Source organism: Sorangium sp. So ce375 (assembly GCF_051473855.1).
In the GTDB taxonomy this organism is placed as follows: domain Bacteria; phylum Myxococcota_A; class Polyangia; order Polyangiales; family Polyangiaceae; genus Sorangium.
Genome location: NZ_CP150335.1, coordinates 4,570,587 through 4,801,272, shown reverse-complemented (window position 1 = coordinate 4,801,272; position 230,686 = coordinate 4,570,587). Strand labels below are relative to the sequence as shown.

Sequence of the window (230,686 nt, the reverse complement as noted above, 5' to 3'; positions counted from 1 at the left end):
AGTTCTTCACGGCGGTGACCCCGATCGACGAGATCGCGCGCCTGCCGCTCGGCTCGCGCCCGAGCAAGCGGCGCGCGGGCGGCCTGGAGTCGCTGCGCGCGATCCCGTGGGTCTTCGCGTGGACCCAGAACCGGGCCATCCTCCCGGGGTGGTACGGCGTCGGCAGCGGCCTGGAGGCGATGGGCCAGCGCCCCGAGGGCGCGGAGCTGCTGAAGGAGATGATGGCGTCGTGGCCGTTCTTCCGCGCCGTCATCGACAACGTCGAGATGGTGCTCGCGAAGGCCGACATGACGATCTTCGCGGGCTACGCGGAGCTCGCGCCGGCCGCCGCGCGCAAGGCGGTCGCGCCGCGGATCATCGCGGAATACAAGCTCACGCGGTCGTGGCTCAAGCGGCTCACGGGCAACCGGCGGCTGCTCGAGGGCAACCCGACGCTCCAGCGTTCCATCGCGCTGCGCAATCCTTACGTCGACCCCCTTTCATTCCTGCAAGTCGAGCTCCTGCGGGCGAGCCGCGGCGGGGACTCGGGGCGCGATCGTTCGCTCCTGCTCACGCTGAACGGCGTCGCCGCCGGAATGCGCAACACCGGCTGAATCACGCTGCGGCGCGCTCGCTCGACGGCGCACGCACGGAGCACCACGCGGCGCGGCGCGCTCGCTCGACGCGCGGCGCCGAACGGCCGCGGCGCGCTCGCTCGAGGTCACGCGTCGCCGAACGACGACGTCGAACGTGTGACAATCGCTCGGCCAACCTCGTCGTCGCGTGGTAGAAGGCCGGCGCCATGACCAGCATCGTCGAGTTCGGACGTCCCGAGACCCTCCCGGCATCGGACAAGCGCCTGCTGCTCGTCTTCGACGGCGGCAACGCCCCCGGCTACTCCTCGGTCGCCGTCGCGCTGACCGAGGAGGCGGCGCGTCGAGGCTACGAGGTGTGGGCCGCGACCGAGGGCTTCCGCTCCCTGACCGCAGACGCGCGCGCCCAGCCCCAGTTCGAGCGCCTCATCATGAGCCGCCGCCAGCGATACGATCTGCTCGCGCAGGGCATCCCGGCGCGCTCGATGGGGCGGCGCGTGCTCGACGCGGGCAGCGATTTCCGCAGCGAGCGCTACTCCGGCTTCCTCGATCGCGAGAAGCGCAAGCAGGCCGCCGAGACCTTCAAGGCGCAGGGGTTCACGCACCTCATCTGCGTCGGCGGCAACGGCACGTTCGAGGGCATCAAGGCGTGGCTCGACGAGTTCGAGGTGCGCCCGCAGGCCGGCTTCGTGAACGTCTCCATCGACAACGACCTGGAGGGAGATCGCGCCATCGGCTTCCTGTCCGGCGTGGAGACGGGCGCGACCATCGCGCGCGGGCTCTACGAGGACGCCTACACGCACAAGCGCATCTACATCCTCGAGATGATGGGCAACCGCAGCGGGCGGCACGCGCTGCACTGCGCGGTGGCGGCCAGGGCGCACCTCATCGTGCTCCCCTTCTTCCGCTTCCCGCAGGACGTGCTGAGCGAGCTCGCCGACGGCCTCAAGCGCGCCGACTACGCGCTCGTGATCGTCGCCGAGGGCTACGAGGCCGAGCGCCGCCGCAAGGAGCACCCCGGCATGTCGGCGAGCGACTACCTGAAGCAGCAGCTCGAGGGCGCGGGGCTCCGCGACTCGCCGGACAAGCGCGTGATCGCGGAGCCGTTCAGCCGGTACATCCGCGGCATCCGCCCCGCCTTCCTCGACGTCTCGGCCGCCTTCCTCAAGGGGTCGCTGCTCCTCGCGGCGTTCGACGAGGGGCGCACCGAGGTCATGCCGTACGTGCTCGCCGCGAACGACGTCGGCGTGCTCGACTTCTCCTCCATACGCCGCGAGGACGGGGTGGAGCGGGCGTTCCTGCCGCTGCTCGACCGGCTCGATCTGAAGCGCTTCAAGACCTGGATCCTCGACCACTTCATCAGCCTCGGGGCGGCCCGGCCGAGCCGCGCTCCCTCGCACGTCGGATGAGCTCCGCGCAGGCGCGGGCCGGGTGAGCCCGCGCGCGGTCAGGTGGACCGCGCGCCGGATCGACGCCGCGCCCTCGCGGGCTCACGCGACCGCTCGGGTGAGCGCGCCCGAGAGGTGCTCGCGCGCCCAGCCCTCGAACCGCCGCCACCCGACCTCCGGGTAGGCGGCGTGGAGCGCGCCGAGGTCGACGCCGTAGCCGCCGCGGGCGAGCCAGCGGAACATGGCCGCGAGCTCCTCGCTGCGCGCGCGCACCTCGGCGAGCGGCACCTCGGCGTAGCGGATCTCCCGGCCGGCCACGCGGGACAGCGCCGACACGGCGTCGGCGCCGGTGAGCTCGTCGGACGCGAGCTCGATCCGGCGCCCCAGGAAATCGCACCGGCGCTCGAGCACGAGCGCCGCGAACCGCCCCACGTCGTCCGCCGCGATCTGCTGCAGCGGGCAGCCCGGCGGGAGCGGAGCGGCGTACACGCCGCGACGGAGGCCGTGGAGCGCCGCGGGCGCGAGCAGGTTCTCCATCAGGTAGACCGGCGCGAGGATGGTGCAGGGCACGCCGAGGGCGGTGATTTGCCGCTCGACGGCCGCCTTGCCCTCGAAGTAGGGGATGCCCGTGCACCGGTCGGCGCTCGCGACCGACGTGTAGACGAGGTGCGCGCCGCCCGCGGCCCGCGCGGCCTCGGCGGCGGCGAGCCCGCGCCGCACCTCGGCCTCGGCGGCGGCGAGCCCGCCCTCGATCGGCGAGCCCATGGCGAAGACCGCGTCGACGCCGGCCGCCGCGCGCGCGATCGCGCGGGGATCGTCGGCGCTGCCGTGGTTCACCTCGACGCCGAGCTCGATGAGCCGCGCCGCGGCGGGGTCGCCCGGCCTGGGGGAGAACGCGCGCACGCGGTGCCCGCGGGCGAGCAGCGCCCGCGCGATCGCCATTCCCGGCGCCCCCGTCGCCCCCGTCACGAGCGCCCGCATGGCCGCGCTATGGAGATCCGCGGCGCGCTCCGTAAGCCCCTCGGCGCGCGGCGCGAGGATCCCCATCTGGCTCGCCAGCGCGGCGTTACTTACGCTCGCCTGCCCGGCGCCGCGCTCGCCTGCGCGGTCAGGGCTGGCCGCTGATGACGTTCGCGATGGTGTAGACGGCCGCGGCGAGGGCGGCCGAGGCGGGGATCGTGAAGATCCAGGCCCAGACGATGCGCCCGGCGACGCCCCAGCGGACCGCGGAGAGGCGCCCGCTCGTGGCGCCGACGCCGACGATCGCGCCCGTGATCGTGTGGGTCGTGCTCACGGGGATGCCTAGCGCCGTGGCGCTGAACAGCGTCGCGGCGCCGGCCGTCTCGGCCGCGAAGCCGCCCACCGGCTTCAGCTTCGTGATCTTCATCCCCATGGTCTTCACGATGCGCCAGCCGCCGGAGAGCGTGCCGAGGCCCATCGCCGCGTGGCAGACGAGCACGACCCAGAGCATCGGCTTCGGGTCCTTGCCGCCCTCCTGGACGCCCGCGGAGATGAGGAGCGCCGTGATGATGCCCATCGTCTTCTGGGCGTCGTTGCCGCCGTGCCCGAGCGAGTAGCCGGCGGCGGAGAGCAGCTGCAGCCGACGGAACCGGGAGCTCACCTTCCTGGGCGTCCAGCCCCGCGCGAGCCACCGGATGGCGTGCATGATCGAGAACCCGATGACCGCGCCGAGCAGCGGGGAGACGAGGATGAACGCCGCCGTCTTGCCGAAGACCGTCGCGTCGAGCACCGACAGCCGCCCCGCGCTCTTCACCGCGGCCCCGGCGAACGCGCCCATGAGCGCGTGCGACGACGACGACGGCAGCCCCCACCACCACGTGAGCAGGTTCCAGATGATCGCCCCGAGCAGGCCGCCCAGGATGACGTTCGGCGTGATGAACCCCGGCTCGACGCCCTTCGCGATGTTGCGCGCCACCGTGGGTTCGAACAGCGCGAACGCGATGAAGTTGAAGGCGGCCGCCCAGATCACCGCGATGCGAGGCGACAGGACCCGCGTCGAGACGACGGTAGCGATCGAGTTCGCGGCGTCGTGAAAGCCGTTGATGTAATCAAACACCAGCGCGATGATGAGGATGGCGAGGATATAGGTCGTCATGCGTGCTCGAGCACGATGCCCTCGATGATGTTCGCGACGTCCTCGCAGCGGTCGGTCGCGTGCTCCAGGAGGTCATAGATGTCGCGCCACTTCATCACGAGGAGCGGGTCGTTCCCCTTCTTGAAGAGCGCCGCCAGCCCGTTGCGGTAGTGCGCATCCGCCGCGTTCTCGATCTTGTTGATCTCGACGCAGAGCTCTAGGAGATGCGGCTGTTTCTTCAGGTCCCTGAGGGACTGGATGGCGGAGCTCATGACGGTGCACGCGTCGACGACATCCTGCGCGAGCAGCCGCGCGTCCGGCAGGGCGCTGGTGATCTCGAAGAGCACGAGCCTCACGCTCGCCGCCTCGATGCAGTCGAGCACGTCGTCGAGGCGGGTGATGAGCGCGTGGATCTCCTCGCGATCGAGCGGCGTGATCCACGTCTGGTGGAGGGCGGCCAGACACTCGTGGGTGATCTTGTCGGCCTCGTCCTCGAGGTCGGAGATCCGCTGCACCAGGGCCGGGGCGTCGTCGAGCCGGTCTAGCAGCTGCAGGAGGAGCTCGCTCGCTGCGACGCTCTGCCGCGCATGGTTGGCCAGCGCGTCGAAGAAGACTGCGTCACGGGTCAATCCCATGGGGCCGGGCGTTTACCCGTCTCCCCGCATCACGTCAACGAGTCGTCATGAATCAGACAAAAGCGGGTAACATGATGATCCTAGCCCTCGCCGCGCGCGGCGGGGGACCGGCACGCGGGTGACATGGGTATTCGAAGCAAGCTCATCGCGTTCGCGGTGGGGATCGCGATCCTCGCGGCGTTGGTGTTCGACGGCTATGTCGTGAAGACGCTCGGGGCGGAGCTCTCGGCGCACACGGAGGCCAACCTGGCGACGCGGACGGCGCTCGTCACCGAGATCGCCGCGAGGGCGGGCGACCTCGCGGCCGAGGCGCCCGCCCTCGCGGAGGCGCTGTCGAGGACCGCCGGGGCGCGCGTCACGTTCATCGATCCGCAGGGCGTGGTGCGGGGCGACTCGTCGGTCGCGCCGGAGTGGCTCGGCCAGCTCGAGACGCACGCGACGCGCGACGAGGTCGCCGACGCGCGGCACCTGGGCACGGGGCGCAGCGAGCGCGTGAGCAAGACGACGCGGATGCGGATGCTCTACGCGGCGCAGCGGCTCGATCGCCCGGACGGGCCGTGGGTGGTGCGGGTCGCGTTCGAGCCGGTCGCGATCGATCGCAGCCTGTCCGCCGCGCGCACGCGCGTGGTGGAGGGCACGATCCTGGCCCTCGCGCTCGCCGTCGGCGCGGCGCTCGTCGGGTCGCGCGCGCTCTCCGGGCGGCTCGTCTACCTGACGGGCGTCGCGCGGGAGATGCGGGCCGATCTGGGCCGGCGCGCGCGCATGCAGGGGCACGACGAGATCGCGGCGCTCGGCGGCGCGCTGGACGACCTCGCCGAGAGCCTGGAGCTGTCGCGGCGCGAGCTCGGGGGCGAGGGAGAGCGCTTCCGCGCGGTGCTCGAGTCGATGCGCGAGGGCGTGCTCGTCACGGACGAGAAGGGCGACATCACGCTGGTCAACACGGCGCTCTCGCAGCTGCTCGGCATCCGCAGGGACCCGGTCGGTCGCCCGCCGCTCGAGGTGCTGCGCTCCTCGAGCCTGCACGAGCTCCTCGAGGAGGTCGCGCTCGCGCGCGCGGCGGCGACGCGCGAGATCGAGATCGCGCCGGGGGCTCCTGGCGTGGCGGGGCCCCCGGGGCGCCGGAACCTGCTCGTGAACGCGGCGCCGCTCGCGCTGCCGGCGCAGAGCCGCGGCGTGGCGGGGGTCGTCGCCGTCTTCTTCGATGTGACGGAGCTGCGGCGCATCGAGGGGCTGCAGCGCAACTTCATCGCCAACGCGTCGCACGAGCTGCGGACCCCGGTCGCGTCGATCCGCGCGAGCAGCGAGACGTTGCTCGGCGGCGCGCTCGAGGACGCGTCGGCCGCGCGCGATTTCGTCGAGGTGATCGATCGGAACGCGACCCGGCTGCACCGGCTCGTGGACGATCTGCTCGATCTGTCGCGCATCGAGGGCGGCGAACGTCCGCTCTCGCCGGGCACGCTCGATCTCTCGGTGCAGGCGGAGGCCGCGGTGGCGCTGCTGCGAGGGCGCGCCATCGAGCGGGACACCGAGGTGAAGGTCGAGGTCGCGCCGGGCACGCTCGTCGCGGCGGACCCGCGCGCGCTGGACCAGATCTTGACCAACCTCGTCGACAACGCGATCCAGCACACGCCGAGCGGCTCGCACGTGGTGGTGCGCGCGCGGGCCGCGAGCGGGCGCGTCGTCCTGGAGGTCGAGGACGACGGTCCGGGTATCCCGGCGGTGCACCAGGGCCGCGTCTTCGATCGGTTCTACCGGGTGGATCCGGGGCGCTCTCGCGCGTCGGGCGGCACCGGGCTCGGCCTGTCCATCGCGAAGCACCTCGTCGAGGCGATGAGCGGCGACATCACGGTGACGATCGGCGAGGCCGGCGGCGCGCTCTTCCGGGTGACGCTGCCGAGCGCGCCGGCAGGCGCCCAGAAGAAGTAGGCTCGGCGGCGCTGGAGCCAGCCTCGCCGAGGCAGGGCGGGAGCTACGGCGCGCAGGCGGTGCGGCAGCTGTCGAACGAGCTCTGGCACGCCGCTGGATCGGCGAGCGCCGGCAGGCCGCCGTCCGCGGGGAACTTCGGCGTGAGGCAGGTCTGGAGGATCGACTGGCACTTCGTGGCGCACGCGGCGAGCTTGCCCGAGAGCGCCCCCGCGTCGGCCGTGGTGGCGGTGCCGCCGTCCTTCGGCGCGCCCGCGTCCGCCGGCGCGCCCGCGTCCGGCTTCGGGCTCGCCGGTGCGGCCGGGGTCGGGGCGGCCGTCGTCGTCGCCGGAGGCGCGGCCGGGGTCGGCGTCGCGGCAGGCGTGGTCCCGGTCGCAGCGGGCGGCGGCGTCGTCGCGGGCGGCGCCGTGACGGCGCCCGGCGCCGGGGTGACCTCCTCCGGCTCGTCGCTGGATTTACACGCCGCGATCAGCAGCGCTGGCGAGGCGATCATCACGGCGAAGGCGGCGAGGAGCTTGTGAGCGCGCATGGACGCTTCATGCTGCGCCTCTGCCGGGAACGCAACCCTTGCGCGCGGCATGCGAACGCCGTGACGATGGGCGGCCTGCGAGCGCAGTGACGATCCACGGCCCGCGAGACGAGGGCCGCGCACGAGCAAAGAGGTCTCCGGCGGGAGCCTTGCTCTCGATGAGGAGGGCTATTCCGTCCTGAAGATCACGTGGAAACCATAACGGGTCTCCACGACGTCGCTGAGCTGCTGGATGTCGAGCTCGAACGCCGCGTCGGCGAAGGGCGGCAGGACGTCGGCGCGCTCCACCGTGCCGAGCGAGCCTCCGCGCGACGCTGCGCCGGCCTCGTCGCTGTACTGCGCCACCACCTCGCCGAAGTCGGCGCCGCCACGGATCTTGTCGCGCGCCTCCATCGCGCGCAGGCACGCCTCCTCGCGCGTGCGGGTCGTGCCCTCGGCGCGATCGGCGCCGGTGTAGCGGACGAGGATGTGCTTCACGCCGATCCGCGCCGGCTCGTCGGGGCGGGCCTGCCTCGGTGCGCTGGCAGCTGCGAGGCACGCTGCGGCGCTCGAGGCGCTCTCCTCGGCAGGGGCGGCCTCGTGCGGGGCGGCGGGCGGCGCCGCCTGAGGCGCGCTGCACGCGGCCGCGAGCGACGCGCCGAGGAAGGCGAGGAAGGCGAGAGGAGCGGATCGCTCGAGCGCGCGCATCGGCGGCGAGCATAGCCAGGCGTTCACGAGATCGGAACACTGGATGGCGCGGCGGCGGCATAGCGCGGTGGCGCGGCCGCACGATGGCGTGGCGGCGCGATGACGCGCACGGGGCGAGGCGCTGGTGGGGTCCACCCGAAAGCCACCCCCGAAGAGGTCCTGCCCCCGGGTCGGCTGCGTCCCTGATGCACATCGGCTGCGTCCCTGATGCACGGGGTTTGCATCGCGCGTCGCATCGCTGGTAAGAAGGCATCATGCAGCGCCTCCTCCTCTCGGCGGCCCTGGGTGCCGCGCTTATCGCCGGTTGCAGCACTCCTTTCCGAGACAAACGCACGCCTTCCGGCGAGTTCTGCAGCGACATGTACGTCGTGCCGGCAGGCCAGCTGCCCGATCGCGAGTACCATCGCCTTCAGCCGATCGCGAGCGATCCGACGGCCCGCACGGAGGCGGAGCGCCTCGAGTCGCTCCGCAAGGCCGCCTGCATGGTCGGCGGCGATGCGGTCATCGAGGCGGTCAACGAGGAGATCCGCACCGAGGACGGCCGCTACGCCAGCGTCGCGAGCGGAACGGCGGTGATCTGGGTCCGCCGCACGGAGGGAGAGGCGAAGCCGTTGACGTTGCACCCGGTGGCGCCGTCTGCCGAGTCGGCGGCTCCTGCCGAGCCGGAGGCACCACCGGCGGAGCAGCCTGCGGCTCCTGCCGCTTCCGACGAGCCGTACGAGGACTCGCCTGCACCTGCGGCCTCGGCCAAGCCGGGCAAGCCGGGGGCGAAGCCCTCGTCGCCCACGCCGTCGTCCTCGGCCAAGCCGTCCTCCCCCGCCCCGTCCTCGTCGGCCACCCCGCCGTCCTCGGCCAAGCCCGCCACGACATCGGCGCCCTTGCCCTCGAAGCCCGCGCCGAAGAAGTAACCCCAACAGGAAACGTCCGCGTCGCGCGCCGTCTCCTACCGCTGTGACGCTGGCTCCACCCCTGGGACGCTCGGAGGTCGGCACGCCGGAGTTCCGCCCGCCCTTCTCGCAGCGCGCTCTCGCCGTTCGCCCCTTTCATCGAACTCCGTAGGCCCGAGGAGGGCATGGCCTTCGCGCGGCGCGCGCAGGGCCGTTGGCCCCCTTTCACCGAACTCCGTAGGCCCGAGGAGGGCATGGCCTTCGCGCGGCGCGCGCAGGGCCGTTGTGTGAGCCCGAATGACAATGCTCCTCCGGCGTGGCCGGAGGAGCATTGTCCCAGCGAGCTCGGCCCTGCGCGCGCCGCGCGAAGGCCATGTCCTCCTCGGGCCGGCCCCCTAGCGAGTCCCCCCACCCCCCGGCGTCGGCGGATGGCTCGACGAGGACGGCGCAGGCGCAGGCACTGGCGGCGCGGGAGTACCGGATCGCGGCAGCACGCCCGTATTGCTCGGAAGACCGCCCGCGCTGCCCCGGTTCGGCAGCGGCGCCGCGCCGCCGGGCGCCCCGCCAGCCGGCGGAAGCGAGGATCCGCCGCTCGGCAGCACGTTCGGCTTGAGGACCCCCTCGGTCGGCAGCGTGCCCTGGTTCGGCAGCGTGCCCTGGGTCTTCTGCGGAAGCACCCCGCTGGACGGCAGGATCTCCTCGGTTCCCGCCGGCGCACCGGTGAGCGGCTTCGGCCCCGCGGCGCCGTAGCGCAGGATGCGGAAGACGACGCGCCGGTTCTTCGACGTCATGAACTGGCAATCGGGCGACAGCTGGTCGTCGGGCCCTTGGCAGCCGGCGTCGTCGTAGATCGGCTGCGTGTGCCCGTAGCCGACCGCCTGCAGCCGCGAGGGATCGACGCCCTTCGCGATCAGGTACGCCATGACGCTCGCCACGCGGCGCTGGGACAGCGCCATGTTGTAGAGATCGGTCGCGCGCACGTCGGTGTGGCCCTCGATCCGAACCTCGCGGATGTCCGGGTTGTCGATCAGCACCTGCGCGACCGCTTCGAGGGTCGAGTTCGAGTCCTCGAGGATGATGTCCTTGTCGGTCGCGAAGTGGACCTGCTCGGTGATCACGATCTCGTCGCCCCGGATGAAGGCGAGCGGGCAGCCTTCCTTTCCGTGCGGGCCGGCGGGCTTGTCGGGGCACTTGTCGTCGCGATCGAAGACGCCGTCGCCGTCGGTGTCGAGGTCCGGACAGCCGAAGTTCTCGGGGCTCCCGGGCACGTCGGGGCAGCGGTCCGCCGCGCCGATGAGGCCGTCGCGATCCGGATCGTCGTTGTCGCGCTGCTGCAGGCGGTTGATCTCCTCCTGCTCCTGGGAGGTCTTCGGCTGCCACGTGATCACGTTGAAGAAGCGGATCGAGGGCGCGCCGAAGCCGCACGCCGCGCCGAAGCTCCCGCCGAAGGTGATGGTGACGCCGTGCTTGGTCTGCCAGCGCAGCCCGAGGAGCGCCTCCGCCGGGATCTGCCCCGGATCGTCCGGGTAGCTCGAGAGCGATGGGTAGCCGTACACCTCGCCGATGACCGACAGGCCCCAGCGCTGAACGACATACTGCTCGGCCGCCACGCCGAACTGCGCCATGTCGCCGACGCGCACGCCCGCGAACTGGTTGTCGGGCCGCAGCCAGATGCCCGCGTTCGCGGCGAGGAGCAGCCCGAAGTTGAACCGGTAGTCGGCGATGAGCGTCGCGCCGCCGCTCAGCGCGCCGTCGCTGGTGAACGCGTTCTGGTCGCCCGTGGGGAAGTTGAGGTTGCCCGCGATGGCCATCCCGAACCCCTCCTTGACCTGCTCCTTCCGGTTCAGGTACGGGAGCGAGATCTTCGTGGACAGGCGGAGATCGCCGACGGAGGAGCTCTTGACCGACCCCTCGGTGCCGAAGCGGCGGAGGTTGCCGCCCTCCTGAAAGAGGACGAGCGGCATGGCCATGGTGACGTCGAACACGTCGAAGAAGCCGATCCCCGCGAGCAAGGCGAGCTCGAGCCGCCCGGAGATGGCGTCGACGGCCTGCCTCGTATCGTCGCCCGCGACGAGGAGCACGAGCGGGTCGGCCGCGATGTCGCTGTAGAGGCCGATGGTCGGCGAGAGGTTCCCGATGACCTCCGACTTCTGGACCATCACGAGGTCGCGCGGGGCGGCCGCCGGGCGGAAGACCTGGGCGTCGAAGCGCCCCTCCTCGGCGAGCGCAGGGCTCCCGGCGAGGAGCGTGGACAGCGCGAGGAGAGGGGCGAGGAGCGCGCGCGTTCTCACGAGGCACCTCCGCTGCGCTGGCGGCGCTTTCGCTCGAGCAGGGCCAGCGCCGCGAGGGCGACGAGCCCGGCCGCTCGCGGATCGGCGCCCTTCTGGCCGACGACCGAGACGCTGCAGATGTCGGCGAGCGTGCCGCCGCACGCGACGTTGTCGGGCATCGGGCCGAGCGCGCACTCCTTGGCGTCCGCCTCGTCGGTCCAGCGGCAGTGCTCGTTGCCGAGGCAGTCCAGGTTCGACTTGCAGGAGATGTCGCAGGTGTTCGTCGCGAGGTCGCAGGTGTTGCCGCAGGGGCACTGCGTGTCGGCGTAACACTCGACGCACTTCTCGCCATCGCAGTGCGGGGTGTCCTCGGCGCAGGTCGCCATGCACCCCGGGTCGCACTCGTGGGTCTCGCGGTTGCACGTCGTGCCGGCGCACTGCTCGTCCGACGTGCAGCGCACGCAGACCGCGAGCTCGGAGAACTGGCCCATGCAGTAGGGCGTGTCGCCGGCGCAGCTCTCGCAGCGCGGCCCGCAGCGCCGATCCTTGACGCACTCCTTGCACTCGCCGCTCAGGCAGTACTGGCCGTCGGCGCAATCCATGTCGTTGCGGCACGCGGCGCACGCCGTCCCGACGGGCCCCGGGAGGCAGAACGGCACCGGGGGCGACTGCGGGTCGTTCGGGTCCTCGGGGTGCATGCAGTCGACGCAGCCCTCGCCGCAGCAGTTCGGCTGCGCGTTGCTCGGGATCTCGTCGACGCAGTGGCCCGTCGGGGTGTGGCACTTCTTGCCGGCGGGGCACTCGTCGTCGGTGAGGCACTCGACGCACATCGCGACGCCGCCCGGCTCGACGGCGGCGCAGTTCATCTGGGCGCCGCTGATGCCGTTCGGACAGCAGTTGCAGGAGTTGCCGGCGCACCGATCGGCCGTGTCGCAGGGGACGCAGGAGTGCTCGACGCAGATCTCGCCCCGCGGGCAGTCCGGGTCGATGTTGCACTCGTACTCCTCCTTGCACTCGTGCGTCTCGGGGTCGCAGACGAAGCCGTCGCGGCAGTCCTCGCTGGTGCGGCACTGGCCGCACTCACGACCCGCGTTGGTGTTGATGCAGAACGGCGTGTCACCCTTGCAGGGCGAGCACTCCTCGCCGCAATAGAACGCGGTGTCGCACGGGGCGCAGAGGGCGGCCTCGTTGCAGTAGTAGCTCCCGGGACAGCCGTTGTTCCCGCCGTGGCCAACGAACCTGCGCTCGCACTGCAGGCACTGATTGAGATCGGGGAACGACGGCGAGCCGAACAGCGTCTGGAAGAACTGCGTCGGCTGGAAGACGGTGAAGCCGGCGTCGTTCAGCTTCACGACGGGCGGCTCGTCCGCAGCGCGGTGGAAGTCCCGGAACTCGCCGACGAAATAGGACATCTCGAGCGCCGCGTGCTCGGCGATCTCCGCGTGGTGGATCTCGATCGGGTACAGGCCCGGCTTCTCGAACGTGACGGTGTTCGTGAGGCGCCAGGTCGGCAGGCCGAGCTCCGGCGGCCGGGTCATGACCGACTTCACGGTCGTGATGCCGTCGTAGAACGTGAGGCTCGCGGCATCATCGGTGTAGAAGCCGATATGGACGGGCTGGCGCGCGAGAGCCTCCGTGACGACCAGGAACCCGCGAAGGCGGGAGCCAAAGGGGATCTCCGTGTTTCTGAGACGATCGTCCCACGGGAAGCTGCAGCCGCCGGGCATGCAGTCCGGCGACAGGCTCCTGAAGTCACCGAAACTCCGCGGGTTGTCCGGGTCGCCAGCGGTGTTGTTGTTGCTCAGATCAAGGAGGGTTCGAATGACGTAGTCGAGGCGTGGCTCCCCGTCCCTGTGCTTCGTGGGATCATCGATAAGCCCGTTGGTCCCGCCGATGAAGTCGGGCAGGAAGACTTGCGCCGGCCTGTCCTTCGGGATGACCGACGCGGCGCAGAGACCGGTGCCCTCGACCTCAGGCAACTGCTCGATGGCGGGCTCTGAAACGGTGACCGGTTGCGGCGGCGGCTCCTCCTGCGCGTGCAGGGGCGACGGCAGCGCCGAGAACAGGGCCAAAGTCGCCAGAGCGATGCCTCGAATGCGCACGGCTCGCTCGCGGGTCCGCTGCGTCGCTCGCGGGTCGTCTGCACCCGAAGTCAGAAACACACTCCACAGGCTAGCCGCTGCGCGCCGCGATCTGCAAGAGGAAGACGGCCAACAAGCACACGCTCCAATGTAGGGGGCGGTCCTCTACCACCCCATGGTCGACGCTGCCCTGTGTGCGGGACGGCTGACCAGTCACACGGGCGCACGGGCGATCGGCTGCATGCGCGCCGGAGGGGAACAGCGTGATCACGAGAACGGCACAAGGTTGACCCCCACGTGCGACGCGCGGCTCCCCCCGCACCGGATGACGCGCACAAGGCATCGGCACGATCTTGGCGCAATGCGGCGAGCCGCACAGCGGCGCCGGTGTTGGGGACATCCGCCGGGTCAGGGCCACGGCCCGCTCGCGATCCTGGACGAAGCCGCCTAAAGGATCGCTTCATGACGACCACCTCGGGCCTCGCCATCGTTACAGGCGCCTCGTCCGGCATCGGCGCGGAGATCGCACGGCAACTCTCGGCGCGCGGGCAGCCGGTGCTCGCAATCGGCAGGCGGGCGCACCGTCTTGAGGAGCTCTCCACGCGGGCGGGCGCCGCCGGGCACGCGCCCATCCACCCGCTCGATCTCGACATCGCTACCGAGGGCGCGGCCCTCCGCGTGCGGGATCGGGCGCGCGAGCTCGGCGGCGCTGCTTGGCTCGTCAACAACGCGGGAACGACGCGGCTCGGGCCCTTTCTGGACGGCGCCCCGGCGGCGCTGGCCATGCTGGTGCGGCTCAACTGCGAGAGCGTCGTCGCGCTCTGCGCCGCGATCGTCCCCGACCTGGTGGCCCACGGCGGAGGGCGCGTGCTCAACGTCGCGTCGCTCGCCGCGTTCCAGCCGACCCCGGGACAGGCGGTGTATGGGGCCACCAAGGCGTTCGTGCTCTCGTTCTCCGAGAGCCTGGCCGCGGAGCTCGACGGGACCGGCGTCATGGTGACGGCCCTGTGCCCGGGGCCGGTGACCACCGAGATCTTCGACGCAGGCGCGCCTGGCGTGCCGCGCAGGAAGATGCCATTTGAGCTCACCGCCGAGGAGTGCGCCGCGTACGGCATCGCGGCGGCTGATCGGGGGGATGTGGTCGCCGTCCCGACCGCGTTGAGCAAGGCGACTGCCCAGCTCTCCCGTGTCTTCCCTCGCGCGGTGGTACGCCGGCTCTCGGCGCGGATCGGGCTCTCGATCCTAGGCTATGGCGCTTGGGCGCGAGGCGCCCGAGGGTAGGAAGCGACCGATTGCTCGGAACAGGCTCATGCGTTGTGATAGGCTCCGCGCCAGCGTCGGAAATCTCGCCTTGCGGCTTCCGGGCGCCTACGAACCCATGCAACGACAAGCACGACCTCATGCGCTCGCTTCCCTCCTCGGCCTGGGCCTGTGCGCCAGCGGGTGCGCGCAGCTCCTCGGACTCGACGAGTTCTCCGACCTGGCTCCAGGCGGCACGGGGGGTGCCGAAGGTCTGGGGGGTTCTGGCGCCACGGGTATCGGCGGCGCGGGAGGCACTCAGGATGAGGCGCCCTCATGCACACCGGACGTGTCGGAGGTGTGCTACGCCGGCCCACGGGGTACCAGGAACAGGGGCGCGTGCCAGGAAGGAATGCGCACCTGCGGCGCCGACGGGACCTGGGGCACATGTGAGGGCGAGGTGCTCCCCGCGGTGGAGCGCTGCGATGCAGCGGACGACGAGAACTGCGACGGGTTCCGCTGTATCGTCTGGGCGATCGGATTCGAGCAAAATGGCAGCGCCGGGGCTTCCGCCATTGCGAGTGACGCCGAGGGGAACGTGTTCGTCAGTGCAGGTTTTTCAGGGACGATCGCGATCGCAGGAGAATCCTTCTCCTCTGCCAGTTCGTCGACCGATGTGCTGGTCCTCAAGCTGAGCCCGGCCGGCGTCCCGATCTGGGCCAAGAAGTTCGGCGATCTCGGCCCGGACTATGCCACGGACCTTGCCCTCGATTCCAAGGGGAACCCGGTTCTGGTCGGCGAAAGCATGCAGGGGGGAGTCGACTTCGGCGATGGACCGCTTCCGGCGGGTCCGTTCATCGTCCGACTCGACGTATCCGGCGAGCATGTTTGGAGCAAAGGCCTGGGAGGGCGCGGCGAACTCACCGGAGTCGCCATCGATGCGAGCGACGACATCATCATCACGGGGAGATTCAGCTTGCCCATCGATCTAGGCGAGGGTCCGATCACGCCTGACGGCGAGGACATCCTCGTGGCGAAGCTCGACGGTGCCACCGGGCGCGTGAGCGAGCCCGGCGGCTGGGTACGCACGTTCAACGGCTCGTCATGGTATGAGGCTGCCACCGCGGTCGCGGTCGATAGATCGAAGAACATCTTCGTACTCGCCTGGTCGGATCAGACGATCAACCTCAGCACCGGCGCAACGCCGCTCCGAGTTGATGAGAGCCCGTTTCTCCTGAAGATGACACCGGCCGGCGAGTCGGTCTGGGCCACGGGGCTCGGTGGTCAGCCGATGGACATCACCGTGGACCTCGCGAGCCGCCCTGTGGTGGTAGGTACTTTTACGGGTGAGTTGCATGTTGATGGCCGCACGTTGATTGGAAGCAGCGGCAACGACGATGTCTTCGTGGTGCAGCTCGAGGCAAACGGGACGCCCCGATGGATGCGTGCATTCGGGGATGCCGTCGGGCAGCAGGGAGCATTTGGAGTCACTCGGGATCCCTCTGGCAACCTCGTCGTCTGCGGCGAGGTCGAAGGACAGATCGACTTCGGCAACGGACCCATGAAAGCGAAGGGCCGTCCGAACGGCTTCGTCGCCAAGCTCACGCCCGACGCAGAGCTCGTCTGGAGCCACCTCATGGACACTACAGGCGAAGACACCCTGCGTGCGGTCGCCGTCTCACCGGACGGCGAGACGCTCGTGTCGGGCGCGACGACGGCTCCGAACGCGGACTTCGGCACGGGGCCCCTACCGGGTACCACCAACGGCGAGCGGGCGCGCCTCTTCATCGCCAAGCTCGGACGGTAGCAGGCCACATCTCAGAAACCGTAGCGAATGTAGCGAAACGCCCCACTGTGGCGCGTGCGCCTTTGCCACCCGATATCAAGCGAGCGAAGTCCTCGGCTTCCAGCCCGAGAGTCCGCGCCCTCGCGGTGGCACCGACGTTGCTTCGCTCATCGAACACCCCGACACGGGGCCGGAGGTCATTCGATGAGCAAGATTCTGCGTGGGATCGCGGCAGGCTACGGCGCGAAGAAGCTCGGCGGCGGGTGCTTCAGCACCATCCTCATCTTCGTTCTGCTCTGGTGGGTGCTCGGCCACTTCGGCATCTTCCGCTGAGCGCCGCCCGCGCGCCGGTCAGCGCGCCCGCCCCTTCTTCCGCTGCGCCTTGCGGGCGAAGAACGTCCTCCGCGCGTCCGACGACTTCGCGCTCTGCCGCTTCTTCACCTTCGGCGGGAGCTTCGCGAGGGGGACGTCGCTCGCGACGTCGCCGACGCCGCGCGGCCCGCCGAGGCGACCCCGCGGCGTGAGCGAAGCGCGCTGGTACGTGATGGTCTCGCCCGCCTTCTCGAACGAGTCCTCGCGCACGCTGACAAGGCCCGCGCGCACGAGCCCGCCGAGGAGGTGCTCGAAATCGCGCCGCTCGAGCGACCCGTCGGCGAACTCCTCGCGGTAGAGCCGGCCTGTCGGCTGCTCGCTCTCGCGAAGCGCCGCCAGGATCCGCGCGATCGCCTGCGCCTCGCCGCGGCTCGGCGCCCGGAACTCCCGCGCGGCGCAGGCGGCCGGCGCGCAGACGTCGCAGAGGCCGCAGGGCTCGCCCGTGTCCTCCTGGTCGCCGAAATGGCGGACCAGGTGGAGCATGCGGCAGCCGTGGCCCTCGGTGAACCGCGCCATCTGCACGAGCTCGGCGAGCTTGTGGCGCCGCTGCGCCTCGTAAGGCCCGCGCCACCCCGGCTCACCCAGGGCGATCCCCCCGTCCGGATCCACGCGCGCTCCGCCGTGGATCCAGAGCTTCTCGAGGGCCTTGTCCGCGACCTCGGGATCCATGCCGAGATCGCCCAGGATCGCCTCCTTCGGGCGCGGCTCCCCGGAGAGGGCCTCCTCGATCCGCTGGAGGACCGCAGGATCGGGGTAGTCGCGCTCGTGGAAGAACTCGTGCATTCGCCGGTCGACATACGAGTGCATCAGCACGGCCCGCGAAGGGAGCCCGTCGCGGCCGGCGCGGCCGATCTCCTGGTAATAGCCCTCGACGCTCCCGGGCAGCCCGGCGTGCACGACCGTGCGAACATCGGGCTTGTCGATGCCCATGCCAAAGGCGATCGTGGCGACGATGATCTCGGTGCTGCCGTCCAGGAAGGCCGCCTGGATCCGGTCGCGCACCGGGGCGGCGAGGCCCGCGTGGTACGCCTCGGCCGGGAGGTCCTCCGAGAGGCCGGCGGCGAGCGCCTCGGCCTCCTTCCGGGTCGGCGCGTAGACGATGGCCGGCGTCCGGCCCTCCTGCCCGAGCAACGCGCGCACGCGGGCCAGGCGCTCTCCCGGGCTGACCTCGAGGATCTCGATACCCAGGTTGCTCCGCCTGAAGCCGTGAATGAACCGCGCCGCGGACGCGAGCCCGAGCTGCTCGACGATATCGTCCTGCACGACCGGCGTGGCGGTCGCCGTCAGCGCGATGACCGGCGCCGGCCGGAGCGCCGGGAGCCGCTGCCCGAGCATCCGGTAATCAGGGCGGAAGTCGTGCCCCCATTTCGAGATGCAATGGGCCTCGTCGACGGCGACCAGCACGGGCTTCCGGCGGGCGAGCAGCTCGGGGAAGCCGGGCACGCGGAGCCGCTCGGGGGCGATGAAGAGGAAGTCGAGCGCACCTTCGAGATAATCGATGCACACCTTGCGGGACTCGGCTCGGCTCCGGCCGGAGTGGATCCGCTCGGCGGCGAAGCCCCACGCCCGGAGCTTGGAGGCCTGATCCTCCATGAGCGCGATGAGCGGGCTCACGACGAGCGTCGTGCCGCCGCGGGCGATGCCGGGGAGCTGGTAACAGAGCGATTTGCCGGCGCCCGTGGGCATGACGAGCAGCACGTCGCTCCCCCCGGCCGCCGTCCGGCAGACGACCTCCTGGTAAGGGCGGAAGGCGCTGAAGCCGAAGCACTGCTGTAGCAGCTCGAGGAGATCCCCCGGCCGGCGCGCCGGAGACGACGCGACCGCCGCCGTGCGCACAGGCGAGGACGCCGTGCCCGCTCCAGGCGCCGGCGAAGGCCTGACGGCCGCTGTCGCCGGACGCGCCGGCGCCATAGCCGCTGTTCGCGATGGCGACGGCGCCACAGCCGCTGTTCGCGCCGGCGCCATAGCCGCTGCTCGCGATGGCGACGGCGCCACAGCCGCTGTTCGCGACGGCGCCACAGCCGCTGTTCGCGACGGCGACGGCATCGCCCGCGCTTGCGCCCTAGCCGGCGTCGATGCCGCGGCCGCCGCTGCGACAGCCTGCAGCGCGCCGGGCGACGCGTCATCCGGCGCAACCACCGCGCCGCTTCCCGGAGCACGGCGGGGCGTCGCGCGCGGCGCCTCGCGGCCTCGACGAGCCCCCGACGCCGCGGCCGCGGCGCCGCCGTTCCCGCGCGACCGCGCCTCGCCGCGCTCAGGAAACGGCGACGCATCGGCCTCCGGCCCGTGCGCAGCGCCCCCTACCGCGCGGCGCCCCGCGCTCACCTCCGCCACCACCTGGCGCACGTACGACTCGATGTCCGCCATGAACGACGGCAGATCGCCCCTGCCCCGGGCCATGTGGGCGAGCTTCGCCTCCCAGGCGCCTGTCATCGCAGGGCTCTTCACGTCCGCATGGACCACCTCGATGAGCCCGACGCCCTTGTCGGTCGCGTGCAGCAGCTTGCCCTTGCGCTCGATGTACTCGCGACGGAGGAGCGTCTCGATGATCGCGGCCCGCGTGGCCGGCGTGCCGAGGCCCGAGTCCTTCATCGCCTCGGAGAGCTCCTTCTCTTCGAGGCTGCTGCCCGCGGTCTCCATGGCGGTGAGCAGCGTGGCCTCGGTGAAGCGCGGCGGCGGGCGCGTCTTCTTGGCCTGCGCCTCCGCGTCGAGCACGAGCTGCACCTGCCCCCTCGCGAGGCCCGGAGGAAGCCGCTGATCCGCGGTCTCACGCTCGCGCTCTCCGTCCCCCTCCTCCCCGTCGCGCGCACCTCGCCCCTCGCCGTCCGCTTCGCCCTTCTTGCGCGGCCTCGCAGGCGGCTTGCCGAACCCGATGTCGAGCACCTTCCACCCGACGTTCTCCACCACGCTGCCAGCGCTGTGGTACCGGTCCACGATCGGCTCACCGCCGCGCGCGCCCGCGCCGCCGCGCGTGGTGATCGCGGTGATGACGGTGGTGATCGACGTGACGTGATCCTCGTGCCACGCCGAGAGCAGGCGCCGGCAGATGAGATCGAAGATCTTCTGCTCGTCGGCCGAGAGCTCCGCGCGCGAGGACCGAGCCCCGGTGGGGATGATGGCGTGGTGATCTCCGATCTTGCCGTCGTCGACGAAGCGCTTGCCGAGCGGACGGGCCCCCGTCCCCGGGGCGAGCATGCCTCGATACGAGCCCTCGATCGCCTGCACCACCGCGCCGAGCGTGGTCGCGACCTCCGTCGAGAGGTGCCGGCTGTCGGTGCGCGGGTAGCTGATGAGCTTCCTGCGCTCGTAGAGCGCCTGGGCCACCTCCAGCGTCTTCTGCGCGGAGAAGCCGTAAAGGCGGTTGGCGTGCCGCTGGAGCTCGGTCAGGTCGTAGAGCAGCGGCGGCGGGAGGCGGCGAGACTCCGATCGGATCGCGTCGATGCGCGCCTCGCCGCGCCGAGCCCGCTCGATGATGCGCCGCGCCTCCTCGCCGTCCGGCGGGAGGCGCCTCCGCGACGGCGCGGTCTCCGGCTTCTCGCCTCCCGCGGCGCCCGGCGGCTCGCCGGGCAGCGGTTTGTCTTGGAAATACGTGCCTTTGTAGGATGCGTCGGCCGCGCCCGATCCATCGTCCCGGAGGGGGCAGAACGTCGCGACGACCTCGAGGTACGGCTCGGGGACGAACCGCCGGATCGCGAGCTCGCGCTCGACGACCATGGACAGCGTGGGCGTCTGCACGCGGCCGACCGAGAGATCCTGGTCGAAGACGAGGCTGTAGGCGCGCGAGAGGTTCATGCCGACGAGCCAGTCCGCCCGGCTGCGCCCGCGCGCCGCGTCGGCGAGGCCGTCGTAGCCGCGCGCGTCCCGCAGGCGCCGGAGCCCGTCGCGGATGGCGTCGGGGGTGAGCGACGAGATCCAGAGCCGCTCGACCGGCTTCTTGCACCCGGCCGCCTCGTAGAGGTAGCGGAAGATGAGCTCGCCCTCGCGGCCCGCGTCCGTCGCACAGACGACGCGCTCGACGTCGCGCCGGCTCAGGACCTTCCGGACGATCTCGAACTGCGCCCGCGTCCCGGGGAGGACGACCAGCGGAAATCGCCCGGGCAGCATCGGGAGGAGGTCGAGGCGCCAGCGCTTCCAGGCGGGGTCGATCTGGTGCGGCTCGGCGATGGCGACGAGGTGCCCGATCGCCCACGTGACGACGTAGCCGCCGCCCTCGAGGAAGCCCTCGGCGCGCTTCGAGGCCCCGAGCACCGCGGCGATGTCGCGGGCGACGGCGGGCTTCTCTGCGACCACGGCGATCATGCGGCGACCATGCGAAACGTGCGAAACGTGCGAAACGTGCGAGAACAGCGGGCGGCGGGCGTCGCCCGCGCCTCCCGCAGGCGCGTTGATAGCGCGTGCCGCGGGCGGGCGGTATGGAGAAGCGAGCGGGCCGCGACGCACGCGCCCGACCGGCGCCTTGACACGCGCGCACCGGGCGGGTTCACGTAGTCTCTGGTCGCTTGCCGCCGCGCCGGGGCGCGCGACGGCCCACGGAGAGGGGCATCGAGATGCGAGACCTGAAGGGGATCGTCGAGGTGGAGCTGCTCGTCGAGGAGAGCGGCGCGCTCACGCCGGCGCGGGAGTACGTTCATCGAGATACGACCTACGTCGAGGGGCGGTCAGGCCAGCGTTATGCGCTGCGCGTGCGAAACCTGACCGGCGCGCGCGTCGAGGTGGTGCCCACCGTCGATGGCCTCGACGTGCAGAGCGGCAAGGACGCGTCGTTCGACGCGCGCGGCCTGGTGATCAGGGCGCACGAGTCGTTCGATTTCACCGGGTTCCGCATCAGCCAGGCCGAGGTCGCGACGTTCCGGTTCGGGAGCATCGAGCAGTCGTACGCCGCGCAGATCGGCAAGCCCCGCAACGTGGGTGTCATCGGCCTGGCGGTGTTCGAGGAGCTCGCGCCCCCGCCGCCACCCCCGCCGCCCTTCACGGGGCCCCCGCAGACTCTCGGCGGGGTGCTGAGCGACGACCTTCCGCCGCCGGCTCCGGCGTTTGGACCGCCCACGCCCGCTGCTCCGCCGCGAGCCCCCACGCTCGGTGCCCCAGCCCCAGCCCCGGCACCGGGCGCCGCGCCGGCCCCCGCGGCCCCGAAGGGGCTGGGCACGACCTTCGGCGAGCGGCGCGAGTCGCGCATCACGTCGACGCAGTTCACCCGGGCGACCCCGAAGCCCGCCGCCGTCCTGGTGATCCGCTACGAGCAGCGCGACGGGCTGCGGGCGCTCGGCATCGACGTGGACGGGCTGCACCAGCGCGAGACCGCCAGCCCCTTCCCCGCCGAGACCGGCTTCGCCAAGCCGCCGCCCGGCTGGAAAGGCTGAGCGCCGGAACCCTCGCGCTCGCAACCGCCCGCGCGCTGTCAGAGCCGCCCGGCCCCGGCGTGGCGCATGACGTGCGGTTGACGCGGGAGTCCTGACACCCCCTCATTTCGTTGGCATTTTCAGCGGAAAATTAAACAGGGAGACGGGGAGGCGGGGAGGCGGGGAGATTTGGTGGGATTTTACTCCCCGTCTCCCCGCCTCCCTGTGAATTTTCCCGAAAAATTCGAGGGATGCTTCAGACGGGAGTCGTCCTTGTCGTCAAGCACGTCAACCCGTAGTTGACGTCGCGGCGCTATGACATGCCCTCATGAGGACGCGCACGCCACGAGAGCTGCGCGGGCTCCCGGGCAGACACGTGAACCGTCGGGAGGCAGTTTCTGGCAAGTGGCATTGTCGTTGCCTATCTCGAGGCGGAGGCGCAGCGCCGGCCAGGATCGGCGGCCGCCACCTCCGGGCCGCGGGTCGCCCATCATGGTTCCAGAACGAGAGGTAGCGACATGAGATTTGGAATGAAGTCAGCTTTCACTTTGCTGTTCGTGATCGGCGCCGCCGGCGCCATCCAGCTCGGCTGTTCGGACGACGCGGCGACGCCGGACGACGGCCACGGGGGCAGCAGCTCGAGCAGCAGCACCACCGCGACCGGCGAGAGCGCGAGCACCACGGGCGGCGACGGCGGCAGCAGCTCGAGCGCGAGCAGCACGAGCAGCTCCAGCACGAGCGACTCCAGCACCACGAGCAGCTCCAGCAGCACGAGCAGCTCCAGCGCCACAGCCGCCAGCTCGACGGCCGCCAGCACCACGAGCAGCGGCACAGGCGGAGAGGAGCCGCTCGGCGACGAGCTCCCGATGGAGATCCCGAAGCCCACGAACGGCGACGGCGAGATCAGGACCCAGACGACGGTGCTCAAGAACGCCGCCCACGGCGGGCAGGACGTCTACGACTTCAACAACCAGAAGATCGGCGTGAACAACACCGAGGACTGCGACGACGGCGAGGGCCAGAAGACCGTGTTCGAGGTCGAGGACGGCGTCACCGTGAAGAACCTCATCATCGCGGGCGGCCTCCCCGGCGGCAACGGCATCGTCTGCAAGGGCGACTGCACGCTCGATCACGTCTACTGGGAGGACGTCTGCGAGGACGCGGCGACAAACAGCGCCGACGGGGCGACGATGCACATCAACAGCTCCATCGCCCTGCACTCGGCCGACAAGATCTTCCAGCACAACGCCAAGGGCGGCTCGACGACCATCGTCACGAACTCGTACATCGCCGACTTCGGGAAGCTCTGGCGCTCGTGCGGCGACTGCACCAAGAACGGCGGCCCGCGCCACCTGGTCATCGACAACGTCAGGGTGGACCGCGTGAAGACGACGGTCGCGGGAGCGAACCAGAACTACGGGGACACGGTCACGATCACGAACCTCTACGTCAAGGGAGGCTACGATGAGGGCGACGACAAGCCGAAGATCTGCCAGGAGTACAAGGCCGTCACGGATCACATGGGCGAGTCCGAGAAGCTCCACGGCGGCGCGAGCCAGTGGAACACCGCCACGTGCCGCGTGAGCAAGAGCGACGTGAAGAGCTGGTGATCGAGCGAGGGGCAGCGCGCACCCAGGCGACGCTGCCCCTCAACACACCCCTCCGCCGCCGACCGCCGCGACGCCTCCGGCGCGGACCGCCGCGCCCCTGACGACCGCGCCGTCCACCGACGACCCCTGCCCCTGACGGGCCCCGCGCAGCTCCGCTACGCGCCCTCCGCGAGCTTCCGGCGCAGGTTGTCGCGCGCGCTCGCCTCGAGGCGGGCGTGGAAGTACGGCGAGAGGAAGATCCGCTCCGCCGTGAGCAGCTTCTCGAAGAAGCGCCGCCGGCCCGCGGCGTAGAGCTCGGACGGCACGGCGCTGTACTCCGCGGCGATCGCCCGGTCGTACGCGTCGAACGCCGCCGCGTCGCTGCCCAGGATGGCCATGTCGCAGTCGAGGAACAGGGCCTCCTCCTCGCCGACATCCGCCGGCCCGAGCGCCCCGTGGCGCGCCGTGAGCAGGATGAGCCGCTCGATGAGGCCCTCGTCGAGCCCCTCGCCGGGAAGCCAGCGCGCCACCGCCTCCCGCGCGAGCTCCGCGCTGCGCGCCTCGTTGTCGTGGCGGCCGGGCACGTACACCGCGTCGTGGAAGAGCGCGGCCAGGAACACCTCGCGCGGCCGCCGCCAGCCGACGTCGCGGCCGACCTCGCCCACCCGGCAGAGCACCTCGCGCACGTGCGCGAGGTCGTGGTACGCGCGCCCGGGCTCGCCGTACGCCGCGCGCACCGCGCTCCACAGCGGCTCCGGCAGGACGAGCCCGCCCGGCGCCTCCGGCGGCGCGCTCACCGCGTCCCCCGCGGCGCGCGCCTCGCCGGCCGCGACCGCGCCGGTCTGTTTCACGCCGGCGCTCACGCCAGCACCAGGTCCTCTGGGCGGAACAGCTCCCCCTCGTACGTGGCGATGCGGCCCTTCTCGGTGGCCTTCGCGTGGTTCTTCGCGAGGTTGGCGCGCCCCTGGATCTCGCGATCCGTCAGGAAGCAGTCGACGCCGGCGACGCACAGCCCGGCGGAGATCGTCGGGGGCCGCTCGATGCGCCGGTAGCGGCGCCGCGCGAGCCGATCCTGCAGCGCGCGCAGGAAGTCCACCGCCCACGCGCTCGTCGCGTTGGGGAGCGTGATCATGTACTCGTCGCCGCCGAACCGGTACGCGTGCCCGTGCGCGAAGACGTGCGCCTCGATGCTCTCCATCAAGGGCGGGAGCACATGGAGGTCGACCGCCGTCTCGGTGTGCTGGACGTTGAACGCCTTGAAGTCGTCGATGTCGACGAACGCGACCGCGATCGCGGCCCCGCGCAGGGCGCAGCGCGCCCGGTAGTGCGCCAGATCCGGGAGGAAGAGCCCGGGCGCCTCGAGGATGTGGAACTTCTCATCGTACTCGCGCGGCCGGAGCGGCGGCGCCTCCGGCAGCGCCGCCTCGGCGTGCCGGATCGACATGTAGTCCGTCAGCCTCGGCACCTGGAGCGCGTGCGTGGCCGCGAACCACGGCGCGCCCATCAGCTGCTCCAGCCCGTGGACCTCGCGCCGGAGGTGCCGAATCGTCTCTGTGTTCACGGCCTTCTGGAGCGGCTCCTCGATCGCGGACGCGCTCTCGCGGCGCAGATCGATCAGGATGCGCTTGAGCAGCGGACCCTGCGTGTCGTGGATCTGCGCGTGCGGCTGGCGCAGCTCCAGCTGCCGTCCGAGCAAGCTCAGCTGCCCGATCAGCTCCGTCACCTCCGGCGGCTCGTAGCCGCGGAACTCCCGCCGGATCACGTCGGCCACGTCGCGGCGGAACACTTCCGTGAAGCGAGCGACGCACTGGGACAGGATCTTGGCCTCCGACGGCGTGAACTCGGACATCGCCGGCGAAGGATAACCGAAAGCCGAAAGCCGAAAGCCGAAGCCGAAGCCGAAGCCGATGGCCGACGGCCCGAAGCCGGACCGCAGCGCCGTCCGGCGCCCGGGTCGCACCGCGCGCTGGAAATCCTCTCGGAATTCGGAGAAGCTGACGCTCCCCCTCCCGCACGCTCGATGCACGACCTCACCCGGACGATCACGACCCTCCGCAGCGACGCGGTCGAGCTCCCGGATCTGCGCGTCGTCGTCACGCCGCAGAAGAGCCCCCCGATCGAGGCCACGCTGGGCGTCGCCCCGCTCGTCCTCGGCACGAGCTCCGAGTGCGATGTCGTCATCCCCGACTCCCGCGTGTCGCGCCGGCACGGCCAGCTCCGGTTCACGCCGCGCGGCGTCGTGCTCACCGACCTCGGCAGCAAGAACGGCACGTTCATCAACGATGTCCTGATCGTCGAGGGCTTCCTCACGCCGAGCGCCGTCGCCTCGCTGGGCGGCGTCCCCCTCACCGTGCGCGTCGGCGGCGCCCCGGTCGTCGTCCCGCTCTCGACCTCGGCCAGCTTCGGCGAGGCCCTGGGCAGCAGCGTGCCCATGCGCGCGCTCTTCGCCCGCCTGGAGCGCGCCGCCGCCACCTCGGAGACGATCCTCCTCCTCGGCGAGTCCGGCACCGGCAAGGAGGTCCTCGCCCGCGCCATCCACGAGGCGAGCCCGCGCCGCGGCGCGCCCTTCGTCGTGTTCGACTGCAGCGCCGTCGCCCCGAGCCTCATCGAGGCGGAGCTCTTCGGCTACACGAAGGGCGCCTTCACGGGCGCCCAGGCCGCGCGCGCCGGCCTCCTCGAAGAGGCGAGCGGCGGCACGCTCTTCCTCGACGAGATCGGCGAGCTCCCCCTCGATCTCCAGCCGAAGCTCCTGCGCGCCCTCGAGGCCCGCCAGGTGCGCCGCATCGGCGCGGCCGCGTACACCTCCTTCGACGCCCGCGTCGTCGCCGCGACGCACCGCGATCTCCAGGGCCGCATCGGCGCCGGCACCTTCCGCGAGGACCTCTACTACCGCCTCGCGGTCGTCGAGGCCGTCGTCCCCCCGCTGCGCGAGCGCAAGGAGGACATCCCGCTGCTGGTCGAGCGCTTCCTCGCGGCGCAGGTGCCCCCGCGAACGCTCGCCGATCTGCCCCCGAACGCGCTGGAGCTGCTCCGCGGACACCACTGGCCGGGCAACGTGCGCGAGCTCCGCAACACGGTCGCGCGGCTCGTGCTCTTCCCGCACCTCGCCGACGAGGCGATCCTCAAGGTGGCGCCGCGGCCCGCCGACATGGGCATCGGCCAGTTCGCCGCGCTGCCGCTCCGCGAGGCGCGCGACATGGTCGTCGAGCAGTTCGAGCGGACCTTCATCGCCATGAAGCTCCGGGAGAGCAGCGGCAACGTCGCGCGGGCGGCCGCGTCGATGGGCGTCTCCCGGCAGCTCGTCCACCGGCTGATGGAGCGCTACGGCATCCGCAACAAGGGCTGACGGGCGGCGCGCAGCGCACCGCGCGGCGCCCGCGGCAGGCTGGACGGCTTGGCGCTCAGAACGAGCCGACCACGGCGTGGCGCTCAGAACGAGCCGATCATCGAGAGCCAGGGGCCGCCCGGCGAGAACGAGAGACCCGCGCCCGTTGCGGCAGGAGCCGCCGGATCGAGCTGGAAGTAGAGCATCGCGCCCGCGCCGGCCGCGAGGAGGCCCGCGCCGGCGGAGATCGCGCCGGCCTTCCACGTGAGATCGATCGCCTCGACCTCGTCCGCCCGGCACGTGGGCGCGCACCTGCCGCGGAGCTCGCTCCGGTCGAGGTGCCCCTTGATGCCGAGGAAGGCGCCCACGCCGAGCGCCACCGCGCCGGCGCCGGCGATCGCGAGCGGCCAGCGCTGCCGCACGGGCGCGGCGGCGCTCGGAGGCCCGGCAGCAGGGAAGCGCACCGCGATCGGCAGCGCCTTGTCGCCCGGCGACACCGTGACCACCGCGACGACGCGCGTCCCCGCCATGTCCTCGAACGTCAGCGTGTGGCGCCCCGGATCGACCTCGATCGCGGCGTTCGGGATCGCCTCGACCAGCGGGGCGCCGTCGAGGAGCACCCGCACCCGCCCTGGCGCGTGGCCCTCCGCGGACGTGGCCGAGAGCGCGACGCTGGGCATGTCGCGCTCGACCCGCTCGCTCCAGCTCCGGCAGTCGCGGGCGAGCGTCGCCGGGCACGAGCTCGCGCAGAGGCGGAGCTCCGCGCGGGCGCGCAGCAGCGCCCGGTCGCGGACGAGCTGCTGCGCTTGCTCGTACGAGGCCGCGCACGCCTCTCCCACGCCCTGCGCGCGGGCGCGCGGGCCAGCGAGGAGCGTGACGGCCGCGCCGGCGGCGACAAGGAAGCCACGTTTCATCGCGGGCAGGCTACACGCTTCCGTCGATCACAGGCACTCACGCTTGATCCGCCGGATGCCGCTGGCGTCCACGTAGTAGGGCGGCACGCAGCGCGATCGCGGCTGCGTGGCGCGCGCAGGGGCCGCCGCGCGCGGGCTCGCCGTGCGCTCCGGCGCGGCTGTGCGCGCGGCCGCCTCCGGCTTCGCGGTGGCATTCGCAGGCCTGCTCGTGGCGCTCATGGTGGGCGCCGCGGGCGCTGCTTCGGAGGCCACCGGCGCAGCTGCGGTGGCCTCCACCGCGGCCCCGGAGGCCACCGGCGGCGCGGCGTCGAAGGCGACCGGCGCAGCCCCGATCGCGGCGGGCGCCCGTGGCGCCGCGCCGGAGGCAGCGGCCGGCGCCGAGGATGCGCCGGCGCCGGCGCGCTCGGCCGACGGCCCATCCGGCGCCGGGCCTACGCTGCAGCTCCTGCCGAGGGCCACCGCGAGCACGAGCGCGCTGGCCCCGAGCACCAGCGTGGAGGCGCGGACGAGCTGCGCGCTCGCGCGCCGCGGCGGCGCCGCCGCGGCGACCGGCGTCGCGAGCGCGGACGCCAGGGGCCGCGCCATGTCCTCGACCGTCCTCGTCATCGTCGGGACCGTCACCGAGGTCCGCGGCACGCGCCCGCGGTTGCCGGATGGCTGCGCGCGGTGCGCCTCGATGTCCCGCGGCGGCGCGTGGTCCACGTCGGCGGGCCTCGCCACCGGCGGCGACGAGAGCGCGCTCCGCTGCGACGTCTCGATGGCAGCGAGGCTCTTCGCCCGCGCGTCCAGGAGCGTCCCCGCCGTCGCCTCGACCCACGCCCCGACCGCGCGCGGGCTCGCCGGCGGCAGCGCCTCCTCCAGGGCGGTCGCCATCTCCAGCGCGGTCGCGTAACGCCGCTCGGGATCCCGGTCGAGGCCCCGGAGCACCACCTCGTCGAGCTCCCTCGGCACGTCGCCGAACGCGCTCGGCGGCTGGACGACGCCCTCGAGGATCCGCCCGAAGATCTCCGCGTCGCAGTCCCCCGTGAACAGCCGGCGCCCGGTGAGCACCTCCCACAGCACCACGGCGGCGGCGTAGATGTCGGTGCGGCGGGTCAGGGGCGTTCCCCGCAGCTGCTCGGGCGCCATGTAGCTGAGCTTGCCCTTGAGCTGCCCGTCCCGGCTCACCTGGCTCCGCACCGCCGCGCGCGCGATGCCGAAATCGAGCACGCGCGCGATCCCGTCCTCGCCGACCAGGATGTTCTGCGGCGACACGTCGCGGTGGACGATCTGGAGCGCGGCGCCGTCCTCGGCGGTCGCCTCGTGCGCCGCGTGCAGGCCCGCGAGCGCGCCGGCGATGACGGCCGAGCCGACCGGCCGCGGCACCTGGACCCCTCGCCTGCTGGCCTCGCGCAGCAGGGTGGAGAGCGACTCGCCCGCGATGTACTCCATGACGAGGAAGAGCTCTCCGTCGGCCTGGACGCTGTCGAGCGTGGCGACGACGTTCGGGTGGCGGATGCGCACGGCGAGCCGCGCCTCGTCGAGGAGCATCGCGGAGAACTCCGGATCCCTGGCGAACTGCGGGTGCAGGCGCTTGATCGCGACGGTGCGAGCGAACCCATGGGCGCCGACGAGCCGCCCGAAATGGACGGACGCCATCCCCCCCGAGGCGATCACCCCGTGGAGCGTGTACCGATCGAGGCTCCTCCCCTCGCGCCCCTGCGCCGTTGCCATCGTCACTCTGTTTTACATCATCTCCGCTGCGCGATGGATCGGCGCTCGACCGTCGCGCCAGGCGCGCCTGCGAGGGTGCAACCGCGCACGTCCACAGTGTCAACTCACGGTTGACGCAGGCGGAGCCAGAGGCCCGCGGGTGTGCCGAGCGCGACGGGCACGACGGGCGCAGCGCACGCGCGGCGACCTCCGATCACAGCGGGACCTCGATCACCGGCTCGCAGGTGAAGTCGACGCGCAGCGTCGCCGCCACGTCCGCCTGGATCACCCCGCACGAGCTCTCGCACAGCACGATCTGCGTCGGGCTCGCGGGCTCGTCGTAGCGCCAGGCGTCCTCGGTCGCGCAGCTCTGGTCATAGGCGAGCTCCGTCGTCGCGTTGGGGCCGCTCGTGTAGAGCACGCGGACCCGCTCCTTGTCGAAGGTGCTCCCGTCCGGCGGGAGCGGGATCGCCATCGTGCACGAGACCGAAGCGCCGCGGATCCGGTCGACCGCCGCCTTGAACGCGGCCGTGGTCTGCGAGGGATCGCCGGTGTCGATGAGCACGGCGCTCTCCGTGCCGCCGGCTGCGGCGATGTCGTGCAGGTCGTCGAGGGTGTCCGGCGCGCCCTTGATCGGCGGGTTCTCGACGCCGATGACGTACGTCGGGACGCCCTCCGCCAGCGCCGCCTGCGCGTCGGCCACGACGGCGTCGATCGTGTCGGACGCCTCGTCGCAGCCCTGCGGGTAGCCGTCCGTCACGAGCACGATCGCGTATTTCCCGGGGCTCTGCCGGCGCTGCGCCTCGATGAACGCGCTCGTGCCCTGCATCACCCACGAGGTCGGCGTACCACCGCGCCAGTCGTCCGAGCTCGCCGGCTCGATCGCGGCGATCGCCTTGGCGAAGGCCTCCGACGGGAGCGGCGTCAGCGGCACGTCCGGCGTCGCGTAGATCTCGGCCGAACACTTGTCGTCGTCGGCGGGAAAGAACGAGAGCGAGGCCGTCAGCCCTTCGGACCCGGGATCCGCGAAGAACTGCTTTGTCGCCGCGACGACCGGATCCCACTTGAGGGCCTTGTCGTGCCAGTCCTTGTCGCCCTTGCCCATGCTGCCCGACACGTCGAACGCGAACGCCAGGTACACGGGCTGGAGGGAACCCGCCGCCGTCTGGGTGGCGCACGCTCCGCCTCCGCCGGCGGCGTTGCCGCTGCCAGCGCCGCTCGATCCGGTGCCGGGCACGCCGCCGATGTCCAGCGAGCCCCCCTCGCCGGAGCCGAAGCTGCCGCCGGAGCTCGCCCCTTCACCTTCACCTTCTCCCCCGTCGCTCGGGCTGCTGCCGCACCCGAGCCCGACCGCAGCCATGCTCATCACCGCCATGGCAAGTGGAAGCAATCTCATGCATCGACTCCTTGCACCCCGCGCGCCGGCGCCGAAGCACCGGCAACTTGTCACCTGAATTGCGCGTGGTCCCAGACCTCCAAAGCACACGGGGTGCCAGCGCGCGGGGGCTCGGGGGTGCTCACTGCACGGGCGCAACGTAGGAGATCAGCACGCCCATGTTCTTGATGAACGACTCCACCGAGATACCCACCGGCGACTCCTCGGCCGGGTACGTCGCCGGCGCCTTGGTCGGGTCATAAGGCGAGGTATCGTTGCGATCGCCGACGTGTGTGGTGGCGTAGACGTCCTCGAGATAAGGCTCCTCCGTGCCAGGGCCGATGTACGGGTTCGTGATCATGGTGATCTTGGTCGGCCAGTAGCCCTCTCCATTGAGCTCGCCGACGAGCTTCTGCGCCTCCTCCTCGGTCACCGGCGCGGTCGTCATCGTGGCGCCGGCGTACAGGTCCTCGAGCTTCACCTCGCGCAGCGAGAAGTACCGCGGGAGCTCCGCCGGCCCTGCGATCTTGAGGGGCGAGCCCGCCGTCAGCTCCTCGGGCGACATCGCCGCGAGCTCCTCGTAGCGGGCACGCATGGCGTCCACGTCGAGCTTGCGCGCCTGCCCGTAGTGGCCGATGGGCTTCTCGGGGTCCTTGTCGAAGTAATACTCGCCATTGACCACGTTCGAGCCGCGCCGGTGGACGTAGAGCGGGACGTCGGTCCCAATCTCGATGTACGTGGGGTGCGTGCGGTCGGGGAAGATCTCCACGAGCTCCGGCGGCAGCTTGACCTTGTCCAGCCAGTCCAGCGCCTCGGGCACCCGGGCGATGTACTTCTCGTCTCCTGTCATGTTGTAGAAATTGAGGAGCTGCTGGATGTTGTTGGCCGTCGTGTGCGTCGTCAGCGCCTCCGGCTCGTAGGTCCGCGCCCCGGCGGGCTTGCCGTCCTGCGTGAACTGCAGGCCCCACGCGGGCTGCGGCGCGGGCTGCTGCAGGGCGGCGAAGTTGTCCATGGCGCGCTCGATGTTCCCGAGCAGCTGCGACTCGCCCAGCGCGAGATGGCACATGATGAGGAACTTGATGTTCTCTCCGGCCACGTCGTCGTTGAAGGTGATGTAGCTCGTGTAGTCGGGTCGACCGTCCTTGCCCATCAGCGGGAAGCGCTGCGGCCAGCCGCCCCCCTCGTACTGGCTCTCGGTGACGAAGCCTATCGCCTTGTAGAGCGGTCCGCGGAACCGCTCGTCCTTCTTCTCGATGTACATGCGCAAGAGGAGCTGCGAGGCCACGGCGGTGCCCGCGTCGTCGAACGTCGCGTTGCCGTAGTAGTGCTGGAACTCCTCGAGTCGCCAGCCGTTCTTGCCGATGGTGTCGTACCAGTCCTCGAGCGACTCCTCGCCCGCGAAGTCGTAGATGTAATTCCAGCCGCCGGCCTCGTGCTGGGCCTCGATCAGGGCGAGCGCGACCTGCTCGGCGGCCTTGTAGTAGAGCTCGTCGCCGGTGGCGTGGTAGGCGTCCAGGTAGAGGTGGCCCATCGACGGCGTGCCGGGCGGCTGCACCCACAGCATGGTGCGCTTCGCCTCCATCTCGCCCCAGCTCCGCGAGAGATCCGGGAGGTAGCTCCACACGTACCCCCCGTTGTACGCGACCTCCTCGCTCATGAAGGTGGCCGCGCGCTTCATCGCGTCGACGTACGGCGCCATCTCGGGCGGCACACCCGGGCCGGGACCAGGCCCCGGCTCGCTGTCCCCGCCGCACGCGGCCAGCGCGACGGGCAAGAGGATCGACATCGCGAACGTTCTGCGTTTCATAGGCTCCTCAATCGCACAGGGTCGCGGTGTCGGTCGCACGACCCGTCGAAAAGACATGATGATTTGGGTGAACTGGAGAGTCTGACCGGCGCGCCGCGCTCAGGACATGTAGTCCTCGCGCGACGGCGTGAACACGTCGAGCACGACAGAGGGCTCGAACGCCCAGGCCTGGTGCTCGACGCCCCCGCGGACGACGAAGCTGTCCCCGGAGCGCGCCTCGAACTCCTCGTCTCCACACGAGAACTTGAGGTGTCCTGAGATGACGTAGACCAGCTGATCGTGGGGATGGCTGTGGCGCGCCCCGGCCCAGCCGACCTCCATGTGGTGCTCGACGAGCATCAGGTTGGGGTTGTGGGCCAGCACCCGGCGCCTCAGCCCCGGCTCGGGGGTGAAGAACTCCACCGCGTCGGCCGGCACGCGAGCCAGGCTCGGGACATCGATCTTCTTCAGATGACTCATGCTTCCTCCAGCGCCTCGCGGCGGCCCCGCTCAGGCGCGCTCCTCGATCCCGGCCCGCGCGGACCGGACCACGGACAGGAACTCACGCGCGCGCTCCGTGATGACCTCATCGCAGCCGGCCTCGAGCGCGGCGGCGTCGACGAGCTCGCCGCCGACCCCGAGCGCCACGGCGCCGGCCTCGATGAAATCCCGCGCCGTCGCGAGGTTGACCCCGCCGGTCGGCAGCATCTTCACGTGCGGGAGCGGCCCCCGCAGCGCGCGCAGGTACTTCGCGCCGCCCATCGCCGAGCACGGGAACACCTTCACCGCGTCCGCGCCGGCGCTCCACGCTGCGATCACCTCGGTCGGGGTGAGCGCCCCCGGGAACACCGCCTTCCCCAGCTCGCGCGCCGCCTGGATGACCTCGAGGTTGAGCCCCGGGCTCACGATGAACTGCGCGCCGGCCTCGATGCACCCGCGGGCGGCGTCCGCGGTGAGCACCGTGCCCGCGCCGACGAGGACGTGGCTCCCCATCCGTGAGGTGAGCTCGTGCATGACGGCGAGGGCGTCCGGGACCGTCATCGTGATCTCGAGGACCTCGATCCCGCCGGCGCACAGCGCGCGACCGGCCCGCACGGCGAGCGCGCCGCTCGGCGCGCGCACCACGGGGACGACGCCGATCTCCTCGATGCGGCGGACGACTTGCTCTCTGTCCATCGCGCGATTCAACCCTCGATCCATCTCTCGATTCCTCGCTTGATTCATCGCTCGATCCTCGCGCTGGCTCCGCTCATCGCCCGCCGCACCTCGGCGAGCGACGCCATCGACGTGTCGCCCGGCGTCGACATCGCGAGCGCCCCGTGCGCGACGCCGCACTGGAGCGCCCACTCCGGGCTCTGCTCCGAGAGGAGCCCGTAGATGATCCCCGAGGCGAACGAGTCGCCCCCTCCGACGCGATCGAGGATCTCGATGTCTCGCTGGGCTACCTCGTAGAACTCGCCCTTGCAGTACAGGATGCCGCCCCAGCCGTTGACGCTCGCGCTCCTGGCCGTCCGGAGGCTCGTGGCCACGACCGAGATGTTGGGGTACGCCGCGACGACGTCGGAGATCATCCGGCGGAACCCCGTCGTGTCGAGCTGGCGGTAGCCCTCGTCCACACCGGGCACCTCGAAGCCGAGCGCGGCGACGAAATCCTCCTCGTTGCCGAAGAGGCAGTCGACGTACGGCATGAGGGCCCGATTGACCTCGCGCGCCCTCTCCTGACCGCCGAAATTCTTCCAGAGCGAAGGCCGGTAGTTGAGATCGTAGGAGATCCGCACGTCGTGCTCGCGCGCGACCTCCATGGCTTCCCGCGCCGCGCCGGCGGTGGTCTCCGAGAGCGCGCAGAAGATGCCGCCGGTGTGAAACCAGCGGGCGCCGCGCTCGCCGAAGATGGCCTTCCACGGGAGATCGCCGGCCTTCAGCCTGGACGCCGCGCTGTGGCCGCGGTCCGAGCACCCCACGGCGGCGCGCGGCCCGAAGCCGCGCTCCGTGAAATTGAGGCCATTGCGCGCCTCGCGGCCCACGCCGTCGTAGTCGACCCAGCGCACGTGCGAGGCGTCGACCCCGCCCTGGAGCATCAGGTCCTCGATCAGCCGCCCGATCGGGTTGTCCGCGAGCGCCGTGACGACGGCCGTCCGGAGCCCGAAGCAGCGCCGCAGCCCCCGCGCCACGTTGTACTCCCCGCCGCCCTCCCCGAGCTCGAACGTCCGCGCGGTGTGGATCCGCCGCTCTCCCGGGTCGAGGCGCAGCATCACCTCCCCGAGGCTCACCTGGTCCCACGCACAGCTCTTTGCACTTCGGATCTTCATCGTCATGCTCCTCAACGGCTCATCCACCCGCCGTCGACGACCAGCACGTGGCCGTGGACGTACCTGCTCGCCTCCGAGCACAGGAACAGCGCCGCTCCTGCGATGTCGCTCGGCTCCCCCCAGCGCCCCGCCGGGATCCGATCGAGGATCTGCCGGCTCCGAGCCTCGTCGGCCCTGAGCGCCGCCGTGTTGTCCGTCGTGATGTACCCCGGGGCGACCGCGTTCACGTTGACGCCCCTCCCGGCCCACTCGTTCGCGAGCGCCTTCGTCAGCTGCGCGATCCCGCCCTTGGACGCCGCGTAGGCCGGGACCAGGATCCCGCCCTGGAACGAGAGCAGCGAGGCGATGTTGACGATCCTGCCCGACCCTTGCTCGAGCATCTGCTTCCCGGCGAGCCGCGACAGGCGGAACGCGGACGTCAGGTTGACCTCGATCAGGAGATCCCAGTCCTCGTCGGAGTAGTCGACGGCCGGCGACCTCCGGATGAGACCTGCGTTGTTCACGAGGATGTCGAGGCGCCCGAGCTCGACGGTCGCCCTCCGGACGAGCTCCGCGTGCGAGGCGCGATCCGCGAGATCCGCGGCCGTGCCGGTGGCGCGCCGCCCGAGCCTCCGCACCGCCGCCATGGTGGCCTCGCCCGGCTCGTCCCTGCCGTGACACGCGATGTCCGCGCCTGCCGCCGCGAGCGCCGTCGCGATCGCGGCGCCGATCCCCGTGGCCGAGCCCGTCACGAGCGCGACCTTGCCGTCCAAACGAAACGGATCGTTCGTCATTGTCTTATCCCTGCTTCAACTTCGCGGCTTCGAGCCGCGGCACGAGCGCGTGGATGATGGCGAGCGCGAGCACGTAGGCGGACGCCGCCATGATGAACAGCGTCGAGTAACTGCCTGTGACCTGGAGGACGCGCCCCGCGATCTGCGCGATGAGCATCCCGCCGATGGCCCCGGCCATGCCGCCGAACCCGACGGCCGATCCCACGGCCTGCGACGGGAACATGTCCGTGGTGAGCGTGAACAGGTTCGCCGAGAAGCCCTGGTGCGCGGCGGTGGCGAGGCCCAGGAGGAGCACGGCGACCCACAGCGAGTCGGTGCGCGTCGCGAGGAAGACGGGCGCCACGCCGAGCGCGCAGGCGAGCATCGCGGTCTTGCGCGCCGCGTTCGCCGTCCAGCCGCGGCGCATCAGCGTCGAGGAGAACCACCCGCCGGCGATGCTGCCCACGTCGGAGAGCAGGTAGATCGTGACGAGCGGCGGGCCGATCTGGAGGAGGTTCAATCCATGCTTGCGGTTCAGGAAGTCGGGGACCCAGAACAGGTAAAGCCACCAGAACGGATCGGTCATGAACTTGCCGATCGCGAACGCCCACGTCTGGCGGTGCGGGATCAGGCTGAGCCAGCCGACCTTGCCGGGCGCCGGCGACGGCTCGCTCGTGATGTAGGCGCGCTCCTCCGGCGTGACGCGCGGGTTCTCCGCGAGGGGGCGGTACAGGAACATCCAGGCGACGATCCACAGCGCCCCGAGCGCGCCGGTCAGCGCGAAGGCCGCGCGCCACCCCCAGGCCACCGCGATCCACGGGACCGCGAGGGGGCACACGATCGCGCCGATGTTCGTGCCGGAGTTGAACAGGCCTGTCGCGAGCGCGCGCTCCTTCTTGGGGAACCACTCCGCGATCGTCTTGAGGGCGCCAGGGAACATGCCGGCCTCGCCGATGCCGAGGGCGAACCGCGCCGCGGAGAGCCCCCCGGCGCTGCCCACGAGCGCGTGCGCCGCCGCCGCGAGGCTCCAGAACCCGACGGCGAACGAGAACCCGCGCCGCGTCCCGATGCGATCCATGAGGCGGCCCATCGTCAGCATCCCGATGGCGTAAGCGGCCTGGAACGACGTGACGATGTTGCCGTAATCGATGTCGTTGTATCCGAGGTCCTTCTGCAGCGTCGTCTTGAGGACGCCGAGGACCTGCCGGTCGACGTAGTTGATCGTCGCGGCCGTGAACAAGAGAGCACAGATCACCCACCGATAACGCCCGATGCCGGCCGCCGGCGGCGCGGCGCCGGCGCCCGCTCCTTCCGGCGCATCGGCGATGCCGGTCGTGGACTCCGATCTCATCACCATGAAGCTATCCTCCTCACCTCGATCCGCCTGACGCAGGCCCGCTCCCCTGCTCGTTACTTGAGGCTCGCCTCGAGCCCGGAGCCGCGCTGGCTGAACTCCGGCTGGACGTTGACCACCCCGAACACCCGATCTTCGCGCTCGCGGTGCGCGGCCATGAGCCAGACGAAGTTGATGGAGTGCCCCGGCGCAGCGACGTTCGGGTGATAGCCTGCCGGCATCAGCACGGCGTCGCCGTCCCGCACCACCGTGACCACCTCGGGCGCCGCCGGAGCCGTGTAGACGAGCTGCACGCCGAACGCCGGAGGCGGCATATCGAAATAGACGTACATCTCCTCGAGCAGGTCGGTGTGCTCGTGCGGAGGCCAGCTGGTCCAGTGCCCCGGCGCCGAGCGCGTGAAGCCGGCGACGATGCGGCCGGCCTGCACGTTCTTGCCGAGCAGGATGCTGAGCTCTCGCGTCGTGGCGTCGCCGCCCGCCTTGAACTTGAGCGACGGGTCCCGCTCGACGTCGCTGTAGCGGACGACCTGGAGGGGATAGTCACCCTTCACCTCGGCGCCGCACTCGACGAGATCGACCGACGAGGTCGTGCGCACCTCGACGGCCGACCCGCGAGGCACATAGATGGCGTCGTACCGCCCGAGCGCGATCGCCTCCGCGCCGTTCACGTGCACGGCGCACTCGCCGGCCATACAAAGGAGCCCTACCTCGCGTCCGGAGGTCTCGAATCGCGCCTCCGGCGTGCTCCCGTCGAGCAGGATCCGACCGTAATGGAGGCGCTTCATCGGGCTGTCCGCCGGCGTCACGGAGAGCTTTCGCCCCCTGTGCGACGCCGTCGCGCGGATCACGACCTGCTCAGGGTTCACTGGCTTCATGGACAAGGACCTTTCCTCGCTTCGTTAAGCGTATTGACGAATGGATGCGATGAATCCCCGGAGCCGCGCGGCTGCGTCAGAACGCCGGGCTTGCCTTGATGTTCCACTCGACGTTCAGGCCGATGAAGTGCTCCCACGTGCGCTGGCTGAAGACGTCGTCCTGCGGATAGAGCGCCTTTGCTCCCTCGTCGCGCCGGGTCACGAGCCAGATGAACCGGAGCTGCGGGCGCTTGAAATCGCCCTTGCCCGCGGCGTTCAGGAACGGCACGAGCCCGAGACGCACGAGGCTCGCGCTGTGGTGGCTCGCCGCGGGGTGCGCGCCCTCCGCCCCGGCCTCGGCCGGCGGCGGCACCTTTCCCCGCCGCTGCGCCTGGTACGAGGCCTCGACGGCGACACCTCCCCAGTCGCGCAGGTAGAGGTGCGGCCTCACGAGGAAGATTCCCTCGTCCAGATCCGCGAAATCGAGCTGCTCGCTGGCGTTGCGGAAAGAGCGCACGTATCCCGCCGCCATCAGGCCGAGCGGCCCCGTCTCGTAATTGCCGCTCAACGTGAAGAGCAGCTCGTGCGCGCCGCGCGCGGTGCCGTCCGGCGCGGGCTGGGTCGGGGCGCCGAACTCACCGTACGCCGCGAGATCGCCCGCGTAGCGGAGGAACGCGTGCACGTGCCCGTTGTCCACGCCGGTGAACGGGCTGATCTGCGCCCCGACGACGTATCCGGCGTCGTGCGGCAGGCGCTCGACCACGCCGGCCTCCGCCGTCTCGCGCGTGCCTGACGGCAGCTGGTGCAGCTCGCCGTACAGCACGCCCTTGACGCCGCCCTTCTCCCCGACCGGGACGGTGTGGCTCGCCTTGAAGCTCGTGATGAGCCGCTGGCGATCGAGGAGGTTGACGTTCGCCGCGCCGGGCTGGTTGAGCGCCGGCGGGCGCTCCACCGTCTGCAGGTAATACGGCGAGAGCGGCCGGTTGACGCCGGCGTGCGCCGCGAAATACGTGCGCTTCGAGGGCAGGTCGTAACGGACGCCCCCGCCCAGCGTGTTCAGCCAGTCGAGCGGCCAGAAATCGAGCAGCTCGGCGTTGTCACCGCGGTACAGGCGCGAGCCGACCCACACGGACAGGCCCTTGACGCCGAGGTCTCGCTCCTCGACGAAGGCGTTGCGCACCGACATGTTGATGTTCCACGGCCGCGCGTTGTTGTAGTGGAGGGTCGGGGCGTCCACGACAAGGCGGACGGCGACGCGCGTGGTGGCGCCCGTGGACTCCCAGTGATCCTGGCGCTCCAGGTCCATCTGGATGTACGTGGACTCGTCGAGGCGCGAGCCTCTCAAGACGATATCGGCGTCTCGCCCCGGCCCCATCTCGGCGTCCGTGGCTGCGACGACGCGGCCGACGCCGCCGAAGAAGAAGCCGCTCTCCGGCACCGGCGCCGGAGTCGGCGTCGTCGTGGCGGCTGGAGCCGGTGTCGTCGTGGCGGCTGGCGCCGGTGTCGTCGTGGGAGGTGGCTGCGGCTGCCCGTTCACGACCGCTGGAGACACCCAGAGCGCCGCGCCGAGCAAAGCGGAGATCGCGCCGCGCCGCGGGTCGCGGCGGACATCGTGCTCGGGATCGCAAGAGAGATGGATGATGGGATTCACGGTGCGCCGATCTCGTGGTGTGGTGGAGCGGCAGCAGCGCAAGCAACAGGGTTGTCGTCAGGGCAAAAGGGAGCCCGACGAGCACGCTTGACGTGGCTCGCTCATCGATTGAAATGCTCGCGGCGCTCGCGCTCAGGCGCGCTCGCCCGCGTCTGTCAACGCTCACACCGACACGAAGCAAGCGACGGGCCAGCGACGACCAGGGCGGTCGCAGCGCCACGGCCCAGACGTCCTCGGCGCGATGAGAGTGCGAATCTCGACTCAGATGGGCAGATGCAGTCGAGAGCCCGTAAACCTCGGGTTGACACGGTTGACGTTGTCGACACCGGCGGTGGACACGCAACTCCCACGCGGCGCTCGCGCGAGCCGGGGCCCCCACCCTGCCGAGGCGCGTCCGCCGCGGTCGTGGTCGTCGAGCCTCCGGATCACGCGTGCGGGCAGCGCGCTGGCTGGCGCGAGCAGCTGGGCGCGGCGCGGGAGGTCAACGTCTTGCGTTGCCATGGCCTTCGCGGTAAGGGGGGCGGCAATGAGTGGTCCCGAACTCGGCCGCCTCATCGACGAGGTCGATCGCACGGTGGACGTCCAGTTCGCCGCAGCCGGCGATCTCGATGAGCTGAACCGCCTGTATGCCAGCCTGCTCGGGCGCCGCGGGTCGCTCAATGCGCTGATGAAGCAGCTGCCCGGCGCGGCGCCCGAGGAGCGCAAGGCGCTCGGCCAGCGCCTCAACGCCGTCAAGGGCCGCGTGGAGCGCGCCCGCGAGGAGGCGACGGCGAGGATCAAGCGCGCCGCGCGCGATCGCGAGCTCTCCGCGCCGCCCCTCGATATCACCCTCCCCGGCCGCTGGCGCGCGCCCGGGCGGTCGCACCCGATCATGCGGACCCTCGACGAGATCGTCGATATCTTCGTCGGGCTCGGGTTCGACGTGGCCGAAGGGCCGCAGATCGAGCTCGCGCGCTACAACTTCGATCTCCTCGGGTTCCCGGCGGATCACCCGGCCATGGACATGCACGACACGTTCTACATGGCCGGCGATCCTGGCCAGAACGTGCTCCTGCGCACGCACACGAGCCCGGTCCAGGTGCGCGAGATGCTCTCCCACCCTCCGCCGGTGATGATCGTCGCGCCCGGCGTCGTGTATCGCCGCGACGACGACGCGAGCCACAGCCCCATGTTCGTGCAGATCGAGGGGCTCGTCGTCGACCGCGACGTGTCTTTCGCCGATCTGAAGGGCCTGCTCGAGGTCTACAGCCGCCGGATGTTCGGCGAGGCCACGAGGACGCGCTTCCGGCCGAGCTACTTCCCCTTCACCGAGCCCAGCGCGGAGCTCGACGTGTCTTGCCTCGTCTGTTTCGGCGAGAACCGCGCCTGCCCGCAGTGCAAGGGGACGGGCTGGCTGGAGGTGCTCGGGTGCGGCATGGTCCACCCGACGGTGCTCCGGAACGTCGGGATCGACCCGGAGGAATACACGGGGCTGGCGTTCGGCATCGGCGTGGATCGCACGGCCAACATGAAGTTCGCCGTCGACGATATCCGCGCCTTCTACGAGAACGACGTCCGCTTCCTCGGAAGCCTCTAGGCCGCTGCCCCTCGCCCGCAGCCCCGATTCCCCATGTTGATATCCTACAAGTGGCTTCAAGAGATCCTCGGCGCCGATCCCGGCGTCGACGCGGTGACGTCGGCGCTCGGCCGCGGCGGGCTCGAGGTCGACCGCGTGACGCACGTCGGCGCCTCGCTGCGCTCGGTGGTCCTCGCGAGCGTCGTCGCGACGCGGCCGCACCCGGCGGGCAAGAAGGGCCTCACGGTGGTCCGTGTGGACGCGGGCGGTGCGGGCGGAGAAGGCGTTGAGGTCGCGTGCGGCGCGCCGGTCATCCCGGCGGCGCCGGCGCTCGTCTGTTATGCGCCCGTGGGGGCGCAGGTGCTCGACCGCAGCGGCGCGCTCGTGACGTTGACCGAGAAGGCGGTCGCGGGCTTCACGTCGCCCGGCATGCTCTGCGCCGAGGACGAGCTCGGGCTCGGATCGAGCCATGAGGGTCTGTTGACCGTGGAGGGCGGGCGGCCTGGGCAATCGCTGCTCGACTGGGAGCCTCGGCTCGAGGACTGGATCATCGAGCTGAGCGTCACCCCGAACCGGCCTGACGCGCTGGGGCACCTGGGTGTGGCGCGGGACGTGGCCGCGGTGCTCGGCCTGCCGTTCCGGCCGCCCGCCGTCGCCGCGCCGCGGGCGAGCGGCGCCGCGGCGCCCGCGGCCGTGCTAGCGCCTGCGGCCGTCGAAGTGCGCGACGGGGATCGCTGCCCCCGGTACGACGGCCAGGTGATCGAGGGGGTCGGCGTGCGCCCCTCGCCGCTCTGGGCGCGGGTGCGCCTCGGCCGCCTGGGCGTGCGGCCGATCACCAACATCGTCGACGCGACAAACCTCGTGATGCTCGAGCGGGGGCAGCCGCTCCACGCCTTCGATCTCGACACGCTGCGGCTGCCGATCGAGATCCGGAGGGCCCAGCCGGGCGAGGCGTTCGTCGCGCTCGACGGGCAGAAGCTGACGTTGGACGAGGACGACCTTGTCATCGCCGACGCGGACCGCGTGGTGGCCCTGGCGGGCGTGATCGGGGGCGCGGACAGCGGCGTCACCGCGACGACGCGGCGGGTGTTCCTGGAGTCGGCGTACTTCGAGCCGCGCGGTATCCGCAGGTCGGCGCGCCGGTACGGCTTCCACACCGAGGCGTCGCACCGCTTCGAGCGGGAGGTCGACATCTCGGGCGTCCCCCTGTCGCGCGACCGCGGGAGCGCGCTCATCTGCGAGCTCGCGGGCGGCGAGGCGGCGGGCGAGCCGATCGACGCGTACGTCGCGCCGCGCGCGCCGCGCCGCCTGACGCTGCGGCTCTCGCGGTACCAGCGGATCATCGGGGCCGAGGCCCCGGCGCGGGCGCGCGAGATCCTGGAGACGCTGGGGATCTCGGTGCTGGAGCAGAAGGCGGACCGGCTCCTCGTGGAGGTGCCGGAGCACCGGCCCGACATCGCGGAGGAGATCGACCTCATCGAGGAGGTCGCGCGCGTCGCCGGCTACGACCAGATCCCGAGCCGGCTCCCGCGCGTGGGCGCGGCGCCCGCGGGCGCCCGCGGCGACTACCGGCTGCGGCGCAAGGTGCGGCAGATCTGCACGGGGATCGGGCTGCACGAGGCGGTGACGTACTCGTTCCTGTCGCCCCAGGAGCTGAAGGCGGCGCGCTACGACGACGCGTCGCTCCTGCGGCTGCTCAACCCGCTCTCCGAGGAGAAATCGGTGATGCGGCCGTCGCTCGTCCCGGGGCTGCTCACGGTGGTGCAGCGCTCCCAGCGGTACAACGTGCCGCGGGTGCGGCTGTTCGAGGTGAGCCAGGTGTTCCTGCCGCACCAGGGCGAAGCGAGCGGCGCGAGCCCTCTGCCGCGGATCGAGCGGCCGCCGGTGAACGAGCCGACGCGGCTCACGATCTTCCTGGCGGGGCCGCGCGACAGCTATCTGACGCGGCCCGAGGACGTCGATTTCTACGACGGCAAGGGCGTGGTCGAGGCGGTGCTGGCGGAGCTCGCGGGCAGCGTGACGCCGGCGTTCGACCTCTCGGGCGAGGCGCCGCCGTGGGCGCACCCGAAGAAGGGCGCCCGCGTCCTGCTCGACGGCCGCGAGGTCGGGTACGTGGCGGAGCTCCACCCGGACGTGCGCGAAGCGCTGGAGATCACGAGCGGGGCCGTCGTGGCGGAGCTGGATCTCGCGACGGTGGCCGCGGCGTACAAGGCGCCGGTGGCCGCGAAGCCGAGCCGCTTCCCGGCGATGCGGCACGACGTGGCGCTGCTCTTGCCGCTCGACGTGCCGGCGGGCGATGTGCTCGAGGTGCTGCGGACGACCGCGGGGGAGCGCTGCGAGAAGGTCGAGATGTTCGACAGGTACCGTGGCGAAGAGCTCCCGCCGGGGACCCACTCGCTCGGGTTCGCGCTGTGGTTCCGGTCGGCCGAGCGGACCTTGACGGACGACGAGGTCGACAAGTGGACGAAGGCCGCGGTGGACGCGGCGAAGGCGCGGTTCGGGGCGCAGCAGCGCTGAGGGCGCCAGGGGGCTGCCCTCCTGGCGCGCCGCCGCGAGCGCCCCGCGAGCGGCCTGTTCCGCCATCATCACGCGTTCGTATACCTCCCATTCCTCTGGGGTGAACGTGGCCGTGCGCGTCACCTCGAGCGCGTCGCGGAACTGCGCCTCCGAGCGCGCCGGCGGGACGGACGGCAGGAGATGGCGGCATATGGCACCGCCGATATCGGCATAGCTCTATGGCGTGTGGGAAGCGGGCCGAGCGATGTCTTCGCGGTCGGCTCTGAGGCACGTTCTTGCGCTACGACGGTAGCTCCTGGCTAAAGTTCAATTCGGCAACGGAATCCGCCCTCAGGGCACCCGCGACGTGACGAGTCCCGCCGCCCACGTCCCGCGGCGCCCCTCCCGTGGCGCACCCGCTACTTCAACGTTTCCTTGAACGTCCCTGCCGTCCGCTCGATCAGCGCCTCCCACGCGCGCTCGCTCTGCACCGCCACCTCGGCCGCTTCCCTCGCGTTCCGCTCCTCCTCGGTGGCCTTTACCTGAGCGAGGCGCACCTCGGACTCGGACCGCTGCGCGGTGTCCCGCGCCGTCCGCGCCACGACTGCCGCCACGCGGGCCGCCCCGTCCTCGGTCTCCGTGCGCTTTCGGGCCTCCTCCGCCTCGCCCTGCATCTCCCGCTTGCACCGCGACCTCCCCGCGGCCGCCAAAACCGGGCAGTGTCCGGAAGAGCCCTGATCGAGCCCGTGATTCCGCACATGTGCGACCGAATTTCGACCACCATCGCACTCCGAGTGTCCCAGGTAACCCAGGCATTCTTCGCGCCGGCGCTTCACAGAAGGACCTCCGCAGGTGTAGTCTAGGCAACGACATCTGCTCGCCGCGCCCGAGGGCCCGGTGCGAAAGCGCGCTCGAAGTTCGGTGGCGCCCCGAGGAGAGGCACTTGGCTGTCGTCGTGACGACCCGCAAACGAATTATTCAGATCGGCCTCTCCTGCCTGAAGCGCCTCGCGTCCATCGCGCTGATGGCCCTGTACGCTCCGCCTGCAGGAGCCCAGGCGGCGCCGCCAACGGCAGAGTCGTCGTCGCCATCGCCGCTGGCTCGAGTGCCCGGGAGGGCGGAGTCGCCCCCCTCGACCGCGCCGCCCTCATCGCCCTCGCCGTTGCCGCCGACTCCAGCAGCAGCGTCGTCATCGACGCTGCCATGGCACCGGGGAGTCCCCGAGGACCGCAAACGGAAGGCTCAGGCGCTGTTCGACGAGGCGCGGCAGCTGCACCGGCGCATGATGCTCGCGGAGGCGCGGGCCAAATACGAACAGGCGCTGGCGGTCTGGGAGCATCCCGAACTCCGGCTCTACCTGGGACGGGCGCTCGCGAGCATCGGTCTGCCGCTGCTGGCCTACGACAACCTGCGCATGTCGCTGCAATGGGGGCCCGGGTTGCTCGATCCCGACGCGGAGCAGGAGGCGCGCACGACGATGCGCGCGCTCGTGGAGCAGGAGCTCGCCGCCATCGAGATCCGCTGTGACGAGCCGGGCGCCGCCGTGCTTCTCGACGGCAAGCCTTGGTTCGTCGGCCCCGGCACCCGGCGGCGGATGGTGATGCAAGGAGAGCACGTCGTCACGGCGAGGAAGATTGGCTACTTCACGGTCGTCAAGCCCATCGTCGTGCTCGCTGGCAAGGAGGCATCGGGGCAGCTCGCGTTGAGCGTCGACACCGTGGTCACCACCCAGAGGTGGCCCGTATGGATCCCCTGGGCCACGTTTGGCGCGGGCATCGCGCTGGGCGCCGTCGGCGCGGGGCTGGAGTGGGATGCCCGGACGGATCACGCTGCGACGACCGATCGCCTCAACCGCGAGTGCAATCCGCCGTGCAAGCCTTTGCGCGACGACGAGTACGACGCCAGCGTCATTGAGGAACGATTCGCGATCGGCGCGCTCATCGCGGGCGGAGCGACCGCGATGACGGGAACGGTCCTCGTCTTCATGAACAGACCGATGTCCTACCGCACCGAGGATCGCGGCGGCGTGAAGCTCGAGGTCCACCCCGCCGTGTCGTTCGACGCGGCGATCCTGTCCGCCCGGCTCGTGTTCTGAGCCACCGGCTTCCCCGGCGATCTACTGCCGACCGCAAAGAGAGGACGCCGCTCCAGTCAGCGCGGGGGCAACGCGTTCCCAGGATCATGAGGTGTCATCCATGGCGTCGAACCATTGCTGTCCTGCGCAAGAGATGGGTGTGAACCGTCCGAAGATTGCGCTGGAGCGCCCCCATCGCCCTGCGCCGCTCCGCGCCGGCGCTGAGCGCTCCAGCGTGGCCCTGAATCACTTCGCGCCGCCGACACGCGCCCCAGATCGCGGGGTGGGTCGCCCTCTGGAGCCCTAATCATCGGAGACCCAAAGGCCCCGCCCTGACCCGCCCCAGGGCTTCCGGCTTGGTCCTGGCGTTCGGTGAAGAACGTCCCCGAGCTCGCGTGGCCGGGTGTATGATTGCGCCGCACATGACGTGCGGCGCGATGCGCGCCGGGCGAGCTGCACGGCCGTCGGGCGAGAGAAAGCGAGTGGAGAATGCAAAGGCGGGACGTGGATCTCAACCCGATGGGCTCGGGCGGATGGCAAGGCGGAGGAGCGATTCGTCATGCAGTGGCGGTGGTGTTCGTGATGGTGTTGATCGCCATCACGGGTGCGTGCCTCCGGGGCGCGGTCGAGTGCGACAACGGCGATGGGTTTTGTCCCATCGGCCTCTACTGCGCCCGTCAGGAAGACGGGAGCCACCTTTGTAACATGTGCGGCGATGGCGTCGTTGATGAAGCGGACGGCGAGATTTGCGATTGCGGTGCAGGTGACGTCAAGCCCACCGCGGCGATGTGCAATGGGATGCAGAATGCTACGCTAGGTGGGCGCTGCCGAAGCGACTGCAAGTTGTTAGGTTGCGGCGACGGAGAAAAGTCAGCGGATGAAAAATGTGACACCGCCTTGCCGGTGATCACGTCATGCGTGGAGCTTCGCTACGACTTCGGTCGACCTGGATGCACAAGCGCCTGCGATGAACTATCCACAGATTCGTGTGGAGACTGGAACTGGCGTCGCCACAAAACCAGCACGGATTTCTCTTTGATTAATCTGTGGGGTAGCGGGCCGTACGATATATTTGCTGTCGGCGAGGAAGGCGCCATCCTGCACTACGACGGCCAGGGCTGGAACCAGATGGATTCGAAGACGTCGGCACGGCTCAGTGGCGTGTGGGGCAGCGGACCGCGCAATGTCTTTTCTGTCGGCGAGGAAGGCACCATCCTGCACTATGACGGCCAGAGCTGGAACCAGATGGATTCGAAGACGTCGGCACGGCTCAGTGGCGTGTGGGGCAGCGGACCGCACGATGTTTTTGCTGTCGGCGAGGAAGGCACCATCCTGCACTACGACGGCCAGGGCTGGAACACGATGGATTCAAGAACATCGGCATTGCTCTATGGCGTGTGGGGCAGCGGGTCACACGATGCCTTTGCTATCGGTGACGGAGGCACCATCCTGCACTACGACGGCCAGGGCTGGAACACGATGGATTCAAAAACATCGACATTTCTCTATGGCGTGTGGGGCAGCGGGCCGCACGATGTCTTCACTTTCGGTTTCGGAGGCACCCTTCTGCACTACGATGGCCAGAGCTGGAACACAATAGCATCACAAGCATCGGAATCGCTCTACGGCGCATGGGGCAGCGGGCCGCACGACGCCTTTGCCATCGGCGACGGAGGCACCATCCTGCACTACGACGGCCAGAGCTGGAACATGATAGCGTCACAAGCGCCGGAATCGCTCTATGGCGTATGGGGAAGCGGACCAAACGATATCTTTGCCGTCGGCTACAGAGGCACCATCCTGCACTACGACGGCCAGAGTTGGAGCACAATGGCATCGCCCACGTCGAACAGGCTCCGTGGCGTATGGGGAAGCGGACCACACGATGTCGTTGCCATCGGTGACGAAAGCACCATCCTGCACTACGACGGCCGAGGCTGGGACACGATGACATCGCCCACGTCGAGCGGGCTCTATGGCGTATGGGGGAACGGGCCGCACGATGTCTTTGCTGTCGGCTACAGGGGCACCATCCTGCACTACAACGGCCAGAGCTGGAACACGATGGCATCGCCCACGCCGAACGGCCTCTATGGCGTATGGGGAAACGGGCTGCGCGATGCGTTTGCTGTCGGCAACAGAGGCACCATCCTGCACTACGACGGCCAGAGCTGGAACACGATGACATCACCCACGTCGAACGGGCTCTATGGCGTATGGGGGAACGGGCCGGACGATGTCTTTGCTGTCGGCGAAGTAGGCACCATCCTGCACTACGACGGCCAGAGCTGGAGCACGATGGCATCGCCCACGTCGAACGGGCTCTATGGCGTACGGGGAATCGGACAGCACGACGTCTTTGCTGTCGGCGAAGGAGGCACCATCCTGCACTATGACGGCCAGCGCTGGAACACGATGGCATCGCAAGTGTCGGAATCGCTCTCTGGCGTGTGGGGAAGCGAGCCGCACGATGTCTTTGCTGTCGGCAACAGAGGCACCCTCCTGCACTACGACGGAATATCCTGGATGCAATTCAACTCGAGAACAGACTTGCTGCTCAATGGCATATGGGGCACAGGTAGATATTCCTTCGTCGTCGGTGCCGGAGGCGCCATTTACCGTCACACCGGGCCGCCACTGAAACAGTAAGGGCGCGGCACCCCTGATCCGGCGCAGCCACAAGCCCACCCCCGGCGCGCCGCCCGAAGCGAGCGCCCGTCACTTCAACGTCTCGCCGATCTTCCCCACGGCCCGCTCGATGAGCTGCTCCTGCTCCTCCTTGCTCCGCAGCACCGCCTCGGCCGCCGCCTTGGCCTTCTGCTCCTCCTCGGTGGCCTTTGCCTCGGCCGTTCGCGCCTCGGCCTCCGCCTTCTGCGCCTCATCCCGCGCCATCCGCGCCTGGTTGGCCGCGACGCGGGCCCGCTCGGCTTCGGCCTCTGCCCGATCCCGGGCCTCCTCGGCATCGTGCTGCAGCCGCTCGGCCCGTCGCCGCTGCGCCTCGCTCTCCTGCCGCGCTGCCTCGCTGTCCTGCCGCACCCGCTCCGCCGCGCTCCGCTGCGCCTCCTCGCGCGCGAGCGCCTTCTTCAGCGTGTCCTCCGTGGTCCGGATCTCGTCGAGCTGCGCCCATCTCACCTGGTTCAGGCGAGTCAGCTTCACGATCCCCGCCCCCGCCGCGACGACGAGGAGCGACAGCGCCGCGATGACCCCGGAGACGAGACGGCGCCTCCCGCGTTGCTGCTGATCGGCGAACCCGAGCACCTCGTCCAGATAGAGCTGCTCCCGCTCCGGCAGCTCACCACGGTAACGCTCGCGAAAGCCGCGGGCCTCCTCGGCGACCTTGCCGCGCCAGAGCGTGTCCGCGGCGCGGCCGCTCGCATCCCAGAGCCTCGCCGCCGCGCGCAGCCGATCCAGGAACGCGGCGTCCTCCTGGTTCTCGTCGAGCCACCGCTTGAGCGTCGGCCAGCGCTCGATGAGCGACTCGTGCACGATCTCCACCGTGCTGCCAGCGCGGTCGCTCCCCGTCTCGATCGCCAGGAGCCGCCCGTCGGCGAGCAGCTCCACCACCCGCTCGATCTCGCCTCGATCCCCGGGCAGCTCGCACAGCTCACCCAGGCTCGCCACGGCCCGCGTCCGCTCCGGCGTCACCAGGCGCTCCAGGACCACCCGCGCGAGCTTCGCCCGGCGCTCGCTCATCCCCGCCAGCACCGTGTCCGCGTGGCTCGCGAGCGCGCCCGCCACACCCCCGAGCGCCTCGTAGCTCTCCCGCGTGAGCAACCGGCGCCCCCGATCGCGCATCTCCCACAGCCGCGCCGCGGTGAACTGGAGCAGCGGCAGCGCGCCGCGCGTCGTCGCCAGCGCGTCGAGAAAGCCCTCGATCATCGCGGGATCCTCGACCTCGTACCGCGCCGCCTCGATCGGCTTCATCAGCGCCTCGCGCAGCCCCTCGCGCCCCATCGGCCGGAGGAACACGAGGCCGCGGATCATCGCGGCCATGAACTGCTCGTGCTCGGCCATCCGCTCCAGGAAGTCCGAGCGCACCGCCAGGACCACCCGGAGCGGCGAGGAAGCGTCGTCGGCGACCCCCGTGAGGCACGCGAGGAACGCCTCGCGCTCGCTGGCCGCTGTGCCGAGCGTGAAGAGCTCCTCGAACTGATCCACGAACAGCAAGAGGCGTCGCTGCGCGCCGCCCGACCACGCGCGCAGCGACGCGCCGAAGAGGCCGGGCTCGACGCGCAGCCGCTCGACCAGGGGGGCCGCGCCCGTCGCCGCGCCGCTCGGCGGGCTGGACGCCAGCCGGGGTGCACACAGCGTCGCGGCGGCGTGGCTGAACAGATCCGCGAGCGCCACCATGGGCTCACGCCCGGGCCGCACGACGAGCGCCTCCCAGCCCTCGCCAGAGCGCTTCAGCGCCGGGATCACCCCCGCCCTCACGAGCGACGACTTCCCCACGCCCGACGCCCCCGCGAGCGCGAGCAGCGGCTGGCTCCGGAGGCGCGCCACGACGCCCGCGAGGTCCTGCGCGCGGCCGAAGAAGCGGTCGGCGTCGGCCTCCTGGAACGACGACAGGCCGGCGAACGGGCTGTCGTCGCTGCCGAGGAGGATCTCCCGGCGCCCGGGCAGGAGGGGCAAGAGCTCGGCCAAGAGCTCCTGCGCGGACGCGAACCGCTCGGATTTCCGCTTGCAGAGGCACCTGTCGATGATCGCGCCGAGCGCGCCGAGCTCCGGGTGGCGCGCGCTGACCTGGGGCATCTGCTCATCGAGGAGCGCCACGCTGAAGAGCGTCGCCTGGCTGACCGGCGCGAGCGGGTGCTCGCCGAGCACGAGCTCATGGAGCATGATGCCGACCGCCCAGATATCGCTGGACTGGTCGATGTCCTTTCCCCTCCACTGCTCGGGGGACATATAAGGCATCGTGCCGATGACCGCTCCCTCGCCGGTCAGGCGCGTCGTCTCGGTGCCAGAGCGCTCCACCGCGAGGGCGAGGCTCCCCTCGTCCTCGCGCAGCTTGGCAATGCCGAAATCGACCACCTTGATCGCCCCCGACGCCTCCAGCATGATGTTCTCGGGCTTGAGGTCGCGATGAATGATGCCGGAAGCGTGCGCGCGACAGAGCGCGCGCACCACGGGAACCATCATGTCGACGGCCAGGCTGGGCGGCAGGGGCGCCGTCGACATGTCCTCGCTGGCGTCAGCAGACCTGCGCTGGCTCATCCAGGCGCGGAGGCTCTGCCCCTCGATGAACTCGAGCACCATGTACGGATATCCATTGTGCTCGTTCACCTCGTGGATCGTCACGATGTGCTCGTGGTTGCAGCGCGCGGTGGCCTGCGCTTCGATCAAGAAGCGCTGTAGACCGCTGCGGCTCAGCCTCGTGAGGAGCTTGATCGCGACGAGGCGAGCGAGCCGGGTGTCGCGCGCCAGGAAGACGGTGCCCATGCCGCCCCGCCCGAGCTCGCGCAGGAGCTCGTAGTGGCCGATGCGGGTGCCTGCCAACGGCGGCTCGCTCCGGGAGATCGACAAGGACGGCGGAGCGCTCGCGTCGGTCACCGCCTCGCGCTTCACCCCATGAACGCCCGCTGGATCGAGGCCCCCGACCGCCGGGAGCGCCGAGCCGATAAGCACCGTGCTGGCGTAGGCCTCATCCACGAGGCCTTCTGTGCTCATGCCAGAGCGCCCTTCATGATCGAGCGGAGCCGCGTCGGACGATCGAGGGACGGCGTCCTGGGTGATCAGCTCAGTGGCCACCTTCTCGTCTCCCTGCAAAAAGACACCGCCATGAAACCGAACGCCTCCGCAACAGCTGGAGCGATGACAAGAGCATAGGCGCCCAGCGCAGCCGTGTATACACAGACCCATCACAAGAGCGCTTCACAGAGGACATGCGCGGGCCTATCTTCAGGCGCGGAGCTTGCACGTCCGTCCGGCGAGCCGGGCGACCGCTCGATGAAGCATGTCGGGCGAGCCGGAGGAGTGCGATTGGCTTTCATGACGACGACCCGTAAACGACCAGCTCACGTCGCCCTTCCGTTTGCGAAGCTCCTCCTGCCCGTGCCCCTCATCGCCCTGTGCGCCGCGCCTGCTCGAGCCGAGGCGCCGTCGAGCGAGATGCTGCCGCCGTCATCGTCGTCATCGTCGCCCCCTCCAGCGTCGCCGGCGACAGCGGAGTCGCCGGCGCCCCCGCCGCCATGGCACCAGGGGATCTCCGAGGATCGAAAGCAGATGGCCCTGGCGCTCTTCAAGGAGGCGCGGATCTTCCACCGGCGCATGATGTTCGCCGAGGCGCGGGCGAAGTACGAAGAGGCGCTGATTTCGTGGGAGCACCCCGAGCTCCGGCTCTACCTCGCGCGGGTGTTGAGGAGCATCGGCCTGCCGGTCCTGGCCTATGACAACCTGCGCCTCGCACTGCGATGGGGGCCCGGCTCGCTCGACGCCGACAAGGAGCAAGAGGCGCGCGCGGTGCTGCGAGCGCTCGTGGCGCAGGAGCTCGCCGCCATCGAGATCCGCTGCGATGAGCCGGGCGCCACCGTGCTGATGGACGGCAAGCCGTGGTTCGTCGGCCCCAGCACACAGCGCCAGATGGTCACGCCGGGAGAACACGTCATCACGGCGAGAAAGGACGGCTACTTCACGGTCGCCAAGCCCGTGGTCATGCTCGCCGGCAAAGAGGCCTCAGGCCAGCTCGTCGTGCGCCCCGAGACCACCGTCACCACGCCGCGGTGGCCCGCCTGGCTCCCCTGGGCCACGGTCGCAGCCGGCGTGGCCGTCGCCGCCACGGGCAGCGTATTGATGTGGGACGCCGAGAGCAGGAATGCCAGAGACCACCTGCGCAACCAGCTCGATTGCGGTTCATCGTGCGAGCCGTCCGACGACTACCGCTACGACGCCAGCGTCAACGAGGGGTGGCTGGCCACCGGCACCCTGCTCGTCGGCGGAGCGACGGCGCTCACGGGCGCGGTCATGCTCTTCATGAACGGGCCTCAGTCGTACCGTAACGAGGAGCGAGGCGACGTGAAGATCGAGATCCGGCCCGCTGCGTCGCCCGGTGCTGCGATGGTGACGGTCCGCTTCGTGCTCTGATGCGGTAGAGCCAGGTGCCGCTCCAGGTGAGCCTCGATATCCTGACGCTGGTGGCCGGCTGCGTCAGGGCGCCGGACGCCCCGCAGCCGCCGGCGCGACGCGCCGCTCGATCCCGAGGAACAGCAGGGGCAGCGCGGCCGTGAACGCGATGGACAGCCCCGCGACGACCGACATGCCCTCGAGACGGTGGTCCGGCAGCTCGTGGAGCATCCTGGCCGCCGCGAACGCCGCGATCGCCGACGACATGTGCTGCACCGCCGACTGCATCGAGGTGAAGCGCGCCCGCTCGGCGGGGCGCGGCACCTTCGAGGTCAGCGTGTTGTGAGAGACGTTGCGGAACGTCATGCCCAGCATGAAGACGATGAAGATGGCGAGCACCGGCAGCCCCGGCACGTACGAGACGAACCCTGCGTAAAGGACGCTCACGAGCACCACCGCCCCCACCGAGCCCGTCTGGAACGCGCCGAGGCGATCGACGAGCGGCCCCACGGCCCGCATCGCGAAGAAGCTCACCAGGCCGCCCACGAAGTAGAGCAGCCCGAGCCGCCCGCGCGGATACCCGAGGTTGTACTGCACGTAGGCGGAGATGTTGGGGATCACCAGGAACGACGCCATCGTGAGGATCGACGTCGTCGCATACGAGAGCAGCACGATCGGCCGGCCGAGGAGCGCGCCGAGCTCGCCGAGCGCGCTGCCCGACCGGGGCGCGCCCGAGAGGTGTTCCCGCATCGAGGGCAGGAGGAAGATCGCGAGCCCGGCGACGAGCAGCCCGAGCGCCGCGACCGCGAAGAACGGCAGCGGAAAGCCGCCGCGGCGCGCGAGCTCCAGCCCGGCGGGGACGCCGAGCACCGAGGCGACCGAGAACGAGCCCATCACCACGCCCATCGCCTTGCCGCGCCGCTCGGGCGGGATGACGTCGGCGACGATGGAGAACGCGACGGAGGTCGCGGGCCCGCCGAACGCCCCCGCGAGCACGCGCGCCGCCATGAGGCTCGGCAGCCCCGTCGCGAAGCCCCCGGCCGCCGTGCCGGCGACGAGGCCGAGCATCGCCACGGCGAGCGCGCTGCGCCTGTCGAACCGGTCGAGGAAGAACGCGCCGGCGAGGCCCGAGACCGCGGCAGCCGCCGTGTAGCTGCCGCCGATGAAGCCGATGCTCGACATCGGGATGCCGAGCGCGACCGCGAAGTCGGGCCCTAGCGGCATCACCATCACGAAGTCGAGGATGTTGATGAACTGGACCGCAGCGACAAGGAAGATGATGCTCGATTCGGAGCGTCGACTGGACACGAGGGTCGACTCTAGTCGACTCTCGGCGCGCTCGCCCCGGCTCGACACGAAAAAGCGCCGCGCCCGCGCGCACATGCCCCGACGCGCGCCCCCGCACCCGCTCTCTCCCCTGCCCGCGCGGCGCCTCGCCCGTTGCTCCCGGCGCAACACCACGTTGCGCCCTCGCAACGTTGTCCCTCCACGAGGCCCACCTTACGATGAGACGATGACCGCCATGGATCGCCGCACAGCCCTCGGCGCCCTCGCCGCAACGCCCGTCGTCGCCGCGTGCTCCCGCTCCGAGCCCTCGCCCGATCGCACCGACGGAGCCGCGCTCGCCGCGGAGGACGTCGTCCGCGACGTCGCGCCGCTCGGGTTCCCCTGGGAGACGCTCGACCCCTTCCTGTTCTGCGTCCACCACGACGACGCCTACCCGGCCGGCAACGAGCGCATGGGGCCGGCCGCCTCGCTCGCGGGACGCGCCATCGGGCGCGACTTCGCGGGCAAGGACGGCTGGCGCATGTACCACGGCGACGTGGTCCCCGGCTTCCCGCAGCACCCGCACCGCGGCTTCGAGACCGTGACGGTCGTGCGGCGCGGGCTCGTCGATCACGCGGACTCGCTCGGCGCGGCCGCGCGCTACGGCCGCGGCGACGTCCAGTGGCTCACGGCGGGGAGCGGCATCGTCCACGCGGAGATGTTCCCGCTCGTCGAGCGGGACGGGCCCAACCCGCTCGAGCTCTTCCAGATCTGGCTCAACCTGCCGCGCGCCGACAAGCTCGCGGACCCGCACTTCGTGATGATGTGGGGCGACACGATCCCGAAGCAGATCGCGCGCGACGCCGCGGGCAGGACGACCGAGATCACCATCGTCGCCGGCCGCCTCGGCGAGCTGCGCCCGCCGGCCCCGCCGCCGAGGTCGTGGGCGGCGCGCGCGGCGTCCGACGTGGCGATCTGGACGATCAAGATGGCCCCGGGCGCGCGCTTCGCGCTGCCGGCCGCCGCCCCCGGCACGAGCCGCGCGCTCTACTTCTTCCGCGGCGCCGAGCTGCGCGTCGGCGCCCGCCGCGTCCCCGCGGGCCACAGGATCACGCTCCGCGACGCGGCCGCCGCGCCCCTCGAGAACGGCCCCGACGAGGCCGAGCTCCTGCTCCTCCAGGGCCGGCCCATCGGAGAGCCCGTCGCGCAGCACGGCCCCTTCGTGATGACCTCGATGGCGGAGGTCCAGCAGGCCTTCCTCGACTACCGGCGGACCGGCTTCGGCGGGTGGCCGTGGCCGAGCGACGGCCCTGTCCACGGGCGCACGAACGACCGCTTCGCGCGCTACCCCGACGGCCGCATCGACAAGGCGGGCTGAGCCGATCCCTCACCTCGCGTCGAGCGCGGGCTCGTCGCTCCAGCAGTCGTTCGCGCTCTCCCGGTGCCGCGCGCGGTACTCCGAGGGGCTGACGCCCTCGGAGCGCCGGAACTGCTCGGCGAAGCGCGACGCCGAGTCGTATCCGCAGGCCGTCGCGACCTCCAGCACGCCGTGGCGCCCCGAGCGCAGGAGCGCCTTGGCGAGCTCGAGGCGCTCCTTCCAGAGGAGCGCCCTGAACGAGACCCCCTTCGCGCCGAGCCGGCGGCGCAGCGTCGCGTCGCTCACCCCGAGCGCGCGCGCGACCTCCGGGGCCGCCCACGGGCGCGCCGGATCGCGGCGCACCAGCGCCCGCACCGCGAGCGTCGGATCGAGCGCCAGCGTCGAGGAGGCGGCGCGCGCCTCGTCGAGCTGCTCCCGGTGCTGCAGGAGCAGGGTCAGGATGAGATCCTCCAGCCGGTGCTCGATGAGCAGCGCGTGCGCGCCGGGCAGGAGGAGCGTGTTCACGAGGTGGATCAGCGCCTGGAGCGACGGCATCGCGGAGCGCAGGAGGTGCGGCCGATCCGCCTCGAAGCCGCCGAGCCCCCGCTGGACGCAGAGCGTGGGGTAGCGGCGCTGGAGCCGCTCGTCGACCTCGCTGAGCAGCTCGATCGTGAACGAGCGGTAGGCGCCGCGCTCCGGATCGGGCTCGTTCACGAGCTCGAGCTGGATGCCCTGCGGCACGAGCAGGATCTGCCCCTCGCGGGCGACGAGGCGCGTGTTGCCGTCCGGGCCGTCGAGGAAGATCCGCTTCGCGCCGTCGAGGATGAGCACGACGAGCGGCCGGGAGAGCCGCTGGATCGTGATCCGCTCGCGCGTGCGGGTGAAGACGCCGACCCATCGGGCCAGGCCGGCGCCGCTCGCCGAGGACGTGCGCTCCAGGCGGTTGATGGCTTCCCTGAGCGCGCCCCAGGCCTGGGCTTGATCGGAGGGCTCGAGCAGTCGGGTGAGCTGGGTCTTCATCGTCGCTCCTGATCGGAAGGGCGTATCTCTCCCTCCCCGCGCAGACACGGCGCAGGGCCGGCCTGGGCGGCGCAGCGTAACCGCGCCGGCCCGGGGCCTGAAGCGCCGCTCCACCGGCTCATTTCACGTCGAGCAGGACGACCTCGCCGTCGTCGAAGAGCGGCACGAGCAGGCGATTCCTCCCGCGGTCCCAGCCGAGATCGGCGGGGCTCGGGAGATCCGCGGCGAGCGTGGAGATGCGAGGCGCCGCGTCGCCGGCGGGGTCGACCTCGAAGACGGCGCCCGCGTCCCAGCTCGACACGAGGAGCCGGCCGTCGTCGAGGCGCACGAGGCCGTCCAGCGTGCCGGCCGGCAGGGAGATCTCGCGCCGCCGCTGCCCCGAAGCGTCGAGCGCGTCGACCCGCGCCGCGCCGAGGTAAGCCACCCAGATCTCGTCCTCCGCGCACGCCACGCCGTTCGGGTGCGGCAGCGCGGGATCCGCGACCAGCCTGGAGACCTCCCCGCCCGGGGCGATCGCGACGAGCGCGTCGGTGCCGATCGAGGCGAACGCGCCGTCCTCGATGGCCACGCCGGAATCCGAGACCACGATCGACCCGTCGGGCATGGCCGCGACGTCATTGAGAAGGCCGGCGCCGGCCACCTCGATGTCCTCGACGGGCGCGCCGTCGCTCGCGTCGAAGACGCGGATCGCGTCGATATCGGCCACGTAGAGCCTGCCGCCCGCGATGGCCATACCCTTCGGGGCGCTCAGGGTGACGCCCTCCGACGCGCCGTCGATCCATGTCAGGTCGAGGACCTCGCCGTCCGGCGAGACGCGCGAGATGAACGCGCGGCCGTCCTTCTCGACCGGTGAGCCGACGATGTTCGAGACCAGGTAGACGTCGCGCTCCTCGTCGTGGAGGACGGATTCGGGCGTGCTGAAGCCGCCGACGCGGCGTCGCTCCGGCGCGGCCGGGGCCTCGCTCTCGGCGCACGCCTGGAGGGCGGCAGAGAGGCAGACGAGGACCGCGACGAGGCGTTTTTGTTGGGTTTTCATGGTGAGCTCTCTCGTTGACCAGACCGGCGACGCGCCGGCTGGTGCGCCTACCCTGCGCCCGGTCGCCGCGCGGCGCGCGCCCGCGCCGCTCATTGATACGCCCGAAACGCTCACGCGCCGGTTTGCGCCGCGGCCGGCGAGGACACGGCGGCCCCGCGCACGCCGCGAAGCCACGCCCGGCCACGGCACGCCTCGACCAGGGAAGAACCGATCGTTCAAGGCGTCTCCGTCGTTCCACCCGACCCGGAATCGAAACATTCAAGACAACGAATTACACGTCCACGTCGCTTGCTCGACCCCGTGCGGCGCCGCCATGCATCGTCCGTGCTGAACGACGCGAACTCCCGCTCTCCGCAGATGCGGTGCTGACGCATGAGCACGGGTCCAGCTCGAACGGCGCGTGACGCGAGCGCCGGATCCCAGCGACGCGAACGACGCGAACGACGAACGTGAGGAACGTCTTGGTCAACATGCGCGGCTCCTTGCGGCCACACTGGCGACGCGCGCCAAATCGAAAGCGGACGACAGCGGACGAAAGCGGACGAAGGCGAACGAAGGCGAACGACAACGAACGACAACGGACATCGAGCGCTTGACAAGTGTTGCGCCCCCGACAATCATGCGTTCACTGTGGCCCGGCCGACACGTGGTACCCTGTAATGCAGTGTCTTTCGGATTCAGATAGCGAGACGCCGCTGAACGAGCAGGTGGTGGCGCTTCGCAGGCGCGTCGCCGAGCTGGAGCAGGCGCTGGCCGAGGCGACGCGTCCGGGCTCGACGCTGCGCGAAGTGCGCGAAGAGCGGTCGGCGGCGCTGGAGCAGGGGCTCTTGGCCAGGTTCTTCGCGGCGGAGGCCTCGGGGTACGCCGCGATGCTCGACGCGATCCCGGCGATGGTGTTCTTCAAGGATCGACACCACCGGTACCTCGCCGTCAACAAGGCCTACGCGGAGCACTATCGCCTCTCGGCCGACAGGATCGTCGGGAAGCGCGATGAAGACATATTCGTCGAAGAGGTCGCGCGCAGCTACCACGACAACGACGAGAACATCATGTCGGAGGGGATCCCGCGGCTCAACGTGGAGCTCCAGTGGAAGCTCGAGGACGGGAGCGACGGCTGGACGCTGGAGAACAACGTCCCGTTCCGCGACGCGAGCGGGCGCGTGATCGGGATGGTCGGGGTCGTGGTCGACATGACCGCACGAAAGAGGACGGAAGAGGCGCTGCGGAGCACCGAGGCTGATCTCCTCGCCATCCAATCGCGCCTGCTCGAGACGATAGCCGCGCTCTCGACCCCGGTCCTGCCCATCGAGCACGGCATCATCCTCGTGCCGCTCATCGGCCATCTCGACACAGCACGGGGCAGCCAGCTCATGGAGGCCCTCCTGCAGGGCGTGGAGCGCCACGACGCCGAGCTCGTGATCGTCGATCTCAGCGGCGTCCCGATGATCGACAGCGCCGTCGCGCACCACCTCCTGCGCACGGTGCACGCGGCGCGCCTGCTCGGCGCCGAGTGCGTCCTGGTGGGGATGTCCGCGAGCACCGCCGCAGCGCTCGCGAGCCTCGGCGAGACGCTGGAGGGGCTCGTCCTCCTGAGAGATCTCCGGGCCGGCGTGCGTTACGCGATGGCGCGGCGGAAGGCCATGGCCCGCGTGCATCCGATGGCGCGACCGTAGATGACGAGAGACGTCGAGAAGCATCGAGAGACGTCGAGAAGCATCGAGAGACACCAGGAGACCTGTCCCACTCCCCCGCACACCTTCTTCTAGGCAGCGGGCGGCCTCGCGCCCCCTCGAAGCCCTCACGCCCTAGGTCTCGCTTGACCCTCCGGCGAGGCGCCGGTTACATTCCGTTCAGCCTTTTGACGCTGCATTCCCGGCTGGTGTAGAGCGGGCCGGTTCACCTCTTCACCACCTCTCAGCGAGCTCGCCGCGCCCGGTGTCCCCCGCGCGTCGAGCGGTCAGGCCCGCGATGACGCCGCGTATCCGCCCGTTGCCCCTCGACAAGGTCCAGCCTGCCAATACCGCCCTCCTCGTCATCGACATGCAGCGGGACTTCGTCGAGGAGGGCGCGCCCTGCGAGGCGCGCGGGGCGCTCGAGATCGTGCGGAGAATCAACGCGCTCGTCGCGTGGGCGAGAGGGCGTGGGCTGCCCGTCGTCTTCACGCAGGAGATGCACAGGGCCGATCGGAGCGACTTCGGTATCGAGCTGGAGTTCGAGCCGCTGCACTGCCTCGAGGGATCCCGCGGCGCCGAGATGGTCGATGGGCTGTTGATCGAGCCGCAGGATCATCGGATCTTCACAAAGCGCCGCTACGATTGTTTTCTGGGCACCGATCTCGACGTGCTGCTCCGGTGCAAGCGGGTGGACAACCTCATTTGCTGCGGCGTGTGCACCAACATCTGCGTGCTCAGCACCGTGCTCACCGCGAGGAACCTGGATTACCGCGTCCTGCTCCCGGTCGACGCCGTGGCCGGAACCTCCGGCGAGCTCCACGACGCCGCGATCCTCTGCATGAGCGACGCGTTCGCCTACGTCACCGAGAGCGCCGCGGTGATGCAGCTCTTCGGCTGACGGATGCCCGCCGACCGAGCGCCGCGAACCCCGTCGCGACAGTGCGAGCGACCGCCGCCTCGCTGGCTCGCGCTCGGCCGCCCCGCTCCCGCGCCGCTCCGCCTCGCGCTCGGCGCGGCGAGCTTCCTCGCCACCCTCGCGGCGTACGCCTGGCTCGCGGGCCGCGACGGGGTGAACGCCGCCCTCGCCCCCACGCTCGCGAGCATCGGGCAGGCGACGGCCGACGCGCTCGGCTCGGCGGAGCTCTGGCTCGACGTCCGCTACAGCTTCCTTCGGGTCACCGCCGGGTTCGCGGCCGCCGCGCTCCTCGCGGTCCCGCTCGGCGTGCTCGCCGGCGCGTTCCGCTCGATCGCCGCGCTGCTCGAGCCGCCGACCGAGTTCCTCCGCTACGTCCCCGTGCCGGCGCTGATCCCGCTCGTCATGATCGCGGCGGGCATCGGCGAGGGCGCGAAGGTCCTCCTCGTCTTCCTGGGAACCTTCTTCCAGCTGCTGCTCATGACCGCGGACGAGGTGCGGCGGGTCCCGGCGGCGCTGCTCCAGGTCAGCCAGAGCCTCGGGGCCACCCGGCCAGAGATCGTCTGGCGGGTGCTGGCCCCGGCCGCCCTCCCCGGGATCTGGAGCGCGCTGCGCATGTGCAACGGCTGGGCGTGGAGCTACGTCGTCGTCGCGGAGCTCGTGGCCGCCACCGAGGGCCTCGGCTTCCGCGTCCTCAGGTTCTATCGCTTCATCCAGACGCCCAGCATCTACGCGTACCTGGCGGTGCTGGGCGCGATCGGCCTGGGGCTCGACTGGGCGTTCGCCGCGGCGCACCGCCGGCTCTTCCGCTGGGCCAGGGGGCGCGACGCATGACGCTCTCCGTGCGCGGCGTCAGCAAGGCGTACGCCGGCCGCCGCGGCGAGACGAGCGCCCTCTGCCCGCTCGACCTCGACGTCGGCGAGGGCGAGTTCGTGAGCCTCGTGGGCCCCTCCGGATGCGGGAAATCGACGCTGCTGCACATCGTCGCGGGGCTCGAGCCGGCGACCGCCGGGACCGTCACGCTCGGCGGCGAGCGCGTCCTCGGCCCCGGCGCCGAGCTGGGCGTCGTGTTCCAGCAACAGACGCTCTTCCCGTGGCTCAGCGTGCGCGAGAACGTCCGCTTCCCGCTGACGCTGGCCCGCCATCGCGGCCGGGCGCGAAAGGACGGCCCCGAGCGCGAGGCGGACCGCGTCGAGCGCCTGCTGCGCCTCGTCGATCTGTGGGACTTCCGCGACAGCGAGCCCGCGGAGCTGAGCGGCGGCATGCAGCAGCGCGCCGCGCTGGCGCGGGCGCTCGCGGCGCAGCCGGAGGTGCTGCTGATGGATGAGCCGTTCGGCGCCCTCGACGCCCAGACGCGTGAGGAGATGCAGGGGCTCCTGCTCCATGTGATCCGACATCACCGGATCACGACGCTGTTCGTCACCCACGACGTGGACGAGGCCCTGATCCTGTCCGATCGTGTCGTGGTCTTCTCCGAGCGCCCCGGCCGCGTCCTGGCCACCATCGACGTGCCGGTGCCCCGGGCGGATCGCTCGCCCGAGCTCAAGCTCGACGAGGCGTTGCTGCGCCTCAAACGGGATATCCTCTCGCTCCTGCGGGGGAAGGCCCGCCCCGAGGAGCAGCGCCGTCGCCTGCTCCTCGGGCTCACGCACACGTCAAGGGGAGAGGACCAATGAACCGAAGGACCGTCGTGCTACAGCTCGGGGCAGCGCTCGTCAGCCTCCTCCTGTCGCCAGGCTGCTCGAAGAAGGAAGAGGCGGCGCGCGAGACGGCCGCTACCGCCGCGCCTGGCGAGAAGGCCGGGGCCGCGGCGAAGCCCGCGCCGGTGAAGCTGACCGTGGGACACGACCTGTGGATCGGCTATGCGGGTGTGTTCATCGCGAACGAGCTCGGGCTGTTCAAGCAGGCTGGCCTCGACGTCGAGCTCAAGCCGTTCTCGAACCCCGGGGACACGCTGCCCGCGCTGGCCTCGGGGACGCTCGATATCGGCCTCACGACCCTGCAGAACCTGGCCGTGCTGAGCGGCAACGGCGACACGGACGTCGTAGCCATCGCGCTCATCGACAGCTCGAACGGCGCGGACGCGGTGGTGGCGAAGGAGGGCGTCGCGTCCATGACCGAGCTCAAGGGCAAGACGGTCGCGCTCACCCTCGGCGAGGTCAATCACATGCTGTTCCTCACCGGCCTGAAGAAGGCCGGGATCGCCCCGGACGACGTGAAGATCACGAGCATGAGCGCCGACGACGCCGGGGCCGCGTTCGTCGCGGGGAAGGTCGACGCCGCGGTCACCTGGGAGCCGTGGATCACCAAGGCGACAAAGGGCGGTGGTCACGTGATCTTCTCGAGCGCCAGCGTCCCCGACACCATCATGGACGCGGTGGCCGTGCGCCGATCGCGGCTCGCCGAGGCCGAGGGCGCCTGCTCGCGGTTCATCGGCGCCATCGATCAGGGGGTGCGCGTCCTGCGCGGCGAGCCCGACAAGGCGATTCCCATCCTCGGAAAGTACTTGAACGCTCCGCCCGAGGACGTGAAGGGCATGCTGGCCGGCGACAAGATCTACGACTTGGCCGACAACAAGCAGCTCTTCGGCACGGCGGAGAAGGCCGGCCCCGTGTACGCCTCGATGAAGGCGGTGGTCGACTTCGCGGTCGAGTCCAAGCTCGTCAAGAAGGCGCCGGCGCCGGAGTCGCTGCTCGAGCCGAGGCTCGTCCGATGAGCCGCGACGAGGAGCTCATGGCGCGGGCGCTGGAGCTCGCGCGCGGGGCGCAGCGCGCGGGCGAGCCGCCGTTCGGCGCCCTGGTGGTCGCCCCCGACGGCGCCGTCGTGGCCGAGGCGACCGACGAGGTGAACGCCCAGCGCGACTTCACGTGGCACGCCGAGGTCGGCGCCGTCCGCCGCGCCTGCGCGGCCACGGGCCCCGACCTGCGGGGGTACACGCTGTACACGACCGTGGAGCCGTGCCCTATGTGCTTCACCGCGGCCTGGCTCGCCCGGGTGAGCCGCATCGTCTTCGGCTGCACGATGCAGGAGGTCACGGCGGCGACCGGGGGCGCCCAGCGCGAGCTGGCCGTCCCGGCGCGGTGGATGAACGAGAGCTCCGGCGCGCCCCTCGATCTCGTCGGCGGCGTCCTCGCCGATCGGTGCCTCGCGCTCTTCAGCCAGCGGTGACGCGCTCGCCGGCGCCGGGGCAGCCGAGCCCGGCAGGCGCGCTCCGTCGGAGACGCCAGCGGGCCGCGGCGCGCCGCGCGAAGCTGGAGTGTTCGCTGGAGTGTTCGGATGAGCACTCGCCCTCCAGGCGCGCTCCGAAGCGCAGTTGACATGCCCCGTCGCCGGCTCATGCGTGGATGCCGCGGCCGCGTCGGTCTCCTTCCATCGACGCGTTGAAGCGCTGGAAACGCGGCCCAATCGGGATGGTCTCAAGGACGACGACGATGGGGAATATATCTTCGGTGAACGGCTTGCAGAGCGAGCGGCGACGGCTATTCCTCAGCTCAAGCCGAACGGCGGTGTTCTGGTGAACGGCTACCCGCCGAGCGAAAGGCACCCCTGATGTCGCTGCAATTGGCTCAATCGAAGCTGGTCGTCGCTCTCTCGGGCCTCGCCGCCGGCGCGCTCTTCGCCCCTCTCATGGGGCGCGCCGTGCGTCCCCTGGCGCTCCTCGTCGTCAAGGGCGGCATCGTCGCGCAACGGGAGCTCGTGGGCATCGTGGAGGGGATCCGCGAGGAGCTGCAGGACATCGTCGCCGAAGCAAAGGCTGAGCTCGGCGATGGTTCCGAGCCGGTCTCGGGCGGCAACGGGCACGATCACGACCATGCCCACGCACACCCGCGGGCAGGCGCGTGAGCCCTGCTGGGGCGAGCCCAGACGCTCCCAACACGAAGCGGGACGCTCGCTTGCGCCTGCGCTCCGTGGTCGGGGGGCGGATGCGGTGGGAGGCGCGGGGCCTGAAGAACAATCCCCGCTATGCCGCCGCCGTCGAGTCCGCGCTTCAGAGAGAAGCGGGCATTGAGGAGGTTCAGGCCAACCCCGTGACGGGGCGCCTGCTCCTGCGCTGTGATCCGGGGCTCACCCCGACCGCTGTCCACGCGAAGCTCCGCGCTGCCGTCTCGTCTCCCCCGCTGGATCAGCAGGCGTATCAACAGTGGCGGGAGCAGCAGGCGGTCGCGCGCGAGGAGCGGCACGAAGGCGAGCATCACGGGCACGAGGACCACGATCACGGCGAACCCGACGTGCAGGTGCGCAACCTCGTCCTCGGCGGCACGGTCCTCCTGGGCCTCGGCGTGAAGAGGATCGCGTTCGGCGCCGGCGCGCTGGCGTCGAATCCGATCATCGGCGGCATCAACATCGCCGCCACGCTGATCTCGGGGTACTCCTTCCTGAAGGGGTGGTGGCGCTCGATCTCCGGCCAGACGGGGATGAACACGGATACGCTCGTCGGGTCGGCGACGATCGCCAGCCTCCTGTTGCGCGAGAACGTCACCGCGCTGACCGTGCTCTGGCTCCTCAACCTGGGCGAGTACTTGCAGGCGCTGACATTGAGGCGCACGGAGCGCGCGATCCGCGATCTTCTCGAGATGCCGGACGAGGAGATCTGGCAAGTCCTCGGTGAGCAGGAGGTGCGCCGCCCCGTGGCGGAGCTCCAGCCAGGAGACCTGATCGCGGTCTACGCGGGCAAGCGCATCCCGATCGACGGCGTCATCGTGGAGGGCCAGGGCACGATCAACGAGGCTCCCATCACCGGCGAGAGCGTCCCCGTGATGAAGGTGAGCGGAGATACCGTCTACGCCGGGACCGTGCTCCTGTCCGGCGGCCTGAGGACTCGTGTGGAACGGGTCGGCAGCGATACGGCCGTCGGGCGCCTCATCCAGCGCGTGGAACAGGCGCGCGAGCTGCAAGCCCCTATCCACACCGTGGGGGAGCGGTTCTCCAGACGGTTCGTTCCTGCCTCGTTCGCCTTGTCGTTCGCGGTCCTCGCCTTGACGGGCGACGCGACCAGGGCGCTGACCATGTTGCTGATCGCATGCCCGTGCGCGGCGGGCCTCGCCACGCCCACCGCGGTGAGCGCGGCGATCGGGAACGGAGCACGTCGCGGTGTGCTCATCAAGGGCGGCACCCACCTCGAGGCCGCGGCAAAGCTGGATGTGATCGTCTTCGACAAGACGGGCACACTGACGCAGGGAATCCCCTCCGTGCAGCGGGTGATCTCGCTCGTGGACGATTACACCGCCGAGCAGGTCCTCTCGCTCGCGGCGACCGGCGAGCTGCATTCCCAGCACCCGCTGGCGCTGGCGGTGGTGGGCCACGCGGCGGAGCGTGAGATCACGGTCCAGCCCCACGACGTCTGTGAGATCCTGGTCGGGCGGGGCATGCGCGCGGACTGGCAGAACAACGTCGTGCTGGTGGGCAATCGCCGGCTCATGCAGCAGTTCGACATCTCGGTGTCTGCCGAGGCCGAGGCCCTTTACGCGGAGCACGCGGCCGAGGGCGAGACCGAGATGTACATCGCCCACCAGGGTCGCCTCATCGGGCTGATCGGCGTGCGCGACAAGATCCGTCCGGACGTGGCGTCTTCGCTGGAGCAGCTCCGCCGGGAGGGCGTGCAGCGGATCGCGATGCTGACCGGGGACATCGAGGAGTCCGCACGTGCGGTCGCCGGCGCGATCGGGCTCACGGAGTGGCGTGCCCAGCTGCTGCCCGAGCAGAAGTACGAGTGGATCCGCAACCTGAAGGCGGCGGGGTTCCGTGTCGCGATGGTGGGTGACGGCATCAATGACGCGCCGGCGCTCGCGCTGGCCGACGTCGGGATCGCCATGGGCACGGCCGGCTCCGATGTCGCCATCGAGGCGGCGGACATCGCGCTGGCGTCCGACAACATCGCCGGCGTCGTCACGACGCTTCGCCTCAGCCGCCAGGCGCTCAACGTCATCCGGCAGAACTACGGCATCGCGCTGGGCGTCAACGCAGGGGGCCTGGTGGTCGGGGCGATGGGCGCGCTCAACCCGTTCATCGCGGCGGTGCTCCACAACCTGAGCACGCTCCTCGTCGTGTTCAACTCGGCGCGCCTCATCGGTTACGAGCCGACGCTCCCGGCCGGCGCGAGCGCGGCCACCGCGCGGCCGGGGCGCGCGTCGCGAAGGGTCGCGAGGCCCGCGCCCGGCCCGCAGGACACCGAGCGCGGCGCCCCGCGCGTGCCTCACGGCGCGCCCGCCACCGCGCGGTCCTGAGCGCCGGACGCGTGGCCGTTCGGGCGCACGCCAGAGATCGGCTGTCGGCACACACTTCCAGCGTCACGGCGTGGTCGTGGGCTGGTCCGTCCGCCGGCGCGTCTCGTGCTCGAAGCCCTGTCCTGACTAGCGTGAGGGGCTGGCCATCCCCGTCTCGCTGCCACCGCCGGCCCCGCCGGCGCCCTCCTGCCCGCTTCCCTCGCCCTCCTCGCACTCATGGCCCTCATGGCAGTTCTCGTCGCCGCAGCCGGCGGCGCTGGCGGCGGCCGCCATGGCGAGGATGGCTGCCAGGACGAGGGGATAACGATGTCGCTCAAGCATGGAGATCTCCTTTCTCGATGATGCGTTCGGGTACCGGAGGCCCTGCAGCGGCGCGCGCCTCTGTTGCATGGAACAAGCGGTAGAGGGTCGGCAGGATCAGGAGCGTGAGGGCCGTCGACGAGATGATGCCACCGATCACGACCGTCGCGAGAGGCCGCTGCACCTCGGAGCCGGTGCCGGTCGCGAGCGCCATCGGGACGAAGCCGAGGGCCGCGACGAGCGCCGTCATGAGCACGGGGCGGAGCCGCGCGATCGAGCCGTGGAAGACGGCATCGTCGAGCGACTCGCCCTGCTGGCGCATGTTCTCGATGAAGGTCACCATCACCAGGCCGTTGAGCACGGCGACGCCCGAGAGGGCGATGAACCCGATCGCCGCGGAGATCGAGACGGGCAGCCCGCGGATCCAGAGCGCGAAGATGCCTCCGGTCAGCGCGAGCGGGACACCGGTGAAGATCAACAAGGCGTTCTTCAGCGTCCCGAAGGACAGGAAGAGCAGCCCGAAGATGAGCCCGAGCGCGACTGGCACGACCAGGGCGAGCCGCTGGCGTGCGGCGATGAGGTTCTCGAACTGCCCGCCCCACGCGGTCCAGTAGCCGGCCGGGAGCTTCACCTCCGCGTCGAGCCGCTGCTGCGCCTCGGCCACGAAGCTCCCGAGATCCCGCCCGCGCACGTTCGCCTGCACCACGACCCGCCGCTTGCCGTTCTCCCGGCTCACCTGGTTGGGCCCCTCCTCGACGGCGATCTTCGCCACCGAGCCGAGCGGAACGAACGCCGCGTGCCGCTCCGGCCGGTCGGTCGCGGACACGGTTCGCGTGGCGGCCTCCGGGCGGTCCGCTTTCGGGAGCGGGACGGGCAGGTTCTGAAGCGCGCGGATGTCACCGCGGATCGCGTCGGGGAGGCGGATGACGAGCTCGAAGCGCTTGTCTCCCTCGAACACCTCGCCTGCGCTGATGCCCCCGACCGCCGCCTCGACCACCGCCTGCACGTCGGCGATGTTGAGCCCGTAGCGGGCGGCGGCGTCCCGGTCGACGTCGATGGTGAGCACCGGCAGCCCGGTGACCTGCTCGACCTTGACGTCGGCGGCGCCCGGCGTCTTTCCGAGGATGCCGCCGATCTTCTGCGCCTGCTTGAGCATGACGTCGAGGTCATCGCCGAAGACCTTGACCGCGACGTCGCTCCGCACGCCCGAGATGAGCTCGTTGAACCGGAGCTCGATGGGCTGACTGAACTCGTAGTTCTGCCCGGGCAGGTCCTTGATCACCTCCTCGATCGCCTCCGCGAGCTCCTCCTGCGTCTTCGCTTTCTTCCACTCGCTCCGCGGCTTCAGCATCAGGTAGGTGTCGGAGACGTTCGGGCCCATCGGATCTGTCGCGACCTCGGCCGTCCCGGTCCGGGCGAAGATGTGCTCGATCTCGTCGGGGAACCGCTCCTTGAGCACGCGCTCGAGCTGCATCTGCATCTCGACGCTCGTGGTGATCCCGATGGACGGGATCCTCGCCGGCTGGAGCGCGAGGGCGCCCTCGCTCAGCTTGGGCGCGAACTCGCTCCCGAGCCGCGTCGCGACGAGCCCCGAGACCGCGAGCAGGGCGACCGCGCCAATCACCACCGCGGCGCGGTGGGCGAGCGCCCAGCCGATGATCCGCTCGTAGCCGCGCTTCGCGTGCCGAAAGAGGAAGTTCTCCTTCTCGGACACCTTGCCTGTCAGGAGGAGCGCCACGAGCGCGGGGATGAACGTCATCGACAGGATCGTGGCGCCGGCGAGCGCGAGGACGACCGTCTCCGCCATCGGCCGGAACATCTTCCCCTCGATGCCCGTGAGCGTCAGGATCGGCAGGTAGACGATAGCGATGATGATCTCGCCGAAGATCGTCGCCTTCCGGACCTCCTGCGACGCCTCGTACGCCAGCTCGATCCGCTCCTCCCGGGTGAGCACCCGCCCGAGCCGGTGCTGCTCCTCGGCGAAGCGCCGGACGCAGTTCTCGACGATGATCACCGAGCCGTCGACGATGAGGCCGAAGTCGATCGCCCCGAGGCTCATCAGGTTGCCGCTGATCTTGCCCTCGACCATCCCGGTGATGGCGATGAGCATCGAGAAGGGGATGGCGAGGGCGGCGATGAGCGCGGCGCGGACGTTGCCGAGCAGGAGGAACAGGACGACGACGACGAGCGCCGCGCCCTCGAGCAGGCTCCTCTGCACGGTGCTCAAGGTCGCCTCGACGAGGTAGGTGCGGTCGTAGACGGTCTTGGCCGTGACCCCCTCCGGGAGCGACTTGTTGACAGACTCCATCCGCTCGCTCACGCGCTGCGAGACGGACCGGCTGTTCTCGCCGACAAGCATGATGGCGGTGCCGATGACGACCTCGCGCCCGTCCTCGGTCGCGGCGCCGGTGCGGAGCTCACGGCCTATGCCCACCTCGGCGACGTCCCCGACTCGGATCGGGACCCCGTCGTGATGGCCGACGAGGATGCGACGGATGTCGTCTTCGCCTTGAACGAGCCCGGTCGCGCGGATCAGGTACTGCTCGCCCTTGTGCTCGATGTACCCGCCGCCCGCGTTGGCGTTGTTGCTCGCGACGGCCTCCAGCACGCTGCGGAACGACAGGCCATAGCCGACGAGCTTCGCCGGATCTGGCGACACCTGATAGAGCTGCTCGTAACCGCCGATCGAGTTGATCTCCGTGACGCCCGGCACCGTGCGGAGCTGCGGGCGCACGATCCAGTCCTGGATGGTGCGTAGATCGGTGAGCTCGTAAGGTTTGCCGTCCGGCCGCCGGGCGTCGGGCGAGGCCTCGAGCGTCCACATGTAGATCTCGCCGAGCCCGGTCGCGATCGGGCCCATCTGCGGCTCGCCGAGGCCTGGCGGCAGGCTCTCCTTGGCCGCCGCGAGGCGCTCGCTCACGAGCTGGCGCGCCCAGAAGATGTCGGTGCCGTCCTTGAAGATGACGGTCACCTGGGACAGGCCGTAACGCGAGAGAGACCGGACCTGTTCGACGCTCGGGATACCGCCCATCGCCCACTCGATGGGGAACGTGACGCGCCGCTCGACCTCGACGGGCGACAGCGCCTTGACCGAGGTGTTGATCTGCACCTGGACGTTGGTGATGTCGGGCACCGCGTCGATCGGCAGACGGTTGAAGTTGTAGACGCCGAGCGCTCCGACCGCGAGCGTGAGGACCACGACGAGCCAGCGATTGCGGACGGAGAACGCAAGGATCTTCGCGAGGAGGGTGAGCATCGGTTCCTCCTCAGTGCGCGTGGTCGTGGCCTGCCTCGGATTTCCCGAGCTCGGCCTTGAGGATGAAGCTGTTCTTGCCGACGTAGCGCTCCCCCGCGGCGATGCCGTCCAGCACCTCCACGAGCTCGGCGCCTTGCTCGCCTGGAGCCTTGCCCTGGCGGCCGGGCTTGATGGCGCGGGCCTCGAAGGCGTCGCCCTCCTGGACGAACACGACGTCCTTCCCCTCGACCCTTTGCACCCCCTCGTACGAGACGACGACCGTCGCGTCGACCTGATCGACGGCCACGTCGGCCGTCACGAACAAGCCGGGCCGCCATGCGGCGCCGGGGTTCTTCAGCACGACGCGCGCTGTCGCCGAGCGCGTCTGCTCGCCGACGACCGGGCCGACGTAGGTGATCTCGCCGTCCGCGGGCTCCTCGATGCCCTCCGCCCGCACGCGAGCGGTCTGGCCGGCGCGGACGCGGGCGAGGTCCTTCGCGTACACCGTGACGTTGACCCAGATCGTCGAGAGATCGGCGACGACGAACGCCTGCGTGTCGTCCTTGAGCACCTCGCCGACGTTGATGTGCTTCTCGATGATCGTGCCGTCGATCGGCGCGATGAGCGCGTATGCGCCTCCCTTCGCCCCGGAGCCCGCGCCGGACGACGCCTGGAGCTTCTGGGCGGCGCTGCGATGCTCGATCTTCGCCTCGGCGAGCGCCTGCTTCGCGGCGAGGTACTCCTTCTCCGCGGCGATCTTCTCCTTCCAGAGCGCCTCTTCGCGGTTGAAGTTCCCTTCCGCGAGCTCGAGCCGCTCCTTCGCGGTCAAGAGCTCCCGCTGGAGCTCCGCGAACTCACGGCTATCGAGGATCGCGAGCACGTCGCCCTTTTTCACGACGTCGCCGAGCTGCCTCCTCACCTCGCGCGCCGTGCCGGAGACCCGAGGCGTGACGTGGGCGAGCGCTTCGGCGTTGAGCGCCACTTCTCCCGGCAGCGACACGGTGTCCGCGACCTTGCCCGGGCCGGCCGCCAGGATCTCGAGCCGCGCGTTGTTGAGCGCCTCGGACGACAGCTTGATCTTGCCCTCCTCGTGCTCACCCTCTTCGTGCTCTCCGTGGCCGTGTTCGTCATGGCCGTGTTCGCCATGGTCATGGGCCGCTTTTTTCGGCTCGCCGTGGTCGTGTCCTTCGTGCTCGTCGTCGTGGTGGTCGTGAACCGAGTGGTCCACGAGCAGGGTCCCCGTCACCGCTGCGGCGAGGAGTAACACGAGGCCTCCTGCCAGCGCCGCGATCTTCGCGCGCGTGAGCTCGATCTTCACCTTCGCGGAGCTCATTGCGGGAACCTCCCCGCCGCCACGAGGAGCTCGATCTTGGCGTTCGCATGGGCGTGTTCGGCGTCGAGGAGCGCCGCCTGGGCGTCGAGCGCCTCGCGGCGCGCGAGCAGGACGCTGGCGAGGTCGTTCTCCCCGAGCTCGTATCCCCTCGTCGACAGCGCCACGGCCTGCGTCGAGAGACCCGCGGCCGGCGCGAGATGGGCGAGCGCGTTCCTCGTCGCCTCGTAGCGCGCGTAGAGCCCCTGGATCTCACCCGACGCGCTCGCCCGGCTCGCTGCGAGGCGGGCGGTGGCGGCGTCGATTTCGGCCGCGGCCGTCGCGACCCCTGCCCGGTTCGCGTTCAGGATCGGCACCGGCAAGGCGAGGCCGATCATCCCGATGTTCGCCTTGTCGTCCCGCTCGTACTGGGCGAGCACGCTGACGGTCGGCCATCGTCCGGCCTGCTCACGGCCCGATCGGGCCCTGGCCGCCTCCAGCGTCGCCATGGCAGCGCGCACATCGGCCCGCTGATCGGCCTCGCGGAGCAGCGTCGCGAGCGGCGGTGGGGCCTCCTGAGGCACCAGCGCGCCCGTGACCGCGCCGTCCTTCGACGCCTGGCCCAGCATCGACCGGAGCCCCAGCAAGTCGGCCTCGCGCGCTCCCAGGGCGGTCGCCTCGGCGGCGGCGTCACGCCCCTCCTGGAGGCGCGCGAGCGCCACGTCGACCTCCGGCACCTCCCCCGCCTTCTTGCGCTTCTCCGACGCGGCGACGAGCCGCTGGGCAAGCGCGCGGCGCTCGGCCGCGAGGGCGACCTGCGCCTCGTCGCGCAGCACGAGCGCGTGCTGAAGGAGCGCGGCCAGCAGGAGGCGCCGCTGCGTCTCCTCGGCGGTGACGAGCGCGGCGCGCTGCTCCGCCTTCGCGGCCTCGACGCGCGTGCTTCGCTGGCCGCCCAGCTCCAGCGGCCACGACAGCGAGGCCACGGCGGCGACCGGCTTGCCCCCATCGGGGTTGAATCGGATCCCTCCCATCCCTGACAGGACCGGATTTTCGCGCGAAATGACCCCGGCGGCGGTCACGGCGGCGCCGGCGACGGCAGCCTCGGAAGCGGCGACCCGCGCGGCCGGCGCAGCGCGTACGAGCTCGGCGATCCGAGCGCGCGTGAGCGGGGCCTCGGCGGCGCCCGCCGCCTTCGGCATCACGAGGTGGAGAGCGGTCGAGGAAATGACGAGCAGACGACGTAATTGCGCACGGAACATGGACGGCAGCCCTCGAGCGCGTCGAGCGCTCGCGCGAAGAACCGCGATTCTGCCCGGTCAGGGTCGCGCGAGAGGGCCAAGCCACGCCCGCGCGGCGCAGAGGCGCTCACGCGCTTCTGCGATGCGGACGTGCTCGTGGGTGCGAACCTGACGCGGGCGCCTCAAGCGCGCGGGCGTCGGGGTGGCCGTTCGAGGCGGTGGGTGAGGGATCGCCCTGGCATCTCCGGCGGCGTCGATGCGACGATCTCGTACGCCTCGAGGAGGATGTAGGGCAGCACCTCGTCCAGGGGCAGCGTCATGGGGATGCGGCCGCAGGCGCAGTCGTGGCAGCTCGGCGGACAGTCGCCGTGGGGGCGGTCCGGCGCCTCGTCATGGCTCTCCTCCGCGGAGTCCGAGGACGACGACGCGAGCATCGGGTGCTCGCAGGCGATCGCGACGCCGAGCGCCTGGAGGGTGTGGCCCTGTGCGACGAGACCGACGACGAGGAGCACCGGGAGCACGGCGCAGATCCAGCGAAGGATCGCGCAACGTGGACGGTGGGGTCGCCGGACGCGGGACATCCGCCGCGAGATTGGAGGAAAGCGGGGCAAGCGTCAAGGAAGCCCTCGCTCCGGAGCCGGAGAGCTCGCCTCGCGGGGACCGTTCGCCAACTTGGGCTCGGTTGCGATGTTGCGAGGTTGCGATGTTGCGATGAGCTTCTCGAATACTTCACCCTTGTTGGAAGAATGAGGCGACCACTCGGTTGCTTTCTGGATACGATCTGAAAGTAGACCGGGCGCTGTAACATCGGGGCCACCGTTCCTGTAGAGCCGGTCCAGAGGGAGCGCGTCGCATGAACAACCGGACGAGCCTCGGCCCCCGTGGCCCGCGCAAGTTCGAGACGACCCACTGGAAGGTGATCCTCGACGCTGGCGGCGGGTCGCGCGAGGCGCTCACGACGCTCTGCACGATCTATTGGCACCCTATCTACACCTTCTTTCGACGAACGCGCAGCGCCGAGGAGGCGCTCGATCTCACCCAGGGGTTCTTCGCCCGGCTCCTCGAGACCGGCGGCGTCGCCGCGGCCGACCCGACGCGCGGCCGGTTCCGCAACTGGCTGCTCGCGGCGGCGCGCAACTACCGCTCCAACGATGACGATCGGGCGCGGGCCAGGAAGCGGGGCGGCGGGATCGCGCACCTGTCCATCGACGCCCAAAGCGCCGAGGAGGGCTACCGCCTGGAGCCGCGCGACGACATCACGCCCGAGGACAGCTACGAGCGAGGTTGGGCGCTCGCCCTCCTCGGTCGCACGCTCCACAGGCTGCGCGACGATTACCAGAAGCGCGGGCAGAGCGCGCTGTTCGACAAGTTGAAGCGCTGCTTGAGCGGCGACAATGACGGTGGATATCGAGACATCGCGGCGGAGCTCGGGATGGAGGAAGCGAGCTTCCGGCAGCATGTATTCCGCTGCAAGCACCGCTATGGCGCGCTGCTCGAGGAGGAGGTCGCTCAGACCCTGGGCACCGGCGACGATATCGAGGAGGAGCTGTGCTTCCTCCGTGACGTCCTCCGACGGCGTTGATCCACCTGTGCGGCAGAAGCGAGGATCGGATGGATATCGAGAAGACCACGCGCCGTGATCATCGGGGGCCGAAAGCGGTAGACCAGCCGAGGGCCAGCGGAGAGCGCTGCCCTCACTGCCGCGAGGCGATCCCGGCGGACGCGCCGCTGGACCTCTGCCCCTCGTGCCTCTTCGGGGTAGGCCTGCTGGTGCGTCACCGCCTGAGCGCGGGTCCGCTCGATCCGCTGGACGACGAGCTGGCAGACACGGCGCCCCCGTCGGGAGAGCGGCCGCCAGAGCCAGCGGCAGAGAGCGGCGATCGCCTCATCGGAGGCCATCGGCTCGTCCATCGGATCGACGGCGGCGGGCAGGGAGACGTCTTCGAGGCGCGCGACCTGCGGATGGGCCGCGACGTCGCCCTCAAGATGTTCCTCGGCGGAGAGCGGCCGAGCAGGGTCGCGGTGCGCCGGTTCCAGGGCGAGGTCAAGGCTTCCGCGAAGCTCGATCACCCCAACATCGTGCCGATCTACGAGGCCGGCGAGCACAAGGGACGCCTCTACTTCACGATGAAGTTGATGAGAGGCGGCAGCCTCGCCGGCGAGCTCGAGCGCGAGGGTGCGCTCGATCCCAAGGACGCCGCCGCGCTGATGGAGAAGGTCGCGCGCGCCGTGCACCACCTTCACCAGCGCGGCATTCTGCACCGCGACCTCAAGTCAGCGAATATCCTCCTCGACGAGGCGGGGGAGCCGCATGTCGCCGATTTCGGGGTGGCCAAGCACCTTGACGAGAGCGCATGGCTCACGGGCGCGGTCGTGGGCACGGTGCTCTACATGGCCCCGGAGCAGACGGACGGCCACACCACGGCCCACTGCGACGTCTACAGCCTGGGGGTGATCCTGTATGAGCTCATCACCGGACGATTGCCCTTCATGGGCGAGACCCGGGCGGAGATCGTGGCGAAGATCAAGCATGTCCCGCCGGAGGATCCGCGGGCGATCTCGCCGCGCCTCGATCGGGATCTCGCGCGCATCTGCCTCCGGTGCCTCGAGAAGGATCCCGAGCTCCGTTACGGGTCGGCCGACGCGCTGGCGCTGGCGCTCCGCCGATACCTGAACCGCGAGCCGCAGGAGTGGGCGACCCGGATCGAGCGCGCATGGCGGTGGTACCTGCGGCACGCGATGACGGCCGGGCTCATCGCCGCGGTGGTGACGTTCGCCCTCATCATGATGCCGAGCGCCGTGACGATCGCGAGCGAACGAGCGTCAGCGAAGCGGGCGCAGATCCAGCAGGTCAACATGAACAGCGCCGCCATGGTCGCCGGGACGGTGCTCTCGCAGCTCAGGGCGCTCAGCGACGCCGTGGAGCGCGCCGCGGCCGAGCCGGCGCTCGCCCGAGCCATTCAGGACGGCGACGTCCCCGCGATGGAGGCCCTTTGTAAATCGACCTACCAGCGATACGAAGATCCGTCTTACGGCGTGAAGCTCAACGAGAATTCACCGTTTGACATGTGGTTCATCCTGGATAAGCACGGAGTGCTCAAGGGCCAATACGCGAAGCCGCCCGTGGAGTTTTACAGGCGACCCTCGAGCCCATTCGAGTATGCGTGGCGCGATTACTACAAAGGAGCGTGGGCGCTGGCCGAGAAGAGGCTGCGCTCGACCTACGTGTCGCGCGTCATCAAGTCGGAGAACGATGGCTTTCATAAGTTCACCATCTCCGCACCCGTCTATGGGAGCGACGGGACGCCGATCGGCATCCTCGTCGCTGGTGTCGCGGCGGCGCCGAACCTGGGATCGCTGGTCGTGCGCGACACCCAGAGCATCACCGTGCTCGCCGCGCCCCGGGACCGCGACCGCGACGCGCCCGAGCCGCCGTCCTCGCACGTGATCCTCCTTCACCCGGACTACGCCTACGGAGAGGCTATGCCGCTCGAAAACGAGCAGGTCCGGCGGCTGGACGAAGCCAGCCGGGGCGCCCAGCGCATCGAGCGACCGCTGGGGCTGCCCCCGCCCAGCCTCGTGACGTCGAGCGACGACTACCGCGATCCGGTCGCGGATCCGTACTCCCGCTACGACGGCCGATGGCTGGCGGGCTTCGCGCCGGTGGGGAACACCGGTATGGTGGTTATCGTCCAGACGCGCGAGGCAGAAGCGCTGGAGTCGGAGAGGTCGCTCGCCAAGCAGCTGGCGACGTGGGCCGCCATCTCCGCCAGCCCCGGCGCGATCCTTGTGCTGTTCGCGGCCTGGCATGTCCGGCGGCGGGGCGCTTCGCCGTCGATTCGGCGGACCTGACCCCCACCTGCCAGGCGCGCGCCGCGGGGCTGCTGCCTCGGCAGCAGCCCCGCGCCCGGATCCGTGCGCGACAACACGGTCCGGGTGTTGCTGAGGAAGCAGCCGCGCTGAAGTGCTGCTCGATTTCGAGCAACGCGCGGGGGGAGCGCGCCGGGGAGGCGCCCGGATCCGCAGCAAAGGAGGAACGTGGGTGCAGCGGCCTCGGGGCACGCACATTGCACTTAGCCGCGCGCCAACAAGCCCATCGACTTCACACCGGCGACATCGGCGCGCCCTTAGCCTCTCCGGAGTCTTTCATGACTGACCGTATCGCTCGTCTCAAGGCCTCCCCCTCCGTGGCGGTCAAAGAAAAGCTCGATCACCCCGTCATCGACACGGACATCCACACAAACGACTACACGCCGGCCCTGGAGGATTTCGTCGCCACGTACGGAGGCGCGAAGCTCGTCGACGATCTGCGCAAGGCGCTGAGCTCCCGGCGACGCAACGCCGAGAACAGCAGCGGCAAGGACTGGTACAGCCAGACGCCCGAGGAGCGGCAGCACCACCGCACCGTCAGGTCGCCCTGGTGGGCGCGGGTGACGCGCAACACGCTGGACGTGGCCACCTACCACCTGCCGGAGCTGCTCGCCGAGCGCCTGGAAGAGCAAGGGTCCGATTACTCGGTCCTGTTCCCGAACAACACCCTCGCGCCGCTGGCGGTGAGGGACCCGGGCGCGCGGCAGGCGCTGCAGCGCGCGATCAACCACTACCACGCGGACCTGTTCCGCAAGTACAGCGACCGCCTCACCCCGGTCGCCGGCATCCCGCTGAACACGCCCCAGGAGGGGATCGAAGAGCTGGAGTTCGCCGTCAAGAAGCTGGGGCTCAAGGCGATCAACATCTCCGGCGGCGTGCGCCGACCCATCAAGGCGATCGCGGAGAAGTACCCGCCGGACCAGCACCCGGAGATCGCGAAGTACGCGACGTACATCGATTTCTACGGCCTCGACAGCGAGCACAACTACGATCCTTTCTGGGCGAAGGTCGTCGAGCTCGGCGTGCCTGTCCTCACCCATTACGGGAGCCAGGGCTGGACGGGGCGCTCCTCGATCAGCAATTACATGAACAACCACGTCGGCCACTTCGCCGACGGCTCGGAGGCGTTCGCCAAGGCGCTGTTCTTCGGGGGCGTCACCCGCCGCTTCCCGGGGCTGCGCATCGGCATGCTCGAGGGCGGGGCGGACTGGGGCGCGCGGGTCTACATCCACCTCGTCGACCGGTTCCAGAAGCGCGGTCCGGAGGGCCTGAAGCACTACGATCCCGCGGCGACCGACCGCGCGCTCTTCACCGAGCTGTTCCGGCGCTTCGGCGCGGATCTCGCGAAGGGGCGCTCCATCGAGGGCGAGCAGCTGATCGCCGACACGCTGGGGGCCGGGTACACGAGCGACGCCCGCCAGCCTGCGCCGGAGTACCGCAACGATTTCGCGGCCGCGGGCATCGAGAAGATCGAGGACATCCGCGACCGCTGGGTGAACAACTTCTTCTTCGGATCCGAGTCGGACGACCGCACCATCGCCGCCGCGTTCAACGCCAAGGCGAACCCGCTCGGCGTGAAGATCAACGCCATCTACTCTTCCGACGTCGGCCACTGGGACGTCCCCGACCTGACGGAGGCGCTCGCGGAGAGCTGGCACCTCGTGGAAGAGGGCGTCATCAGCGCCGAGGACTTCAAGGCGTACGTGTTCGAGAACCCGTACAAGCTCTACACCGAGGCCAACGCGAGCTTCTTCAAGGGCACGCGGGTCGAGGAGAAGCTGAAGCGAAAGGCGGGCGCCGGCGACGAGCGGCGCGGTCCGCAGCCGGGCGCGAGGGGCGAGGGCCTACCCGGCAAGCCGGTCGAAGTACGCGCGTAGCGCCGCCGCGTCGAGCCCTGCCCCGAGCGCGAACATCAGCGCGAGCCTCGCCTTGGGGCCCGAGAGCGCGCCCGCGGCGATCACCCCGAGATCCCGGAGCCGCCGCCCGCCGCCGGGCGCGCCGTACGTCGGCGTGACCCGGCCGCCGGGGCAGCGAGAGCTCAGCACCACGGGCGTGCCGGCCTGCACCAGCGCGCCGATCGCCCCCTCCCAGCTCCCGCAGACGTTCCCCGCGCCCGAGCCCTCGATCACCACGCCGCGCGCGCCGGCGTCGAGGACCGCGCGCAGCAGGAGATCGTCCATCCCGGACGCCATCTTGACGAGGTAGACCCGCGGCTCGGGCGGGGCGAGCGGCAGCGTCGGCGTCCTCGCTGGGCGCGCGTGGACGCGGACGCCCTCGCCGTCGACCCAGCCGACCGGGCCCACGCCCGGCGAGGCGAACGTGCCGAGCGCGGTCGTGTGGGTCTTCATCACGCACCGGGCCGCGTGGATCTCGTCGTTCAGCGCGACGAGCACGCCGAGCCCCCGCGCCGCGGGCTCGACAGCGATCCGCGCCGCCGAGACGAGGTTGCGCGGGCCGTCGGTCCCCGCGGTGCTCGCGTCCCGCATCGCGCCGGTGAGCACCACCGGGGTGTCCCCGTCGAGCAAGAGATCCAGCGCGAACGCCGTCTCCTCGAGGGTGTCCGTGCCATGGGTGACGACGACGCCGGTCACCTCGGGATCGACCTGCAGATCGCGCACGGCGCGCGCGAGCGCCGCGATCCTGTCCGGTCCGAGGTTCCAGCTGCTCTCGAGGCAGAACTCGGTGACCGCGATCTCGGCGACGCGGCCGAGCGCGGGCACGTCGGCGACGAGCTCCTCCGCGCGGACCGCGGGCACGGCGGCGCCCGTCTTCGGGTCGACGCGGCTCGCGATGGTGCCGCCGGTGGTGACGAGGTGAACACGAGGCATTCGGCAGCTCCGTGGCTGGGAGACGATGGCGGACAGCGCGGATCACCCTACACCATCTCGCCCCGCGCCGTCGCAGAGAGTTCGGGTGATGTTGGACTTACCCTACCCTGCCGGAATCATGGCACCGCCAAGAGGCCATAAGACGCCAAGATCTTTCTGTTTTCCTTGGCGCCTTGTGACGGCTCGTGACGGCTCGGCGGCCCAAGCCCCGCCACCTTCGGTCAACGCACCTCAACACCAGAGCTCGAGCGCGCCGCACCATGCGATGTGCGGTGTGGCTCGATTTGTTCAGGTCGACAACGAGACGACAAAACAGCGCTTTCTTGTTGCGCTCAAGCGAGCTCGAACCATCATGTAAACACGGCTCGCCAGCGCATTGTTAACAGATTGTTAAGTCTTCCTTGATAACAACCATGATACCCACGAAACATTCGACGATTTCAGTCATCGAGCCGACGAAAGGCGGCATGTGCGCACCTGTGTGAGCGCGGCGATGCTTGTCATCACCTCGGCCGGAGTCGGCCGAAGAGAGAGAGATGCCCTTTGTCAAGCTTGTTCCTTTCCCGCTTGAAGCACGGTTTGATCCTCGTCGCCAGCGCGGCGGCGCTTTCGTCCTGCGTGACGGCCGGCGACGACGCGGGTGACCCGTTGGAGCAGACGACCGCCGAGGAGCAGGATCTGGCGGAGCCCGCGGGGCTCGCCGACGGAGCCGCGCCCGCGGCCGCCCCCGCGGCGGCCGCGACAAAGGCCGCCTTCGAGCTGAACAACGCCCTCCTGCCGTTCGACATGCCGGCGAGGGCCGAGCTCGCGTCGAGCGGCTACAAGGTCTTCGCGCACTGGCACAACTTCCCGGTCCGGCAGATCTCCTCGACGGGCGCCGACAAGTACGTCGGATGGCTCCAGCCCACGGGGGACTACAAGTCGATCGGCGGGTGGCTGCGCGATCGGCCCATCCCGATCCTGCCCGTTCCGGCGGCGGAAGCGGACTATGCCGAGCGCGACATGAAGCGCGACGTCGAGACGGCCGCGGCCGTCGGCATCGACGGGTTCCTCGTGAACTTCTGGTTCCGGACCACGGACTCGCGCTGGAAGTGGCTGACGAACATGCTCGACGCGGCCGACGAGTTCAACGCGGAGAACCCGGCCGCGCCGTTCTACGTGATCCCCAACGTCGACAGCCATATCCTCTCGACGAACGCCGGGAAAGACGAGCCCCGGAAGCGGGCCGACGACCTCGCCACGCTGAAGGGCCACGCCTCGTGGATGAAGCTCAACGGCAAGTACCTCGTCGGCAGCTTCCGGCCCGAGGCGCTCCCCCCGTCGTGGTACACGGAGTTCTTCGATCAGCTGAAGACGGTCCACGGGATCGACGCGGTGATGTGGGGGTCGCTGCTCGATCCCTCGGACGCGAACCGCAACGCGATGAAGCCCTTCATGACGGGCGCTGTCTTCTCGCGCTGGGACAACCTCCCCTACAGCGCCAACTTCGCGTCCAGCGTGAGCGCGCAGAAGACCTGGGGCGACCAGAACGGGATCCCTTACGCGCCGCCCGTCAGCCACACGGATCACCGCCCCACCGCCGGGTGGGCGCTCGAGACGGCGGGCTTCAAGACGCAGCAGAAGAGCTGGAAGGCCGCCATCGACTCGGGCGTGAAGATGGTCCAGATCCTCACCTGGAACGACCACTACGAGGGCCACGCCCTGAGGCCCAACTCGGCCATGCAGTACGCGACGTACGACCTGACGGCCTATTACGCGACGTGGTTCAAGACGCGCAAGCAGCCGACGATCGTGCGTGACGTCCTGTACTATTCGCACCGCATGCACCTGAGCACCGCGAGGCCGGACCCGTTGAAGCAGCCGAAGACGTTCACCTCGAAGAACAACGTGCCCTTCCTCGATCGGGTGTTCGTGCTCGGCATGCTGAAGTCGAGCGGGCGTATCCAGATCACGTCCGGCGGCGCCCCGTATCAGGCCGACGTCGGCGCGGGGCCGCAGCTCTTCGACGCGCCGCTGAACGTGAACGATCGGCCCAGGTTCCGGCTCATCAGGAACGGCGCGACCGCGCTCGACGTCACGAGCGCGTTCCCCACGCGCGATTCCATCGTGTGGCAGGACCTCATGTACCGCGCCGGGAGCTCCTCGCGCCAGGCGGTCGACGGCGTTCAGGACGATCTTCCGCAAGATCGGCTCCCCTGAGCCTCGCGCCATCATCGGCTAGGGAAGCAAGCTCCGAGGGCAAGGAATGCGGGAAAGAGAGAAACCGCAAGGGCGCAAGGGGCGCAAAAGATGAGAGACAAGAGATGAGAGACAAGAGATGAGAGACAAAGAGAAACCGCAAGGGCGCAAGGGGCGCAAAAGATGAGAGACAAGAGATGAGAGACAAGAGATGAGAGACAAGAGATGAGAGACAAGAGATGAGAGACAAGAGATGAGAGACAAGAGATGAGAGACAAGAGATGAGAGACAAGAGATGAGAGACAAGAGATGAGAGACAAGAGATGAGATAATTCCCTGTCTTCCCCTTGCGCCCTTCGCGCCCTTGCGGTTTATCTTCTCTCCTGTTGATTCCCCGAAAATTTAATGTGTTCGGTATTCCAGGTCCCGGAGATCAGCCCCGCGCTCCGACGGAGCGCAGGCCCGGCCGGTAGCAGCGCGCGAGCGCCGCCTGGACGTCGCGCACCGTACAGACCCCTGACAGATCCACGCCGAGCGACGCGAGCGACATCGCCACCTGCGGCGGGACGCCGGCCAGGATGGCCTCGGCGCCGAGGAGACTCGCCGCGCGGACGAGGCGCACGAGGTGGCTGGCGGTGCTCGTGTCCATCCGCGAGACGCCGGTGACGTCGAGGATCACATGGGCGGCGCTCCCGGCGGAGATCGCGGACAGGACGCGGTCCATGATGGATTCCGCGCGCGCGTCGTCGACGCCCCCGATGAGCGGCGCCATGAGCACCCGGTCGCCGAGCTTGATGAGCGGCGTCGATAGCTCGTCCGCGAGCTGCGCGAGGAGCAGCCTGCTGCGCTCGAGCTCCTCGTTCCTCTCGCGCAGCTCGGCGGTGCGCTCCTCGACCTTGCGCTCGAGCGTCGCATAGAGGAGCGCGTTGTTGATCGACAGCGCCGCCTGCGCCCCGAGGAGGCTCGTGACGTGCAGCCGATCCGGGGTGAACGCGCCGGTCGTGAGGTTGTTCTCGAGGTACACGATCCCGACGAGCTCCCCCCGGTCGAGGAGCGGCGCGCAGAGGAGCGAGCGCGGGCCGGACGTGGCGCCGAAGGTGCCGGCGAAGCGCGGATCCGTGGCGGCGTCGTCCACGACGAGCGGCTCGCGGGCGCGCTCCACATAACTCACGACCGCGCCGGAATACCCGAGGGCCGGCTCGCCCTCGCCGACCCGGAGCGACGCGGCCACCGCGAGCTCGCCCCCCCGCGGCAAGAGGAGCAGGCCGCGCTCCGACCCGGTGTTCTCGAGGAGCACCCGCATGAGCCGATCGAGCAGGCGATCGAGGACTATCTCGCTCGCGACGGCGCGGGCCGCCTTCAGGATGGAGCCGACGTCGAGCCTCGGTGACAGCGACTCCGTGGTGGCGTTGCCCGCCGTCGCCGGGCCGGGCGCGGAGCTCGTGGGCGCGACGCTCGTCGAGCGCCGCCGCAGCAGCGCCGCGTGCGTCGCCTGGAGCTGCTGGACCTTGGCGCGCGCGCCCCAGCGGCGGTATCCGTGCAGCGCCTCGACGAGGTAGGGCTGCGCGAGCCGCGGTTTGTCCAGCGCGAGGAGGTGCCGCCCCGCGAGCTCGCAGGCGAGCGCCCCCTCGTGGATCTGCCCGCTCGCCCCGGCCCTCTCGATGCACCGGTCGTACAGATCGAGCGCCGCCCAGTGCTCGCCGGCGAGCCGAAGGCGCTCGGCCTCGACGAGGTCGTGACGGTGGCCAAAGCTCTCGGCGGCGCTCGCGGCCCACGCGCCGAGCTGCCGCTGGTTCGACGCGACGCGCTCGAGCCACACCTGCCGCTCCGCAGCGTCCGCCGCCTCGGCCCTGCGCAGAAACGCGAGCGAGGCATACGTGTTCGCCGTGACGACCGGCAGGAAGCCGGTGATGAACGGGGCGAGCTCGGTCGCGCGCTCCGCGTGGCGACAGGCATCCTCCTGAGCGTCCAGGAGATAGCAGAGGACGAGCTTGTAGATATGATAGTAGGCGAGCGCCATCTGGTTCTGGCCGATCTCCGCCAGATACGCTCGCTCCGAGAACCCGCCTCCATCGAAGGAGGCGGCGCACCCCTCGGGCGCCCCGAGCGCCGCGACGAGCCGCGCGAAGACGACGAAGGCGCCAGAGGCATGGCGGTTGTTCGTCTTCCGCACGAAGGAGAGCGCCCGATCCGCCTCCGCCTGAACGTCGGCGAGGCGGGCGCCGCTCTCGTAAGTCGCGCCCAGGGTGCTGAAGAACGTGTAGCCCGCCATCTGGACGTCCCCGCTCTCGATCAGCGAGGTGAACGCCTGTCGCGCCACGGGCAACGAGTCCGAGAGGGGGCGCGACCAGTGGCTCGTGAACAGCGCATAGATATGGGCGCAGTTGCCTTGATCCAGCCCGTCGGAGAGCCGCGCCGCGAGATCCATCCCGAAGCGCGCGGACGCCTCCCCGGCGCGGTAGTCGTTCCGCAACAGGTAGTACATGAGCGTCGTCGTCGCGATCGGGAAGCCGAGGCCGCGGCAGGGGCCCGCGTCGAGGACGATGTTCCACGCGAGGAGGCCGAGGAGGCCGTTGTACAGCGGGTCCACGAAGAAGCCTGTCGGGCACATGGCGCCGCAGATCTTCGCGGCCTTGCGGATGCGCTCGTCCTCCACGGCCGGCGCGTCGAGCAGCGCCCGGAGATCGCGGCCCCGGAGCCGCTCCTCGAGCCGCCCGAGGTCCCGCTCGAGCTCCGCGGCGGTGACCGACTCGGGCAGCTCGAACCCGAGCGCGCCGAGGATCGTCCGCCCGGCGACGAGCGCCTCGACGTACCGGCCCTGCATCGTCCGCTGCATGATGTGCAGGTAGTAGGCGTCCGCGAGCGCGACCGGCGAGGGCTCGCGCGCGAGGAGGAGCGCGAAGATCTCGTCGCCGCGCTCGAAGCGCGCCGTCAGGAACTCCGCCTCCATGAGCGCGCGGTGCAGCGCGGAGGCGAGCTCCGGGAGCGCCGTCCAGGCGTCCGCGGGGAGCAGCGCGGCGCCGCTCGAGAGAAAGACGCGCGCCTGCTCCGGGGCGCCGGCGTGCAAGGCGCGCTGCCCGGCGGCGAGCTCGAGGCGCGCGACGAGGAGGCGCTCCTCGGGATCGTCGATGAGGTCGAGCGCGCGGCCGAGGTGGTCGGCGGCGTCGAAGCGCGCCGGTTCGCCCCGGTCGCCCCGCGGGCCTGCGAGCAGCAGCCGCCCGAGCCTGAGGTGCCACCGCCGCTGCTCCTCCTCGTCGAGGAGGCCGTAGGCGGCCTGCTGGATGCGGTCGTGGGCGAAGCGCACCTCGCCGGCGCCCGCGCGCAGGAGCCCCTCGCCCTCGGCGACGCAGAGCGCCTCGTCGATCTCGGCGGCCGAGCACGACAGCGCGGCCCCGAGGAGCCCGAGGGGCGCCCGCTCCCCGACGCACGCCGCGACGGCCAGGACCTCGCGCGACCGGGCGGGGAGCTCGGCGAGCTTGCGGGCCAGGAGCTCGATCACGCTCTCCGTCACGGCGAGCCGATCGAGCGCCGCCGCCTCCCATGTCCACCCGCCGCCGCTGGACGAGAAGCGGAGGCACCGCGCGCTCATGAGGTCCCGCAGCGCGCAGCGCACATGGAACGGGTTGCCCTGGGTCCGCCGGTGGAGCTCCGCGGCGAGCTGCTCGACGTCGGCGCCGGGGGCCCACGGCGCGAAGGTGTCGGCGAGCAGCGCGCGGACGTGCGCGGGGTCGAGATCGTGGAGCGCCAAGGTCCGTATCGGGACGCCGCGCCGCTCGAGGTCGTCCAGGGCGACGCGGAGCGGGTGGGATGGGTCGACCTCGTTGTCGCGGTATGCGCCGAGCAGCATGAGCCCCGGCGGCCGGTCCTCGCCGAGCACGTGCCTCAGCAGCCCGAGCGACGCGGAGTCGATCCACTGGAGATCATCGAGGAACAGGACGAGCGGCCGCTCGGGGCTGAGCAGCGCCCCGAGCAGGCGCGAGAAGAGGTGATTGAAGCGGTTCTGGGCCTCCTGCCCGGACAGCACCGGCGCGCTCGGCGGCTCCCCGAGCAGCGGCGCGAGGCCTGGCATCACGCCGAGCAGGACCTGACCCAGATCTCCCACCGCGGCCCGCGCGGCCTCCTGCGTTCGCGCGTACTCCAGCGCGGGCAGCCCGAGCGCGCGCGCGGAGATCGCCGCCATCGCCTGGACGAAGACGCCGTAGGGCGCGGTGCGCGCGTACTGTTCGCACTTGCCCGTGACCAGCGCGCCGCCGGCCGCCGTGACCTCCTCGCGCAGCTGCTCGACGAGCGACGTCTTGCCGATGCCGGAGTGGCCGGCGATCAGCACGACCTCGGCCGAGGCGGCGCTCTGCTCGAAGGTGGCGCGGAGCGCCGAGAGCGCCTCGTCGCGCCCGTACAGCCGCGGCGGGGCGCTCAGCGCGAGCGCGGGATCCGCGCGGCGCAGCGGGAACGGCGCGATGGAGGAGCGCGCCTCCAGCTGCTCCAGGCAGCGGCGTAGATCGTGGACGACGCCCTCGGCCGACTGGTACCGCGCGTCCGGATCCTTCTCGAGGAGCGCCATCACGAGCTCGCTGATCGGCGCCGGCAACGAGGGATCGCGCTGCGCGGGCGGCGGCGGGCGCTCGGCGAGGTGTCGGTGGAGGAGATCGAGCGGGTCGTCCGACACGAAGGGCAGCTCGCCCACGAACAGCTCGTACAGCAGGATGCCGAGCGCGTAGAGATCCGCCCGGTGATCGAGCCTGTGCCTCGTGCGCCCCGATTGCTCGGGGGCCATGTACTCCAGCGTCCCGGCCGGCTCTGCGAGGACGCCTTCGAGCGCCGCGCCGCGCACGCTCAGGCCGAGATCGATGATGCAGATCTGCCGGGTCTCCGGCGCGACGAGGACGTTCGCGCCGCTCAGATCGCGGTGGATGATGCCGGCCCGGTGCAGCCCGGCCAGCGCGCGCGCGATCGCGACGGCGATCTCGACGCGCTCGCGGAGCGCCGGGCGGTGCTCGGCGACGAAGCGCCTGAGCGTCAGGCCGTCGAAGAGCTCCAGGTACAGGGCCGGCTTGCCGTCGACGACGCCGCGCCCGTACACCCTGCGGATCCCGGGCAGCGAGAGCCCGTGCAGGATCTCGAACTCGTTGTCGAGCGCCGCCTCCTGGCGCTCGGTGACGAGGTCGCCAGTAGGCTGCTTGAGCGCCACGATCGCGCCGAAGGGGGTGCCGCGCGCGGCGTGGATCGTGAAGCCTGTACCCTGATGAAGGACCGTCGATTCCATCTCGGATCACCTCGAACGACTGGCCGCGCTCTCAGGCGAGCTGGTGGCCCATCTTCCCCGCTGGCTCCTTGTCGTGCAGGGTGGCCCCGACACGCTGGTCAAGGCTCCACCGCTCGTGGGCGAGAGCCATGCTGGGGAAGATCTCGCGAACTCTTGGGCGCCGGCGGCGATCACCGCATGTGAGCGAGCGGGAGCCCCGCGACGGGCGCGCGGAACGTGAGGAGCCGCGACATGGCGAGCGACCCCATGTAGCAGGTGCGGAGATCGGGGCCGCCGAACGCGATGCTGGTGGGCAGCTGCAGCGTGCTCCCCGCGCAGGCGCCGAGATCGGCCGGCTCGATGGTGCCGTTCCGCTGCTTCACGATCATCGCCTCGAGGACCGCAGGGCGCGGATCTTCGAAGACGGTCTGGTAGCTGCCGTCGGGGAAGATCACCGCGAGGCCGTTGCGACAGACGGCCGCCACCCAGATGTTGCCCTCGGCGTCGAAGGCGAAGCCATCCATGTACCCGCCGATGCCGAGGCTGTCGGGGCCGAACTGCTCGGGATCACCCAGGCTTCCGTCGTCTCGCACCGGGAAGCGGAGGAGACGGCCGGGGACGGTCTCGACGGCGTACAGGAACCGCTCTGCGGCGTCGAGGCGGACCTCGTTGGTCAAGCTGAGGCCATCGGCCACGATGCGGGGGCCCTTCTCGTCGACGAGCACGATGTACCCGTCGCGGATGTTGCCGACCACGGCGGTCCACCACGGGAGGTGCCGTGTCGTGACGGAGATCCAGAGGCGATCCCGCGAGTCGATGAAGCAGAAGTTCACGGCGCCGAGCGGCTTGCCGTCGATGGAGTCGAGGAGGATCTCGGAGCTGCCGTCGCGGTGGAGCTTGTAGATCTTGCCGCCCGACATGCTGGCGACGATGAGGTTGCCCTGCCGATCCATCGCCATGCCGTTCGGCTCGGGCACCTCCGGGCCGAGGGTCGCCTGCCTGCCATCGGGCTCGATGCGCGTCGCGATGCCGCGAGCGTCCGAGGTCCAGAGCGTGCCGCCGGGCTCGACGATCACGCACTCCGGCCGGACGAGGCCTTGCCCGAAGTACTCGATCTGAGACAGCTCGAGGGTGAAACCCCTGACAGATGACATCCAATGACCTCCCGGCACGGCGCCGCGCCGCGCTCGATCGACGCGCGCGAGCATAACACCCCCCTCGACGAGGCGACATCCGGAGCAGCCGAGCTGACCCGGGCCAATCGGCCCGGATCAACCCTGCCCCACCCTCATCGGTGTTGACCAAGCGCGTTCACGACCACGAACACCTCTTTCGGACCACTCCCCCTCATTCAATCGATCTATCTATCGAGAGACCTCGTTCTCCGGCGAGCGAGCGTGCATCCACCCGCCCCGCGCCTCGCACCGTCGATCCCGGCGAGTCACGCCCATGGCCATGGCCGCGCGGTTGCCTCTTCCTCGCGCGCTGGATCGAGCGAGGTGAGGCCGGCGCCCTGCCCGGCGTTGCGCGCCCCGCGCGGGTGCTAGGGTGGCGCTCATGTCGAACGCGCTCCGAGCGACGCGCCTGAGCCTCTTCGGCAGCCTCGCCCTCGGCTGTGCCTCGCCGGGCCCGCCCGCCCCGGTGGCGACGCCCGGGGCGCCCGCAGATCTCGTGATCACGGCCGGCGTCGTCCGCACGATGGACCCCGGGAAGCCGCGCGCCGAGGCGGTCGCCGTGCGCGGCGAGCGGATCGTCTTCGTGGGCAGCGCGGCCGGCGCGAAGGCCTTCGTCGGGCCGGGGACGCGCGTCGAGGAGCTGCCGGGGCGCGCTGTCGTACCCGGGCTCGTCGATGGGCACGCCCACCTCTACGGGCTCGGGGTCGCGCTGGAGACGCTGAGCGTGCGTGGGACCAAGAGCGCCGAGGCCGCGGCGGCGATCGTGGCCGAGGAGGCGAAGGCCCGCCCGAGGGGCGAGTGGATCACCGGGCGCGGCTGGGACCAGAACCTCTGGCCGGGCGCCGCGTTCCCCACGCACGCCCCGCTGGACGCGGCGGCGCCCGAGCACCCGGTGGCGTTGCGCCGCGTCGACGGGCACGCGCTCTGGGCGAACGCGGCGGCGATGCGCGCCGCCGGCGTCGGCACGGGCACGCACGATCCGCCGGGCGGGCGCGTCCTGCGCGACGCGGCGGGCGAGCCGACGGGCGTCTTCGTCGACAACGCGATGGACCTCGTCGAGGCCAAGATCCCGGCCGATCCGCCCGCCGTGCGCGAGCGGCGCATCCTGCGCGCGGCCGAGGCGGCGCTCTCGTCCGGGCTCACGAGCGTGCACGAGATGGGCATCGACGACGAGACCGTGGCCGTCTACCGCGCGCTCGCCGCCGCCGGGCGGCTGCCGATCCGTGTCTACGCGTACCTCGCTGGCGCGGGGACGCTCGATGGGCTGAAGGGGCGCGCGCCCGACGTGGACGCGACAGGCACGGCGATGTTCGTGCTGCGCGGGGTCAAGCTGTTCGCCGACGGCGCGCTCGGCTCGCGCGGGGCTGCGCTGCTCGATCCGTACGCGGACGAACCCTCGACGAGCGGGCTCTTGCTGATGGATCGCGAGGCGCTCGCGCGCGCGGCGCGCCTCGTCGCGGACGCGGGCTTCCAGCTGGCGGTGCACGCGATCGGCGACCGCGCCAACCGCGCCGTGCTCGACGCGTTCGAGGCGCTCGGCCCGGGGCGCGCGGCGGCGCTGCGGTTCCGGGTGGAGCACGCGCAGATCCTCTCGCCCGACGATCTGCCGCGCTTCGCGGCGCTCGGGGTGATCGCCTCGATGCAGCCGACGCACGCGACGAGCGACATGCCGTGGGCGCCCGCGCGGCTCGGCGCCCATCGCCTGAAGGGCGCGTACGCCTGGCGGTCGCTGTTATCGTCGGGCGCCCGCCTCGTGTTCGGCTCGGATTTCCCCGTGGAGGAGCCCTCGCCGCTGCTCGGCATCTACGCGGCCGTGACCCGGCAGGATCTCTCGGGCCAGCCCCCGGGCGGGTGGATGCCCGAGGAGCGGCTCGACCTCGACGAGGCGCTCCTGGCCTTCACCGCCGCGCCCGCGTACGCGGCCTGGGCCGAGGGCCAGCGGGGCCGGATCGCGCCCGGCTTCGTGGCCGATCTGACCGTCCTCGGCCGCGATCTCTCGCCCGATCGCTCGCTCGTCGACACGCCGATCGACATGGTGGTCGTGGGCGGCCGCGTGGCGCGCGCCCCGGCGCCGCTGTGAGCGGCGCGCGCGCTGCTCACAGCGCTTCGAGCGGACCGCCATGAGGTGTCACGGCCGTTGCAGTTGCAAACGAAGACGAAAGGAGGAATGAGCGCATGCTCGCACGCTACCAGCTCGTCCGCGGGCACCGTCCGGAGGACAATCCGCTGCCAGAAGGCAAGCGGTACGACACGCGCAAACACACGCATCACGTCCTGAGGCCCACCCCGGAGATGGTCGAAGAGTTCCTGTCCGACCCGTCGCAAGCCGGCTTCAAGAGGTTTCGCGCCGCGTACCTTGCGGTGCTCGATGAGCGGTTTGCGGAGCAACCGGCGCGCTTCGACGCGCTGGCGCAGGAGGCCCGGGAAGGTGACGTCTTCCTCGGCTGCAACTGCCCCACGGCTCACCAACCCGACGTTCGGCACTGTCACACGTGGCTGGCGCTGGAGTACCTCGCCCGCAAGTACCCGGATCTCGACGTGAGGTTCGATGCGCGGTGAGAGGTGCTCAGGCCCGCCCGCGGCGCTCGCGGCGGCTCGGGCGTCGCGCTTTCGCCGGGTGCGGCGCGAGATCCGCGTTCAGCGCCGCAGCCGTGAGCAACAGTCGTCCGCCTCGGGGGCGGCGCGCGCGGGCCGCGCGCCGCTCGAATCCGACAGGTCTTCCTGCTCGTCGGGGTAGCGGATGCGCTCGTCGCCGGCCTTGGCGCCGAGCCCGGCGCTGCGCCCCTTGGGCTCTTCCCACGGCTCCTGGCGCCCGAGCGCGGTGAGATCGAGGAAATAGTACGAGCCGCCCGTCGACTCCGTGCCGCGCCCGTAGGTCGAGTATGTGTGGTACACGCGCTCGCCGTCGCGCAGGAAGCAGCTCAGCCCGTGCAGGTCGAAGGGCTGCTTGCCGCCCAGATAAACCGCGGATCCCGCCTGCTCGTGCTCGGCGGGCGTGCGGTAGTTGTATTCGACGGGTGCGACCGAGGCGTCCAGCGTGACGTGGTAGTCGTAGTTGAAGCGGCTGCCTTCCGACGAGTACCAGGGCACGGGCCAGCCCATACGCTCCTTGAACGGCGCGATCTTCTCCCAGGGAGCGCGCGAGATGAACGCGAACGTGGTACCGACGCCATGCCAGTGGCGCAGGTGGCCCTTCGAGATCTGATCGGCGAAGCCCGAGCAGCTCGGGCAGCCGCGATCCTTGGGTTTGCCGTCGTCATCGAACAGCCACATGAAGTGATAGACGATGAGCTGCTGCCGGCCCTCGAACAGATCGAGCAGGCGCAGCTTGCCGTGGGCACCCGAGAACTCGTAGGGCTCGGCGACCTCGACCATCGGCAGGCGCCGGCGATCCGCGTTGAGCTGGTCGCGCGCTCGCGTCAGCTCCTTCTCGCGGGTGAGCAGCGCTTTGCGTGCCTCCAGCCACTCGGCGCGCGAGACGACGCGCGGCAGTTCGATCCGGGTCATGGGTACGTCTCCATTGTCATCGGGAATGGCCTTGCCCGGTGGGGGCGCTGCCGCGGGATGGGTCCGGACGGTGGACTGCCGGAGCGCGCGGAACTCATCGGTGCGTCGGGCAAAAAACGTCGCCGGCTGCAGCCCTCTATGTGGCACGAACATTGCGACTACCTAATTGCTGCTAGGTCTCTCGCTTCCATCACGGCAGCCTCTCCGTCAGCCATTGCTCACCTCGGCCGGTGTCGATCCCGAAACGCCGCAGCCCCGGGAAGACCACGAGGCGCATCGTCTCGTCGAAGATCCGCCGGCGCTCGGCGCGATCCAGCGCGCCGAGGCCGGACAGCGCGTCCTGTTCAGGGTGCTCTGCCCGGGACGAGAAGAGCTCCTCGTGCACCGTGCCGGCGAGCATCGCCGGCACGTGGGGGCCGATGACGTCCGCGCAGCCGCGCTGTCGTTCGGCGGCGAGGTGCGCCCAGCCGAGCCGCGCGTGGTCCACCTCGTCGCGCAGGATCTGCTGCATGGTGTCGCGGATGCGCGGATCCGTCGCGCGCTCGACCATCTCGCCGAGCAGCGCCGCGCTGAGCGTCTCGGTGATGCAGGACATCGCGACCACCTCGTAGAGCAGCCGCTCGCGTGCCCCGAGCCCGCGCGGCGCCACCGCGGGCGCCTCGGGGGCCGCGCCGGGATCGAAGGGCGCGCCGCCGAGCTCGCGCACGAGCGCCGCGCACTGCGCCGCGTGGCGCCGCTCGTCCTCGGCCGCATGGCGCGCCATCGCGATCACGGGGTCCACGGCGCCGGCCGCCGCGAGCTGCTCCGCGAGCCGGGAGAAGCGCGCCGCCGCCTCGAGCTCCGCGCACGTCCGGCTCCGCCAGACGCGCGCCGCGGCCTCGCGCGCGGCCGGGGCGCCGGCGTCAACCACCGCAGCAGCCCTCGCCGTCGTTGCCCAGCCGGCAGAACGTTGCGCAGCAAGGCTCGGTGTTGAGGCAGCCCGTCATCCAGCAGCAGGTGCAACCGCACGCGTCGTAGGGATCGGGCACTGCCGAGCAATCAAGGCTGCTCGCCCCGCCGGCGCCGTCGCCTCCGCCGCTGCCCGCTGTGGCGCTCTCGCCGCCGCCGCTGCCCGCCGCGGCGCCACCTCCAGCCCCGCCGCTGCCCTCCGTCGCGCTCTCGCCGCCGCCCCCGCTGCCCGCCGTGGCGCCATCTCCAGCCCCGCCGCTGCCCGGGGCGCCCCCGCTGGTCGCGCCCGCGGTGGCCGACGCGCCGCCGTTGCCGGCGTTTTCTCCGCCGTCGTCGCCGCAGGCGCCGAGCCCGATCGCCGCGCCGCTCAAGATCAGCACGTTGAAGAGCCTCTCGATCCTCATCGCAACGTTCTCCAGGTTAAGAAAGCGATCGGGGCCCCGGTGTACCTGCGAGGCGCGCGAGCCCGGTCCCTTCGCTTCAGATACCCCCAGCGTGCGACAGGTCGATCACATTGTGAATCGGTATTTTCGACACATCATTGTACGGCGCTGCCAAACTATAGGCGTCCGACAAAGTGCGCTTCACGGCGCGGAACACCGACGTAAAGTTCCTCCTAAGGCACCAGACAGATTGAAAGTTACCTGGATCAAATGGGTTGCGAGGCCCGACCGATCTGCCGGGGAGCTAGCTCCAAGGGCAAGAAATGCGGAAGAGCGAGAAACCGCAAGGGCGCAAGGGGCGCAAGGGTCGAGAGACCAGAGATTCTCTTGCCTTCCCCTTGCGCCCCTCGCGCCCTTGCGGTTTCTCTTCCCTTCTGTTGATTCTTCGGAACTCCAACGTGTTCGGCGCTCTAGCGGCCATCCGCCTGCCCAGATCCTGGCTAGACGATGGCCTTCTTCGACAGCGTCTGCTCGACGAGCGTCACCCAGTAGCTCGCGCCGATGGGCAGGATCTCGTCGTTGAAGTCGTAACCAGGGTTGTGCAGCATGCGGCTCTCGGCGCCGACGCCGTTGCCGAGCCAGACGTAGGCGCCAGGCCTCTCGCGCAGCATGAACGCGAAATCCTCGGCGCCCATCGTCGGTTGAATGTCGGTGTGCACATTTTCGCCGCCGATCACCTGCGACATCGCCGCGATCGCCATGCCGACTTCCTTCGGCGTGTTGATGATGGGCGGGTAGCGGTGCTCGTACCGCACCGTGACCCTGCAGCCGTGAGCGGCGGCGATGCCCTCGCAGATGCGGCGCAGGGAGCCCTCGACGAGCGCCTGCACCTCGGGCTTGAGCGCCCGCGCCGAGCCGCGCAGCGTGACCTCATCCGGGATCACGTTCCACGTGTCGCCGGCGTGGAACTGCGTGACGCTGACCACCGCCGCGTCGACCGGGCTCACGCTGCGGCTCGCGATCGCCTGCAGCGCCTGCACGAGCGCGCTCCCCGCGACGATCGGATCGACGGCGTGGTGCGGCATCCCCGCGTGGGCGCCGCGGCCCGTGATCTTGATCTCGAAGATATCGAAGCTCGCCATCATGATCCCGGGCATCACGGCGAACTGGCCAGCGGGAATACCAGGCCAGTTGTGCATGCCGAAGACCGCCTCCACCGGAAACTTCTCGAACAGGCCGTCCTCGACCATCACGCGGCCGCCCCCCTCGTTCTCCTCGGCGGGCTGGAAGATGAAGTGGACGGTGCCTTCAAACGCCCTCGTCTCGGCGAGGTGCTTGGCGGCCCCGAGGAGCATCGCCGTGTGTCCGTCGTGGCCGCAGGCGTGCATCTTCCCCTCGTTCCGAGAGCGGTGGGCGAAGGTATTGGCCTCGTGAACGTGCAGCGCGTCCATGTCCGCCCGGAGCCCGATGGCGCGGTGGCCCGACCCGGCCCTGAGCGTGCCCACGACGCCGGTCTTCGCGAGGCCGCGGTGGACCTCCACGCCGAAGGACGAGAGCTTCTCCGCCACGAAGTCCGAGGTGCACGCCTCCTCGAACGCGGTCTCGGGGTGGGCGTGGATCTCACGGCGCCACGCGGTCATTTCAGCGTGGAGCGCGTTGACTCGATGGATGATGGGCATGGCGAAGGTCCCTTCCTAATAGCTGGGAGCAAGCTCCAAGGCCAAGGGAATGCGGGGGAAGAGAAACCGCAAGGGCGCAAGGGGCGCAAGGGATGAGGGCTGAGAGCTGAGATAGTTTCCTGTCCTCCCTTGCGCCCCTCGCGCCCTTGCGGTTTCTCTTCCGTTGATTTCCCGGAGAAACTGATGCGATCGATGTTTAGAGCCCCTTTGCGTCGAAGGCGACGAGCCGGAGCTCGCATGTATACCGCTTTCCGTCCGCGTCCGGCAGCCAGAGCTCATCGATGCTCGGCAGCATCTCGGCGACGCTCACCTTCGCCGACGCGTCGAGCTCGCTGGCGCGCCGGAGGATCTTCGCGAGGGTGTCCACGAAGATCGGGCTGTCGAGGTCCGCGTAGTACGGCTTGGCCTCGAAGGGCGACTTGAAGAAGATGAACCGCGGCAGCCCGTGCGCGCGCTGCCAGCGCCGCGCCGCGAGCCAGCGAGCGAGCGGCTCCTCCTCGCGCGCGAAGCTCAGCTGCGACGCGACGAAGCGCCAGCGCTCTCGCGCGACCACGAGATCGCCGATCTTGAGCCGCGGCGTGTGGTCCTCTGCCGGCAGGACGTCCAGGGCGTTGGTGACCATCGACGAGAGCATCATGCCCATGAAATCGAGGAGGCCACCGCGGTAGCCGCCGCCCCGCGCGTGGACCTCGAGCGCCCCGTCCTGGTCCACGACGACGAGGTCCGACACGCGCAGCGTCCGCGCCAGAGGCGCGGGAGAAGGATCCCGCGAGAACGCATAACGGTAGTCCGCTGAGCCGAGGGCGATCTCGTTGATGCGCTGGCACCATTGAGCCTTCGGAAGCACGGGGATGACGCTCGGGCTCGGGTTGTCGAGCTCCCAGCGCTCGATGAGCTCGCTCATCGACGGGTGCTGGACAGCGAAGCAGGACGCCGTCAGCGTGTGCGTCAGGTGCATCTCCCCCATGACCAGATCGCACTCCCCACGGCGTAGGGCCTCGACGCCCTTTGCCGCGATCATCAGATCAGGGCACATGTAACGAGCCCTGGCCCAGCCTGGGCGCGGCGCGTCGAAGGCGCGCAGCACGTGCGGCAGCAGCGCGGCCGGATCGCGCTCGACGGAGCGCGTGCCGGCCGGCACATCGAGGATCTCGGCCCAGCGGCGCTGCAGCTCCTGCTGCACCGGCCTGACCCAATCCGGCGTGCCGCGCATCTCCTGCAGCCACGGCTCGCTCTCCGCGAGGGCCTTGTGGAACACCGTGAGCTCGACCGGTCCGCCGCCCTGCTGCGCCGAGAGTCGCTCGAACAGGCCCCGCAGCACCACGAGGTAACGGCGCCCGGCCTCGTAGGTCAGCCAGCGGCCGCTGAGGAGCAGGAGCGACAGCGGTGGAGCGAGCTTCTGGAGCAGCGGAGCCCCGATCTCCATGTCCAGGTCGCGCCTGCAATCCTCGTAGACGAGCGTGCGCGCCGCGTACATCTCTCCATCGGAGCGCGTCGCGGCCGCGCCGGTCAGCCGGTGGAACGTGTCCTCCAGGCGCTCCATGGCGGCGTCGAGGGCGCGGGAGTCGCCGGCCGCGGCGGCGACCTCGCCGCGCGCCCGCTCGATCTCGTCGAGGGGCATGAGCGCGCGCTCGCGGAGCGCCTGATCTTCGATCCCGGAGAGCGCGCGCCGCAGCGCCTCTTCCGGCGTCAGCTGGAGCGCGACCTCGAAGTCCCACGCGACGACGCCCATCGCGCACGCCCTGTCGAGGATGTCGAACACCTCCGCCTCACCGCTCAGCCCGAGCGACGGGTCGCCGACGAGCCGGCGCGCGAGCGCCCTCGCGGGCGTCACGCCGTCACAGCCCTCGAGGACCGCAGCCTGCGCCGGCGTGAGCGGCATGGCCCCGACGGACGGGATCTGCAGCGCGCCCCCATCGACGCGGATGTAGGGGAGCAGCCGGGGCGCCGCGAACGGCCTGAGCTCCGGGTCCGAGCTCAGCCGCGACGAGATCGCGTCGATCGCCCAGCTCTCGAAGTAGACATTCCGCGCGGCGAGCAGGCCTGACCCGGGCCGGGCGACGATCGCCTCGGGGCCGAGGCCGATACGGCACCAGCCGATGGGCCCGAAGAAGCCGATGGAGTCGTTCTTGACGCAATAGCGCTGCAGGTAGGCGGCGACCAGCGCCTCTCTCTGCCGCGTCTTCTTGTCCCTGTGGCCGGGCGGCTTGCGCAGGAGGCCGTCGAGCCCCGTGTGAAGGGCGCGCCTGTTCTGCCAGACCACCGCCTCGCGGAACCGGTCGTCCTGCACCGCCGCGCGCAGCGCCTCGCTGACCCGCGCCGTCTCCACCTCGAACGAGCGCTGCAGATCCGCGTGGATCACGCTCCCCGTCGGGGCGGCCCCTCCGGCATCGAGCACCCTGTCGAGCATGGCGGCCGTCCCGGGGGCCGCGAGCGACAGGATGGTCTGCGACGCGAACCCCGCGCCGCGAACGCACGCGAAAGGCCATAACCCGAACGGTCCTCCGGCCAGCGGCACCAGGTGGCGCGGCGCGCCGCCTTCGACGTCTTGCTCGGCCGGACGGCCCGCGTGCCTCTCAACGACGGGAGCAGGCGACTCGACAGCGAATTTCATCGTAACAGACATGATTTCTCATCCGCGGCATGGAGCTCGGTTCTGGCGACACCGCGCGTGACTCACGGGTCGCCCGGGGCGTCCGGAGATCCCGCCTCCGGGGGGCCCGGCGGGGCGACGACCTTGGTCATCTCCGCATGACTTATCTTCGAGAACAGGGACATGTAGGGCATCAGGACCGCTCGTGACCACGAGGACGGGAACCACATGTAGCTGTACAGGGGTTGACCCACCGCGCCGCGGCGTCGCTTCGTCTTCCATGTGCCGCCGCTGAGCCATATCCGCTTGGCGCCGAGCGCCACCGCCCGCTTGATCGGCTCGTAGAAGACGAGGCTGAAATACAGCGGCGTGTCTTCCAGCCCCTGCTCCTCGGTGCGGCCGATGCGGTAGACCCAGAGGTCGTCCCCCTTGTGGAGGATCGAGGTGAAGCCGACGACGGTAGAGCCGTTGCGCGCCACGATCGCCTCGGCCCTCGGGCCGAGGTGACGCTCGAGCTGAGCCCAGAACGATTCCGGGTGACGGAAGTGCTCCTCACCGTATTTCGAGTACGTCGTCTCGTAGAGGCGCTCGAAATCGCCGCCCAGGGAGCCCCAATTCGACGTCACGGTGAATTGGATACCGGCTTCGCCGACCTTCCTCATGTCGCGCCTGAAGGCCTTTCGCTCCTTGCTCTGGAAGCGCGCGAGGTAATCGTCGAAGGCCTTGAAATCGGTGTCCAGCCGGTTGTCATAGACGAGGAACACCTCCTCGAACCCGCTCCCGCGCAGCGATCTCCGGAGCTCGGCGCGCCCGGCGTCGACGCCGTAGAAGCAGAGCGGCAGCCGCTCTCTGCGCGCCTCGTCCTTGAGCGCGTCGAGCACCGCGCGGTGCACCTCCAGCAACGCCGCCGGATCGACCGGCGCCGTGGCGATGCCCCCGCGATAGCTGAGCGGGCTCGCGGCGAGCACCCACCCGTCAATCCCCGAGCGGGACGCCCGCGCGAACGCCCGGTACGCATTGACCGCCTGGATGACCCACCGGCTCCAGCGCGCGCTCTCCGGGTTCATCCTGACGAGCTCGTCCTGCCAGGAGACGAAGAAGAACTTCTCGAGAGAATAATGATAGTAGATCGAGCGGCTGCGCGTGACGAGGAACGGGCAAACGGCGATGAGGCGGGCCCCATCGCGCACCAGGACATAGCGCAGGGACAGCTCCCCGCGCGCGAGCGGGGTCAAATCCAGCGCGTCGAGCATCCGCAGCCAACGGCGATCGAGGAACACGTCGGCTTCCGCCGTGACGTGGTCGAGCTCCGCGTCATCCACGGAGTCGAGCGATGTGCAGATGGTCGTCGTCAATCTCACCGACTGCGTTCCTTTCGTTGCGTGCCAGCGCCGCGAGCAGGCGCGCCGGCCCCGCGCGGCGGCGGGGCCGGCATGAGGCCGGTCGATGATCGGCCGCTCAGGGCGCCTCGCGCCGGGCCTGCTCGATGCGTGCGCGGAGCTTCCGGGCGAGCTGCTCGACGCCGGGCGCCTGGAGGATCGAATAGTGGTCGCCCTGCACGCGCTCGACCTCGACGCCCGAGGGCGCCACGCGCCGCCAGGCGTCCACGGCATCCGGCGACGAGACCCGCCCGTCGACGGCCTGGAAGACCGTGATCGCCCCGCCGTACGGCCCGGGGTCGTAGCGAAAGAGCGCCTTCATGTTGTTCATGAAGACACGGCGCAGCGCCGGCAGCGCGTCCTCGGGGGGCGGGCTGCCGCCGGAGACGCGGGCCAGATCGTTGTCGAACAGGGCGTGGAGGAGGCGATCCGCGTCCGCAGGCGGCACGTCGGGCCTGCTGCCCTCGACCCTCGCGTCGATGAGCGCGAGCACCTCCACGCGCTGCTCGCTGCGCTCGAGCTGCCGCGCCATCTCGAACGCGACGACGCCTCCCATCGACCAGCCGCCGAGCAGGTAGGGCCCCGACGGCTGCACCGACCGCACCGCGCTCACGTAGCGCGCTGCCATCTCCTCCACGCTGGCCGGCGGCGCCTGGGCCCCGTCGAGCCCAGGGGACTGCAACCCGTAGAACGGCTGCTCCGCGCCGAGCCGCCGCGCGAGCTCGCGGTAGCACAGGACGTTGCCCCCCACGGGGTGGACGCAGAAGAACGGCCTCCGCTGGGCGCCGGGCGTGATCGTCACGAGCGGCGAGCTCGGATCGAGGCGCCGCTCATCGCGGAGGAGCGCGGCGAGGCGCTCCACCGTCCCCCCCTGAAACAGCGCCGCGAGCGGCAGCCGCTGGCCGGTGCGCGCCTGGATCTCCGCCATGAGCCGCACGGCCAGGAGCGAGTGACCGCCGAGCTCGAAGAAGTCGTCGCGCACGCCCACGCGCTCCGCGCCCAGCACCGCGGCCCAGATCGCGGCGAGCTCTCGCTCCAGCGCGTCCCTCGGCGCGACGAAGCCATCCGCCGCGCCGCTCCGATCGGGCGGCGGCAGGGCCTTGCGATCGACCTTGCCGTTCGCGTTGAGCGGCAGCGCGTCGAGCAGCACGACGAACGCGGGCACCATGTACTCGGGCAGGAGCTCCCTCGCGTGCTCTTTCAGCAGGGCGGCGGAGCGCGGCGAGCCCGCGGCCGGCACCACGTACGCCACGAGCTGCTTGTCCCCTGGCCTGTCCTCCCGGGCCACGACGACCGCCTCCGCCACGCCGGGATGCCTCTTGAGCGCCGACTCGATCTCGGCGAGCTCGATCCTGAACCCCCTCACCTTCACCTGGTGATCCAGCCGGCCGAGGAACTGGATATCGCCGCTCGGCAGGTACCGCGCGAGGTCGCCCGTCTTGTACATGCGGGCCCCGGGCCGGGGGGAGAACGGATCGGGCAAGAACACGTCGGCGGTACGCCGGGGATCCCGCAGGTAGCCGCGCCCCACGCCGACGCCGCCCACGAACAGCTCGCCCGGAACCCCGATCGGCGCGGGCTGGCCCTGGCGATCGAGGAGATAGAGGCGTGTGTTCGCGATCGCGCGCCCGATGGGGACGTTCGCGGCGATGGGCACCTCCCGAACGCGGTAGTGCGTCACGTCGTCGGAGCACTCGGTCGGACCGTACGCGTTGAGGAGCGGCACGCCGGGAGTTGCCTCGATCCACTGCGCACACAGCTCCGGCGGCAACGCCTCTCCGGTGGCGACCATCCACCGGAGCCCCTTCAGCTCGGGTGCGCCCTCCATCGAGCGGGCCTCCGCCAGCACCGCGCGAAGCATGGAAGGGACGACCTCGAGGATCGAAATGCCATGCTCCTCGACCGCGGAGAGCAGCCGGGCGGGATCCCGGACGACCTCCTCTCCCAGGATGTGAACGCGGCCGCCCAAGAGGAGCGCGACGAGGAACTGCCAGACCGAGATATCGAAGCACTGGGACGCGTTCTGAGCGACGCAGTCCTCCGCGGTGAGCTCGAGATCTTGCACCTTCGCGAAGAGGTGGTTGAGCATGCCGCGGTGCTCGACCATCGCCCCCTTGGGAGCTCCGGTCGATCCCGACGTATAGATGACGTAGGCGAGGTTGGACGGGCGAGCGCGCGGCAGAGGAGCGCGCGCTGCCCCGGCGAGCGGCGTGAGCGCCTCCTCGAGGCGGATGATCTGCGGCGCGGCGGCCATCCCCGAGAGGGCGCGCCGCAGCGCGGCCTCGAGCTGTCGAGAGACGAGGACGCGCCGCGCGCCGCTGCTCTCCAGCACCTGAGCGATCCTGTGAGGCGGGTGGAACGGATCGAGCGGCAAATAGGCGCTCCCCGCCTTCCACACGCCGAGGATCCCGCCGAGGAAGTCGAGGCCGCGCTCCGCGAGCAGCGCGATCACCTCGTCCGGCCCCGCGCCGTCGCGCACGAGCGCGCGAGCGAGGGCGTCCGCGCGCTCATCGAGGGCCCGGTAGCTCAACGAGGCTCCCCCCTCCGCCACGGCGGCGATCGCGTCCGGCGTCCGCTCCACCTGGGCTTCGAAGAGCGTCGTGAAGCACTCTTCCTCGGGGAACGGCATCTCGGTGCGGGTCCAGTCGTCGAGGAGCGTCCGCCGCTCGTCCGCGGGCAGGAGCGGCAGCGACGAGATCGGGCGGGTCGGGTCACGCGCGATCCCCTCGAGGAGCTGATCGAGGTGCGCCGCCATCCGGGCGATCGTGGGCGGATCGAAGAGATCGGTGTTGTACTCGATATGGCCCCCGAGCTGCTGCTCTGCCTCCGTCAGCGCCAGGGTCAGGTCGAACATCGCCGTCCCGGTGAAGACCTCCTCGGTCTCCAGCGCCTCGGTCCGCGAGGCGCCGGTGGGATCCTGCAGGATGAACATGACCTGGAAGATGGGGGCGTGGGCGCGGCTCCGCGCCGGGTTCAGCTCCTCCACCAGCTTGTCGAACGGCAGGTCTTGATGAGCGTACGCCTCCAGCGCTGTCCGGTGCACCCGCTTGAGCAGATCGAGGAAGCTCGGATCGCCGGAGAGGTCGACGCGCAGCGCGACGGTGTTGAGGAAGAAGCCGATGAGCCCGTCGAGCTCTTGCCTGCTCCGCCCGGCCACGGGGGATCCCACGACGATGTCCCGCTGCCCCGAATAGCGGTGGAGCAGCACCTGGAACGCCGCGAGCAGCGTCATGAACAGCGTCACCGCCTCGCGCCGGCCGAGCGCCTTGAGCGCCTCGGTCGTCGCCGCGGAGAAGCGGATCGCGTGCCGTCCGCCGCGGTAGCTCAGCACCGGCGGCCGCGGGCGGTCGGACGGCAGCTCGAGCACGGCGGGGACGCCGGCGAGCGCCTGTTTCCAGTAGGAGAGCTGCGCCGCGAGCGACTCCTCGCTCAGCCACTGCCGCTGGCACACGGCGAAGTCGGCGTACTGGATCGGCAGCTCGGGCAGGGGCGAGGGGCGGCCGCTGGAGAACGCCTCGTAGAGCGCCACGATCTCGCGGGCGAGCACCCCGAGCGACCAGCCGTCGGTGATGATGTGGTGGAGCGCCACGACAAGCACGTCCTCCGCGTCGCCGAGGCGCAGCAGCTCGATGCGCAGGAGCGGCCCCTCGTCGAGATCGAACGGCTGGAGCGCCAGCCCGAGGTGCCGCTCGCGGGCCGCCTCCATCCGCGCGTCCGGCCGCAAGCCCCGCAGATCGGTGACCGGCACCGGCACCGGCGACGGCGGGGCGACGCGCTGGACCGGCCGCCCCTCGACGCTCGGGAAGCTCGTGCGCAGGATCTCGTGCCGCCTCGTCAGCTCCGTCACGCTCCGCTCGAGGGCGGCCGGGTCGATCGCCGACGGGAAACGCACGGTCCACGCCACGTTCTGCGCGACGCTCTCGGGGCTCAGCTGGTGCAAGAACCACATGCGCTCCTGCGCGAGCGAGAGCGGCGGCGGCCCCGATCGCTGGACGCGCCGGAGCGGCAGGAGCTCGGCGGCGCCGGCGCTCGCCTCGATGTGCCGGGCGATCGCCGCCACGGTGGGCGACTGGAAGATGAGCCCGAGCGGCAGATCGACGCCGAAGGCGCTCCTCAGCCGGGCCACCACCTGGGTCGCGAGGAGCGAGTGCCCGCCGAGCGCGAAGAAGTCGTCCTCGACCCCTACCCCGGCCACGCCGAGCGCCTCGGCCCAGATCTGCGCGACGCGCCCCTCGACCTCGGTGCGCGGCGCGACGAAGGTCGATCTGTCCATCGCGTGCTCCCCCGAGGGCCGCGGGAGCGCCTTGCGATCGATCTTGCCGTTCGCGGTGAGCGGGAGCGAGCTCAGCGCCACGACGACCGACGGGACCATGTAGTCCGGCAGCCGATCGCGCACGAAGCGCTTGATCTCCGCCTCATCCACGGACCTCTCCGGCGCGGGCACGACGTAGGCCACGAGCCGCCGATCCCCAGGGGTATCCTCGCGCACCGAGACCACCGCGAGCGCGACCGCCTCGTGCTGCGCGAGCAGAGCCTCGATCTCGCCCAGCTCGATGCGGAAGCCCCGCAGCTTGACCTGGTGGTCCGTGCGGCCGAGGAACTCGACGGTTCCGTCCGGCAGCCACCGCACCCGATCCCCCGTGCGGTACATGCGCGCCCCCGCGTCGCCGGAGAAAGGATCCGGCAGGAACCGCTCCGCCGTGAGCGCCGGGCGCGACAGGTAACCTCGCGTGACGCCCTCGCCGCCGATGTACAGCTCCCCCTGCACGCCGACAGGCACCAGCTGGAGGTGGCGATCGCAGATGTAAAGCGCGGTGTTGTCGATGGGCCGCCCGATGGACGCCCACCCCGTCCCAGCCGCCCGCTCGACGAGGTGCGTGGAGGACCAGATGGTCGTCTCCGTGGGGCCGTACATGTTGAGCAGCGCGCCCGGAAACGTCTTGCGGATCTCCTCGACGAGATCGAACGGCAGCGGCTCGCCGCCGAGGAGCAGCGCGCGCAGGCTGGACAAGGCAGCTCCCGCCGAGGGCTCCAGCATCATGCCGCGCAGCAGCGACGGCGTGCACTGGAGGTAATCCACGTGATAACGCTGGATCTGGCTGGGCGCCGAGGTGTCCTCCAGGCCCCGCCGGTCCTCTCGCTCGCTCCGGCGCTTCAGCTCATCGAGGTACGGCAGGCTCGCGAGCACGGCGTCGGCATCGACGCCGAAGTCGATGAGGCAGCCGATCTCGTCGACCCCGATCTCCTTGAGCTGGGCGACCCGATCCAGGCAGTCGCTCGGCGTCCCGAACAGACCGCTCGTCTCGACGTACCTGTCGAAGGCGTGGGAGACGAGCAGGTCGAGGTCCTCCTCGCGGACAGAGGTGTCCAGATCGATGCCCAGGCTGCGCCCGAGCCCCCTCATCAGATCGGCCGAGCTGCGCAGGTAGCTGCGGAACGGCGCGCTGATCCGGGCGCGCACCAGATCGGCGTCCCGCTCGACGAAGGTGTGGAGCATGAGCGTGACGTGCCCCTCGCCCTCGTGCCCCGCGCGACGGCGGGCATCTCGGTAGATCGCGATCCGCTCCGCGAGATCATCGATGCTCTGGCCGAGCAGGTGCGTGAGGATGTTCATCCCGCCCCGGCCCGCGGCCTCGAACGTCTCGGGGTTGCCCGCAGCCGTCAGCCAGACGGGCAGCTCGCGCTGCACCGGTTGCGGTCGGATCTGGATCTCCGTCGGTTTCCCCGCCCCGTCCGGGAACGTCAGCCGCTCGCCGCGCCAGAGCCTGCGGACCGCGTCGATGCCCTCCAGCATGGTCCGCTTCCGGTCCGCATACCGCTCCGGGGCGAGGACGAAGTCGCGCGCGTGCCAGCCTGACGCGAAGGAGACGCCGACCCGGCCGCGCGAGATGTTGTCGAGGAGGGCCCAGTCCTCCGCGATCCTGACCGGGTGGTGCAGCGGGAGGACGACGCTGCCTGCGCGGATCGCGACCCGCTCCGTCATGGCCGCTATGGCCGCGCTGACGACCGATGGATTGGGGTACAGACCGCCGAACGCGTGGAAGTGGCGCTCTGGCGTCCACACGGCCATGAAGCCGTGGCGGTCCGCGAACTTGGCGCCCTCCCAGAGGAGCCGATACCGATCGCCGCCGCCCTGATCGGCGTCATCGGCGAAGTAGAACAGGCTGAAGCCGAGCGGCCGACGAGCGCCGGTGCGGCCCTTCGGCTGCCGCCGCGGCGCCCGGTGTCGCTGATCTCCCTGAAGGATCACCGTCAGGCCGCGTGTGAGCGTCCACAGGAGCTCCAGCACGGAGATATCGAAGGAGATGCTCGTGACCGCGAGCCAGCGCGCGCCCGGAGCGACGGGCCCGAGCGCTCGATCCATCGCGCTGAAAAAGTTCGCCACGCTCCGGTGGGGCACGACGACGCCCTTGGGCTTCCCCGTCGAGCCCGACGTGTAGATGACGTACGCGGCGTTCCCCGGGCGTGCGCCGGCCGCCGGCGGCGCGCCCGGCTCCGGCCGGCTCCGGCCTCCGCCGAGCATCACTGCGCGCGCCTTCGATCCAGCGAGCCGCGTCGTGAGGTGGTCCTCGGTCACGACCACCGGCGCGCCGGCGTCGTCGAGCATGTAGCCGATGCGATCCGAGGGGTACGACGGATCGAGCGGCAGGTAAGCCCCGCCCGCCTTCAGGATGCCGAGCAGGCCCACGAGCATGTCGATCGACCGCTCCGCGCACAGGCCCACGATCACCTCGGGCCCGACGCCGAGCGATCGCAGCTCGCCCGCGAGCGCGTCGGCCCGCGCGTCGAGCGCGCGGTACGTGATCTCTTCGCCCTCGAAGACGCACGCCGTCGCGTCCGGCGTCCGGCGGACCTGATCGCTGAGCTGCTCATGAATGCACGCGTCGGTCGTCCACTCCGCGCGTGTCGCGTTCCAGCCCGACGTGACGAGCCGCAGCTCGTCCTCGTCCATGACGGTCGCCTCGGACAGGCGGCGATCGGGGCTCGACGCCGCCGACAGCAGCAGCGCGCCGAGCCGCGAGGCCATCCGGGCGATCGTCGCGCCGTCGAAGAGATCGGCGCTGTACTCGAAGTACCCCTCGAACCCCTCCTCGCCGCTCCTCAGGGAGAGGGTGAGGTCCACCATCGACGTGCCCGGATCGATCTCCACCGGGCGCGCCGTGAGCCCCGGCAGCGCCGGGAGATCGACCGCCCGGTCCGGGAGCAGGATCAACATCGCCTGGAACAGCGGGGAGAAGCTCTGGCTGCGCGCCGGCCGCAGGTGCTCGACCACCCGCTCGAAGGGCACGTCCTGGTCCGCGTAGGCCTCGACCGCGACGTCGCGCACCTGCGCGAGCAGCTCCCGGAAGGTGCGGGCGCGGGACAGATCGACCCGCAGGACGACGGTGTTCGTGAACATGCCGAACAGCCCGCTCAGCTCCGGCGGACGGCCGGCGACGGCGGAGCCGACGCTCACGTCCTCCTGGCCCGAGCAGCGCCCCAGCAAGAGCGCGAAGCCGGCGAGCAGCGCCATGTAGGGGGTGACGCGCTCCTGCCGGCCAATGCCCTCGAGGGCCTCGCGCAGAGCGCGCGGGAACCGCACCGGCAGCCTCGCGCCCCGGTAGGTCTGCGCCGCGGGTCGAGGGCGGTCCGTCGGCAGCTCGATCAGCTCGGGAGCGCCGGCCAGCCTCGTGCGCCAGCGCGCGAGCTGGTCCGCGGCGACGCCGCCGTCGAGGAGCTCCTGCTTCCAGAGGGCGTAGTCGGCGTACCCCAGCCGCAGATCCGCGAGCTCGGATGGACCACCCCGCGAGAACGCCCCGTAGAGGGCCGACAGCTCGCGGGCGAAGACCCCGAAGGACCAGCCGTCCGCCACGAGGTGGTGCGCCACGACGAGGAGCACGTGCCGCCGCGGCTCGATGCGCAGGAGCGTGGCGCGCGCGAGCGGGCTGCGCGCGAGCTGGAACGGGCGCCGCGCCTCCTCGCGCGACCGCCGCTGCGCCTCGACCTCCCGGGCGGACAGCGGCAGGCCCGTCAGGTCCACGATCTCGAGCGGCAGCGCCCCCTCCGCCGCGATCACCTGGATCGGCTTCCCGTCCCGCTCCTCGATGCTCGCGCGCAGCGGCTCGTGGCGGCGCGCGATCGCGTCGAGCGCGCGCTGCAGCGCCGCCGCGTCGAGCTCGCCGGAGAGCTCCACGGCCACAGGGATGTTGTAGACGGGGTTGTCGGGATCGAGCTTCGCCAGGAACCACAGGCGCTGCTGCACGGGCGCGAGCGGAAGCGGCCCCGGCGCTCTCCGGGGCAGGAGCGCGGGCGTCTGCGCTCCCGCCGGTCGCGGCGCCTCGGTGCGCTGCGCCGCCACGTGCCGCGCGAGCGCGTCCGCGCTCGGGCCCCGCAGGAGCACGTCGAGCGGCACCGGTACGCCGAGCTCCTGCTCGAGGCTCGAGGACAGCTCGACCGCGCGCAGCGAATCCAGGCCGTACCGGGTGATGGGCGCCTCCGGATCGAGCCCGCCCGCGGGCCCGCCGAGCGACCTCGCGAGGTAACCGCAGAGCCACGAGCGCAGCTCCCCCACGGTCGCCGCGTCTCCTCGGGGCGCCGGGCGCGGCGCCGCCTGGATCGCGGGCGCCGCGGCCGCGTCTGTATCCAGGCGCGCGCCGCTCCTCACCTCGTCGGCGCGCCAGAGCAGCTCGGTCTGGAGCTCGCCGCCGAGGAAAGCCGCGCGGCACGCGTGTCGCTGGATCTTGCCGCTGGACGTCTTCGGGATGCTGCCCGGCGGGAGGAGCGCCACCGCGTGCGGCTGCAGGTCGTGCTCCATGGCGAGCCGCTCCCGGATCGCCCCGACCGCCGCCTCGCACGCCGCGAGGCGCGCGCGCAGGTCGCGCTCCTTCCGGAGGTCGATCTCCAGCGCGAGGGCGAGCCGCTCCTCGCCGTCGATCTCCACCGCGAACGCCGCCGAGCACCCCGACCGGATCGCCGGGTGGCTCTGCTCGACGGTGAGCTCGATGTCCTGCGGATAGTGGTTCCGGCCGCGGAGGATGATCAGGTCCTTGCGCCTCCCGGTGACGAAGAGCTCCCCCTCTTTCAGGAAGCCCAGGTCGCCCGTGCGGAGGAACTCGCCCGGCTCGCCGGTCGCGAGCCGCGCGCGGAACGTCGCTTTCGTCTCCTCGGCGCGACCCCAGTAGCCCTGGGCCACGCTGGGACCGCGGAGCCAGATCTCGCCGACGTGCCCCGCGGGGCACGCGGTGAGCGCCTCGGGGTGCACAACGACGAGCTCCTGGTCCGGCAGCGAGCGGCCGCAGCCGACGAGCACCCGCGCCCCCGCCTCGCCTGCGGCTGCTTCATCGGCGCGCCCCTGCTCCAGCGCCGCGGCGCTCGAGGCGCCCACGACGGCGCCGCTGCCCGGTCTCCCGCCGGAGGCGATGAGCGTCCCCTCCGCCAGCCCATAACAGGGATAGAAGGCCGTCCTCTTGAACCCGCACGGCCCGAAGGCCGCCGCGAACCTCTCGAGGGTCGCCGGCCGCACCGGCTCCGCGCCGCAGAAGGCGAGCTCCCACGAGCGCAGATCGAGCGAGCGCCGCTCCTCGGGCGAGCTCTTGCGGACGCACAGCTCGAAGGCGAAGTTCGGGCCGCCGCTGATGCTCGCTCGCTCGTCCGAGATGGCCTGAAGCCACCGCAACGGGTGCCGCAGGAACGTCAGCGGGGACATCAGCGCCACGTTGAACCCGATGTACAGCGGCTCGAGGATGCCGCCGATGAGGCCCATGTCGTGGTACGGAGGCAGCCAGATCACGCCCGCGCTGCCCCGGTGCGCGCCGAAGCAGCGTGAGATGCTCTCCAGGTTGTGCAGCAGGTTGCGGTGGCTCAGCATCACCCCCTTCGGGGTGCCCGTGGAGCCCGATGTGTACTGGAGGAAAGCGAGCGACGCCGCGCCGATCCTCGGCGGCTGAAAGGCGCCCTCGCCCTCCGCCGGCAGCTCGTCGGTCGCGATCCAGCGCGCCGCGCCGAGCTCCGGCGCGTGCTGGAACAGGTGCGCGGCCATCGACGCGATCGCGCCCGTGGAGAGCACGAGCCCGGCCCGCGCGTCCTTCAGGATGGCGCTCAGCCGCGGCAGCGTCCGCTCGATCCGCGCCGGATCCGGCGGGTACGCCGGGACGGCGACGAGCCCCGCGTAGACGCAGCCGAAGAAGGCGACGATGTACTCGAGCCCAGGCTCGTAGAGCAGGATCGCCCGCTCTCCGGGCTCCGCGACCTGGCGGAGCGCGGACGCGACCTGGCGAGCGCGGCGGGCGAGGTCCGCGTAGCTCATGCGGGCCACGATCTTCCCGCTGTCGTCGCGGAAGCTGTATCCGCACGTCTCCGCGCTCCGCGCTTCGAGCAGATCGATGAGTGTGGCGTACCGCGGGTGCTGTTCGAGCGTCGTCATCTACACACTACCTCTGTTACAGACGGCATGGTCACGCCGGCGACATCGAGCTTGCCGATGCGCCGTCGTCACCGGACGGACGCGCCATGCGAGGCGCACGGTTCACCTGGCTCAGCGCGCCATCTCGAAGAAAAAGTCGTCAATGACGACGAGCTTGCCGCACGCCCTCGCGACGTCGTAGACCCATTGGCCGACGGCGAGGTCGAGCACCCCGAGCCCGAACGGCGAGAAGATCACCGGCTTGTCGAGGCCGATCCGGCAATCACCGCGCATGAGCTGGGCGAGGGTCCCGGTCACGAAGCTCCGGCCCCCGCTCAGCCTCTCCGCGAGGTGTGGCGACGTGTTCGCCTTCATCACGTGCTCGACGTCATCCACGATGTTGTAGGACCCGAGCAGGAGCTCCGGCGCCAGATCGCGGAGAGAGATGTTGAGCACGAGCGGGTTGTGCGAGAGCAGCGCCGGATCAAGGATGTAGGGCTCGCCCGCCACCGTGGCGAGGACGAGGAGGTCGCTGCCGGTGACCGCGGCCTCGAGGCTCGAAGCGCGGTCGATCAAGCCATGGCGATCCGGCTTGCACACCTGGGTCGCGAACCGCTGCGACTCCGCCTTGTCCAGGTCGTACAGCAGCACCGACCCGATCTCCCAGCCGAGCGCGAGGAGGAACGTGTAGATGTACCTCGCGATGAGGCCGTTGCCGATGATGCCCAGCCTGCTCACGGCGCGCCTGCCGCCGTTCATCCACTCGGCCGCCAGCGCCGCCGAGCCGGCCGTGCGGGCGGCGGAGATGATCGAGCTCTCGAGGCAGGCGAAGGGGTAACCCGTCTCGTAGCTGTTCAGGAGGAGCGCCGCCGAGGCCCGCGGGATCCCCCGGCGAATGTTGTCGGGGTAGCTCGCGATCCACTTGATGCCCGAGACGCCGACGTCTCCCCCGAGGAACGCGGGCAGCGCGATGATGCGGTTCCGCGGCTGCTCCGGGAACCGCAGGAAATAGCTGTCCGGGTTCACGGTCTTCCCGTCCTCGTGCATCAGGTAAGCGCTCTTGACGCGCTCCACGCAGGCGGGGATGTCGGCATGGATGATCTCGTGGATCACCTTGCCCGTAACGATCGAGAAATCCATTCGAATGCGCTCTCCGTCGTCTCACGCTGGCCCCGAGCCTGGCGTCGCTCCTCCGGAGCGGCGCGATCGCCAGTCAGGGACCTGCGTCACATGCGTTGAACAAGGGTGCTCGGCCGCCCGGGCTCCGCGCTGCCTGCCTCGTCACGAGGCGCGCGCGGAGATCCCCAAAACCTCCGGAGTGCGTCCTCTAGGCGCCGAGCCTGGACGCCCAGGCGTCATTGAAGATGGTGTCCGCGTACGAGATGCCGCGGTCAGCGCAGATGAACAGCACCGAGGGTCGGCTCGTCGAGCGCATCCTCGGGAGGAGCTTCTTCACCGCCGCGTAGCACGATCCAGACGAGCCCCCGACGAGCAGCCCGTGCCGCGTGAGGAGCTCGCGGCAGCCACGCACGGTCTCGGCCTCCGGGACGAGGACGACGTCGTCGATCCGCGCCTCGTCGACCAGCTTGGATCGGACGCCGGCGCCGATACCCGCGATGTGTCGCGGCCCTGGAGGGCCTCCGAAGATGACCGAGCCCTGCGCGTCGACGGCGATGATACGCGCGTCCGGGAACGCCTCCTTGACCCGCCGGGAGATACCCGCGATCGTCGCTCCCGTGCTCACGCCCACGAAGACGTAGTGAAGCTCGGAGAAAGCCGAGCAGATCTCCTCACCCGTGAAGCGGTAGTGGGCCCCGACCGCGTCCATGTTGCCGTACTGGTTGGTCCAGTACGAATCGTCGATGGTCTCCCGCAGCTCCCGGAGCTTCCGGAGCCGCGCCTTCAAGAAGCCACCCGTGTCGTCGGGCTCGCTCACCTTGACGACGTTCGGGCAGAGCCGGCGCAGGAGGGTCTCGTACGCCTCCGTGGTGTTCGGATCGATCACCGGGATGAACTCGAGGCCGAGCTGGCGCGCGTAGAACGCGAGCGCGACGGCGAAATTCCCCGAGGAGGACTCGATGAGAACGGTCTTGTCGTGGATCTCGCCCCGCTTGATCGCCTGGTGCAGGATCCAGAGCGCGGGGCGATCCTTCAAGCTCCCCACCGGGTTGTGCCCCTCGATCTTGGCGAAGAGCTTGATCCCATCACACTCGAGGGGAAGCACGGTCGTTTCTCGAAGCGTCCCCAGGAGCGAGGTGACCTTAGTCAAGAGTTTTTCAGCCATGGGAGACCACTCTCGTAAGCTGGCGTAGCGTCCATTCCACGGGGCGACCTGAGCGAGCTCCGTTTCGCTGCATGAAATGACGGCGAATGACGGAGACTGACGGTGAATGACGGAGACTGCTGGTTATTGACAGCTATTGACGATAACCGACGGCGACCGACGGCGAAGGTTGGCTCCGATTCACGGGCCCGTCGCCCCAGCAGCGAGGAGGCGCTCGATACAGCTCTGGACCGAGAGCGCTTCCCGCAAGCCAGGGAGGGCGTGCGAGCCGCCCTGCATCATCGCCGCGAGATGGTCGAGCAGCGCCGCACGGTTGCGCGTGAGGGCCTGCTCCGGCGTGGCCGGGCAGAGATCGACCCAGCTCACGCCTTCGCGGATCTCGGCGTTGTACCAGTGATGCGTGCGGCCCGCCCCGCGCTCTCCGATCACGGTGAAGGCGTTGAAGTCGTCCTCTCCTCCGCCGACGCAAGCGCTCACCTCGATGGGAATGGCCCCCGCGGTCAGCCGGGCCTGAATGGCCGTCTCCGACGTGACGCCGTCCGCCGGGAAATCGACGTGCGAGCGCTCGACGCGCAGCGCCCCGAGAAGGCGCTGCGCCAGGAACACGAAATGCGACAGCACCTCGCGGACAAAGCCGCCCTCGCGGCGGCCGACGAGCCAGCCGCCGGCGCGCTGCCACGGTCGGGGCCACGCGCGAAACGAGGCTTCGATGCGCGCGTGCCGCACCTCGCCGATGCGCCCGGCGCGCAGCGCGTCCCAGAGCGCCAGCACCGGCGGCGAGACGGCAAAGCCGAAGTTGACGGCGGCGCGCACGCCGGCCCGCTCGAGCTGATCCACGGTCGCCCCGGCCGCTTCGACATCGACCGCGAGCGGCTTCTCGCACAGGATCGCCTTGCCCGCCCCTGCGGCGAGGCGCAGGTACTCGAGGTGGGTCGCCGGCGGCGAGGCGATGTAGACAAGTTCAGCCGGAGCAGCAATCACCTCTTCGGCGGCGCCCCGCCGGCAAGACCGGTCGAATGCCTCGATGCGCTGAGCTCCTTCAGCGGATGGATCCCACGCTGCGACGACCTGGAAATCAGGGCGCTGCACGAGGAGGTGAGCGATCCGCTCGCCCATCGTGCCAAAACCGATGATTCCAACGCCGATCTTGCGCATATCCAGCCGTCCATCCTGAATTTCGACGAACGCCGGTGGGGTATACTACAGAGCCGCCTCACAATGCAAGCGTGACCCACGCTTCTTTGATCCCGCTTCCCGGTGTGCCGCACGATGAATGTCATGAAAATTTCACGCGGGTGTGCGCATCGCGTCTTGCGAGCGCGGCGCGGCGCGGAGGTGCTCGACGAGAGCGAGACGGATGACCCGCGCGCCTGGGCGCCCTCATCCGATACTGTGCGCGTTTCGAGCCCATTTCGCGCCATGTCCACCGAATCTGCGTGTCTTCATCGGTCGGAATGGCCCGCTTCCGGGCACAATGGGGCTGAGAATTTTCGACCTCACCTGCGCCGCGCTGGCCTCGATCGGCCTGAGCGGATCGAGGCCGTGCATTCGAGGCTCAATGCTGGCGCGGTGCTCGGGAGCCCCACGCGTCCTGCGCGCGTTCGTCGTCAACCCGGTCGACCCGCCCCGGTCAACCCGCCGCTCGAGCTCGGCGCGCTTCCACCGCAGCGCCCATTCCCTCGAGCCGCGATCTTTTTCCATGGGATGTTCACCAACCCTGCTGATCAGAGGTTCCAAACAATTTCTGGCAATTGTCAGCCCTGAGCCGGAATGGCCCATACGCGTGACTCAGCGGGTGCGCTCCCGTCCGGCCAATCGCTTTTTTGGCTCACGACGCGTGAAGCCCCCTTTTCCTCGTCGCCGCCTGTGCAATGGATCTGCGCGGCCATGCCGCTCGTCTTTCTGCCCGACGATCTCCGCTTCTTCCTCTGGGACGACGCGGCCGCTGCCCGCTCGCTCGGCGCGACGACCCCGGCGGAGGCGGTCGTGGTCTCCGAGGCGGGCCGCGCCGTGAGGAAGGCCGGACAGGCTGCGCCGCTCCTCGACGGACTGTCCGCGCTGGCCACGATGGCACAGGACGACCTCGGGCGGGCGCCGGCCTCCGTCGCGGCGTGGAGCCTGGCGAGCAAGCTCGCGCTCGACCTCGTGGTGCGCGAGCGGATCGTGCCCCGCGTGGTGCCGGCCAGCGGCGGGACGGAGGCCCGCTGGGCGGCGTCGCTCGCCGCCCCCGAGGACGCCGCGCGCGTCGCGGCGCTCGCCCGCGCCATGCCGCCGGCCGCGCACGCGGTGCCGGCGGGCGCGCAGGCCAGAGGCGACGGCGGCCGCCCCCGCGCGCCCCTCGCGGAGATCTGGTCCGCCGAGGCCCTGCTGCGCGCCTTCCTGGACGCCGCGGCCGACGCGCTCGCGCGCTGCGGCCCCACGCACCGCTCGCCGCGCGCGGCGCGCCCAGCACACACCCCCTGGGAGCGCCGGCTTGTGCTCGCCCTGACGGGCGCGCGGCGCGCCTTCGCCGCGGAAGGGCTCGCCGAGCGCGCGCTCGTGGCCGATCTCGACGCGTGGGTCCGCCCCGCGCTCGGCGCGTGCGACGCGCTGCGCGCCTGCTTCCGGCTGGAGCTGCCCCAGGGCGACCGCGGCTTCGTGCTCCGCTTCCTGCTGCAGGCGACCGACGATCCGAGCCTGCTCGTGCCCGCCGCCGAGGTGTGGGCGGCCCGGGGACGCACGCTGAAGGCGCTCGGGCGCGCGTTCTCCGATGCCGAGGAGATCCTCCTTGGCGCGCTCGGCGCCGCGGCGCGGCGCTTCGCGCCGATCGCCCGGGCCCTCGGCGAGGCGCGGCCGGAGCACGTGGACCTCGCCCCCGCGGAGGCGTGGGCCTTCCTCGCGCAGGCCGCGCCGGCGCTGGGCGAGGCCGGGTTCGGCGTGGTCGTGCCGGGCGAGCTCCTGGCCTCGGGGCAGCGCCGCCTGCGCCTCCGCATGCGCGTCGGCGCGGCGCGCCGCACCGCGGGCGTCGTCGCGGGCAGCGCCGGGCTAGGCCTCGACGAGGCGCTCGATTTCACGTGGGAGGCGGCGCTCGGCGACGAGGCGCTCTCGGCGCGCGAGCTCGCCGCCCTCGCGCGGCAGAAATCGCCGCTCGTCCGGCACCGCGGGGCGTGGGTGGTCGTGGTCCCCGAAGAGCTCGCCGAGATCGCGCGGCGCCTCGAGGCCGGCGGCGGGCGCATCTCGGCGCGCGAGGCGCTGGAGGGCGCGCTCGCGGGCGAGACCCGGATCGACGGCCTGGCCGCACCCGTGGTCGCCGAGGGCGCGCTCGCCCACGCGATGGAGCGGCTCCGCTCGGGCGCCGAGCGCCCCGCCGCGCCGCCCGCCGGGTTCGTCGGGACGCTGCGCCCGTACCAGGCGCGCGGCGTCGCCTGGCTGCAGACGATGGCGAGCCTCGGCCTGGGCGCCTGCCTGGCCGACGACATGGGCCTCGGCAAGACCGTCCAGCTGCTCGCGTTCCTTGTCGGCCAGCGGGCGGCGGCGCCGGAGGACGCGCGCCCGACGCTGCTCGTCGCGCCGACGTCGGTCGTCGGCAACTGGGAGCGCGAAGCGGCGCGCTTCGCCCCTGCCCTGCCCCTCGTCCGGCACTTCGGCGAGGGGCGCGCCCGCTCGGCCGAGGAGCTCGCGTCGCGGGCGTCCGGCGCGAGCGAGGGGCCCGACGGGCGCGGTGACGGCGCGCGCCGCGCGGGCGGCGGGCTCGTCCTGACCACGTACGGCCTGCTCCGCCGCGACGCCGCGGCGCTCGCTGGCGTCGACTGGGCCACGGTCGTGCTGGACGAGGCGCAGAACATCAAGAACGCCGCGTCGCGCACCGCCCGCGCCGCGCGCGCGCTCCGCGCGTCGCACCGCGTCGCGCTGACCGGCACGCCCGTCGAGAACCGCCTCGCCGAGCTCTGGTCGATCCTCGAGTTCGCGAACCCCGGCCTGCTCGGCCCGCTCGAGGCGTTCCGGCGCACCTACGCGGTCCCCATCGAGCGCTACGGCGACCGGAGGGCCGCAGAGCGGCTCCGGCGCGTCGCCGGACCGTTCTTGCTGCGGCGAATCAAGGGCGATCCGAACGTGCTCCAGGACCTCCCGCCGAAGGACGAGGCCAGGGTCTTCTGCACGCTCACGCGCGAGCAGGTGACGCTCTACCGGGCGGCGCTCGACGAGGCGATGCACCGCATCGAGGAGGCCGAGGGCATCGCGCGGCGCGGGCTCGTGCTGTCGCTGCTGACGGTGCTCAAGCAGATCTGCAACCATCCGGCGCAGTGCCTCGGGGAGGCGGGGCCGCTCGCGGGCCGGTCGGGCAAGCTCGCGCGGCTCACGGAGATGCTCGAGGAGGCGCTCTCGGCGGGCGATCGCGCGCTCGTCTTCACGCAGTTCCGCGAGATGGGCGACCGGCTGGTCCGGCACCTCGCGTCTTCGCTCGACACGGAGGTCCTCTTCCTGCACGGCGGCACGCCGCGGCCCGCGCGCGACGCGATGGTGCGGCGTTTCCAGGACGATCCGCGGGGTCCGCGCGTCTTCGTCCTGTCGCTGAAGGCCGGCGGCGCAGGACTCAACCTGACGGCGGCGAGCCACGTGTTCCACTTCGATCGCTGGTGGAACCCCGCGGTCGAGGACCAGGCGACGGACCGCGCGCACCGGATCGGGCAGCGGCGCGCGGTGCAGGTCCACAAGCTTGTGTGCGCGGGCACCGTGGAGGAGAAGGTCGACCGGATGCTGGAGCAGAAGCGCGATCTGGCGGCGCAGGTCGTGGGCCAGGGCGAGGCGTGGATCACCGAGCTCGACGACGCGGCGCTGCGCGAGCTGTTCGCGCTGTCGAGGGACGCCGTGACCGGCGCGGGCGAGCTGGACGATCGCGAGGAGCAGGAGCCGGAGCGGGGGCCGGAACCGGAACCGGAACGGGCACCGGAACCGGAACCGGAAGAGGCGCGCGGCGCCGCCCCGGGCGCGCTGCGAGCGCCGCCCGCGGAGGGCCGGCGGAGGGGCGCGAGACGCCTTTCGGACCGAGCGCCGGGAGGAGCGTCCACATGAGCTCGCCGTCGCGCTGGGCGCCGTTCCACCGGGAGGCCGGGCCGAAGCCGCCGCCGCCCGCGCGGGGCATCCGGATGAAGCGGGCCGGCACGACCTGGTGGGGCAAGCGCTGGGTGGAGGCGCTGGAGCGGATGGCGCCGGACGACGCGGGCCGCCTCGCGCGCGGGCGCACGTACGCGCGGGCTGGGCGGACGCACGATCTGGAGGTGAAGCCGGGCCTCGTGACGGCGCGCGTCACCGGCTCGCAGCCGAGGCCCTACAAGGTGATCCTCACGATCGCGCGGCTCGACGACGCCACGTGGGCGAAGGCGATCGCCGCCATGGCGAAGCGGGCGCAGTTCGCGGCGGAGCTCCTCGCGGGCCAGATGCCGGAGGACATCGAGGCCGCGTTCCAGAGCGCCGGGACGAGCCTGTTCCCGGCGCGGCCCGAGGACCTCACCACGGCCTGCTCGTGCCCCGACGCGGCGAACCCCTGCAAACACGTCGCGGCGACGCACTACGTGCTCGGGGAGGCGTTCGACAAGGACCCTTTCCTGCTGTTCGAGCTGCGCGGGCGCACGCGCGAGCAGGTGATCGAGGCGATCCGCGCCGCGCGGGACGCCCCCGCGCGGCGCGGATCACGGGCGGGCGCAGAGAAGAGCGCGCCCTGCGCCGGAGACGCGCCGGCGATCGCGACGGTGACGCCCGGCAAGATGGCGGCGAAGGACTACGACGCCTGGCGCGAGGCGCCGCCGGCGCTCGACGTGACGCTAGAGCCCCCCGCGGCGCACGCGGCGCTGCTGTCGCAGCTCGGCGAGCCTCCGGGGTGGACCGAGGAGCGCTCGCCGGCAGAGGTCTTCGGGCCGCTGCTCCAGGCGGCGTCCGAGCGGGCGCGGGAGCTCGCGATGGCGGAGGCCGCGCCGCGGGGACGAGGGCGCGGCTGAGGCCCCCTCAGCAGTTCCGCGCGGCGGACGCCCCTGCCCGGGACGCGGCGGCACGCACGGCCGCCCGCTCCGACTCGGAGAGCACGACGTTCAGCTCGAGCACATCGCAGTCGCCGCTGCGCTCGACATTGACGCTCACCTGGTCCAGGTCGATCCGCTCGTACTTCGAGATGACCTGGAGCAGCTCCTGCTTGAGCCGCGGCAGGTAGTCCGGCTCGCCCGTCGGGCGCACGCGCTCGCGCGCCACGATGATCTGCAGACGCTCCTTCGCCACGGCCGCCGACTTCGGCTGCGACTTACGGAAATAATCCATGATCGACATGGCACAACTCCCTCAGACGGTCGCCGCCTGGCCGCCAAAAATCCGGCTGAAGAACCCCTTCTTCGCCGGCTCCAGGAACCGGTGGGGGCGCTCCTCGCCGAGGAAACGCTGGACCACGTCGAGGTAGGCCTGCGCCGCGTCGCTCGTGGGGTCGAGCACCACGGGCGTCCCGGCGTTCGACGCCTGGAGCACCGCCGGCGACTCCGGGATCACGCCGAGCAGCGGGATGCCGAGGAGATCCAGCACGTCCTTGTGCGCCAGCATCTCGCCCTTGGCGACGCGCGCCGGCGCATACCGCGTGAGCAGGAGGTGCGTCTTCACCGCCTCTTCGCCGAGCTCCGCGCGGCGGGTCTTCGCGTCCAGGAGGCCGAGCACGCGATCCGAGTCGCGCACCGACGACACCTCGGGGTTCGTCACCACGATCGCCTCGTCCGCGAAATACATGGCCATCTGGGCGCCCCACTCGATGCCGGCCGGCGAGTCGCAGAAGATGTACTCGAATCCCGCGGCACGCAGCTCGTCCAGGATGCGCCCCACGCCGTCCAGCGTGAGCGCGTCCTTGTCCCGCGTCTGCGACGCGGGGAGCACGTAGAGCGTCTCGATCCGCTTGTCCTTGATCACCGCCTGGCGGAGCGACGCCTCGCCGCGGATCACGTTGACGAGATCGTAGACCACGCGGCGCTCGCACCCCATCACGAGATCGAGGTTGCGGAGACCCACGTCGAAATCGATGGCGATCGTCTTGTAACCGAGAGCCGCGATACCGGACGCGAGGTTTGCGGTCGTGGTGGTCTTGCCGACTCCGCCTTTGCCCGAGGTGACGACGACTACCTTTGACACCAGAAACCTCCTTAAGATGGTTCGAGAGACGTGGCCTGTCCTACGGCCGAGCCCGCGCGGATGCCCGTCTCCCGGCGTTGGTGAGGAGGCGCCGTCGACGTGATCGGACTCGGCGCCCACCCGATTCCATGGCGGCCGGGGACGCGCTCGACTGGGTACGTCATCGCGAACCGAACGAACAACTTTTTGGAGGCGAAACTTGCAGCGTACCCCGGCCGGCGTTCTGGATCCAAATTACCTACATGTAGGTGCGCCCTGACGACGGAGGGTGCGCGCCGGGCGCAAGGCGATTCTCCCGGTGAACCTCGTGATGAATGTGGAGGCCGCTCGGCCGCCGTGGCCTGGCGCTCCGCCTCGGGGCCCTCGCCAGCGCTGCGCGGGTCCGTCCGGTAGCCGCGAGCGTGCCGACATCGTGATGAACCGGCATCAGTCCTGCTTGAAGCTGGGGGAGGCAGCCCCCCGTCATACCGGCCATTCCTCCCCATTGAGCGTGGGCGTTCCGCTCCAGGAAAATCGTGGGGGCTACCAGGATAAGGGCCTTCACAACGACGAGCTTCGCGAATTTCGCGCCTTCATTTCTCCTGGGTAGACTGCCATGCGACGGAGCCTGCCGACGGAACCGTGCGATGACCGCCGTGCGACTTCCCCTCTCCCGCTCACGCTCGCAGCCGGCGCCAGAGTCCGCGCGAGCAGAGCACGAACCATCGAATGATCGACCATCGTCCGCTCTCCTCTGCCAGCGGCAGATGAACGCGACCGGGTGCGCTCCGGAAGCTCGACGGCGCTGCTCGGCCTCGCTCGGAGGGGCACAACACGCCATATGCTGCCAGGCACGGAAACCGCTCGGTTTCTCGCTCCATCGCGTCCTACGCGCTCAGCGATGAGTCGCCCGCCGTGAGGCGCGCCACGTTCCTCCGTGACATGTCACACCGCCAACCGTGACATGCCACTCCGCGAACCGTGACATGTCACGGTACAGCCTGTGGTTCGCAGGCGCGCCGGGAGCGAAGAAGCGGTTGCAGACGGGAGCGCTTGCGCGCATAAAATGAACCATGGGTCGATCACTTGGTTATCATTCTTACGGGATCATGCTGGCGACGGCCCTGGCAGGGGTCGCCGGCTGCACGGGAGACGTAGGAGATCCCGATCCTTCCGAGTCAGGCTCCGGGACGAGCGGCGGCGTCACGCTGCCCGATGGGACGGAGAGCGTGAGCCTCCTCCCAGCGCGTATCCGCCGGCTCACCAACGCCGAGTATGCCGCCTCGGCGCGCGCGTTGACGGGGACCACCACCAACCCGAGCGAGGGCTTTGCGCCGGATTCGCGGCAAGACGGCTTCACGGTCAACGACGCGCAGCGCGTCGATCCGGTGCTGGCGAAGCAGCTCGCCGCCGCGGCGGAGACGCTCGCGGCCGAGGTGAAGGGCAAGGTCGCGGAGCTCGCCCCCTGCGCCGATCCGGGGACGCAGGCGGAGAGCTGCGCCAGGGCGTTCATCACGTCGTTCGGCGGGCGCGCCTACCGCCGCCCGCTCGGCGCGGCGGAGGCCGACGCGCTGCTCGCCGTCTATCAGGTCGGAGCCAAGGGCGCGACGTACGCAGACGGCATCGAGCTCGTCGCGCGAGCGGTCCTGCAGTCGCCCGGCTTCCTCTACCTGACCGAGCTCGGCGATGGATCCGGCGGAGGTGCGCTGGCGCTGACTCCCCATGAGCTGGCGAGCTCCCTCTCCTACCTCATCACCGCTGGTCCGCCCGATGATGCGCTGATGGAGGCCGCGGTCGCGGGCACGCTGTCGACCCCCGAAGGCCGAGAGGCCGAGGTGCGCCGGCTGCTCCAGACGTCGGCGGCGCGCGAGCGCATCGTGCGGGTCGTCCGCGAGTGGCTCGGCGTCGACCGGATCGCGATGACGGCGAAGGACTCGAACGTCTACAGCAAGTTCGCCGACGTCAGGGCGTCGATGGAGCGCGAGACCGAGGACTTCGTCACGGAGGTCCTGATGAACTCCACGGGGACGGTCGGAGAGCTCCTGGGCGCCGACTGGAGCATCGTCGATCAGCCGCTCTCGCAGGTCTACGGCGCCCCCGGCGCAGGGCGCGTGTCGCTCTCCGGCCGGCGGGGGCTCCTCAACCAGGGCGCGTTCCTCGCCGTGAACGCGCACGCCACGGAGACCGCGCCGGTGCTGCGCGGGGTGACCGTCCTGCGCCGCGTCGCCTGCGTCAACATCCCGTCGCCGACCGAGCTGAGCATCAACGTCGTCCCGCCGGTGCCGGATCCGAGCAAGACGACTCGAGAGCGCTTCGAGATCCACTCCACCGACCCGGCGTGCAGGGCGTGCCACAACAGCATCGATCCGATCGGGTTCTCGTTCGAGCAGTTCGACGGAATGGGCATGCTCCGGGCGACGGACAACGGGACGAAGGTCAACAGCGCGGTCAACGTGGCGATCGGCGCCGACTTCGACGGGGCGTACACCGACAGCAACGCCCTCGCGCAGGCCCTGTCCACGAGCCCGACCGTGCGATCGTGCTTCGCGCGCAACGTGTTCCGCGCCTCGGCGGGCCGCAGCGACAAGACCGCCGCGGCGAGCGAGGAGTCGTTCTTGAAGGCATGGAACGCCGTCCCTGAGGCAGAGCAGGGCAAGCTCGTCGAAACGCTGATCACCTACGTCAAGAGCAGTCTCTTCAGCCATCGGAGGCCCCAGTGATGCGCCGGTCGACCCGTCGTACGTTCCTTCGCGCCGTGGGGGCGAGCCTCGCGACGCTCCCTTTCGTCAACATGCTCGCGGACTCCGTCGCCCGGGCGGGCGGCGAGGAGCTGCCGCTCAAGCTCGTCGCCATCTATCACCCCCACGGCATCGCCGCCGAGTACTGGGCCATGCGCGCGGGGGACACGGAGACGAGCTTCGACATCACGTACGAGAACTGCTCTCTCCAGCCGTTCGATGATCCGGCGACCTACGGCCGGAGCTTCAAGGACAAGATCCTCGTCGTCGAGGGCATCGACCACCTGTCGAACGCCAACGGGCACGACTCGGCCGGCACGATGCTGACCGGCAGCCGCATCGACGGGAAGAAGCCGCTCAACCTCTCGCTCGACCAGTACCTCGCCGTGGAGAAGGGCCTCGGCGCGGACACGCGCATCACGAGCGTCGCGCTCGGGGTGGGCATGGACGGGACCGAGTCCGGGCAGACGCTGTCCTTCGGCGCGGGCGGCGCGCCGCTGCCGAAGATCATCCACCCGGTGGAGGCGTTCAACCTGCTGTTCGCGGGCCTCGTCGTGGGCGACGACCCCGAGGCCCAGGCCCGCGCGGCCCGGCAGCGCGAGCTCGGCAAGAGCGTGATCGACTTCGTGCGCGGCGACATCGACCGCCTGCGCACGCGCCTCGCGGCCCCCGAGCAGCAGAAGCTCGACCAGCACCTGACGTCGCTCCGCGAGCTGGAGAAGCAGTACGCCTCGCCTTCGGCCGGCGGGCCGTCGTGCGCCGTGCCGCCTCAGCCCGACGCGTCGAAGTTCCCGTCGGTGAAGCAGTACAACGGCGGCGAACCCTACTTCGACGCCATCACCGACGCGCACGTCGACCTCCTGGCGCAGGCGCTCGCCTGCGGCATCACGCGCTTCGCCACGCTGTTCATGAACGACCTGTCCTACGCGAACAACCCGCTCGGGTTGCCGACGGACAACCACGGCTCGGTCGCGCACACGTACGACGCCTCGCCGGTCGGCAACGACGGCCGCCCCGGCGCTGGCAAGCCTGAGACCTGGGTGCCGCTCGCGAAGTTCAACCGGTACAGCTACTCGAAGATCGCGCGCCTCATGCAGCGGCTCGACCAGCTCGGCGCCCTCGACAGCACGCTGATCTACGCGTCGAGCGACATGGGGAACCCCTCCCAGCACAGCAAGCGCAACGTGCCGACGCTGCTGGCGGGCGGGGCGAACGGGAAGTTCAGGATGGGCCGGCGCATCAAGCTCAAGGCGGACTGCCCTGCCGACGCGCCGTGGTGCGGCGAGGCCGACGCCACGTTCACGCCCGTCACGAACAGCCGGATCCTCGTGTCGATCGCCCAGGCGTTCGGCGTCGAGATCGAGTCGTTCGGCTCCCAGCCCGACCCGGCGCTCACCACGGGCGCGCTGAGCGAGCTCACGTAACCACTCCCACCTAACCCTCCTCCTCACCGTCACCCCACGCCTCGTCGGCGATTTTCCGTGCCTATTGACAGTCACTTCGTCGACGTCGTATCTCAAAATTGCAAACATGGGTTTCAGGATGCCCACGACGTTGCAATGCTCACGTCGAACCCACATGGTACTCGTTTATCCCAGACGACAGCTCCGCTGTAGGGAGACCACGATGCTTGTGGGACTCGCGCCCCGGCTCTCGACGTCGCGCTCGCCAACAGCGCCCGATCGCGCGGGGAACGCAGCCGCCACCGTGGGCCACCTCCCCTCCTCCGGTAGCCGGCCGCGCCTGGAGACATTCTCGATGAAGGCTGGATTCTCACGCTGGGGAACCGCGCGCGCCGGACGGCCTGCGGCCGAGGAGGGTATGTCATGAGGACGGGACGATGCTGGGTGGCGGCCCTCGGGCTCGCGCTGACAACGGCGGCGTGCGCAGAAGAGCAGCTTCCCCTCGAGAACGAACCGACATCCGAGATCGCGTCCATCAAGCGAGAGCGGACGCCGAATACAAAGTTCACTCCGGTTGAGCTCGAGCAGACGGTCGACAGCCTCGTCGCAAGAATCAACCAGAGCGGGCTCAAGCCGATCCAGATGGTGGTCCTGCTGAAGCACATCTCCACCTTCTTCGAGCCGATCGCCACCGGCGCGAGCCGAGCCATGGGCGAGCTCGAGGCCGTGGGGAACGTGCTCGGCCCCAGCGCGCAGATGGCGGCGGACAACGGCGCCGAGTCGCAGTCGCTCCAGAATCAACAGATCGCGAACGCGATCGAGGACGGCGCCCAGGGCATCGCCGTCTCGCCCTACGACACCCTCAACGAGCCATCCATCAATGAAGCCGCGGGGAAGGGGCTCCACGTGGTGACGTTCGACACCGACCTGAAGGACTCGAAGCGCACGCTCTATGTCGGGGCCATCCCGTATGACGCCGGCGTCAGGGCGGCGGAGACCCTGGTAAAGATGATGCCGAAACCGCCAGGTACGGTGATCATCCATGGCGAAACCGGAACACAGTGGTTCGACGGGGTCCAGCGAACGTACGGGGTCATGGATGTGCTCGGAGCGGCTGGCTACACGGTGGATCGGGCCCAAGCCGTCTTCATCAACGACCAGGAAGGCTCTGACGTCGAAACGATGAGAGGCAAGATCGAGAACGCGAATCCGCCCGCCGTGGGTATGATCGGCGTGTTCAATATCTCGTATCGGTGCGCGATGGCCGCAGAGCTCGCCAACAAGAACATCCCCATCGTCGCGTTCGACTTCGATCAGAGGACCGTCGACTACTTGAAGACGGGGCGCATCAAGGCAACGGTCGTCCAGCGGCAGTACTACGAGGGGTACCTCGTGCCCTACATTCTCTATGGCATCCAGCACCTCGGCCTCGAGGCGACAAAAGAGATCCTCGATCCGCTGATGGTCGATGGGAACCTGGTCGATATCGGCCTCGACGTGGTCGAGTGGGACCATTTCACGGAATACAACGACTTCCTCGACAAGATCGGCTCGATCCAGTAGCGGCGCCGCGGATGGCGGGAGGTCGCGGCGAGGTTCCCAGGCGGCGCCGCGGGGTCATGGGATAGAATGGGGCCCATGTCCGTCATCCGCTTCTATCGCGCCGGCGACGCTCACGGGTTCTTCTCCAACTTCTCGCCCCACCCGGTCACGCTCAAAGGCAAGGTGTGGCCCACGAGCGAGCACTACTTCCAGGCCCAGAAGTTCCCCGGCACCGATCACGAGGAGGCGATCCGCAGCGCCCCCGGCCCCGGCGAGGCGGCCCGCATGGGTCGGCAGCGGAGCCGCCCGCTGCGCCCCGACTGGGAGCAGGTGAAAGACGACATCATGCGCGAGGTGGTGCTGGCGAAGTTCACCCAGCACGAGGATCTCCGGCGCGCCCTGCTCGACACCGGAGACGCCGAGCTGGTCGAGCACACGTCGAACGACGCCTACTGGGCCGACGGCGGCGACGGCAGCGGGCGGAACATGCTGGGCATCATCCTGATGGAGGTCCGCGAGCAGCTGCGTCGCTGATGCGTGAGGGCGGCTCTCTCGTCCACCCCGGGATCGCTGGCGGTCGGCAGGGTGCACGTGGCTTCCCGGGCGCGCCCCCGGCTGCTCAGGCGCTTTGACGCAGACGCCCAGGCCGGCCGGGTGTACTACGGCGCACGTCCATGAGGAGAGCCCCCGTGTCGATGCGCCTCGCCTTTCCCAGACTTCTCACCTTCGCCGGCCTGGTCGCGCTCGCGTCCTGCGGAGGGCCCCCCGCGGCGACGCCGCCGGCACGCTCGGCGGCGGCCCCGACGCCCGCGGGGACCGCGGCGCCGGGCGGCCCCGCGATGCCGCGAAGCGTGGAGTCGCTCGTCGACGTCATCCCCGCCGACGCGGTGCTCGCAGCGAGCCTCCCGCAGGCCGGCGCGCTCCTCGCCGGCGCTGCGCCCGCCATCCGGGAGACCCTCCTCGCGGAGGTCACGGCGGTCCTGGCGCGCCAGCCCGGCCTGAGCCCTGAGCTCGCCCGAGATCTGATGGCATCGTTCGACGGCGCCACGGTGTTCGTCGGGGGCGAGGCGGCGCCACGCGAATCCCTGGGGGCGCTCGTCGAGCGCGGCTGCGTGGCGGCGCGATTCCGCGACGGAGCCCCGGTGGAGCGGCTGCTGAAGGAGCTGCCGCGCGAGGCCGGCGAGGGCAGGTTCGCGCTCCGAGACGACGAGGACAGCGTGGTCGCTCACGGCGCGTGGCTCGCCGAGGCGAGGGTCGCCCTCGTCTGCGCCCGGCCAGAGCCGCTGTCGAGGGCCCTGCGGGTCGCGGGGCAGCGCGAGCCGTCGTTCAAGACATCTCCGCTCTTCCAACCCGAGCGCGCGAAGGATCCCTGGCTCGCGATCGACCTCCACCGGCTGCAAGGCGGCGGCGCGACCGGCCCCGAGCCCGGCTCGCGGCTCTTCATCGCCCTTCCCATCAGCCAGGACGCGCCCGGGCTCCGCGTCGAGCTCGCGCTCTACGGACCGGAGGTTCCCGCGCTCGGCACGGTGCTCTCGGCGACGGACCATGCCGCCGTGGCGAAGCTGCCCGCAGGAGCCCTGATGACGTTCGGGCTCTCCCTTCAGCGGTCGCCCGGAAAGACGGTGAGCGACGTCCTCGGCACCTTCGACGGGCTCGCCGGCGAGCCCACCGCGGCGGCGGCCGCGGCCACGCTCGCCGAGGTAGGGCTCGAGCTCGGCGATGTGGACAGGGCGCTCGGCGGCGAGGCCGCGGTCGGGATCTACCGCGATCCGAAGCACAAGCTCACCATCGCAGGCGGCGGGCGCGCCGAGGCGCTCAAGCACGGCGCCGTGCTCATCGCGCTGGCGACCGCGGACGAGGCGGCGCAAAAGAAGGTGTTCGGCGCCGTCGCCGCGCACATGAAGCGGACATCGAAGAAGCTCAGGGCCAAGCCCGGGTGGCTGGCGCACGATCTCGAGGGCGGCAACGAGCTGAGGGCCGAGACCCGGCCTGGGTTCGTCCTGATCGGCGCGGGCGACCGGGGCTACCTCGCTCAGGTCGCCGCGCGCTTCGGGAAGGACAAGGAATCGCTGGCCGCGACCCCGTCGTTCGCCGAGGCCCGGGCGCTCGCGAAGGGCGCCTCGCATCTGCAGCTGTACATCGACCGTCAGGTGCTCGCGGGCCTGCTCGACGGCGCTGTGGCCGCGAACTACGGCGCCCTCGGCGCTTCGCCGACGCTCGTCTCGCTGGCGCTCGCGCCGACCGACCGCGGGCTGGATCTCACGCTGAATGGCCATGGCGGGGTCGAGATCCTCGGCGCGAGCGCCGCGCTCGCCGCCTACGGCGTCAAGCGATACATCAGCTCCGCGAAGGCGGCGGCGGGCGAGCACGAGTAGCCCGCCGCGCCCGATGCACGTCGTCGCGGACAGCCGCGCTCCACCGTAGATGGCTGTCGTGCGGCCGCGGCGCCGCGCTCAGAACTGCGCCACGCCGAACTGCCGCGCGGAGACCGACGCATCCGGCCCGCTCCCGGTCGGGTGGCTCTCGGCGATCCCGCTGATCGTGCCGGAGACGGCGCCGCTGCTCAGCGCGCCGCTCAGGTACACGGTGACGGCCTTGAACTCCGCAGGATCGACCTCGGTGACCTCGTACGAGCCCTGGAGCGCGGAGAGATCGATCTTGTAAAAGAAGCTGGCAGCATCGACCCGCGGCACCCTGAGCGTGACCGCGAACGACTCGTCGAACGCGCCGTCCTCGGTCGAGAAGGCCAGCGGGACGTCGATCTGCAGGTGATCCGAGCAATCCAGGGCGAGCGCCGGCTCGGCGCCGCTCGAATCGCCCTCTGCCACCGTCGATTGTACGAACCGCGCGGCGACGAGCTCGCCCACGGAGACGGTCGCCGTCGTGCTGCCGCCCTTCGCCCACGTGAGCGGGACGGAGCGCTCTCCGGAGATCGCCGTGAGCGCCTCTCGCGCCGAGAAGCCCAGCGGGGAGACGTCGTCTGCGCCGATGTCCTCCTTCTCCTCGTCGCACCCGCCCTCCGCGCCGTGGACTCCGCCGATCTGGCCGCCCTGCGGCCCGCCGCCGGCGCCATCGACGCACCCGAAGAGCCCGACGCTCGTCGCCGCCGCGACCAACAAAGAAAGCCAACGCCGCTCGCGCATGTTCAAGACCTCCTGCGGCCTACCTTGCGTTCGTCGTCGGCGCGACGCCAGGTCAGCTTCGCACATTCCATAGGGCAAACTAACCTCCACATGTGCGAATCTGCGGTACGTGGACCATGAATCCCTTGCAAAGGAGCTGATCCGCGCCCTCCGCGGCCGGCGCTCGCAGCGCGCCTTCAGCCGCCGGCTCGGCTTCCGCACCAACGTCGTCTACACGTGGGAGTCCGGCAGGCGCTGGCCGACCGCGGCCACCTTCCTCATCGCCGCGCGGCGCGCGGGGGTCGACGTCGCGGGGGCGGTGAGGCGCTTCTTCCCCTCGCTGCCGGCGTGGCTCGCGCGCACCGATCCGGCGTCGGCCGAGGGCGTCGCGGCGCTCCTCTCGGAGATGCGCTCCATGTCGCCCATCGTCGACGTGGCGCGGCGCGCGGGCAGGAGCCGCTACGCTGTCGCGCGGTGGCTCTCGGGCGAGGCCGAGCCGCGGCTCCCGGACTTCCTGCGGACGGTCGAGGCCTGCTCGCTGCGCCTGCTCGATTTCGTGGCGCTCTTCGCCGACCCGGCGGCGCTCCCGGCGGCGAGCGCGGCGTGGCGCACGCTCGAGGCCCAGCGCCGCGCCGTCTACGAGGAGCCGCTGCTCCCCGCCGTCCTGCTCGCGCTGGAGATGCCGGCCTACCGGGCGCTGCCGCGCCACGAGCCGGGGTGGATCGCGCGACGGCTCGGGTTCCCCGTCGAGGACGAGGCGCGCTGCCTGGATCGGCTCGCGGAGGCCGGCCAGATCCGGAGGAGCCGCGGGCGGTGGATCGTCGCGCCGATCCGGACGGTGGACACGCGCCCGGATCCGGACGCGGAGCACCGGCTCAAGTGCTTCTGGGCCGGCGTCGGGCTGGCGCGGCTCACGCGCAAGGCCGAGGGGCGCTTCTCGTTCAATGTCTTCACGGTCTCCGCGGCCGATCTCGCGAAGCTCTCCGAGCTCCACGTGAGCTATTTCCAGAACATGCGCGCGGTGATCGCAGAGTCGCGGCCGCCCGAGCGCGTCGTCGCCGTGAACCTGCAGCTCTTCCCGCTCGACGGAGGCTGAGCCGCCGCGGACGCCGCGCCGCCGCGCCGCCGCGCCCGAGAAGCCCGCGCCTCACCGAGCTTCGAGCGAGCGGCCTGCGCGGCTCACACGATGGCGAACGCCCGGACCGGGAACGTGCCGAAGGCGCGGACCTTCACCGGGACGGCGAAGAGGCGGGCTCCGGCCGCGGGGAGCTGGTCGAGCCCCGTCATGTGCTCGCAGATCGGGATGTCCGCTCCGAGCAGGAGGGAGTGGACTGGCCGCGCGGGATCGGCCGTGTCGTCGATATTGTACGTGTCGACGCCCACGAACACGGCGCCTGCGCCGGCCAGGAGCCGCGCCGCGTCCCGCGTGAGGTACGGGTGTCCTTCGAAATAGCGGTCCGTGCGCCAGTGAGCGCTCCAGCCCGTGCGCACGAGGACGGCCTTCCCGGCGAGATCGAGCCCGTCGAAGGCGTCGGCGTCGATCGCCCGCCCGGACCGGCCCCGCGCCTCGACCACCACGCTCTCCAGATCGGCCAGCGATTCGAGCGGCAAGCCGGCGAGATCCTTGCCGTTCGCATAGCGATGAAACGGGCTGTCCATGTAGGTGCCCGTGTTCGCGACCATGTCGATTCGGCCGATGTGGAATTCGACGCCTTCCGCGTAAACGCCGCGGGACTGCTCGCGCGAGAGGAAATCGCAGATGACGGGCGCCGGCACGCCTTTGTACGTCGTCATACCGTGCTCGACGGTGTGGCTCAGGTCGACGAAGGTTCGTGAGACGGGGGTGGTCACGGTCCGCTCCTTGGGAGGGTCTCGCCGCGGCGGCGCCTCCCGTGCGCTCGGTCGGGGCCCCGAGCCACGATCAGTTTCGCGAGGGGACGCGAGGAGATCCAGAAATTGGACGAGTCGGTCGAGTTGACATGTGCGCACATACGCCGATAGAGTGCGAGTGCGGCGACACTCGACCCGATGGGTTCACGGGGCGAGCGTCCTGCGCGGGGGCCTCGGCGGGCGTGGAGCCGGGCGCGGTGGTGGTGCTGGTCACGGTAACGGAGCGTCGCGGGGGGTCGAGATCGCCCGCGTGGAGAGGTGGATGTCTGGGATGAGTCGAACCATGCCGCGCCGCGCGTTCCTCCTGTCGGCGCTGCTGCTGTCCACCTGCGCTGCCCCGGGCTGTCGTTCGAAGAACGGCAGCGAGAACCCGTCCGCCGCTCCGGAGCGGGCGGCGACGCCGGGGTCGTCGGCGCAGGACGCCGCGGCCGCGTCCGCGCAGCAGCCCCCGCCGAAGCGGGCCTCGATGGTCACCATCGCGAGGGAGCAGCAGGCCACCTGGGTGCGCAACTTCAACCCGCTGCTCCCCGAGGGGAGCGTGCGCTTCCCGACGGTCGCCGGCATCTACGAGCCGATGCTCGTCTACAACACGATGCGGAGCGAATACACGCCGTGGCTCGCGACGAGCTACGTGTGGAGCGACAGCAACAAGCGGCTCACCTTCACGACCCGCTCCGGGGTCAAGTGGTCGGACGGACACGCGTTCTCGGCAAAGGACGTCGCGTTCACGTTCGCGCTCATCAAGAATCACGCGGCGCTCGATCTCGCCGGGGTGTGGCGGTTCCTCGGCGCCGTGACGGCGATCGACGACACCACCGTCGAGTTCACGCTGCGGCGGCCCTATGTCCCCGGGCTCAGCTACATCGGCCACCAGCCGATCGTGCCGGAGCACGTGTGGAAGGACGTCGTCGATCCGGTCACGTTCGCGAACGAGAACCCCGTGGCCACAGGGCCCTTCACCGAGGTGAAGGTCTTCCAGAATCAGGTGTACGAGCTCGGCAAGAACCCGCACTACTGGCAGGAGGGCAAGCCGGCGGTCGACGGGCTGCGTTTCCCGGCCTACCCGAGCAACGATCAGGTCACCCTGGCGCTCGTCAACGGCGAGATCGACTGGGCGGGCGCCTTCGTGCCGGAGATCGAGCGGGTCTTCGTCGCCAAGGATCCGGCAAACCATCATTACTGGTTCCCGCTCGTCGGGGGCACCGCGACGCTGTACCCGAACGCCACGAAGAAGCCGTTCGACGACGTGCGCGTGCGCAAGGCCATCAGCATGGCCATCGACCGGGACCAGATCGTCAAGCTCGCGGCGGACAACTACACACACGGCGCGGACGCGACGGGGCTGGACGACTCTTACGAGCGGTTTCGCAACGAGAAGGCGGTGGCGGCGGGAGACTGGGTGAAGTTCGACCCGCAGCGGGCGAACCAGATCCTCGACGAGGCGGGCTATCCGCGGGGCGCGGACGGGATCCGGACGAGGCTAGGCAAGCCGATGCACTTCGACATCAACGTCGTCAGCGGCTGGTCCGACTGGGTCCGCGCGGTCCAGATCATCACGCAGAACCTGGAGAGCGTGGGCATCGCCGCGTCGATGAAGACATCCGACTTCAGCGCCTTTTACGACGCGCTGCAGAGGGGCCTTTTCGATCTGTCGATGGGCTGGACCAGCGTGGAGCCGACGCCGTATAATTTTTATCGCGATCTGATGTGCGCGGATCTCGTGAAGCCGCTCGGCGAGGTGGCGGCGCGCAACTGGCACCGTTTCGGCGCCAGGGAGGCCGACGTGCTGTTCCATGCGTTCGAGTCCGCGACGGATCCCGTCGATCAGAAGCGCATCCTGGATGGGCTGCAGATGATCTTCGTGCAGGCCGCGCCGGTGATCCCGCTCTTCAACAACCCGTCGTGGGGCGAGTACAGCACGAAGCGGTTCACCGGCTTCCCGACGATGGAGAACCCGTATGCGAAGCTGACGCCGAACAACCCGCCAGAGTACCTGCTCGTCCTGACCGAGCTCCGACCGAGGTGAAGAGCGGCGGTCTCCCGCTTCGGATACGGGCCCATCTCGACGTTTTCGGTGCTCAGCGCACAGGAGTGCGCTTCCGCACCGAAAACGCCGATCTGGACCCGTCTCCTGTGCGGGAGACCGCCGCCCTGCGTCGTATGTACCAGAACTGCGCTACAGGCGCGTGACCACGAGCCCGTCGTTCTGCACCGAGATGCGGGCGGGCTTGCCGCGGTGCTCGTCGGGGATCTCGTCGGCCATGAGGTAGCGGCCGGCGATGGAGACGAACTCCGCCTCGAGGCTCATGCAGAAGATGCTCGCGTCCGCGTTGTTGTGGGCGCCGGCCATGGCGCGGCCCCGGAGCGGCGCATAGACGTGGATGTTGTCGTTGGCGATGAGCTCCGCGCCCGAGCTGACCGGCGAGAGGACCACGAGGTCGCCGTGGGGAACGTAGATGACCTGCCCGCTGCGCACCGGCTGCCGCACGGTGAGCCCTGCCGGCGGCGGCTCCCCGGCCGCGTCCGGCGGCGGCGCCGCGTCCCTCGGGCGCCGGGCGGGCGCTGCCGCCGCAGCGCCCCCTGGCGCGCCGCGGTCTGGCGCGGGCCCCACCGCCACGGGCCCCGGCGTGGGGGTGCTCCCGTCGGCCGGCGCTGCCTGGCGCGATGAGCGCGTGAGCGGCGTCCGCAGCACGCCGAGGCCGGCGGCGACGGCCCGCTCGCGCTGGGCGTCCGTCGGGTTGCGCACGGCGATCGGCACGAGGTTGTGCTTCCTCAGCAGCCCGGCGAGGGCGTCGAGGTCGACGGGCTCGTCGCCGAGCTCCGCGAGATCGAGCAAGACGGGCAGGTGCAGGAAGAAGTGGGGCATCTGCGAGATGTGGTCGGCGAGCTGACGCCCGACGGCCGAGACATCCGCCGTCTTCAGACAGAGCATCGTGATGGCCGGCATCGTGCCCTTGAGCGCAAACGCCTGCTGCTCCTGCCGCTTCTCCCCTCGCCTGCCCGACACCATCGCTGTCCTCGCTCGCAAAAAGGTGCTTCCGCGGCGGCACTGTACTCCGGATCCGCCGTCCCGCGCGGGAAAAACCGGCGGGCGCTCGCGCGTCGCGCGTCGCCGGCCAGCGCGCGCTCTCGGGTCCCGCGCCGCTGCATCGCGTTCGGACCCGCGCGCCGCCGGTTGGCTGGCCCCCTCGGACGGTGCTAACGGTGGTTTGGCCATGCCCCCCGCGCGCCGCGCCTCCGTACGGCGGCTCGATCTCCCTCTCCGCTCGTCGTCGTCGTCCTCCTCCCCGCGCGCGGGCGCTCGGCCGATCGACGCGCTCGAACGCCACTTTGCGCTCGAGGTGCCGCGCGTGTTCTCCGAGGCGGAGCGCGCCGCGCTCGTCGCGGGGGTGCGCGCCGCCCGCGACGCGTGGACTGCCGACTTCGGAGCCGAGCAGTTCTCGCTGGGGCGCGCCTTCTACACGCACCTGGAGACAGGGCGCTCGAGGCTCTATTTCGCCGACGCGGCGGCCTCGGACGAGCGCGTCGAGCGCCACCTCCCCGGCCTCCAGCGCCGGATGCGCGAGCTCGTCGCGGCGCTCACCGGCGGGCTCGCGCAGCCCAGGCGCGGCTTCTGCGGGCCCGGCGTCCACATCTTCCCCGCGGGGGAGAAGGTCGCGCGCGAGGGCGGCGTCGTCCACTTCGACACGGAGGGGCTCTCCGACTACCACCTTGCCCGTCGGCTCCGCGCGATCACCGTCGTCGTCATGCTGGAGCTCCCCGAAGCGGACGGCGGGCTCAAGCTGTGGGACGTCCTCTACGACGGGCGGGACGACCCGGGAGACGAGGCGCTCTCCACGCGGAGCCTCGTCGCAGGGTATAGCCCTGGCGGCGCGCTGGTCATCGACAGCTACCGCCTGCACCAGATACAGCCGTTCCCGGGCGACCGCGACCGCATCTCCGCGACGGTGCACGCGGCCGAGATCGACAGCGGCCGCTGGGAGACGTGGTTTTAGCAGCAGCGAGCGAACCTTCCAGCTGGCGCAAGCGCGTGCTCGCGCCAGCGCACCGGCCGCGGAGAGCGACAGCCTGGTCGGCCGGATAGATGAAAGTGACCGTACAGGTCACATCTGGTGAATTCGACGAGTCTCTCGCGCTGCCCGTCGGACGCCGGTCGGTGCCAGCGCCTTGAGCGCGTCGCCGTCGTTGACGGGTGTCCTTCAGGTCATCCCGGCATGGGTCGCCGCGGCGGCGCTCGCGCGGCGCCTGCTCGACCTCCGAAGGCGAGCAGCTCCTCAGGGCTCGACGTGGATCTCGCCCATCATGCCGCGCTCGGTGTGCTCGAGGATGTGACAGTGATACATCCACATGCCCGGCTCATCGAAGCGCGTCACGATGCGCACGGTGGACCGCTGCGGCAGGATCACGGTGTCCTTGTTGGCGAGCTCCTCGTCGGCCACCGGCACATCGTCCCTGGCGAGGACCTGGAAGAAGAAGCCATGCAGGTGGAACGGGTGGTCCATCTCCGCGTCGTTCTTCAGGTCATAGACATGGACCGAGCCGTTCTCGACGTCGAGCGGCGGGACGTCCGGAAACGCCTTGCCGTCGATCGTGAACGTCAGCTTGCCATCGACATACCCCTCGTCGAACGTGATCGTCGCCTCCGCCGGCCCGCCCGGCAGCCGCTCGATGGCGGGGCCCGTCTCGGGAAGCGTGCGCCCGGACAGCCCGGGCCCCTCGCCGATCCTCACCCTGGCGAGCGGCATCGGCTCGGCCAGTCCGGTGTGGTGCCCACGCTCGTAGGGCTCGTTCATCAGGGTAAGCTCCGTTCCCGGCTCGCCCTCGGCGATCAGCAGCACGTCGTACCGCTCGCCGGGAGAGACCAGGAGCCTCTCGGTGTCGTACGGCTTCGGGATCAGCCCGCCGTCGGTGCCGATGACGCGGAATTTGTGGCCCGGGAGCGCAAGGTTGAAGAAGCGCCCGTTCGCCACGTTGACGATCCGGAGACGCGTGAGCCCGCCCAGTTGCACATCGAGCGCTGGCATCACTTGGCCGTTGACGAGCAGGACATTGCCCTCGCGGCCCATCATGATCGTGTCGTCGTCGAGCTCTTCGTTGAAGGTCCCGTCCTTGTTCAGGATCACGTCCCCGAGCACGGCGATCTTCTCGATGTCGGCTCCCGGCTCGTTCGGTCCGCGCACGCGGATCAAGCCGAAGAGCCCCTTCTGGATCTGCTCCGGCTCCATCACGTGGGGGTGGAACCAGTAGAGCCCAGCGTCCCGAAGCGTGAACTGGTAGGTGAACGTCGCTCCGGGCGCGATGGGCTCCTGCACGGCCATCACGCCGTCCATCTCGTTGGGCACCCGGACGCCATGCCAGTGGATCGTCGTCGCTTCCGGCAGGCTGTTCTTGAAGTGGACGATCAGCGTGTCGCCCACGTTCGCCTCGATGAGGGGCCCGGGGACCGTACCGTTGTAGGACCAGACCGCGGTGGTCGTGCCCTCCAGGTAGGTCTTCTCTGCCTCCCTGGCCTCGAGATCGACCTCGACAATCCTGGGATCGGGGTTCCTGTCGGGCGCGGCGGCAGCCTCGCCCCAGGCATCGGGGGCGGGCGGCTCCTCGGCCCGCTCGGCGGCGCACCCCGCCGCGAACAGCGACAGCGAGGCGACGCCCAAAAGAGCACGCGAAAGCCGTATCAATGCTCGCTCTCCGCGGCGGTGGGGTTGCCGGACATCTCGTTCGAGTACGCGGAGTACGCCTCGCCCACCTTACAGCGGAGACGGTACGTGTACTCCATGTTCTCCGTCGCCTCGGAATCCATGTAGGCCTTCTTCGAGCCTGCGACGGTGAAGGCGACGGCGTAGTCGTTCATCGGGTCTTTGCGCTCGGCCTCGATCTCATCGCATTCCGGCTGCAGCACCCACTCGACGTGAAGCACGTCGAGCATCGGCATCACGAACGACAGCACCGGCGCATCGGGCGCCGTCGCCGCAGGCCCGCCGCCCTCTCCAGCGCCGCCGTGCCCCCCCGTGCCGCTCGCCGCTCCCGCGCCGCCGCCCCCTCCCGTGCCCTCGAAAGGAGAGGGTCCCGTCTCCGAGTCTCCGCAGGCGGCGAGGGCGAGGCTGACGGCGGCGAGGCCGATGAGTCGCGAGTAAACCATCACGGTGTCTCCTTGCTGGTTCCTGGTCTCCCAGAGTGTAACCCTTTTGGTCACAGCGGCGAGGTGCAGCGGGACGCCGCCGCTTGTTCTAGGCACCAGCGGGCCAGGCGTGACGCGCGGACACGTTTTTTTCGCTCGCGGAGCCCAGAGGCGGATGCCCGCTACGTTCGTCGATCCGTCCGCTCACCGTGCAGGGCGCACCGCTGGGCTGGCCTCCGAGCCTGCCTGCGAAGCAGCGAGCAAGTCGAGCGCGGCCTGTACGGCGTCCTGGTCGTCGAGGACGCGGCGCCTCTGCCCTACTCGCGCGACGTCGTCTGGGTGCTCGACGACTGGCGCATCCGAGAGGGCGCGATCGATCCGTAGCTCAACACCCCGCACGACCTCATGCACGATCGTCGCTGAGGACCCGCTGCAGCAGCGCCGTGCTCTCCTCCGCCATCCGTTCCGGTGAGCACGGCATTCCCTTGTGGACCCAGCTCGTCATCAGCCGCACCAGCGCCGCCGCCGCCGCCTCGGAGCGGAGCATGAACAGGGCCCCCTCCTCCGGCGCCAGCCGCGGAGCGTACAGGCGGCAGATGCTGCCCTGAAGGATGTCCTCCAGGGAGCGCGTCAGCACCCGCTCGCTCTTCTCCGCGGACAGGAGCTTGCCCATCAGCTCGTGCATCTCGGCGAGGTGGCGATAAAACGGCAGGAAGTCGAGTACACGTCCCGCATCCCGCAGGGACAGCGCCCGCAGGTGCTCGTGTCCGAACAGCATGAGCTGCTCCTTGTTCTCGTAGTGCGAGTAGAACGTGGACCGCCCGACGTTGGCGCGATCGATGATGTCCTGGATCGACACCTCGTCATAGCCCTTCTCCAGGATCAGCGCGACCAGGGCGTCCGAGAGCAGCTTCCGAGTCTTCTGCACGCGTCGATCCGCGATCTTGCCGGCGGCCCGCGTCCTGTCGCCGCCCCTGTCCCTGTCCTCGTTTCCGGACTTTTTCGAGCTCTTGTTCATTAACGCTCAATCCGCGGTCCGTGTCGCTGGGTGGAAGAGGCGCCCGACCTCAGCATCCATCGCATGCGAGGAACGCTGATCTGGATGACGAGCCGCCTGCTGTACCCGCTGCTGCTGGCGGTGACTTTGTACATCATCTACGCCGCCGTGACGCAGGGCTGGGACCTAAGGCGCGCGCTGTGGGGCTACCTCTTCGGCCTGATCGTCTTGCTCATCACCGTCGAGCGCCTGATGCCACTGTCGCCTGCCTGGGGCATGACCCGCCAGAGCTTCTGGCGCGACCTCAAGTACCTGCTGGCCTCGGGCGTCACCATCGCGATGGTCCGGACCGGCTTCGGCACCCTGGCCCTGTGGCTCAGCGAGCGGCATCAGGGCCCGCTCGCCGGTGCCTCGGTGCTCCCCAGCGTGGGGATCTTCCTTCTGATCTTCGAGCTGCTGCAGTACTGGTTCCATCGCCTCAGCCACGAAGGGGACGGAGCCCTGGGGCGCTTCCTGTGGAGGGTCCACCTGGCCCATCACCTTCCAGATCGCGTGTACGTGGTGATGCACGGCGTGTTTCACCCCCTCAACGCGCTCATCTCGGCGGTGCTGATCCAGTCGACCCTGCTGATCTTGGGACTGTCGCCGCAGGCCGTCTTCGCGGCGATGTTGCTCATCGATCTGCAGACGATGAGCTCGCACTTCAACGTCGACATCCGCGCCGGATTCCTGAATTACGTGTTCATCGGCGCCGAGCTGCACCGCTATCATCACAGCGCCGACGTCGACGAGGCCCGGAACTTCGGGACCGTGCTTCCGCTGTGGGATCTGGTCTTCGGGACGTTCGTGTACCGGCCGGACGCGGCCCCGCGCCGCCTGGGCGTCGACCGCTCCGAGGGCTATCCGCCGTCGCAGCGGTTCTGGCAGGTGCTGGCCCTGCCGTTCCGACGCTGACCTGTTCGCGCCTTCGATCAGACCTCGACCCGGCGCAGCCGAAGGGCGTTGCCGATGACAGATACCGAGCTCAGGCTCATCGCCGCGCTGGCGAGCATCGGGCTGAGCAGCAACCCGAGGATTGGGTAAAGAACGCCCGCCGCGACCGGCACGCCGAGCGCGTTGTAGACGAACGCAAAGAACAGGTTCTGTCGGATGTTGCGCATCGTCGCCCGGCTGAGCTTCCGCGCGCGCAGGAGCCCGCGGAGGTCACCGCGCACGAGCGTGATCCCGGCGCTCTCGATCGCGACGTCGGTCCCGGTGCCCATGGCGACGCCGACGTGCGCCTGCGCGAGCGCGGGCGCGTCGTTGATACCGTCACCCGTCATCGCCACGATGCGGCCTTCGGCCTGGAGGCGCTTCACGACCGCCGCCTTCTGGTCGGGCAGCACCTCGGCCTCGACGTGCTCGATGCCGAGCTTCCTGGCGACCGCCTCCGCGGTCGTGCGGCTGTCGCCGGTGAGCATGATCAGGTGGACGCCCTCCTCGCGGAGGAGACGGACGGCCTCGCTGGTCGAGGCGCGCACCGGGTCGGCCACGCTGACGATGCCGGCCGCCTTGCCATCCACCGCCACGAGCATCGCCGTCTGGCCTTCCTGTCGGCGCTCCTCGGCTCGACGCGGGAGATCATCCGGCGGGATACCGAGCTCCTCGAAGAGCTTGAGGTTGCCGAGCGCGACCGAGCGCCCGGCCACCGTGCCCGCCACGCCCTTGCCCGTGATCGACCGGAACCCCTCTGCCGGCACGAGCTCGAGCTTCTGCTCGAGGGCCCCGGCGACGATCGCGGTCGCGAGCGGGTGCTCGCTGCCGCGCTCCAGGCTCGCCGCGAGCCTGAGGATCTCGTTCGGCGGGAGGTCGCCCAGCGTCGCCATGGAGGCGAGCTTCGGCTTGCCCTCGGTGAGCGTGCCGGTCTTGTCGACGACGAGGGTGTCGACCTTCTCGAAGGTCTCGAGCGCCTCGGCGTTCTTGATCAGGATACCGGCCGTCGCGCCGCGCCCCGTCCCGACCATGATCGAGATGGGCGTGGCGAGGCCGAGCGCGCACGGGCACGCGATGATGAGCACAGCCACCGCGTTGACGAGCGCGTGGGAGAGCCTGGGCTCCGGCCCGACGAGCAGCCAGACCACGAAGGTCAGCGCCGCGATCGCGATCACGGCGGGCACGAAGTACGCGGCGACGGCGTCCGCGAGGCGCTGGATGGGGGCGCGGCTGCGCTGGGCCTCGCCCACCATCTGGACGATCCGGGCGAGCAGGGTGTCGCGCCCGACGCGATCAGCCCGCATCACGAAGCCGCCCGTGCCGTTGACGGTGCCGCCGACCACGCGGGCGCCGGGCGTCTTCTCGACGGGGATGGGCTCACCCGTGACCATCGACTCGTCGACCGCGCTGCTCCCCTCGAGGACCTCGCCGTCGACCGGCACCTTCTCCCCCGGCCGCACGCGCAGCCGGTCGCCTGGCTGCACGAGCTCGAGAGAGACGTCCTCTTCGCGGCCGTCCGCGCCGATACGCCTGGCGGCCTTGGGGGCGAGGCCGAGGAGCGCCTTGAGCGCGCTGCTCGTCCGGCTGCGGGCGCGGAGCTCGAGGACCTGGCCGAGCAGCACGAGCGAGACGATGACGCTGGCCGCCTCGAAGTAGACCGGGACCGCGCCGCCGTGGCGGACAGAGTGGGGAAAGACGCCGGGCGCCAGCGTGGCAATGACGCTGTACGCGTAGGCGGCGCCCGTGCCGATGGCGATCAGGGTGAACATGTTGAGGTGCCGAGCCCTGATCGAGGCCCAGCCGCGCTCGAAGAACGGAGCGCCGCACCAGAGCACCACCGGCGTGGCGAGGATGAGCTCGATCCAGACGCGCCAGCGGCCGAGAAGGTGCTGCACCGGCTGGCCCGGGATCATCTCGGACATCCCCAGCACGAGGACGACGAGGCTCAGCGGGACGCTGATCCAGAAGCGCCGGGACATGTCCGCGAGCTCCGGGTTCGGCGCGTCCTCGAGCGTCACCGTGCGCGGCTCGAGGGCCATCCCGCAGATCGGGCAGGAGCCCGGCTCCGCGCGGACGACCTCGGGGTGCATCGGGCAGACGTACTCGACGCGCGTCGCCTGGGCCGGATCGAGCGGCTCCAGGGCCATGCCGCAGGAGGGGCATGTTCCCGGACCGGTCTGTCGGACCTCGGGGTGCATCGGGCACGTGTAGATTCCCTGGTCCAGCGTGGGCTCACGCTCCGTCCTCATCGGGACGGGCGCGTACTCCTCGGGCTCCGCTCGGAACTTGGCCAGGCAGCGCTGGCTGCAGAAGAAATGCGTTCGACCGCCGTGCTCGTGCCGCCCAGCGGCCGTCTTGGGCGAGACAGTCATCCCGCAGACCGGATCCTTCGTCTGCTCTCGGTCCAGGTCGGCAGGAGCAGGGCGGCCGTGCTGGTGAGGGTGGCCGTGTTCGTGGTGATGCCCGTGGTTCATATCGTCTCCCTCCTTGCCGACGATCACGGTTCGGACCTCTTACACCCCAAGCACCCCCGCGCGCCGCTTGTCGCTTCGCGCGGCCGCCTGGCGCTCCCGCAGGAGGCGATGCCGAATGACGGCGGCGATGGCTGGCGAGCAGGTCCATTGGTCTCCGGCGCTCGAGGCGCCAGCTCGTCAATGTTTCACGGTGAATGCCCGCTCAGTTCTTCGATCCGTCCGTGCCCCGGCGCTCCTCGCGGAAGTCGTCGGCGGAGAGGCCGCAGCGGCGGAGGAGCCGGTAGAAGCTTTCCCGCTCGACGCCCGCGTGGGCGGCGGCCTTCAGCACATCGCCGCGAAAGCGGCGCATCACGGCCTGCAGGTAGCGCCGGTTCATCTCCTCGCGGCACGCGTCGACCGCCTCGCGGTACGAGAGCTGAGCGAGGTCCACGTCGCTCGAGCTCGTGAGCCGGAGCGGGCTCGCCCCCTGCACCTCGGACGGCAGGGACTCGATGCGGATCTCGCTCGTCGTCTCGATGACCAGCGCCCGCTCGACGGCGCTCTTGAGCTCGCGCACGTTGCCAGGCCACCGGTGCATCTGGAGCGCGCTCATCGCCGCCGCCGAGAACCCGGTCGCGGACGAGCGCGACTGCGGCGCTCGCTCGGCGAGAAACCGCTGCGCCAGGAGCGGGATGTCCTCTGCGCGCTCGCGCAGCGGGGGCAGCTCGACGACGCAGACGTTGAGCCGGAACCACAGGTCCTCGCGGAAGGCGCCCGTCTTGACCATGGCCCGGAGGTCGCGGTGCGTCGCGCTGACGAGCCGCACGTCCACCTTGCGCTCGCGCGACTCGCCGATGCGCCGCACCGCCCGCTCCTCGAGCACGCGCGTGAGCTTCGCCTGGACCGTCGGCCTGAGCTCGCCGATCTCGTCGAGGAACAGCGTGCTCCCGTGCGCCTCCTCGAAGAGCCCCGCCCGGTCCATGGCCGCGCCCGTGAACGAGCCGCGCGCGTGGCCGAAGAGCTCGCTCTCGATCAGCGAACGGGGAATGGCCGCGCAGTTGACGGCAATGGGGCGGTGCGACGCGCGGGACGAGTGCTCATGGATGGCGCGCGCCACGAGCTCCTTCCCGGTGCCAGTCTCGCCCAGGATGAGCACTGTCGCGTCCGTCGGCGCCACGCGGTGGATGAGCTGGTAGAGCGCCCGCATCGCGGGCGAACGCCCCGTCATGCCCGCAAAGCCCTGTGCCTCCGGCGTGTCCTGCTCGCCCTTCAGCACCGCGGCCTGCGCCATGGCCCGCTCGACAAGCGCGCGCAGCTCGTCCGGGTCGAACGGCTTCGTCACGTAGTCGTAGGCGCCCTCGCGCATGGCCTGGACTGCGGTCGGAACCGACGCATGCGCGGTCATCAGGATGAAGGGCACTCCGGGCCAGCGCGCGCGCACTGCCCGGAGCACCTCGAGCCCATCCCCGTCGTTCATGCGCAGATCGCAGACGACGGTTGTGACCGGCTCGGTTTCAAGGATCTGGAGCGCCGTTCGCACGCCCCGCGCTGTCAGGACCTTGGCGCTCTTGCCGAGCACCTTGGAGAGCAGCGCCAGCATGTTCGCCTTGTCGTCGACGACGAGCACTGTCGGCTTCATGCGCGCTCCTGGCTCTCCCTTGCTTCCTCGATGAGGACGCCCGGCAAGTCGATCACGAGATGGGACCCGCCTCCCGGCCTGGGCTCCGCCCAGGCCGACCTCGCCGGTGCGGCGCCCGATGAGTGCAGCAAGCCCCTCCGCGCGACCGGCCTCAGACGATCGTTCGCAGGTAGTGGAACTTGGGATCCGTCAGATCCTCGGCCGTCAGCGCCCAGCCCTCGTCCCGCGGGATCAGGTAGATGACATCCGACTTGACGCTGGCGAAGCTCACGTGACCGAGGTTCTGGAGGATGTGGCCGAACACGTCGCGGCGCCACAGGCGATCCTTGGGGATGTCGCAGACGGTGCGGAGCATCCGATCCGTGGGTGAGCCCTGGACCAGCAAGAACGCCATCGTGAAGGTCAGGTACCGCGGCTGACCTCGGTACGGGCCCGACGCCCCCGATGGCCCCTTGCGCGCGCCCTCCTCGGTGATCATGCCGCGGCACCACATGCCGTAATCGTTCAGCGCACGGGAGTCGTCATCGAAGTAGTCCCAGCACCCCTTCTCGATGGCCTGCAGATTGGAGAGCAGCGCCAGCTGCGCGCGGCGGTACTGGTACCACTTGTGCTGCAGGCTCATCTTTTCGAACTGGACCTGGACGGCCTCGAGCAGCGTGCGCTGCAAGGCGCTCCCGGGGTCCAGGCGCGCGCACACCTCCATCGCGAAGATCGAGTGCTCCACGATCAGCCTCCGAACCCGCCCGAAGCCCGGTTCCACGAGCCGCTCCGGCTGAGGGCCGCGCCGAGGATCGCGCCGGTGCCGAGCGCCACGACGACAGGCACCGTGCCGAAGCCCTGCGGAAGCGCCGGCGCCCCGCCCGGGCTGGCGACGGTGCTCGAGAACGGCGTTGCGCGCGGCACCGGTGTGTAGAGCTTGCCCGGCCTCGGTACTGCGATCGGCTCGACCGGCGCCGGGCGGGGGGGCGGGCCCCACGGATAGTCGATCCAGAACCAGCCGTGCGACGCGGCGCGGCCGCCATAATAGTAGGGAGGCCAATCCTCGGTCTCGCTCGCGGGCTTCGCCTCCGCGGGGTCGGCGGCGAAGACGCTCGCGGCGATCGATCTCACGCCGAGCCGACCCGTTTGGAACGCTATGAGGTCGTCGTTGAGGTCGTCGGACTCGGTCGAATCGCTCGGGTTGGGGACGACGTACAGCACATAACGAACCCCCCGGTCCCGGAGCGCTTCGGCGGACGGCAGCCTCGCGACATACCGGTTGTCGAACTGCGCCGCGTCGTCCGAATAGGCCGAGAGCCGCTGCCGATCGAGGACGAACATCGTCGCGCGGGGGCCGGGATACGAGCGGGCGAAGAGCGGCTGGTAGTACGCCGCCGCGGCGAGCGTCAGGTGCGCCTTGACGACGCCTCGCGGGTGCGGCCAGTTGTCGAACGTGAACACCGGGTCGAACGCCTCCGCCGCGCCGGCGGCAAAGGCCACCGCCTCCGGGCCGTCGAGATCCACGATGAACGCGATGTCGCGGCGAAGACCGCTGTCCGTCCGCGCGGCGAGGAACAGCGACGCGAGCGCCTTGCCGCTCCGGTAGGCGCGGTCCATCGCCGGCGTGAAGATCGGCCGGAGCACGTCGCCGAGCGGCGTGATGGGCGCCGGATCCCCCTCCGCGACGAGCGCGGGGGCGGCCGACGGCGACTCGAACAGCGCAGGCACGTAGTAGGCGCGCGCGCCCTCGTCCGCCGGCCTGAGATCGGCGGACATCCTCGCGAGCGCGGCCCGGTCGAACGGCTTCTTCGACTCGCCGTCGAAGGTCACGCTCTCCTGCGCGGCGCCGAAGCTCCAGCCGAAGGTCCGCTGCATGTCGAGCGCCCGCTTTCTCTGGACCTCGGTGTCGTCGCCCGAGCACGCATCGGCGACAACGGCGATCGTGCCCGCCAACCCCGCGAGCCCGACCGCGCCGAGCGCGACAAGGATCGCGTTCCGCCGCGACGCGTCCTTCGGCGCGTCGGCCAGGCCCTTGTGCCACCAGCGCGCCCCGATGATCCCGGGTTTGTCGAGCACCTCGTCTCGCTCGAACGGCTCGTCCAGCTCGCTCACGCGGCGGCCTCCTCGGCGCCCTGCGGCGCGCGCTCGGGCGGCGCCGGTGGCGCGTGCGGCGCGGACCCGGCCGCCCTGGCGTGGTCGCGCCGGAGCGCCTCGATGAACTCCGGCGTGAAGGTGCCGTCGATGCGCACCGAGTACCTGAAGTACGGATCCGCCTCGACGCCGTGGTAATCGTGATCGTTGAACCAGTAGGCCCGGCCGACGACGGCCGTCTTCCGCCGCGCCCGCTCGTCCCACAGGAACAGGCGTTTGTTGCCCGCGGGGCAGAGCGTGATGAAGTGGTCGGGCTCGTGATCTGGCGCGCTCCCCTCCTCCGGCGTCCCCTCCCCGTCGTGGTGCACCGTGCCGTGATCGTTGGCCTCGAGGCCCATGATGTTGCAGCGCCCGATCGACGAGAACGGCAAGCGCTTCACGAAGGCGATCGTCCTCGGGAAGAACGTCCGCGCGAGCCGGGTGAAATCCTTGCCTTCGCTCCGGCTCTTGTCGCTCCAAGTGCGGTTCGGGATGAGCTCGACATAGACCTTCCAGGGGAAGTAGACCCCATGTCGGAACTTGAGCCACAGCATCTGCCGCCGAGAGAGCGGTATCTGCCGCTCCTCGCCGAACTCGAGCGCGGCGCGCGCCGAGCGCTCGATCGACGCGGGGTCGTCCGAGAGCCGCTGGAACGTGGCGAACTCCTCGTCGTCGAGGCCGCGGATCACCTCGCCGTAGTCGGCGAACGCCTCGCCGAGGCGCGATGGCGGCATGATGCCCATCGTGCGGTGGCTGCCGCCCGTGTAGTCGATCGGTACCTGGGTGAGCCCGAGGCAGATCTCCTCGTGGATCTCGCCGAGCGGGGCGAGGTCGAGGTACGGCTCGAGGTCGATATAGGGTCGCGCGAAGATGCCCTGAATGCCGGAGTCACGAGGAGGTTCGACCATGGGTCCGCCGCCGGAGCCGGGGCGTCGCCGCCCGGCAGGTCTACCCATATCACAAAGCGCGGGGCGCCCCGCAAACCCGGAGGCCCCGCCGCGCCTCGCGGCGGCGTGGCGCGAGGCTCGGGCTTGTGAGGGCGCGGCGCGTTCTGTAGCGTGCGTCCCATGGATCTGTCCTACGTCATGGGGTTCGGGCTGGGCACCACGCTCGCTCTGCTCGCCCTACTGCGCATCGGGCAGAGGGTCTTCTCGCCGGCGCACACCGCCGCCCGCGATCTCACCGAGAACAACCCGGCCCGCCGGCTGCTCACGGTGGGCCAGGTCCTCGCGGTGTTCCTCGTCGCCGCGAACGCGGTCAAGAACTGCCTGGAGGGCGCGGGCTTCGCGCGCGACCTCCTCTGGGTGAGCGCGTTCGCCGTCGTGGGCCTGCTCCTCGTGCTCGCGACCGGCCACCTCGGGATCCGGCTCCTGCTCAAGGCGCGGCTCCCGGCCGAGATCGAGCGCGGCAACGCGGCCGCCGGGCTCGCGGCGGGCGCGCACTACGTGGCGACCGGGCTCATCACCTCGCGGGCGATCGCGGGAAAGGATCTCGGCGATCTCGCGATCTCGCTCGGCTTCTTCCTCCTCGCGCAGATCACGCTGCACGTGTTCATCTCGCTCTTCCGGGCGCTCACCACGTACGATGACGCCGAGCAGATCCAGGGAGAGAACCTCGCCGCCGCGCTGAGCTACGCCGGCGCGTCGATCGCGGTGGCGATCATCATCGCGCGGGCGCTGGAGGGCGACTTCGAGGGTCTCTTCATTTCGCTGAAGGGCTATGGCGGCGTGCTGCTCTATCTGTTCGCCCTCTACCCTGTCCGGCAGCTCCTAGTGCAGAGCGTGCTGCTCGGCGCGCCGCTCGCGCTGCGCGGCGGCCGCCTCGACGCCGGCATCGCGGCCGACCGCAACGAGGGGCTGGGCGCCCTCGAGGCGGCGACGTACCTCGCGACCTCGATCGCCATAGCGCGCCTCCTATGACCTCCGCTGTCCGCGCCTACGACGCCTTCGCCGCGAAGATCGTCGACACAGGCATCATCACCGACCCTTGGTTCGACGGAGCCCCGCGCTTCCGCGAGGAGCCGGTGTTCGTCACGCCGGCCGATCAGCGCGCCCTGTACCGGGCGGCCGAGGAGGTCGCGGCCGTCTACAACGAGCTTTGCCTGATCGTCGGGGACGAGCCCTCGCTGCTCGACGACTTCTTCTGTCTGACGCCCTGTCAGAAGGCGATGTGGCTCTCGTCGCAGCCGCTGTGGCACGGCGTCGCGCGCGCCGACGTCTTCCTGACCGACGAGGGCCCGGCGATCGCCGAGCTGAACTGCGACACCCCGACGGGCGAGGCGGAGGCGGTCGTGCTGAGCGCGCTCGCGGCGCCGGACCACCCCGGCGCGCGCGACCCCAACGCCGAGCTCGGCGCCCGGTTCTGCGCGATGGTGGACGAGGTCGCCCGCGCGCTCCTCGGCGAGGCCGCGACGCGGCGCCTCGGCTTCGTCTATCCTACGGAGTTCACCGAGGACCTCTCCGTGATCCGCCTCTACCGGCGCTGGCTCACGGAGCGCGGGTATTCGGTGGTCCTCGGCTCGCCGTACAACCTGAACCACGACGATCGCGGCCTGTCGCTCTTCGACGTCCCTTTCTCGGTCCTGCTCCGCCATTACAAGACGGATTGGTGGGGCGAGCGCTCGAGCGTGTGGACCGACGAGCAGATCCCCGACGCCGAGCCGCTCGCCGGCCCGCTCGGCGCGGTGCTCTCCGCCGTGGCCGACGGACGCGCCGCGGTCCTGAACCCGCTCGGCGCCGTGCTTCCGCAGAACAAGCGCTCGATGGCGTTCATGTGGGAGCACATCCATCGCTTCTCGCCGCACGCGCAGTCGGTGATCCAGCGCTACGTCCCGGTGACGTCGCGGCTGGAGACGGTGCACCCCGAGCTGCTCCTCGCGCAGCGGGAGGAGTGGGTCCTGAAGAGCGATTACGGCGCCGAGGGAGAAGAGGTGCTCCTCGGGCGCCACACGCCCGACGACGTCTGGCGCGCGTCCCTGGCCAAGGCCCGGGAGGGGCGGTGGATCGCGCAACGGTACTTCGCCGCGCTGGAGAACGAGCGGCGGGAGTCGGTCAATTACGGCATCTACCTCATCGCCGGCGAGGCGTGCGGCATCTACGCGCGCGTCCAGGCCGGGATGACCGACGCGGCCGCGCTGAGCGCGCCGGCGCTGGTGCGGTAAGCACGCTCGCTCGCCGCGATGCCGGCCTGCCGGTCTCGATCAGCGTCGACACGGCGAGCGCGCCCGCGAGCGGCTACTGGGCGGCCGGGGCCGGGGGCGCCATGCCGCGCACCGCGCGGAACGCGTCGGCGGTGGCCTGCGTGTTCTGCGTCGTCACGATCTTCAGCCGGTCCCCGTCGCGCCGCGCCACGTGAACGAGGATGCCTTGCATGTCGGGCACAGGCTGGCCATCCGGAGTGACGACGCCGGTCAGCTCCCATGCCCAGCGGACCACCGCGATATCCGGCGCGACGAAGCGCGTCTCGACATGCACGCTGGCGAGGCGGCTCCGGCTGAAGACGGTCTTGTGGATGCCGACATGGTTCGCCCGGATGTCCGCCCGCCCGTGCCACCACATCCCGAAGATGTTCACGAAATCGGCGTCGTCCGCTTGAAGGGCAGCGAACGCATCCATGTCGTGCCGGTTCCAGGCGTCGTTGAACGCCGCGACGAGCTGCTCCCCCAGCGCCCGCTGCGCGCTCGCGTCGGGCGCCGCCGCCGCAATCGCGGGCGCTGGCGTCGACGGCGCAGCCGGCGGCGGCGCGGCAGGGGCGCACGCGAGGACGAGGAGCGGGAGCGCAGCGGCGGCGAGAGCTCGATGCATGCCACGCCATTACTGCGAACAGGCGCAAGACGTCAACCGACGTCAACCGACGTCAACCGACGTCAACTTGCGGCGCGCCCGATCCGGGCTCCTTGTCGACTCGACCGGATCCCGCTATCGCGCTGTCCAGGGAGCGGTTGCCAAGACGGCCGCGGATAGGTATGCTCGTGGTTCTGCCAGGTCCGCTACGCACACTGCCCGGCGGTGCGCTCGAGGCGATGAGGCGCGCTTGTTATCACAGGTTCCAGCAGGAGCTCGCGTGCCCTGAGCACCGCGATGTCCGCCTGACGTCATGATGTCGATTGCCGGACTGAGCCGACGCGCGTCACGAGCCCGGTTCATGGAGTCGAGGGTGTCCGCCTTCGTTGACAGCCGACCAGTGCCCTTCGAATCGTTGTCGGTTCGCGCGATATCGACGATGTTCACGTTGACCCCACGGGCTTGTCGCTCGAGGGCGAAGGTCGGATGTCCGGTATCACGGTCGCGTACCAGGATGTCTGAGGAACCCGATCCAGGTTGGCACAGTCCAACGACCTGGGCGCGACGACCTGGCGACCCAGGTTGACGGATGAGGAGAGAGATGCATCGATTTGTCGTCAGAACGTGCGGATACGTGGCCACGATGTGCCTGCTCACGCTCGCAGCTTGCGGTGACGACGAGGCCGAAGGCGGACCGTCGACGTCCGGGAGCGGGGGCGCCGGCGCCTCGGGATCTGCGGCCTCGACGGGCTCGGGCGGTGCGGGCGGCTCAGGTGACGGAGGCGCGGGCGGCGACGGCGTCACGGCCTGTCCGGAGCTCGCTGGCCGCGTCCCCATGCCGGAGCTCGGGCCATGGATGTACGGGCCTCACCCGGGACCGTGCGCCCAGACGGACACGTCGACCGACACAGGGGAAGTGACGTCGTTCGTCTACGAATACGATGGCCAGCACCTCGTCGGAGCGGTCGAGACGCGCCCCAGCGCCACCTTCACCCACACCTTCGAGTACGAAGGCGATCGCATGGTCCGCATGACCCAGGTCGGCACGGGCAACCCCCGTGTCCTCGACATCACCTATGACGACGGTGCTCGATCGATCACCTATGGCAACGACGACTACTTCGTCAGATATGATCTCGATGACCAGGGGCGCCCCGCGCATGTGACGTACGACCTCTTCACCGATGAGCGGCCGACCATCACGACGGAGATCGTCTACGATGGTTGTCGGCTCCTCCGCCGGGAACAGGGGGTGAACCCGCTCGACGGCACGCCGAGCCCGTCCCTTCCGGCCTTCACCTACACCTTCGACGGCGATCTGCTGGTCGAGCGCGACGGGGAGACGCTGCGCTCGGTCTACGACTACAGCTGCTGGTGATCGAGCCACCGAGCGCCACGCAGGAACGGGCGCTCGCCCCCCGGGCTCAGCAGCTCGGGTGATCCGTCGGCGCCTGGCCGCCGAGCGCGCGCACGTCGTCGGCCGTATCGACGTCGATCGCCCCGCCCGCCCAGTCGATCGCCACGACGTCGTCGACGCGCAGCAGCCGGCCGGCGCCCTGGTCCCCTTGGAGGCGCGCAAGGGCGTCCCAGCGCGATCGGTCGAACACGGCCGGCGCGCCCACGACGCCGCTGAACCGCGACGCGGCGATCGGAGCGCCCGCGAGCCAGGCATTCCGCAGGGCGGTGAGGTGCTCGACCGTGAGCAGGGGCTGGTCCGCGAGCGTGATCAGGAGCGCGTCGGCCTGCAAGGACTCCGCCCAACGGACCGCGGCGCGGGCCGAGGAGGCGAGGCCCTCTTCCCAGCCGTCATTCGCGATGTGCGCGACCTCGAGATCACCGAGCGCGCGCGCGACCGCGCCGGCGTGGGCGCCGAGCACGACGCCGACCGGTCCGGATCGCGCCTCGACGCACGCCGTCGCCACGCGCTGGACGAGCGGCGCCCCGTCGAGCTCGACGAGCTGCTTGGGGCGCCCGAGGCGGCGTGAGCCGCCGGCGGCGAGCACGACGAGCGCCACGCGGGCATGCAGCGGTCGGGCGCGGGCGCGGAGCTTGCCGCCCTGCGCGCGGCGCGCGACAGCTTGGAGCTCGCCCACGATCGAGAGCGCGATCTGCTCGGGCGTCTCGGCGCCGAGATCGAGCCCCATCGGCGCGTGGATCCGCGGATCGTCGCCGGGGTGGCCGATCTCGGCGAGGAGATCGCGCGTGCGGCGCGCGGGCCCGAGCACGCCGATGTAGCGGGCGCGCGACGCGAGGGCGACCGCGAGCGCATCGCGATCCGGCGCGAGCTGATGATGCATGACCACGACGTACGGCTCGGCCGCGGCGTCGATGAGCGCGCGGAGGCGATCCGCCGCGCCGCCGGTCGAGACGACGCGATCCGCGGCGCGGAACCGAGCCGCCTGACGGATCGCGGGAGCAGCCACGGTGACGCGGAACCCGACCGACTTCGCGAGCGTGACGATGGACACCGCGTCGTGGCCACCCCCGAGCACGAAGAGCTGAGGCGACGGCGCGATCTTCTCGACGAGCACGGTGATCCCCAGCCCATCGAGCTCCACGACGCCCGCCGGCCCCCGCGCCACGGGCTCGATCGCGGAGCGCGCGGCCGGATCTGTCACCGGGTGTGCGAGCGCGCACGGCGGACCGAACGCGAGGCGCGCGCCGACCCGGACCGCGGAGGCCGTCGAGCGGATCACCGTGACCAGCGTGCCCGTTGTCTCCTCGGCGAAGCAGGCCGCGGCGAACGCGAGCGCATCGTGGGTCGCCCCGGCCGCGACATGCTCGAGCAGGACATCGACAACGCCGTTGCAGCCGAGCCCCACACCCCACGTCTCTCCATCTTCGGTGGTCGAGTCGTAAGTGACCACCACCGCGCCGTCGCGGCACCGGTGCTCTCCGCGGAGCATCACGTCGCCCTCGAGGCAGCCACCGCTCACACAGCCCGATACCCAGCGATCGCCGGCGACCAGCATCCGCGCGCCCGGGCGCCGGTACGACGAGCCCGACACCCGCACGACGGTCGCGAGCAGAAACGGGGACCGCTCCGTCACCAACGTCGCCGCTTCCTGCACGATCCGCTCGAGCTCGTTCATGCGCTCGGCATCATCATCCTTTCACGGGGCTCCTGCCAGAGCGTTCGTCGTCGCCGGCCGCGCTGGCTGCCACACGTCGCCTGCGAGCGCCGCGCGTCCCCTGAGCCGCGGGCCGACGTGCCGATGTGCCGATGCCGACAACCGGCGGCGAGCCGCGGGCCGATGTTGAAGAAATGATAAGAACGAGCGCAGTCGCTTGACGTCGCACCAGCGCAAAAGTATGCGCTGAATGGCCATGAAACTCGATGTCAACGGCGTTGTTCGTGAGGTGGATGCCAGTCCGGAGATGCCGCTGCTCTGGGTGCTCCGGGATCTGCTGGGATTGACGGGCACCAAGTACGGCTGTGGGATGGCCCAGTGCGGCGCCTGCACGGTCCACATCGACGGCAAACCTGCACGCTCGTGCGTCCTGCCGGTGTCGAGCGTCGGGACGCGCAAGGTGACGACGATCGAGGGCCTGTCGCCCGACGGGTCGCACGCCGTGCAGCAGGCGTGGGCGCAGGCCGACGTCGTCCAGTGCGGGTACTGCCAGTCCGGGCAGATCATGACGGCGGTCGCCTTGCTCGAACAGAAACCTGATCCGAGCGACGCTGACATCGACGCAGCGCTGTCCGGAAACGTCTGCCGGTGCGGGACGTACGTTCGTGTACGCGAGGCGGTGCATCTCGCGTCGAAGCTCAAGCGAGGTGGCAAGTGACCGTCTCTCGACGTGGCTTTTTGCAAGCGACAGCGGGTTCGGCGGCCGGGCTCCTGATCAGCTTCTACGTCCCGCAGGGGGTCCGCGCCGCGCCCAAGGCGGCGCAGCCGCCGCCGGTCTCGCCCAACGCGTTCGTTCGCGTCGGCACGGACGAGTCCGTGACCGTCGTGCTCGCGCACTCCGAGATGGGCCAGGGCATCTGGACCGGGCTCGCGATGCTGATCGCCGAGGAGCTCGAGTGCGACTGGTCGAAGGTGCGGTCGGAGCACGCGCCGGCCGCGCCGGTCTACGGCCACCCGGCGCTGAACTTTCAGATGACCGGGGGGTCGTCGTCCACGAACAGCGAGTTCGATCGGTATCGCACCGTCGGCGCGATGGCGAAGGACATGCTGCTGCGCGCGGCGGCCGCCCGGTGGAAGGTCTCGCCCGCGGCGTGCGCCGCCGCGAAGGGCGTCGTCACCCACGGCAAGGATCAGCTGACCTATGGCCAGCTCGCCGAGGACGCGATGAAGCTGCCCCCGCCGGCGAAGGTGAAGCTGAAGGACCCCAAGGACTGGAAGCTGATCGGCACGCTCGTGCGCCGCATCGACACGCCGGAGAAGATCACGGGCAAGGCGCAGTTCGGGCTCGACGTGCACTTCCCCGGGCTCCGCACCGCGGTGGTGCTGCGCCCGCCCGCCTTCGGCGCCAAGCTCGTCAAGTTCGACGCCGCGGACGCGCTCAAGGTGCCCGGCGTCGAGAAGGTCGTCCCCACGGCGAGCGGCGTCGCCGTCGTCGCCGCGCATTTCTGGGCCGCCAAGCTCGGGCGCGACGCGCTCCGCGCCGAGTGGACGCAGCCCGAGGGAGGCGGGGTCGACAGCGCCAAGCTGCTCGCCGAGTTCCACGCGCAGGCGCGGACGCCCGGCGTCGTCGCGGCCAACGTCGGCAAGGTGGAAGAGGCGCTCGCCGCCGCGAAATCCCGGATCGAGGCGGAGTACGACGTGCCCTACCTCGCGCACGCGCCGATGGAGCCGCTCAACTGCACGGTCAAGATCGACGGCGATCGCTGCGAGATCTGGACGGGCACGCAGTTCCAGACGGGCGATCAGATGGCCGCGGCGAAGATCCTCGGCACGACGCCCGACAAGGTCCAGATCCACACGACGTTCCTCGGCGGCGGCTTCGGGCGGCGCGCCAGCCCCGTGGCGGACTTCGTCGCGGAGGCCGTGATCGTCGCGAAGGCAGCCGGCGTGCCGGTGAAGGTCGTGTGGACGCGCGAGGACGACATGCGCGGCGGGTTCTACCGGCCCGCGTTCGTCCATCGGATCCAGGTCGGCGTCGACGCGCGCGGCTTGCCGGCGGCGTGGGATCAGGTGGTCGTGGGCCAGTCGATCGTCGCTGGCACGCCGCTCGAGTCGTTCGTCACCAGGAACGGCGTCGACCTCACCTCGGTGGAAGGGATCGCCGAGTCGCCCTATGTCGAGCGGACGCCGGCGCTCCGCGTGTCGCTGCACTCGCCGAAGACGCCGGTCACAGTCCTGTGGTGGCGCTCGGTCGGCAACACACACACGGCGTTCGCGGTGGAGAGCATCGTGGACGAGCTGGCGCACGCCGCCGGGCAGGATCCGCTCGCGTACCGCCTCGAGCTGCTCAAGGACAAGCCGCGGCACGCCAACGCGCTGAAGGTCGCCGCGGAGAAGGCCGGCTGGGGCACGGCGCCCCCGCAGGGTCGGGCGCGGGGGCTCGCGATGCACGAGTCGTTCGGATCCATCATCGCCGAGGTCGCCGAGGTCTCGATCGAGAAGGGGCGCATCCGCGTGCACGAGGTCACCTGCAGCGTCGATTGCGGCACCGCGGTGAACCCGCTCGGGATCGAGGCGCAGATCCAGGGCAGCGTCGCTTTCGGCCTCACGGCCGCGCTCTACGGCAAGATCAACATCGCCGAGGGGAAGGTCCAGGAGAGCAACTTCCACGACTATCCCATGCTCCGCATGTTCGACATGCCGCGCATCGCCGTCCATCTCATCCCGAGCAACGCCAAGATGGGCGGCATCGGGGAGCCTGCCACCGCGCCGATCGCGCCTGCCGTGGCGAACGCTGTATTCGCGTTGACCAAGCAGCGGCTGCGCTCCCTTCCGTTCCGCCTCGCCTAGGTGCTGACCATGATCCGATCCTCTCTTGTCCTCGCCTTTCTCCTCGCCGCGTGCGGGGGACAGACGCCCGGGGTGTCGCAAGCCCCCTCGCCGTCGCCGGTCAGCCGCGAAGCCGCACTCGCTGCGTTCGAGACCGTGCGCGGCGTCCTCCAGCACCCTCGCTGTCAGAACTGTCACCCCGCCGGCGACGTGCCGCTGCAGGGCGACGAGGGCCGTCTCCACACGCAGCTCGTGCTCCGCGGTCCCACGGGCCACGGCATGGCCGGCGCCGAGTGCACGACCTGCCACGGGCCGACGAACCCGCCGAACAGCTTCGGCATGCACGTGCCTCCCGGCGTCTCGAAGGGCTGGCACATGCCGCCGCCCGAGATGCCGATGGTGTTCGTCGGTGTCGCCCCGGGCGCGCTGTGCGAGCAAATCAAGGATCCGGCGCGCAATGGCGGCAAGGACATGGCGGCGTTGCGTGTCCACCTCAACGATCCCCTCGTGACCTGGGGCTGGAACCCCGGCGCTGGCCGCACGCCCATCCCGACGCCGTACACCGAGTTCGTGGCTGCATGGGAGACCTGGGCCCGCGCCGGCGCGCCGTGCCCGGGTGGGTGATCGTCACCGTCAGGTGAGTCTTGGAGCGGGGTGCAGCCTCGTGTGCTACGGGCTCAGCCGCTAGGCAGGCGAGTAAGGCGTACGAACGTACGCCGCAGCGAGCCGAACGACGTGGATGAGCCCGTAGCGCACGAAGATGCGCCCCGCTCTAGGGTGAATCAACAGCCACGCAAGGAACGGCCAAGCATGCTGTCGATGTCCTGCGGATGAGGATGGCGCGGAGGGAAGCCATCGACGGTCACGCGCTTCGCCGTCGGACAGCTTCTGCTCTATGATGCGGCGCATGGGGTCGTCTCCCGCCTTGGCCTTGGATCCGTGTCGGCGCGCCGGCGGCATCTGGCCGGCTCTCCTGCAGCTTCTCCTGCTCGCCGGGCTCGGTGGATGCGCCGCCGAGGAGCGCCGCTTCGTCGACGGAGGTGACGGCGGCGCTGGCGGGACAGGCGGCGTGGACGCGGGCGCTGGCGGGACGGGCAGCGACGCCGCGTCGAGCACCGGCTCCGGCGCGAGCTGTACGGGGCCCTCGGACTGCCCTGCCCCGGCAGAGCCGTGCCAGATCCCGGCGTGCGTCGCCGGCAAGTGCGGCACGGCGCCGCTGCCAGAAGGGACCGAGATCGCGCCGAAGGCGGACGACTGCCAGCGCCTCCTCTGCGATGGGCGCGGCGCGCAGGTCGCCACCGCCGCGGATGAGCCGGAGGATGACCACAACCCGTGCACGTCGGACACCTGTGTCGGGACGACACCGGTGCACGCGCCCCAACCAGGGTCCTGCCCCGCGGGGCGCTGCGACGACGCTGGTAACTGCGTGCCGGCCGAGTGCGCGCAGGACGGCGAGTGCGGCACCTCGACGGAGTGCGTCCGGTACACCTGCGATGGCGGTCTCTGCGTCGCGCATCCCGCGTCGCGAGGTACCTTGTGCAACGGCCTGCAGGATCAGTGCGACGGCGCCGGCCGGTGCGTCGACTGCGTGAACAGCGGCGGGTGCGGAGAGTGCTGCACCTGCTCCGCGGCCGGCGTGTGCGTCCAGGCGTGAGCCGCTCGCGGAGGCCGGCTCCGGGGGGATGATCGCGGCGGGGCGACGGCACGGCGGGCGGCGCCGCTACCGGCCGGCCGGGTCCTGGCAGTAGAACGCCTTCAGCTGCTCGTAGAGCTCCGGGTGCTTCGCCCTGAGCTTCCGTGGCTTCTCGAAGAAGGCCTCGGTGACGACGGCGAAGAACTCAGCCGGGTTCGTCGCGCCGTACGGGTCGATGACCGTGCGCTTGAGGCTCGCCTCGTCGCGGAGGAGGCGCTCGTACTCGCGGCCGAGGATGCGCGCCCACGCCGCGTACATCGAGCGCGCGGGCAGCTCGGGCGCGCCGTCGGCGGGGCCTTCCTCCTGATCGAGCTGGTGCGCGAACTCGTGGAGCACGAGGTTGTGACCGTCGCTCATGTCCGCCGCGCCCGCGAGGACGCCGTCCCACGCGAGCACGACCGAGCCCCGCGACCACGACTCTCCGAGCCGCGCGCTGTCGCCCTCGACGACGACGCCCCCCTCCCGCACCTCCCGGCCGCGGGCCACGTAGGTGCTCGGGTAGACGAGGATGACCTCGAGATCAGGGTAGTAGTCGGTCTCGCGGTGCAGAAGGAGGAGGCACGCCTGCGCCGCCACCGTGACCCGAATCTCGTCGGTGATCTCCAGGCCGCCGCACCCCTCGAACGGCTTCTCGTCCAGAAAGATCTGGATATGCCCGAGGAGCTCCTGCTGGTCCTCGGCCGGAAGGCGGCCGAAGCAGGGCACGTTCCGGTCGAGGATCTCGCGCCACGCGGGCGGAAAGGGCTCACGGCGGACGGCGTCGCGCCGCCGCTTCCTGAGAAAGGCCAGCATCGACGTCCACCTTACCCGCTCGCGTGGCGCTGCCGGAAGGGCGGTGAGAGGTCGTCGCGGAGTGCCCGTCCCGCAGCAGCAGATCACCACGGACTGCTGCCGTGGCAGCAACGCGAGGGCGTGCGGGCCGCCTCGTGGAGCCTACGCGGGCGCCGCCGCCTGGGCCGCGCCGACCGGTCGTGTGCTCGACGCGGGCACGGCCTCCGGCGCCGAGCCCGCCTGGCTCAAGCGCCGCTTCGCCTCGCTGACGACCTCGCTCGGCAGGGGCCCCTTCTTCGCGAACTGCAAGTTGTCGCGCAGGTGCTTCGGATCCCGGGTCCCGACGATCGTGGTGCTCAGATCCGGGTGCGAGAGCGTGAAGCGCAGGGTGAACTCGATCCGGCTCAGGCCATCGAGCAGCTCGTCGAGCCTGGCCCGCTCCCAGCGGTCCTGCATCGTGGTGCCCGGCAGCATGTAGTTCGTGCGCTGCCAATCGGTGGGCGCGCCCCGCGCCACACCGCCGCGGATGATGGTCCCGGCGCCGGCCCGCGCGGCTTTGCTGATCACCTCTTCGTGCTCGCGCTGCAGCGCGGAGTACGGGATCTGGAAGGCGTCGAAGACGCCGAGCTCGATCTGCTCCACCAGGTTGGGCAGCGTGCCGGATACGCCGAGGAAGCGGACCTTGCCCTCGCTCTTAAGCTTCAGCGCCTCCTCCAGGGCGCCGTCCTGCTCGAGCTCCTGACGGGTGAGGCTCCGGTGAAACTGCACCAGATCGAGGTGGTCCGTCTTCAGCAGGCGCAAGCTGTTCTCCACGCCGTGCCGGATGTTCTGTGCCGTGTGCACATGCTCGCCCTGGGCGCCGCCGACCACGCACCCGCACTTCGAAGCCAAGAAGTATTCGCGCCGGCGGTGCGAGATGAAGCGCCCGATTCGCTCCTCGCTGCGACCGTAATCGATGGAGGTGTCGATGAAGTTGATGCCGGCGTCCAGCACGCCGTTCAGGATGCGCTCCACCTCCTCATCCGAGAGCTCCGGCCCCCGAGGGGCGCCTCGCAGTTCCATGGCGCCGAAGCCGAGGGTGGTCACGCGGACGCCAGTGCGTCCGAGCAGGCGAGTGGGCAAATCGGTCATGATCTTCCTCCGAGGGCGAACACGAGCGGCTGTTTGCGAAGAGCTGTCCGCAACTGGCAGCAACTGTTTGCGACTGTCTGCCTGTCTGCAAACCGTGGGCCAAGGGCGGACCTGCGAATCCGGTCACCTTCATGGGCGCTCGTTATCGCCCTCCGGTTCGGTCGTTGGGAGATATCGACTCGAGCCTCGCGTCGAGCGGCGCCGCGTGTCGCGTTGAACGGCGCGAGCCAAGGCCGTCGTGGCTCCGGGTCCGAAGCGCTCGGCCCTCTGGCCGCCGGTCTCCGTGCGGCCCTCGCCCCGGACACCTCTTGACGCCGCCGCGCCCCGGAGAAACGCTGCTCCTCCTCCGTGCCCCCGCGCCCGGCGACCCAACCGGCCACGGTCTTCGCGCAGGCGCTCGGCGTCGCGGTCGTGACCGCGTCGCAGCGCGACGGCGTCGCGCCGACCGAAGCGTGCGCGCGGCTCGGCATCGACCCTGAGGTGCTCGGCCGCCCCGACGCGCGGGTGACGCACGACGAGCTCTGCCGCGCGTGGGCCGCGTTCTCGGCGTCGGACGAGTCCTTCGGCCTGCGCGCCGCCCTGCTCGTCGACGCCGCGCCGCAGTCGCTCGTCGAGTACACGCTCGCGAGCGCGGGCGACGTGCGCGGCGCGGTGCGCGCGTTCCTGCGCTTCCAGCGGCTCCTCCACGACGCCGCCGCGCACACGCTCGAGGAGGGACCGGCCCACGTGACGTTCCGCTTCGCGCTCGCGCCCGGCCACGCGGCCCCGAGCGCGGTGTGGGACTACCTCGCGGCGACCACCGTCCTGCGCTTCCGTCGCGCCGCGACGCCCCCCCGCGAGCCCACGCTCGTCCGCCTCGTGCGCCCGCCGCCCGCGGACGACGCGCTCGCGCGCAGCGTCTTCCGCGCGCCGATCCGGTACGGCGAGGCGCGCGCCGAGATCGACTACCCCAGGGCGCTCCTCGACGCGCGGATGAGCACCACCGACCCGACGCTCTTCGCGCTCCTCGCCCAGCAGCTCGAGCGCGCGCTCGGCCTGCCCGCGGGCGAGCACCGCGTGCTGCCGCGCGCCGAGGAGGACGTGCTCGCGCGCGTGCGGCGCGAGCTGCGCACGGCGATCCCGCGGGGCGACGCGACGCTCGACCACGTCGCGCGCGCCGTCGGCCACAGCGCGCGCAGCCTCCAGCGCCGCCTGTCCGAGCGCGGGACGAGCTTCCAGGCGATCGTCGACGCCGCGCGGCGCGCGATGGCCGAGGAGCTCCTCGGGGCGCACCGCGCGAGCGTGACCGAGGCGGCGTTCGCGGTCGGGTTCGCCGACGTCGCCGCGTTCACGCGCGCGTTCAAGCGCTGGACCGGCGTGCCGCCCGGCGAGTGGTCCCGGCGCCGCTGACCTGCTGCGGCGCGCTGCCCGGCGAGCCCGGCGAGCCGCGCCCGCCACGGGGCTCACCAGCGGGGCTCGACAAGGGTGCGATCGTGCTAGGATGCGGCCGCCCGCCAAGAAGGTGCGTTAATGTGGCTCGATCGGGTTATCAAATCACTTTTACCTCGTGAAGAGCACTTCTTCGACTTGCTCGAGCGGGGTGCCGACTGTGCGCTGCAGAGCGCCTACCTCCTCTCGGAGTGCTGCAGCGCCAGGAGCGCCAGCGAGAGGCAGACCCTGGTCTCGCGGATCACCGACGTCGAGCACGCGGCCGACGCGGTGATCCGCGACGTCTACGACGCCCTCAACAAGACGTTCGTCACGCCGATCGATCGCTCCGACATCTACGCGCTGGCGACCGACATCGAGAACGTCTCCGATCGCATCCACTCCACGATGATGCGGGTCGTGGTCCACGCCATGGAGGATCTCCCCCCGGTGAGCCAGGAGCTCGCCGCCAAGATCCTGGAGGGTTGCAACGAGATCGAGAGCGCCGTCAAGCTGCTCCGGGGGATGAAGCGGGTGACGGAGATCAACCGGCATTGCAAGGCCATCGCCAAGCTCGAGCACGACGGCGATCAGATCTTCCGATCGGCGATCGTCGAGCTCTTCAACACCGAGAAGGACGCCATCCACCTCATCAAGCACAAGGAGTTCCTCGAGGGGCTCGAGAACACGCTCGACGCCTGCGACGACGTCGCCAACGCGCTGGAGGCGCTGGTGATCAAGAACGCCTGAGGGGCGCGCCATGAACACTCTCCTCATCACGCTGATCCTCGTGATCGTGGTCGCGCTCGTCTTCGATTACATCAACGGCTTCCACGACACCGCCAACGCCATCGCCACGGTGGTGAGCACCGGCGTCCTCCCCATCCGCGCCGCCGTGCTGCTCGCGGCGCTGTTCAATTTCGGGGGCGCGCTCACCGGCACGGCGGTGGCGAGCACCATCGGGAAGGGCCTTATCGAGCCGTCGGCGGTGACCCAGGTGGTGGTGCTCAGCGCCCTTGTGGGCGCGATCTTCTGGAACCTCTTCACCTGGTATTTCGGTATCCCATCGTCGTCGTCGCACGCCCTCGTGGGCGGGCTCGTGGGCGCGGGCGCCGGGCGGGCGGGCTCCGCGGCCGTGCAGGGGGCGGGGCTCTTGAAGGTGGTCAAGAGCCTGGTCATCAGCCCGCTCGTGGGCTTCGTGTTCTCCTTCTTCGGGATGATCGCCATCTTCTGGATCGTCCGACGCACCCGGCCGGCGGTGGTCAATCGGCGCTTCCGGATCCTGCAGATGTTCTCCGCGGGCTTCATGGCGCTCTCCCACGGGAGCAACGACGCCCAGAAGACCATGGGCATCATCACCATGGCCCTGGTCGCGCACGGCTCGATCCCCGCGGGCCACGGCGATTTCCGGGTGCCGCTCTGGGTGGTCATCGCCTGCGCGACGGCCATGGCCATGGGCACGGCGGCGGGCGGGGTGCGGATCATCAAGACCATGGGCACCAAGATCATCGATCTCAAGCCCATCCACGGCTTCGCGGCGGAAACGAGCGCGGCGGCGACGATCTTGACCTCGTCGTTCCTGGGGATGCCGGTGTCGACCACGCACGTGATCACCGGCTGCATCATGGGCGCGGGCGCGAGCCAGCGGGTGAGCGCGGTGCGCTGGGGCGTGACCACGCGCATCCTCTGGGCCTGGGTGCTCACCATCCCGGTGAGCGCCGCGGTGGCCTGGGCCTGCTACCGTGCGCTCTCGTCGTTCCTCGGCGGCTGAGCGTCGCCGCGCCGCGCCGCCGCTGCTGACTGCTCGCCAAGGAGGCCCTCCGTGCACCGTCGCCATGCGCTCTGGATCCTGATGCTCTGCCTGGCTCCGCTGCTCGCGGCGTGCGGGCACCCCTGGAAGACCGCCCGTCAGGCCATGCCGAACCCGTTCTACGGCCAGGCGCGCTTCGGGATCGTCCCCATCGCGTTCCACGCCCTCCAGGTCGGCAAGAAGTCCGAGGCCGACTGGATGGCGGAGAAGGACGCCGAGCAGCAGCAGAGCTGGCAGGAGGACAAGTCGGCGATGAACGAAGAGTTCACGGAGGCGCTCGTCGCGAGAGCGTCATCCGAGGACGTCATCGTCGTCAGGGCGGCGACCGCGGCCGACGCGCCGTTCTTCGTCCGCGCGAGCGTGACGTTCTACGAGCCCGGCGTCTTCACGGGCGTCTTCAACATGGACACGCTCCTCAAGGCGACGGTGCAGCTCACCGATCCCGCTGGGAGGGTGCTCGACGAGTTCTCGATCGAGGCGACGTCGCCGGCCTCGTTGTTCAACCCGTCGACCGGGGGGCGCGCGCGGGACGCGGCGAGCCAGCTCGGCAAGCTGGCGGCGATGTACATCATCCATCGCGTCCAGGGCGAGGACTGAGCGCTCCTCGGCGCGGCGGCCCGCCGTCTGTCAACGCGCGGTGACGAGCGCGTCGCCAGCGCCGTCGAGGCGCGAGGCGGCGAGACGCTCACGTAGAGCTCCGAGCACGAAGGCGAGCGCAGCGCTCGCGCGGGGCGCTCAGCGCGCGATCTGCGCGAGCGTCGCCTCGGCCGACGGCGCGGCGACCCCGAGCTCCGTCGCCCCGTAGCGCGCGAGCGCCTGGCGGTCTGGCGCCGAGAGCGGCCGCGCGCGGAGCGCCTTCGCCGCCGCGGCGGCGTCCGCGCCGCACGACGCGGGGACGCTCGATCCGAAGCGCAGCGCCCGGTGCATCCGGATCATGGCGAGCACGTCGAGCGACGCGCCCGCGTAGTGCGCCACCTGATCGAGCAGGAACGCCGCCAGGGGCCGCTGCACGGGCACGCTGTCGGGCACGTCGGTCAGGCGGAGCTCGTAGACGGCGCGCTGCTTCGACGGCGCGAACGTGGTCCGATCGAACGTCGCGTCGCACGCGAGGAAGATCTGCGACGTCGGGACCAGCACGCGGACGGACGGGGCCACGTCCCACGCGGCGATCGTGTGATTCCACGTCGGCCAGAAGAGGCCGACCCCGCGGACGTCGAGCCGGCGCGCGAGCCCGGCGAAGAGCGCCGAGAGCTCGTCGCACTCCGCGGTCGCCGAGGGCTCGGCCGACGACGCGAGCGGAGGGCTCTGCCTCCACGCGGCCCAGATGTGCCAGGCGGTCGGGTTGCGATCGGTGATGCTCCAGCGCAGCCGGAACGGACCGCCGTCGCGCGTCATCTCGAAGAGCGTCCGGATGCGCACGTAGTCGCGGACCCGCCCGGCGTTGCACTCGATCTTGTGCTCCGCGCAGAAGCGCTCGGCGTCCGGGCGCCGCGCCTCGGCGGCGCACGCGTCGATGCGCTCGCCGAGGCGGACGGCGAAGTCGCGCATCGGCAGCGCGTCGGGGAGCGCCTGGCTCTCGGTGGCGGCGCAACTCTCGGCGCGTGCGGGGGCAGCGGGCGCGGTGAGCGCCGCGGCCAGCGCGAGCGCGAGCAGGTGATGCGGTCCGGGGGACGAGCGGCGGTTCGGCATCCCCCTTCATCGCGCGGCGGAGGCAGAGTGTGACCGGAGGCGCTCACGGCCGGGCGCCCGCCCGCGGCGCGTGCTCCGCCGGACGCGACCGGCGGCCCTCACTCGATGGTCGAGTCCGTCACCATGATCGGCGTGTCGTCGTGGTTCGAAATCTGCGGATAGGTCGGGTACCAGGACCCGCCGATGTTGTCGGTGATCACCGACCGGTCGATGACGATGTTCCCGGTGTGATCGTTGCTCACGAAGAAGATCGCGCTCCCGTGGGCGTTCACCTCGTTCCGCTCGATGCGGGTCCCGCAGAGCGTGAGCGTCATCGTGTCGCCGTCGTTGTAGATGGCCCCTCCGCTGCCGCCGCCCGGCGTCCCGGCCTCCGGCGGGTTGCCGCCGTTGCCGAGCGCGCGGTTGTGGGAGAACAGGCTGTTGATGACCGTCCAGGAGACGCCGATGCTGCCGATGCCGCCGCCGTTCGCGCACTCGTTCCCGTAGCCTTCGGCGCCGCCGAAGGTGCTGTTCACCACGTAGAGCGGGAGGCCGTTGTACTGCATCAAGGCCCGGATCCCGGCGCCGGCGAGGTCGGGGCCGGTCGGATCACACGCGTTGTTGAAGAAGCGTGAGTTGACGACCTTCAGGCGCCCGCCTTGCGCGAAGATGGCTCCGCCGCCCTCGTCGTCATCGTTCGTCGAGTTGCCGCCGAGGAAGGTGAGGTTCTGGACCGTCAAGCGCGGGTGGTCCTGGTTGTCGCAGTTCGGCGTCGTCCAGACCTGCGCCTCGTCGCAGGTGTTCATGTACAAAATCCGTCGCTGCCCACCGCCGCTCAGGGTCACGAGCCCGCCGCCGTCGATCACGATCTCGGGGCCGGTATCGTTGAAGATCTTCGCCGTCTCCTCGAGCGTGATGGTGATCGGATCCGGGCCGCAGTCGAAGGTGATGATGCCGCCGGCCGCGACGGCGCTGACGACCGCCTCCGACGTGCAGCTCTCCGGCGTCCCGTCGCCGATCACCGTCGTCGGTGACGAGGTGTCGACGGCCCGAGCCTCGGCCGGAACAGCGCAGCTCCCCTCCGCGTTGCCCGCCGCGGGGCCATCGCCTTCGTGCGCTGGAAGCTCCGGGGTCGCCCCGCCCGAGCCCGCGCCAGCCCCCGAGGAGCTCGTCGCTCCGGCGCCGCCCGTGCCTGTCCCGCCCTCGCCTTCATGGTGGTCGTCCCCGCAGGCCCCGACCACGGTCGCCATCGAGAAGCACAAGATCAGTCCCAGCGATCGCCGCATCACGCCCTCCTCGATCCGAAAGTAGTTGCTCAGCGGCGTGGACACTCGTCGGGCCGCCCGTTCCTTGTGGCCAGCCGCCAGCGTCATCGCAGCGTACCGCCGTGATGCCGCGATCGTTTCATCGATCCCACGAGGACCGAGGAGCCCATGGCACACCCGCGACACGGATGTCCCTCGACGTCAGCCGCTGTGTGCTGTGCGGCTGCGGGCGCGCGCAAGGCATACCGGTTGCAGCAAGAGCTCACCGGAGGTGACGAGATGCGAAATTCGGCGTGGATGGTCGCGGCGCTCCTTGGGGTCGGCTGTGGCGGGGCGGACTTGCCCGAGGGTTGGGAGGACGCAGAGGCCATCGAAGGCCTCACCCAGAGCGAGTGCAAGGCGAGCGCGTACGACGATACGGTGAAGGAGGAGCTCGTGGCGACGCCGGAGCGCGGAGCTGTTCGCCTCGAGTACCGCGCCGCGCATTTCCGCTGCGACCAGGAGGTGGAAGGGTTCGTCCGGATCGCCAGCGGCAAGGTCGATGTGCTCGTACAGCCAGCGGAGATGGACCCCGGATCCGTGGCCGGATGCGACTGCCGCTACGATATCGGTATGGCCATCGAGGGCCTGAGCAAGGGGGCTCTTGCCGTCGAGCTGTACCGCCGCTGGGACAACATCAACGATCCGAACGACCCGAAGAAAATCGGCGCCGCCGAGGTGCAGATCCCCTGAGATCTCGGTGTCCCATCGAGGGTGAGGCGGCGCCTCGCGTCGTCGGCGGGTCGAGCGGCGGCGCCCCTGCACGCCTGCGCTCGGGCGCTCAAACGTCGCGCGGGCCGGACCGCTCGCTCGAGCAACATCACGTCGGCCTGTGCAAGGAGCGGCTCTGGGGGCACGGCGCCCTCGATCACCACGCCGAGCTGGCCCCCTTGCGCGGCCGAGAGCGGCCATGCAGACTGGTCTGCACACCGTGTACGAGCTGAGCCATCAACAGGTCGAGCGCTTCATGGCCGATGGATTCGTCCGGATCGACGCGGCGTTTCCGCGGGCCCTCGCCGACGAGGGCCGAACCATCCTGTGGCGTGACACCGGAATGGATCCGCACGATCCGAAGACGTGGACAAAGCCGGTCGTTCGACTCGGTATGTACGGCCAGCGACCTTTCGCTGAGGCGGCGAACACGCCGGTGCTTCACGCCGCGTTCGATCGGCTGGTCGGCCGCGGGCGCTGGCAACGGCAGAATGCGCTCGGTACCTTCCCCGTTCGCTTTCCGTCGCCCGACGATCCGGGAGATGCGGGCTGGCACGTCGACGCGAGCTTCGGCACCGAGACCCCCGACTTCATGTCGTGGCGCGTGAACGTCGCGTCGCGCGGCCGCGCGCTGCTCATGCTGTTCCTCTTCTCGGATGTCGGCGAGGCCGACGCGCCGACGCGCATCCGAGCGGGGTCCCATCTGGACATCGCGAGGCAGCTCGCGCCGGCAGGTGAGCAGGGGCTGACGTTGCGTGAGCTCGCCGCGAACGGCTTCGACGAGACGGCGCGGCGACCGCAGGTGCTCGCGACCGGCGAGGCGGGAACGGTCTACCTGTGCCACCCGTTCCTGGTCCACTCGGCGCAGCCGCACCGCGGCACGCGCCCCCGCTTCCTGGCCCAGCCGCCCCTGTTCCCGACCGAACCGCTGCGGCTCGATCGCGAAGGCAGCGACGTCTCACCGGTGGAGCAAGCCATCGGCGCGGCGCTGCGCGGCGACCAGTGAGTCAGCCCGCAGCCGCGCGTGCCCCGCGCGCGCGCCGCACCCGGTCGACGGCGACCGCGACCACGATGATCGCGCCCGTCGCGATCTCCTGCACCCAGCTCGGCAGCCCGAGGTGGACGCCGCCGGTCCGGATCACGGTGATGAGCAGCGCCCCGATCACGCTCCCCGCGACGCTCCCCTCTCCGCCCGAGAGCGGCGCGCCGCCGATCACCACCGCCGCGATGACCTCGAGCTCGAGCCCGATCGAGTCCGTCGGGTCGCCCACCGTCAGCGTCGAGAACTCCATCACCCCCGCCACGCCGGCGAGGAGGCTCGACAGCGTGTACACCGCGATCTTCACGCGCCCCGTGTCGATGCCGCACAGGCGCGCCGCAGCCTCGTTGCTCCCGACCGCGAACACGTGCCGCCCGAAGCGCGTGAACGTGAGCACGGCGAAGACCAGGATCGCCAGCGCCGCCGCCATCCACAGCCCGGGCGCGGTGAGGTCGGCCGACAGCAGCGCGTCGAGCCCGCGCGGATCCGCGTCGATCTTCTGCTCGGACGCGAGCCCCTTCGCTGCGCCGCGCAGCGCGCTCATCGTGCCCAGCGTCACGACGAAGGGCACCATCCGCGCGCGCCCCACGAGCGTCCCGACGAGGACGCCCACGAGGCCCGCCGCCGCCGCGGCGACGAGCGCCGCCGGGAGCGCCGGCGCCCCGGCGCGCAGGAGCTTCGCGAGGACGACCGTCGTGAACGCGACGAGCGAGCCCGTGGAGAGATCGATCCCGCCCGTCGCGATGACGAGCGTCATGCCGACGGCGCAGATGCCGACCACCACCGTCTGTCGCGCCATCGTCAGCAGGTTCTGGCTGCGCAGGAACGTGTCGGGCGTCAGCGCCGCGAAGAGCGCGTAGACGAGCACAAGGGCGACGAGCGGCCCCACCCACGGCGGACGCTTCTTCACGACGACGCCTCCAGGACGAGCGACGCCTCGGTCCACGACGAGGCGGGCCGCGGCGGATCGAGCGTCCCCCGCCGGAGGACCGCGATGCGATCGCAGATCGTGACGAGCTCGTCGAGCTGGCTCGACACGAGCACGATGGCCTTGCCGGCGCGCGCGAGATCGCGGAGCAGCGCGAGCACCTGCGCCTTGCTCGCGACGTCGATGCCGCGCGTCGGCTCGTCGACGAGCAGCACGTCGAAGTCCTCGCGGAGCAGCCGCGCGATCTGGACCTTCTGCTGGTTGCCGCCCGAGAGCTCGCCGGCGCGCTGCTCCGGCCCTCCCGCGCGGATCGCGAGCTTCTCGATCCAGCGCGCCCCCTCCGAGAGGAGCGACCTCGGCCTCGCGAAGAGCGGAGCGCGCGGCGAGAGCCAGACGTTCTCGGCGAGCGAGCGGCCGAGCATCAACCCTTCTCCGCCGCGATCCTCGCTCAGCAGGCCGATCCCGCGAGGAGCCCGCAGCGTGACCGTCCCGCCGCGCTTCGGATCGAGCCCCGCGAGGATGCGGAGGAGCTCCGTCCTCCCCGAGCCGACGAGGCCGGCGACGCCGAAGATCTCCCCCCGGCGCAGCGTCAGCGACGCGCGCTTCGGCCGCTTCACGCCGGAGACGCCCTCGGCCTCGAGCACCACCTCGCCGCCGTCCGGGAGCGCCGCCTCGGACGCCGCGCTCGCGCGCGTGTCATCGAGCGCGCGGCCCAGCATCTCGCGGACGATCCGCGCCGGCTCGGTCTCGCGCGGATCCCCTTCCCCCGCGACGCGGCCGTCGCGGAGCACCGTGTAGCGATCCGCGTGCGCGCGCACGTCCGAGAGGAAGTGCGTCACGAGCAGCACCGCGAGCCCGGCGCCGCGCAGGGCGCGGACGCGCTCGAACAGGCGCGCGGCGTCCGACTGGCCCAGGCTCGAGGTCGGCTCGTCGAGGACGAGGAGCCGCGCCGCGAGCCGCCCGTCCTCGCGCAGCCCGCCCTGCGCGAGCGCTCGCGCGATCTCGACGAGCTGCTGATCGGCGACGCCGAGCTCCCCGGCCCGCGCGTCGATCGGCACGCGGCCCGGGTCGTCGGTGACGAGCGAGATCGCCGCCCGCGCCACCGCGCGCGCGCGCGACCGGTCCCTGATCCCGAGCCGCGCTCGCGCGAGCGGCTCGATCCCGAGCACCACGTTGTCCGCCACCGTGAGGTGGGCGCAGAGCGTCCGCTCCTGCGGGACCAGCACGACCCCCGCGCGGCGCGCCTCCTCGGTCGACGCCGGCGTATATCGCGCCCCTCCGAGCAGGATCGTGCCCGCGTCCGGGCGCTCCATGCCAAGCAGGACGCGCGCCAGCGTGCTCTTGCCCGCGCCGTTCTCACCGAGGAGCGCGTGGATGCTCGCCGGCGCGATCTGCAGCGAGACGCCGCGCAGCACCGCGTTCGGGCCGAACGCCTTCGCGAGGCCCGTCACCACGAGGAGCGGCGCGCGCTCTCCCTCCACGAGCAGCTCACTCCCCGAGCCACCGGGCCAGGTCGGGCCTCACGAGCTCCTGCACCGCGGGGTCGTCGAGGTCCTGCCTCGTGACGACGCGCGAGCCCGTGTCGATGCGCCCCTCGACCTTCTCGCCGTGGAGGTGCGCCACCATCGTCTTGATCGCGACGTACCCCATGTTGAACGGGTTCTGGACGACGAGCGCCTCCATGTCCCCCTCGCGCAGCGCGCCCAGGAGCTTCTCCGACGTATCGAAGCCGACGAACTTCACCTTCCTCGCGACGTTCGTCTTGCGGAGCGCCTGCAGCATCCCGAAGGTCGTCGACTCGTTCGGCGTGAACACCCCGGCGATGGTCCCTTCCGCCGCCCTCTGCGCGAGCAGCAGGCTCTCGCTCTTGTGAAACGCCGACTCCGTGGTAGCGCCGCCATACTGGTTCTCGCTCGCGACCGAGATGCCGGGGATCGCGCGGACCGCCTCGAGAAACCCCTTCTCCCGGTGCTGGGTGCTCGCCGAGCCCTCCTGGTAGCGGAGCACGACGACCTTGCCGCTCTCGCCGATCGCCTTGCCGAGGTGCTCTCCGGCGAGCCTGCCGGCCGCCTCGTTGTCGGTCGCGACGAAGCTCACGTGATCGTCGCCGGCGAGATCGGAGTCGAACACGACCACCGGGATCTTCGCCTGGGTCGCCGCGCGGACCGGCGCCTTCAGCGCCGTGTCGTCGAGCGGCGCGAGCACGATCCCGGACACCCCCTGAGCGACGAAGCTCGCGACGACATCGACCTGCGCCTTGAGGTCGTCCTCCCTGAGCGGCCCCTTCCACACGATGTCGACATCGAGCTCGCGCGACGCCTTCACCGCGCCCGCGTGCACGCTCTTCCAGAACTCGTGTGTCGTCCCCTTCGGCACGACGGCGATGCGGAGGCGCGCGCCGCCCCTCGCGCCTTGGCCTGCCTCGGTCGACGTCGTCTCCGATGACGACGTCTTGGAGCACGCGGCGAGGACGCCAATCGCGAAGGCCCACACGACGACATGGACGCTCATGGGCGCGAGAGGATAGTCGACGGATCGCGGCCGCGCTCGCGCAGGCGAGCACGTCGCCGGCGGAGATCCGTCCGACAAGCACCATGGGAGTTCACGGCTGCACCCCGCGCAGGCGGGCTCATCCCCGCGTGACGACCGGCTGCAGCTCGTCATTCACCCAGGTCGAACCGACGAGCGTGCTCGCCGATCGACCCGGGTCGGACGGCACCGCTCGGTCAGCTCGGCGGCGCCACCTTCGACTCGACGATCTGCTTCATCGCCCCGAGGCCCTTCTCGAAGTCGGCCCCGACCATCTTGTCCATATCCATGAGCATCCCGAACGCCTTGCCGATGAAGCCGTTTTCCCCCTCCATCGCCCACGTCACCATCGTGCCGCCGGGCGCCGGAACGAACGTGAATTTTGCGGTGTTTGTCGCCTCGAACGGCTTGATGAACTCGACCCGGACTGTGACGTTCGACGGCGCTTCTGCGCCCGTGATCGTCATCTTGCCCTCGCCCGCCTCGGCGTTGCCCGACCACGCATACGACGCGCCGGTGCCGGCCGCGGGCTCGCCATAGGTCCTCTTCAGGGCCGGATCGAGCCCCTCCCACGGCGACCACCGCCTCCAGGCGCGGAAGTCGGCGACCTGGGCGTACACGGCCTCTGGAGGCGCCGCCACGGTCGCTGAGCGCTCGATGCGGAACGTAGGAGGTCGCGTCATCACCACGATCACGAACAGGAGGACGACCGCCACGAGCCCGAGGCCGATGCGCTTGAGTACCTTCATGCGCGGATCCTACACCCCGCAAGCAGCACATGAAACGTCGGCGATCGCCTCCTCGACCGTCGCCAACAGCCGACCGCGGCGACGCGGCCGGATCAGGCCCGCCCGGCGCCGAGGCGGCCGACGGCCGCTGCGCGCCGGGCAAAGGTGTCCTCTCCCCTCGCGCCGCGCCTCAGAGGCCGAAGAGCTCCTGCAGAAACACGCCGCCCTTCCCGGCCCCTGCGTGCGTGAAGAACAGGCGCCCCGCCTCGAAATCGCCCCCCTCCGCGAGCCACTCGGGCGCGTGAGCGCGCAGCCGGGCGACCGCGCGCGGCGGGAACGCGAACGGCGAGCGCGAGCGGTACACGAACGTGGCGTCGTAGTCGACAGGATAGCTCGTGACCGTCAAGTAAAACCACCCTTGCCGCTCGAACACGAACGGCGACTCCGTATAACCGCTGTTGCGCATCGCCGTCTCCGGCCCGAGCGTGAGCGCCATGACCGGAGGGCCCCAGTGGACGAGATCCAGCGACGTACGATAAGCGACGCCGCTCAGGGGCGACTCGATCGACGCGCAGCGCGTATAGTACACCACCCACAGATCGCCGAGGCGGACGAGCATCGGATCGCGCGCGACGCAGATGTCCTCGAAGAGCGTCCCCCCCTCGCGATTCCAGGTAAAACCGTCCCGCGAGCGCGCGATCCGGAAGCCGGATCGGTCCGTGTCGGGCGTGCCCACGTGAAAGATCATGACCAGGCTGCCGTCGCGATCCCGGACCATGTGCGGGGCCCAGATCCAGCGCTCGTCGGAGAGCGCGCGGATCGAGAAGCGCTCTGGCGCCAGCGTGAGGCTCGGTGAAGCGGAATCCATCCAGCGCGCCGGCCCCGGTCCAGGCGCGGTGGCGAGCACGAAGGCGCGCTCGGTGTCCGGTCGATAGGGTTCGGGGTTGAAGATGCCGGTGAGGATCCAGCGGCCATCGGAGAGCTGGATGATCGAGTGATCGTTCACATAGAACGGCCCCCCGGGGATGCTCTGTGCGTCGAAGATCTTCAGCGCGGGCCCCTGCGTCAGCTGAGGCGCGGGAGGTCCGGAGAAGAACCGCAGCGTATAACCCCGCTCGCTCCAGGGCTCGGGGGAGAGCGTCGCGTCGATCTCGAGGAGAGGGCGCCTGCCTGTCCCGCATCGATGATCGGGCGAGAGGTCGATCCAGAGCGCGTCCTCGGCGAGCGACCGGACCGGGTTCGCCTGCATCTCGTGGAGCACGCCGACCTCCCGCCCGTCGAGCCTGACGCGCGCCGTCTGGGGGGCTTTCGCCGCGGAGTAGGCGCGGAGCAGCAGGAGCCCGCGCGCATCGGACGGGCATTCGACCTCGATCCGGGTGATCCCGCGGCCCTCGCGGGCCCAGAACGACCGCCGGAGCTCCAGGCGCTCGGCGTCGACGGCGGAATGCACGAGCCGCCGTCTCCCTCGCGCGCGGACCTGCTGCTCGCCGATCACCCGATAGTCCGAGAATGCGTAAGAGAGGCCCAGCGAGCGCACCGTCAGCGGCGTGTAGGCGCCGGTCGGCCCGGCCTCGAAGCCGAAGCGCAGACCGGAGCGGCTCACGATGGGGTCCGCCACGTGCAGACGGTACAAGGAATGGACGAACCTGGCGTCCCTCCACCCCTCCTCTGGATTGATGGCGAGGAAGCGGAGCAGCCCGCTGAAGGGGTTGCTGTGCGCGCCAAGGAAATAGAAGCCTCCATTGAAGTAGTCCTCCGTGCCGGTCCCTATCTGCAGCGGGTACGCCATCCTGTCGGTCCGGATCATCTCGTCGCCCTCGAGGTACGTCCGATCGTTCGGCCGACCGCCGCTGATCTCCTCGAAGAGGGCGACGAACTGGAGCGGCTCGTCGCTCTCGAAGAAAGGCATCGTCGTCTCGCGCCCAGGGGCCGCCTGATCGCGGTATTGCGCGAGCAGCCGCACGCCGCGGCGGGCGGGCGCGATGTCGACGTCCGCCTCGATGCCGGGGACTTCTTGCCCGGGCGCGGCCTCGATCGAGAGCACCTCCCCTTCGGCCAGCGGGATCGGCAGGCGCGTCGCGAGCCTGCCGGTCCCTGCCGCGTCGGGCGCCCACGCGGCGTGCAGCGCGCTCCGGAAGGTGGTCCAACCGCCGTCAGCGCCGGTGCCCGAGCTGGCGAGGCCGAAGAAGAACGACGCTGGCACAGGCGGTTGTCCGCCGATCCTCACCGAGAGGTCTTTCAAGCTCCCCGCCGGCATCCGTACGTCGAGCCGTGATACGGTCGCGGGACCCGTCGCCAGGACGAGCGGCGCGCTGGCACTCGGGCTCTCCCGGCGCGACGGGGCAACCGCGGTGGCGGTCCAGTCCTCCGTCATGAATCGCGAGAGCTCCTCGGGCGTCGGCCCCGACGCGGCCCCGCGGCCCTCGCGGTAGGTGACCTGGTAATAGACGGGAACGCCCCGGAAGCGGACCTTCGCCTCGCTCGACCAGGCGAAGGGGACATAGCTTGTGTACGCGCCGGAGCTCGCGTCGACGTCGAGCACGAGAGGCGATCGCCACGGGCCCCGACCTCCGAAGAAATCGCCGGGCGACCCGCGGAACGCCGTGCGTCCGTCGATCTCGATCCAGATCTCCTGGTCCGGCTTCTCGAGCTCCGCGCGGGGGGCGGTCATCCAGATCCGCGCGATTCTCCCCTCCCCGCGTGCATGGAACAGCACCCGGTGATCCCCCTCGAGCGCGACCCCCGGGCGATACCCGTCATCGTTGCCACCCGCGGGGTCATGCGTGGTCACGCTCCGTGTGATCCACCCGGGGTGAAAGGAGAGGAGAGCCTCCAGCACCGGCGTGATTGACGCGGCGCCCGGCGCGATGGCGAGGGACGCGCCGAGGAGATGGCGCGCCGCCTTCGAGACGAGGCGGTCCAGGCGCGCGCCCGCCCCGCGCCCATTGAGACATCCGGCGTTCATGATCGAAACCTAATGGTGTGGACGACGCCAGGGGAGCGGGCTCGGCGAGGCACCTCGCTTGCACCACCGCGGAGCGAGAGCACGCGCGACGCACCGAGCGCGCACTCGAAGGGGGTAATTCATGCGCACCCGCCGCGATCGACGCCCTGTCGAAGGCTCGCCCCGCACCGGGCCTCGCGCGTGCGCGCGCGGCCTCCTGCTCGCGCTCCTCTCTCTATCGCCGCTCGCGGGCGCCGGCGACGCGCCGCGCCGTGCGTCCGCCGCCCCCATGGAGCAACGGGACGCGCCGGGAATCTCCTCCAGGCCGCGGCTCCAGATCGATCGCGCAACGTACGCCGAGCGGCTCCGCGCGATGTGGATTGGCGCGTGCATCGCCAACTGGACGGGGCTTCGCACGGAGGGCGTCCGCGTCGAGCGCCCCTTCTTCACCGACGCTGACTGGGGAGCGCCCCTCGGGCGCGACGGGGCGCGGATCGACTTCGTCCTGCCCGACCCCTGCCCGGCGGACGACGACACCGACATCGAGTATGTGTACCTGCACCTCATGACCGAGGCAGGGAGCCTCTTCCTCTCGCCCGCGACGATCCGGAGCGGATGGCTCGCGCACATCAACGATTTCATCTGGGTCTCCAACCGGAGGGCGCGCGACCTCATGGGACGCGGCGTGCTGCCCCCCGCGACGAGCGATCCGTCGCTCAACCCGGACGCGCTCCAGATCGACGCCCAGCTCACCACGGAGATCTTCGGCGCCCTCACCCCCGGCATGCCGGAGCTCGCGCTGCGGATCTCCGACCTCCCCATCCGGACCACGGCGCGCGATCACGCCGCGCACGCCGCGCAGTTCCATGTTCTCCTCTTCTCGCTCGCGGCGACCGTCGATCTGGAGAAGCCCCGACGACAGGAGATCGTGCGCATCGTCCGTGAGGCCAGGAGCTACCTTCCGGACGACTCAAAGGCCGCCGATGTCATCGATTTCGTGCTGTCGGCCTATCTATCGTCCCAGGATCGCGATGATTGGGAGAGCGTCCGCGATGCCATTGCGCGGCGCTACCAGGAGCGGGCCTCGGCAAACGGCTTCGTCTATCGGGGGTTCACGGAATCAGCGATCAACCTGGCGACCGCCACGCTGGCGCTCCTGTTCGGTGAGGGGAGCTTCCGGCGCACCGTACAGATCGGCACCCTGTCCGGGTGGGACTCCGACAACGGCACGGCGACCATGGGCTCGCTCACGGCGCTCATCGGCGGAATGGCGGAGCTGCACCGAGCCTTCCCGGGGGCGCGCCTGTCCGAGCGCTATCATATCCACCGCACGCGCCCCACCCTGCCGGACCGGCTGCCGCAGGATCCCGAGGCGGAAGATACCTTCGCCGATGTATCGAGGAGGATGGTCGCGCTGGTCGACCTCGCCGTGAAGGAGGTAGGCGGCGAGGTCGAGCCGACGCAATGGGTCCTCCCGCCTCGCCTCCGCGGATCCACAGGAGCCGGCGCGCGCGCCGCGCGCGGGTCCGAGCCGCGGCCACGCGCTCGTCGTTCAACGAGATGACCTGGCGCTCAGGGCGCCTCGGGCCAGCCCGTCGTCGAGAACCTGCTGTTCACGGTCATGCTGTGTACGTTGCGGATCGTGCCGTCGAGAGTTCGTTCCCAGCAGGCTCCAGCGCGACCAAGGCAATTCGATGCGTGGATGAATCTTTGGATGTGGTCGATTTTCCGAGGGCGGCCGGATCGCACGCGACATGCCGTGTCGACCAGCGCGTGCAGCCTTGCTGTAGGTTTAGGTATCGGCCGCTTCCGCGCCACGAGATGCACGCCCTTCCCGCGTCTGGAGGCGCCCGCGCCACGAGGGACGACGCGGCCCAGCACCAACGACGCCAGGATGTGAGATTTCACGCCGACGACTATGCGGATTGCGTGACCGAGGTCGCATTGCGCGGTGACGGCCTCGGCTCGACGCGGCGTCTTTTCAGACGGTATCCCGCGCAAAGATCAGCGTCATCGATTATACTCATCGCCGATCCCGGGGCTCCGGCCAGGCACGCCACTGGAAAATTCCGCCTCTGGAGACCTCTCGTTGTCAAATAACTTCGTGCCCGCACACCGCGCCGGCACGCGTTCCAGAAGGAGTCGGCTCATGAGATTGCCTAGGACAGCCATTGCTTTGCCAATGGCCGCTTTGATCGGCGCTGCGTGCGGCGGTGCCAATGACGGCAGCGTGGACAGCGCTGGCTCGCAGAGCGGCTCCGGCTCCGGCTCCGGCGCCGGCAACAGCACCAGCACCGCCTCCGGGGTCGACGACACTTTCGGCGACGGAGCCAACCAGGGATCGAGCGGGAGTTCCGACCCGAGCGGCACCGGCGGCCCTGGCTCGACGGGCGCGGGGGAGGCGTGCGCCACCCAGTCGTCCCAGGCCGGGTTTCAACAGGTGTACCTCGCGTTTGCGTTCGACGTCTCGGCCAGCATGACGGCGAGCGACGTGGAGTGGCGCAGAAAGGACTTGAAGTGGGATCCGGTCGTGGTCGCGACAAAGCAGTTCTTCGTGGATCCCGCCTCCGAAGGTTTCAGGGCGTCGCTCACGTTCTTCCCAGGCGCGCAAAACGCGACTCAGGCATGCCAGCCCGACATCTACTTGACCCCGAATGTCCCGATGACACCGCTGCCCTCCCCGGCGTTCGGCACGGCGATCGATACCATCGAGCCGGAGATTAGCACCAGGGATACGTGGCGCACCAGCACGCCGACGGCATTCGCGGTCCAAGGAATGGTCCAATTCGTCGAGGCGCAGCGCCAGCAGAACCCCGGGAAATATGCGATCGTGCTCGTGACCGACGGCTATCCGGAGGGGTGCGGGCGGGGAGGTTTTCCGGGGGGGGGTACCATGCAGGGGGATAACTCGCTCGAGAGCGTCGTACAGCAGGTCGAGGCTGCACGCGCGGCCAACATCTCGACCTTCGTGATCGGCGTCGACAGTCCGCAGGGGGAGGCAGGCGCGCCGGATAGCCTCACCAACCTGCACCAGATCGCCGCCGCGGGCGGCACGGGAGAGGCCGCCATGCTGAACACCGGCAACCCGGACGAGACGGTCGCCGCGTTCAAGACGGCCATCGAGAAGATCCGCGGCGCCGCGGTCTCGTGCACGATCCCGATCCCGCCGGCGCCCGACGGGAGGACGTTCGACAAGCAAAAGGTCAACGTGACGTACACGAGCGCCGCGACAAACACGCCGACGACGCTCTCGTATGACCAGGCCTGCGCGGCCGCGGGCACGTGGCGCTACGACGAGCCCGCGAACCCGACGGCGATCATCCTCTGCGACGACACCTGCGCCGTGGTGCAAGCCGACGTCGAGGTCTCCCTGGGCGTCGACTTCACCTGCGAGGACGTGATCCAGGTGCCGCTGTGATCGACGGCGCTCGCTGGCCGGCGTAGCCTCTCGCGAGGAGATGCCGGCCAGGTGCTCCTCTCCTGAAAGACAGCCCACCGGTGCCCTGTCGGCCCGGGCTCACGTCGTGAGCCCGGGTCAGGTCACAAGGACCGACGCAGACCCGGCGAGAGCGCACCAGCAACCCTGCGAGATGCAGGCGCTCCCGAGCTCCCCGGCCGAGGGAGCTCGCGGAGCTCATCTCGTCAGCGCGACATCAACCACCACGGTCCAGGAAGTCCATCAGCCACTGCATCGCCGGCCGCATGGTGCCGTTCTCCTGCTGGAGGCCGGTGCCATTCCTCCACGTCTTGCCGACGATGTAACCCCACAAGGTGATGCCAGGGATCTTGGGGTGATTCCAGAACATGGTGAACTGCTCCTCCATGATCTGCTTCTGCCTGCTGTCGTTCGTCTCGCCGATGTCGTACTCGGTGATGTACACGGGCTTGCCCAGCTCGGCGAGCGAGTCGATGTACCCCTTGACGGTGTTTGTGTTGATCTTGAACGCGTCGTGCGCCTGCGCGCCGAGGGCGTCGACCGGAGCGCCCGCGTCGATCACCTTCTTCGCGATGTCCTTGAAGTGCCTGTGCTCGTTCTCGTACTCGATGTTGTTGTAGTCGTTGAGGATGAGCTTGGCGTTCGGGCAGAACTCGCGAGCCCACTTGAAGGCGTTGACGATCCAGTCCCAGCCGCTGGCGCCGTTGCCGCCGAGGCCGGCCGTGTACGAAGGCGTTGTGTGGGGCGGCGGCTCGTTGACGACGTCGATGTACTTCGTGTCCGGGTAGCGCTTGCAGAACTCCTCCATCCAGCTCCGCACGGCCTTCTTCTGCTCATCCGGCGAGAGGCTCCCGACCCAGGAGGGTTGCTGGCTGCCCCACACGAAGACGTGATGCTTGAAGATGATCTTGTTGTCCTGCGCGTACTTGTAGGTCCTGTCGAGCGAGCTCCAGTTCTTGTTCCCGCGGCTGCTCTCGACGGAGCCCCACTTGCCCTCGTTCTCGGGCGTGATCTGGTTCCAGTACTTCGCGAAGCCGTCGCGCACGGCGCCGCTCGTCGTGATGTTGCCGACGAACTTCCCCGTGGGCTCGGAGCCGCCGGCTCCGGTCGATGCGCTCGTCGAAGCGTCCGCGCCGCCTCCCCCCTCGTTCACGCCGCCGGTGCTGGCGCTGGTCGTCCCGGGATCGCCCGAGCCGCTGCTGGTGGCAGGCCCGACGCCGGTCGTCGTGCTGGCGCTGGAGCTCGTGCTGGTGTTGCCGCTAGAGCTCGTGCTGGTGTTGCCGCTGGAGCTCGTGCTGGTGTTGCCGCTGGAGCTCGTGCTCGCCCCGGCGCCGGTGCTCCCCGCTCCCCCCGAGCCGCCGACGCCCTCTTCAACCCCGTCGCTCCCAACAGCGCATCCAAAGAGGGTCGCCATTCCGAGCGCGATCCAAGCCGTGCTGCACAGCAATCGAGAAGAACGCTTCTTGTTCATGTTGGACTTCCGCAAGCTGGACGATTGTAGTTGGTGATGCTGGGAGCGGGAAAGCCGATGGGCAGCGGCACGAGCCGCAACGCCCACGCTCAGCGACACGCATGCCGTGCAACTCGCGACGGATGATTCCCGCCACACCTGGAAGTGATCACGACATGCGCGCGAAAACGGCTACATTTCAGGTTCCCAGGAGAGACGAAACGTGCATCGACAGCGCACATTGCGGCTGCAAAACAACTTTGCAACACAAGCGTAGCCCCGCCTGGCACTGCTGTTGTGACGGCCTCGCCCGAGCGCCCGAGTAGCCTGTCGCGAGGCGTCCACGCGCCCCCCCGAGCGTCGAGCTCGAAGACGCCTCGTTCGCGGCGCCTCGACGCAACGCATCGCCGCGCCCGGCATCCGCGACCCGAATCAGGTTGGCACCGCGGCAAAACGCGGCGCCGATGTGAACGTCCCCTTCAGCCCGGCGCCGGCGAGCTCACCGGCGCGTGGGGACCGCGGTGCTCTTGCGCACGACGAGCTCGGTCTCGACGACGATCCGCGACCAGGAGCGCTGGCCGCTCTCGATCTGGCCGAGGAGGATGTGGAGACACCGACGCCCCAGCTCGGAGAAGTCCTGTCGGACCGTGGTGAGCGGCGGCATGAAGTAGGCCGCTTCCGGGATGTCGTCGAAGCCGACGATGCTGATGTCCCGCGGCGTCTCGTGCCCGATCTCGTGGAGGAAGCGGAGGAGGCCGAGCGCCATCTGGTCGTTGGCCACGAACACGGCGGTGAGGCCGGGCGTGCGCACCAGCTGGGGGGCGAGCTCGTAACCGGAGCGCGCGCTCCAGTCGCCCCGCAGGAGCGGCGGGACCTCGGCGCCGGCCGCCTGCAGCGCCGAGCGCCAGCCGTCGATGCGCTGGTCGGCCTCGAGCCAGTCGGTCGGGCCGGCGATGTGCCAGACCGTCTTGTGCCCCAGATCGAGCAGGTGGCGGGTCGCGGACACGGCGCCGCCGTGCTGATCGACCGCGACCACCGGCACCGAGTCGTCCGGCCCGCCCTCGACGGCGACCACCGGCACGTCGGAGGTGACGTGCCGGAGCGCGTCCACAGCCGACCGCTGGGGGGCGATGATGACGATGCCGTCGGCCCCCTGGTCGCGCAGCCGCTGCACGGCCTCGAGCACCGGGGCGCGGCTGAACGACTTCAAGCTGGCGATGCTCACGCCGTAGCCCGCGTCGTGCGCCGCCTCCTCGAGCCCGAGGAGCGTCGACGCCGGGCCGTACAGCGTCGTGTCGAAGCTGACCACGCCGAGCGTCCGCGACCGCCCGGTGACGAGCGCCTGCGCGACCGAGCTGGGCCGGTAGTCGAGCTGGCGGATCGCATCCAGCACCCGCTCCCTCGTGTCGCGGCGCACGTGGGGGCTGTCGTGCAGGACCCTCGAGACCGTCTGATACGAGACGCCAGCGAGCTTGGCCACGTCGACCATGACCGCCGCCCGCCGACCGCCGCCCTTTTTGACGCGGCGCACCGGAAGAGATTTGTCAGCCATCGGTGCCGGAGGATAGTCGCGGACCGGTCGATTGGAACGGAGTTCTTCAACGTGAACGTTCACACAGGGCTCCGAATTCTTCATTTCACTCATCTTTCGCGTCACGGCGTGGCTGCGCGCCGGGGATCTCCGCCATCGGGCTCGAGCGCGGCGCCGACTCCGTTCGTCGTCGTGGATTCCATTCCCGGTGGGCTCGCGATCGATCTCGCCGGCTCCACGCCGCATCGGTATCAGGCGTAAAAATCTAGCATTTGCGAACGGCACGCCGGCTGCTGCGGGCGAGCACGGCGACGTCCACCATGACCGCGGCCCAGCCTTGCCTCCCCTTCACGCGGCGCTCCGGAGGAGCACCGCCTTCGCTCGGACTCAACCGGTTCAGAAATCGTTGGGCGCCGGTCGATTCCGGTTGACGTCGCCAATGTGAACGTTCACAATTGTCCGTCGGGCGAACATCCTTAGGCATTGCTCCGGCTGTGTCGCCGTCGTACACGGCGGGACCGTCGTCTTTAATGGGGGCGCGACGAGGGACGGCGGGCCCGACCGCTGCGTGGTGCGCTCGCCTCGCGCGCCACCGCCAGCCAGGAACAGGTTGCGCGTCGCGGCGCCGGTTCACCCGCCGCCGCCCGGACGTCAAGAGTCCACTTTTCACACCGCAGGGCCGGCTCACCAGGAGGTATCGTGTGAAATTATCTTCATTCGTGGCCGCCGCGGAGGGCGGTGTTCGCGCCGCCTTGGGGCGCGCACCAAGGTGCCTCGATTACCGCGGTCGTGCAACCGTATCAATGAATTCTTCTACTCACGATCGCTGTCCGAGCGCCGCACGCGATCGTTCAAAGGCGGAAACATTCACTCACAGCAGGGTGGCCTCCCGACTGCTGGGAGCCGCCGCGTGCGCTTCGCTCCTCGTCGCAGGGTGCGTGGGCGAAATCGGCAGCAACCATAGCTCCTCGGGCGGCGGCGTGAGCCCGACGGGCGGCGGCACGAGCTCCTCAGGCTCCTCAGGAGGCGGAGACGCCCTGTGCAACCCGCGGCTGGAACGACGGGTCGTGCTCCTCGCCGACCTGCAGTTCATGAACGCCATCCGGGACCTCCTGGGGGACGAGGCCATCGAGGCGGAGCAGGCGCCGGACGCGCGGACGAAGCCGTTTGCGAAGAAGGGCCTCGTCGTCGGCGCCTCGCTCGTGCACACGCGGCTCGCGAGGGCTGCCTACGCGGCCGAGAGCATCGCGGGGCGCTTCGAGCAGGTGACGGGGTGCGCCACCGACGGAGACGACGCGTGCGCCAAGACGTTCCTGACGCAGTTCGCCCAGCGGGCGTTCCGCCGGCCCGTGGACGCGACGGAGCTTGACAACCTGTGGTCGGTCTACGCGCTCGGGAAAGAGACGAGCTACGAGCGCGGCGTCTCGCTCGCGGTCGAGGCGCTCCTCGCGTCGCCCTCGTTCTCCTACCGCACCGAGCTCGGCGGCGCCGCGGAGGGCGACGTGGTGAAGCTCTCGGCCCACGAGCTCGCGAGCGAGCTCTCCTTCTTCCTGACGGACAGCCTGCCGGACGCGCAGCTCGCCGCCGCCGCCGACTCGGGCGCGCTGAACGATCCGGAGGAGCTGACGCGCCAGGCCGAGCGCCTGCTCGATAAGCCCGAGACGCGCAGCACCCTGAACACCACGCTGATCGCGGCGTGGGGGCTCAGCAATCTGTTCGGCACGGTGAAGGATCCAGGGCTCTTCCCCGAGTACACCCCCGCGCTCCAGGCGAGCATGTTCCACGAGACCGAGCTGCTCGTGGACGATCTCTTGTGGAACCGCGGAGCGGACGTGTCGGCCCTGCTCACCACGAGGGAGACGTTCGTGAACGGCGTGCTCGCGGAGGTCTACGGCGTGGAGCACACGGGCGAGAGCCCGGAGGAGTTCACGAAGGTCGAGCTGCCGGCCGACGAGCGCGCGGGGATCCTTACGCAGCCCGGCCTGCTCGCGGCGCTGTCCCGGACCGACAACACGAGCGTCGTGGCGCGAGGGCTCTTCGTGCGCGGCGCGCTGCTCTGCCTCGGGAAGATCCCCTCGCCGCCGGAGGCGCTCTCGGACGCGATCAAGGATCTGCTCGCGGCAGACATGACCGAGCGCGAGCGCGCCGACGCGCGCGCCATGAACAGCACCTGCGCGGCGTGTCACGCCCAGTTCGACGCGTTCGGCCTGCTGCTCGAGAACTACGATCCGGTCGGCCGGTACCGCGACACCCTCGACGGGGAGCCGATCGACGCGCGCGTCGATCTGACAAACATCGCCGACGTCTCGGGGACTTACGCGAGCGCCGTCGAGTTCGCCGAAGCCATCGCGCAGAACGATGGGTTCGCCGCCTGCATCACGCGGCACCTGCTGACCTACGGCACGGACGATGAGAATCTCTCGACCCGCGACTGTCAGGTCGGGCGCGTGATCAATGCGCTGCCGGAGGGCCAGCGGACGCTGTCCAACGTCGTGAAGGCCATCGTGACGTCGCCGGCGCTGACCGAGCGCGCCAAGGAGGAATGACCGTGGGCTACAACCTTTCTTATGGATGGTCTCGCCGCCGCTTCCTGCAGGGCATCGGCGCCGCCGCGGGTCTCGCCACGGTGCTCAAGGGGCTCGAGTCGGCCGCGGAGGGCGCGGCGCCCCCGAGGCGCCTGCTGATCGTGCAGCGCCCGGTGGGCACCGTGTACGAGAACTACTGGCCGCAAGGCAACGGGACCAACTTCACGCTCTCCCGCATCCTGACCCCGTTCGCGGCCATGAAGGATCGGATGGTCGTGCTGCGCGATCTGAAGCTGCCGCACGAGGGGTCGGTCGGCGGCGGCCACGAGCGCGGGACGGTCCTGATGTGCACGGGGATGCGGACCAAGCAGCTCTACCCGGGCAACGGCGGCGACGATCCGATGGCCGAGGCGCCGAGCATCGATCAGCTGCTCGTGAAGCAGTCGGCCGAGCTCCAGGGCACGCCCATCGCGTCGCTCCAGGTCTCCTGCGACAACCGCGCCGACACGCCCGAGGTGTCGACGCGCCACATGTCCTACTCGGGCCCGCGCGCGCCGATGAAGCCGTACTACCAGCCGCAGGAGGTGTACCGGCGGGTGTTCGGCACGCTGATGCCCGGCGGCCCGACGGACGACAACCTGGACGCCCTGTCGCGGGCGCGCCTTGAGAAGAAGAGCGTGCTCGATTTCGCGCTGAAGGACCTGCAGCGCCTTCAGAGCCTCGCGCCGAGCTCGCAGCGAGAGGCGTTGGAGGGGCACGCCGCCGCCATCCGCGAGGTGGAGAAGGAGTTCGACGCGGACCCGAGGGATCCCGTGTCCTGCGGTGTCCCGCAGGAGCCCGAGACGATCCAGGTGAGCGCGCACATCGATCCCTACGGCAGCTCGCACGTCGTGAACGAGCGCGACGACGTGAAGCACGCGCGCATCGGCGCGCTGCACTTCGCCGTGATCAAGGCCGCTTTCCGCTGCGACCTGACGCGCGTGGTCACGTTCCAGTGGTCCCCTGGCACGAACCACGTGAGCTTCGGCGAGCTGTGGCCCCCCGACTCCGCCATCTTCAAGGTGCACCACACGACGAGCCACGATCCCGATACGAAGGACACGCTCGAGTTCCTCACGCGGGTGGAAGAGTTCTACGCCGGCTACGTCGCCGGCTTCCTCAAGGAGCTCGCGGAGACCCAGGACGTGGCCGGCGGGACGCTGCTCGACACCACGCTGGTCCCGTACATCACGGAGGTCGGAACGCGACACCACAACTGGGACAAGATGGCGTGGGCGCTGTTCGGCGGCGCGGGCACCAAGCTGCGCGGCGGGCAGGTGTGGAACAACGGCAATCGCGGCCTCCGCTCCACCAACGACCTGTGGAAGGCGATCGCGGCGTCCTTCGGTGCCCCGGATCTCGTGATGGGGGACAGCGACCAGCGGACCACGGCGATCGAGGGGCTGTTCGGGTGATCGTGGTCCTCGGGGACATCGGCGTTGGTCGAGCTCCGCCCCGCGTTCTCCTACATCCGGACATTTACGTGAACGTTCACGACCGCGTGAACGTTCACGTGGGTGACCGATGGTGGGGTGGAGGGAGCTTCGTCCCCTGAGCGTGACCGAACGAGCTTGATTGACGCCTATGGGCCTCGGGGATGGGGTACGGTAACGCTTGGCGCGGACGCCGCTTGCCAGGGGCCCCGAGGCAAACATGATGAAGTCCAGCTACAACCTGCGCGTCTTGAGCCTCGTGGCGCTCTGCGCCTGCGGCGAGGCGCCGGACAGCCCCGCGGCGGCGACCGACGGCGGCGGCACATCGGAGGGCGGCGACCCCGCGGCCGTCGGCTCGGGCGGCGGAGCGACAGGGAGCGGGAGTCCGGGCGCGGGCGGCGCGGGCGGCGCGGGACAGAGCGGCTCCGCGGGCACGGGCGCCGGGGGAAGCTTCGTGCCCGGCGGCACAGGGGGAGGCAGCTCCGCGTACGTCCTCGATTGCGGCGCGAACGGCGTGGCCATCGAGAGCGCGGGCCCGCCTGAGAACCGCATCAACTACGTCATCGTGGGCGACGGCTACGACGCCACGACCGTGAACACCACGTACCTCGAGCACATCGAGGAGGCGATGGCCAAGCGCTTCAGCAGCCCGATCGGCGAGCCGTACGGCAGGTATCGCAAGTTCGTCAACATCTGCGCCATCAAGCTGGTCAGCCCCTCAAACGGCATCCCCGGGGCGCTCCGCTGCACGGGCGACGACGAGAGCCGCCTCGCGGAGTGCGATACCCGTGCGGCGGATCAGGCGCTCAAGGCGAACCTCCCCGAGGACTTCGAGGTCGACTGGCACGCCATCGTGCTGAACAACGATCGCTGGTGGAACACGGGCTCGGCCTGGATGCTCTGGTCCGGCGGGCATGAGGAAGCCGCCGGAGCGGCCTTGCACGAAGGTGGCCACGGCTTCCATCAGCTCGCCGACGAGTATTGCGCCAAGGCGACGGGCGCTGCCTGCGGCGCGAACATGTGCAGCGGCGGAGGCACGGAGTACGTCGAGGTGAACACGACGGGCAACTGCACGACGACGGCGGGCAAATGGGACAAGTGGCTGGAGTACGACGCCGCCGACGCCACGGGCATCCAGGGCACGTTCGTCGGCAGCCGCTACGTCGATAGCGGGCAGTACCGTCCGTCATCGAACTCGATGATGAACAGCCTGTTTGGCGACGACAAGAACACGAGCTTCAACCCGGTCTCGCGCGAGAAGATGATCATGGACATCTGGACGCGCCTCCGGCCGATCGACTCGGCCGATCCACCCGCGGGGGCCGTCACGGATCCGGCGACGCTCGCGGTCAACGTGATCGATCCCGACGTCATCAGCGTCGACTGGACGCTCGACGGCGAGGTGATCGCGACGGACGGCGGCCCCGTCTACAACGTCGCGGCGGCGCGCCTCGCGCCGGGCACCCACACCATCGTCGCCAAGGCCTACGACAACGCCGGCGAAGAGCTCGTGCGCTACCGCAGCGGCGAGTGCCTCGATCCCCCGCCCTCGACCGAGCCCCGCTACATCGATCCCTGCTGGGGTCGCGACAGCTGGCCCCGCTCGCAAGAGACGGTGACGTGGACCGTGACGATCCCATGAGCTCGACGCGCAGGCCCTGGTCCGTTGCCGCACTTCTGCTCCTCGGCACGGCGCTTTACCTCGTTCATCGCTCTCGAGAGCCGCAAACGCCCGACGGACGACGGCTGCCTCCCTTTGAGCAGGAGACGTCGCGCGTGGAGGCGCCGCGCGAGGCAGCCTCGCGCCGTGGGTCGACCGCGCCCCCCGCGTCGGCCGACAGCACCGCGCTCGCCGCGGCGGTCGACGGCCTGCCCGTCATCGGGCCGAGCCCCGACGATCGACACGACGGCCCCGCCCACCCCCACCCCATCACGCAGCGCCACGTCGAGATACAGCATGAGAACGGCATGATCGCGCTGCTGAACGACGCGATGAGCGCGCGGGACGGCGCGCGCATGCGGGAGCTCGTGCACGAATACCGACGCACGCACCCCGGCGATCCGAACCATCTCCAGGACGGCTACGAGATCATCGCAGGCTGCCTCGACGCGCCGGGCGAGGCGTCGCGAGCGGCCGCGGAGGGCTACTACGCCGAACATCGCGCCTCGACCGTGAGGCGCTTCGTACGAACGATCTGCCTCGAAGGTGGCTGAGCCGCGCCGCCGCGGCTCGCCGTTCCGCCAAGACCACCTGACCACGAGCCGGCAGGCCATCGTCCCCTCCGCGGCGCCTGACCGCTAGAGAGGATAGTTGCAGCCTGGTCCGTCCTCGCGCCGGGACAACCGTCGCGAGCCGGCGGATTATGATTGACAGCCACGTTGTGAACGTTCACATTGAACGCGGGGCACATCCTTAACTGGCTTCGCCCGGCCAACGGGTCGTCATGCGCAAGGGAACATTCGTCATCGGGATCGATTTCGGCACCGACTCCGTACGCGCTGTCGTCGCGGACGCGCGCAACGGTGAGCTCGCGGGGGCCTCGGTCGCGCCCTACCCGCGCTGGGCGCAGGGCCTCTATTGCGACGCCCGCGCACACCGGTTCCGCCAGCACCCCCTCGACTACCTGCATGCCATGGAGGCGTCCATCCGCGCGGCGCTGGCCCAGGCGGGCAGCGACGTCGCCGCGGGCGTGCGCGGGATCGCGGTCGACACGACCGGATCCACGCCGGTCCTGGCCGACGCGAAGGGCAGGCCTCTCGCGCTCTCCCCTCGCTTCGAGGAGGACCCGGACGCGATGTTCATCCTCTGGAAGGACCACACCGCGGTGGCCGAGGCGGCGCGGATCAACAGCGTCGCCCGGACCTGGGGCGGCGTGGACTACACGAAGTACGAGGGCGGGGTGTACTCGTCCGAGTGGTTCTGGGCCAAGGTGCTCCACGTCATCGAGACAAATCCGGCGGTCGCGCGCGCTGCGGTCACCGTCCTGGAGCACTGCGACTGGATACCCGCCGTCCTGACCGGCACCGACGACCTCCGGCAGATCAGGCGGAGCCGCTGCGCGGCCGGGCACAAAGCGATGTGGCACCCGGAGTTCGACGGTTATCCCTCGAACGAGTTCCTGGCGAGGCTGAATCCGCGCCTGCCCGCGCTCAAGGCCACCCTCGGCTCGCAGACGTGGACCGCGGACGTGCCCTTCGGGACGATCTCGCCCGGGTGGGCCGCGGCGCTCGGTATCCCGGACGACGCCGTCGTCGCCGTCGGCGCCTTCGACGCGCACGTGGGCGCGGTCGGCGGCGACATCCAGCCGAACCGCCTGCTCAAGGTCATGGGCACGAGCACGTGCGATATGCTCGTCGTCCCGAAGACCGGCGCACCGGAGGTCCTCGTCGCCGGGATCTGCGGCCAGGTCGACGGCTCGATCCTCCCGGGCGCGATCGGCTACGAAGCGGGGCAGTCCGCCTTCGGCGACGTCTTTGCCTGGTTCAAGCAGATCCTTAGCTGGCCGCTCGTCGCCATCCTCCCTACCCTGCCCGGCGCCGGCGATTCGCCCCGGAAGACGCTGGCCGACGTGACGCTCGCCGAAGCGGCGATCGAGCGGATCATCCCCGAGCTGGAGAAAGCGGCCGCGGAGATCCCGCCGGCACGGAGCTCCGTGCTGGCGCTCGACTGGCTGAACGGACGCAGGACCCCGGACGCGGACCAGCGGCTCAAGGGCGCCATCGTCGGCCTCGATCTGGGCACGGACGCCCCGCGGATCTACCGCGCGCTCGTGGAGGGGATCGCCTTCGGATCGCGCGCCATCGTCGAGCGCTTCCGATCCGAGGGGCTCCGCATCGACGGCATCATCGGTGTCGGCGGCGTCGCGCGCAAGAGCCCCCTCACCATGCAGGTCCTCGCGGACGTGCTCGACATGACGGTCGAGGTCCGCGCCGGCGAGCAGCCGGTCGCGCTCGGCGCCGCGATGTTCGCCGCGACGGCCGCCGGACTGCACGCCACGGTCGAGGACGCGCAGCGCGCAATGTCGTCCGGAACCGAGGCCCGGTATCTGCCAGACCCCACGCGCGCCAGGCTCTATGACGCGCTGTACCGAGATTACGTCGCGCTGGGATCGTTTGTTGAGAGGGAGTTGACGCAATGAGCGGGATCGCCATCCAGGATCTTCGAGAATGCTTCGAGGTGTGGTTCTTGACCGGAAGTCAAGACCTCTACGGTGAAGAAGCGCTGAAGCAAGTCGCCGAGCACGCGCGGGAGATCGCCGCGTACCTCGATGCATCGGGCAAGCTCCCGGTCAAGGTCGTCTGGAAGCCGACGCTCAAGAGCTCCGAGGCGATCCTCGCCGTCTGCCGCGAAGCCAACGCGTCGCCGCGGTGCGCAGGCGTGATCACGTGGATGCACACGTTCTCGCCCGCGAAGATGTGGATCGCGGGGCTCAAGCGCCTGGAGAAGCCGATCGCGCACCTGCACACGCAGTACGGCCGCGAGCTGCCCTGGGACAGCATCGATATGGACTTCATGAACCTGAACCAGTCGGCCCACGGGGACCGTGAGTTCGGGTACATCGGCGCTCGCCTGCGCATCGACCGGAGGGTCGTCGTCGGACACTGGACGGATGACGACGTGCTCGGCAAGCTCGACGTCTGGGCGCGCGCCGCCTGCGCCATCGTCGACGCGCGGCGGCTCAAGATCGCCCGCTTCGGCGGCATGAACATGAGAGAGGTGGCCGTCACCGGCGGCGACCGCGTCGAGGCGCAGGTCAAGTTCGGCTGGTCGGTGAACGGCTATGGCGTGGGCGATCTCGTGGAGCGCATCGCCAGCGTCGATGAGCACGAGGTCGACCGCCTGGTGGCGGAGTACGACGAGGCGTACACCGTCGCTCCCACCCTGAGGAGGGGCGGAGATCGCCACGGCGAGCTGCGGTACGCGGCGAGGCAAGAGGCGGCGATGCGCACCTTCCTGAGGGAGGGCGGCTTCGGCGGCTTCACCACGACGTTCGAGGACCTGCACGGGCTCAAGCAGCTCCCCGGCCTCGCGGTGCAGCGGCTCATGGCCGACGGCTACGGCTTCGGGGCAGAGGGCGACTGGAAGTCCTGCGGTCTGGTCCGCGCCCTGAAGGTCATGGCGAGCGGCCTGCGCGGGGGCGTCTCCTTCATGGAGGATTACACCTATCACCTGGTCCCGGGAAAAGAGCGCGTCCTCGGCGCCCACATGCTGGAGATCTGCCCGTCGATCGCCGAGAAGAAGCCGTCCCTGGAGATCCACGCGCTCTCCATCGGCGGTAAGGGGGATCCGTGTCGCCTCGTCTTCGACGCCGGGGCCGGCCCCGCTGTGAACGTTGCCATGATCGACATGGGCGGCCGCATGCGGATCGTCGCCAACGAGCTCGAGGCGGTGCCGCCCGAAAAGGCGATGCCGAAGCTGCCGGTGGCGCGCGCGGTGTGGGTCCCGAAGCCGGATTTCAGGCTCGCGTGCGAGGCGTGGATCCTGGCCGGAGGCGCCCATCACTGCGCCCACAGCCGCGCCTTGACGATGGCGCACGTGGAGGACTTCGCCTCCATCGCCGGCGTGGAGCTGGTCCGCATCGGCGAAGGGACCGAGATCCGCGCGCTCAAGAACGAGCTCCGCTGGAACGACCTCGCCTACCGGCTGTCGCTCTGAGGGCCATGACGTGAGCGCGACCTATCGTGAGCTGCGCGAGCGCGCCTTCAGGGCGAACATGGAGATCCCGCGCCGGGGGCTCGCCATCTACACGTTCGGCAACGTTTCGGCGTTTGATCGCGACAGGGGCGTCCTGGCCATCAAGCCGAGCGGCGTCCCTTACGATCGGCTGTCGGCCGACGACATGGTCGTGGTCGACCTGGAGGGGAACATCGTGGAGGGACACCTCCGCCCCTCTTCAGATACCAAGACGCACATCGTTTTGTACGCGAGCTTCCGCGGGCTCGGTGGTGTCGTTCACACGCACTCGACCTACGCGACCGGCTGGGCGCAGACAGGCACGCCGATCCCGATCTACGGTACGACGCACGCGGATCACCTGGCCGAGGATGTACCCTGCACCGAGATGATGCGGCCGGACGCCGTGCAAGGCGATTACGAGACGGAGACCGGGAAGCAGATCGTCGAGTGCTTCAGGGATCGTAACCCGCTTCACACACCCATGGTGTTGGTGGCGGGACACGGCCCCTTCGCGTGGGGAGAGGACGCCGAGAAGGCGGTGTACAATGCGGCGGTGCTCGAGGAGATCGCGAGGATGGCGTTCATCACCCGCACGATCCACCCGAGCGCCGCGCGCCTGCCCGACGCGCTCGTGCGCAAGCACTTCGACCGGAAGCACGGAAAAAAGGCGTACTACGGGCAGAAGTGACGCCGTACGTCGGGGGACGACGGCGAGGATGAGCAAGGTGCCTCATGGGACGAGGCGATGTACGAGAGGAGACGAGCTGCGCGATGAAGAGGCGAAACTTTGTCACCACGGGGATGGTGGCGCTGGCTGGGCTGGCGCTGATCCTGGTTGGTCCGGGCTGTCAAAAGGAAAATAAGCAGATCACGCTCGGGTTCTCCCAGATCGGCGCGGAGAGCGAGTGGCGGACCGCGAACACAAAGTCGATCGAGGAGTCCGCCAAGGCGGCCGGGATCGACCTCAAGCTCTCCGACGCGCAGCAGAAGCAGGAGAACCAGATCAAGGCCATCCGGTCGTTCATCGCCCAGAAGGTCGACGTCATCGCCTTCTCGCCCGTGGTCGAGACCGGCTGGGAGCCCGTCCTGCGCGAGGCCAAGGAGGCCAAGATCCCCGTCATCCTGACCGATCGCGCCGTCGACACGAAGGACGACAGCCTCTGGGTCAGCTTCATGGGGTCGGACTTCGTCGAGGAGGGCCGCCGCGCGGCGAAGTGGCTGGTCGAGAAGACGAAGGACCAGAAGGACCCCATCAACATCGTCGAGCTGCAGGGCACCGTCGGCTCGGCCCCCGCGATCGATCGCAAGAAGGGGTTCGAGGAGATCATCAAGGACAAGCCCCAGTTCAAGATCCTCCGCTCGCAGACGGGCGACTTCACGCGCGCCAAGGGCAAGGAGGTCATGGAGGCGTTCCTCAAGGCGGAGGGCAAGAACATCAACGTCCTCTATGCCCACAACGACGACATGGCGATCGGCGCGATCCAGGCCATCGAGGAGGCGGGGCTCAAACCCGGCAAGGACATCCTCATCATCTCGATCGACGCGGTGAAGGGCGCGTTCGAGGCGATGATGGCCGGCAAGCTCAACGTGACGGTCGAGTGCAGCCCCCTCCTCGGGCCGCAGCTGATGAGCGCCGTGAAGGACCTGGTGGCGGGCAAGCAGCTGCCGAAGCGCATCGTTACCGAGGAGGGCGTCTTCCCGATGGAGACCGCCGCTCAGGAGTTCCCGAAGCGCAAGTACTGAGCGCGTGACGGTGGTGCCGCGGAGGCCGCCGGGGAGGACGTGAGCGATGCAGAGCGGAGCCGTGCCCGTGCTCGAAATGAAGCGGATCTCCAAGGGATTTCCTGGCGTACAGGCGCTCTCTTCCGTCGATTTTCGCATGCTGCCGGGGGAGGTGCACACGCTCATGGGGCAGAACGGCGCGGGCAAATCGACGCTGGTCAAGGTCCTGACCGGCGTCCACCCCCCGGATGACGGGCAGATCCTGCTCGAGGGCCGGGAGATCCGGCCCTCGAGCCCCCAGGATGCGCAGGCGCTCGGCATCAGCGCCGTGTTCCAGGAGGTGAACCTCTGCCCCAACCTCTCCGTGGCCGAGAACATCTTCCTCGGGCGCGAGGACGCGGGCACCTTCGCGATCCGGTGGGGGGAGATGCGCCGGAAGGCGAGCGCCCTGCTCTCGGACCTCAACATCCACGTCGACGTCACCGCGCCGCTCTCGACCTTCTCGATCGCCGTGCAGCAGCTCGTCGCGATCGCCCGCGCGCTCTGCGCGCGGGCGAAGATCCTCGTCCTCGACGAGCCGACCTCGAGTCTGGCCGAGGACGAGGTGAAGATGCTCTTCTCGGTCATCCGGCGGCTCAAGGCGCAGGGGATGGCGATCCTGTTCATCTCGCACTTCCTCGACCAGGTGTTCGAGATCTCCGACCGGATCACGGTGCTGAGGAACGGTCAGCTGGTCAGCGAAACTCCGGCCGCCGAGCTGTCGCGCATGGAGCTCGTCACGCGGATGGTCGGGCGCGAGGTCGCGGAGGACGGCCCGACCCGGGCCGAGCGCGCGCGGGAGGCGAGGCCTGCGGGCGGGCAAGCGCCCCTGCTGCGCGCGAGAGGGCTCGGCAAGAAGGGCTCTGTGAGCGACGTCGATCTGGATGTGCAGCGCGGCGAAGCGCTCGGCCTCGCCGGCCTCCTGGGCGCCGGGAAGACGGAGACGGTGCGGCTCTTGTTCGGGCTCGACGGGGCGGACCAGGGATCCATCGAGATCGACGGGGAGCCAGCGCGCATCGGCTCGCCGCTCGACGCGATCGCGCGCGGCCTCGGCTTCTGCCCCGAGGACCGGAAGGTCGAGGGGATCCTCGGCGACCTGTCGCTGCGCGAGAACATCGTCGTCGCCCTCCAGGCCAAGCGCGGCATCTTCCGCAACCTGTCCCGGGACGAGCAGGACGACATCGCCCGCCGCTACATCCAGCGGCTCGGCATCGTGGCCGCCGACGCGGAGGTGCCCATCTCCAAGCTGAGCGGCGGCAACCAGCAGAAGGCGCTCCTGGCTCGCTGGCTGGTGACCGATCCGCGCATGCTCATCCTCGACGAGCCGACCCGCGGCATCGACGTGGCGGCCAAGGGCGAGATCATGGGCCAGGTCATGGATCTCTGCGATCGAGGCATGGCGGTGATGCTCGTCTCCTCGGAGATGGCCGAGGCGCTGCGCTACTCGGACCAGGTCGTCGTCCTGCGCGACCGGCGCAAGGTAGCGGAGCTCGCCACGGCCAAGACCGACGAGCAGGCGGTCTACCAGATCATCGCGGGAGGTCAGCCGTGAGCGCGGCCGCCGCCTCCCTGCGCCGGCTCGCCAGCGGGAACGCGTTCTGGCCGCTGGCGATGCTGGGCTTCCTCCTGCTGTTCAACCTCGTCAGCAACCCGCAGTTCTTCGCGATCACGGTCAAGGACGGCCACCTCTACGGCAGCGTCATCGACATCCTGAACCGCGCATCGCCGCTCATGATCATCGCCATGGGGCTCACCCTGGTGATCGCCACCCGCGGCATCGACATCTCCGTCGGCGCGGTCGTGGCCATCTCCGGCGCGGTCGCTGCGGTGCTGATCGGCGGCGAGCTCTCGCCGAGCGGCGGGACCGGCATGGCGGACGCGACGCGTGTTCCGCTGCCGATCGTCGTCTGGAGCGCGCTGGGCGTGGCGCTGGCGCTCGGCATGTGGAACGGAGCGCTCGTGTCGCTCTTCGGCATGCAGCCGATCATCGCGACCCTGATCCTCCTCGTCACGGGGCGAGGCATCGCCCAGCTCATCACGGGCGGCCAGATCATCACCATCTACTACAGCCCGTATCACTTCATCGGGAACGGCTTCCTCCTCGGGATCCCGGTCTCGCTGTTCATCGTGGCGGGCGTGAGCGCCGTCGTCTGGCTGCTGACGCGCAAGACCGCGCTCGGCATGTTCATCGAGGCGATCGGCGTGAACCCGGTCGCCTCGCGCCTGGCCGGGATCCGCGCGCGCACGATCACCTTCGCCTGCTACGCCGTGTGCGGCCTGTGCGCCGGCATCGCCGGGCTCATCGTGAGCTCGAACGTCAAGAGCGCCGACGGGAACAACGCGGGCCTCCTCTTCGAGCTGGACGCCATCCTGGCCGTGGTCCTGGGCGGGACGTCGCTCTCCGGGGGCAAGTTCACGCTGGCGGGGAGCGTCATCGGCGCCCTGATCATCCAGACGCTGACCACCACGATCTACTCCGCCGGTGTGCCGCCGGAGGTCAACCTGGTGGTGAAGGCGCTCGTCGTCTTCCTGATCACCATCGTGCAATCGCAGAAGGTCAGGGATCTCATCGCAAAGCAACGGACGAGGAGGGTGGTCACACCATGATCGACACCGCCGCCGTGACCGGACGGAGCGGCACCATCGCCGCGACCGGAGGGAGCGGCACCACCACCGCGACCGGGCGCTCCGTCCGGATCGACCCGAGGCACCTGCCGCTCGCGGTCACCAGCAGCCTGTTCGTGCTCATGTTCCTGGCCGGGTCGTACCTCTTCAAGGGGTTCTTCTCGCTGCAGGTGTTCCTCAACTTCTTCATCGACAATGCGTTTCTCTTGATCAGCGCCATCGGGATGACCTTCGTCATCCTCTCCGGCGGGATCGACCTCTCGGTCGGCTCGGTCATCGCGCTGACCACGATGGTCTCGGCGTCGCTCGTCGAGAAGCACGGCTTGAGCCCAGCCGTGGTCATCCCGCTCGTGCTGGCGATGGGCTCGGGCATCGGCCTCGTGATGGGGGTCGTCATCCAGTACTTCAAGGTGCAGCCCTTTATCGTCACCCTGGCGGGCATGTTCCTGGCGCGCGGGCTCTGTTACCTCATCAGCATCGACTCCATCACGATCCACAACGGCTTCTACGTCGACGCCTCGTCGCACCGCATTCCGTTCCTGTTCGACACCTCGATCACCTGGAACGTGGTCATGGCGCTCACGCTGTTCGCCGCGGCCATCTACATCGCCCACTACACGAGCTTCGGCCGCACGGTCTATGCGATCGGCGGCAGCGAACAATCCGCCCTGCTCATGGGCCTGCCGGTGCCGCGGACCAAGGTGCTCATCTATACCTGGAGCGGCTTCTGCTCGGCGCTTGCGGGCGTCGCCTTCACGTTCTACATGGTGTCCGGCTACGCGTTGCACGCCGGCGGAATGGAGATGGACGCCATCGCCGCCGTCGTCATCGGAGGGACCCTGCTGACCGGCGGCCATGGTACGGTCGTCGGCACCCTGTTCGGTGTGCTCATCTACGGCACCATCCAGACCCTCATCATGTTCGAGGGCACGCTCAGCTCCTGGTGGACCAAGATCGTCATCGGCCTGCTCCTCCTGGTCGCCTGCCTTCTCCAACGGATCTTCGAGCGACGCGCCCGTACAGCGTGACAAGAGGGGGATGAAGGGCGTTCCTTCCGCCAGGGTCCGTGTGGCGCCGATAGGCACTTTCGTGCCCGTTCATTGATCATTTCGGCAGCCCGCGGGAATTCAAGGGTCCACAACAAGGAACTGAGAGGTCATCGTGCGCGCTTATGCAGCAGGGATTGTCACTTTCGTTGGATTGATCGCGATGGGGTGCGGCTCGGACGAGCCCAATCCAAGCCCGGCGGGATCTAGCACCTCGTCCGGGCCAACCTCGACAAGCTCCGCGGGTCAGGGCGGATCCGGAGGTGGAACCGGCGGCGAGGGCGGCGGCGACGGCGGCTCCGGGGGCGCGGGTGGCTCTCCGAACGCCGGCGGCGGTGGGGCGGGCGGCGACGGCGACGCGGCCTTCGAGGTGACGACCTACCAGAACCCCGTTCTGCCCGGCGATCACCCGGACATGAACATCTACCGGGAAGGCGACGACTTCTACCTGGTCGGGTCGAACTTCCACATGATGCCCGCCTTCGAGATCCTGCACTCGACGGATCTCCTCCACTGGGAGCGCATGAACCGGGTGGTCCACTCCACCGCTCCCGCGCTGGAGGCGCAGCTCGGCCCGGGCCAGGGCACCTGGGGCGGCTTCATCGTCAAGGCCGGCGATGTGTACCGGGTCTATTACTCCATCGGGGCCACCCAGCATTTCTCCTCGGCGCCGAGCCTTGACGGCCCGTGGTCGGAGCCCACCAAGGTCGACATCTTCCCCTACACGCCGCCCGGCAGCGAGGCCTCGTACGAACGAGGGACCGGCTCCGACAATTCGGTGTTCGTCGATCCCGACAGCGGCAAGACGTACATGATCATCAAGAATGGTCTGTGCAAATGGGACGCGGATCACCCCAACGACTTCGGCATCAACCTGGTCACGGAGATCGATCCCGACACCGGGATGCTGCTGCCCGAGTCGAGCGTCGACATGAGCTTCGTCAACTGGGACCAGGCGACCGGCGGCTGCGGCGACTTCAGCAATGCTGACTGGAGCAAGTGGGCCGAGGGGCCGACGATGGCCAAGCGCGGCGACTGGTACTACTACTTCGTCTCGACGCACACGGCCTGCGGCGGCCAGCTGCACGCCTGGGCGTCGAAGAAGCTCGTCGGCAGCACCCCCGCGGACTGGACGTGGCTCGGCTATGTCCTTACCGGCGAGGAGCCGTACGCCGGCGTCCAGCACACCACGTCGCCGATCGGGCTGAAGGACGGCTCGTGGTGGGCCTTTGCCCACTCGTACGACTGCAGCAACGTGGGCACCAGCGACACAAAGACCTCGAAGAACGGCGACTGGCAGGGGCTCGGCCGCGAGGGGCTGCTGCTGGAGGTGACCTGGGTCGACAAACAGGTGAACGGGAAGACGATCCCGGTCCCGCAATTCCCGACCAAGAAGGGCGATCTGTCCGCGCCCAAGCTGCCGCAGAGCGGCGTGCCCTTCCTGCTGCCCGTGAACGACGATTTCTCGTCGGCCACGATCAACTCCGCGTGGACCACCTACGGCCCGTCGGAGGACAAGTACTCGGTGGCGGATCGCCCCGGGTGGCTGCGGATCACGCCGAGCACCGGAGGGACCGCGTGGGTCGTCCAGAAGGACACGCTGCACTCGAGCAGCATGGTCGCGAAGGTCGAGTTCACGCCCGCGGCCGACGGGGACGCGGCGGGCATCCGCGTGGGCAACGGCTACTGGCAGGACGAGCAGGTGCTCACCTGCCCGACGTGGATGACCGACAGCGAGAAGTTCAGGCTCCCGGCCATCATGGACGTCTCGGTGGCGCGGGTCATGGAGGGCGGGGAAGACAAGATCCGCTTCTCCTTCCGGTCGCGCTCGGTGGCGGCACCGGCCGAGGCGGGCGCCGCGTACACCGAGCTTGCCGAGCCGGTCGTGGAGGGAGCGTCGGTCGCCGCGCCCGCCGGGAAAGCGGTCTGGCTGAAGCTGGTCCGCTCCGAGCACAAGGCCACGGGCTGGTTCAGCACGGATGGAGTCAAGTGGACCCAGGTGGGCACCGAGATCGACATCTCCGCGCTCGACGGGTTCTATGCCATGGCTCACACCTGGATCGGCAACCAGGCCGGCATGTTCGCGACCAACACCCGTGCCTACTTCGACCTGTTCTCCTATCGTGATGGATTCACCACGATCCCGGCCGCGGAGGCTGACCAGCAGTCCGGTGCCCAGGTCGTGCCGGGCGCGTCGGCGCGGCCGGTGCTGGGCGATCTGGAGAACGGCGATTGGGCCATGTTCGGGAGCGTCGACCTCGGCAGCGGGGGTGTGCAGTCGAAGGCCATCGCGCTGGAGGCCTCGAGCGCCGGGCAGGGCGGCACTGTCGAGGTCTGGATCGATCCGCTGGCAGGCGGCTCGATGATCGGCACCTGCGCCCTCCCCGGTACCGGCGGCTGGGATAAGTGGACGACGACGACGTGCAACGTGGCGCCCACGTCGGGCACGCACGAGGTCTACTTGAAGGTGAAGGGCGGTGAGGGCGAGCTCATGCGCCTCGCCTCCCTGCGTTTCGTGCCCACCAACTGACCTGTCCACCACGGGTGCCAACGCCGTCGACGGAGTCGACGGCGGCGGCCCCCTCCCCGTCCGGCCTGGCGGCCACGTGCGGCGAGGGAGCCGCGGCTCGACCTGAACCCTCAAGAAGTGTGGCGCGGTCCTCGCGCCGCGCTCCCCCGGCGTAGGCGTTCACAGAGCTTCACGCCGCGTCCTGGCATGATCATCCAGGTCACCAGCACCTCGAACACGTAGTACATCGACGGGGTGTCGAGGGCGACGCACGCGTCCAGGTTCGTCCTGGAGGGCTGAGCTTCCCGGTCTGGTTCGCCGCCGGCATTCTTGCCACACTGAGGCACTCCGCGACGTCCGCGACGTCCGCGACGTCCGCGACGTTCGCGACGTTCGCGAACGGCTCGACGGCGGGCTGGACCGCGCCCGTATCGCGCGCGTCGAGCGGCAGGCTTGGCATATGGCTTGCGATCTTGCGATGACGAGCAGAGGCCGACACCATCGAGATCGTTCAACCCACCATGACAAATCGCTTCGACAGTCTGATCGCGCGCCTGCGCAGCGCATGGAAGCGGACCAAACAGCCTACCGCCCCGCGCGCCTACCGCTGCCAGTGCGAAAGGCCGGTGTTCTTCCGCAACAGCGAGTGCCTGGCCTGCAAGACGCCGCTCGGCTACGAGCCCGAGCGCGCTCAGGTCCTGCCGCTCAAGGCCGCCCCGACCGAGGGCACCTGGCAGCTCTGGGACGACACGGCGGCCCCGCCGCGGCTCTACAGGCGCTGCGGCAACTTCGACCTGGCGTCGGGCTGCAACTGGCTGGTCCCGGTGACGGCTGAGACGCCCGCGCTCTGCGCCGCGTGCCGGCTCAACCGCACCATTCCAGACCTCGCCATCGTCGAGCACCAGACGCTGTGGCGCCTGCTCGAGACGGCCAAGCGACGGCTCGTGTCGCAGCTCTTGGCGCTGAACCTGCCCGTGAAGTCCAAGATCGGTGAGGATCCGGAGCGCGGGCTTTGCTTCGACTTCCTCGCCTCGCCGCCTGACGGGCCCAAGGTGATGACCGGCCACGCCGACGGCGTGATCACGCTGAACATCGAGGAGGCGGACGACGCCACGCGCGAGCGCACCCGCGCCGCGATGCGCGAGCCGTACCGCACGCTGCTCGGGCACTTCCGCCACGAGGTCGGCCATTATTACTGGGACCGCCTGGTGCGCGACACCGGATGGCTGGCGCCGTTCCGGGAGCTGTTCGGCGACGAACGGCAGGACTACGCCGCCGCGCTGAAGGCCAACTACGAGCAGGGGCCGCCGGTCGACTGGCCGCAACGCTTCGTCAGCGCCTACGCCAGCATGCACCCATGGGAAGACTGGGCCGAGAGCTGGGCCCACTACCTGCACATGGTCGACACCGTCGACACGGCGCTCAGCTTCGGCATCGACGCCGAGGAGGTGGAGCTCGACGTGGAGCCGTGGGGCACGGACGCGCTGTGGCGGCCGGACGACCGAGGGGCCGAGAGCTTCCTCGGCTTCTTGAACGCATGGGTGGAGCTGACAGCCGTGCTCAACGAGATGTCTCGCAGCATGGGCCAGCACGACTTCTACCCGTTCGTGCTACCGCGCCCCGCCGTGGCGAAGCTGCAGTTCATCCACCTCGTGGTGAACGGGGCCTCGGCCCCGGCGTCTGCCGGTACCCCACCCGCCGGAGCGCCCGCGCCATAGAGCAGCTCTGAACCCCTCACGATCTCCAGCGCACATACCGCCGCCAGGCGCGCGTCGCGCCTGACCTCTCCGTCCACGCGGACGCGACGTCCAGCGTTGCCCCGCGGCGGGCGATCACTCGAGCGGTCCGCAGCCGAGCGCCTTCGACCTGCCGCGCGCCTGCTCCGCGGTCGACGACGGCGGGCTCGCGTTTCCCCAGCGCTCGATCACGCTCGCGTAGGCCTGACACGCGCCAGGGATGTCCCGCGTCTGCTCAAGGGCCTGACCGAGGAACCAGAACGAGCGGACGTACCTCACGGGCGAGTCGAGCATATCACACGTCGTGACCGCCTTGTGGAGCGCGGGGATCGCATGGCGGGGCATGCCCGCGAGGTAGTAGACCGCGCCGAGGTCCGCATGGACGTCTCGATCGACCTGATCGCCCATCAGCGCGGCGATTGGTAGAGCGGGAACAGCCTCCGCTGCCTCGTCGAAGCCCTCGATCCACCGCGCGTGCGCTCTCAGCAGGACAGAGAGCGTTTGCTCAGCGGCCCCCGGCGCGCTCGACAGCGACAGGTGCTCGGCTTGCTTCTCCCGGAATGTGGCCCGGGAGATGAAGCCGGCGTGCAGCAGGACCCGCAGCAAGTCCGGCGAGCCGCTGGCGCAGGCGCTGTAGTCGTCGAGACACGTCTGGGCGATGCGCGCCGCCTCGATCTCGCGATCGGTCTCGAGATAGATATCGATGAGCGCGCGGACGACGGCGGCGTGAGCTCGGGTCTCCACGCTCATCTTCATGCGCGCGTTTCGCAGCAGCACCTCGGCTTGCGAGAAGTTGCCCGCGAGCGCGTTCACTTGCGCTTCGTCGAGCAGCGAGGCGTAGCGCCGCTCCGGATCCGGCAGCGAGATCCAGCCCCGCCGCAGCGGCACCATCACCGCGTCGTGCGAGCGCCCCTGTGCATAGCTCGACGACGCGAGCTTGCGCTGGATCATATGGCCCCTGGCGCCCGTCGTCCCGCGCATGAGCTGCAGGTCCTGCTCGACGTCGGCGCAGCGGCCGAGCGCGCTGTGGACCTCGCTCAGGACCTCATAACAGCTCGCCGCCTGGGGTGAGATCGCGAGGCACTGGTCGACGGCGGCCTCTGCGCCGTTGTACGAACCGAGGTGCCGCAACGACCGCGCCAGCGCGGCCCATCCCCGGGCGCGCTCGGGCTCGATCTCGGTGACCCGCCTCGCCGCGTCGATGCTGGCGTAGATATTCCAGTGCATCGCATAGCGCGCGAGGAGGGCGGCCAGCTCCCCGTCGTCCGGCGCTGCGCGGAGAGCGCGTTCAGCCGCGCCGCGCAGAGCGCCGTATCCTCTGGGTCGCGGCCGAACATGGGCTCCATCGCTTGGAGGAGCGCTCGTTCGCGGGGGTCGAGCCGAGTGCGCAGCGCGTCGGCGCGCGCGTAGTGCGTCCGAGCTTCTGCCCGGTCCGGCGCATAGATCGCGAGGTGGAGGTGCGCTTTGGCCAGGGTATCGTCGAGGGAGATCGCCTGTCGCAGGTTGTCCACCGCCTCGTCTTCGTTGGCGTCACTGGCAGCCTCGAGCGCTGCCGCAACTCGGGAGAGCGCCCGCGGACTGCTCGTGGTGGGCGGCGGCCTATCCTCGACCGGCGCTGGACCTCCCCGCAGCGCGAGCGCTCCGGCGCTGCCCCCCGCGAGCGCCATGACGAGGCCGATCTTCCAGGCCGCCGCCACCCGGAAGCCGGTGCGTCGCCCGGTCGATCGGGGCTCCGCCGGGGGCGCCGGGGTGTGGGGACGCTCGGTCGGCGCCATGGGGTCGACCTCGTCTCCGTTCGCCGCCTGGCCACAAGGCACCTTGACGGGCCCGGCGGGGTTCGCCGCCCGGCCATCAGGCACCTTGACGGGCCCGGCGGGCGACGCCGGCGCGCCGGAGCTCGGCCCCGCGGCCTGCTGCGCGAGCGCAGCGAGCACGCGGCGGACCTCGCTCAGGTCGGAGGGCCGGGCGTCGCGCGCCGTCGAAAGCATGCAGCACACAAGGCGCGCCAGCTCCGGAGGCACGTCGGGTGCGACCGTCTCCAGCGGGGGAATGCCGCCGGTCACGATGAGCTTGAACACCTGGCCGGCCTTGTCAGCGCGCGTTGGGAGGTCACCCGACAGGCACTCGTGGAGAAGAACGCCGAGCGACCAGATGTCGGTCCGGTGATCGACCGGATCCCCGAACATCTGTTCCGGCGACATGTAGTAAGGCGTGCCCAGCGTCGTCCCGCTGTCGGTGAGCCCCGGTGTCCGATCGTCCTGTCCGTTCGAGGCCGTCAGCTTCGCGATGCCGAAGTCGAGAACCTTGACCCGCTGGCTCGACCCGTCGACGAGGAAGATGTTCTCCGGCTTGAGATCGCGGTGGATCACGCCCCGCGCGTGCGCCGCGCTGACGGCCGAGATCACTTGCAAGAAGACGGAGGCCACCTCCGCGAGAGACATCTTCGGCGCGCGAGCAATTCTGCTGGCGAGCGACTCGCCGGACAGGAGCTCCATGACCATCACGGGCGCTCCGTCCTCGATCTCGACGTCATGCACGGCGACCACGTTGGGGTGGTCGAGCTCTTGCGCGATCCTCGCCTCTCGCAGCAGGCGCAGGCGCACCGCGCCGGACACGCCTTTCACGAACTTCAGCGCAACCCGCGCGCCGGTCAGCGCGTGGCTCGCGGCCCAGACGACGCCCATGCCCCCTTCTCCGAGCAGCCTTTCGAGCCGGTACCGGCCTGCGACGACATCGCCCGGACGAAGGCCCCGCCGCGCGCCCTCGGTTCGCGCTTCGCCCTCGCCAGGCCGAGAGCCCTTTCCCAGGGCGTCGCGAGTCGCCTGGAGGTCCAGAGTGTGGCGCTCCCCGGGTCCCTTGTGCACGGTAGACTACATTACGCGTCCGGATTCACCTGTCCAGATCCAAAGCGGCCAGCGCCTACCGCCGATAGAGCTGCTGGAGCCGCTTCACGAACTCCGGCTTGAACACGCCGTCCACCCGGATCGAGTACCGAAAGAACGGATCCGGCTCGACCCCGTGGTAATCCATGTCGTTGAACCAGTAGATGGGCGCCCGGACGACCGTGCGCTCCTCCCCTTCCCGGTCGCAGAGATAGAACCGCTTGCCGCCGCGCGGCGCGAACGAGATCGACTGTGCCACCCCGAGCGCTCTCCCCGGCTCGGTGTCCCGGTGCGCGGGCGCATGATCGTTCGCCTCGAGGCCGAAGATCACGCACCGCCCGATCTCGCTGAACGGCAGCCCGCGGAGGAACTCGATCGTCCGGGGGAAGACGGCCTTCGCCTCTGCCGAGAAATCTTTGCCAACGCCGGAGTGCTTGTCCTCCCAGCGGTCGTTCTCGAGGAGATGATAGCAGACCTTCCACGGGAAATAGACGCCGTAGCGGTACTTCAGGTACAGCGTCTGCGCCCGCGTGAGCGGGTGATCTATCTCGTCTCCGAACGTGTACTCGCCCCGCCGGTCGGGATCGAAGGCGGACGGGTCGTCGCCGAGCGCGATGAAGTCGCAGAACTCGTCGCGCGAGAAGCCGCCGATGACCTGCCCATAGTCCACGTACGCGTCGTCGTGCACCCAGGGCGCGACCACGCCCATCCATTTCAGGCTGCCGCCGGTGTACGAGGGCTCGACGCGGCAGAGGCCGCGCACGATCTCGCGATCGAGCTCGGGGAAGCACGCCGTGTCGATCAGCGGCGACAGGTCGATGTACGGGCGGCCCCACAGGCCGCAGAGCTTGCTCATGCTGTCCTCGCTCCGAGCGGTACCTGCGCGCGACCATGCCGTCAAACGCGTGGACGCCGTCCTCCGCCATGGTGTCGGGCGTCGCGCTGGTCGAGGCCGCCTCGCCGCCGGGCGCGAGGTCCATGATCCCGCCGAGCCACAGGCCGCCCCGGCCCCGCTTGCACGGACAGTCTCAATTTGGAGTGAACACCGAATTCGACTCTCGTCCGAATTGTTCAGTCCACGACGTGGACGTGACGCCTCGCATCGAGGCATAGGCGAGTATGCCCATACATCGAATCAGCTGGCTCGGGTACACCCTCGCCGTACCAGACGACGATGATTCGAGTCGTGCTTTCCGGCTGAGCGTCGCTTGGCATCCCCCGCAGGCCGTGGAGCGAACGCGGCCGCTGCGATGCATGGATAAATTGTCAACATAAGGCAACGAAGGTCTTTCGAGCCTTGAAACCGCGGCCCCGAGCGGACACTGGAGAAATAAAATGCGGTCGATACGTCGCTATGTCGCTACGAACCTGAGCGTCCTCGGTCTCCTGAGCATCGGCCTTTGGGCCTGTAGTGATGCGAATGACGGCGGTACGCCCTCGACCGGCGGGGGCACACCTGACGGCTCCACCAGCGGCGCCACGAGCGGCGCGGAGGCCACGGCTACGGTCGGCGCGGGCGGAACGGGCCCTGTCGGCGCCGGAGGCTCAGCAGCCGCGAGCACGTCGAGCAGCAGTGGCGCAAGCACCGGGCAGGCCAGCAGCACGGCCGGCGGCGGAGAGACGGGCGACACAGGCGGGGGCTCGGACGAGTGCGTCAAGGGCCAGACCAAGGGAAATCAAGTCGCGGTCATCGGAGAATCGTTCATCGCCGCGACGCACGGCATCACGCAGCAGATCGAGAAGCAGGCCAAGGCCAACGGCTCCCTCGCCGACAACGAGCGCTATATCGACAACTCTGTCAGCGGCACGACGCTGGCCAACGATCAAATCCCCAGCCAGTACCGCAAGGCCGCGGAGAACGGCATGATCAAGTACGTGCTGATGGATGGGGGCGGGAACGACTGCTTGTTGAGAGGGGACGGCGACGCAGCCCTCGCGGCGGCGAAGTCGTTGTTCGAGACGATGGAGAAGGACAACGTCGAAAAGGTGGTCTATTTCTTCTATCCGGACCCCATCGGAAACCAGTACGCGTCGCTCAAGTCCTGCCTCGACACGCTCCGACCGAAGATGAAGGAATTGTGCGACGGGCTCACCTCGCCGAAGTGTTACTGGCTGGACCTTCGTCCGACCTGGAACGGGCACAACGACTATACACAAGACGGAATCCACCCCACCTCTGCCGGTAGCATCGCCACCGGCGATGCAGTCTGGGAAGCGATGGAGAAGAACTGCGTCGCGCAGTGACGAGAGGTCGATGTACGGGCGGCCCCCCGAGGCCGCAAAGCGCGCTCATGCCGTCCCCGCGCCGAACGCCGAGAGGTACCTGCGCGCCACCATGCGGTCGAAGGCGTGAACGCCGTCTTCCACCATGGCGTAGGTCGACGGGGCGTAGCCAGGCGCGCGGATCCCGCGCTGCTGGCGCTCGCAGATCGCGCGATCTTCCCGGTTCACGGCGTCCCAGAAGGCGAACACGTCGCCCGGCTCGAATTCGGGCGTGAACGCCGCAGGGTGGAAGTACGTGTCGGCGATCACGAGCGTCCGGTCGGGCGCGCGCGGCGCGAGCCGGTAGGTGAGCAGGTAGTCGGGCTGGAGGCTCGTGAGCAGGCCCGGAAAGAGCATGGCGTCGCGCACGCGGCGCCGCTCCGCCTCGGGGACGATGAGCGGCCGCGCGCCGGGCGTCGCGCTGGTCGAGACCGTCTCGGCGCCGGGCGCGAGGTCCATGATCCCGCCGAGCCACGGGCCACCCCGGCCCCAGGACACGGCGTTGTCGCACGGGGTCAGCCGCTCCAGCGCGGGGTGTACGCGCGGGAAATGGTGAGACTCCTGAAAGTTCTCCACGCAGAGCTTCCAGTTCGCGCCGACCTCGTACTCCACCCGCCTGCCCCGCCGGAGCGAGCGCAGCTCGGGGCGCGAGAGCCACGGCGGCGCCTCGCCGATCGCGCCCTCGAGCGGCGGCGCGCCAGGATCGAGCGTCACGAAGAGGAAGCCGAAGAGGGCGCCGGCGCGCGCCGGGAAGAGCCCGTGCGCGCCGCGGTCGAAGCCCGGCGGCGCGTGGGGCGCGGCGCGCAGCGCGCCGGAGAGCTCGTAGGTCCAGCCGTGGTACGGGCACGCGAGGTGCGAGAGCCGGCCGCACGCGCCCTCGAGCAGCGTGGCCGCCCGGTGGCGGCAGACGTTGTGGAACGCGCGGATCTCCAGATCGGCGCCGCGGACCACGACGATGCCGGCCGGCGTGAGCGGGGCGAGCAGCCATTCCCCGGGGCGGGCGATCTCGTCCTCGCGGCCGACGCAGAGCCAGGAGCGGCCGAAGATCTCGGCCTGCTCGAAGGCGAACACGTCCTCGTCCCAGTAGGCGCGCGCGGGCAGCGGCCGGGCGCTGGCGAGCGGCGCGAGCACCGCGTCGAGATCGGCGGGGGAAAGAGGGAGCTCCGGCAAGCCGGGCGATGTTACCAGAACGGGGGCGCAGGGAGCGCCGCCCGGGCGCGGCTCAGGGGGTCGGCTGCGCGCCGACGCCGAAGGACAGGTCCGCGTCGTCGACCTCGACGCCGCGGAAGCGCTGCACGTCGACGCACGGCACGTCGACGTGAGGCGGGCACAGATCGCCCTCGCACGTCTCCGTGGTCGTCCGCGTGACGACGCCGCTGACCGTCGATCCGTCGACCGTCATGGAGACGTCCACCCGGAGCTTGGAGATCGCCTTCGTGTCGCTCACGATCCTCCCGAACCTGTCCTCGTCCCCGTCGTTGTCGGCGTCGACGAACTCATCCAAGCCCGCCTCGCGGTCGTCCCGCTTGTCGCCGTCGGTGTCGACCTCGTCGTCGCTCGTCTCGTCCGTGTCGTCCTTGCCGTCCTTGTCGGCGTCGACGAACGGGTCGATGCCGTCCGCGATGCCGTCACGATCGGCGTCGGGGACCATGACGCTGAAGGGGAACTCGATGTCTTCGGACTCGCCCGTGAAGGTGTAAGGGTCGTCGTCGGTGGAGCCCCTCAGCACGATCTCGCCGGCGTCGAGCATCGCGGCGTCGTCGGTCGGGAGATAGAGGAGCAAGGTCTGGCCGTTCCGGAACGTGGTGGCGTCGTACTTCTCCGCGAGGCTCGGCCTGTCCTTGGGGAAGCAGCCGGGCTCCTTCTCGGGTGCCTCGAGGGCGACGCGATACACCACGTAATCGCCGGCGGAGAGGCCCCCGCACGAGGCGACGCCGGCCAGGGACGCCAGGAGCGCGGCGCGGGCCGAGAGCGCACGAACGTTTCGTCGATCAAGCATGTTCATCTCCTCCGCAGCGCTGGGATAAGCCACGGATCAGCACCCGAAGACGCTGGCATTGCCGCACGAGTAATAACACTCATCGCAGTTCAAGCACGCGTCGTAGTTGGAATACACACTCGCCCCCTCCGTATATCTGTCCACGCAGTCGACGATGCACGCGCTGTCCCCGTCCTCGCAGCTCACGATGCACTTGTTGAACTCGACGCAGTCGTCGTTGAGGGTGCACGCGTCGAGCTCGTCCGCGCAGCTCCCCGCGTTCGCGCACGCGACGCACCCGCCCGTACTGTCCCCGCACGCGTCGAGGTCGTCGCAGGTCGAGGGGGCGTTGCAATCGGCGATGTCCGTGCCCTCCGCGCAGAGTCCGGTGCCCTCCGGCTCATCGCACTGGCCGTTGTTCGTGTAAACGCACGGCTCAGCGGTCGCGCAGTCGGCGACGTCGGTGCCCTCCGCGCAGAGTCCGGTGCCCTCCGGCTCGTCGCAGACGCCGTTGTTCGTCTCGGAGCAGGTCGTGGCCGCGCAGTCGACGACGTCGGTGCCCTCCGCGCAGAGCCCGGTGCCCTCCGGCTCCGGCTCGTCGCAGACGCCATCCTGCACGCGGTCGCACGGCGGGAGCTTGCAGTCTTCGACGTCCGTGCCTGCCGGGCACCGGCCCGTGCCCTCGGGCTCGTCGCAGGTGCCGTTGCCGGTGAAGGGACAGAAAGAGAGGCAGTCGGCGGGGTCGGTCCCGGCCGGGCAGTTGCCGGTGCCCTGCGGCTCGTCGCAGATGCCGTCACCCGCGCTGGGGCAGTGGCCGGTGGGATCGAGACAGCCGAGGAGGGCCGCCGCTTGGACGTTGCAGACCTCGGCCAGGTGATGACCGTCAACACACCGGCCTTCCAGTCGGACACAGTCGACGTACGCCGTGTGCTCGTCCTGACAGCGCTTCTCGGACCGCTTGGCGATGGCGTCCTGCTCCGCCTCGCACAGGCCCTCTTTGTCCCCGGAGCAGTCCTCGCAGGCGCAGCGGGCCTCGCAGACCGTCCCGTAGACCGGTTGCTCGGGCTTGCCGTCGTCGCCGCCCGAGCTGGCGCAGGCAGCGAAAAGACCGGCGATCGCTGCTGTGATCATCACGTGTCTGACACGCATGGGGTCTCCTCATCCTCTGGCTGAAACGAGAGGTCGTCCGCCGAGGCGCAGGGCGCCGACGCGACGCGGCAAGGGCGATACGACTTGGCTGGCGCTGCAAGCACCAGGGCACCCTTCAGTTGCGCACACCGCGCTCGACCGCCTCTCGCTTCGGCTGTAACTGTAAAATTCAGTTCGAAGAAAACGGCTACCTATACCAGCTCCGACGGTGACCGGTCAATCATCGAGGCGACGCTCGGCCCGCGGCCGCGAAGGGCGGGACGCCGGGCTGGGCGCTGGGCAACGGAGCATCCGCGTCGGTGCGGCTCGGTGCGGCAGTGCGCGGCGCAGCGCCCGCGGAGCGGCGTTCGGCGTGCGCAACGCGGCGCGAGCCAGGCGATGAGAAGAGGCTTGCTCAATCCATCGATAGGGATGCCTACCCGAGGGAGGCGGGCTTGGCAGTGGCCGCCGCAGCGCTCTGAGCGATGGGGGCGGAACGGCCGAAGCCTCCTGGCGACCGAGAGGTGCGCTCTCGCTCGGCGAGGAGATGAGGAGCGGACGACGAAACCTCACGGAAATCAGGAGGTACGCTCGCGCTCGGCAAGGCGGTGAGGAGGCGAGGAGAAGGGAAACGCGCGTGGCAAGGAGGGCTCGCCGGACGGGTGGAGAAGAGGGCGTCGCGATCGCCAATGCGTGCTCCGGAAGCGTGGAGCGGACGCGACAATCGCGCGCGATCACCCGTCGGAAAGCTGCTCCTTGCGTCGATGGCCCATGACGAGGAAGAGCGCGGACGAGGTAGGATGCGGAGTGCGTGGGTGCTCTCCGCCCAAAAGCGCCGAGAAGGCGTAAACAAGCGTTGGCATCCGCGCCGTTTCGACAGAAGATGCGTGCGCGCACATCGCGCTGCGGCGCCTCGCCTCCGACGGCCGGCACCGCGTCAATGGACCCCTACCGGCTGGAGAGCAGCGGATGAAGATGCGATCTTTGGTGTGTCTCTTCGTTCTAGGCCTGATGACGACGACGGCGTGCGGCGATGACGAGTCGACGGTGGTCATCGGGACCGGGGGCGGCGGGGGTACGGGAGGCGAAGGCGCCACCACGTCCAGCAGCACGACGGGAGCCGGCGGCGACGAGACCGGCGGCGGCGGTAACGGCGGCAGCGACACGGGCGGCGGCGGCACGGGCGGCGCCAACACGGGCGGCGCCGGCGGTGCGGGCGGCAGCAATACCGGCGGCGGCGATGCCGGCGGCGGTGGTGCAGGCGGCGGTGACGGTGGCGGCGCCACCTCGACCTCGGCTGCGTCCACCACGGGCGCTGGCGGCGGCGATGGCGGCGGCGGCGGCGGCGCCACCTCGACCTCGGCCTCGTCCACCACGGGCGCTGGCGGCGGCAGCGCCACCTCGACCTCGGCTGCGTCCACCACGGGCGCTGGCGGCGACGGCGGCGGCAGCGTCACCTCCACCACCTCGGTCACCACCGGCGGCGGCGACGGCGGCGGCAGCGTCACCTCCACCACCTCGGTCACCACCGGCGGCGGCGACGGCGGTGGCAGCGTCACCTCCACCACCTCGGTCACCACCGGCGGCGGCGGCGAGCTCGGCGACAACGGCGTTGCCTGCACCACCGATGCGATGTGCGCCAGCGGCTACTGCTTCACAGAGACCGATACTGGCTTTCCTTCTGGCCTCTGTACCGACGAATGCCTGTCGGACGACGACTGTGGCGGCGGCGCCTGCTACCTGTTGGAGCCGGACTTCGGCATCTGCACAGCCGCGTGCGAGACGTCGGCGGACTGCCGCGACGGCTATACGTGCGACGGCGGGGCCTGCTGGATGGGCTGCACCAGCGACGCGCAGTGCTCGGAGGTGGGCTCGTGCCACGAGCTGTCGGGCGGCTGCTACCTTCCGGACGGCAGCGCTTGCACGGCTCGGGGCGAGTGCGGCGGCTATGTCTGCATGACCGAGCTCGAGGACGGCTATCCGGGCGGCTACTGCACGGGCGCCTGCGCCTCGGACGACGACTGCGACGGTGGCATCTGCGCCGTCACAGGCTACTGCGCCGTCGAGTGCGCCACGGACGGCGACTGCCGCGACGCCTATGCATGCAGGAGCGGGTTCTGCACGCCGGCCTGCACCAGCAACGATCAGTGCACGGTCGACGGCGCTACCTGCATTGCGGACGTGGGTTACTGCAGCCCGCCGGTCGGCGAAGGCGCCGACGGTGACGCGTGCACCATGGCCGCCGACTGCGCTGGCGGCCATTGCGTCCCGGAGATCTACTGGCCTGGCGGTTACTGCTGGGGCTACTGTGACGAGGAGACCCCCTGCGCCGGCGGCGGGGTTTGCGCACCGGACGGCACCTGCAACGGCCCTTGCGAGACGTCGGACGACTGCCGCGAGGGTTATGAGTGCACGGTGAATGGCTGCCTCCCGGAGCCGTCCGGCACGGGCGCCGACGGTGCCCCTTGCACCGCGGACAGCGAGTGCGCCGGCGGCTACTGCATGACGGAAGCGTTCGGCTGGCCTGGCGGCTACTGCTGGGGCTACTGTGACGACGAGACCGCCTGCGATGGCGGCGGGATCTGCGCATCGGACGGCACCTGCAGCAGCGATTGCGCGACGTCGGACGACTGCCGCCCCGGCTATGTGTGCACGGTGGATGGCTGCCTCCCGCCGGCGCCGGAGGAATGATCCGGCGACGGGGGCTCGCAGGCGGGTCCGTGCGACGCGACGACGGACCCCTGCGGCTCCCCTGAAGCGATGACCTCCACGTCGCCGTGAGACGCGACAACGAGGCCTCTCCCACGAAGCGCGGCGCGGCTGCTCCACCCCTCCTCTAGCGGGGAGCAGCCGGCGTGGCCGCTCTCCCTCTCTCCCTCTCTCCGCTCTCCGAGGAGGCGTCGCTCGGCGCTCAGCCTGGCTCGCGCCCGCGCGAACGGCGCCGGCGCAGGCCCGCGAGCGCCAGCAGCGCGAGCGCAGCCGCCGCCCCGGAGCCCTGGCCGGCGGCCGTCCGGCAGCCGCAGCCGTCGACCGTGGGCACGAACCCGCCCGAGCTGGCCGCGGTCCCGGTGCTGCTCGTCGCCGCCGTGCTCCCGCTCGATCCGGCCGTGGCGCCCCCTCCCCCTGCGCCAGCGCTCGCGGCGCTGCTCGCCGACGCCGTGCTCCCGCTCGATCCGGCCGTGGCGCCCCCTGCGCCAGCGCTCGCGGCGCTGCTCGCCGACGCCGTGCTCCCGCTCGATCCGGCCGTGGCGCCCCCTCCCCCTGCGCCAGCGCCCGCGGCGCTGCTCGCCGACGACGCGCTCGACGAGCCCTCCTCGCGGACCAGCGCGAGGTACGCGTCGGCGAAGCGCTCGCCGAGGTGCTGGTACGCGGCGGAGTCGAAGTGCCACGCGTCGTCGGGCCGCGGGGTGAGGTCGTCCGTGTCGACCCATGCGACCCGCGGATCCTCCTCGGCCACGGTCACCTGCGCCGCGCGCACCGCGTCGATGTTCGCCTCCTTGCCGACGGCGATGGGCCCGCCGTTCGCGGGGTAGAGGTTGTCGCTGATCCGGCCGAGCACGACCGGGAGCCCGGGGACGCCGAGATCCTCGCGGATCGCCGCGATGAAGCCGCGCAGCGTGTCGCCGTAGGAGAACGCGGCCGTCCACCCCGCCTCGTTCTCGCCTTGCATCCAGACGAGCGCGGCGATCTCGTACGCTTGCCCCTCCGACTCGAGCCGCGCCAGGGCGCCGTCGAGCCGCGTCACCTCCTCGGGGTAACGGAGGGCGCCGGCGCCCTGGTACGTCGCGGAGTCCAAGTTGCCGAGCAGCGCGTGGTAGAGCTGGGATTTGTAGAGCGCCTCGGGATCCGGCGCGAGGCCGCGCCCCCAGTGGTCGACGATGTTGGTGCCCCCCTGCGCCATCTTCACGATCGCGATCCGGTGCTCCGGGTACGCCGCCGCCATCGCGCGGCCGAACGTGATCTCGGGCCCGTAGCGGAGGGGGTCGCCCTTCGGCTCGAGCGGGCCCCAGTCGGTGCTCGTCGCCTCGGCGTACTGCCCTCCCTCGCGCGCGTCCGGGTTGTAGTGGTCGTACCACACATCAGGCTGGCTCTTGAGCTCGGTCGGGAGCTGGCGGCCCACGCCGTAGCCGACCATGTTCGACTGGCCCGCGAGGACGAACACCTTCACCGGCTGCGCGATCGCGGACGCGGAGAGGGACATCACGAAAGCCGCCAGGGCGATGCAAGACCGCTTCATATCGCTTTCTATCGCGTGCGCGCGGCGCAACGTCAACACCGCGGGGTCGCCTTCGCGCTCGACGGGAGAGATCGCGCGGCGCTCCGGCTCAGGGGTCCTCGCGGAGAGAGAGCGGGAGACCGCGAATCGCGAGGATGAGAGCGTCGTTTGCCAGGCGCTCGCCTCGCATCTTCAGGACAGGTGTAGGACGTTTGCGTGCCTGACGGATGCGAAGTCCCGTCGAGCTCGCCTCGCGGTCACGCCCCTTCGGGCGTCGCCTGGTAGGGCGCGCTCGACGCCGCGTAGACCCCGTTGGTCGCGTACGAGTAGCGGTGCGGCCTGACGTGGTGCTCCGCGTGGCGCGCGCACCAGAGCGCTGCGCCGCCGGTCTCTCTCCGGTGCTTCACGCACTCCGGGCAGGGCGGCTCGATCTCGGGGACCCGGCCGGCGGTCGCGTGATCCTTCGGCCGGACGATCCACACGGGGCAGCGCGCGAGCCGGGAGACGCGCTCCGCGACCGAGCCGAGGAGCAGCCGCTCGAGCCCGCGGTAGCCGTGCGAGCCGACGACCACGAGGTCGGCGTCGAGGTCGGCGGCGAGCTGGGCAATGTTCTCGGCCGCGTCGCCGCGGCGGAAGTGGACGACGACGCGCTTCAGCCGCCCGCCGTCGAGCTTGCCGCCCAGGGCGCTCACGCGCTCGCTGGCGCGTTGCTGGAGCTGCTGGAGCGCCACATCGGGCTTGGTGGCCGTCGCGGGCACCCGCGAGAGACCGATGCCGACCCAGCTCTCGGGCTCGACGTAGACCCCGTGCACCTCGGCGTTCTCGTGGCAGCAAGCGGACTCGAGCGCCTGATCCAGCGCTCGGTTGCTCGGCTCCGAGAAGTCGATCCCGACGACGGCGATGAAGCGACTCGTTGCGTTCGCGCTCGACATGACAGCCTCCTCAGCCTCGACGCGAGGCCTTACCAGCGATTGCCTCGCTCTACCCGGCAACCAGCACGCAGCGTGCCATGCGCTCCAGGCCCTTCGCGCGCGCTGTCCTCCTCGCGCGGGCTGGGCTCCTCGCAAGGCAAGCCCGCATCCCTTTCGTCGCAGCGCAAACGCCGCGCGGAGGCGCAGACGTGGCCGCGGCGCGCCAGGGCCGCAGCGGCGCGCCGGGCCGCTCCTGTCGCGTGGCACGAACGGTGCTCATCCCGTGACGGGCCTCGAGCGAAGGACGCAGAGGCGAACGGGAGACGACGATGACAACCCTTGGACCGACCGGCGGAGAGCGCCAGATACCTCACCACACGATCCGGAACGCGCACATCGTTGGAGACGACGGCGAGGAATCGGTCGTGGCGAGCGTCTACTGTCCCTTGCGGGAGCGTTCGACCGCGGTGCGTGAGTGCGAGTCGTGCCGTCGCTTCCACGCGCTGCACTTCGACAAGACCTCGCGCACGACGTCGGTCGTCTGCCATGCGGGTCAGGCGGCGCAGGGCACGGCAGAGGCGGATCCGCTGCGCAGCGTGGGCGTGGACCTGCCGGTGAACCCGGAGACGCCGCTCGCCGGGATCATGACGAGGGACGTGATCTGCGTGAGGCCGGAGGTCCCGCTCGACCAGATCACGACCCTGCTCATCCGCCACGAGATCAGCGGGATGCCGGTCGTGGACGCGGCGGGCAGGCCGGTCGGCATGGTGTCGCGGGCCGACGTCCTCCGGGCAGCAGAGGAGCGCGGCGACACCGAGGAGGCGCGGAGGGTGGCCTCGCGGTCGGGCGAGGCCGCGCCGCTCGAAATGGATCAGGGCTTCCATGTCTACGAGCCCGTCAGCGTCACGGCGCGCGACGTGATGACACCCGTGGTGGTGCAGCTGCACGAGAGCGCGAGCATCCGGCAGGCCGCGTCGCTCATGGCCTACGAGGGCGTGCACCGGCTGCCGGTCGTCTCGGACGACGGCAAGGTCGTCGGCATCCTGTCGTCGCTCGACGTGCTGCGGTGGTTCGGGCGGTGCTGCGGGTACCTGATCCCGCCGGCGCGCAAGAGAGCCTGAGGGACGCCCCCGCCGATGAAGCTCGCGCGCCGCCCCCTCGCGGTGTCACCCCACACCTTCTCTCGATGTCCAGGCGAGCATGAGAGGGACAGGCGCTCATTCGAGTGATGGTCCGTGATGGTAATCCTCACTTTCGGCAAACTCCCCTGCCCGACCGAAGGACCGGGACCCGCCTGGTGGTCCGCATCTTGCAGTCACGTACAGTCACGCGCAGTCACGTGCAGTCAAACAACAACGAACGCATCGCAGGAAACCGGGTCCGTAATCGAACGACGTCGGCTCTATCGACCCGGAGTGATCATCACGGACGCCCAGCACATGGGGAGGCATCATGAGCTCTTCGACCCTTCGCATCCAGGACTACATGACCAAGAGCCCCCACTCGATCGGCGCCGATCAAAAGGTCGCCCTCGCCCGCGCGCTCATGCGCGGACATCGCATCCGGCACCTGCCGGTGCTGAGCGGCGGCCGGCTGGTCGGCATCCTCTCCGAGCGGGACATCTATTGGATAGAGACGCTCAAGGAGCAAGCGGGAGATGAGCTCCTCGTCAGCGAGGCCATGTCGCCCTGCCCCTACGCCGTCGCGCCGAGCGCGCCGCTCGCCGAGGTGGTCCGCGAGATGGCCGAGCGCAAGTACGGCTCGGCGGTGGTGCTGAACGGCACACAGGTCGTCGGCGTCTTCACCACGACCGACGCGCTCGCCGTGCTGGCCGCCCTGCTCACCGAGAGAGAGATCTCCTGACCGGAGGCTCGACCAGCGTGACCGTGGGGCCGGCCATCGCCCGCCCCGGCCCCGCCATAGGCGCGCTGTTCACCCACCCAACGACACCGGAAGAAGGCACACGATGCAGCAGACGATCACGGACTGGCGATCGCGCTTCGGCGACAAGATCAAGACGGCCGAGGAGGCCATCCGCGCGATCCCCCGGGGGCGCCGCATCCTCGTCGGCTCGGGCGCCGCGGAGCCGACCGATCTCGTGAACGCCATGGTTCAGTCCGGCGACCACCTCGCCGACAACGAGATCGTCCACCTGATGACCGAGGGCCCTGCGCCGTACGTCCGTCCCGGTCTGGAGCGGCGGTTCCGTCACACGGCGTTCTTCATCGGCCAGAACGTCCGCGAGGCGATCCACGAGGGGCGCGCCGACTTCATGCCCGTCTTCCTCTCCGAGATCCCGAGCCTGATCCTGTCGCGCCGGGTGCGCATCGACGTGGCCCTCATCCAGGTGAGCCCCCCGGACGCCCACGGCTTCGTCAGCCTCGGCGTCTCGGTCGATATCGTCCGCGCCGCCGTCGACTCGGCGGATCTGGTCCTCGCCGAGGTCAACCCGCGGATGCCCCGCACCCACGGAGACTCGTTCTTGCACGTGGATCGGATAACCCACCTCGTCCCGGTGGACCGCGAGCTCCCCGAGCGCGCGAGCGAGCCGCTCGACGACATCGACCGCGCCATCGGCCGCAACGTGGCGACGCTCGTGCCCGACGGCGCGACGCTCCAGACGGGCATCGGCAAGATCCCGAACGCCGTGCTCGCCGCGCTCGGAGGCAGGAGCGACCTCGGCGTGCACACCGAGATGCTCTCCGACGGCGTGATGGATCTCGTCCAGCGCGGCGTCATCACGAACCGCAGGAAGACCCTCCTGCCCGGGAAGCTCGTGACCTCGTTCCTCCTCGGCAGCCGCGCCCTCTACGCCTGGGCCCACGACAACCCCGTCATCGAGATGCGCGGGTCCGCCTTCACCAACGATCCGCTGACGATCGCCAGGAACGACGGCATGATCGCGATCAACGCGGCCCTCGCCGTCGATCTGACGGGCCAGGTCGCGGCCGACACGCTGATGGGCCGCTTCTTCTCCGGCATCGGCGGTCAGGTCGACTTCATCCGGGGGGCCGCGCGGAGCCGCGGCGGCAAGCCGATCATCGCGCTCCGGTCCACCGCGAAGGACGGCACGATCAGCCGGATCCAGCCGGCGTTCGAGCAGGGCGCCGGCATCGTGACGAGCCGCGGGGACGTGCACTACGTGGTGACGGAGCACGGCGTCGCCGATCTCTGGGGCCGGAACATCCGGCAGCGCGCGCTCGCGCTCATCGAGATCGCCCACCCCGATCACCGCGCCGACCTCCTCGCCGCGGCCAAGCAGCGCCGCTACGTGTTCAGCGATCAGGTCATCTCGCGCGCGGATTACCCGTGGCAGGAGGCGCGGGCGGCGACCCTCCGGTCGGGCGAGGAGCTGCTCTGCCGGCCCGTCAGGCTCTCCGATGAGGCCGCGCTGCAAGATCTCTTTTACCGCCTCTCGGACGAGTGCGTCGTTCGCCGCTTCATGGGTCACGAGCGCGAGCACCCTCATGAGGAAATGCAGCAGCTCGTCAACCTGGATTACGATCAGAACATGGCCATCGTGGCCTGCGCAGGCCCGGAGCGCGAGGCGATCATCGGGATGGCCCGCTACGACGTCGATCCGAAGAACAACCTGGCGGACATCGCCTTCGTGGTTCGCGATGAGTGGCAGGGCAAGGGGGTCGGCACGCTGCTCATGCGGCGGATGGCGGAGATCGCGCGCGCCCGGGGGATCTCGGGGTTCGAGGCCGACGTGCTGCTCACCAACAAGGCGATGATGCGGGTGCTCGAGAAGAGCGGCCTGCGCCTGAGCCTCGATCTCCGGAGCGGCGTTTACCACGTCACCGCTCATTTCGAGCCGCTCACCGCCGTCGACGCGCCGGCAGCCGGGCCGAGCAGCGCCGAGCGCAGCCACGCTTGACTCACCGCGTCTTGACGGAGCGCCGCGCGGACCTGTCGATGCGGGCGCGCGCTGCCCGCGCGCAGCCTGAAGCCCGTCGCCGTGTGGAGCCTCCGGATCGCGCAGCGCGCAGCACCTCGGGCCGAGCCTCGTGCCGCGTCTCACACGCCGAGGCGGGGCGCGCCTCGCCGGGCGCGCGAGGTGCGCCCCAGGATCCTGCCATGATATAGAGCGCCTCGCCCGTCCATGAGCCCTCTTGATCACAACGATGTCGCCGTGAAGCCCTCCGCCCTCGTGCCCTCGCTCGACGATCCGCTCGACGAGGGATCCGGGGAGCCGGCCGCGCCCGCCTCGACGTACGACGCCGCGCTCCGGGAGGCCGAGGAGCTCCGCAGGCGCCCCTATGTCTCCGCGGGCCCGGAGAACATCATCCGGCAGCACGGCAAAGGCCGGATGACGATCTGGGAGCGCATCCGGGTGCTGACGCCCGAGCCGCCGCGGGTCCTCTTCGAGAACTGGGGGCCCAACCTGGACGGCGCCTCGCTGGTCACGGCGATCCTGCGCATCGGCAGCCGCGACGTCGCGCTGTACGGCCACGATTTCACGGTCCGCGCCGGATCGATGGACGCGACGAACGGCCGCAAGCTCGCGCGGCTGTTCCAGCTCGCGGGCGAGCGCGGGATCCCGCTCGTCGGCCTCAACGACAGCGCCGGCGCCTACGTCCCCGCGGGCGTCGGCGGGCTCGACGGCTACGCCGAGGCGTTCGCGGCGCTGCGCAAGATCAGCGGCGTCGTCCCGAGCGTCATGTGCATGTTCGGGTTCAACGCGGGCGGCGGCTCCTACCTGCCGCGGCAGGGCAGCTTCGTCATCCAGCCGGGCGGCACGTTCTTCGGCCTGACCGGGGCGGCGGTCGTCAAATCGGTGCTCGGCGAGGTGGTCTCGCCCGACGATCTCGGGGGCCCGCGCGTCCACGGCGCCTCGGGGGTGGCCGATCTCACGGTGCCAGACGAGGTGGCCGCGCTGCGCACCACCGTCCGGCTGCTCGGTTACCTGCCGAGCAACAACCGCGAGAGCGCGCCTTTCCAGCGGACGAGCGATCCGGTGGGCCGGGAGACGACCGAGATCGACACGCTCCTCCGAAGGACGATCTCGTCTCCGACGGGCTACAATACGCCGCTCGATATCAGCATCATCATCCAGCGCATCTGCGATCACGGCGACTACTTCGAGGTGCAGCCGCAGCGCGCGCGCAACACGATCACGGCGTTCGGGCGGGTCGGCGGGCACGTCGTCGGCTTCGTGGCGAACAACAGCGCGGTCGCGTCGGGTCAGATCGACGTGGCGGCGGCTTACAAGAACGCGCGCTTCATCCGCTTCTGCAACCTCTACAACATCCCGCTCCTCTTCATGGAGGACACCACCGGGTTCCTCCCGGGCAGGGAGCAGGAGGCGATGGGCATCGTACAGGCCGGCCGGGCCATGCTCGACGCGATCATCGACGTGCGCACCCCGCGCATCCTGCTGCTCGTGCGCAACGCGTTCGGCGGCGCGTATGCCTCGTTCAACAACTACGCGACCGGCGCGGACGTCGTGCTGGCGCTCCCCACGACGCGCGTCGCGGTGATGGGCCCTGCTGGCAAGGAGTTCGTCTACAAGGACGAGCTCCGCAAGGTGCGCGCGCAGGCGAGCGCGAGGGAGAAGGCCGGCGTCAAGGAGCGGCTCGGCCGCGGCCTGGACGAGGCGAAGGCGAAGGTCGAGGCCCGCGACGAGGCCGCGGCGTGGCTGAAGGCGAGAGAGGCCGAGTTCAGCGCGCGGTACGAGCGGGAGCTCATGAACCCGCGCGAGGGGCTCAGCCTGGGATCCATCTCGCGGCTCGTGATGCCGCGCGAGCTCCGCTCGGTGATCGCAGAGAACCTCGAGTTCCTGCTGCGGCACTACCAGCCAGGGCCGTTCACCGGTGTTCAGCGGGAGTTCCATTGATCATGGATGGATTCGAGAGCAAGCGCGGCTACGACCGCAACCCGAGGGTGGTGCGCGACCGCAGGCTCGGCCGTTCGGGCTCGGCGTGGGCGCGCTCCTTCGCCGCCGACGACGTGCGGCCGCTGATCGTCGGCCGGGGCCCCATCCGGAAAGAGGCGATGGATGTCTTCGCCCAGATGGGGATCGAGCATTACGGCATCCTCCTCTCGGAGAAGGACTCGATCGTCTACACGCACGCGCTGGCGCCGGAGCTGCGCTGCATCCACCCGGCCCACGTGCACCGGGTGAAGGACTATACCGGCGCCACAAAGGACGAGCGCGTCAAGCTGATGCAGGAGATCGTCGCGATCGCCCGGGCCGGCGGCTATACGCACGTGTTCGCGGGTTACGGCTTCATGGCCGAAGACGAGGAGTTCGTGCGCACGCTCGAGGAGGCGGGGCTCGTCTTCATCGGCCCGCGCTCATCGGTGCAGCGCGCCGCCGGGCTCAAGGACGAGGCCAAGCGGACGGCGCTCGCGACCGCGGTCAGCGTGACGCCCGGCATCGACGACGCGACCCGGCGGATCGTGCTCCGCAAATGGCCCGATCACGCGGCGCTGCGCGCGGCCGCGGCCGAGCGCGGGCTGCGCGGCCCGTCCATCGCGGGCGCGCGGCTCTCCTCCGAGGTCCCGCTCGCCGAGGCGGCGGACGCGCTGCTCGCGGCGGCGTACGCGCAGCGCGTGGACCTCTACACGACCGACGAGCTCTGCGAGGAGCTCGAGCGGGGCGCGGCCGAGCTGCTCGCCCGCCACCCGGGGCGGCGGATCCGGCTCAAGGCCATCGGCGGCGGCGGCGGCAAGGGGCAGCGGCTCCTCGCCGGCGTCGCGCCCGACGGGGCGGCCCCCGAGGCCGCGGCGCGGGCGCGCGCGGCCGAGGTGCCCGCGCTCGCGCGGGAGGTCCTCGCGGAGGTGAAGACCGCGGGCGTCGGCGACAACAAGAACATCCTGCTCGAGCTCAACGTCGAGGAGACGCGGCACAACGAGATCCAGCTGATCGGCAACGGCGCGTGGTGCGTCGCGCTGGGCGGGCGCGACTGCTCGCTGCAGATGCACGAGCAGAAGCTGCTCGAGGTGGCGATGACGCAGGAGGGGCTGCTCGAGGCGATCGAGCGGGCGCGCGCGGCCGGCGAGGAGCCCAGGGCGGCGTCGCTCGAGCGCGAGCTCGCCTCGCTCGCCCGGATGGAGGCCGAGGCGGAGCGGTTCGGGCAGGCGGTCGGGCTGAACTCGGCCTCGACGTTCGAGTGCATCGTCGAGGGGGATCATCACTACTTCATGGAGGTCAACACCCGGATCCAGGTCGAGCACCGGGTGTCGGAGCTCTGTTATGCCCTCCGCTTCGAGAACCCGGACGATCCGGCCGACGCGTTCGAGGTGACCTCGCTCATCGAGTGCATGGTCCTGCTCGCGCGCCACGGGGAGCGGCTGCCCCGGCCGATCCGCGTCCGGCGGGAGGGATCGGCGGTGGAGGCGCGCCTCAACGCGACGAACGGCGCGCTGGAGCCCCACGCGGCCGGCGTCATCGTGTCCTGGAGCGATCCGCACCCGCACGAGATCCGCGACGATCAGGGCATCTGCGTGAAGAACCCCGACACGGGGGTGTTCATGCACTACCGGGTCGCCGGCGCCTACGACAGCAACATCGCGCTCCTCGTGACCTACGGCGCCTCGCGCGAGGAGGCCTACGTGCGGCTCTGCGAGATCCTGCGCACGACCACGCTGCGCGGCAACGACCTGCACACGAACCTCCTGTTTCACTATGGGCTCGTGCACTGGTTCCTCGCGCGGAGCGTGTGGACGAAGCCGACGACGCGCTTCGTGGTCCCGTACCTCACGCAGGTCGGCCTGCTCGCGGTGGAGCTCGGCGGGCTCGATTTCGACGCGATGTGGGCCGAGCTAGGCGCCCGCCACGAGCGCCGCCTCGCGGCGCGGGCCGGGGCCGCCGACGCGACGGGTGGAGGAGCGCTGAAGAAGGTCTTTGCGCTGAAGGACACGCTGGTGCGCCGTCCCGTGGAGAAGATCTGCGCGGAGCCGCACCTCCTGTCGGCGTGGCTCAGCCGGAACATGGGGTCGTTCGAGATCCGGTCGGGGCGGGTGCGCTGGCTCAAGAACCCGGTCGAGGTGCTCGCGGACACGTACTGGCTGCTCAACATGACGCCGGAGCCGCGCGCCCCTGCGGCCCATGTGATCTGGGATCACGACCAGGAGCTGCTCTCGCGGGCGCTCGGCTTCTACCGCCGCGTCGGCGAGCGGATGGGCCAGGCGGGCAGCACACCGCCGTGGCCTGAGCTGAGCGCGCACCTGTCCCAGGACACCGCGCCCCCTGGCTACGACGCCGAGCTCTGGCGGAGGGTTCGCGGCTCCCACCTCGGCTTCCAGGCGGGGCTGGAGCTCCTCGACGCGCTGGTCCTCGCGGGGGACGCCGCGCGCTTCTTCGAGCTCCACGCGCGGGACGACGGCACGGTCGCCATCCCCGAGCGCCTGCTCGACGGCGAGCTCTCGGCCCGCATGCGCAAGGTCCTCGCGCCGCCGCCCGCCATGCGGGCCAACGAGATCGTCGCGGTCACAGGCGGCATGTTCTACGCGCAGGAGGCGCCGGACCGGCCCCCCTTCGTGACGAAGGGCAGCCATTTCGCCGCCGGCGATCCGCTCTACGTGATCGAGGTCATGAAGATGTTCAACAAGGTGCTCGCGCCGTGCTCCGGCACCATCGAGGAGGTGCTGATCGACGGCGGCGAGGGCACCATCGTGCAGAAGGGGCAGCCGCTCTTCCGCGTGAAGCCCGATGACGTGCTGGTGGAGGAGGACTCGGGCGAGCGCGCGCGCCGCCGGCGCGAGCAGACGCTGCGGTACGTCGACGCGATGTTCGACGCCGAGGGCCCCTGACGCCGCGCGTGGGCTGAGGCGCCGCGGCCCGGACGCCGCCTCGGCTCCGTCAGGGAGCCCGAGGCCCCGCCCCCGCCGCTCCGGACCCGTGAGCGGCGCGCTTCACGGCGTCGCGCGCCGCGGCGAGCCGATCGAGCAGGCGCGCCACGGCCGGCGCGGGAAGCTCCCGGTCAGCCCACGGATACAGCCCTGCCTCCTCGTGGGCGGCGTGCTGCCGCAGCGCCTGGACGAACGCCTCCACCCGCTCTTCCCGCAACGTGTGGAGCTCGATGGCCACCCCCATCTCCGCGAGCAGCTTGCGGATGCCGAGGTGCTCGGCGCGAACGGTGCCCGCCTCCTCCGGGTCGAAGCGGTCGAGCACCGGCAGGAGCACCGCCTCCTCCGCCTCCATGTGCGCCGTGAGGTCGCGCTCGAACGCGCCCCACATCTCGCGCGCCGCCTCTGTATCGCCGGCATGCATCCGGTTGAGCAGGCCCTCGAACACCTCGTCCAGCCGCTGATGATCCCGGTGCAGCGCGTCGTACAGTCCCTTCTTCATGATGTCCTCCCGTCCAGGGACCGAGCATGAGACGTACCAGCGCAGAGCCCCGTCGGCAGCGCGGCGCTGCGCGGCAGGAGGCGCAAACGCCGCGCGTCGACGCAACGCGCCCGGCGCTCGACGTCCGGGTCGACATGGGGCGGCACAGGGGATCGCGACGAGCAGGGGAGCGTGTTCGTGGTCCGCGGAAGCTGGCTCCGGGGAGACTCGATATGTTCCTGCTCGGCGGCCCGGAGAGGCCGCGTCCATCGCACATGGCGAGGACGGGGGCCACGGTAAGCTTGCGGGCGGGCCGTCGGCGCGCGCCCCGCGCGGAGGGTGCAGGAGGCGTGGGCGCAGCGTTCTCATGAAATTCTCATGATCGCCAGAGGTCCGGTCCAGGTTCCGGGAAGACGCTGAGGGCTGAACCGAGCGAGGTCCTCATGAACGCAGCGCATCTTCACCTCATCATCAACCACCTCCCCATCGTCGGCTTCGCCATCGCGGCGGTGCTCCTGATCCTGGCGTTCTTCCATCCCGCCGAGCGCGGCGCCTTGCGGTCCGCGGTGCTCGTGCTGGTGCTCTCGGCCGCCGGAGCCGCCGCCGCTTACGTGAGCGGCGAGCCGGCCGAGGAGGTCATCGAGCGCCTGCCGGGCACCTCCGAGCAGGCCATGGAGGTCCACGAGGAGCGGGCCGGCGTGGCGACCGCGCTCGCGGGCCTGACCGCGCTCGCGGGGATCGCGGCGCTGCTGCTCGCCGAGCGCCGCCGGACGGCGCCCGACGCGCCGGCGGCGCTCGCCCTCGCCGGCGCGCCCGAACGCCGGAGGACGGCGTCCAGCGCGCCGGTCGCGATCACCCTCGGAGGCGCGATCCTGACCAGCGGCGCCATGGCCTGGACCGGCGCCGCGGGCGGCGAGATCCGGCACCCAGAGGCGCGCGGCGGCGCCCTGGCCGCCGAGCCTGCCCGAGGCCAGAGTGCACCGGCCAGCGAGGCGACGCCTGCCGGCGGCGCGGATCGAGGCGAACGGGACGAGGACGACGACTGAGCCCCGGATCGAGCACGGCGGAGACCCATGCGCATCCTGGTCATCGAAGACGAGCGCAAGATCGCGGGCTTCCTGCGCCGCGGCCTCACCGAGGAGGGGCACCAGGTGCACGTGGAGGAGGACCTCGCGGGCGCCCGCCGCGCGCTCGCCCAGGGCGACTACGACCTCCTCCTCGTCGACCGCGCCTTGCCCGACGGTGACGGCCTGGACCTCATCCGCGAGCTCCGCCGCAGCGGCGCCGCCACCCCGGCGATCTGCCTCACCGCGCGCGATCGGGTGGGCGAGCGCGTGGAGGGCCTCCACGGCGGCGCGGACGACTACCTCCCCAAGCCGTTCTCGTTCGAGGAGCTGCTGGCGCGCATCGCCGCCGTATCGCGCCGCGCCGGGCGCAGCGAGCGCGTCGAGGTGGCCGACCTGCTGATCGATCTCGCGGCCCACCGGGTCGAGCGCGCCGGGCGGGAGATCCACCTCACGGCGAAGGAGTTCGCGCTGCTGCGCGCGCTCGCGGAGAGCGCCGGCCGGGTGCTCAGCCGCACCCGCCTGCTGGAGCGCGTCTGGGACGTGGGGCACGACCCTGGCACCAACGTCGTCGACGTGGCCGTCAGCGCGCTGCGGGCCAAGGTGGATCGCGGCTTCGCGCGCCCGCTGATCCACACGGTGCGGGGCGTCGGTTATGTCCTCGAGGAGCGGCCGCGGTGAGCCGCTCGCTGGCCGATGCGCTCGTCGCGGGCGCGGTCACCGTGGTGCTCGGCGCGCTCGCGGGCGTCGGCGTCGGCACCGCCGCGTTGCTGCACGAGGCCGAGGTGCGCGCGCTCGACCGGGCGCTGCTCGCCGCGGCCCACGAGCACGCCCACCCGGAGGCCCCTGGCGCGTGGGAGGTGGAGCACAGCCGCTCACCGGCGTCGGTGTGGGTCTCGCGTCAGAGCGACCCGCGCGTCCCGGCGGCTCTGGCGCGGGAAGCGCTCGCCGCCGAGCGCCCGACCGCGGGCGACGTCGGCGATCTCCGCCTCCTGGTCCTGCCGGCCGAGGTCGAGGCCGAGCGCGACGGACATGGCGACCACGTGCTCATCGCCGCCGCTGCCCCGCGCGTCACCCTCGCGCGCAGCGTCGGCCCCTTCGCCGCCATCTACGGCGCGCTCGCCGCCGCCGCCGCGCTGACCGCGGCGCTGCTGCTCCGGCGCACGGTGGGCCGCGCGCTCGCGCCGCTCGATCGCGCGTGCGTCGAGGCCGCGCGCGTGACCGCGCTCGCGGGCGGCGACCGCCTCACCGAGGAGGGCCCGTCAGAGCTCCGCGCCCTGCTCGCCGCCGTGAACGCGCTGCTCGACCGCCTGGACGCCGCGCACCGCGCCCAGGTCCGCTTCACCGCCGACGCGGCCCACGAGCTGCGCACCCCGGTGACGGCGATGCTGGGCGAGATCGACGTGGCGCTGCGCCGGTCCCGCGGGGCCGAGGAGTACCGCGAGGTGCTCGAGTCCGTGCGCGAGGAGGTGGATCGCCTGCGGGGCCTCGTGGAGGGCCTGCTCGCGCTGGCCCGGGTCGACGCGGGCCAGGTCGAGCAGGGCCTCGAGCCGGCCGGCGCCGTCGCGCTGGCGGAAGAGGCCGCGGCCCGCGAGCGGCCGGGGCTGGTCCGCGCGGGCTGCGCCCTCGAGCTCGATGTGCAGGGCGACGCCGATCTGCGCGTGCACCCGGCGCTCGTGGAGGCGGCGATCGCGAATCTCCTCCGCAACGCGGCCGCCTACGCCGCGGGCGCGCCAGTGACCCTGCGGGTCGCGCCCGAGCCCGACCGGGTGGTCTTCCAGGTCGACGATCGAGGCCCCGGCGTGCCGCCCGGCGAGCGCGACGCGGTGTTCGATCGCTTCACGCGCACCGGCGAGGGGCGGCGCCGCAACCGCGCCGGCCTCGGCCTCGGCCTGCCGCTCGCGCGCGAGGTGGCGCGCCGCCACGGCGGCGAGTGCTGGATCGAGGCCGCGCCCGGCGGCGGCTGCCGCGCGGTGCTCACGCTGCGCCGCCCCGCGGCGGGCCTCGGGGCGCCCGCGCCGTCGGAGACCGCGCCTGTTGCCTTTGGGCCAGGACCGCGGCCATAGCCTGCTCACGCCGCGGGGAGCAGGAGCACAGGCCCTGCGCAAGGGAGCTCGACGATGAAGGTGGCTCCGGCGCCGGGCTGGCAGTTGCACCGGATCGAGCCGCCGTGGTCCTCCACGATCTTGCGGCTGATGTACAGGCCGAGGCCCAGCCCGCCGTAGTGCCGCTCCGAGACGGCGCGCTCGAAGCGCTCGAAGATGCGGCCGCACTGCGCCGGATCGATGCCGATGCCGTGATCCCGGACCGCGAGCCGGGCCACGCCGTTCTCGACGCCGACGACGATCTCGATGGGCTTGCCGGCGCCGAACTTGATCGCGTTGCCGAGGAGGTTGGTGACGACCTGGTCGAGGCGGGACCGATCCCAGCACCCCACGACCGGCCCATCGACGCGGATCGAGATCGAGCAGCGTGCCCTCGCCAGATCGGCCTCGAAGCGCGCAGCCACCGCGCGGACGAGGGCCCCGAGGTCGACGTCGCTGAGCTCCAGCGCACGCGGCCTCGACTCGATGCGCGAGACGTCGAGCAGATCGTTGATGAGCCGGGTCAGCCGGGTGGTCTGCCGCGAGAGGCGCTCGAGCCGCTGATCCATGACCTGCGGATCCACGGGGCGCCCCGCGCCTACCGCGCGGCGAAGGGACTGCACCAGGAGCGTGAGCGAGGTCAGCGGCGTATTCAGCTCGTGGGACGCGACGGAGAGGAACTCGCTGCGGGCGCGAACGGCCTCCTGGGAGGCGCGGTAGAGCCGGGCGTTGTCGATCGCCATCGCCGCGCGATGCGCGACCTCCTGCGCCAGCTCGAGGTCGGCGCGCCCGTAGCGGCGCCCCGGCGTGCACGAGGAGAGCGTGAGCGCCCCGAGCCTCTGCCCGCGCACCACGAGCGGCACCGAGAGCCGGGTCCGCGTGCCGAGCTCCCGGAGCAGCCGAAAGTGCTCGTCGTCAACGCACATCGTTCGCAGGCTCTCGTCGGGCAGCTCGGGCATGAGGAGCGGCTCGCCGGTGCGGAGGACCGTGATCGACGGGTGGGGTGAGCCCCAGCGCGGCGGATACCGGAGCTGAAGCTCCTCGAGGACAGGCGCCTTCTCACGGTCTCTGTGCGCGCCGGCCAGGCGGCGGAGCTCTCCGTCTTCAACGATATCGATCGAGCACCAGTCGGCCAGGGTCTGGACGCAGAACTCGCCGAGGCGGGCGAAGGTCACCTCGTAGTCGAGCGATTCCGACAGGACGACGCCGGCCTCGGCGAGGAACGCGGATCGGCGCTCGGCCTCCTCAGCCGCCGTCCTCGCCGTCCGCTCCTTGGCGAGTAGCCGCGCGTTCTCCAGCGAGATCGCCGCTTGCGTGGCGAGCAGCTCCAGGGCGGCGAGCCGATCGGGGGTGAAGGCGCCGGCGAGGAGGTTGTTCTCGAGGTAAAGCAGCCCGACCACCTCGGCCTGCCTGAGGATCGGCATGCAGAGGACCGACCTGGGCCGGCTCCGAGCGAAGTAGCCGTCGCTCGCGAACTTGCGCGCGTGGGCGGCGGCGTCGCTCAGGATGACCGACTCCTTGGTCCGGTTCGCGTAGTGGATGAGCGACGCGGGGACGCGCAGCGAGCCGTCCAGCGGCTCCGAGCCGAGGACGGTCGTCGTCGCCCCGCGCTCGCCGAGGCTCGCCTCCGCCTCGATCGAGAGGCCCCGGTCCTGGCACAGGAGGAGACAGGCCCTCTCCGCCCCGCCCTGCTCGAGCACGATCCGGAGCAGCGTGCGCAGGAGCTCGTCGAGCACGATCTCACCGGAGATGGTCTGCGAGGCCTTGGTCACCGAGGAGAGGTCGAGCTGATCGGAGTCCACCGCGACGGTGGCGGTGGGCGGGGGAGACCGCCGCTCGACGAGGTGGGGATTCTGCCGGTCGAGCTGCCTCACCTTGCCGCGGGCGCCCCAGCGGGCGTAACAGGCACGGGCATTGCGGAGGTACAGATCGGCGAACTCCACGAGCCCTCGCGCTCGGTAGAACCGGGCCGCGACCTCGTAGGCCACGGCTTCGTTCTGCACGAAGCCATTGTCGCGCGCCGAGCGGATGGCCTCCTCGAAGAGGCGCTCGGCGTCGAGAGGGCGGCCCTCGATCCGGGCCACCTCGGCCTGGACGAGGGCGTAACGGTCCTGGAAGTTCTCCGCGCAGTGCTCTGCCCAGAAGCACAATTTCCGCAATTGCACCTCGAGCAGCTCTGCGAATTGGCGTTGTTCCACGGCAGGCGCATCTGCGTGCATCGCCGTCAGCGTGAGCGCGTAGTAGAAGTGGTGCGTCGCCTCGTTCGCCAGGGCCATCACTTCGCGCAGCATCGGCGCGGCGAGGGCCGCGGCCTGCCGCGCCTCGGCATATCGTCCATCGATGAACGCCGCGACTTGCTTCATGATGTGAAAGAAGGCGACCCCGATCCCGAAGCCAGCCCTCTCCATCGCGACGACACACTCCACCTCGTCATAGGCATCGTCGCTGAAGCTCGTGGGCGCTCGCGTCGCCCCCTTCAGGCTCGCTGCGAACTGCTCCTCGGTCCGGAGGAGGCGGCGCGCCAGGTCGTGGTGGCTCTTCTCGGCCAACGACGCGTACTTCCGCGCAGCCTCGACGACATGCTCGATCGAGCCGCCGCTCTCCACGACGAGCCACACCAAGTTGAAGGAAGTATAACCAGCAAAAACAAAATCACCGACATCGAAGCAATCAGCATAAGCCTGCTCCATCATGGGCAGGAGCGTCGCGAAACGCGTGCGCCAGACGCAGACGAGGGCCGCGTGGTGAAAGAGCAGCCGCCCCTTCAGCGCCAGGCCGCCGAACCTCTCATTCAGCCTGAGCGCCATCTCGGAGAATTGACACCCCCATGAGATGTTGCCGTACCTCGACACCAGCAGGGCGGCATAACAACTGTAGACGAAACCGGACTCTTCGCAGTTTCCATACTGCAAGGAGAAGCTCAATGCCTTGGCGATGACCAGGGGCCAGTACGCCGGTCGCGTGCTGTACGTCGGAGCCATCGCCTCGACGAGCAATCCGATGATGGCCCGCACGCGCTCGTCCGTGGTCGCCGGTGCGAGCGCGAGATCGGCGATGGCGCGCCCGCGCAGGAGGATGGGGACCCTCTGGAGCTCGGCCTCCACCGCGGCCGGGATCTCGTCTTCGGACTCCGGGAAGGTTACCCCGAAGAGGCGCACCGCCTCGAGCATGGTGCTCACGGCGTCACCGAGCCGCCCGGCGATCTGATAGAGGCGCAGACGGAGCCGATGGGCCTTGGCGCGGTCGAGAGGGGAACGGGCGCGCGCGAGGATCAGGTCGAACAGATCGTCGGACCGCTGGAAGTCACCGATGAGGCACTCGCATTCGGCGAGCTCCAGGTGGATCGCGAACGCCTCCTCGTACTGCGTGCTCCAGGCGTCCTCGGGCAAGAGGGATGAAGCCTCGGCGAGGTAGCTCTGCGCAGACGCATAGGCGATCGCGGCTTTCGCCTTCGTCCCTGCCAGGAAGTCGAGGCGGCAGAGCGCCTCCTTTTCGCGCGGATCGGTGATGAGATGGGCGCCGCGGTTCCACTGGTTCGCGACGTCGAAGATCCGCTCCGCGATCGCATCCTCGGGCAACCGCGACGCGAGGAGCCGGCCGATCCGGAGGTGCTCTGCGGCCCGCTGCTCCTCCGGCACCAGCGAGTAGGCCGCTTCCTGGACCCGGTCGTGGAGGAACTTGCACGCGCCGTCCAGGTCGAGGACCAGCCCCGCCCGGATGGCCTCCCAGAGGTCCGCCCGCGTGCCCTCTTCCGGGCCGCCGTGGACCATCGCGAGGAGCGCGATGTCCGCGGTGTTCCCCAGACATGCGAGCTGCTTCAACGCCTCCTGCGTCGCCGGGGGCAGCCTCCGGAGCTTTGCGACCATCAGGTCGACCACGTTGTCCGTGAGGCCTTTCTCGCGGATCCTCGCGACGTCCCACCGGAACCGGTCACTCCGATCGTCGCGCTCGATCAGGCGCTCTTCGGCGAGCGCGGTGAGGAACTGGATAGCAAAGAAGGGATTGCCCGCCGTCTTGTCCTGGATCAGCTCGGTAAGCGGCGCGGCGTCCTCGACGGGGCAGCGGAGGGCCTCGCCGACGAACGTGGCGAGCGCTGCGGGCGGGATGGGACCGAGCACGATGTCCGAGACGCGAGCGCCCGCCTGCCGCACCTCGGAGAGGCTCCGCATGAGCGGGTGAGAGACGGACACTTCGTTATCGCGGTACGCGCCGATGACGAGGACGTCCCGCACCTCCGCATGGGTCAAGATCTCCTGGAGCAGCCCGAGGCTGGCCGAGTCGGCCCACTGCAGGTCGTCGAGGAACAGCGCGAGGGGGCGCTCGTGGCGGGCGAACACCCCGATGAAGCGCTGGAACACCATCCGGAACCGGTTCTGCGCTTCGAGCGGCGGCAGCTCCGGGGCCGGCGGTGGCCGCCCGATGGCGAGCGCGACCTCCGGGATCACGTCGACGATGAGCTGAGCGTTGATTCCGAAGGCGTCGAGGAGCAGCTGCCTCCACGCGGCGATCTGCTCCTCGCTCTCGGCGAGGATCCAGCGCACGAGCTCCCGAAAGGCCTGAACGAGCGTGGCATAGGGGATGTCGCGCTTGTACTGGTCGAACTTCCCCGAGATGAAGAAGCCCCCCTCCCCGACGACCGGTGCCTCGAGCTCGTGGACGAGCCCGCTCTTTCCGATGCCGGCGTACCCGGAGACGAGCACGAGCTCCGGTGTGCCCGTCGCCACCACGCGGCCGAACGCCTCCTTCAGGACGGCAATCTCCGCGTCCCGCCCGTACAGCTTCTGGGGGATCTGGAGCTGATCGGACATGTCGTGCTCCCCCGGTGTGAACGGCTCGATCGTCCCGCTCTGGGTCCACTCGGCGAGGCGGCTCTCCAGATCGCGCCGGAGGCCGCGAGCGCTCTGATAGCGGTCCTCGGGCGTCTTGGAGAGGAGCTTCAAGACGATCTGCGCGACGGCCTCGGGCACCTCGGGGGCGACCTCCGACGCGCTGGGCGGGGAGTGGGCGACGTGACAGTGGACCCACTCCACGGGATCGTTCGCCTCAAAAGGGAGCCTCCCGGTGAGCATCTGAAAGAAGGTGACGCCGAGCGAGTAGAGATCGGCGCGGCTGTCGATCGCCCGGTTGGTCCGCCCGGTCTGCTCCGGCGCGAGATAGGGCAGCGAGCCCTCGATGAGGCGCGCCGGCTGCGTGTGCCGGTGCTCGCGGGGGAGACGGGAGGCGAGGCCGAAGTCGGTGATCTTCACCTCGCCGCTCGCGGGGCTCACGAGGATGTTCTGGGGCTTCAGGTCCTTGTGGATGATGTCCTTGCCGTGGATCTCCGCGACCGCGCCGGCGATGCGGATGGCCACCGGGAGGAACCGATCCATGGGCATCGGCTCGCCGAGCAGGCTGTCGAGGGAGTCAGCGCCCTCGTCCTCGAGGACGAGGGCGGGCATCCCTTGGTACGTCTCGAGGGCAAGCGGCCGGACGACGGCGGGGGTGTCGAACAGCGTTCCGAGCTCGTACTCGCGCCTGAGCTGCTCGAGCTCCTTCGGTCCGCTGCGCCGCGGGTCGAGCACCTTGAGGATGACCGAGCGGCCATCGGCGTCCCTCCGCGCGCGATGAACGACCGCCCTCCCCCCGCCGGAGAGCGTCTCAAGGATCGTGTACTGGGTGGCTGGAGTCATGGGTGAGGACCTGAGGGGGCGAAGCTCCACGTCGCTCGGGGCCCACGCGGGCCCATGGCCGCGGTTGCCGGCCCCCTGAACTCCTCTCCAGCGTGGCGGCCCGGTCGGGCGGGGCCATCCGCAAGGCGGTCCGCGCGAAAATCGAGCGGGTCGGGCTGCTGCATGTAGAAGGCGATTGTACTCTTCAATGCCGCTGCGGAGGGCAACAAAAATGGAGATGCCAGCCGGCCTCACGCAGCTGCACGGTGATCGTGCTGGCGCTCAAAGCGACGCTCGAATCGGCGACGGGCGGGATACTGGCCGTCGATCTCGATCGGCGCATCGTGATCTCCAACCGCCAGTTTGCGGAAATTGTTCTCATTCCGGACGAGGTCCTGGCCCGCCGGCGCGACGTGTACGCATTGGATTTCGTGCACGACATGATGCGAGGTCCCAATGGGTTTCGGAGCAGGATCGAAGCCATCTACGCTCCCCCGGACGCCACCAGCTTTGATGTCTTCGAGCTCAAGGACGGGCGGATCATCGAGTGCCACTCGCTGCCCCAGTACCTGGCCGGGGCCGTGCTCGGGCAGGTCTGGAGCCATCGCGACGTGACGGCGCGAGTGCGCGCGGAGCAGCAGCGCGACCGGCTCCTCGTGGAGGACAGGCGGGCGCGCGCGCTCGGCGCTGCTCGGATGCAACCGTCAGATCCGGCGCCTCGCAGCCCTCGTCGCGCGAGACGAGGGGCCGCCCCCCGGGGGCCACCTCGGCCCGGTCAAGGAACCCGAAGCCGCGGCTCGCGCCCGGCCGAGCCCGGGGCGGCCCGCCCAGGGCTCTGGCCCACCCTTGAGATATGCGGTACCTTCATTTCTGAGGGCGCTCGCGCGATGGGATGACCGACGAACCCAAGGTCAAGGGGGTGGCGTTTCGCTCCGCGTACGTGAGCTTTGGCAAGCTACGCGGCGAGCCCCTTCAGAAGCGCAGCCTGGATGAGATGTGCGAGCCGCTGCGCCATGGCATCCGCTACGGCAGCATCGTCTCCACCGGCTGGTACCCGATCGCTTGGTACAAGGACCTCTTCCAGGCCATCCGGCGCACCAGCGGCGAAGGCAAAGACCTCATCCACCAGATCGGCCGCCAGTGCACCCAGGACGACATGAGCGGCATCTACAAGGTCATCGCGGGCCTCATCGCCCCTTCCACCCTCTTCTCGCTGAGCCAGCGCGTCTTCTCCAGCTACTACTCCGTCGGCCACGTCCGGGTCCTCGAATCCCGCCGCGGCTTCACCCACGCTCTCTGGATCGGCTGCCAGGGCTTCGATGAGAACATGTGGACCGAGGTCATCGGCTCGTGCGAGCAGCTCCTCGAGATCGGCGGCGCGAGCCACGTCCGCCGACGGATCATCGCCGGCGGCGGCGATCACGACGAGCACCTCGAGTTGACCGCACACTGGAGCTGAGCCCCCGTGGAGTGAACCGGACGCGCGGAGGCGTTTCTCAAGAGGCATGCGTCGAGCCCCTATGCCGCGCGGGCGCGCCGCCTGAGCGGCAGCGCACCGCCAGGGAGCGCTCCTTGAACGAGGGGCTCGTGTGAGTTTGCTTGAAGGACCGGCGAGCTCGGCGGCATCCATGCGGTAGGAGACGATCTCGATGAAGCTAGCTCAGCCCACGGCGGCCTCCCGCGCCGACGCCCCCCGATTTCTGGCCGTCCTCCTCTCGACGGGCACGGCGCTCGCGGGGTGCACCCCCGACATCGCCATCATCGGTCGCGACCTCGGCGCCACGACCTCGTCGTCGTCCGGCTCGTCCACGTCCACGTCCACGTCCACGTCCACGTCCACCGCCGGCGGCGATGACCCCGGCACCCTCGATCCCGGCGCCGGCGGCGGCTCCGCCCAAAGCACCGCCGGCGCTGGCGGGCACGAGCGTTGCGAGCCGCAGCTCGCGGGGGTGGTGCGCGACTTCAAGGCCTATTACTCCGAGGGCGGGCACCCCGACTTCGAGTACTTCGCGGGCGACGGCCTGAAAGGCATCGTCAAGCCCGAGCTCGGCCCCGACGACAAGCCGGTCTATGCCCATGAGGGCGGCACGGATCACACGACCGGGCCCGAGGCGTTTTATCAGTGGTATCACGACGACCCTTCGGTCAACGTACGGATTCCCTACGTCGTCCCTCTCGAGGTGAGCGAGCGCGGCCTCGGGCACTTCTGGGGAGAGCAGTTCTTCCCCATCGACGATCAGGGGTGGGGCAACGAGGGGCGGGAGCACAACTTCGGCTTCACGTACGAGCTCCACATGACGTTCGAGTACCAGCCCGGCGGCGTCTTCTGGTTCGTCGGTGACGACGATCTCTGGGTGTTCATCAACAGGCGACTCGCGATCGACTTGGGCGGGCTCCACTCCCCGAAGCCGGCGCAGGTCG

General features: G+C 70.4%; 165 protein-coding genes (2 of these 165 only partly in view). 84 read left to right on the top strand and 81 right to left on the bottom strand.

Features of this window, described 5'->3' with window-relative positions:
* Together WME90_RS17820 and WME90_RS17815 are read left to right on the top strand one after the other, a co-directional pair.
* On the top strand, nucleotides 1-593 hold the end of the coding sequence (locus WME90_RS17820; protein WP_437282342.1) for a phosphoenolpyruvate carboxylase. It extends 2,149 nt beyond the left edge of the window; only the last 593 of its 2,742 coding nucleotides appear in the window; the start codon falls outside the window, past its left edge; its stop codon occupies nucleotides 591-593.
* Between the two features lie 188 nt (nucleotides 594-781).
* Nucleotides 782-1,981: a 6-phosphofructokinase gene (locus WME90_RS17815; RefSeq protein ID WP_437282341.1), complete on the top strand. Its 1,200-nt coding sequence runs from the start codon at nucleotides 782-784 to the stop codon at nucleotides 1,979-1,981.
* Between the two features lie 81 nt (nucleotides 1,982-2,062).
* On the opposite strand, the gene WME90_RS17810 is transcribed toward WME90_RS17815, so the two are convergent.
* From WME90_RS17810 to WME90_RS17800, 3 genes are all read right to left on the bottom strand, one after another.
* Entirely contained in the window at nucleotides 2,063-2,941 is an 879-nt protein-coding gene (locus tag WME90_RS17810; RefSeq protein ID WP_437283622.1) for an NmrA family NAD(P)-binding protein, read from the bottom strand.
* A gap of 127 nt (nucleotides 2,942-3,068) precedes the next feature.
* Entirely contained in the window at nucleotides 3,069-4,076 is a 1,008-nt protein-coding gene (locus tag WME90_RS17805; RefSeq protein WP_437282340.1) for an anion permease, read from the bottom strand.
* Nucleotides 4,073-4,690, bottom strand: a complete 618-nt coding sequence (locus WME90_RS17800) for a DUF47 domain-containing protein (RefSeq protein ID WP_437282339.1) — start codon at nucleotides 4,688-4,690, stop codon at nucleotides 4,073-4,075. Before WME90_RS17800 ends, WME90_RS17805 begins: the two co-directional genes overlap by 4 nt.
* A 123-nt stretch (nucleotides 4,691-4,813) precedes the next feature.
* Here WME90_RS17800 and WME90_RS17795 point away from each other — a divergent pair, with 123 nt between their 5' ends.
* Nucleotides 4,814-6,616, top strand: a complete 1,803-nt coding sequence (locus WME90_RS17795) for a sensor histidine kinase (RefSeq protein WP_437282338.1) — start codon at nucleotides 4,814-4,816, stop codon at nucleotides 6,614-6,616.
* A 43-nt stretch (nucleotides 6,617-6,659) separates the two neighbouring features.
* Here WME90_RS17795 and WME90_RS17790 read toward each other — a convergent pair whose 3' ends face one another.
* Together WME90_RS17790 and WME90_RS17785 are read right to left on the bottom strand one after the other, a co-directional pair.
* Nucleotides 6,660-7,142, bottom strand: coding sequence for a hypothetical protein (locus tag WME90_RS17790; RefSeq protein WP_437282337.1), 483 nt, complete (start codon nucleotides 7,140-7,142; stop codon nucleotides 6,660-6,662).
* A 168-nt stretch (nucleotides 7,143-7,310) separates the two neighbouring features.
* Nucleotides 7,311-7,829 (bottom strand): peptidylprolyl isomerase, encoded by a 519-nt coding sequence (locus tag WME90_RS17785; protein WP_437282336.1) that lies wholly within the window; start codon nucleotides 7,827-7,829, stop codon nucleotides 7,311-7,313.
* Nucleotides 7,830-8,083: 254 nt separating this feature from the next.
* On the opposite strand from WME90_RS17785, the gene WME90_RS17780 reads away from it, so the two are divergent.
* A complete protein-coding gene (locus WME90_RS17780; protein ID WP_437282335.1) occupies nucleotides 8,084-8,737 on the top strand; it encodes a hypothetical protein in 654 nt (217 codons plus the stop codon).
* Between the two features lie 374 nt (nucleotides 8,738-9,111).
* On the opposite strand, the gene WME90_RS17775 is transcribed toward WME90_RS17780, so the two are convergent.
* Together WME90_RS17775 and traA are read right to left on the bottom strand one after the other, a co-directional pair.
* The gene (locus WME90_RS17775; protein WP_437282334.1) at nucleotides 9,112-11,007 is read right to left on the bottom strand and encodes an OmpA family protein; all 1,896 of its coding nucleotides are present in this window, start codon (nucleotides 11,005-11,007) and stop codon (nucleotides 9,112-9,114) included.
* Nucleotides 11,004-13,088, bottom strand: coding sequence for an outer membrane exchange protein TraA family protein (gene traA / locus WME90_RS17770; RefSeq protein WP_437282333.1), 2,085 nt, complete (start codon nucleotides 13,086-13,088; stop codon nucleotides 11,004-11,006). Before traA ends, WME90_RS17775 begins: the two co-directional genes overlap by 4 nt.
* 441 nt (nucleotides 13,089-13,529) lie before the next feature.
* Here traA and WME90_RS17765 point away from each other — a divergent pair, with 441 nt between their 5' ends.
* From WME90_RS17765 to WME90_RS17755, 3 genes are all read left to right on the top strand, one after another.
* Nucleotides 13,530-14,348: an SDR family NAD(P)-dependent oxidoreductase gene (locus tag WME90_RS17765; RefSeq protein WP_437282332.1), complete on the top strand. Its 819-nt coding sequence runs from the start codon at nucleotides 13,530-13,532 to the stop codon at nucleotides 14,346-14,348.
* 430 nt (nucleotides 14,349-14,778) lie between these two features.
* Nucleotides 14,779-16,113, top strand: coding sequence for an SBBP repeat-containing protein (locus WME90_RS17760; protein ID WP_437282331.1), 1,335 nt, complete (start codon nucleotides 14,779-14,781; stop codon nucleotides 16,111-16,113).
* 183 nt (nucleotides 16,114-16,296) lie between these two features.
* The gene (locus WME90_RS17755; protein ID WP_020736078.1) at nucleotides 16,297-16,425 is read left to right on the top strand and encodes a hypothetical protein; all 129 of its coding nucleotides are present in this window, start codon (nucleotides 16,297-16,299) and stop codon (nucleotides 16,423-16,425) included.
* 18 nt (nucleotides 16,426-16,443) lie between these two features.
* On the opposite strand, the gene WME90_RS17750 is transcribed toward WME90_RS17755, so the two are convergent.
* On the bottom strand, nucleotides 16,444-20,763 hold the full coding sequence (locus WME90_RS17750; protein WP_437282330.1) for a DNA topoisomerase 3: 4,320 nt from the start codon (nucleotides 20,761-20,763) through the stop codon (nucleotides 16,444-16,446).
* Between the two features lie 248 nt (nucleotides 20,764-21,011).
* Here WME90_RS17750 and WME90_RS17745 point away from each other — a divergent pair, with 248 nt between their 5' ends.
* Nucleotides 21,012-21,824, top strand: coding sequence for a hypothetical protein (locus WME90_RS17745; RefSeq protein WP_437282329.1), 813 nt, complete (start codon nucleotides 21,012-21,014; stop codon nucleotides 21,822-21,824).
* A 469-nt stretch (nucleotides 21,825-22,293) separates the two neighbouring features.
* On the opposite strand, the gene WME90_RS17740 is transcribed toward WME90_RS17745, so the two are convergent.
* Nucleotides 22,294-22,689, bottom strand: a complete 396-nt coding sequence (locus WME90_RS17740) for a hypothetical protein (RefSeq protein ID WP_437282328.1) — start codon at nucleotides 22,687-22,689, stop codon at nucleotides 22,294-22,296.
* On the opposite strand from WME90_RS17740, the gene WME90_RS17735 reads away from it, so the two are divergent.
* Nucleotides 22,670-23,413, top strand: a complete 744-nt coding sequence (locus WME90_RS17735; protein WP_437282327.1) for a pectate lyase — start codon at nucleotides 22,670-22,672, stop codon at nucleotides 23,411-23,413. The two genes, WME90_RS17740 and WME90_RS17735, sit on opposite strands and share 20 nt — an antisense overlap.
* Before the next feature lie 155 nt (nucleotides 23,414-23,568).
* Here WME90_RS17735 and WME90_RS17730 read toward each other — a convergent pair whose 3' ends face one another.
* Both WME90_RS17730 and WME90_RS17725 read right to left on the bottom strand, forming a co-directional pair.
* Nucleotides 23,569-24,189, bottom strand: a complete 621-nt coding sequence (locus tag WME90_RS17730; RefSeq protein WP_437283621.1) for an HD domain-containing protein — start codon at nucleotides 24,187-24,189, stop codon at nucleotides 23,569-23,571.
* A 62-nt stretch (nucleotides 24,190-24,251) separates the two neighbouring features.
* On the bottom strand, nucleotides 24,252-25,352 hold the full coding sequence (locus tag WME90_RS17725) for a diguanylate cyclase (RefSeq protein WP_437282326.1): 1,101 nt from the start codon (nucleotides 25,350-25,352) through the stop codon (nucleotides 24,252-24,254).
* Between the two features lie 60 nt (nucleotides 25,353-25,412).
* On the opposite strand from WME90_RS17725, the gene WME90_RS17720 reads away from it, so the two are divergent.
* Complete coding sequence (locus tag WME90_RS17720; protein ID WP_437282325.1) at nucleotides 25,413-26,738, top strand: sigma 54-interacting transcriptional regulator; 1,326 nt, start codon at nucleotides 25,413-25,415, stop codon at nucleotides 26,736-26,738.
* 83 nt (nucleotides 26,739-26,821) lie between these two features.
* Here WME90_RS17720 and WME90_RS17715 read toward each other — a convergent pair whose 3' ends face one another.
* The 11 genes from WME90_RS17715 to WME90_RS17665 form a co-directional block, all read right to left on the bottom strand.
* Nucleotides 26,822-27,631 carry a hypothetical protein gene (locus WME90_RS17715; protein WP_437282324.1) on the bottom strand — a complete coding sequence of 270 codons (810 nt, stop codon included), beginning with the start codon at nucleotides 27,629-27,631 and terminating at the stop codon, nucleotides 26,822-26,824.
* 27 nt (nucleotides 27,632-27,658) lie between these two features.
* On the bottom strand, nucleotides 27,659-29,344 hold the full coding sequence (locus tag WME90_RS17710; protein ID WP_437282323.1) for a serine/threonine-protein kinase: 1,686 nt from the start codon (nucleotides 29,342-29,344) through the stop codon (nucleotides 27,659-27,661).
* A 193-nt stretch (nucleotides 29,345-29,537) separates the two neighbouring features.
* The gene (locus WME90_RS17705) at nucleotides 29,538-30,719 is read right to left on the bottom strand and encodes a vWA domain-containing protein (protein ID WP_437282322.1); all 1,182 of its coding nucleotides are present in this window, start codon (nucleotides 30,717-30,719) and stop codon (nucleotides 29,538-29,540) included.
* A 121-nt stretch (nucleotides 30,720-30,840) separates the two neighbouring features.
* Nucleotides 30,841-32,505, bottom strand: a complete 1,665-nt coding sequence (locus WME90_RS17700; protein WP_437282321.1) for a pectate lyase — start codon at nucleotides 32,503-32,505, stop codon at nucleotides 30,841-30,843.
* A gap of 99 nt (nucleotides 32,506-32,604) precedes the next feature.
* Nucleotides 32,605-32,964 carry a cupin domain-containing protein gene (locus WME90_RS17695; protein WP_437282320.1) on the bottom strand — a complete coding sequence of 120 codons (360 nt, stop codon included), beginning with the start codon at nucleotides 32,962-32,964 and terminating at the stop codon, nucleotides 32,605-32,607.
* A gap of 30 nt (nucleotides 32,965-32,994) precedes the next feature.
* Nucleotides 32,995-33,660 carry a bifunctional 4-hydroxy-2-oxoglutarate aldolase/2-dehydro-3-deoxy-phosphogluconate aldolase gene (locus WME90_RS17690; RefSeq protein ID WP_437282319.1) on the bottom strand — a complete coding sequence of 222 codons (666 nt, stop codon included), beginning with the start codon at nucleotides 33,658-33,660 and terminating at the stop codon, nucleotides 32,995-32,997.
* A 44-nt stretch (nucleotides 33,661-33,704) separates the two neighbouring features.
* Entirely contained in the window at nucleotides 33,705-34,799 is a 1,095-nt protein-coding gene (locus tag WME90_RS17685; RefSeq protein ID WP_437282318.1) for a PfkB family carbohydrate kinase, read from the bottom strand.
* A gap of 5 nt (nucleotides 34,800-34,804) precedes the next feature.
* Nucleotides 34,805-35,566: a 2-dehydro-3-deoxy-D-gluconate 5-dehydrogenase KduD gene (kduD, locus tag WME90_RS17680; protein ID WP_437282317.1), complete on the bottom strand. Its 762-nt coding sequence runs from the start codon at nucleotides 35,564-35,566 to the stop codon at nucleotides 34,805-34,807.
* A gap of 4 nt (nucleotides 35,567-35,570) precedes the next feature.
* On the bottom strand, nucleotides 35,571-36,872 hold the full coding sequence (locus tag WME90_RS17675) for an MFS transporter (RefSeq protein WP_437283620.1): 1,302 nt from the start codon (nucleotides 36,870-36,872) through the stop codon (nucleotides 35,571-35,573).
* An 83-nt stretch (nucleotides 36,873-36,955) separates the two neighbouring features.
* Complete coding sequence (locus WME90_RS17670) at nucleotides 36,956-37,774, bottom strand: 5-deoxy-glucuronate isomerase (RefSeq protein ID WP_437282316.1); 819 nt, start codon at nucleotides 37,772-37,774, stop codon at nucleotides 36,956-36,958.
* 76 nt (nucleotides 37,775-37,850) lie between these two features.
* Entirely contained in the window at nucleotides 37,851-39,404 is a 1,554-nt protein-coding gene (locus tag WME90_RS17665; protein ID WP_437282315.1) for a carbohydrate porin, read from the bottom strand.
* A 526-nt stretch (nucleotides 39,405-39,930) separates the two neighbouring features.
* Between WME90_RS17665 and pheS the strand changes: the two genes are divergently transcribed.
* The gene (gene pheS, locus WME90_RS17660) at nucleotides 39,931-40,980 is read left to right on the top strand and encodes a phenylalanine--tRNA ligase subunit alpha (protein WP_437282314.1); all 1,050 of its coding nucleotides are present in this window, start codon (nucleotides 39,931-39,933) and stop codon (nucleotides 40,978-40,980) included.
* A 33-nt stretch (nucleotides 40,981-41,013) separates the two neighbouring features.
* A complete protein-coding gene (gene pheT / locus WME90_RS17655; protein WP_437282313.1) occupies nucleotides 41,014-43,476 on the top strand; it encodes a phenylalanine--tRNA ligase subunit beta in 2,463 nt (820 codons plus the stop codon).
* Between the two features lie 398 nt (nucleotides 43,477-43,874).
* Here pheT and WME90_RS17650 read toward each other — a convergent pair whose 3' ends face one another.
* Complete coding sequence (locus WME90_RS17650; RefSeq protein ID WP_437282312.1) at nucleotides 43,875-44,129, bottom strand: hypothetical protein; 255 nt, start codon at nucleotides 44,127-44,129, stop codon at nucleotides 43,875-43,877.
* Between the two features lie 269 nt (nucleotides 44,130-44,398).
* Here WME90_RS17650 and WME90_RS17645 point away from each other — a divergent pair, with 269 nt between their 5' ends.
* Together WME90_RS17645 and WME90_RS17640 are read left to right on the top strand one after the other, a co-directional pair.
* Nucleotides 44,399-45,550 carry a hypothetical protein gene (locus WME90_RS17645; protein ID WP_437282311.1) on the top strand — a complete coding sequence of 384 codons (1,152 nt, stop codon included), beginning with the start codon at nucleotides 44,399-44,401 and terminating at the stop codon, nucleotides 45,548-45,550.
* A 483-nt stretch (nucleotides 45,551-46,033) separates the two neighbouring features.
* Entirely contained in the window at nucleotides 46,034-48,178 is a 2,145-nt protein-coding gene (locus WME90_RS17640; RefSeq protein ID WP_437282310.1) for a glucosyltransferase-I, read from the top strand.
* Between the two features lie 69 nt (nucleotides 48,179-48,247).
* On the opposite strand, the gene WME90_RS17635 is transcribed toward WME90_RS17640, so the two are convergent.
* Nucleotides 48,248-51,193, bottom strand: a complete 2,946-nt coding sequence (locus WME90_RS17635) for an nSTAND1 domain-containing NTPase (protein WP_437282309.1) — start codon at nucleotides 51,191-51,193, stop codon at nucleotides 48,248-48,250.
* 321 nt (nucleotides 51,194-51,514) lie between these two features.
* On the opposite strand from WME90_RS17635, the gene WME90_RS17630 reads away from it, so the two are divergent.
* Nucleotides 51,515-52,606 carry a hypothetical protein gene (locus tag WME90_RS17630; protein WP_437282308.1) on the top strand — a complete coding sequence of 364 codons (1,092 nt, stop codon included), beginning with the start codon at nucleotides 51,515-51,517 and terminating at the stop codon, nucleotides 52,604-52,606.
* Nucleotides 52,607-52,669: 63 nt separating this feature from the next.
* On the opposite strand, the gene WME90_RS17625 is transcribed toward WME90_RS17630, so the two are convergent.
* The gene (locus WME90_RS17625) at nucleotides 52,670-53,893 is read right to left on the bottom strand and encodes an MFS transporter (RefSeq protein WP_437282307.1); all 1,224 of its coding nucleotides are present in this window, start codon (nucleotides 53,891-53,893) and stop codon (nucleotides 52,670-52,672) included.
* A 205-nt stretch (nucleotides 53,894-54,098) separates the two neighbouring features.
* Here WME90_RS17625 and WME90_RS17620 point away from each other — a divergent pair, with 205 nt between their 5' ends.
* Nucleotides 54,099-55,229: a pirin family protein gene (locus WME90_RS17620; protein ID WP_437282306.1), complete on the top strand. Its 1,131-nt coding sequence runs from the start codon at nucleotides 54,099-54,101 to the stop codon at nucleotides 55,227-55,229.
* A gap of 9 nt (nucleotides 55,230-55,238) precedes the next feature.
* Here WME90_RS17620 and WME90_RS17615 read toward each other — a convergent pair whose 3' ends face one another.
* A complete protein-coding gene (locus WME90_RS17615) occupies nucleotides 55,239-56,228 on the bottom strand; it encodes a helix-turn-helix transcriptional regulator (RefSeq protein WP_437282305.1) in 990 nt (329 codons plus the stop codon).
* A gap of 118 nt (nucleotides 56,229-56,346) precedes the next feature.
* Nucleotides 56,347-57,264 (bottom strand): SMP-30/gluconolactonase/LRE family protein, encoded by a 918-nt coding sequence (locus tag WME90_RS17610; RefSeq protein WP_437282304.1) that lies wholly within the window; start codon nucleotides 57,262-57,264, stop codon nucleotides 56,347-56,349.
* A gap of 710 nt (nucleotides 57,265-57,974) precedes the next feature.
* On the opposite strand from WME90_RS17610, the gene WME90_RS17605 reads away from it, so the two are divergent.
* The 9 genes from WME90_RS17605 to WME90_RS17565 all read left to right on the top strand — a co-directional run bounded on the left by WME90_RS17605 (nucleotide 57,975) and on the right by WME90_RS17565 (nucleotide 66,074).
* Nucleotides 57,975-58,937 (top strand): PAS domain-containing protein, encoded by a 963-nt coding sequence (locus WME90_RS17605; RefSeq protein WP_437282303.1) that lies wholly within the window; start codon nucleotides 57,975-57,977, stop codon nucleotides 58,935-58,937.
* 295 nt (nucleotides 58,938-59,232) lie between these two features.
* Complete coding sequence (locus tag WME90_RS17600) at nucleotides 59,233-59,835, top strand: cysteine hydrolase family protein (RefSeq protein ID WP_437282302.1); 603 nt, start codon at nucleotides 59,233-59,235, stop codon at nucleotides 59,833-59,835.
* A gap of 3 nt (nucleotides 59,836-59,838) precedes the next feature.
* Nucleotides 59,839-60,684 (top strand): ABC transporter permease, encoded by an 846-nt coding sequence (locus WME90_RS17595; RefSeq protein WP_437282301.1) that lies wholly within the window; start codon nucleotides 59,839-59,841, stop codon nucleotides 60,682-60,684.
* A complete protein-coding gene (locus tag WME90_RS17590) occupies nucleotides 60,681-61,526 on the top strand; it encodes an ABC transporter ATP-binding protein (protein WP_437282300.1) in 846 nt (281 codons plus the stop codon). Before WME90_RS17595 ends, WME90_RS17590 begins: the two co-directional genes overlap by 4 nt.
* Nucleotides 61,523-62,566, top strand: coding sequence for an ABC transporter substrate-binding protein (locus WME90_RS17585; protein WP_437282299.1), 1,044 nt, complete (start codon nucleotides 61,523-61,525; stop codon nucleotides 62,564-62,566). The genes WME90_RS17590 and WME90_RS17585 overlap by 4 nt, the downstream gene beginning before the upstream one ends.
* Entirely contained in the window at nucleotides 62,563-63,018 is a 456-nt protein-coding gene (locus WME90_RS17580; RefSeq protein WP_437282298.1) for a nucleoside deaminase, read from the top strand. Before WME90_RS17585 ends, WME90_RS17580 begins: the two co-directional genes overlap by 4 nt.
* A gap of 172 nt (nucleotides 63,019-63,190) precedes the next feature.
* The gene (locus WME90_RS17575; RefSeq protein WP_437282297.1) at nucleotides 63,191-63,400 is read left to right on the top strand and encodes a hypothetical protein; all 210 of its coding nucleotides are present in this window, start codon (nucleotides 63,191-63,193) and stop codon (nucleotides 63,398-63,400) included.
* The gene (locus WME90_RS17570; RefSeq protein WP_437282296.1) at nucleotides 63,400-63,693 is read left to right on the top strand and encodes a DUF5132 domain-containing protein; all 294 of its coding nucleotides are present in this window, start codon (nucleotides 63,400-63,402) and stop codon (nucleotides 63,691-63,693) included. The genes WME90_RS17575 and WME90_RS17570 overlap by 1 nt, the downstream gene beginning before the upstream one ends.
* A gap of 50 nt (nucleotides 63,694-63,743) precedes the next feature.
* Complete coding sequence (locus WME90_RS17565) at nucleotides 63,744-66,074, top strand: heavy metal translocating P-type ATPase (protein ID WP_437282295.1); 2,331 nt, start codon at nucleotides 63,744-63,746, stop codon at nucleotides 66,072-66,074.
* Nucleotides 66,075-66,200: 126 nt separating this feature from the next.
* Here the strand turns inward: WME90_RS17565 and WME90_RS17560 are convergent, their stop codons facing one another.
* The 5 genes from WME90_RS17560 to WME90_RS17540 form a co-directional block, all read right to left on the bottom strand.
* The gene (locus tag WME90_RS17560) at nucleotides 66,201-66,395 is read right to left on the bottom strand and encodes a hypothetical protein (RefSeq protein ID WP_437282294.1); all 195 of its coding nucleotides are present in this window, start codon (nucleotides 66,393-66,395) and stop codon (nucleotides 66,201-66,203) included.
* Nucleotides 66,388-69,630 (bottom strand): efflux RND transporter permease subunit, encoded by a 3,243-nt coding sequence (locus tag WME90_RS17555; protein WP_437282293.1) that lies wholly within the window; start codon nucleotides 69,628-69,630, stop codon nucleotides 66,388-66,390. The genes WME90_RS17560 and WME90_RS17555 overlap by 8 nt, the downstream gene beginning before the upstream one ends.
* Before the next feature lie 10 nt (nucleotides 69,631-69,640).
* On the bottom strand, nucleotides 69,641-70,942 hold the full coding sequence (locus WME90_RS17550) for an efflux RND transporter periplasmic adaptor subunit (RefSeq protein ID WP_437282292.1): 1,302 nt from the start codon (nucleotides 70,940-70,942) through the stop codon (nucleotides 69,641-69,643).
* Nucleotides 70,939-72,177, bottom strand: coding sequence for a TolC family protein (locus tag WME90_RS17545; RefSeq protein ID WP_437282291.1), 1,239 nt, complete (start codon nucleotides 72,175-72,177; stop codon nucleotides 70,939-70,941). Before WME90_RS17545 ends, WME90_RS17550 begins: the two co-directional genes overlap by 4 nt.
* Nucleotides 72,178-72,338: 161 nt before the next feature.
* Nucleotides 72,339-72,677 carry a hypothetical protein gene (locus WME90_RS17540; RefSeq protein WP_437282290.1) on the bottom strand — a complete coding sequence of 113 codons (339 nt, stop codon included), beginning with the start codon at nucleotides 72,675-72,677 and terminating at the stop codon, nucleotides 72,339-72,341.
* A gap of 332 nt (nucleotides 72,678-73,009) precedes the next feature.
* Here WME90_RS17540 and WME90_RS17535 point away from each other — a divergent pair, with 332 nt between their 5' ends.
* From WME90_RS17535 to WME90_RS17525, 3 genes are all read left to right on the top strand, one after another.
* Nucleotides 73,010-73,738: an RNA polymerase sigma factor gene (locus WME90_RS17535; protein ID WP_437282289.1), complete on the top strand. Its 729-nt coding sequence runs from the start codon at nucleotides 73,010-73,012 to the stop codon at nucleotides 73,736-73,738.
* Between the two features lie 29 nt (nucleotides 73,739-73,767).
* Nucleotides 73,768-76,008 (top strand): protein kinase domain-containing protein, encoded by a 2,241-nt coding sequence (locus WME90_RS17530; protein ID WP_437282288.1) that lies wholly within the window; start codon nucleotides 73,768-73,770, stop codon nucleotides 76,006-76,008.
* 296 nt (nucleotides 76,009-76,304) lie between these two features.
* Complete coding sequence (locus WME90_RS17525; protein ID WP_437282287.1) at nucleotides 76,305-77,903, top strand: amidohydrolase family protein; 1,599 nt, start codon at nucleotides 76,305-76,307, stop codon at nucleotides 77,901-77,903.
* On the opposite strand, the gene WME90_RS17520 is transcribed toward WME90_RS17525, so the two are convergent.
* Nucleotides 77,871-78,854 (bottom strand): asparaginase, encoded by a 984-nt coding sequence (locus WME90_RS17520; protein WP_437282286.1) that lies wholly within the window; start codon nucleotides 78,852-78,854, stop codon nucleotides 77,871-77,873. The genes WME90_RS17525 and WME90_RS17520 overlap by 33 nt on opposite strands.
* Nucleotides 78,855-79,433: 579 nt before the next feature.
* Here WME90_RS17520 and WME90_RS17515 point away from each other — a divergent pair.
* Nucleotides 79,434-81,053 carry an endo-1,3-alpha-glucanase family glycosylhydrolase gene (locus WME90_RS17515; protein ID WP_437282285.1) on the top strand — a complete coding sequence of 540 codons (1,620 nt, stop codon included), beginning with the start codon at nucleotides 79,434-79,436 and terminating at the stop codon, nucleotides 81,051-81,053.
* A gap of 412 nt (nucleotides 81,054-81,465) precedes the next feature.
* On the opposite strand, the gene WME90_RS17510 is transcribed toward WME90_RS17515, so the two are convergent.
* Both WME90_RS17510 and WME90_RS17505 read right to left on the bottom strand, forming a co-directional pair.
* Nucleotides 81,466-86,295, bottom strand: a complete 4,830-nt coding sequence (locus tag WME90_RS17510; protein WP_437282284.1) for an AAA family ATPase — start codon at nucleotides 86,293-86,295, stop codon at nucleotides 81,466-81,468.
* Between the two features lie 170 nt (nucleotides 86,296-86,465).
* Nucleotides 86,466-87,428 (bottom strand): SMP-30/gluconolactonase/LRE family protein, encoded by a 963-nt coding sequence (locus tag WME90_RS17505; protein WP_437282283.1) that lies wholly within the window; start codon nucleotides 87,426-87,428, stop codon nucleotides 86,466-86,468.
* A 403-nt stretch (nucleotides 87,429-87,831) separates the two neighbouring features.
* Between WME90_RS17505 and WME90_RS17500 the strand changes: the two genes are divergently transcribed.
* Both WME90_RS17500 and WME90_RS17495 read left to right on the top strand, forming a co-directional pair.
* Nucleotides 87,832-89,529 (top strand): amidohydrolase, encoded by a 1,698-nt coding sequence (locus WME90_RS17500; RefSeq protein WP_437282282.1) that lies wholly within the window; start codon nucleotides 87,832-87,834, stop codon nucleotides 89,527-89,529.
* A gap of 95 nt (nucleotides 89,530-89,624) precedes the next feature.
* The gene (locus WME90_RS17495; protein WP_437282281.1) at nucleotides 89,625-90,008 is read left to right on the top strand and encodes a hypothetical protein; all 384 of its coding nucleotides are present in this window, start codon (nucleotides 89,625-89,627) and stop codon (nucleotides 90,006-90,008) included.
* Nucleotides 90,009-90,086: 78 nt separating this feature from the next.
* Here WME90_RS17495 and WME90_RS17490 read toward each other — a convergent pair whose 3' ends face one another.
* The 10 genes from WME90_RS17490 to WME90_RS17445 form a co-directional block, all read right to left on the bottom strand.
* The gene (locus tag WME90_RS17490) at nucleotides 90,087-90,956 is read right to left on the bottom strand and encodes a DUF899 domain-containing protein (protein WP_437282280.1); all 870 of its coding nucleotides are present in this window, start codon (nucleotides 90,954-90,956) and stop codon (nucleotides 90,087-90,089) included.
* A gap of 190 nt (nucleotides 90,957-91,146) precedes the next feature.
* Nucleotides 91,147-91,866, bottom strand: coding sequence for a ferritin-like domain-containing protein (locus tag WME90_RS17485; protein ID WP_437282279.1), 720 nt, complete (start codon nucleotides 91,864-91,866; stop codon nucleotides 91,147-91,149).
* The gene (locus WME90_RS17480) at nucleotides 91,859-92,308 is read right to left on the bottom strand and encodes a hypothetical protein (RefSeq protein ID WP_437282278.1); all 450 of its coding nucleotides are present in this window, start codon (nucleotides 92,306-92,308) and stop codon (nucleotides 91,859-91,861) included. The genes WME90_RS17485 and WME90_RS17480 overlap by 8 nt, the downstream gene beginning before the upstream one ends.
* Nucleotides 92,309-92,787: 479 nt before the next feature.
* Nucleotides 92,788-93,966: a M20 aminoacylase family protein gene (locus WME90_RS17475; protein ID WP_437282277.1), complete on the bottom strand. Its 1,179-nt coding sequence runs from the start codon at nucleotides 93,964-93,966 to the stop codon at nucleotides 92,788-92,790.
* Between the two features lie 196 nt (nucleotides 93,967-94,162).
* Complete coding sequence (locus WME90_RS17470) at nucleotides 94,163-96,580, bottom strand: lantibiotic dehydratase (RefSeq protein WP_437282276.1); 2,418 nt, start codon at nucleotides 96,578-96,580, stop codon at nucleotides 94,163-94,165.
* Between the two features lie 62 nt (nucleotides 96,581-96,642).
* Nucleotides 96,643-97,881, bottom strand: coding sequence for a peptidogalycan biosysnthesis protein (locus WME90_RS17465; RefSeq protein WP_437282275.1), 1,239 nt, complete (start codon nucleotides 97,879-97,881; stop codon nucleotides 96,643-96,645).
* Between the two features lie 136 nt (nucleotides 97,882-98,017).
* Complete coding sequence (locus tag WME90_RS17460) at nucleotides 98,018-108,340, bottom strand: amino acid adenylation domain-containing protein (RefSeq protein WP_437282274.1); 10,323 nt, start codon at nucleotides 108,338-108,340, stop codon at nucleotides 98,018-98,020.
* Nucleotides 108,341-108,451: 111 nt separating this feature from the next.
* Entirely contained in the window at nucleotides 108,452-109,459 is a 1,008-nt protein-coding gene (sbnB, locus tag WME90_RS17455) for a 2,3-diaminopropionate biosynthesis protein SbnB (RefSeq protein WP_437282273.1), read from the bottom strand.
* Between the two features lie 187 nt (nucleotides 109,460-109,646).
* Nucleotides 109,647-110,603 carry a 2,3-diaminopropionate biosynthesis protein SbnA gene (gene sbnA / locus WME90_RS17450; protein WP_437282272.1) on the bottom strand — a complete coding sequence of 319 codons (957 nt, stop codon included), beginning with the start codon at nucleotides 110,601-110,603 and terminating at the stop codon, nucleotides 109,647-109,649.
* Between the two features lie 180 nt (nucleotides 110,604-110,783).
* Nucleotides 110,784-111,758: a Gfo/Idh/MocA family protein gene (locus WME90_RS17445; RefSeq protein ID WP_437282271.1), complete on the bottom strand. Its 975-nt coding sequence runs from the start codon at nucleotides 111,756-111,758 to the stop codon at nucleotides 110,784-110,786.
* Between the two features lie 732 nt (nucleotides 111,759-112,490).
* Between WME90_RS17445 and WME90_RS17440 the strand changes: the two genes are divergently transcribed.
* The gene (locus WME90_RS17440) at nucleotides 112,491-115,655 is read left to right on the top strand and encodes an SNF2-related protein (RefSeq protein WP_437282270.1); all 3,165 of its coding nucleotides are present in this window, start codon (nucleotides 112,491-112,493) and stop codon (nucleotides 115,653-115,655) included.
* A complete protein-coding gene (locus WME90_RS17435; protein WP_437282269.1) occupies nucleotides 115,652-116,578 on the top strand; it encodes an SWIM zinc finger family protein in 927 nt (308 codons plus the stop codon). The genes WME90_RS17440 and WME90_RS17435 overlap by 4 nt, the downstream gene beginning before the upstream one ends.
* A gap of 7 nt (nucleotides 116,579-116,585) precedes the next feature.
* Here the strand turns inward: WME90_RS17435 and minE are convergent, their stop codons facing one another.
* Both minE and minD read right to left on the bottom strand, forming a co-directional pair.
* Nucleotides 116,586-116,900 carry a cell division topological specificity factor MinE gene (gene minE, locus WME90_RS17430; protein ID WP_437282268.1) on the bottom strand — a complete coding sequence of 105 codons (315 nt, stop codon included), beginning with the start codon at nucleotides 116,898-116,900 and terminating at the stop codon, nucleotides 116,586-116,588.
* 12 nt (nucleotides 116,901-116,912) lie between these two features.
* Nucleotides 116,913-117,740: a septum site-determining protein MinD gene (gene minD / locus WME90_RS17425; RefSeq protein ID WP_437282267.1), complete on the bottom strand. Its 828-nt coding sequence runs from the start codon at nucleotides 117,738-117,740 to the stop codon at nucleotides 116,913-116,915.
* Between the two features lie 1,052 nt (nucleotides 117,741-118,792).
* On the opposite strand from minD, the gene WME90_RS17420 reads away from it, so the two are divergent.
* From WME90_RS17420 to WME90_RS17400, 5 genes are all read left to right on the top strand, one after another.
* Nucleotides 118,793-120,439, top strand: coding sequence for a DUF1592 domain-containing protein (locus WME90_RS17420; RefSeq protein ID WP_437282266.1), 1,647 nt, complete (start codon nucleotides 118,793-118,795; stop codon nucleotides 120,437-120,439).
* Nucleotides 120,439-121,881 (top strand): DUF1552 domain-containing protein, encoded by a 1,443-nt coding sequence (locus WME90_RS17415; RefSeq protein WP_437282265.1) that lies wholly within the window; start codon nucleotides 120,439-120,441, stop codon nucleotides 121,879-121,881. Before WME90_RS17420 ends, WME90_RS17415 begins: the two co-directional genes overlap by 1 nt.
* A 402-nt stretch (nucleotides 121,882-122,283) precedes the next feature.
* On the top strand, nucleotides 122,284-123,423 hold the full coding sequence (locus WME90_RS17410) for a substrate-binding domain-containing protein (RefSeq protein WP_437282264.1): 1,140 nt from the start codon (nucleotides 122,284-122,286) through the stop codon (nucleotides 123,421-123,423).
* Between the two features lie 75 nt (nucleotides 123,424-123,498).
* Nucleotides 123,499-123,936, top strand: coding sequence for an NADAR family protein (locus WME90_RS17405; protein ID WP_437282263.1), 438 nt, complete (start codon nucleotides 123,499-123,501; stop codon nucleotides 123,934-123,936).
* A gap of 155 nt (nucleotides 123,937-124,091) precedes the next feature.
* The gene (locus WME90_RS17400; RefSeq protein WP_437282262.1) at nucleotides 124,092-125,777 is read left to right on the top strand and encodes a hypothetical protein; all 1,686 of its coding nucleotides are present in this window, start codon (nucleotides 124,092-124,094) and stop codon (nucleotides 125,775-125,777) included.
* Between the two features lie 78 nt (nucleotides 125,778-125,855).
* Here WME90_RS17400 and WME90_RS17395 read toward each other — a convergent pair whose 3' ends face one another.
* On the bottom strand, nucleotides 125,856-126,545 hold the full coding sequence (locus tag WME90_RS17395) for a hypothetical protein (RefSeq protein ID WP_437282261.1): 690 nt from the start codon (nucleotides 126,543-126,545) through the stop codon (nucleotides 125,856-125,858).
* A 109-nt stretch (nucleotides 126,546-126,654) separates the two neighbouring features.
* On the opposite strand from WME90_RS17395, the gene WME90_RS17390 reads away from it, so the two are divergent.
* Nucleotides 126,655-127,620 carry a DUF4423 domain-containing protein gene (locus tag WME90_RS17390; RefSeq protein WP_437282260.1) on the top strand — a complete coding sequence of 322 codons (966 nt, stop codon included), beginning with the start codon at nucleotides 126,655-126,657 and terminating at the stop codon, nucleotides 127,618-127,620.
* A gap of 83 nt (nucleotides 127,621-127,703) precedes the next feature.
* On the opposite strand, the gene WME90_RS17385 is transcribed toward WME90_RS17390, so the two are convergent.
* The gene (locus tag WME90_RS17385; RefSeq protein WP_437282259.1) at nucleotides 127,704-128,375 is read right to left on the bottom strand and encodes a cyclase family protein; all 672 of its coding nucleotides are present in this window, start codon (nucleotides 128,373-128,375) and stop codon (nucleotides 127,704-127,706) included.
* A gap of 322 nt (nucleotides 128,376-128,697) precedes the next feature.
* Between WME90_RS17385 and WME90_RS17380 the strand changes: the two genes are divergently transcribed.
* On the top strand, nucleotides 128,698-130,440 hold the full coding sequence (locus tag WME90_RS17380; protein ID WP_437283619.1) for an ABC transporter substrate-binding protein: 1,743 nt from the start codon (nucleotides 128,698-128,700) through the stop codon (nucleotides 130,438-130,440).
* A gap of 150 nt (nucleotides 130,441-130,590) precedes the next feature.
* On the opposite strand, the gene minC is transcribed toward WME90_RS17380, so the two are convergent.
* Nucleotides 130,591-131,424, bottom strand: a complete 834-nt coding sequence (minC, locus tag WME90_RS17375) for a septum site-determining protein MinC (RefSeq protein WP_437282258.1) — start codon at nucleotides 131,422-131,424, stop codon at nucleotides 130,591-130,593.
* A gap of 205 nt (nucleotides 131,425-131,629) precedes the next feature.
* Between minC and WME90_RS17370 the strand changes: the two genes are divergently transcribed.
* Nucleotides 131,630-132,409 carry a hypothetical protein gene (locus WME90_RS17370; RefSeq protein WP_437282257.1) on the top strand — a complete coding sequence of 260 codons (780 nt, stop codon included), beginning with the start codon at nucleotides 131,630-131,632 and terminating at the stop codon, nucleotides 132,407-132,409.
* A 279-nt stretch (nucleotides 132,410-132,688) separates the two neighbouring features.
* Here WME90_RS17370 and WME90_RS17365 read toward each other — a convergent pair whose 3' ends face one another.
* The 3 genes from WME90_RS17365 to WME90_RS17355 form a co-directional block, all read right to left on the bottom strand.
* Nucleotides 132,689-134,068, bottom strand: a complete 1,380-nt coding sequence (locus WME90_RS17365) for a multicopper oxidase family protein (protein WP_437282256.1) — start codon at nucleotides 134,066-134,068, stop codon at nucleotides 132,689-132,691.
* 20 nt (nucleotides 134,069-134,088) lie between these two features.
* On the bottom strand, nucleotides 134,089-134,553 hold the full coding sequence (locus WME90_RS17360) for a hypothetical protein (protein ID WP_437282255.1): 465 nt from the start codon (nucleotides 134,551-134,553) through the stop codon (nucleotides 134,089-134,091).
* A gap of 382 nt (nucleotides 134,554-134,935) precedes the next feature.
* Nucleotides 134,936-135,550, bottom strand: coding sequence for a TetR/AcrR family transcriptional regulator (locus WME90_RS17355; protein ID WP_437282254.1), 615 nt, complete (start codon nucleotides 135,548-135,550; stop codon nucleotides 134,936-134,938).
* A gap of 30 nt (nucleotides 135,551-135,580) precedes the next feature.
* Here WME90_RS17355 and WME90_RS17350 point away from each other — a divergent pair, with 30 nt between their 5' ends.
* Nucleotides 135,581-136,483: a sterol desaturase family protein gene (locus WME90_RS17350; RefSeq protein WP_437282253.1), complete on the top strand. Its 903-nt coding sequence runs from the start codon at nucleotides 135,581-135,583 to the stop codon at nucleotides 136,481-136,483.
* A gap of 17 nt (nucleotides 136,484-136,500) precedes the next feature.
* Here WME90_RS17350 and WME90_RS17345 read toward each other — a convergent pair whose 3' ends face one another.
* From WME90_RS17345 to WME90_RS17325, 5 genes are all read right to left on the bottom strand, one after another.
* Nucleotides 136,501-138,975 carry a heavy metal translocating P-type ATPase gene (locus WME90_RS17345; RefSeq protein WP_437282252.1) on the bottom strand — a complete coding sequence of 825 codons (2,475 nt, stop codon included), beginning with the start codon at nucleotides 138,973-138,975 and terminating at the stop codon, nucleotides 136,501-136,503.
* Between the two features lie 202 nt (nucleotides 138,976-139,177).
* Entirely contained in the window at nucleotides 139,178-140,593 is a 1,416-nt protein-coding gene (locus WME90_RS17340) for a sigma-54-dependent transcriptional regulator (protein WP_437282251.1), read from the bottom strand.
* Between the two features lie 151 nt (nucleotides 140,594-140,744).
* The gene (locus WME90_RS17335; RefSeq protein ID WP_437282250.1) at nucleotides 140,745-141,317 is read right to left on the bottom strand and encodes a hypothetical protein; all 573 of its coding nucleotides are present in this window, start codon (nucleotides 141,315-141,317) and stop codon (nucleotides 140,745-140,747) included.
* Between the two features lie 2 nt (nucleotides 141,318-141,319).
* Nucleotides 141,320-142,684, bottom strand: a complete 1,365-nt coding sequence (locus WME90_RS17330; protein WP_437282249.1) for a hypothetical protein — start codon at nucleotides 142,682-142,684, stop codon at nucleotides 141,320-141,322.
* Nucleotides 142,681-143,610 (bottom strand): hypothetical protein, encoded by a 930-nt coding sequence (locus tag WME90_RS17325; protein ID WP_437282248.1) that lies wholly within the window; start codon nucleotides 143,608-143,610, stop codon nucleotides 142,681-142,683. The genes WME90_RS17330 and WME90_RS17325 overlap by 4 nt, the downstream gene beginning before the upstream one ends.
* A gap of 159 nt (nucleotides 143,611-143,769) precedes the next feature.
* Here WME90_RS17325 and WME90_RS17320 point away from each other — a divergent pair, with 159 nt between their 5' ends.
* Complete coding sequence (locus WME90_RS17320) at nucleotides 143,770-144,621, top strand: DUF350 domain-containing protein (RefSeq protein WP_437282247.1); 852 nt, start codon at nucleotides 143,770-143,772, stop codon at nucleotides 144,619-144,621.
* Nucleotides 144,618-145,862, top strand: a complete 1,245-nt coding sequence (locus WME90_RS17315; protein WP_437282246.1) for a glutathionylspermidine synthase family protein — start codon at nucleotides 144,618-144,620, stop codon at nucleotides 145,860-145,862. The genes WME90_RS17320 and WME90_RS17315 overlap by 4 nt, the downstream gene beginning before the upstream one ends.
* Nucleotides 145,863-145,935: 73 nt before the next feature.
* Here the strand turns inward: WME90_RS17315 and WME90_RS17310 are convergent, their stop codons facing one another.
* Nucleotides 145,936-146,505: a YybH family protein gene (locus WME90_RS17310; RefSeq protein WP_437282245.1), complete on the bottom strand. Its 570-nt coding sequence runs from the start codon at nucleotides 146,503-146,505 to the stop codon at nucleotides 145,936-145,938.
* Between the two features lie 580 nt (nucleotides 146,506-147,085).
* Here WME90_RS17310 and WME90_RS17305 point away from each other — a divergent pair.
* Nucleotides 147,086-147,862: a hypothetical protein gene (locus WME90_RS17305; RefSeq protein WP_437282244.1), complete on the top strand. Its 777-nt coding sequence runs from the start codon at nucleotides 147,086-147,088 to the stop codon at nucleotides 147,860-147,862.
* A gap of 46 nt (nucleotides 147,863-147,908) precedes the next feature.
* On the opposite strand, the gene WME90_RS17300 is transcribed toward WME90_RS17305, so the two are convergent.
* Nucleotides 147,909-149,576: an NTP transferase domain-containing protein gene (locus tag WME90_RS17300; RefSeq protein ID WP_437282243.1), complete on the bottom strand. Its 1,668-nt coding sequence runs from the start codon at nucleotides 149,574-149,576 to the stop codon at nucleotides 147,909-147,911.
* A gap of 235 nt (nucleotides 149,577-149,811) precedes the next feature.
* Between WME90_RS17300 and WME90_RS17295 the strand changes: the two genes are divergently transcribed.
* The 4 genes from WME90_RS17295 (at nucleotide 149,812) to WME90_RS17280 (ending at nucleotide 154,038) form a co-directional block, all read left to right on the top strand.
* A complete protein-coding gene (locus WME90_RS17295; RefSeq protein WP_437282242.1) occupies nucleotides 149,812-150,273 on the top strand; it encodes a (2Fe-2S)-binding protein in 462 nt (153 codons plus the stop codon).
* The gene (locus tag WME90_RS17290; protein ID WP_437282241.1) at nucleotides 150,270-152,405 is read left to right on the top strand and encodes a molybdopterin cofactor-binding domain-containing protein; all 2,136 of its coding nucleotides are present in this window, start codon (nucleotides 150,270-150,272) and stop codon (nucleotides 152,403-152,405) included. The genes WME90_RS17295 and WME90_RS17290 overlap by 4 nt, the downstream gene beginning before the upstream one ends.
* Nucleotides 152,406-152,414: 9 nt before the next feature.
* On the top strand, nucleotides 152,415-153,008 hold the full coding sequence (locus WME90_RS17285; RefSeq protein WP_437282240.1) for a hypothetical protein: 594 nt from the start codon (nucleotides 152,415-152,417) through the stop codon (nucleotides 153,006-153,008).
* A gap of 283 nt (nucleotides 153,009-153,291) precedes the next feature.
* Nucleotides 153,292-154,038 carry a hypothetical protein gene (locus tag WME90_RS17280; protein ID WP_437282239.1) on the top strand — a complete coding sequence of 249 codons (747 nt, stop codon included), beginning with the start codon at nucleotides 153,292-153,294 and terminating at the stop codon, nucleotides 154,036-154,038.
* Between the two features lie 66 nt (nucleotides 154,039-154,104).
* Here WME90_RS17280 and WME90_RS17275 read toward each other — a convergent pair whose 3' ends face one another.
* Together WME90_RS17275 and WME90_RS17270 are read right to left on the bottom strand one after the other, a co-directional pair.
* Nucleotides 154,105-154,869, bottom strand: a complete 765-nt coding sequence (locus WME90_RS17275) for a zinc-dependent peptidase (protein ID WP_437282238.1) — start codon at nucleotides 154,867-154,869, stop codon at nucleotides 154,105-154,107.
* A 141-nt stretch (nucleotides 154,870-155,010) separates the two neighbouring features.
* Nucleotides 155,011-155,979, bottom strand: coding sequence for an aldo/keto reductase (locus WME90_RS17270; RefSeq protein WP_437282237.1), 969 nt, complete (start codon nucleotides 155,977-155,979; stop codon nucleotides 155,011-155,013).
* Between the two features lie 348 nt (nucleotides 155,980-156,327).
* Between WME90_RS17270 and WME90_RS17265 the strand changes: the two genes are divergently transcribed.
* The 4 genes from WME90_RS17265 to WME90_RS17250 all read left to right on the top strand — a co-directional run bounded on the left by WME90_RS17265 (nucleotide 156,328) and on the right by WME90_RS17250 (nucleotide 159,793).
* The gene (locus WME90_RS17265; protein ID WP_437282236.1) at nucleotides 156,328-157,368 is read left to right on the top strand and encodes an AraC family transcriptional regulator ligand-binding domain-containing protein; all 1,041 of its coding nucleotides are present in this window, start codon (nucleotides 156,328-156,330) and stop codon (nucleotides 157,366-157,368) included.
* Between the two features lie 120 nt (nucleotides 157,369-157,488).
* Nucleotides 157,489-158,136, top strand: a complete 648-nt coding sequence (locus tag WME90_RS17260; RefSeq protein WP_437282235.1) for a DUF47 domain-containing protein — start codon at nucleotides 157,489-157,491, stop codon at nucleotides 158,134-158,136.
* Between the two features lie 10 nt (nucleotides 158,137-158,146).
* Entirely contained in the window at nucleotides 158,147-159,157 is a 1,011-nt protein-coding gene (locus WME90_RS17255; RefSeq protein WP_437282234.1) for an anion permease, read from the top strand.
* 51 nt (nucleotides 159,158-159,208) lie between these two features.
* The gene (locus WME90_RS17250; protein WP_437282233.1) at nucleotides 159,209-159,793 is read left to right on the top strand and encodes a hypothetical protein; all 585 of its coding nucleotides are present in this window, start codon (nucleotides 159,209-159,211) and stop codon (nucleotides 159,791-159,793) included.
* 138 nt (nucleotides 159,794-159,931) lie between these two features.
* Here the strand turns inward: WME90_RS17250 and WME90_RS17245 are convergent, their stop codons facing one another.
* The gene (locus tag WME90_RS17245) at nucleotides 159,932-160,885 is read right to left on the bottom strand and encodes a hypothetical protein (RefSeq protein WP_437282232.1); all 954 of its coding nucleotides are present in this window, start codon (nucleotides 160,883-160,885) and stop codon (nucleotides 159,932-159,934) included.
* Between the two features lie 98 nt (nucleotides 160,886-160,983).
* Nucleotides 160,984-162,150: a hypothetical protein gene (locus WME90_RS17240; RefSeq protein WP_437282231.1), complete on the bottom strand. Its 1,167-nt coding sequence runs from the start codon at nucleotides 162,148-162,150 to the stop codon at nucleotides 160,984-160,986.
* A gap of 258 nt (nucleotides 162,151-162,408) precedes the next feature.
* Between WME90_RS17240 and WME90_RS17235 the strand changes: the two genes are divergently transcribed.
* Both WME90_RS17235 and WME90_RS17230 read left to right on the top strand, forming a co-directional pair.
* Nucleotides 162,409-162,861 carry a hypothetical protein gene (locus WME90_RS17235; protein WP_437282230.1) on the top strand — a complete coding sequence of 151 codons (453 nt, stop codon included), beginning with the start codon at nucleotides 162,409-162,411 and terminating at the stop codon, nucleotides 162,859-162,861.
* Nucleotides 162,862-163,078: 217 nt separating this feature from the next.
* On the top strand, nucleotides 163,079-163,885 hold the full coding sequence (locus WME90_RS17230) for a phytanoyl-CoA dioxygenase family protein (RefSeq protein ID WP_437282229.1): 807 nt from the start codon (nucleotides 163,079-163,081) through the stop codon (nucleotides 163,883-163,885).
* Between the two features lies 1 nt (nucleotide 163,886).
* Here WME90_RS17230 and WME90_RS17225 read toward each other — a convergent pair whose 3' ends face one another.
* The 5 genes from WME90_RS17225 to WME90_RS17205 all read right to left on the bottom strand — a co-directional run bounded on the left by WME90_RS17225 (nucleotide 163,887) and on the right by WME90_RS17205 (nucleotide 171,068).
* The gene (locus WME90_RS17225) at nucleotides 163,887-164,828 is read right to left on the bottom strand and encodes an ABC transporter permease (protein WP_437282228.1); all 942 of its coding nucleotides are present in this window, start codon (nucleotides 164,826-164,828) and stop codon (nucleotides 163,887-163,889) included.
* Nucleotides 164,825-166,327 carry a sugar ABC transporter ATP-binding protein gene (locus tag WME90_RS17220; protein WP_437282227.1) on the bottom strand — a complete coding sequence of 501 codons (1,503 nt, stop codon included), beginning with the start codon at nucleotides 166,325-166,327 and terminating at the stop codon, nucleotides 164,825-164,827. Before WME90_RS17220 ends, WME90_RS17225 begins: the two co-directional genes overlap by 4 nt.
* Nucleotides 166,328-166,334: 7 nt before the next feature.
* Nucleotides 166,335-167,357: an ABC transporter substrate-binding protein gene (locus WME90_RS17215; protein WP_437282226.1), complete on the bottom strand. Its 1,023-nt coding sequence runs from the start codon at nucleotides 167,355-167,357 to the stop codon at nucleotides 166,335-166,337.
* 215 nt (nucleotides 167,358-167,572) lie between these two features.
* The gene (locus WME90_RS17210) at nucleotides 167,573-168,124 is read right to left on the bottom strand and encodes an SRPBCC family protein (RefSeq protein ID WP_437282225.1); all 552 of its coding nucleotides are present in this window, start codon (nucleotides 168,122-168,124) and stop codon (nucleotides 167,573-167,575) included.
* Between the two features lie 169 nt (nucleotides 168,125-168,293).
* On the bottom strand, nucleotides 168,294-171,068 hold the full coding sequence (locus WME90_RS17205) for a DUF2961 domain-containing protein (protein ID WP_437282224.1): 2,775 nt from the start codon (nucleotides 171,066-171,068) through the stop codon (nucleotides 168,294-168,296).
* 121 nt (nucleotides 171,069-171,189) lie between these two features.
* Here WME90_RS17205 and WME90_RS17200 point away from each other — a divergent pair, with 121 nt between their 5' ends.
* Nucleotides 171,190-172,611 carry an ADP-ribosylglycohydrolase family protein gene (locus WME90_RS17200; RefSeq protein WP_437282223.1) on the top strand — a complete coding sequence of 474 codons (1,422 nt, stop codon included), beginning with the start codon at nucleotides 171,190-171,192 and terminating at the stop codon, nucleotides 172,609-172,611.
* Between the two features lie 618 nt (nucleotides 172,612-173,229).
* Nucleotides 173,230-174,465, top strand: a complete 1,236-nt coding sequence (locus WME90_RS17195; RefSeq protein WP_437282222.1) for a vWA domain-containing protein — start codon at nucleotides 173,230-173,232, stop codon at nucleotides 174,463-174,465.
* Nucleotides 174,466-174,700: 235 nt separating this feature from the next.
* Here the strand turns inward: WME90_RS17195 and WME90_RS17190 are convergent, their stop codons facing one another.
* Nucleotides 174,701-175,636: an endo-1,4-beta-xylanase gene (locus tag WME90_RS17190; protein WP_437282221.1), complete on the bottom strand. Its 936-nt coding sequence runs from the start codon at nucleotides 175,634-175,636 to the stop codon at nucleotides 174,701-174,703.
* Between the two features lie 7 nt (nucleotides 175,637-175,643).
* Between WME90_RS17190 and WME90_RS17185 the strand changes: the two genes are divergently transcribed.
* A complete protein-coding gene (locus tag WME90_RS17185) occupies nucleotides 175,644-175,991 on the top strand; it encodes a hypothetical protein (RefSeq protein ID WP_437282220.1) in 348 nt (115 codons plus the stop codon).
* Between the two features lie 441 nt (nucleotides 175,992-176,432).
* Here the strand turns inward: WME90_RS17185 and WME90_RS17180 are convergent, their stop codons facing one another.
* On the bottom strand, nucleotides 176,433-177,485 hold the full coding sequence (locus tag WME90_RS17180) for a LacI family DNA-binding transcriptional regulator (protein WP_437282219.1): 1,053 nt from the start codon (nucleotides 177,483-177,485) through the stop codon (nucleotides 176,433-176,435).
* Nucleotides 177,486-178,402: 917 nt separating this feature from the next.
* Between WME90_RS17180 and WME90_RS17175 the strand changes: the two genes are divergently transcribed.
* The 13 genes from WME90_RS17175 to WME90_RS17115 all read left to right on the top strand — a co-directional run bounded on the left by WME90_RS17175 (nucleotide 178,403) and on the right by WME90_RS17115 (nucleotide 196,797).
* Nucleotides 178,403-180,010: a DUF1592 domain-containing protein gene (locus WME90_RS17175; protein WP_437282218.1), complete on the top strand. Its 1,608-nt coding sequence runs from the start codon at nucleotides 178,403-178,405 to the stop codon at nucleotides 180,008-180,010.
* Nucleotides 180,007-181,443 (top strand): DUF1552 domain-containing protein, encoded by a 1,437-nt coding sequence (locus tag WME90_RS17170; protein ID WP_437282217.1) that lies wholly within the window; start codon nucleotides 180,007-180,009, stop codon nucleotides 181,441-181,443. Before WME90_RS17175 ends, WME90_RS17170 begins: the two co-directional genes overlap by 4 nt.
* A gap of 238 nt (nucleotides 181,444-181,681) precedes the next feature.
* Complete coding sequence (locus WME90_RS17165) at nucleotides 181,682-183,103, top strand: M64 family metallopeptidase (protein WP_437282216.1); 1,422 nt, start codon at nucleotides 181,682-181,684, stop codon at nucleotides 183,101-183,103.
* A gap of 134 nt (nucleotides 183,104-183,237) precedes the next feature.
* Nucleotides 183,238-183,675 (top strand): hypothetical protein, encoded by a 438-nt coding sequence (locus WME90_RS17160; protein ID WP_437282215.1) that lies wholly within the window; start codon nucleotides 183,238-183,240, stop codon nucleotides 183,673-183,675.
* A 230-nt stretch (nucleotides 183,676-183,905) separates the two neighbouring features.
* Entirely contained in the window at nucleotides 183,906-185,600 is a 1,695-nt protein-coding gene (locus tag WME90_RS17155) for a ribulokinase (protein ID WP_437282214.1), read from the top strand.
* Entirely contained in the window at nucleotides 185,597-187,117 is a 1,521-nt protein-coding gene (gene araA, locus WME90_RS17150) for an L-arabinose isomerase (RefSeq protein WP_437282213.1), read from the top strand. Before WME90_RS17155 ends, araA begins: the two co-directional genes overlap by 4 nt.
* Before the next feature lie 10 nt (nucleotides 187,118-187,127).
* Complete coding sequence (locus tag WME90_RS17145; RefSeq protein WP_437282212.1) at nucleotides 187,128-187,826, top strand: L-ribulose-5-phosphate 4-epimerase; 699 nt, start codon at nucleotides 187,128-187,130, stop codon at nucleotides 187,824-187,826.
* 83 nt (nucleotides 187,827-187,909) lie between these two features.
* Nucleotides 187,910-188,881 carry an ABC transporter substrate-binding protein gene (locus WME90_RS17140; RefSeq protein WP_437282211.1) on the top strand — a complete coding sequence of 324 codons (972 nt, stop codon included), beginning with the start codon at nucleotides 187,910-187,912 and terminating at the stop codon, nucleotides 188,879-188,881.
* Nucleotides 188,882-188,927: 46 nt separating this feature from the next.
* A complete protein-coding gene (locus WME90_RS17135) occupies nucleotides 188,928-190,451 on the top strand; it encodes a sugar ABC transporter ATP-binding protein (RefSeq protein WP_437282210.1) in 1,524 nt (507 codons plus the stop codon).
* Entirely contained in the window at nucleotides 190,448-191,506 is a 1,059-nt protein-coding gene (locus WME90_RS17130; RefSeq protein ID WP_437282209.1) for an ABC transporter permease, read from the top strand. The genes WME90_RS17135 and WME90_RS17130 overlap by 4 nt, the downstream gene beginning before the upstream one ends.
* Nucleotides 191,503-192,552: a galactofuranose ABC transporter, permease protein YjfF gene (yjfF, locus tag WME90_RS17125; RefSeq protein WP_437282208.1), complete on the top strand. Its 1,050-nt coding sequence runs from the start codon at nucleotides 191,503-191,505 to the stop codon at nucleotides 192,550-192,552. Before WME90_RS17130 ends, yjfF begins: the two co-directional genes overlap by 4 nt.
* Before the next feature lie 388 nt (nucleotides 192,553-192,940).
* Complete coding sequence (locus tag WME90_RS17120; RefSeq protein ID WP_437282207.1) at nucleotides 192,941-195,100, top strand: family 43 glycosylhydrolase; 2,160 nt, start codon at nucleotides 192,941-192,943, stop codon at nucleotides 195,098-195,100.
* Between the two features lie 500 nt (nucleotides 195,101-195,600).
* A complete protein-coding gene (locus tag WME90_RS17115) occupies nucleotides 195,601-196,797 on the top strand; it encodes a zinc-binding metallopeptidase family protein (RefSeq protein WP_437282206.1) in 1,197 nt (398 codons plus the stop codon).
* Nucleotides 196,798-196,911: 114 nt separating this feature from the next.
* On the opposite strand, the gene WME90_RS17110 is transcribed toward WME90_RS17115, so the two are convergent.
* From WME90_RS17110 to WME90_RS17100, 3 genes are read right to left on the bottom strand one after another with little or no spacing between them, the layout of a single operon-like run.
* Nucleotides 196,912-197,946, bottom strand: coding sequence for a tetratricopeptide repeat protein (locus tag WME90_RS17110; RefSeq protein ID WP_437282205.1), 1,035 nt, complete (start codon nucleotides 197,944-197,946; stop codon nucleotides 196,912-196,914).
* On the bottom strand, nucleotides 197,853-199,679 hold the full coding sequence (locus WME90_RS17105; RefSeq protein WP_437282204.1) for a protein kinase domain-containing protein: 1,827 nt from the start codon (nucleotides 199,677-199,679) through the stop codon (nucleotides 197,853-197,855). Before WME90_RS17105 ends, WME90_RS17110 begins: the two co-directional genes overlap by 94 nt.
* 55 nt (nucleotides 199,680-199,734) lie before the next feature.
* Nucleotides 199,735-200,553 carry a hypothetical protein gene (locus WME90_RS17100; protein WP_437282203.1) on the bottom strand — a complete coding sequence of 273 codons (819 nt, stop codon included), beginning with the start codon at nucleotides 200,551-200,553 and terminating at the stop codon, nucleotides 199,735-199,737.
* Nucleotides 200,554-201,032: 479 nt separating this feature from the next.
* On the opposite strand from WME90_RS17100, the gene WME90_RS17095 reads away from it, so the two are divergent.
* Nucleotides 201,033-201,941: an SGNH/GDSL hydrolase family protein gene (locus tag WME90_RS17095; protein ID WP_437282202.1), complete on the top strand. Its 909-nt coding sequence runs from the start codon at nucleotides 201,033-201,035 to the stop codon at nucleotides 201,939-201,941.
* 45 nt (nucleotides 201,942-201,986) lie between these two features.
* On the opposite strand, the gene WME90_RS17090 is transcribed toward WME90_RS17095, so the two are convergent.
* The 3 genes from WME90_RS17090 to WME90_RS17080 are packed head-to-tail and all read right to left on the bottom strand — an operon-like array spanning nucleotide 201,987 to nucleotide 205,086.
* On the bottom strand, nucleotides 201,987-203,129 hold the full coding sequence (locus tag WME90_RS17090; RefSeq protein ID WP_437282201.1) for an aromatic ring-hydroxylating oxygenase subunit alpha: 1,143 nt from the start codon (nucleotides 203,127-203,129) through the stop codon (nucleotides 201,987-201,989).
* Nucleotides 203,130-203,181: 52 nt separating this feature from the next.
* Nucleotides 203,182-203,958 (bottom strand): hypothetical protein, encoded by a 777-nt coding sequence (locus WME90_RS17085; protein ID WP_437282200.1) that lies wholly within the window; start codon nucleotides 203,956-203,958, stop codon nucleotides 203,182-203,184.
* 36 nt (nucleotides 203,959-203,994) lie between these two features.
* Nucleotides 203,995-205,086 carry a latent transforming growth factor beta-binding protein gene (locus WME90_RS17080; RefSeq protein WP_437282199.1) on the bottom strand — a complete coding sequence of 364 codons (1,092 nt, stop codon included), beginning with the start codon at nucleotides 205,084-205,086 and terminating at the stop codon, nucleotides 203,995-203,997.
* A gap of 954 nt (nucleotides 205,087-206,040) precedes the next feature.
* Between WME90_RS17080 and WME90_RS17075 the strand changes: the two genes are divergently transcribed.
* Entirely contained in the window at nucleotides 206,041-207,756 is a 1,716-nt protein-coding gene (locus WME90_RS17075; RefSeq protein ID WP_437282198.1) for a hypothetical protein, read from the top strand.
* Nucleotides 207,757-207,976: 220 nt separating this feature from the next.
* On the opposite strand, the gene WME90_RS17070 is transcribed toward WME90_RS17075, so the two are convergent.
* Nucleotides 207,977-209,302, bottom strand: a complete 1,326-nt coding sequence (locus WME90_RS17070; protein ID WP_437282197.1) for a sialate O-acetylesterase — start codon at nucleotides 209,300-209,302, stop codon at nucleotides 207,977-207,979.
* 236 nt (nucleotides 209,303-209,538) lie between these two features.
* Nucleotides 209,539-210,213 (bottom strand): universal stress protein, encoded by a 675-nt coding sequence (locus WME90_RS17065; RefSeq protein WP_437282196.1) that lies wholly within the window; start codon nucleotides 210,211-210,213, stop codon nucleotides 209,539-209,541.
* 308 nt (nucleotides 210,214-210,521) lie between these two features.
* On the opposite strand from WME90_RS17065, the gene WME90_RS17060 reads away from it, so the two are divergent.
* From WME90_RS17060 to WME90_RS17040, 5 genes are all read left to right on the top strand, one after another.
* The gene (locus WME90_RS17060; protein WP_437282195.1) at nucleotides 210,522-211,313 is read left to right on the top strand and encodes a CBS domain-containing protein; all 792 of its coding nucleotides are present in this window, start codon (nucleotides 210,522-210,524) and stop codon (nucleotides 211,311-211,313) included.
* A gap of 331 nt (nucleotides 211,314-211,644) precedes the next feature.
* On the top strand, nucleotides 211,645-212,055 hold the full coding sequence (locus WME90_RS17055) for a CBS domain-containing protein (RefSeq protein WP_437282194.1): 411 nt from the start codon (nucleotides 211,645-211,647) through the stop codon (nucleotides 212,053-212,055).
* 103 nt (nucleotides 212,056-212,158) lie between these two features.
* The gene (locus tag WME90_RS17050) at nucleotides 212,159-214,072 is read left to right on the top strand and encodes a GNAT family N-acetyltransferase (RefSeq protein ID WP_437282193.1); all 1,914 of its coding nucleotides are present in this window, start codon (nucleotides 212,159-212,161) and stop codon (nucleotides 214,070-214,072) included.
* 225 nt (nucleotides 214,073-214,297) lie between these two features.
* Nucleotides 214,298-216,031, top strand: a complete 1,734-nt coding sequence (locus tag WME90_RS17045; protein WP_437282192.1) for an acyl-CoA carboxylase subunit beta — start codon at nucleotides 214,298-214,300, stop codon at nucleotides 216,029-216,031.
* Nucleotides 216,032-216,033: 2 nt separating this feature from the next.
* Nucleotides 216,034-218,952: a biotin/lipoyl-containing protein gene (locus WME90_RS17040; RefSeq protein ID WP_437282191.1), complete on the top strand. Its 2,919-nt coding sequence runs from the start codon at nucleotides 216,034-216,036 to the stop codon at nucleotides 218,950-218,952.
* A gap of 49 nt (nucleotides 218,953-219,001) precedes the next feature.
* Here the strand turns inward: WME90_RS17040 and WME90_RS17035 are convergent, their stop codons facing one another.
* The gene (locus WME90_RS17035) at nucleotides 219,002-219,490 is read right to left on the bottom strand and encodes a hemerythrin domain-containing protein (RefSeq protein ID WP_437282190.1); all 489 of its coding nucleotides are present in this window, start codon (nucleotides 219,488-219,490) and stop codon (nucleotides 219,002-219,004) included.
* A gap of 422 nt (nucleotides 219,491-219,912) precedes the next feature.
* Here WME90_RS17035 and WME90_RS17030 point away from each other — a divergent pair, with 422 nt between their 5' ends.
* From WME90_RS17030 to WME90_RS17020, 3 genes are read left to right on the top strand one after another with little or no spacing between them, the layout of a single operon-like run.
* Complete coding sequence (locus WME90_RS17030) at nucleotides 219,913-220,515, top strand: hypothetical protein (protein WP_437282189.1); 603 nt, start codon at nucleotides 219,913-219,915, stop codon at nucleotides 220,513-220,515.
* A 27-nt stretch (nucleotides 220,516-220,542) separates the two neighbouring features.
* Nucleotides 220,543-221,214 carry a winged helix-turn-helix domain-containing protein gene (locus WME90_RS17025; RefSeq protein WP_437282188.1) on the top strand — a complete coding sequence of 224 codons (672 nt, stop codon included), beginning with the start codon at nucleotides 220,543-220,545 and terminating at the stop codon, nucleotides 221,212-221,214.
* Complete coding sequence (locus tag WME90_RS17020; protein ID WP_437282187.1) at nucleotides 221,211-222,599, top strand: sensor histidine kinase; 1,389 nt, start codon at nucleotides 221,211-221,213, stop codon at nucleotides 222,597-222,599. Before WME90_RS17025 ends, WME90_RS17020 begins: the two co-directional genes overlap by 4 nt.
* 5 nt (nucleotides 222,600-222,604) lie before the next feature.
* Here WME90_RS17020 and WME90_RS17015 read toward each other — a convergent pair whose 3' ends face one another.
* Nucleotides 222,605-228,286, bottom strand: a complete 5,682-nt coding sequence (locus tag WME90_RS17015; protein ID WP_437282186.1) for an AAA family ATPase — start codon at nucleotides 228,284-228,286, stop codon at nucleotides 222,605-222,607.
* A gap of 245 nt (nucleotides 228,287-228,531) precedes the next feature.
* On the opposite strand from WME90_RS17015, the gene WME90_RS17010 reads away from it, so the two are divergent.
* The 3 genes from WME90_RS17010 to WME90_RS17000 form a co-directional block, all read left to right on the top strand.
* The gene (locus tag WME90_RS17010) at nucleotides 228,532-229,161 is read left to right on the top strand and encodes a PAS-domain containing protein (RefSeq protein ID WP_437282185.1); all 630 of its coding nucleotides are present in this window, start codon (nucleotides 228,532-228,534) and stop codon (nucleotides 229,159-229,161) included.
* The gene (locus tag WME90_RS17005) at nucleotides 229,158-229,724 is read left to right on the top strand and encodes a hypothetical protein (protein WP_437282184.1); all 567 of its coding nucleotides are present in this window, start codon (nucleotides 229,158-229,160) and stop codon (nucleotides 229,722-229,724) included. Before WME90_RS17010 ends, WME90_RS17005 begins: the two co-directional genes overlap by 4 nt.
* Nucleotides 229,725-229,914: 190 nt before the next feature.
* Nucleotides 229,915-230,686 carry the 5' portion of a fibro-slime domain-containing protein gene (locus tag WME90_RS17000; RefSeq protein WP_437282183.1) on the top strand. 149 nt of this gene lie beyond the right edge of the window, so the window shows 772 of its 921 coding nt (coding positions 1-772); the start codon lies at nucleotides 229,915-229,917; its stop codon lies beyond the right edge, outside the window.

Excerpts from the sequence above, each read along its gene's own strand:
- WME90_RS17520 (WP_437282286.1), bottom strand. The coding sequence starts at position 78,854 with ATGCCTCGTGTTCACCTCGTCACCACCGGCGGCACCATCGCGAGCCGC.
- WME90_RS17215 (WP_437282226.1), bottom strand. The coding sequence starts at position 167,357 with ATGAGCGTCCATGTCGTCGTGTGGGCCTTCGCGATTGGCGTCCTCGCC.
- WME90_RS17035 (WP_437282190.1), bottom strand. The coding sequence starts at position 219,490 with ATGAAGAAGGGACTGTACGACGCGCTGCACCGGGATCATCAGCGGCTG.
- WME90_RS17535 (WP_437282289.1), top strand. The coding sequence starts at position 73,010 with ATGAACAACCGGACGAGCCTCGGCCCCCGTGGCCCGCGCAAGTTCGAG.
- WME90_RS17790 (WP_437282337.1), bottom strand. The coding sequence starts at position 7,142 with ATGCGCGCTCACAAGCTCCTCGCCGCCTTCGCCGTGATGATCGCCTCG.
- WME90_RS17050 (WP_437282193.1), top strand. The coding sequence starts at position 212,159 with ATGCAGCAGACGATCACGGACTGGCGATCGCGCTTCGGCGACAAGATC.
- WME90_RS17570 (WP_437282296.1), top strand. The coding sequence starts at position 63,400 with ATGTCGCTGCAATTGGCTCAATCGAAGCTGGTCGTCGCTCTCTCGGGC.
- WME90_RS17060 (WP_437282195.1), top strand. The coding sequence starts at position 210,522 with ATGACAACCCTTGGACCGACCGGCGGAGAGCGCCAGATACCTCACCAC.
- WME90_RS17690 (WP_437282319.1), bottom strand. The coding sequence starts at position 33,660 with ATGGACAGAGAGCAAGTCGTCCGCCGCATCGAGGAGATCGGCGTCGTC.
- WME90_RS17360 (WP_437282255.1), bottom strand. The coding sequence starts at position 134,553 with ATGGTTTACTCGCGACTCATCGGCCTCGCCGCCGTCAGCCTCGCCCTC.
- WME90_RS17695 (WP_437282320.1), bottom strand. The coding sequence starts at position 32,964 with ATGAGTCATCTGAAGAAGATCGATGTCCCGAGCCTGGCTCGCGTGCCG.
- WME90_RS17030 (WP_437282189.1), top strand. The coding sequence starts at position 219,913 with ATGAACGCAGCGCATCTTCACCTCATCATCAACCACCTCCCCATCGTC.
- WME90_RS17815 (WP_437282341.1), top strand. The coding sequence starts at position 782 with ATGACCAGCATCGTCGAGTTCGGACGTCCCGAGACCCTCCCGGCATCG.
- WME90_RS17805 (WP_437282340.1), bottom strand. The coding sequence starts at position 4,076 with ATGACGACCTATATCCTCGCCATCCTCATCATCGCGCTGGTGTTTGAT.
- WME90_RS17710 (WP_437282323.1), bottom strand. The coding sequence starts at position 29,344 with ATGGCAACGGCGCAGGGGCGCGAGGGGAGGAGCCTCGATCGGTACACG.
- WME90_RS17470 (WP_437282276.1), bottom strand. The coding sequence starts at position 96,580 with ATGAAATTCGCTGTCGAGTCGCCTGCTCCCGTCGTTGAGAGGCACGCG.
- WME90_RS17415 (WP_437282265.1), top strand. The coding sequence starts at position 120,439 with ATGCGCCGGTCGACCCGTCGTACGTTCCTTCGCGCCGTGGGGGCGAGC.
- WME90_RS17580 (WP_437282298.1), top strand. The coding sequence starts at position 62,563 with ATGAGCCGCGACGAGGAGCTCATGGCGCGGGCGCTGGAGCTCGCGCGC.
- WME90_RS17585 (WP_437282299.1), top strand. The coding sequence starts at position 61,523 with ATGAACCGAAGGACCGTCGTGCTACAGCTCGGGGCAGCGCTCGTCAGC.
- WME90_RS17315 (WP_437282246.1), top strand. The coding sequence starts at position 144,618 with ATGACCTCCGCTGTCCGCGCCTACGACGCCTTCGCCGCGAAGATCGTC.
- araA (WP_437282213.1), top strand. The coding sequence starts at position 185,597 with ATGAGCGGGATCGCCATCCAGGATCTTCGAGAATGCTTCGAGGTGTGG.
- sbnB (WP_437282273.1), bottom strand. The coding sequence starts at position 109,459 with ATGGATTTCTCGATCGTTACGGGCAAGGTGATCCACGAGATCATCCAT.
- WME90_RS17480 (WP_437282278.1), bottom strand. The coding sequence starts at position 92,308 with ATGAGGATCGAGAGGCTCTTCAACGTGCTGATCTTGAGCGGCGCGGCG.
- WME90_RS17005 (WP_437282184.1), top strand. The coding sequence starts at position 229,158 with ATGACCGACGAACCCAAGGTCAAGGGGGTGGCGTTTCGCTCCGCGTAC.
- WME90_RS17230 (WP_437282229.1), top strand. The coding sequence starts at position 163,079 with ATGCAGACTGGTCTGCACACCGTGTACGAGCTGAGCCATCAACAGGTC.
- WME90_RS17025 (WP_437282188.1), top strand. The coding sequence starts at position 220,543 with ATGCGCATCCTGGTCATCGAAGACGAGCGCAAGATCGCGGGCTTCCTG.
- WME90_RS17280 (WP_437282239.1), top strand. The coding sequence starts at position 153,292 with ATGGGGTCGTCTCCCGCCTTGGCCTTGGATCCGTGTCGGCGCGCCGGC.
- WME90_RS17595 (WP_437282301.1), top strand. The coding sequence starts at position 59,839 with ATGCCCGCCGACCGAGCGCCGCGAACCCCGTCGCGACAGTGCGAGCGA.
- WME90_RS17785 (WP_437282336.1), bottom strand. The coding sequence starts at position 7,829 with ATGCGCGCGCTCGAGCGATCCGCTCCTCTCGCCTTCCTCGCCTTCCTC.
- WME90_RS17115 (WP_437282206.1), top strand. The coding sequence starts at position 195,601 with ATGACAAATCGCTTCGACAGTCTGATCGCGCGCCTGCGCAGCGCATGG.
- WME90_RS17550 (WP_437282292.1), bottom strand. The coding sequence starts at position 70,942 with ATGAGCTCCGCGAAGGTGAAGATCGAGCTCACGCGCGCGAAGATCGCG.
- WME90_RS17260 (WP_437282235.1), top strand. The coding sequence starts at position 157,489 with ATGTGGCTCGATCGGGTTATCAAATCACTTTTACCTCGTGAAGAGCAC.
- WME90_RS17510 (WP_437282284.1), bottom strand. The coding sequence starts at position 86,295 with ATGGAATCGACGGTCCTTCATCAGGGTACAGGCTTCACGATCCACGCC.
- WME90_RS17635 (WP_437282309.1), bottom strand. The coding sequence starts at position 51,193 with ATGAGCACAGAAGGCCTCGTGGATGAGGCCTACGCCAGCACGGTGCTT.
- WME90_RS17750 (WP_437282330.1), bottom strand. The coding sequence starts at position 20,763 with ATGATCGCCGTGGTCGCAGAGAAGCCCGCCGTCGCCCGCGACATCGCC.
- WME90_RS17435 (WP_437282269.1), top strand. The coding sequence starts at position 115,652 with ATGAGCTCGCCGTCGCGCTGGGCGCCGTTCCACCGGGAGGCCGGGCCG.
- WME90_RS17155 (WP_437282214.1), top strand. The coding sequence starts at position 183,906 with ATGCGCAAGGGAACATTCGTCATCGGGATCGATTTCGGCACCGACTCC.
- WME90_RS17300 (WP_437282243.1), bottom strand. The coding sequence starts at position 149,576 with ATGAACGAGCTCGAGCGGATCGTGCAGGAAGCGGCGACGTTGGTGACG.
- WME90_RS17685 (WP_437282318.1), bottom strand. The coding sequence starts at position 34,799 with ATGACGATGAAGATCCGAAGTGCAAAGAGCTGTGCGTGGGACCAGGTG.
- WME90_RS17210 (WP_437282225.1), bottom strand. The coding sequence starts at position 168,124 with ATGAAGGTACTCAAGCGCATCGGCCTCGGGCTCGTGGCGGTCGTCCTC.
- WME90_RS17440 (WP_437282270.1), top strand. The coding sequence starts at position 112,491 with ATGCCGCTCGTCTTTCTGCCCGACGATCTCCGCTTCTTCCTCTGGGAC.
- WME90_RS17100 (WP_437282203.1), bottom strand. The coding sequence starts at position 200,553 with ATGAGCAAGCTCTGCGGCCTGTGGGGCCGCCCGTACATCGACCTGTCG.
- WME90_RS17715 (WP_437282324.1), bottom strand. The coding sequence starts at position 27,631 with ATGAAACGTGGCTTCCTTGTCGCCGCCGGCGCGGCCGTCACGCTCCTC.
- WME90_RS17735 (WP_437282327.1), top strand. The coding sequence starts at position 22,670 with ATGGAGATCCCGAAGCCCACGAACGGCGACGGCGAGATCAGGACCCAG.
- WME90_RS17800 (WP_437282339.1), bottom strand. The coding sequence starts at position 4,690 with ATGGGATTGACCCGTGACGCAGTCTTCTTCGACGCGCTGGCCAACCAT.
- WME90_RS17295 (WP_437282242.1), top strand. The coding sequence starts at position 149,812 with ATGAAACTCGATGTCAACGGCGTTGTTCGTGAGGTGGATGCCAGTCCG.
- WME90_RS17460 (WP_437282274.1), bottom strand. The coding sequence starts at position 108,340 with ATGACGACGCTCGAACAGCACCCGCGGTACGCCACACTCATCGATCTG.
- WME90_RS17705 (WP_437282322.1), bottom strand. The coding sequence starts at position 30,719 with ATGAGATTGCTTCCACTTGCCATGGCGGTGATGAGCATGGCTGCGGTC.
- WME90_RS17420 (WP_437282266.1), top strand. The coding sequence starts at position 118,793 with ATGGGTCGATCACTTGGTTATCATTCTTACGGGATCATGCTGGCGACG.
- WME90_RS17610 (WP_437282304.1), bottom strand. The coding sequence starts at position 57,264 with ATGAAAACCCAACAAAAACGCCTCGTCGCGGTCCTCGTCTGCCTCTCT.
- WME90_RS17490 (WP_437282280.1), bottom strand. The coding sequence starts at position 90,956 with ATGACCCGGATCGAACTGCCGCGCGTCGTCTCGCGCGCCGAGTGGCTG.
- WME90_RS17495 (WP_437282281.1), top strand. The coding sequence starts at position 89,625 with ATGCTCGCACGCTACCAGCTCGTCCGCGGGCACCGTCCGGAGGACAAT.
- WME90_RS17650 (WP_437282312.1), bottom strand. The coding sequence starts at position 44,129 with ATGCAGGGCGAGGCGGAGGAGGCCCGAAAGCGCACGGAGACCGAGGAC.
- WME90_RS17505 (WP_437282283.1), bottom strand. The coding sequence starts at position 87,428 with ATGTCATCTGTCAGGGGTTTCACCCTCGAGCTGTCTCAGATCGAGTAC.
- WME90_RS17755 (WP_020736078.1), top strand. The coding sequence starts at position 16,297 with ATGAGCAAGATTCTGCGTGGGATCGCGGCAGGCTACGGCGCGAAGAAG.
- WME90_RS17320 (WP_437282247.1), top strand. The coding sequence starts at position 143,770 with ATGGATCTGTCCTACGTCATGGGGTTCGGGCTGGGCACCACGCTCGCT.
- WME90_RS17165 (WP_437282216.1), top strand. The coding sequence starts at position 181,682 with ATGATGAAGTCCAGCTACAACCTGCGCGTCTTGAGCCTCGTGGCGCTC.
- WME90_RS17500 (WP_437282282.1), top strand. The coding sequence starts at position 87,832 with ATGTCGAACGCGCTCCGAGCGACGCGCCTGAGCCTCTTCGGCAGCCTC.
- WME90_RS17135 (WP_437282210.1), top strand. The coding sequence starts at position 188,928 with ATGCAGAGCGGAGCCGTGCCCGTGCTCGAAATGAAGCGGATCTCCAAG.
- WME90_RS17325 (WP_437282248.1), bottom strand. The coding sequence starts at position 143,610 with ATGGTCGAACCTCCTCGTGACTCCGGCATTCAGGGCATCTTCGCGCGA.
- WME90_RS17765 (WP_437282332.1), top strand. The coding sequence starts at position 13,530 with ATGACGACCACCTCGGGCCTCGCCATCGTTACAGGCGCCTCGTCCGGC.
- WME90_RS17530 (WP_437282288.1), top strand. The coding sequence starts at position 73,768 with ATGGATATCGAGAAGACCACGCGCCGTGATCATCGGGGGCCGAAAGCG.
- WME90_RS17310 (WP_437282245.1), bottom strand. The coding sequence starts at position 146,505 with ATGCATCGAGCTCTCGCCGCCGCTGCGCTCCCGCTCCTCGTCCTCGCG.
- kduD (WP_437282317.1), bottom strand. The coding sequence starts at position 35,566 with ATGACGAACGATCCGTTTCGTTTGGACGGCAAGGTCGCGCTCGTGACG.
- minC (WP_437282258.1), bottom strand. The coding sequence starts at position 131,424 with ATGGTGTCGGGCAGGCGAGGGGAGAAGCGGCAGGAGCAGCAGGCGTTT.
- WME90_RS17720 (WP_437282325.1), top strand. The coding sequence starts at position 25,413 with ATGCACGACCTCACCCGGACGATCACGACCCTCCGCAGCGACGCGGTC.
- WME90_RS17015 (WP_437282186.1), bottom strand. The coding sequence starts at position 228,286 with ATGACTCCAGCCACCCAGTACACGATCCTTGAGACGCTCTCCGGCGGG.
- WME90_RS17305 (WP_437282244.1), top strand. The coding sequence starts at position 147,086 with ATGCATCGATTTGTCGTCAGAACGTGCGGATACGTGGCCACGATGTGC.
- sbnA (WP_437282272.1), bottom strand. The coding sequence starts at position 110,603 with ATGGCTGAAAAACTCTTGACTAAGGTCACCTCGCTCCTGGGGACGCTT.
- pheS (WP_437282314.1), top strand. The coding sequence starts at position 39,931 with ATGAGTGGTCCCGAACTCGGCCGCCTCATCGACGAGGTCGATCGCACG.
- WME90_RS17700 (WP_437282321.1), bottom strand. The coding sequence starts at position 32,505 with ATGAAACGCAGAACGTTCGCGATGTCGATCCTCTTGCCCGTCGCGCTG.
- WME90_RS17345 (WP_437282252.1), bottom strand. The coding sequence starts at position 138,975 with ATGAACCACGGGCATCACCACGAACACGGCCACCCTCACCAGCACGGC.
- WME90_RS17405 (WP_437282263.1), top strand. The coding sequence starts at position 123,499 with ATGTCCGTCATCCGCTTCTATCGCGCCGGCGACGCTCACGGGTTCTTC.
- WME90_RS17195 (WP_437282222.1), top strand. The coding sequence starts at position 173,230 with ATGGCCGCTTTGATCGGCGCTGCGTGCGGCGGTGCCAATGACGGCAGC.
- WME90_RS17275 (WP_437282238.1), bottom strand. The coding sequence starts at position 154,869 with ATGCTGGCCTTTCTCAGGAAGCGGCGGCGCGACGCCGTCCGCCGTGAG.
- yjfF (WP_437282208.1), top strand. The coding sequence starts at position 191,503 with ATGATCGACACCGCCGCCGTGACCGGACGGAGCGGCACCATCGCCGCG.
- minE (WP_437282268.1), bottom strand. The coding sequence starts at position 116,900 with ATGTCGATCATGGATTATTTCCGTAAGTCGCAGCCGAAGTCGGCGGCC.
- WME90_RS17075 (WP_437282198.1), top strand. The coding sequence starts at position 206,041 with ATGCGATCTTTGGTGTGTCTCTTCGTTCTAGGCCTGATGACGACGACG.
- WME90_RS17590 (WP_437282300.1), top strand. The coding sequence starts at position 60,681 with ATGACGCTCTCCGTGCGCGGCGTCAGCAAGGCGTACGCCGGCCGCCGC.
- WME90_RS17080 (WP_437282199.1), bottom strand. The coding sequence starts at position 205,086 with ATGCGTGTCAGACACGTGATGATCACAGCAGCGATCGCCGGTCTTTTC.
- WME90_RS17340 (WP_437282251.1), bottom strand. The coding sequence starts at position 140,593 with ATGAAGCCGACAGTGCTCGTCGTCGACGACAAGGCGAACATGCTGGCG.
- pheT (WP_437282313.1), top strand. The coding sequence starts at position 41,014 with ATGTTGATATCCTACAAGTGGCTTCAAGAGATCCTCGGCGCCGATCCC.
- WME90_RS17270 (WP_437282237.1), bottom strand. The coding sequence starts at position 155,979 with ATGACCGATTTGCCCACTCGCCTGCTCGGACGCACTGGCGTCCGCGTG.
- WME90_RS17245 (WP_437282232.1), bottom strand. The coding sequence starts at position 160,885 with ATGCCGAACCGCCGCTCGTCCCCCGGACCGCATCACCTGCTCGCGCTC.
- WME90_RS17410 (WP_437282264.1), top strand. The coding sequence starts at position 122,284 with ATGAGGACGGGACGATGCTGGGTGGCGGCCCTCGGGCTCGCGCTGACA.
- WME90_RS17235 (WP_437282230.1), top strand. The coding sequence starts at position 162,409 with ATGCGAAATTCGGCGTGGATGGTCGCGGCGCTCCTTGGGGTCGGCTGT.
- WME90_RS17670 (WP_437282316.1), bottom strand. The coding sequence starts at position 37,774 with ATGAAGCCAGTGAACCCTGAGCAGGTCGTGATCCGCGCGACGGCGTCG.
- WME90_RS17070 (WP_437282197.1), bottom strand. The coding sequence starts at position 209,302 with ATGAAGCGGTCTTGCATCGCCCTGGCGGCTTTCGTGATGTCCCTCTCC.
- WME90_RS17355 (WP_437282254.1), bottom strand. The coding sequence starts at position 135,550 with ATGAACAAGAGCTCGAAAAAGTCCGGAAACGAGGACAGGGACAGGGGC.
- WME90_RS17180 (WP_437282219.1), bottom strand. The coding sequence starts at position 177,485 with ATGGCTGACAAATCTCTTCCGGTGCGCCGCGTCAAAAAGGGCGGCGGT.
- WME90_RS17040 (WP_437282191.1), top strand. The coding sequence starts at position 216,034 with ATGGATGGATTCGAGAGCAAGCGCGGCTACGACCGCAACCCGAGGGTG.
- WME90_RS17560 (WP_437282294.1), bottom strand. The coding sequence starts at position 66,395 with ATGCTTGAGCGACATCGTTATCCCCTCGTCCTGGCAGCCATCCTCGCC.
- WME90_RS17205 (WP_437282224.1), bottom strand. The coding sequence starts at position 171,068 with ATGAACGCCGGATGTCTCAATGGGCGCGGGGCGGGCGCGCGCCTGGAC.
- WME90_RS17630 (WP_437282308.1), top strand. The coding sequence starts at position 51,515 with ATGACGACGACCCGTAAACGACCAGCTCACGTCGCCCTTCCGTTTGCG.
- WME90_RS17255 (WP_437282234.1), top strand. The coding sequence starts at position 158,147 with ATGAACACTCTCCTCATCACGCTGATCCTCGTGATCGTGGTCGCGCTC.
- WME90_RS17615 (WP_437282305.1), bottom strand. The coding sequence starts at position 56,228 with ATGAAGACCCAGCTCACCCGACTGCTCGAGCCCTCCGATCAAGCCCAG.
- WME90_RS17780 (WP_437282335.1), top strand. The coding sequence starts at position 8,084 with ATGCAGCGCCTCCTCCTCTCGGCGGCCCTGGGTGCCGCGCTTATCGCC.
- WME90_RS17380 (WP_437283619.1), top strand. The coding sequence starts at position 128,698 with ATGCCGCGCCGCGCGTTCCTCCTGTCGGCGCTGCTGCTGTCCACCTGC.
- WME90_RS17545 (WP_437282291.1), bottom strand. The coding sequence starts at position 72,177 with ATGTTCCGTGCGCAATTACGTCGTCTGCTCGTCATTTCCTCGACCGCT.
- WME90_RS17475 (WP_437282277.1), bottom strand. The coding sequence starts at position 93,966 with ATGCCCATCATCCATCGAGTCAACGCGCTCCACGCTGAAATGACCGCG.
- WME90_RS17620 (WP_437282306.1), top strand. The coding sequence starts at position 54,099 with ATGACCGCCATGGATCGCCGCACAGCCCTCGGCGCCCTCGCCGCAACG.
- WME90_RS17055 (WP_437282194.1), top strand. The coding sequence starts at position 211,645 with ATGAGCTCTTCGACCCTTCGCATCCAGGACTACATGACCAAGAGCCCC.
- WME90_RS17170 (WP_437282217.1), top strand. The coding sequence starts at position 180,007 with ATGACCGTGGGCTACAACCTTTCTTATGGATGGTCTCGCCGCCGCTTC.
- WME90_RS17370 (WP_437282257.1), top strand. The coding sequence starts at position 131,630 with ATGCCCCCCGCGCGCCGCGCCTCCGTACGGCGGCTCGATCTCCCTCTC.
- WME90_RS17810 (WP_437283622.1), bottom strand. The coding sequence starts at position 2,941 with ATGCGGGCGCTCGTGACGGGGGCGACGGGGGCGCCGGGAATGGCGATC.
- WME90_RS17240 (WP_437282231.1), bottom strand. The coding sequence starts at position 162,150 with ATGCGGCGATCGCTGGGACTGATCTTGTGCTTCTCGATGGCGACCGTG.
- WME90_RS17140 (WP_437282211.1), top strand. The coding sequence starts at position 187,910 with ATGAAGAGGCGAAACTTTGTCACCACGGGGATGGTGGCGCTGGCTGGG.
- WME90_RS17600 (WP_437282302.1), top strand. The coding sequence starts at position 59,233 with ATGACGCCGCGTATCCGCCCGTTGCCCCTCGACAAGGTCCAGCCTGCC.
- WME90_RS17285 (WP_437282240.1), top strand. The coding sequence starts at position 152,415 with ATGATCCGATCCTCTCTTGTCCTCGCCTTTCTCCTCGCCGCGTGCGGG.
- WME90_RS17745 (WP_437282329.1), top strand. The coding sequence starts at position 21,012 with ATGCGAGACCTGAAGGGGATCGTCGAGGTGGAGCTGCTCGTCGAGGAG.
- WME90_RS17045 (WP_437282192.1), top strand. The coding sequence starts at position 214,298 with ATGAGCCCTCTTGATCACAACGATGTCGCCGTGAAGCCCTCCGCCCTC.
- WME90_RS17065 (WP_437282196.1), bottom strand. The coding sequence starts at position 210,213 with ATGTCGAGCGCGAACGCAACGAGTCGCTTCATCGCCGTCGTCGGGATC.
- WME90_RS17795 (WP_437282338.1), top strand. The coding sequence starts at position 4,814 with ATGGGTATTCGAAGCAAGCTCATCGCGTTCGCGGTGGGGATCGCGATC.
- WME90_RS17200 (WP_437282223.1), top strand. The coding sequence starts at position 171,190 with ATGCGCACCCGCCGCGATCGACGCCCTGTCGAAGGCTCGCCCCGCACC.
- WME90_RS17085 (WP_437282200.1), bottom strand. The coding sequence starts at position 203,958 with ATGCTTGATCGACGAAACGTTCGTGCGCTCTCGGCCCGCGCCGCGCTC.
- WME90_RS17555 (WP_437282293.1), bottom strand. The coding sequence starts at position 69,630 with ATGCTCACCCTCCTCGCGAAGATCCTTGCGTTCTCCGTCCGCAATCGC.
- WME90_RS17095 (WP_437282202.1), top strand. The coding sequence starts at position 201,033 with ATGCGGTCGATACGTCGCTATGTCGCTACGAACCTGAGCGTCCTCGGT.
- WME90_RS17445 (WP_437282271.1), bottom strand. The coding sequence starts at position 111,758 with ATGCGCAAGATCGGCGTTGGAATCATCGGTTTTGGCACGATGGGCGAG.
- WME90_RS17395 (WP_437282261.1), bottom strand. The coding sequence starts at position 126,545 with ATGCGCGAGCGGCGTTGGCTTTCTTTGTTGGTCGCGGCGGCGACGAGC.
- WME90_RS17525 (WP_437282287.1), top strand. The coding sequence starts at position 76,305 with ATGACTGACCGTATCGCTCGTCTCAAGGCCTCCCCCTCCGTGGCGGTC.